Source organism: Pseudomonas sp. MUP55 (assembly GCF_034043515.1).
Lineage (GTDB): Bacteria > Pseudomonadota > Gammaproteobacteria > Pseudomonadales > Pseudomonadaceae > Aquipseudomonas.
Genome location: NZ_CP138214.1, coordinates 1,145,125 through 1,375,810 on the forward strand (window position 1 = coordinate 1,145,125; position 230,686 = coordinate 1,375,810).

205 protein-coding genes (2 of these 205 running past the window's edge) are annotated in these 230,686 nt (G+C 61.1%); 104 read left to right on the top strand and 101 right to left on the bottom strand.

The features are described 5' to 3' along the window. The 4 genes in view from SC318_RS05060 to SC318_RS05075 are tightly spaced (at most 31 nt apart) and all read right to left on the bottom strand, a layout consistent with a single transcriptional unit that may run on beyond the window. Positions 1-215: the 5' end (the start) of a heavy metal sensor histidine kinase gene (locus SC318_RS05060; protein ID WP_320429889.1), read on the bottom strand. The gene continues 1,150 nt to the left of window position 1, outside the view; the window shows 215 of its 1,365 coding nt (coding positions 1-215); it begins with the start codon at positions 213-215; the stop codon falls past the left edge of the window. Then, on the bottom strand, positions 205-897 hold the full coding sequence (locus SC318_RS05065) for a heavy metal response regulator transcription factor (RefSeq protein WP_320429890.1): 693 nt from the start codon (positions 895-897) through the stop codon (positions 205-207). Before SC318_RS05065 ends, SC318_RS05060 begins: the two co-directional genes overlap by 11 nt. A 31-nt stretch (positions 898-928) precedes the next feature. Continuing rightward, complete coding sequence (locus SC318_RS05070) at positions 929-4,024, bottom strand: multidrug efflux RND transporter permease subunit (RefSeq protein WP_320429891.1); 3,096 nt, start codon at positions 4,022-4,024, stop codon at positions 929-931. After that, positions 4,021-5,187: an efflux RND transporter periplasmic adaptor subunit gene (locus SC318_RS05075; RefSeq protein ID WP_320429892.1), complete on the bottom strand. Its 1,167-nt coding sequence runs from the start codon at positions 5,185-5,187 to the stop codon at positions 4,021-4,023. The genes SC318_RS05070 and SC318_RS05075 overlap by 4 nt, the downstream gene beginning before the upstream one ends. Positions 5,188-5,392: 205 nt before the next feature. On the opposite strand from SC318_RS05075, the gene SC318_RS05080 reads away from it, so the two are divergent. The 3 genes from SC318_RS05080 to SC318_RS05090 all read left to right on the top strand — a co-directional run bounded on the left by SC318_RS05080 (position 5,393) and on the right by SC318_RS05090 (position 7,918). After that, a complete protein-coding gene (locus SC318_RS05080) occupies positions 5,393-5,626 on the top strand; it encodes a hypothetical protein (RefSeq protein ID WP_320429893.1) in 234 nt (77 codons plus the stop codon). Between the two features lie 165 nt (positions 5,627-5,791). Continuing rightward, positions 5,792-6,574 (top strand): transporter substrate-binding domain-containing protein, encoded by a 783-nt coding sequence (locus SC318_RS05085; protein WP_320429894.1) that lies wholly within the window; start codon positions 5,792-5,794, stop codon positions 6,572-6,574. A 174-nt stretch (positions 6,575-6,748) separates the two neighbouring features. Further along, a complete protein-coding gene (locus SC318_RS05090; protein ID WP_320429895.1) occupies positions 6,749-7,918 on the top strand; it encodes a Rid family hydrolase in 1,170 nt (389 codons plus the stop codon). Positions 7,919-7,957: 39 nt separating this feature from the next. Here the strand turns inward: SC318_RS05090 and SC318_RS05095 are convergent, their stop codons facing one another. From SC318_RS05095 to SC318_RS05115, 5 genes are all read right to left on the bottom strand, one after another. Beyond that, the gene (locus SC318_RS05095) at positions 7,958-8,701 is read right to left on the bottom strand and encodes a YkgJ family cysteine cluster protein (protein WP_320429896.1); all 744 of its coding nucleotides are present in this window, start codon (positions 8,699-8,701) and stop codon (positions 7,958-7,960) included. 108 nt (positions 8,702-8,809) lie between these two features. Continuing rightward, entirely contained in the window at positions 8,810-9,292 is a 483-nt protein-coding gene (locus SC318_RS05100; RefSeq protein ID WP_320429897.1) for a GNAT family N-acetyltransferase, read from the bottom strand. Between the two features lie 3 nt (positions 9,293-9,295). Continuing rightward, a complete protein-coding gene (locus SC318_RS05105) occupies positions 9,296-10,198 on the bottom strand; it encodes a chemotaxis protein CheV (protein ID WP_320429898.1) in 903 nt (300 codons plus the stop codon). Positions 10,199-10,364: 166 nt separating this feature from the next. Continuing rightward, a complete protein-coding gene (locus SC318_RS05110) occupies positions 10,365-11,339 on the bottom strand; it encodes a 2-hydroxyacid dehydrogenase (protein ID WP_320429899.1) in 975 nt (324 codons plus the stop codon). A 184-nt stretch (positions 11,340-11,523) separates the two neighbouring features. Next, positions 11,524-12,492 carry a LysR family transcriptional regulator gene (locus SC318_RS05115; protein ID WP_320429900.1) on the bottom strand — a complete coding sequence of 323 codons (969 nt, stop codon included), beginning with the start codon at positions 12,490-12,492 and terminating at the stop codon, positions 11,524-11,526. Positions 12,493-12,675: 183 nt separating this feature from the next. On the opposite strand from SC318_RS05115, the gene SC318_RS05120 reads away from it, so the two are divergent. The 4 genes from SC318_RS05120 to SC318_RS05135 are packed head-to-tail and all read left to right on the top strand — an operon-like array spanning position 12,676 to position 17,448. Then, the gene (locus SC318_RS05120; RefSeq protein WP_320429901.1) at positions 12,676-14,187 is read left to right on the top strand and encodes an efflux transporter outer membrane subunit; all 1,512 of its coding nucleotides are present in this window, start codon (positions 12,676-12,678) and stop codon (positions 14,185-14,187) included. A 10-nt stretch (positions 14,188-14,197) separates the two neighbouring features. Beyond that, positions 14,198-16,387 (top strand): FUSC family protein, encoded by a 2,190-nt coding sequence (locus SC318_RS05125; protein ID WP_320429902.1) that lies wholly within the window; start codon positions 14,198-14,200, stop codon positions 16,385-16,387. After that, positions 16,377-16,577 (top strand): DUF1656 domain-containing protein, encoded by a 201-nt coding sequence (locus SC318_RS05130; protein WP_124385220.1) that lies wholly within the window; start codon positions 16,377-16,379, stop codon positions 16,575-16,577. Before SC318_RS05125 ends, SC318_RS05130 begins: the two co-directional genes overlap by 11 nt. Before the next feature lie 10 nt (positions 16,578-16,587). Beyond that, positions 16,588-17,448, top strand: a complete 861-nt coding sequence (locus SC318_RS05135) for an efflux RND transporter periplasmic adaptor subunit (protein WP_320429903.1) — start codon at positions 16,588-16,590, stop codon at positions 17,446-17,448. A 55-nt stretch (positions 17,449-17,503) separates the two neighbouring features. On the opposite strand, the gene SC318_RS05140 is transcribed toward SC318_RS05135, so the two are convergent. From SC318_RS05140 to SC318_RS05155, 4 genes are all read right to left on the bottom strand, one after another. Further along, the gene (locus SC318_RS05140) at positions 17,504-17,869 is read right to left on the bottom strand and encodes a hypothetical protein (protein ID WP_320429904.1); all 366 of its coding nucleotides are present in this window, start codon (positions 17,867-17,869) and stop codon (positions 17,504-17,506) included. A 79-nt stretch (positions 17,870-17,948) separates the two neighbouring features. Further along, positions 17,949-18,875: an Ssp4 family T6SS effector gene (locus SC318_RS05145; RefSeq protein ID WP_320429905.1), complete on the bottom strand. Its 927-nt coding sequence runs from the start codon at positions 18,873-18,875 to the stop codon at positions 17,949-17,951. A 105-nt stretch (positions 18,876-18,980) separates the two neighbouring features. Further along, complete coding sequence (locus tag SC318_RS05150; protein WP_320429906.1) at positions 18,981-19,382, bottom strand: DUF4440 domain-containing protein; 402 nt, start codon at positions 19,380-19,382, stop codon at positions 18,981-18,983. After that, positions 19,379-20,563 (bottom strand): MFS transporter, encoded by a 1,185-nt coding sequence (locus SC318_RS05155; RefSeq protein WP_320429907.1) that lies wholly within the window; start codon positions 20,561-20,563, stop codon positions 19,379-19,381. Before SC318_RS05155 ends, SC318_RS05150 begins: the two co-directional genes overlap by 4 nt. A 112-nt stretch (positions 20,564-20,675) precedes the next feature. Here SC318_RS05155 and SC318_RS05160 point away from each other — a divergent pair, with 112 nt between their 5' ends. Next, positions 20,676-21,533, top strand: a complete 858-nt coding sequence (locus SC318_RS05160; protein ID WP_320429908.1) for a LysR family transcriptional regulator — start codon at positions 20,676-20,678, stop codon at positions 21,531-21,533. Here SC318_RS05160 and SC318_RS05165 read toward each other — a convergent pair. The 16 genes from SC318_RS05165 to SC318_RS05240 form a co-directional block, all read right to left on the bottom strand. Beyond that, a complete protein-coding gene (locus tag SC318_RS05165) occupies positions 21,530-22,342 on the bottom strand; it encodes an SDR family oxidoreductase (protein WP_320429909.1) in 813 nt (270 codons plus the stop codon). The two genes, SC318_RS05160 and SC318_RS05165, sit on opposite strands and share 4 nt — an antisense overlap. A 14-nt stretch (positions 22,343-22,356) precedes the next feature. Beyond that, complete coding sequence (locus tag SC318_RS05170; RefSeq protein ID WP_320429910.1) at positions 22,357-22,830, bottom strand: multidrug transporter; 474 nt, start codon at positions 22,828-22,830, stop codon at positions 22,357-22,359. A 295-nt stretch (positions 22,831-23,125) separates the two neighbouring features. Continuing rightward, positions 23,126-24,577: a mannose-1-phosphate guanylyltransferase/mannose-6-phosphate isomerase gene (locus SC318_RS05175; protein ID WP_124369708.1), complete on the bottom strand. Its 1,452-nt coding sequence runs from the start codon at positions 24,575-24,577 to the stop codon at positions 23,126-23,128. A gap of 100 nt (positions 24,578-24,677) precedes the next feature. Then, positions 24,678-25,334, bottom strand: coding sequence for an alginate O-acetyltransferase AlgF (locus tag SC318_RS05180; protein ID WP_320429911.1), 657 nt, complete (start codon positions 25,332-25,334; stop codon positions 24,678-24,680). Between the two features lie 16 nt (positions 25,335-25,350). Then, complete coding sequence (locus SC318_RS05185) at positions 25,351-26,538, bottom strand: alginate O-acetyltransferase (RefSeq protein ID WP_320429912.1); 1,188 nt, start codon at positions 26,536-26,538, stop codon at positions 25,351-25,353. 11 nt (positions 26,539-26,549) lie between these two features. Beyond that, on the bottom strand, positions 26,550-28,082 hold the full coding sequence (locus SC318_RS05190; RefSeq protein WP_320429913.1) for an MBOAT family O-acyltransferase: 1,533 nt from the start codon (positions 28,080-28,082) through the stop codon (positions 26,550-26,552). A gap of 217 nt (positions 28,083-28,299) precedes the next feature. Then, positions 28,300-29,409, bottom strand: a complete 1,110-nt coding sequence (locus SC318_RS05195; protein WP_320429914.1) for a mannuronate-specific alginate lyase — start codon at positions 29,407-29,409, stop codon at positions 28,300-28,302. 8 nt (positions 29,410-29,417) lie between these two features. Further along, complete coding sequence (locus tag SC318_RS05200) at positions 29,418-30,866, bottom strand: alginate O-acetyltransferase (protein WP_320429915.1); 1,449 nt, start codon at positions 30,864-30,866, stop codon at positions 29,418-29,420. 11 nt (positions 30,867-30,877) lie between these two features. Next, a complete protein-coding gene (gene algG / locus SC318_RS05205) occupies positions 30,878-32,446 on the bottom strand; it encodes a mannuronan 5-epimerase AlgG (protein WP_306491706.1) in 1,569 nt (522 codons plus the stop codon). Then, complete coding sequence (locus tag SC318_RS05210; protein WP_320429916.1) at positions 32,446-33,933, bottom strand: alginate export family protein; 1,488 nt, start codon at positions 33,931-33,933, stop codon at positions 32,446-32,448. Before SC318_RS05210 ends, algG begins: the two co-directional genes overlap by 1 nt. Continuing rightward, positions 33,930-35,309 carry an alginate biosynthesis TPR repeat lipoprotein AlgK gene (gene algK / locus SC318_RS05215; RefSeq protein WP_320429917.1) on the bottom strand — a complete coding sequence of 460 codons (1,380 nt, stop codon included), beginning with the start codon at positions 35,307-35,309 and terminating at the stop codon, positions 33,930-33,932. Before algK ends, SC318_RS05210 begins: the two co-directional genes overlap by 4 nt. Before the next feature lie 170 nt (positions 35,310-35,479). Then, a complete protein-coding gene (locus tag SC318_RS05220) occupies positions 35,480-36,646 on the bottom strand; it encodes a PilZ domain-containing protein (protein ID WP_320429918.1) in 1,167 nt (388 codons plus the stop codon). Between the two features lie 38 nt (positions 36,647-36,684). Then, entirely contained in the window at positions 36,685-38,154 is a 1,470-nt protein-coding gene (gene alg8 / locus SC318_RS05225) for a mannuronan synthase (protein WP_373424415.1), read from the bottom strand. A 103-nt stretch (positions 38,155-38,257) separates the two neighbouring features. Beyond that, positions 38,258-39,574 carry a nucleotide sugar dehydrogenase gene (locus SC318_RS05230; protein WP_320429919.1) on the bottom strand — a complete coding sequence of 439 codons (1,317 nt, stop codon included), beginning with the start codon at positions 39,572-39,574 and terminating at the stop codon, positions 38,258-38,260. Positions 39,575-40,450: 876 nt separating this feature from the next. Further along, a complete protein-coding gene (gene yaaA, locus SC318_RS05235) occupies positions 40,451-41,230 on the bottom strand; it encodes a peroxide stress protein YaaA (RefSeq protein WP_320429920.1) in 780 nt (259 codons plus the stop codon). A gap of 133 nt (positions 41,231-41,363) precedes the next feature. Continuing rightward, positions 41,364-42,272: a hypothetical protein gene (locus SC318_RS05240; protein ID WP_320429921.1), complete on the bottom strand. Its 909-nt coding sequence runs from the start codon at positions 42,270-42,272 to the stop codon at positions 41,364-41,366. Between the two features lie 204 nt (positions 42,273-42,476). Between SC318_RS05240 and SC318_RS05245 the strand changes: the two genes are divergently transcribed. The 7 genes from SC318_RS05245 to SC318_RS05275 all read left to right on the top strand — a co-directional run bounded on the left by SC318_RS05245 (position 42,477) and on the right by SC318_RS05275 (position 53,635). Beyond that, on the top strand, positions 42,477-43,601 hold the full coding sequence (locus tag SC318_RS05245; protein WP_320429922.1) for a polysaccharide deacetylase family protein: 1,125 nt from the start codon (positions 42,477-42,479) through the stop codon (positions 43,599-43,601). A 340-nt stretch (positions 43,602-43,941) separates the two neighbouring features. Next, positions 43,942-45,336, top strand: a complete 1,395-nt coding sequence (locus SC318_RS05250; RefSeq protein ID WP_032877681.1) for a PhoH family protein — start codon at positions 43,942-43,944, stop codon at positions 45,334-45,336. A 96-nt stretch (positions 45,337-45,432) separates the two neighbouring features. After that, entirely contained in the window at positions 45,433-45,906 is a 474-nt protein-coding gene (gene moaC, locus SC318_RS05255) for a cyclic pyranopterin monophosphate synthase MoaC (protein ID WP_124385242.1), read from the top strand. Beyond that, a complete protein-coding gene (gene moaD, locus SC318_RS05260; RefSeq protein WP_038448994.1) occupies positions 45,903-46,145 on the top strand; it encodes a molybdopterin converting factor subunit 1 in 243 nt (80 codons plus the stop codon). The genes moaC and moaD overlap by 4 nt, the downstream gene beginning before the upstream one ends. Positions 46,146-46,147: 2 nt before the next feature. Then, positions 46,148-46,606 (top strand): molybdopterin synthase catalytic subunit MoaE, encoded by a 459-nt coding sequence (moaE, locus tag SC318_RS05265; RefSeq protein WP_320429923.1) that lies wholly within the window; start codon positions 46,148-46,150, stop codon positions 46,604-46,606. Positions 46,607-46,793: 187 nt separating this feature from the next. Next, on the top strand, positions 46,794-48,806 hold the full coding sequence (locus tag SC318_RS05270; RefSeq protein WP_320429924.1) for a hypothetical protein: 2,013 nt from the start codon (positions 46,794-46,796) through the stop codon (positions 48,804-48,806). Between the two features lie 95 nt (positions 48,807-48,901). Next, entirely contained in the window at positions 48,902-53,635 is a 4,734-nt protein-coding gene (locus tag SC318_RS05275) for an RHS repeat domain-containing protein (RefSeq protein WP_320429925.1), read from the top strand. 256 nt (positions 53,636-53,891) lie between these two features. Here the strand turns inward: SC318_RS05275 and rhlB are convergent, their stop codons facing one another. Then, a complete protein-coding gene (gene rhlB, locus SC318_RS05280) occupies positions 53,892-55,358 on the bottom strand; it encodes an ATP-dependent RNA helicase RhlB (RefSeq protein ID WP_320429926.1) in 1,467 nt (488 codons plus the stop codon). Between the two features lie 95 nt (positions 55,359-55,453). Next, positions 55,454-56,110 carry an alpha/beta hydrolase gene (locus SC318_RS05285; protein WP_306491716.1) on the bottom strand — a complete coding sequence of 219 codons (657 nt, stop codon included), beginning with the start codon at positions 56,108-56,110 and terminating at the stop codon, positions 55,454-55,456. A 345-nt stretch (positions 56,111-56,455) separates the two neighbouring features. Between SC318_RS05285 and SC318_RS05290 the strand changes: the two genes are divergently transcribed. The 4 genes from SC318_RS05290 to SC318_RS05305 all read left to right on the top strand — a co-directional run bounded on the left by SC318_RS05290 (position 56,456) and on the right by SC318_RS05305 (position 60,625). After that, positions 56,456-57,487: an amino acid ABC transporter substrate-binding protein gene (locus tag SC318_RS05290; RefSeq protein WP_053254520.1), complete on the top strand. Its 1,032-nt coding sequence runs from the start codon at positions 56,456-56,458 to the stop codon at positions 57,485-57,487. Positions 57,488-57,559: 72 nt separating this feature from the next. Next, positions 57,560-58,741 carry an amino acid ABC transporter permease gene (locus tag SC318_RS05295; protein ID WP_306491717.1) on the top strand — a complete coding sequence of 394 codons (1,182 nt, stop codon included), beginning with the start codon at positions 57,560-57,562 and terminating at the stop codon, positions 58,739-58,741. 10 nt (positions 58,742-58,751) lie between these two features. Continuing rightward, positions 58,752-59,849 carry an amino acid ABC transporter permease gene (locus tag SC318_RS05300; protein ID WP_320429927.1) on the top strand — a complete coding sequence of 366 codons (1,098 nt, stop codon included), beginning with the start codon at positions 58,752-58,754 and terminating at the stop codon, positions 59,847-59,849. An 11-nt stretch (positions 59,850-59,860) separates the two neighbouring features. Beyond that, positions 59,861-60,625, top strand: a complete 765-nt coding sequence (locus tag SC318_RS05305; RefSeq protein WP_010444394.1) for an amino acid ABC transporter ATP-binding protein — start codon at positions 59,861-59,863, stop codon at positions 60,623-60,625. A gap of 53 nt (positions 60,626-60,678) precedes the next feature. Here the strand turns inward: SC318_RS05305 and SC318_RS05310 are convergent, their stop codons facing one another. Both SC318_RS05310 and SC318_RS05315 read right to left on the bottom strand, forming a co-directional pair. Then, positions 60,679-61,167 carry a type II toxin-antitoxin system MqsA family antitoxin gene (locus SC318_RS05310; RefSeq protein ID WP_320429928.1) on the bottom strand — a complete coding sequence of 163 codons (489 nt, stop codon included), beginning with the start codon at positions 61,165-61,167 and terminating at the stop codon, positions 60,679-60,681. Next, positions 61,164-61,475, bottom strand: a complete 312-nt coding sequence (locus SC318_RS05315) for a type II toxin-antitoxin system MqsR family toxin (RefSeq protein WP_320429929.1) — start codon at positions 61,473-61,475, stop codon at positions 61,164-61,166. The genes SC318_RS05310 and SC318_RS05315 overlap by 4 nt, the downstream gene beginning before the upstream one ends. Before the next feature lie 159 nt (positions 61,476-61,634). Here SC318_RS05315 and SC318_RS05320 point away from each other — a divergent pair, with 159 nt between their 5' ends. After that, a complete protein-coding gene (locus SC318_RS05320) occupies positions 61,635-62,294 on the top strand; it encodes a FadR/GntR family transcriptional regulator (RefSeq protein WP_320429930.1) in 660 nt (219 codons plus the stop codon). After that, complete coding sequence (locus tag SC318_RS05325; protein WP_320429931.1) at positions 62,284-63,549, top strand: CynX/NimT family MFS transporter; 1,266 nt, start codon at positions 62,284-62,286, stop codon at positions 63,547-63,549. The genes SC318_RS05320 and SC318_RS05325 overlap by 11 nt, the downstream gene beginning before the upstream one ends. Here SC318_RS05325 and SC318_RS05330 read toward each other — a convergent pair. The 6 genes from SC318_RS05330 to SC318_RS05355 all read right to left on the bottom strand — a co-directional run bounded on the left by SC318_RS05330 (position 63,546) and on the right by SC318_RS05355 (position 69,867). Then, a complete protein-coding gene (locus SC318_RS05330; RefSeq protein WP_320429932.1) occupies positions 63,546-64,685 on the bottom strand; it encodes a DUF1120 domain-containing protein in 1,140 nt (379 codons plus the stop codon). The two genes, SC318_RS05325 and SC318_RS05330, sit on opposite strands and share 4 nt — an antisense overlap. An 11-nt stretch (positions 64,686-64,696) precedes the next feature. Continuing rightward, the gene (locus SC318_RS05335; RefSeq protein WP_413817634.1) at positions 64,697-67,111 is read right to left on the bottom strand and encodes a fimbria/pilus outer membrane usher protein; all 2,415 of its coding nucleotides are present in this window, start codon (positions 67,109-67,111) and stop codon (positions 64,697-64,699) included. A gap of 96 nt (positions 67,112-67,207) precedes the next feature. Further along, on the bottom strand, positions 67,208-67,912 hold the full coding sequence (locus tag SC318_RS05340; RefSeq protein ID WP_413817635.1) for a fimbria/pilus chaperone family protein: 705 nt from the start codon (positions 67,910-67,912) through the stop codon (positions 67,208-67,210). Between the two features lie 23 nt (positions 67,913-67,935). Continuing rightward, positions 67,936-68,619 (bottom strand): DUF1120 domain-containing protein, encoded by a 684-nt coding sequence (locus SC318_RS05345; protein ID WP_320429934.1) that lies wholly within the window; start codon positions 68,617-68,619, stop codon positions 67,936-67,938. A 2-nt stretch (positions 68,620-68,621) separates the two neighbouring features. Then, the gene (locus SC318_RS05350; RefSeq protein WP_320429935.1) at positions 68,622-69,242 is read right to left on the bottom strand and encodes a DUF1120 domain-containing protein; all 621 of its coding nucleotides are present in this window, start codon (positions 69,240-69,242) and stop codon (positions 68,622-68,624) included. Between the two features lie 10 nt (positions 69,243-69,252). Next, on the bottom strand, positions 69,253-69,867 hold the full coding sequence (locus tag SC318_RS05355) for a DUF1120 domain-containing protein (protein ID WP_320429936.1): 615 nt from the start codon (positions 69,865-69,867) through the stop codon (positions 69,253-69,255). A gap of 534 nt (positions 69,868-70,401) precedes the next feature. On the opposite strand from SC318_RS05355, the gene SC318_RS05360 reads away from it, so the two are divergent. The 7 genes from SC318_RS05360 to dacB all read left to right on the top strand — a co-directional run bounded on the left by SC318_RS05360 (position 70,402) and on the right by dacB (position 78,165). After that, a complete protein-coding gene (locus tag SC318_RS05360; protein WP_413817607.1) occupies positions 70,402-71,217 on the top strand; it encodes a response regulator in 816 nt (271 codons plus the stop codon). A gap of 197 nt (positions 71,218-71,414) precedes the next feature. Next, positions 71,415-72,050 (top strand): response regulator, encoded by a 636-nt coding sequence (locus SC318_RS05365; RefSeq protein WP_320429938.1) that lies wholly within the window; start codon positions 71,415-71,417, stop codon positions 72,048-72,050. Positions 72,051-72,119: 69 nt separating this feature from the next. Continuing rightward, complete coding sequence (locus SC318_RS05370; protein WP_320429939.1) at positions 72,120-72,590, top strand: nuclear transport factor 2 family protein; 471 nt, start codon at positions 72,120-72,122, stop codon at positions 72,588-72,590. 36 nt (positions 72,591-72,626) lie between these two features. Beyond that, positions 72,627-72,899 carry a GIY-YIG nuclease family protein gene (locus SC318_RS05375; RefSeq protein WP_306491731.1) on the top strand — a complete coding sequence of 91 codons (273 nt, stop codon included), beginning with the start codon at positions 72,627-72,629 and terminating at the stop codon, positions 72,897-72,899. A gap of 75 nt (positions 72,900-72,974) precedes the next feature. Further along, positions 72,975-73,910 carry a glutathione S-transferase family protein gene (locus tag SC318_RS05380; protein WP_320429940.1) on the top strand — a complete coding sequence of 312 codons (936 nt, stop codon included), beginning with the start codon at positions 72,975-72,977 and terminating at the stop codon, positions 73,908-73,910. Between the two features lie 107 nt (positions 73,911-74,017). After that, positions 74,018-76,432: a TonB-dependent siderophore receptor gene (locus tag SC318_RS05385; protein ID WP_320429941.1), complete on the top strand. Its 2,415-nt coding sequence runs from the start codon at positions 74,018-74,020 to the stop codon at positions 76,430-76,432. Positions 76,433-76,707: 275 nt separating this feature from the next. Beyond that, positions 76,708-78,165, top strand: a complete 1,458-nt coding sequence (dacB, locus tag SC318_RS05390; RefSeq protein ID WP_320429942.1) for a D-alanyl-D-alanine carboxypeptidase/D-alanyl-D-alanine endopeptidase — start codon at positions 76,708-76,710, stop codon at positions 78,163-78,165. A 1-nt stretch (position 78,166) separates the two neighbouring features. On the opposite strand, the gene SC318_RS05395 is transcribed toward dacB, so the two are convergent. Beyond that, positions 78,167-78,946: an IclR family transcriptional regulator gene (locus SC318_RS05395; protein ID WP_320429943.1), complete on the bottom strand. Its 780-nt coding sequence runs from the start codon at positions 78,944-78,946 to the stop codon at positions 78,167-78,169. 119 nt (positions 78,947-79,065) lie between these two features. On the opposite strand from SC318_RS05395, the gene hmgA reads away from it, so the two are divergent. The 4 genes from hmgA (at position 79,066) to SC318_RS05415 (ending at position 83,795) form a co-directional block, all read left to right on the top strand. After that, complete coding sequence (hmgA, locus tag SC318_RS05400; RefSeq protein WP_320429944.1) at positions 79,066-80,349, top strand: homogentisate 1,2-dioxygenase; 1,284 nt, start codon at positions 79,066-79,068, stop codon at positions 80,347-80,349. A gap of 3 nt (positions 80,350-80,352) precedes the next feature. Then, on the top strand, positions 80,353-81,639 hold the full coding sequence (fahA, locus tag SC318_RS05405; RefSeq protein WP_320429945.1) for a fumarylacetoacetase: 1,287 nt from the start codon (positions 80,353-80,355) through the stop codon (positions 81,637-81,639). A gap of 12 nt (positions 81,640-81,651) precedes the next feature. Continuing rightward, a complete protein-coding gene (gene maiA / locus SC318_RS05410) occupies positions 81,652-82,287 on the top strand; it encodes a maleylacetoacetate isomerase (RefSeq protein ID WP_320429946.1) in 636 nt (211 codons plus the stop codon). A 146-nt stretch (positions 82,288-82,433) separates the two neighbouring features. Beyond that, a complete protein-coding gene (locus SC318_RS05415) occupies positions 82,434-83,795 on the top strand; it encodes an MFS transporter (RefSeq protein WP_320429947.1) in 1,362 nt (453 codons plus the stop codon). Here the strand turns inward: SC318_RS05415 and SC318_RS05420 are convergent. Beyond that, on the bottom strand, positions 83,792-84,595 hold the full coding sequence (locus SC318_RS05420; protein WP_320429948.1) for a SirB1 family protein: 804 nt from the start codon (positions 84,593-84,595) through the stop codon (positions 83,792-83,794). The genes SC318_RS05415 and SC318_RS05420 overlap by 4 nt on opposite strands. Before the next feature lie 186 nt (positions 84,596-84,781). Here SC318_RS05420 and SC318_RS05425 point away from each other — a divergent pair, with 186 nt between their 5' ends. After that, entirely contained in the window at positions 84,782-85,801 is a 1,020-nt protein-coding gene (locus tag SC318_RS05425; protein WP_320429949.1) for a Glu/Leu/Phe/Val dehydrogenase family protein, read from the top strand. A gap of 54 nt (positions 85,802-85,855) precedes the next feature. Here the strand turns inward: SC318_RS05425 and SC318_RS05430 are convergent, their stop codons facing one another. Next, a complete protein-coding gene (locus SC318_RS05430) occupies positions 85,856-86,116 on the bottom strand; it encodes a YebG family protein (RefSeq protein ID WP_320429950.1) in 261 nt (86 codons plus the stop codon). 275 nt (positions 86,117-86,391) lie between these two features. Here SC318_RS05430 and SC318_RS05435 point away from each other — a divergent pair, with 275 nt between their 5' ends. From SC318_RS05435 to SC318_RS05445, 3 genes are all read left to right on the top strand, one after another. Continuing rightward, positions 86,392-86,652, top strand: a complete 261-nt coding sequence (locus SC318_RS05435) for a DUF6124 family protein (RefSeq protein WP_320429951.1) — start codon at positions 86,392-86,394, stop codon at positions 86,650-86,652. Positions 86,653-86,830: 178 nt separating this feature from the next. Continuing rightward, positions 86,831-87,013, top strand: coding sequence for a type II toxin-antitoxin system RelB family antitoxin (locus SC318_RS05440; RefSeq protein WP_124385274.1), 183 nt, complete (start codon positions 86,831-86,833; stop codon positions 87,011-87,013). 120 nt (positions 87,014-87,133) lie between these two features. After that, positions 87,134-87,622 carry a phosphate-starvation-inducible protein PsiE gene (locus SC318_RS05445; protein ID WP_057724703.1) on the top strand — a complete coding sequence of 163 codons (489 nt, stop codon included), beginning with the start codon at positions 87,134-87,136 and terminating at the stop codon, positions 87,620-87,622. Here the strand turns inward: SC318_RS05445 and SC318_RS05450 are convergent. The 3 genes from SC318_RS05450 to SC318_RS05460 form a co-directional block, all read right to left on the bottom strand. Then, positions 87,619-87,936: a DUF3509 domain-containing protein gene (locus SC318_RS05450; RefSeq protein WP_306491746.1), complete on the bottom strand. Its 318-nt coding sequence runs from the start codon at positions 87,934-87,936 to the stop codon at positions 87,619-87,621. The two genes, SC318_RS05445 and SC318_RS05450, sit on opposite strands and share 4 nt — an antisense overlap. 268 nt (positions 87,937-88,204) lie before the next feature. Further along, positions 88,205-89,491, bottom strand: coding sequence for a serine/threonine transporter (locus tag SC318_RS05455; protein WP_320429952.1), 1,287 nt, complete (start codon positions 89,489-89,491; stop codon positions 88,205-88,207). A 61-nt stretch (positions 89,492-89,552) separates the two neighbouring features. Next, positions 89,553-90,929: an L-serine ammonia-lyase gene (locus SC318_RS05460; protein ID WP_320429953.1), complete on the bottom strand. Its 1,377-nt coding sequence runs from the start codon at positions 90,927-90,929 to the stop codon at positions 89,553-89,555. 137 nt (positions 90,930-91,066) lie between these two features. On the opposite strand from SC318_RS05460, the gene SC318_RS05465 reads away from it, so the two are divergent. Together SC318_RS05465 and SC318_RS05470 are read left to right on the top strand one after the other, a co-directional pair. Beyond that, on the top strand, positions 91,067-92,014 hold the full coding sequence (locus SC318_RS05465) for a LysR substrate-binding domain-containing protein (protein ID WP_306491749.1): 948 nt from the start codon (positions 91,067-91,069) through the stop codon (positions 92,012-92,014). A 213-nt stretch (positions 92,015-92,227) separates the two neighbouring features. Continuing rightward, a complete protein-coding gene (locus SC318_RS05470; RefSeq protein ID WP_320429954.1) occupies positions 92,228-92,638 on the top strand; it encodes an HPF/RaiA family ribosome-associated protein in 411 nt (136 codons plus the stop codon). A 204-nt stretch (positions 92,639-92,842) separates the two neighbouring features. On the opposite strand, the gene fecA is transcribed toward SC318_RS05470, so the two are convergent. The 3 genes from fecA to SC318_RS05485 form a co-directional block, all read right to left on the bottom strand. Continuing rightward, a complete protein-coding gene (fecA, locus tag SC318_RS05475; protein WP_320429955.1) occupies positions 92,843-95,179 on the bottom strand; it encodes a TonB-dependent Fe(3+) dicitrate receptor FecA in 2,337 nt (778 codons plus the stop codon). Between the two features lie 90 nt (positions 95,180-95,269). After that, a complete protein-coding gene (locus tag SC318_RS05480) occupies positions 95,270-96,211 on the bottom strand; it encodes a FecR domain-containing protein (RefSeq protein WP_320429956.1) in 942 nt (313 codons plus the stop codon). After that, positions 96,208-96,696, bottom strand: coding sequence for a sigma-70 family RNA polymerase sigma factor (locus tag SC318_RS05485; protein ID WP_306491753.1), 489 nt, complete (start codon positions 96,694-96,696; stop codon positions 96,208-96,210). Before SC318_RS05485 ends, SC318_RS05480 begins: the two co-directional genes overlap by 4 nt. A gap of 169 nt (positions 96,697-96,865) precedes the next feature. Between SC318_RS05485 and SC318_RS05490 the strand changes: the two genes are divergently transcribed. The 5 genes from SC318_RS05490 to SC318_RS05510 are packed head-to-tail and all read left to right on the top strand — an operon-like array spanning position 96,866 to position 100,626. Further along, positions 96,866-97,168 (top strand): DUF3649 domain-containing protein, encoded by a 303-nt coding sequence (locus tag SC318_RS05490; protein WP_320429957.1) that lies wholly within the window; start codon positions 96,866-96,868, stop codon positions 97,166-97,168. Continuing rightward, positions 97,165-98,739: a PepSY-associated TM helix domain-containing protein gene (locus SC318_RS05495; protein WP_320429958.1), complete on the top strand. Its 1,575-nt coding sequence runs from the start codon at positions 97,165-97,167 to the stop codon at positions 98,737-98,739. Before SC318_RS05490 ends, SC318_RS05495 begins: the two co-directional genes overlap by 4 nt. Next, positions 98,740-99,066, top strand: a complete 327-nt coding sequence (locus SC318_RS05500) for a DUF3325 domain-containing protein (RefSeq protein ID WP_320429959.1) — start codon at positions 98,740-98,742, stop codon at positions 99,064-99,066. It begins immediately after the preceding gene. Positions 99,067-99,076: 10 nt separating this feature from the next. After that, on the top strand, positions 99,077-99,652 hold the full coding sequence (locus SC318_RS05505) for an RNA polymerase sigma factor (RefSeq protein WP_320429960.1): 576 nt from the start codon (positions 99,077-99,079) through the stop codon (positions 99,650-99,652). Next, positions 99,649-100,626 carry a FecR family protein gene (locus SC318_RS05510; RefSeq protein WP_320429961.1) on the top strand — a complete coding sequence of 326 codons (978 nt, stop codon included), beginning with the start codon at positions 99,649-99,651 and terminating at the stop codon, positions 100,624-100,626. The genes SC318_RS05505 and SC318_RS05510 overlap by 4 nt, the downstream gene beginning before the upstream one ends. Positions 100,627-100,773: 147 nt before the next feature. On the opposite strand, the gene SC318_RS05515 is transcribed toward SC318_RS05510, so the two are convergent. Continuing rightward, a complete protein-coding gene (locus SC318_RS05515) occupies positions 100,774-101,124 on the bottom strand; it encodes a glutaredoxin family protein (RefSeq protein WP_320429962.1) in 351 nt (116 codons plus the stop codon). Beyond that, the gene (yejK, locus tag SC318_RS05520; protein ID WP_320429963.1) at positions 101,124-102,128 is read right to left on the bottom strand and encodes a nucleoid-associated protein YejK; all 1,005 of its coding nucleotides are present in this window, start codon (positions 102,126-102,128) and stop codon (positions 101,124-101,126) included. The genes SC318_RS05515 and yejK overlap by 1 nt, the downstream gene beginning before the upstream one ends. 397 nt (positions 102,129-102,525) lie before the next feature. Between yejK and SC318_RS05525 the strand changes: the two genes are divergently transcribed. Beyond that, positions 102,526-102,807 carry an HU family DNA-binding protein gene (locus tag SC318_RS05525; protein ID WP_005785131.1) on the top strand — a complete coding sequence of 94 codons (282 nt, stop codon included), beginning with the start codon at positions 102,526-102,528 and terminating at the stop codon, positions 102,805-102,807. A gap of 180 nt (positions 102,808-102,987) precedes the next feature. On the opposite strand, the gene rlmF is transcribed toward SC318_RS05525, so the two are convergent. The 5 genes from rlmF to SC318_RS05550 all read right to left on the bottom strand — a co-directional run bounded on the left by rlmF (position 102,988) and on the right by SC318_RS05550 (position 109,749). After that, positions 102,988-104,004 carry a 23S rRNA (adenine(1618)-N(6))-methyltransferase RlmF gene (gene rlmF / locus SC318_RS05530; RefSeq protein WP_320429964.1) on the bottom strand — a complete coding sequence of 339 codons (1,017 nt, stop codon included), beginning with the start codon at positions 104,002-104,004 and terminating at the stop codon, positions 102,988-102,990. A gap of 240 nt (positions 104,005-104,244) precedes the next feature. Beyond that, the gene (locus tag SC318_RS05535; RefSeq protein ID WP_320429965.1) at positions 104,245-107,091 is read right to left on the bottom strand and encodes a valine--tRNA ligase; all 2,847 of its coding nucleotides are present in this window, start codon (positions 107,089-107,091) and stop codon (positions 104,245-104,247) included. Positions 107,092-107,302: 211 nt separating this feature from the next. Further along, positions 107,303-107,677: a DNA polymerase III subunit chi gene (locus SC318_RS05540; RefSeq protein WP_320431194.1), complete on the bottom strand. Its 375-nt coding sequence runs from the start codon at positions 107,675-107,677 to the stop codon at positions 107,303-107,305. A 7-nt stretch (positions 107,678-107,684) separates the two neighbouring features. Beyond that, a complete protein-coding gene (locus SC318_RS05545) occupies positions 107,685-108,113 on the bottom strand; it encodes a DNA polymerase III subunit chi (protein ID WP_320429966.1) in 429 nt (142 codons plus the stop codon). A 145-nt stretch (positions 108,114-108,258) separates the two neighbouring features. Further along, positions 108,259-109,749 carry a leucyl aminopeptidase gene (locus SC318_RS05550; RefSeq protein WP_320429967.1) on the bottom strand — a complete coding sequence of 497 codons (1,491 nt, stop codon included), beginning with the start codon at positions 109,747-109,749 and terminating at the stop codon, positions 108,259-108,261. 283 nt (positions 109,750-110,032) lie between these two features. On the opposite strand from SC318_RS05550, the gene lptF reads away from it, so the two are divergent. From lptF to tadA, 10 genes are all read left to right on the top strand, one after another. Next, entirely contained in the window at positions 110,033-111,151 is a 1,119-nt protein-coding gene (gene lptF, locus SC318_RS05555) for an LPS export ABC transporter permease LptF (protein ID WP_306491766.1), read from the top strand. Further along, positions 111,144-112,223: an LPS export ABC transporter permease LptG gene (gene lptG / locus SC318_RS05560; protein ID WP_306491767.1), complete on the top strand. Its 1,080-nt coding sequence runs from the start codon at positions 111,144-111,146 to the stop codon at positions 112,221-112,223. Before lptF ends, lptG begins: the two co-directional genes overlap by 8 nt. A 151-nt stretch (positions 112,224-112,374) precedes the next feature. Further along, entirely contained in the window at positions 112,375-114,174 is a 1,800-nt protein-coding gene (gene lepA, locus SC318_RS05565) for a translation elongation factor 4 (protein ID WP_003210439.1), read from the top strand. Positions 114,175-114,179: 5 nt separating this feature from the next. After that, positions 114,180-115,034, top strand: a complete 855-nt coding sequence (gene lepB, locus SC318_RS05570; RefSeq protein ID WP_104501797.1) for a signal peptidase I — start codon at positions 114,180-114,182, stop codon at positions 115,032-115,034. 147 nt (positions 115,035-115,181) lie between these two features. Continuing rightward, complete coding sequence (gene rnc / locus SC318_RS05575; protein WP_003188856.1) at positions 115,182-115,871, top strand: ribonuclease III; 690 nt, start codon at positions 115,182-115,184, stop codon at positions 115,869-115,871. Further along, positions 115,864-116,766: a GTPase Era gene (gene era, locus SC318_RS05580; protein WP_005785147.1), complete on the top strand. Its 903-nt coding sequence runs from the start codon at positions 115,864-115,866 to the stop codon at positions 116,764-116,766. Before rnc ends, era begins: the two co-directional genes overlap by 8 nt. Before the next feature lie 245 nt (positions 116,767-117,011). Next, entirely contained in the window at positions 117,012-117,701 is a 690-nt protein-coding gene (gene recO, locus SC318_RS05585; RefSeq protein WP_320429968.1) for a DNA repair protein RecO, read from the top strand. A gap of 51 nt (positions 117,702-117,752) precedes the next feature. Next, on the top strand, positions 117,753-118,496 hold the full coding sequence (gene pdxJ / locus SC318_RS05590; RefSeq protein WP_320429969.1) for a pyridoxine 5'-phosphate synthase: 744 nt from the start codon (positions 117,753-117,755) through the stop codon (positions 118,494-118,496). Between the two features lie 230 nt (positions 118,497-118,726). Beyond that, positions 118,727-120,109, top strand: a complete 1,383-nt coding sequence (locus SC318_RS05595; protein WP_320429970.1) for a multicopper oxidase family protein — start codon at positions 118,727-118,729, stop codon at positions 120,107-120,109. Next, positions 120,109-120,603: a tRNA adenosine(34) deaminase TadA gene (gene tadA, locus SC318_RS05600; protein WP_320429971.1), complete on the top strand. Its 495-nt coding sequence runs from the start codon at positions 120,109-120,111 to the stop codon at positions 120,601-120,603. Before SC318_RS05595 ends, tadA begins: the two co-directional genes overlap by 1 nt. Before the next feature lie 139 nt (positions 120,604-120,742). Here the strand turns inward: tadA and cmoB are convergent, their stop codons facing one another. The 5 genes from cmoB to SC318_RS05625 all read right to left on the bottom strand — a co-directional run bounded on the left by cmoB (position 120,743) and on the right by SC318_RS05625 (position 126,829). Continuing rightward, positions 120,743-121,699 (bottom strand): tRNA 5-methoxyuridine(34)/uridine 5-oxyacetic acid(34) synthase CmoB, encoded by a 957-nt coding sequence (cmoB, locus tag SC318_RS05605; protein WP_320429972.1) that lies wholly within the window; start codon positions 121,697-121,699, stop codon positions 120,743-120,745. After that, complete coding sequence (cmoA, locus tag SC318_RS05610; RefSeq protein ID WP_320429973.1) at positions 121,696-122,439, bottom strand: carboxy-S-adenosyl-L-methionine synthase CmoA; 744 nt, start codon at positions 122,437-122,439, stop codon at positions 121,696-121,698. Before cmoA ends, cmoB begins: the two co-directional genes overlap by 4 nt. A gap of 111 nt (positions 122,440-122,550) precedes the next feature. After that, complete coding sequence (locus SC318_RS05615) at positions 122,551-122,940, bottom strand: protease inhibitor I42 family protein (RefSeq protein WP_320429974.1); 390 nt, start codon at positions 122,938-122,940, stop codon at positions 122,551-122,553. 189 nt (positions 122,941-123,129) lie between these two features. Continuing rightward, positions 123,130-125,547 carry an endopeptidase La gene (lon, locus tag SC318_RS05620; RefSeq protein ID WP_320429975.1) on the bottom strand — a complete coding sequence of 806 codons (2,418 nt, stop codon included), beginning with the start codon at positions 125,545-125,547 and terminating at the stop codon, positions 123,130-123,132. A gap of 292 nt (positions 125,548-125,839) precedes the next feature. Then, positions 125,840-126,829, bottom strand: coding sequence for a GntR family transcriptional regulator (locus SC318_RS05625; protein ID WP_320429976.1), 990 nt, complete (start codon positions 126,827-126,829; stop codon positions 125,840-125,842). Positions 126,830-127,171: 342 nt separating this feature from the next. Here SC318_RS05625 and SC318_RS05630 point away from each other — a divergent pair, with 342 nt between their 5' ends. From SC318_RS05630 to SC318_RS05670, 9 genes are all read left to right on the top strand, one after another. Beyond that, positions 127,172-128,503, top strand: a complete 1,332-nt coding sequence (locus SC318_RS05630; protein WP_320429977.1) for an amidase — start codon at positions 127,172-127,174, stop codon at positions 128,501-128,503. A gap of 12 nt (positions 128,504-128,515) precedes the next feature. Continuing rightward, the gene (locus SC318_RS05635) at positions 128,516-129,394 is read left to right on the top strand and encodes a polysaccharide deacetylase family protein (RefSeq protein WP_010212857.1); all 879 of its coding nucleotides are present in this window, start codon (positions 128,516-128,518) and stop codon (positions 129,392-129,394) included. 150 nt (positions 129,395-129,544) lie between these two features. Further along, positions 129,545-130,885, top strand: a complete 1,341-nt coding sequence (locus SC318_RS05640; protein ID WP_320429978.1) for an MFS transporter — start codon at positions 129,545-129,547, stop codon at positions 130,883-130,885. A gap of 10 nt (positions 130,886-130,895) precedes the next feature. Next, entirely contained in the window at positions 130,896-131,657 is a 762-nt protein-coding gene (locus SC318_RS05645) for an SDR family NAD(P)-dependent oxidoreductase (protein ID WP_320429979.1), read from the top strand. A 184-nt stretch (positions 131,658-131,841) separates the two neighbouring features. Next, positions 131,842-132,591, top strand: coding sequence for an SDR family NAD(P)-dependent oxidoreductase (locus SC318_RS05650; protein WP_320429980.1), 750 nt, complete (start codon positions 131,842-131,844; stop codon positions 132,589-132,591). A gap of 13 nt (positions 132,592-132,604) precedes the next feature. After that, positions 132,605-132,907 carry a hypothetical protein gene (locus SC318_RS05655; RefSeq protein WP_306491781.1) on the top strand — a complete coding sequence of 101 codons (303 nt, stop codon included), beginning with the start codon at positions 132,605-132,607 and terminating at the stop codon, positions 132,905-132,907. Between the two features lie 117 nt (positions 132,908-133,024). Next, positions 133,025-133,999 carry a CobW family GTP-binding protein gene (locus SC318_RS05660; RefSeq protein ID WP_320429981.1) on the top strand — a complete coding sequence of 325 codons (975 nt, stop codon included), beginning with the start codon at positions 133,025-133,027 and terminating at the stop codon, positions 133,997-133,999. Continuing rightward, the gene (locus tag SC318_RS05665) at positions 133,996-135,171 is read left to right on the top strand and encodes an ABC transporter substrate-binding protein (RefSeq protein ID WP_320429982.1); all 1,176 of its coding nucleotides are present in this window, start codon (positions 133,996-133,998) and stop codon (positions 135,169-135,171) included. The genes SC318_RS05660 and SC318_RS05665 overlap by 4 nt, the downstream gene beginning before the upstream one ends. Before the next feature lie 308 nt (positions 135,172-135,479). After that, positions 135,480-139,622: a glycosyltransferase family 32 protein gene (locus tag SC318_RS05670; protein WP_320429983.1), complete on the top strand. Its 4,143-nt coding sequence runs from the start codon at positions 135,480-135,482 to the stop codon at positions 139,620-139,622. A gap of 86 nt (positions 139,623-139,708) precedes the next feature. Here SC318_RS05670 and SC318_RS05675 read toward each other — a convergent pair whose 3' ends face one another. Together SC318_RS05675 and SC318_RS05680 are read right to left on the bottom strand one after the other, a co-directional pair. Beyond that, on the bottom strand, positions 139,709-142,126 hold the full coding sequence (locus SC318_RS05675) for a glucose/quinate/shikimate family membrane-bound PQQ-dependent dehydrogenase (RefSeq protein ID WP_320429984.1): 2,418 nt from the start codon (positions 142,124-142,126) through the stop codon (positions 139,709-139,711). Positions 142,127-142,561: 435 nt separating this feature from the next. Continuing rightward, the gene (locus SC318_RS05680) at positions 142,562-144,580 is read right to left on the bottom strand and encodes a TonB-dependent receptor (protein WP_320429985.1); all 2,019 of its coding nucleotides are present in this window, start codon (positions 144,578-144,580) and stop codon (positions 142,562-142,564) included. 169 nt (positions 144,581-144,749) lie between these two features. Here SC318_RS05680 and SC318_RS05685 point away from each other — a divergent pair, with 169 nt between their 5' ends. Both SC318_RS05685 and SC318_RS05690 read left to right on the top strand, forming a co-directional pair. Further along, positions 144,750-144,983, top strand: a complete 234-nt coding sequence (locus tag SC318_RS05685) for a VF530 family protein (RefSeq protein WP_024073644.1) — start codon at positions 144,750-144,752, stop codon at positions 144,981-144,983. 4 nt (positions 144,984-144,987) lie between these two features. Next, a complete protein-coding gene (locus SC318_RS05690) occupies positions 144,988-145,608 on the top strand; it encodes a Pr6Pr family membrane protein (RefSeq protein WP_320429986.1) in 621 nt (206 codons plus the stop codon). Positions 145,609-145,727: 119 nt separating this feature from the next. On the opposite strand, the gene SC318_RS05695 is transcribed toward SC318_RS05690, so the two are convergent. Next, on the bottom strand, positions 145,728-146,501 hold the full coding sequence (locus tag SC318_RS05695; RefSeq protein ID WP_320429987.1) for a siderophore-interacting protein: 774 nt from the start codon (positions 146,499-146,501) through the stop codon (positions 145,728-145,730). After that, positions 146,498-147,034 (bottom strand): PadR family transcriptional regulator, encoded by a 537-nt coding sequence (locus SC318_RS05700; RefSeq protein WP_320429988.1) that lies wholly within the window; start codon positions 147,032-147,034, stop codon positions 146,498-146,500. The genes SC318_RS05695 and SC318_RS05700 overlap by 4 nt, the downstream gene beginning before the upstream one ends. A 547-nt stretch (positions 147,035-147,581) precedes the next feature. Between SC318_RS05700 and SC318_RS05705 the strand changes: the two genes are divergently transcribed. From SC318_RS05705 to SC318_RS05725, 5 genes are all read left to right on the top strand, one after another. Further along, entirely contained in the window at positions 147,582-148,079 is a 498-nt protein-coding gene (locus tag SC318_RS05705; RefSeq protein WP_320429989.1) for a CS1 type fimbrial major subunit, read from the top strand. Positions 148,080-148,199: 120 nt separating this feature from the next. Further along, on the top strand, positions 148,200-150,719 hold the full coding sequence (locus SC318_RS05710) for a CS1-pili formation C-terminal domain-containing protein (RefSeq protein WP_320429990.1): 2,520 nt from the start codon (positions 148,200-148,202) through the stop codon (positions 150,717-150,719). A gap of 35 nt (positions 150,720-150,754) precedes the next feature. Beyond that, positions 150,755-151,981, top strand: a complete 1,227-nt coding sequence (locus SC318_RS05715; RefSeq protein WP_320429991.1) for a hypothetical protein — start codon at positions 150,755-150,757, stop codon at positions 151,979-151,981. A 66-nt stretch (positions 151,982-152,047) separates the two neighbouring features. Continuing rightward, positions 152,048-152,806, top strand: coding sequence for a molecular chaperone (locus SC318_RS05720; protein WP_320429992.1), 759 nt, complete (start codon positions 152,048-152,050; stop codon positions 152,804-152,806). A gap of 5 nt (positions 152,807-152,811) precedes the next feature. Further along, a complete protein-coding gene (locus SC318_RS05725) occupies positions 152,812-153,282 on the top strand; it encodes a CS1 type fimbrial major subunit (protein ID WP_320429993.1) in 471 nt (156 codons plus the stop codon). A 222-nt stretch (positions 153,283-153,504) separates the two neighbouring features. Here the strand turns inward: SC318_RS05725 and SC318_RS05730 are convergent, their stop codons facing one another. After that, positions 153,505-156,612: a transglycosylase domain-containing protein gene (locus SC318_RS05730; protein WP_320429994.1), complete on the bottom strand. Its 3,108-nt coding sequence runs from the start codon at positions 156,610-156,612 to the stop codon at positions 153,505-153,507. A gap of 434 nt (positions 156,613-157,046) precedes the next feature. On the opposite strand from SC318_RS05730, the gene SC318_RS05735 reads away from it, so the two are divergent. Then, complete coding sequence (locus tag SC318_RS05735) at positions 157,047-158,459, top strand: amino acid permease (RefSeq protein WP_320429995.1); 1,413 nt, start codon at positions 157,047-157,049, stop codon at positions 158,457-158,459. A gap of 367 nt (positions 158,460-158,826) precedes the next feature. Here the strand turns inward: SC318_RS05735 and SC318_RS05740 are convergent, their stop codons facing one another. Continuing rightward, positions 158,827-159,759 carry an IS110 family transposase gene (locus tag SC318_RS05740; RefSeq protein WP_320427579.1) on the bottom strand — a complete coding sequence of 311 codons (933 nt, stop codon included), beginning with the start codon at positions 159,757-159,759 and terminating at the stop codon, positions 158,827-158,829. Between the two features lie 420 nt (positions 159,760-160,179). Continuing rightward, positions 160,180-161,313, bottom strand: coding sequence for an OpgC family protein (locus SC318_RS05745; RefSeq protein WP_320429996.1), 1,134 nt, complete (start codon positions 161,311-161,313; stop codon positions 160,180-160,182). A 224-nt stretch (positions 161,314-161,537) separates the two neighbouring features. On the opposite strand from SC318_RS05745, the gene SC318_RS05750 reads away from it, so the two are divergent. Genes SC318_RS05750 through SC318_RS05760 form a run of 3 tightly spaced genes read left to right on the top strand, consistent with a single transcriptional unit; the run spans position 161,538 to position 164,457 of the window. Beyond that, on the top strand, positions 161,538-161,912 hold the full coding sequence (locus SC318_RS05750) for a GtrA family protein (RefSeq protein WP_320429997.1): 375 nt from the start codon (positions 161,538-161,540) through the stop codon (positions 161,910-161,912). Continuing rightward, a complete protein-coding gene (locus SC318_RS05755; protein ID WP_320429998.1) occupies positions 161,909-162,871 on the top strand; it encodes a glycosyltransferase family 2 protein in 963 nt (320 codons plus the stop codon). Before SC318_RS05750 ends, SC318_RS05755 begins: the two co-directional genes overlap by 4 nt. After that, positions 162,868-164,457, top strand: coding sequence for a glycosyltransferase family 39 protein (locus tag SC318_RS05760; protein ID WP_320429999.1), 1,590 nt, complete (start codon positions 162,868-162,870; stop codon positions 164,455-164,457). The genes SC318_RS05755 and SC318_RS05760 overlap by 4 nt, the downstream gene beginning before the upstream one ends. Here the strand turns inward: SC318_RS05760 and SC318_RS05765 are convergent. The 4 genes from SC318_RS05765 to SC318_RS05780 form a co-directional block, all read right to left on the bottom strand. Then, positions 164,454-166,073: an FMN-binding glutamate synthase family protein gene (locus SC318_RS05765; RefSeq protein ID WP_320430000.1), complete on the bottom strand. Its 1,620-nt coding sequence runs from the start codon at positions 166,071-166,073 to the stop codon at positions 164,454-164,456. The two genes, SC318_RS05760 and SC318_RS05765, sit on opposite strands and share 4 nt — an antisense overlap. A gap of 162 nt (positions 166,074-166,235) precedes the next feature. Continuing rightward, positions 166,236-167,615: an ATP-binding protein gene (locus tag SC318_RS05770; protein ID WP_320430001.1), complete on the bottom strand. Its 1,380-nt coding sequence runs from the start codon at positions 167,613-167,615 to the stop codon at positions 166,236-166,238. Next, positions 167,612-169,438, bottom strand: coding sequence for a DAHL domain-containing sensor histidine kinase (locus SC318_RS05775; protein ID WP_320430002.1), 1,827 nt, complete (start codon positions 169,436-169,438; stop codon positions 167,612-167,614). Before SC318_RS05775 ends, SC318_RS05770 begins: the two co-directional genes overlap by 4 nt. Continuing rightward, complete coding sequence (locus SC318_RS05780; protein WP_320430003.1) at positions 169,435-170,403, bottom strand: cytochrome-c peroxidase; 969 nt, start codon at positions 170,401-170,403, stop codon at positions 169,435-169,437. The genes SC318_RS05775 and SC318_RS05780 overlap by 4 nt, the downstream gene beginning before the upstream one ends. Positions 170,404-170,649: 246 nt before the next feature. On the opposite strand from SC318_RS05780, the gene SC318_RS05785 reads away from it, so the two are divergent. From SC318_RS05785 to SC318_RS05795, 3 genes are read left to right on the top strand one after another with little or no spacing between them, the layout of a single operon-like run. After that, positions 170,650-171,963, top strand: a complete 1,314-nt coding sequence (locus tag SC318_RS05785; protein WP_320430004.1) for a response regulator c-di-GMP phosphodiesterase, NosR family — start codon at positions 170,650-170,652, stop codon at positions 171,961-171,963. Further along, complete coding sequence (locus SC318_RS05790; protein ID WP_320430005.1) at positions 171,960-172,373, top strand: NUDIX hydrolase; 414 nt, start codon at positions 171,960-171,962, stop codon at positions 172,371-172,373. The genes SC318_RS05785 and SC318_RS05790 overlap by 4 nt, the downstream gene beginning before the upstream one ends. Then, the gene (locus tag SC318_RS05795) at positions 172,370-172,876 is read left to right on the top strand and encodes a GNAT family N-acetyltransferase (RefSeq protein ID WP_320430006.1); all 507 of its coding nucleotides are present in this window, start codon (positions 172,370-172,372) and stop codon (positions 172,874-172,876) included. Before SC318_RS05790 ends, SC318_RS05795 begins: the two co-directional genes overlap by 4 nt. 143 nt (positions 172,877-173,019) lie before the next feature. Here SC318_RS05795 and metR read toward each other — a convergent pair whose 3' ends face one another. Next, positions 173,020-173,937 carry a transcriptional regulator MetR gene (metR, locus tag SC318_RS05800; protein ID WP_124385336.1) on the bottom strand — a complete coding sequence of 306 codons (918 nt, stop codon included), beginning with the start codon at positions 173,935-173,937 and terminating at the stop codon, positions 173,020-173,022. 182 nt (positions 173,938-174,119) lie between these two features. On the opposite strand from metR, the gene SC318_RS05805 reads away from it, so the two are divergent. The 5 genes from SC318_RS05805 to SC318_RS05825 all read left to right on the top strand — a co-directional run bounded on the left by SC318_RS05805 (position 174,120) and on the right by SC318_RS05825 (position 177,763). Beyond that, positions 174,120-175,139 carry an alpha/beta fold hydrolase gene (locus SC318_RS05805; protein ID WP_320430007.1) on the top strand — a complete coding sequence of 340 codons (1,020 nt, stop codon included), beginning with the start codon at positions 174,120-174,122 and terminating at the stop codon, positions 175,137-175,139. 56 nt (positions 175,140-175,195) lie between these two features. Further along, on the top strand, positions 175,196-175,849 hold the full coding sequence (locus tag SC318_RS05810) for a DsbA family oxidoreductase (RefSeq protein ID WP_320430008.1): 654 nt from the start codon (positions 175,196-175,198) through the stop codon (positions 175,847-175,849). 215 nt (positions 175,850-176,064) lie between these two features. Further along, positions 176,065-176,985 (top strand): arginase family protein, encoded by a 921-nt coding sequence (locus tag SC318_RS05815; RefSeq protein WP_320430009.1) that lies wholly within the window; start codon positions 176,065-176,067, stop codon positions 176,983-176,985. Continuing rightward, complete coding sequence (locus tag SC318_RS05820) at positions 176,982-177,362, top strand: DMT family transporter (RefSeq protein ID WP_320430010.1); 381 nt, start codon at positions 176,982-176,984, stop codon at positions 177,360-177,362. Before SC318_RS05815 ends, SC318_RS05820 begins: the two co-directional genes overlap by 4 nt. Continuing rightward, complete coding sequence (locus SC318_RS05825) at positions 177,359-177,763, top strand: DMT family transporter (protein ID WP_320430011.1); 405 nt, start codon at positions 177,359-177,361, stop codon at positions 177,761-177,763. Before SC318_RS05820 ends, SC318_RS05825 begins: the two co-directional genes overlap by 4 nt. Before the next feature lie 169 nt (positions 177,764-177,932). Here the strand turns inward: SC318_RS05825 and SC318_RS05830 are convergent, their stop codons facing one another. After that, complete coding sequence (locus SC318_RS05830; protein ID WP_320430012.1) at positions 177,933-178,700, bottom strand: MipA/OmpV family protein; 768 nt, start codon at positions 178,698-178,700, stop codon at positions 177,933-177,935. A 229-nt stretch (positions 178,701-178,929) separates the two neighbouring features. Between SC318_RS05830 and SC318_RS05835 the strand changes: the two genes are divergently transcribed. The 6 genes from SC318_RS05835 to SC318_RS05860 all read left to right on the top strand — a co-directional run bounded on the left by SC318_RS05835 (position 178,930) and on the right by SC318_RS05860 (position 186,287). Then, positions 178,930-179,628, top strand: a complete 699-nt coding sequence (locus SC318_RS05835; protein WP_320430013.1) for an MtnX-like HAD-IB family phosphatase — start codon at positions 178,930-178,932, stop codon at positions 179,626-179,628. Continuing rightward, positions 179,621-181,015 carry an aspartate aminotransferase family protein gene (locus SC318_RS05840; protein ID WP_320430014.1) on the top strand — a complete coding sequence of 465 codons (1,395 nt, stop codon included), beginning with the start codon at positions 179,621-179,623 and terminating at the stop codon, positions 181,013-181,015. Before SC318_RS05835 ends, SC318_RS05840 begins: the two co-directional genes overlap by 8 nt. Continuing rightward, positions 181,012-181,860, top strand: a complete 849-nt coding sequence (locus SC318_RS05845; RefSeq protein WP_320430015.1) for an alpha/beta hydrolase — start codon at positions 181,012-181,014, stop codon at positions 181,858-181,860. The genes SC318_RS05840 and SC318_RS05845 overlap by 4 nt, the downstream gene beginning before the upstream one ends. Positions 181,861-181,997: 137 nt before the next feature. Next, positions 181,998-183,122 (top strand): GNAT family N-acetyltransferase, encoded by a 1,125-nt coding sequence (locus SC318_RS05850; RefSeq protein WP_320430016.1) that lies wholly within the window; start codon positions 181,998-182,000, stop codon positions 183,120-183,122. Beyond that, positions 183,122-184,900: a sensor histidine kinase gene (locus SC318_RS05855; protein ID WP_320430017.1), complete on the top strand. Its 1,779-nt coding sequence runs from the start codon at positions 183,122-183,124 to the stop codon at positions 184,898-184,900. Before SC318_RS05850 ends, SC318_RS05855 begins: the two co-directional genes overlap by 1 nt. Beyond that, on the top strand, positions 184,890-186,287 hold the full coding sequence (locus SC318_RS05860) for a sigma-54-dependent transcriptional regulator (RefSeq protein WP_320430018.1): 1,398 nt from the start codon (positions 184,890-184,892) through the stop codon (positions 186,285-186,287). The genes SC318_RS05855 and SC318_RS05860 overlap by 11 nt, the downstream gene beginning before the upstream one ends. 1,044 nt (positions 186,288-187,331) lie before the next feature. Here SC318_RS05860 and SC318_RS05865 read toward each other — a convergent pair. The 14 genes from SC318_RS05865 to SC318_RS05930 form a co-directional block, all read right to left on the bottom strand. Then, the gene (locus SC318_RS05865; protein WP_320427212.1) at positions 187,332-188,264 is read right to left on the bottom strand and encodes an IS110 family transposase; all 933 of its coding nucleotides are present in this window, start codon (positions 188,262-188,264) and stop codon (positions 187,332-187,334) included. A 309-nt stretch (positions 188,265-188,573) separates the two neighbouring features. After that, positions 188,574-188,912, bottom strand: coding sequence for a GlpM family protein (locus tag SC318_RS05870; protein WP_320430019.1), 339 nt, complete (start codon positions 188,910-188,912; stop codon positions 188,574-188,576). Further along, positions 188,912-190,249, bottom strand: coding sequence for a two-component response regulator AauR (locus SC318_RS05875; RefSeq protein WP_320430020.1), 1,338 nt, complete (start codon positions 190,247-190,249; stop codon positions 188,912-188,914). Before SC318_RS05875 ends, SC318_RS05870 begins: the two co-directional genes overlap by 1 nt. Further along, positions 190,246-192,147, bottom strand: a complete 1,902-nt coding sequence (locus SC318_RS05880; RefSeq protein WP_320430021.1) for a two-component sensor histidine kinase AauS — start codon at positions 192,145-192,147, stop codon at positions 190,246-190,248. The genes SC318_RS05875 and SC318_RS05880 overlap by 4 nt, the downstream gene beginning before the upstream one ends. A 169-nt stretch (positions 192,148-192,316) precedes the next feature. Further along, entirely contained in the window at positions 192,317-193,051 is a 735-nt protein-coding gene (locus SC318_RS05885) for an amino acid ABC transporter ATP-binding protein (protein ID WP_320430022.1), read from the bottom strand. Beyond that, positions 193,048-193,719, bottom strand: coding sequence for an amino acid ABC transporter permease (locus tag SC318_RS05890; RefSeq protein ID WP_046071144.1), 672 nt, complete (start codon positions 193,717-193,719; stop codon positions 193,048-193,050). The genes SC318_RS05885 and SC318_RS05890 overlap by 4 nt, the downstream gene beginning before the upstream one ends. Next, positions 193,719-194,465: an amino acid ABC transporter permease gene (locus tag SC318_RS05895; RefSeq protein WP_046071145.1), complete on the bottom strand. Its 747-nt coding sequence runs from the start codon at positions 194,463-194,465 to the stop codon at positions 193,719-193,721. Before SC318_RS05895 ends, SC318_RS05890 begins: the two co-directional genes overlap by 1 nt. Positions 194,466-194,659: 194 nt before the next feature. Then, positions 194,660-195,586 (bottom strand): glutamate/aspartate ABC transporter substrate-binding protein, encoded by a 927-nt coding sequence (locus tag SC318_RS05900; protein ID WP_320430023.1) that lies wholly within the window; start codon positions 195,584-195,586, stop codon positions 194,660-194,662. A 317-nt stretch (positions 195,587-195,903) separates the two neighbouring features. Further along, positions 195,904-196,737, bottom strand: coding sequence for an IS3 family transposase (locus SC318_RS05905; protein ID WP_320430024.1), 834 nt, complete (start codon positions 196,735-196,737; stop codon positions 195,904-195,906). After that, entirely contained in the window at positions 196,734-197,030 is a 297-nt protein-coding gene (locus SC318_RS05910; RefSeq protein ID WP_306491413.1) for a transposase, read from the bottom strand. Before SC318_RS05910 ends, SC318_RS05905 begins: the two co-directional genes overlap by 4 nt. A 158-nt stretch (positions 197,031-197,188) precedes the next feature. Continuing rightward, positions 197,189-198,727 (bottom strand): glycerol-3-phosphate dehydrogenase, encoded by a 1,539-nt coding sequence (glpD, locus tag SC318_RS05915; RefSeq protein ID WP_320430025.1) that lies wholly within the window; start codon positions 198,725-198,727, stop codon positions 197,189-197,191. 276 nt (positions 198,728-199,003) lie between these two features. Further along, a complete protein-coding gene (locus tag SC318_RS05920) occupies positions 199,004-199,759 on the bottom strand; it encodes a DeoR/GlpR family transcriptional regulator (RefSeq protein WP_320430026.1) in 756 nt (251 codons plus the stop codon). Positions 199,760-199,854: 95 nt separating this feature from the next. Next, positions 199,855-201,360: a glycerol kinase GlpK gene (gene glpK, locus SC318_RS05925; protein ID WP_320430027.1), complete on the bottom strand. Its 1,506-nt coding sequence runs from the start codon at positions 201,358-201,360 to the stop codon at positions 199,855-199,857. 76 nt (positions 201,361-201,436) lie between these two features. Continuing rightward, positions 201,437-202,291, bottom strand: a complete 855-nt coding sequence (locus SC318_RS05930) for an MIP/aquaporin family protein (protein ID WP_065891903.1) — start codon at positions 202,289-202,291, stop codon at positions 201,437-201,439. Between the two features lie 325 nt (positions 202,292-202,616). On the opposite strand from SC318_RS05930, the gene ybaK reads away from it, so the two are divergent. After that, entirely contained in the window at positions 202,617-203,087 is a 471-nt protein-coding gene (gene ybaK / locus SC318_RS05935; protein ID WP_320430028.1) for a Cys-tRNA(Pro) deacylase, read from the top strand. 86 nt (positions 203,088-203,173) lie between these two features. Here the strand turns inward: ybaK and SC318_RS05940 are convergent, their stop codons facing one another. Both SC318_RS05940 and argF read right to left on the bottom strand, forming a co-directional pair. After that, positions 203,174-204,217, bottom strand: coding sequence for an ABC transporter ATP-binding protein (locus SC318_RS05940; RefSeq protein WP_320430029.1), 1,044 nt, complete (start codon positions 204,215-204,217; stop codon positions 203,174-203,176). Next, positions 204,214-205,134, bottom strand: coding sequence for an ornithine carbamoyltransferase (gene argF / locus SC318_RS05945; protein WP_320430030.1), 921 nt, complete (start codon positions 205,132-205,134; stop codon positions 204,214-204,216). Before argF ends, SC318_RS05940 begins: the two co-directional genes overlap by 4 nt. Before the next feature lie 432 nt (positions 205,135-205,566). On the opposite strand from argF, the gene SC318_RS05950 reads away from it, so the two are divergent. Together SC318_RS05950 and grxD are read left to right on the top strand one after the other, a co-directional pair. Next, entirely contained in the window at positions 205,567-207,675 is a 2,109-nt protein-coding gene (locus tag SC318_RS05950) for a molybdopterin oxidoreductase family protein (RefSeq protein ID WP_320430031.1), read from the top strand. A gap of 99 nt (positions 207,676-207,774) precedes the next feature. Beyond that, a complete protein-coding gene (gene grxD, locus SC318_RS05955) occupies positions 207,775-208,113 on the top strand; it encodes a Grx4 family monothiol glutaredoxin (RefSeq protein WP_124385360.1) in 339 nt (112 codons plus the stop codon). Positions 208,114-208,304: 191 nt separating this feature from the next. Here the strand turns inward: grxD and bfr are convergent, their stop codons facing one another. Beyond that, positions 208,305-208,775, bottom strand: a complete 471-nt coding sequence (bfr, locus tag SC318_RS05960; protein WP_124385361.1) for a bacterioferritin — start codon at positions 208,773-208,775, stop codon at positions 208,305-208,307. Positions 208,776-208,975: 200 nt separating this feature from the next. Continuing rightward, a complete protein-coding gene (locus SC318_RS05965) occupies positions 208,976-209,194 on the bottom strand; it encodes a bacterioferritin-associated ferredoxin (protein WP_306491829.1) in 219 nt (72 codons plus the stop codon). Positions 209,195-209,438: 244 nt separating this feature from the next. Between SC318_RS05965 and SC318_RS05970 the strand changes: the two genes are divergently transcribed. Next, on the top strand, positions 209,439-210,041 hold the full coding sequence (locus SC318_RS05970) for a peroxiredoxin (RefSeq protein ID WP_320430032.1): 603 nt from the start codon (positions 209,439-209,441) through the stop codon (positions 210,039-210,041). A 63-nt stretch (positions 210,042-210,104) separates the two neighbouring features. Here SC318_RS05970 and rnt read toward each other — a convergent pair whose 3' ends face one another. Next, entirely contained in the window at positions 210,105-210,779 is a 675-nt protein-coding gene (gene rnt / locus SC318_RS05975; RefSeq protein ID WP_124385363.1) for a ribonuclease T, read from the bottom strand. Continuing rightward, positions 210,776-211,822 (bottom strand): dihydroorotase, encoded by a 1,047-nt coding sequence (gene pyrC, locus SC318_RS05980; RefSeq protein ID WP_320430033.1) that lies wholly within the window; start codon positions 211,820-211,822, stop codon positions 210,776-210,778. The genes rnt and pyrC overlap by 4 nt, the downstream gene beginning before the upstream one ends. Before the next feature lie 156 nt (positions 211,823-211,978). Here pyrC and SC318_RS05985 point away from each other — a divergent pair, with 156 nt between their 5' ends. From SC318_RS05985 to SC318_RS05995, 3 genes are all read left to right on the top strand, one after another. Beyond that, complete coding sequence (locus SC318_RS05985; protein ID WP_320430034.1) at positions 211,979-212,887, top strand: flagellar protein MotY; 909 nt, start codon at positions 211,979-211,981, stop codon at positions 212,885-212,887. Positions 212,888-213,016: 129 nt separating this feature from the next. Next, positions 213,017-214,234 carry an argininosuccinate synthase gene (locus tag SC318_RS05990; protein ID WP_065886002.1) on the top strand — a complete coding sequence of 406 codons (1,218 nt, stop codon included), beginning with the start codon at positions 213,017-213,019 and terminating at the stop codon, positions 214,232-214,234. A 630-nt stretch (positions 214,235-214,864) separates the two neighbouring features. Next, entirely contained in the window at positions 214,865-215,497 is a 633-nt protein-coding gene (locus SC318_RS05995) for a response regulator (RefSeq protein ID WP_320430035.1), read from the top strand. A gap of 88 nt (positions 215,498-215,585) precedes the next feature. Here SC318_RS05995 and SC318_RS06000 read toward each other — a convergent pair whose 3' ends face one another. From SC318_RS06000 to metG, 4 genes are all read right to left on the bottom strand, one after another. Beyond that, the gene (locus SC318_RS06000) at positions 215,586-215,768 is read right to left on the bottom strand and encodes a PA3496 family putative envelope integrity protein (RefSeq protein WP_320430036.1); all 183 of its coding nucleotides are present in this window, start codon (positions 215,766-215,768) and stop codon (positions 215,586-215,588) included. A 107-nt stretch (positions 215,769-215,875) separates the two neighbouring features. Further along, positions 215,876-216,514: an endonuclease III gene (nth, locus tag SC318_RS06005; protein WP_101219435.1), complete on the bottom strand. Its 639-nt coding sequence runs from the start codon at positions 216,512-216,514 to the stop codon at positions 215,876-215,878. 87 nt (positions 216,515-216,601) lie between these two features. After that, entirely contained in the window at positions 216,602-217,561 is a 960-nt protein-coding gene (gene rsxB / locus SC318_RS06010) for an electron transport complex subunit RsxB (protein WP_320430037.1), read from the bottom strand. Positions 217,562-217,648: 87 nt separating this feature from the next. Continuing rightward, complete coding sequence (metG, locus tag SC318_RS06015; RefSeq protein ID WP_320430038.1) at positions 217,649-219,700, bottom strand: methionine--tRNA ligase; 2,052 nt, start codon at positions 219,698-219,700, stop codon at positions 217,649-217,651. A gap of 171 nt (positions 219,701-219,871) precedes the next feature. Here metG and apbC point away from each other — a divergent pair, with 171 nt between their 5' ends. Then, a complete protein-coding gene (gene apbC / locus SC318_RS06020; RefSeq protein WP_320430039.1) occupies positions 219,872-220,966 on the top strand; it encodes an iron-sulfur cluster carrier protein ApbC in 1,095 nt (364 codons plus the stop codon). Positions 220,967-221,420: 454 nt separating this feature from the next. Here the strand turns inward: apbC and fdxA are convergent, their stop codons facing one another. From fdxA to SC318_RS06040, 4 genes are all read right to left on the bottom strand, one after another. After that, entirely contained in the window at positions 221,421-221,744 is a 324-nt protein-coding gene (fdxA, locus tag SC318_RS06025; protein ID WP_306491837.1) for a ferredoxin FdxA, read from the bottom strand. A gap of 142 nt (positions 221,745-221,886) precedes the next feature. After that, positions 221,887-224,478: a DNA mismatch repair protein MutS gene (mutS, locus tag SC318_RS06030; RefSeq protein ID WP_320430040.1), complete on the bottom strand. Its 2,592-nt coding sequence runs from the start codon at positions 224,476-224,478 to the stop codon at positions 221,887-221,889. 183 nt (positions 224,479-224,661) lie between these two features. Beyond that, a complete protein-coding gene (locus SC318_RS06035; RefSeq protein WP_320430041.1) occupies positions 224,662-225,033 on the bottom strand; it encodes a hypothetical protein in 372 nt (123 codons plus the stop codon). After that, positions 225,026-225,520, bottom strand: coding sequence for a Panacea domain-containing protein (locus SC318_RS06040; RefSeq protein WP_306491840.1), 495 nt, complete (start codon positions 225,518-225,520; stop codon positions 225,026-225,028). Before SC318_RS06040 ends, SC318_RS06035 begins: the two co-directional genes overlap by 8 nt. A 263-nt stretch (positions 225,521-225,783) precedes the next feature. Between SC318_RS06040 and SC318_RS06045 the strand changes: the two genes are divergently transcribed. The 8 genes from SC318_RS06045 to SC318_RS06080 all read left to right on the top strand — a co-directional run. Next, entirely contained in the window at positions 225,784-226,518 is a 735-nt protein-coding gene (locus SC318_RS06045) for a LexA family transcriptional regulator (protein WP_306491841.1), read from the top strand. 590 nt (positions 226,519-227,108) lie between these two features. After that, the gene (locus tag SC318_RS06050) at positions 227,109-227,447 is read left to right on the top strand and encodes a phage holin family protein (RefSeq protein WP_124357270.1); all 339 of its coding nucleotides are present in this window, start codon (positions 227,109-227,111) and stop codon (positions 227,445-227,447) included. Positions 227,448-227,466: 19 nt separating this feature from the next. Continuing rightward, the gene (locus tag SC318_RS06055; protein WP_320430042.1) at positions 227,467-227,982 is read left to right on the top strand and encodes a hypothetical protein; all 516 of its coding nucleotides are present in this window, start codon (positions 227,467-227,469) and stop codon (positions 227,980-227,982) included. 3 nt (positions 227,983-227,985) lie between these two features. Next, positions 227,986-228,594 carry a phage baseplate assembly protein V gene (locus tag SC318_RS06060; protein ID WP_320430043.1) on the top strand — a complete coding sequence of 203 codons (609 nt, stop codon included), beginning with the start codon at positions 227,986-227,988 and terminating at the stop codon, positions 228,592-228,594. Between the two features lie 12 nt (positions 228,595-228,606). Next, positions 228,607-228,939, top strand: a complete 333-nt coding sequence (locus tag SC318_RS06065) for a phage baseplate protein (protein ID WP_124385378.1) — start codon at positions 228,607-228,609, stop codon at positions 228,937-228,939. Further along, positions 228,936-229,931, top strand: coding sequence for a baseplate J/gp47 family protein (locus tag SC318_RS06070; RefSeq protein ID WP_320430044.1), 996 nt, complete (start codon positions 228,936-228,938; stop codon positions 229,929-229,931). The genes SC318_RS06065 and SC318_RS06070 overlap by 4 nt, the downstream gene beginning before the upstream one ends. Beyond that, positions 229,928-230,656, top strand: coding sequence for a phage tail protein I (locus SC318_RS06075; protein WP_320430045.1), 729 nt, complete (start codon positions 229,928-229,930; stop codon positions 230,654-230,656). Before SC318_RS06070 ends, SC318_RS06075 begins: the two co-directional genes overlap by 4 nt. Further along, positions 230,653-230,686, top strand: the 5' portion of a protein-coding gene (locus SC318_RS06080) for a hypothetical protein (protein WP_320430046.1). The gene runs 515 nt beyond the window's last position; 34 of the gene's 549 nt are visible here — the first part of the coding sequence; the start codon lies at positions 230,653-230,655; its stop codon lies off the right edge, out of view. Before SC318_RS06075 ends, SC318_RS06080 begins: the two co-directional genes overlap by 4 nt.

Sequence of the window (230,686 nt, forward strand, 5' to 3'; positions counted from 1 at the left end):
AGCTTGGCCTTGATCTTGAGCCAATGCTCTGGCGTACCGAAGCGGTTCACCGAGGATTCGAGCACGCTGTAGCGCGCATCCAGCTCCGCCCCGGGCAATAGCCCCAGGCCGCGATCCACCTGCTGATACAGCGCGCCGCCGATCAGCACGAAGATCACCAGCGCCACCAGGGTGAACATGCCGCTCAGGCGCAGGGCGATGGAGTTAGCGACCACTTTGGTTTTCCAGCATGCGGTTCTCCAGCACGTAGCCCATGCCACGAATGGTGTGCAGCAGCTTGTGCTCGAACGGCCCGTCGAGTTTGGCGCGCAGGCGCTTGATCGCCACTTCGACCACATTGGCGTCGCTGTCGAAATTGATGTCCCAGACCATCTCGGCAATCGCCGTCTTGGACAGGATTTCACCCTGGCGCCGCGCCAAGACGCTGAGCAACGAGAACTCTTTGGCGGTCAGGTCCAGGCGCACCCCGTTGCGACTGGCCTTGCGGCTGATCAGGTCGATCCACAAGTCGGCAACCGTCACCTGCACCGGCTCATGGCCACCGCTGCGCCGGGTCAGCGCTTGCAGGCGCGCCACCAGCTCCAGGAACGAAAACGGCTTGCCCAGGTAGTCGTCGGCGCCTTCGCGCAGGCCGCGAATGCGGTCTTCCACGCGCTCGCGGGCGGTGAGCATGATCACCGGCGTCTGTTTGCGTGCGCGCAATGCACGCAACACGCCGAAACCATCGAGCGCCGGCAGCATCACGTCGAGCACGATTACCGCGTAATCGTTCTCCAGCGCCAGGTGCAGACCTTCGACGCCTTCGCGCGCAATGTCGACGGTGTAGCCTTGCTCCGTCAGGCCGCGGTGCAGGTAGTCCGCGGTTTTTTCTTCATCTTCAATGATCAGGACGCGCATGAGCCTTATGTTCCAGGGCGGGGCCTTGGCCTCAATGTGGGGTCGCCAGCGGGAGCGCTGGTGTGGGCCGATGGAAAAACTTTTCAAGGTACAAGTATATGACCGGCGTGGTGAACAGCGTCAGCGCCTGGCTCACCAGCAAGCCGCCGACCACAGCGATGCCCAATGGCTGGCGCAGCTCCGCACCGGGGCCTGAACCGAGCATCAAGGGCACTGCGCCCAGCAACGCGGCGAGGGTGGTCATGATGATCGGCCGGAACCGTGTGACACAGGCTTCGTAGATCGCTTCCTCAGGCGCCAGGCCACGTACGCGCTGGGCCTCCAGGGCGAAGTCGATCATCAGGATGCCGTTTTTCTTGACGATGCCGATCAGCAGCACCAGGCCGATCAGGGCCATGATCGAAAAATCCTGGCCCAGCAGCCACAGCATGATCAACGCGCCCAGGCCCGCCGAGGGCAAGGTGGAAATGATCGTCAGCGGGTGCACGAAGCTCTCGTACAGCACGCCCAGGATGATATAGACCGCGACCAGCGCGGCGAGGATCAGCCATGGCTGGCTGGCCAGCGAACTCTGGAAGGCCTGGGCCGCGCCCTGGAAATTACCGATGATGGTACTGGGCATGCCGATCTCGTTCTTGGCCTGGTTGAGCATGATCACCGCATCCCCCAGCGCCACGCCGGGGGCCAGGTTGAACGACAGGTTGGCGGCGGGGAACATGCCGTCATGGCTGATGGACAACGGCCCCACGCTGGCCGGGTCGACCCTGGCCAGCGCCGACAGGGGCACCATCTCGTTGGTCAGCGGCGAGCGCAGGTAAAAATAGTTCAGGCTCTCAGCCTTGCCGCGCTGTTGACGGTCCAGCTCCAGCACCACTTGGTACTGGTTGATCTCGGTCTGGTACTCGTTGATCTGGCGCTGGCCGAAGGCGTCGTACAGCGCCTGGTCGACGTCGGTGGCGGTCAGGCCGAAACGCGCGGCGGCCTGGCGGTCGATGCTGATGTGGGTGATGCTGCCGCCCAGTTGCAGGTCGTTGGACAGGTCGCGGAACGCCGGGTTGCCGCGCAGTTTTTCGGTGAGGCGCTGGGTCCAGGTGTTCAGCGTCGGGCCGTCGTTGCTCTTGAGTACGTACTGGTACTGGGCGCGGCTGGGGCCGGAGCTCAAGTTGATGTCCTGGCCGGCGCGCAGGTACAAGACGATGCCGGGCACCTTCGCCAGTTGCGGACGGATGCGGTCGATGAACTGGCTGGCGGAAACGTCGCGGTCAGCGCGGTCTTTCAGGGCAATCCAGAAGCGGCCGTTGGCGATGGTCTGGTTGCTGCCGGTGACACCCACGGAGTGGGAGAAGGCTTGCACCGCCGGGTCGGCCTTGACGATGTCGGCCAGCGCTTTGTGCTTGGCGACCATGTCCGGGTACGACACATCGGCCGCCGCCTCGCTGGTGCCCAGCACAAAACCGGTGTCCTGCACCGGGAAGAATCCCTTGGGGATAAAGACGTAACCGACCACGGCCAGGGCCAGGGTCACCACGAAGATCGCCGCCATGGTGCGTTGATGGGCCAGGGCACGCCGCAGGTTGCGCGCGTAACCGGCCAGCAGGCGCTCGCTGAACGTAGGCTTGGCATGAGCAGAATGGGTCGGCGCACGCATGAACAGTGCGGCGAGGGTGGGCGCCAGGGTCAGCGAGACCACCACCGAAATCAGAATGGTCGAGGTGGCCGTCAGCGCAAATTCCTTGAACAGCCGCCCGACCACGCCGCCCATGAACAGCAGCGGAATGAACGCCGCCACCAGCGAGAAGCTGATGGACACCACGGTAAAGCCGATTTCACCCGAGCCCTTGATCGCGGCTTCGCGCTTGCCCAGGCCGGCTTCAAGGTGACGGTGGATGTTTTCCACCACCACAATCGCATCGTCCACCACAAAGCCCACGGCAATCACGATGGCCACCAGGGTCAGGTTGTTCAAACTGAAGCCCATCACATACATCAGCGCGAAACTGGCCACCAGCGATACGCCGAGCACGGCAGACACGATCAGTGTGGCCGACAGTTGGCGCAGGAACAGCGCCATCACCGCCACCACCAGCAGGATGGCGATCAGCAAGGTCATTTCCACTTCATGCAGCGAGGCGCGGATGGTCTTGGTGCGGTCGGTCAATACGCTGACTTGCACCGTCGCCGGCAGCATGGCTTCCAGGCGCGGCAGCGCTTGCTGGATGCGGTCGACCGTGTCGACGATGTTCGCCCCGGGCTGGCGCGAAATCACCAGGTTGACCCCCGGTGTATCGCCGGACCAGGCCTGTACGTAGGCGTTTTCCGAACCGTTGATGACCTTGGCGATATCGCGCAGCTGCACCGGCGCGCCGTTCTTGTAGGACACGATCAACTGGCCGTATTCGTCGGGGTGAAACAGTTGATCGTTGGTGGACAGGGTCGACACGCTGTTGGCGCCGTAGATCGCGCCTTTGGCCAGGTTCAGGCTCGACTGCTGGATGGCCAGGCGAATGTCCGCCAGCGTCAGGCCGACCGCCGCGAGTTTGTCGGGGGAGGCCTGCACGCGAATCGCCGGGCGCTGCTGGCCGGTGATGTTGATCTGGCCGACACCGTCGATCTGGCTGATCTGGCGCGCCAGCAGGGTTTCCACGTAGTCGCTCAGTTCGGTGCTCGGCATGCTGTCGGAGCTGACGCTGAGGATCAGCACCGGGCTGTCGGCCGGGTTGACCTTCTTCCAGGTCGGCAGGCTTGGCATATCGCTGGGCAGCTTGCCCGATGCGGTGTTGATCGCGGCCTGGACTTCCTGGGCGGCGGTGTCGATGCTTTTGTCCAGGGTGAACTGCAGGGTCAAGAGGCTTGAGCCCAAGGCGCTGCTGGAGGTCATCTGGGTCATGCCGGGGATGGCGCTGAATTGCACTTCAAGCGGCGTCGCCACCGACGAGGCCATGGTGTCCGGGCTGGCGCCGGGCAGTTGGGCGGTGACCTGGATCGTCGGAAATTCCGCTTCCGGCAGTGGCGCCACGGCCAGGCGCGGGAAGGCAATGACCCCCAGCAGCACCAGGGCAAAGGTCAGCAGCAGCGTGGCGACCGGGTGATCGATGCACCAGGCCGAGGGCGAGCGGCTGCCGCTCATGGCTGCACCTTGGCGTCAGCGGTCTGGATTATTTGCGGCGGCTCCTTGAGCACTTCCACCAGGGCGCCGGCCTTGAGCCGCGACTGGCCATCGCTGACCAGCAGGTCCCCGGCCTGCACGCCCTTGATGATGTTCACCTCGCTGTTCTGGTAGGTGACCTGCACGGGCACCACTTCCACCTTGTCGCCGTTCAACCGGTACACGAAATGCGAGTCCAGGCCACGCTGCACCACCGTCGGCGGCACCACCAGGGCGTTCTTGTCGATGGCGGTCTGGATCTTGATGGTCACCAGTTGTCCCGGCCACAGCTTCTGTGCGCTGTTCGGGAACTCGGCCTTGGCGCGCAGGGTGCCGGTGGTGGAGCTGATCTGGTTGTCGATCAGGCTCAAGTGGCCTTCCCCCAACAGGTCGCCGGTCTGGCCGTCGGTATCGGCCCCCAGGTAGGCATCGACGCTGGCTCTGTCGGGGGCGGCGATCAGGCCCTGCAGGGTCGGCAGCATTTGCTGGGGCAGGGAGAACTCAACGGCGATCGGGTCGATCTGGGTGACGGAGAACAACCCCTGGGTGTCGCTCATGCGCAGGAAGTTGCCTTCATCCACCGTGCGAATGCCGACGCGTCCACTGACGGGGGAGCGAATCTGGGTGTAGGAAAGTTGTACTTGAGCCGAATCAATCGCGGCCTGGTTCCCCTGCACCGTGGCCTTGAGTTGGTTCACCAGCGCCTGCTGCTGATCGTAGGTCTGCTTCGACACGCCGTCGTCGACACTCAGTTCCTTGTAGCGTTTGAGGTTGACCAGCGCCACTTGCAGTTGCGCCTGGCTCTCCCCCAGTTGTGCCTTGGCCTGGTCGAGACTGGCGCGGATCGAGCGGTCATCGATGCTTGCCAGCAGGTCGCCGGCCTTCACCTGCTGGCCCTCCTTGACCCGCAGCTGCGTGAGGATGCCGTCGATCTGCGGGCGGATTACCACGCTGTGCAACGACAACACCGAGCCGATCCCGCTGACGAACCGCGGGACATCCTGTTGCGCCACGCTCACCACGCGTACCGGAATCGCACTGGGTGCCGCCAGCCTGGCCTTGGCGGGTCGAGTCAAGGTCCACGCGGCGATGGCCAGAACCAGGAGGGCGCCCACCAGCAGGGCCGTGTTTCGTTTTATGTGCATAGGAGGAGCGCCGGAGGTGCAGTTGCAAGCCGCAAGCTGCAAGTTTGTGTGAGTGCCTTATAACCCGATAAGCCAGTCAGTACGGTGACTGCAAACTGACAGCGGCGACAGCTGAGCGATTTCAACTTGCGCCGTGAAGCTTACCGCTGAAAGCTCCGGCCCCGTATACTCACGCCTTTACACCCATTGCTGCGCCGGAGCACTTATGACTTCCCCGATCCAACCCCCTGTCGACGTGGCCGAATCCGTCGATTCGGTCGATGCCGACGGCGTTGAAAAAGCCGAAATCCCGGCGTTCAAGTTCCCCTTCAAGCCCGGTGAGCTGGCCAGCGCCAAGCAGGCTGGCCAGCCCTGGTACAAAGGTGGCGCCAGGAACGGCCATACCAAGACGCCAGGCATGGCGCCGCCGGGCACACGCCGTTCGATGGGTAAACGCTGAGAGTAATACTAAGTCGCGTCGTATAGGCAGTTGCCTACAACTTGCGTCGATATTTCTACTTGTAGGCCCGCGACCCTTTCTTGAAAGCTTGCCCAGCATCGCCGCGCCCTGATCATCCGTATCGGGACATGGCGACGCCGCTCTCTTCGGAAAAGGACGTTTCCCGTGGCCCTGATACACGTGTGTGTAGCGCTTGCCCTGTTGCTGTCGGTGGATGCCGCAGCAGCCAATGATCAACCGCGCCGTGAAATCCGCTTCGCTGTCGCCGCGCATTTTTCCCCCTTTCAGAGCCGTAACCTACAAGGTGATCTGGTGGGCCTGAACATCGAACTGGGTAACGCCCTGTGCGTGCAATTGAATGTGCGCTGTACCTGGGTCGATCAAGTCCTTGTCGAGGATTTCCGCGCGCTTGAAGCCAGGCAGTTCGACGCGATCATGGGCATTGCGCCCACATCGAAACGCCAGCGCTTTGTCAGTTTCACCGATAATCTCTACCCCTTCACCACACGCCTGGTTGCTCGCAAGACGTCAGGGCTCAAGCCCACTGCAAAATCGCTCAAGGGCAAGCGGGTCGGCGTACTGTTGGGGAGCAACCGCGAAGCCTTTGCCAAATCGCACTGGGCGCACAAGGGCGTCATCATTAAAAGCTTCTGGCTCAATGAAGAGCTGGTCCGCAGCTTGGTGGCGGGAGAGATCGATGCAACCCTGCAGGGCACCGTGGAGATACGCAAGGCCCTGCTCGACACCGCCGAGGGCCAGGATTTTGACTTTCTGGGGCCTGCTGTCTCAGCTGATTTATTGGGCGACGGGGTGGCGATCGCGGTGCGCAAACCTGATACCACGTTGCGCAACGAGCTCAACCGAGCGCTTGAGCAACTGATGCACAACGGCGAGTACCAGCGGATCATCCAGCCATACCACTTAGGCGGGATGCCTGCCGGGCTATGAGGACGGCCGATTGCGGAGGCATTGACAGGACCGTTCCGATAACAGGCCGTTTCCCACGACATTACCGGAAGTATCTCTATTTGAAGGCGTATTTGTGCCTGCTAAAGCTCTTGGGCGTTCGGCGCGATCAGTGATCGGCAGCTGGAGACCTCCATTCTTTACAGGAACTGACTCATGAATTTGATCCGACTGATGTTGGTGCTGGTTCTATCCACGGCGACGGGTGTGTTGTGCTCCACCGTGGCTGCGACTGAAAAATCATGGCGCGTCATCCGTTTTGGCGTAGAGCCACTGGTGCCTCCTTTCGAGAGCCGTAATTCGCAGGGCGAGCTGGTGGGGCTGAATATAGAGCTGGGAAATGCGCTGTGCGCCGAACTCAAGGCTCGCTGCGAGTGGGTGGAGCAGAGCTATGCGACCAACCTGGCCGCGCTTGAAGCCGGGCGCTTCGATGCAATCATGCCGATGTCCGCAACGCCTGTGCGGCGCCAGGCAATTGATTTCACCGATAATCTTTACCCCCTGCAAACGCGGCTGGTGGCACGCCGCAGCTTGGGGCTGTTACCTGATCAAATGGCGCTGAAGGGCAAGCGGGTGGGTGTGCTGGCAGGTACCAGTCGAGAAGCCTACGCACGTGAACGCTGGGCGCCATGGGGCGTCGTGGTGAGCAGTTTCAAGCTCAATGATGAGCTGATCGCCAGTCTGCGAGCCGGCAAGATTGATGCAACTTTGCAAGACAGCATCGAAATCTCCGAAGCCTTGTTGAAGACACCTGAGGGGGCCGATTTCGCCTTTGCAGGGCCGCGCATTCAGGATGAGATGCTTGGAACCGGTGTCGCCATCGGACTGCGCAAATCCGACCCCGAGTTACGGCTTGCCTTGAACCAGGCATTGCAACGCCTGAAAGACAGCGGGCAATATCAGGCGATTACCCAGCGCTATCTTGCGCCCGCGTCCGGTGGGCAGAATGCCGAAATGACGCCTTTGAGCTTCACCGCCGCCGAGGCAGGCTTGCCTTTTTCGCAAAGCGTGCAAGCCGGTTCCTTGCTGTACCTCTCAGGCCTGCTCGGGCTGGACGACGCAGGTAAGCCCATAGCCGGCGGAATAGAGGCCGAGACCGCCAGGGCGCTGGAGAGTCTGCGCGCGACCCTTCAGGAAAAGGGGCTGTCGATGGAGCGCGTGGTCAAGTGCACCGTGATCCTTGCAGATATCAACGACTTCGCCGCCATGAACGCCGTATACAATCGCTATTTCTCACAGGATCACTTGCCTGCGCGAACCACATTCGCCGCCGGCCGACTGGTGCTGGATGCACGCGTCGAAATCGAATGCGTTGCCAGCTATTGATCTCGCCGATCAATACGCCAAACCAGGCAGCTTCCTGGCTCATGCCGCCCGCAAGGAAATAAATGCATAGTTGGTCGGCACCTCGGTGGCAATCTGCGCCCCGGCGTCCAGCAGTTGTTCGGCGATGTCCATCCCCGATACGTGAAACACCCATTCATTGGCCATGGACGGCTGATCCTGCGCCAGTGTGATCGCTCGGGCAAACGCAGCCATGTCCGGCAAGTACGCCGTGAACCCGTCGCCCTTGAGCGCCGTGGTACGAATCCCCAACAACGCACACACCGCCTCCTTGGTCTGCACATCGTCACGGTCGGCCTGGCGGGAACGGCGGATCAATTCAGCCAGTTCAGCATCCATCAGCTCACCGCCGACGATCAACGCCGGCCCCTGTTCCCACGACTCTGGAGGGCAATCCTTGGCGCTCGGGTTCAGCGGGATGTGCGGATTGATCTCCATCGGATAGATCCGACACACCAGTGGGCGTCGTTCGTAGATGCGGCAGCGATTGTCTTCGTCAAGATTCCGACAGCGCCCGACGTTGTAGGCGGCAAAGGTAATCGCCACCCATGCCCGGGTGCTGCCGCTGGGTACCACTACCGAGCGGCGTTCGGCATGTTCGCGTTGCTGCTGGGGCAAACCCAGGCCGCTGGCGAGGAAACCTTCAACCAGAACAATGACGTTGCCGCCGTCCGCCGCCCACTGTCGGGCTTCGTCGAGGGTCAGAGGCACGTGGTGATCGGAGCAGCATTTGCCGCAACCTACGCAGGAAAAGTGAGTGTTCATGGCGGATCTTTTACCAGGCTAGGTCAGAAGGCAGACTTGAGCGGTGACGGGTTTTTACCTCTATCCACCGCTTGGGCTCTCTGAAAGCAAGTTATGCGCCAGTGAACATCAGTGCTCAGCAATCACGTCGCGCAGGACGAAGCGCATGCCTGCGCTTTCATACAACTGCCGCGCGCGCAGATTGGTCTCCCGCACCTTGAGGTCCACATACGGTTCGCCGCGCTGCTTGAACACGTGGAAGGCATGGAGCAACAGTGCTCGGCCAAGCCCCTGGCCCTGGGCGCAGGGATGCACCGACAGGTTCTTGATAAAGGCACTGGTCCAGCACTGGGCCACGCCGAGAATGCCCTCGGCGTTACTGGCCACCAGGCATAGCGTGGGGTCGAACTCGGCATCGGTAATAAATTGCCGGCGCCATTGCTCAAGGCCTGCGACGCGGCCTCCGCCCTGGTCCTGGGTCATGCGCAATACCGCATGGATCGCCGGGGCCAGTGCATCGTGGTAGTGATCCAGCTGCGTCTGGGGCGGCCACTGCGGCGCGGGCAGGCTGCCGGTAAGGTCGCGGCGCAGCAGCAGGAAATACTCGGCCAAGGTTTACAGACCCTTTTGCGCCACGGTTTGCGCCGCCACCACCAGGCACTTGGTCAGGTCGGGGGAGGAAAACTTGGTCAGCACTGCATCGGCACCGGCCAGGCGGGCTTTCTCACTGTTCATCGCGCTGTCCAGGGAGGTGTGCAGCAGCACGTAGAGCTGCTGGAAGTCCGGGGTTTCGCGCAACGTGCGGGTGAGCGCATAGCCGTCCATCTCGGACATTTCGATGTCTGACACCACCACATTGATCTGCTCGCCCGTGCCTTGCAGCTCCAGCAGCACATCGATGGCCTCTTTGGCGCTGCGCGCGGTGTGACAGGTCAGGCCGAGGTTGCGCAGGGTGTGCACCGATTGCTGCAGCGCCACCTGGCTGTCGTCGACCACCAGGATGCGGGCATGGCCGAGCACTTCGGCTTCTTCCATGGTCAGGTCGGTCGGCGCGGCTTCGATCGGCGCCGGGGCGATGCCATGGATGACTTTCTCGATATCCAGCACCTGCACCAGGCCACCTTCCACCTGGGTCACCCCGGTGATAAACGCGCGATTGCCGCCGGAGCCATAGGGCGGAGGGCGAATGTCGGTGGTCAGGCAGTGCACGATCTTGCTCACCGCCTGCACATGCAGGCCCTGCTTGGAGCGGCTGACATCGGTGACGATCAGGCAGCCGCCGTCCGGGTCCTGCAACGGCATTTCACCCAGGGCGCGGCTCAGGTCGATCACGGCCAGCGAGTTGCCGCGCAACGTGGCAATGCCTTTGACGTGGGGATGCGACTCCGGCAGCTTGGTCAGCGGCGGGCAGGGGATGATTTCGCTGACTTTGAGCAGGTTGATCGCCATCAGCTTGCCGCTGCGCAAGGTAAAGAGCAGAAGCGACAGTGAGTCTGCGCGGGCTTTGGTGGTGGACATAAAAACCTTCTGTGTCAGGGATGACGATCTGTACACCGTTATCGACCCGGGCCCCGAAAACTGTAGGAGCGAGCTTGCTCGCGAAGACCGTCAACGATAACGCGGCGAATCTGGTTTAACGCGGTGCTCTCAGGTTCTTCGCGAGCAAGCTCGCTCCTACAGGGTGTCAGCCCTTCCACACCTGCGGGTTCACCAGGTCTTGCGGGCGTTGGCCGAGCAAGGCGCTGCGCAGGTTGTCCAGGGCCCGGTTGGCCATGTCTTCGCGGGTTTCGTGGGTCGCCGAACCGATGTGCGGCAGGGTCACCGCATTGCTCAATTGAAACAGTGGGGACTCGGCCAGCGGCTCTTTTTCGTACACATCCAGCCCGGCGCCACGAATGCGCTGGGCTTGCAGGGCCTCGATCAGCGCCGGCTCGTCCACCACCGGGCCACGGGAGATGTTGATCAGGATGGCGCTGGATTTCATCAGCCCCAGCTCGCGGCTGCTGATCAAGTGACGGGTCTTGTCGCTCAACGGCACCACCAGGCACACGAAATCCGCCTCGGCCAGCAACTGGTCCAGGCTGCGAAACTGGGCGCCCAGCTCCCGTTCCAGCGCGCTCTTGCGGCTGTTGCCGCTGTACAGGATCGGCATATTGAAGCCCAGCCGCCCACGGCGGGCCACGGCCGCGCCGATATTGCCCATGCCGACGATGCCCAGGGTCTTGCCGTGCACGTCGCAGCCGAACAACGGTGCGCCGACGCTGGCTTTCCACTGGCCGGCCTTGGTCCAGGCGTCCAGCTCGGCCACGCGGCGTGCGCTGCTCATCAACAGGGCGAAGGCCAGGTCGGCGGTGCTTTCGGTGAGTACGTCAGGGGTGTTGGTGAGCATGATCCCGCGTTCGTTGAAGTACGCGACGTCGTAGTTGTCGTAGCCCACCGACACACTGGACACCACTTCCAGCTTGCCAGCGCCTTCAAGCTGTTCGCGGCCCAGCTTGCGGCCTACACCGATCAGACCGTGGGCGTGGGGCAGGGCTTCGTTGAATTGGGCGTTGATGTCGCCCAGCTTGGGGTTGGGCGCGATCACCTCGAAATCCTGCTGCAGGTGTTCGATCATTGGCGGGGTAACACGGCTGAAGGCCAGGACAGTCTTTTTCATGGCAGGCGGGCTCATCGACTACGGAAGAATGCCAAGCAAGCTAACATATTGTCAGGACCCCGTTGAACCCTTGTGGGAGGGGGCTTGCCCCCGATAGCGGTGTGTCAGTCAGCAATTTTTTAACTGGCAGACCGCAATCGGGGGCAAGCCCCCTCCCACATCAATCTTTATCGTCTGCCTGGAATCAATTGGCCAAACGCGCGCCGCTGAGGCTGCCGCTCAACTCGTACGCCACCAGTTCGGCCTGATGCGCCGCGAGGATCTCCGGCAACGAGCCACGCAAGTATTCCACCCAGGTCTTGATCTTCGCATCCAGGTATTGGCGCGAGGGGTAGATGGCGTACAGGTTCAGCTCCTGGGAGCGGTAGTTGGGCATCACCCGCACCAGCGTGCCGTTGCGCAAACCTTCTATCGCGGCATACACCGGCAGCAGGCCGACGCCCATGCCGCTGGTGATCGCGGTTTTCATCGCGTCGGCCGAATTGACCAGGAACGGCGAGCTGTTCACCGCAACGCTTTCCTGGCCTTCGGGCCCGTTGAAGGTCCATTTGTCCAGCTGGACCACCGGGCTGACCAGCCGCAGGCAGGCGTGATTGAGCAGGTCCTGGGGCCGTTGTGCGCAGCCCTTGGCTTTGACGTAATCCGGCGAGGCGCAGGCGATGCTGTAGGTGATGCCCAGGCGTTGCGAGACGAAACCGGAGTCCGGCAGTTCGCTGGCCAGCACGATGGACACGTCATAGCCCTCATCGAGCAGGTCCGGCACGCGATTGGCGAGGGTCAGGTCGAAGGTCACGTCGGGGTGGGTGCGGCGGTAGCGGGCAATCGCGTCAATCACGAAATGCTGGCCGATGCCGGTCATGGTGTGCACTTTCAGTTGCCCGGCGGGGCGCGCATGGGCGTCGCTGGCTTCGGCCTCGGCTTCCTCGACGTAGGCGAGGATCTGCTCGCAGCGCAGCAAATAGCGTTTGCCGGCCTCGGTCAGCGCGATGCGGCGGGTGGTGCGGTTGAGCAAGCGGGTTTGCAGGTGGGCCTCAAGGTTGGAGACCGCGCGCGAGACGTTGGCAGTAGTGGTGTCCAGTTGCACGGCGGCGGCGGTGAAGCTGCCGGCCTCCGCAACGCAACTGAAGGCGCGCATGTTTTGCAAAGTGTCCATGGGGTGTTCTCAAGGGAGATGGCAAATTGTGACAGAAAGTTACGCCGTCCAGTGATCCCTACCAACGGATTATCGCCTTAACGGTAACAAAGATTCACAGGAATGACAGCTTATCGGCACCCATCGTGCCCCCTAGAATTGCGCCACCTTCCCCGCGTCAACCACCTCAGGAATTCGCAAGCCGTGCCGCGTCGCATCAGCAGAGAGCTGAAGACTCTCAGTGTTTGGGCCTTATCGTTAGCAATCAGCGGCTGCATCGGAACCGGAGGAATCGGCCCACAGGGCCAGTCCCTGGACGCCAACCACCTGGTCACCGACGAAGCGATCCAGAGCGCCGCCCGCGACGCCCACTGGCCCACCGTCCACTGGTGGCAGGCCTACGGCGATCCGCAACTGGACCGCTGGGTCGAGCTCGCCACCCAGAACAGCCCCACAATGGCCATGGCCGCCGCGCGGGTGCGTGAGGCACGGGCGATGGCCGGGGAGGCTGAGTCGGCCGAGTCCCTGCAGGTCAACAGTGACACCACCCTCAAGCGCCACAACTGGCCGAAGGATCAGTTCTACGGCCCCGGCGAATTGAGCGGTGCCACTACCTGGGATAACAATTCATCCCTGGGTTTGAGCTACGCCCTTGACCTGTGGGGCCGCGAAAGCAATGCCAGCGAGCGTGCCGTCGACCTGGCCCACACGAGCGTCGCCCAAGCGCGCCAAGCCCAGCTCGAACTGCAGAACAATGTGGTGCGCGCCTATATCCAGTTGTCTCTGCATTACGCCAACCGCGATATCGTCGCGGCCACGCTGGCCCAGCAACAACAGATTCTGGACCTGGCAAACAAGCGCCTCGACGCTGGGCTCGGCACGCACTTGGACGTCAGCCAGGCACAAACCCCATTGCCGGAAACCCACCGTCAGTTGGACGCGCTGGATGAGGAAATTGCCCTGAGTCGCAACCAGTTGGCGGCCTTGGCCGGCAAAGGTCCGGGGGAGGGCGCGCAATTGCAGCGCCCACGCCTGTCGCTCGCCGCTGCGCTCAAATTGCCCTCCAGCTTACCCGCGCAACTGCTCGGCCAGCGTCCGGATGTGGTCGCCAGTCGCTGGCAGGTGGCCGCGCAGGCGCGTGGCATCGATGTCGCCCACGCGGGCTTCTACCCCAACGTCGACCTGGTGGGCAGCCTCGGCTTTATGGCCACTGGCGGCGGCATGCTGGAGTTTCTTGCAGGCAAGAAATTCAATTACAACGCAGGTCCCGCCATCACCCTGCCGATCTTTGACGGCGGGCGCCTGCGGGCGCAGCTGGGTCAAGCCAGCGCCGGTTACGACACTGCCGTGGCGCATTACAACCAGACCCTGGTCAATGCGCTCAAAGGCATCAGCGACCAGTTGATTCGCCGCGAGTCCATGGACAAACAGGCCTCGTTCGCCGCGCAATCGGTGGCGTCGGCGCAGAAAACCTATGACATCGCCACCATCGCCTACCAGCGTGGCCTCACTGATTACCTCAACGTGCTGAACGCCCAGACCCAGCTGTTTCGCCAGCAGCAGGTCGAGCAGCAGGTGCAGGCCGCACGCCTGAGTGCCCACGCCGAACTGGTAACGGCCCTGGGCGGTGGCCTGGGCGCCGGTGACGATGTGCCGCAGGACGACAAGACCCTTCCCCGCAAGACTCCGGCGGCGCTGGCCGTGTTCGATCACTGAGTAGAGAGCGATGACCCCCTTGCCTGCTCCCCTGCGCTGGCTGCACTCGCTCGAGTGGCGCCGTGGTTTTTTCGACTGGGCACGCAGCGATGGCGTGACCTGGGTGTACATCTTCAAGGTGCTGCTCGCCGCGTTCCTCACGCTGTGGCTGGCGATGCGTCTGGAACTGCCGCAGCCGCGCACTGCCATGATCACGGTGTTTATCGTGATGCAACCGCAGAGCGGCCAGGTGTTTGCCAAGAGCTTCTACCGCTTCCTCGGCACCTTGGCGGGGTCGGCGGTGATGGTGCTGCTGATCGCGTTGTTTGCGCAGAACACCGAACTGTTCCTCGGCGCGCTGGCCATCTGGGTGGGGGTCTGCACCGCCGGTGCCACGCGCAATCGTAACTTTCGCGCCTACGGCTTCGTGCTTGCCGGCTACACGGCGGCGATGGTCGGCTTGCCGGCCCTGGCCCACCCGGACGGCGCCTTTATGGCGGCGGTGTGGCGGGTGCTGGAAATTTCCCTGGGCATTCTCTGCTCCACGCTGGTCAGCGCCGCGATCCTGCCGCAGACCTCCAGCGCCGCGATGCGCAATGCGCTTTATCAACGCTTTGGGGTGTTCGCGCTGTTCGTCACCGACGGGCTGCGAGGTCGCAGCCAGCGTGACGAGTTTGAAAACACCAACGTGCGCTTTATCGCCGAGGCGGTGGGCCTGGAAGGCTTGCGCAGCGTCACGGTGTTCGAAGACCCGCACATGCGCCGGCGCAATGGCCGCTTAAGCCGCCTCAACAGCGAGTTCATGAGCATCACCACGCGCTTCAACGCCTTGCACCAGTTGCTGGCGCGGCTGCGTGCCGACGAAGCCGATCATGTGGTCGCGGCGATAAAGCCCGGCCTCCAGGATTTGGCCGAAGTGCTCGACGGCTTTTCCGGCCGAGCCCTGACCAGCCCCGACGCGGCGCGACTGGTCAACCTGCTCAGCGCCTACAAGGACAGCTTGCCCGCCAAGGTGCGCAGCCTGCGTGCGCACTTCCAGGAAACTGACCCTGCCGAAGCCGAACAACTGGACTTTCACACCGCCTACGAGCTGCTGTACCGCTTCGTCGACGACCTGCACAACTATGCGCAAACCCACGCGTCGCTGGCCGATCACCGCCATGCGCGGGAAGACTGGGACCAGGCCTATACGCCGAAAACCAACTGGCTGGCGTGCGCCGCCGCCGGCCTGCGTGCCTCGTTCATCCTGATCGTGCTCGGCAGTTACTGGGTGGCCACCGCCTGGCCCAGCGGCGCCACCATGACCTTGATCGCCGCCGCCACCGTGGGCTTGTCCGCTGCCACGCCCAACCCCAAGCGCATGGCCTTCCAGATGGCCTGCGGCACCTTGATCGGCGCGCTGGTGGGCTTTGTCGAAATGTTCTTCGTGTTTCCCCTGATCGATGGCTTCCCGCTGCTGTGCGTGATGCTCGCGCCAGTGATCATCTTCGGCGCCTTCCTCGCCTCGCGCCCGCAGTACGCCGGGGTCGGTGTGGGCTTGCTGATTTTCTTCAGCACCGGTTCGGTGCCGGACAACCTCACGGTCTACAACCCCTACAGCTTTATCAACGACTACATCGCCATGGTTATCGGCATGCTGGTGTGCGCGGCGGCCGGGGCGATCATCCTGCCGCCCAACAGCCGTTGGCTGTGGCGTCGCCTCGAACAGGACCTGCGCGAGCAAGTGGTGTACGCGATCAGCGGCAAGCTCAAGGGCCTGGCGTCGAGTTTCGAAAGCCGCACCCGTGACCTGCTGCACCAGGCCTACGGCCTCGCCGCCGGCCAGCCGCAGGTGCAGCGCGATCTGCTGCGCTGGATGTTCGTGGTGCTGGAGGTGGGCCACGCGATCATCGAGTTGCGCAAGGAACAGGCGATCCTGCCGGTGCATCCGGCGTACGCCGAATCCCAGCCCTGGCGCCAAGCAATCCGCGTGATGGGGCGCTCGCTGGTGCGGCTGTTCCTGCAGCCCAGCGCCAGCAACCTGGAGCGCGGGTTGATCGCCGTCGACCACGCGATCAGCCGCGTGCAGGCCACCGATGAACCCTTCGCCCCGCACTTCGACACCTCGGCCCTGCGCCGCGTGAAAAGCTACCTGCACTTTATCCGCACCTCGTTGCTGGACCCGCAATCGCCACTGGCGGCCCTCAAAGGCGCCACGCAAGGAGCCATGAATGCCTCGTGAAATCGCCTTCCACGGCATTTATATGCCGAGCATGACCCTGATGTTCCTGATCGCGGCCGCCCTGGCCTGGGCCCTGGACCGCTGTCTGGCGGGGTTGGACCTGTACCGGTTTTTCTGGCACCCGGCGTTGCTGCGCCTGAGCCTGTTCGTTTGCCTGTTCGGCGCCCTGGCGCTGAGCGTCTACCGTTGAGAATGCCCCGATGAAAAAGTTTTTCAGCCTGCTCGCAACCCTGCTGGTGCTGGCGTTGGCGATCTGGATTGGCCGCACCCTGTGGGTGCACTACATGGAAACACCGTGGACCCGCGATGGCCGCGTGCGTGCCGACATCATCAATGTCGCGGCCGACGTGACCGGCGAAGTGGTGGACGTGCCGGTGCGCGATAACCAGTTGGTGAAGAAAGGCGACCTGCTGATGCAGATCGACCCCGAGCATTACCGCATAGCGGTCAAGCAGGCGCAGTCGCTGGTGGCTTCACGCAAGGCCACCTGGGAAATGCGCAAGCTCAACGCCCACCGCCGCGCCGACCTCGACGCCCTGGTGATCTCCCGGGAAAACCGCGACGACGCCAGCAATATCGCCGACTCGGCCCTGGCCGACTACCAGCACGCGCTGGCGCAGCTGGAAGCGGCTGAACTGAATCTGAAACGCACGCACGTGGTGGCGGCGGTGGACGGCTATGTCACCAACCTCAATGTGCATCGCGGCGATTACGCGCGCATCGGTGAGGCGAAGATGGCCGTGGTGGACATGAACTCGTTCTGGGTCTACGGCTTCTTCGAGGAAACCAAGCTGCCCCACGTAAAAGTCGGGGACGAAGCCGATATGCAACTGATGAGTGGCGAGACCCTCAAGGGCCACGTGGAAAGCATCTCCCGCGGCATCTACGACCGCGACAACCCCGAGAGCCGCGAGCTGATCGCCGATGTGAACCCGACCTTCAACTGGGTGAGATTGGCCCAGCGCGTGCCGGTGCGCATCCACATCGATGACGTGCCGGACGGTGTGCTGCTGGCGGCGGGGATTACCTGCACCGTGATCGTAAACCCCATACAAAATTAAGAGGGGGAAAGCCCTTCAGCATTAGATCTTTGATGACAGGCACGTTGTGTCTGCTTCAGGTTTGTGCGTCGATGCTGATTTTTCTTCTACGATTGACCCGCAGCATGCTGATGAAGCGACGGTGGTTTCTTGTATTAAGGATCATCAGGCAGAACAACGATTGAAACAGTGGAAATAATGCAAATAAAGTGACCGGATTGTTCGCCAAGTAGCCTGCCGAAAACAAAGCGTTCACAGCTGCGACGCTTATAAGCAAGGGAGGCCCTGAGCGAGACCCCACCGCCACCAAGGTCAGGCCAATGCACATTGCAAGTAGCAGTGCCATGCCCGCCAAGAGGGCACATTCGCCAGGGAGATAATTTATGCGGGCGTAATAGACCAGGCTATGTGACAGGTTGCCTGAAATGCTGGTTAAGTTCATTGATACTCCCATACCCACTGTGAATGCAAACCGTCGGATGTAGCGGCTCAACGTTCGGGCATCTTGCACGTTATGGATCCTATTGTTCATAGCTGCCGAACTCTTCATAAATGCCGATAACAATAGGGTTGATATTCCCGGATGTGCCGCTGCCAATCATTGCCAGAGCAGCACCCACCTGATCGGCGAGTTGAGTGAGAAGGTCTTTGCGTAATTGAGCACTGCTGAAACGCTTGGGAAGTATGCCGGCTAGCTGTTTTAACCGAAGTATTTCGCGAGGATGACGAGGGTTCTGCAAACGCAGAACTTCGTTTGTCAGCTTTGCGCGTTCCTGGCGGCTCATGTGTCTCAAAATATCGGTCAGGTTGCGTCCTGTCGTATTTTTGATAGTCATGACAGTCTTTACCGTGCCAAACGTCGTGCTGCCCGCCCCCACCAGTGAAATGCCATCCAGGGCTAAGGTCATAGCCTGATACCAGCCAAGGCTGTCGTAATAATCGTTTTCAGCGGGGCTGGTCAGTTCTTTGTAGGTTCGCCATACGCCGTTACCACACTGCAAGGCACTGGCAGCTGCAGCTGTATACGCGATGTAAGTAACCGCAAGGCTGAAACCTGCACTTATAGGGACTGACGCGATGCCTGCCTTCGCAACGATGATCCCAATCACAGCTCCACTGCATGCCAAGGCCATTCCCGCTGCCTCGCGCCATATCTGCGACTCGCGCGGTGAGTTCGCCAACCACTGCGCATATTCATCGGCAGTCATCACTGGCCCCGCCACCTCCCGCAGAATCACCCGCTTAGGCCTGATACTGCACAGCGGCGCAAACTCGCGCAGTATCGTCACCTGATAATCACTGCCGATATGCACCACACCGGCCCCGACGAGGGCCGGATCGGCGTCAATTGTTCGATAAAGTTTGGGCAGGTCCAGCAGGCTGGTCAGTCGCTGGCGTGTCGTAGTGTGCGAATCCGGCACACCAGTTCGCAGGAAATCGCTTGGCATCCTTTCACCTGTGAGTAGACAGAGGTGAAAGAGCCTGGGGATGACCTTGTCGTGATGATGTCAGGCCGTTCGCTGTTTTTTGTAGGAATTTGCCGGGAAGTTATTTCATGGCACCACATAGGTTTCATGCAGATGCCGCCACAACAGCGCGCCACTGGCCTGCTTCTCGAACACCACCGTGGCTCTTCGGTCCGTCTGGGTGCCGCTGTCGTCAATTTGATGCTCGCGGTAGGTCACCGTCGCACCGCGTGCGTGTCGGTCAATGCCGGTCATTTCGCTCAGGGTGATCTTCAGGCCGGGCCGCATCCCGCCCAGGCGCGTGAACAGTGCGTGGACGCCTGCCGTATTCACCCGGGTGCCGGTGGCGGGGGCCACCATGCTGAACTCCGGCGAGAAACGCGCCAACAGGTTCTGCAAGGTGCCCTCTGGCGCAACCCCGGCAAACCATTGCTCGATCTCGACGTGGGTCTGGATCACTTCTTCAAAAAAATCGCTGTAGTCAATCATCGGTCAGGCTCGCTGGCAGGGTGAAGCAGTGCGTGCACGCTGGGCGTATCCAGGCGCAGCACCGCGAAGAGAGGCAGCAGGGTCAGGGCTGCGGCTATCGTGAAGGTTATGGCGAAAGAATCCAAGGCCGACAGCACGGCGCTGAGCACGGCGGCCCCGAGGCAGAAACTCATTTGCCGGTTGATATTCCACAAGGCACTGGCGTGTCCCATGCGTTCGTTGGGGGTGTCGAGAAAGGCCAGGGTTTGCGCGGTGCTGCTGCACAGGCTGCCGCCCAGGCCCATCAGCGCGTAGGCCGCAACTATCAGGGCGGGTTGGTTGAGCAGCAGGATGCCGCTGCATTGCAAGGCCATGCCCGCCAGCAGCAAGGGTTTTGGGCCGCACGGGTTGAACATTTTTTTGCTGAGGTAAATCGCCAGGGCCGAGGCCAGGGCCCATGGCAGCATCAGCGCGCCGGTCTGTGTGGCGTCATACCCCAGGCCATGCACGTACACAATGGCGATCAAGCTGGTGCCGATGAATACGCCGGGAATGCACAGGTACACCAGCATGGCCACGCGCAGCATCGGGCTGGCGAGCGGTTTGATGAGGCTGCCCAGTTCCAGGCGCGGGCACACCGTCACGGGCGCGTCAGGTTTTATCCACAGCCACGCCAGCGCGAGGGTAATCAACGCCAGCGGCAGGTTGGCGTAGAAGATCCAGCGCCAGGACAGGCTGTCGACAATCACCCCGCCCAGCGCCGGTGACAATGCCGGTACCAGCAGCGCGACCGACATCACCCGCGCCGTCAGTTGGCTGCGCTGCGCCGCTGGAAAGTGTCGGTAGGCCATGGCTTGCCCCACGGGAATCAACAGGCCGCCGCCCAACCCTTGCAGGGCGCGCCAGCCGATCAGCGCGTCGATGCTTGCGGCCTGGCCCGCCAGCACCGATGCCCCGGCGAACAACAGCAGGCTTGTTGCGATCAGTGTGCGTTCGCCCACGATTGCCGCCAGCCATACGCTCAGCGCAATGATCAGCGTCAGCCCGAGCATGTAGGCATTGCTGATCCAGGCCAGTTGCGTGACCGAAGCGTGCAGTTCGACGGCAATATCCGGGTAGGCGACGGTGGCGACAAACATGTTCACCAGGTCCAGGGCGAAGCCCAGTAGAAAGATCCAGGCGACTTTCGAGCGGTAGGTCATGAATGCGATCCTGCGAGTGAAGCGCGCAGGGTAGGCGCGTTACCGGGCTTGGGATACGCCGGTTTGCCTGCTAGTTTGTCAAAAATATTTTGACAAAGGAGCGTGGCCAGCCATGGTCAGTCTGGATCGATTCGACACGTTCAAGGCTGTGGTCGAGGCGGGATCACTCACCGCAGCAGCGGATTTGCTGGGGCAGACTCGCGCCGTGGTCAGCTTCAATCTCAAGCGTCTGGAAGCCGAACTCGGCGTGACCCTGCTCACGCGCAACACTCGCCAGTTGGCGCTGACCGATGCGGGCGAGCGCTTCTATCTGCGCTGCACGCGCATGCTCGAAGAGGCCCACCTGGCGGTGGAAGAGGCCCGCAGCGAACATGCCCAGCTCAAAGGTACGCTGCGCATCACCACCACCGTCGAATATGCCCTGGCCGTGGTGGCTCCGGCGGTGGAAGCCTTTCGCCGCCTGCACCCGGACCTGAATATTCACCTATCCACGTCTTCCACCCACGCCGATCTGATTTCCGAGCGTTTTGACGTGGCGATTCGCCTGGGGCGCTTGCTGGACTCCAATCACCGCGCCGTGCAGTTATCGACGTTCGAGGTGTTTGCCGTCGCGGCACCGCCGTTTGCCGGGGTGCACACTCTGGATGGGTTGGAGCAGGTGCCCAGGCTAGGCCATGGCCGGCTGACCGCGCTGAGCCTGACCGATCCGGCCGGCGTCGAGCATCTTTATCGTGCCGGCCCTTGCGCCTTGGTGGCCGACAGCGCTGCGGTCCTCCAGGCATTTGCCGTGCGGGGTCACGGCGTGGCGATTCTGCCGCAATGGCTGGTGCAGCAAGATCTGGACGCGGGTCGGCTGGTGCGCGTATTGGCGGACCATCGCTTCGCGCCCCAAGGGGTTTACGCGATGTATCCGGATACGCGGCATTTGCCGCTTAAGGTGCGGGCGTTTATTGATTTCCTGAAGGGTTAGAGACGGCCATCCAAGCCAAAACGCTTCTTCAACACCCTTTCCAGCAACGCCTTGGGCAACAGCGCCGCCATCAACGGCAAGGCCCGGCTGCCGTTGCCCGAGCGCAACAGGCGCGGTGGCTGCCGGCGTTGCACGGCCTTGAGCACGTCCGCGGCAAATTCGCTGGCCGGAGTGGGTTTGTCCTGGGAGGCCTGGCTGCGCGCACGAATGCCTTCGCGCAGCGGCCACCAGGGTGATTTTTCGTTGATCAACAGCTCGGCCTGGGCACCGGCATTTTTGGCAAAGTGGGTATTGATTGCGCCGGGCTGCACTTCCAGCACGCGCACGCCAAACGGGGCCAGCTCCATGCGCAGCGCGTCGCTCAATGCATGTACGGCGGCTTTGGAGGCGCAATAGGCCCCGGCGAACGGGGTGACCAATACGCCGGAAACGCTGCCGATATTGACGACCAGTCCTCTGCTGCGACGCAACGCGGGAAACAGCGCCTGTGTCACGCCGACGATGGAAAACACATTGGTCTCGAATTGGCGCTGCATCGCCTCGGTGCCGCCGTCGAGCAGCGGGCCCATGGCGCCGTAGCCGGCGTTGTTGACCAGCACATCCAGCTCGCCCAATTGATCGGCCAGGCGCTGCAAGGCGCCAGGGTCGTTGACGTCCAGTTGCACGGCGTTGAAGCCGGCGGCGGCGAGGGCGGCGACATCCTCGGTGCGGCGGGCGCTGGCCCATACGTCATAACCTGCGGCCTTGAAGGCGTCGGCCAGCGCGCGGCCGATGCCGCTGGAACAACCGGTGATCAGTACGTTGGGCATGGGTCAATCCTTTGTCAGTCCGAGAAGCTGCCTTGCAGGTGCTCGGCACGAAATTCCAGGGTTTGTGGGCGGTAGCCGGGGCGCAGTGGCGGGACGGGCAGGCAGTCATCCCAGGTGGCGCCGGCCTGCAGTTCGCCGGGGCCGCGGTAGCGGGGGGCAGCGTAGACGTTATCGGCCAGGTTCACCGTGTCGCCCGGCGCATAGGCGGCGACGCGCCAGCGCAGTTCGGTGAGGGGCACGTCATTGCCGTTGTTCAGGGTCAGCTTGAGCGGCCTGTCAGCTGGACATTCCTGCGAGGCATAGGTGATGCGCAGTTCCAGGCGGGCCAGTTGCGCGGCTTCGCGGTTATCCAGCCAGACCACCCAAACGGCGACGCACGCCAAGCCCGCCAAGCCCGCCAAGGCGGCCAGGGAGACCGGCAAGGCCTTGGCCGGATACCGCAACAGCAGGACCAGCCAGGTGATGATCAGGAGAACGCCGAAAAACATGGTGACCACCTCGAATAGGGAAGGAGCATCCTAACGTAAGCGTAGGTGGGATGGGTTACCTTGAGAGGGGTGTTGATTGGGCTGACGCCATCGGGGGCAAGCCCCCTCCCACATTTGAATGTGTTCACAAACCCAAGGTGGGAGCAACTGCCTCATTGGATTCAATTCAGAAGTCATTTTCATAGGCAGCAAAGCTCCCGCGAAGAGCGCGGGAACGATCAGCAAAAAGCCCCCACCCAACCCACTGCGGATAGGGGACGCAATGGGCTGGGTGAGGGCTTCTTGTACGACTGTTTTACTGCGCGATAGTTTTCACCGAAACACCACGCTCAATCGGCGTCGAGCGACCGTAGATATCTTCGAACCGCTCGATATCGTCTTCGCCCAGGTAGCTGCCCGATTGCACTTCGATGATCTCCAGCGGGATCTTGCCCGGGTTGCGCAGGCGGTGCACCGAGGCGATCGGGATGTAGGTGGACTGGTTCTCGCACAGCAGGAACACGTTGTCGTCACAGGTCACTTCAGCCGTGCCGCTGACCACGATCCAGTGTTCGGCGCGGTGGTGGTGCATCTGCAGCGACAGGCAGGCGCCCGGCTTGACCGAGATGTGCTTGACCTGGAACCGCCCGCCCATGTCCACCGAGTCGTAGGAGCCCCACGGACGGTAGACTTCGCAGTGGTTCTGGGTCTCGCTGCGGCCCTGCTCGTTGAGGGTGTTGACCATCTGCTTGACGCCCTGGACCTTGTCCTTGTGGGCAATCATCATCGCGTCCTTGGTTTCCACCACCACGATGTTGTCCAGACCGATCACCGAGACCAGCTTGCCGTTGCCGTGCACCATGCAGTTGCGGCTGTCCTGGATGACCACGTCACCTTTGCTCACGTTGCCGTTGGCGTCCTTGTCGTTGACCGCCCACAGCGAGGCCCAGCAACCCACGTCGCTCCAGCCGGCGCTCAGTGGGACAACGCAGGCGCGTTGGGTTTTTTCCATCACGGCGTAGTCGATGGAATTGTCGGGGCAGCAGGCGAAGGTGGCTTCGTCGAAGGTCACGGTGTCGGCGGTCTGCTCGCTGCGCTCCAGGGTCAGTACGCAGGTGTCGTAGATGTCCGGGTCGTGCTTTTTCAGCTCTTCCAGGAAACGGCTGGCGCGGAACAGGAACATGCCGCTGTTCCAGAAATAGCCGCCGCTTTTGACAAACTCGACCGCGCGTTTTTCATCGGGCTTTTCCACGAACTGCTGCACGCGGCTCACGCCTTCAGGCAGCAGCGAATCGTTTGTGGACTTGATGTAGCCGTAGCCGGTTTCCGGACGCGTGGCCGGTACGCCGAACAGCACCATTTCGCCGCGCTCGGCGGCCACGGTGGCCAGGGCGAGGGCGCGTTGCAGGGCTTTCTGGTCGTCGATCACGTGGTCGGCCGGCAGCACCAGCATCAACTCGTCACGGCCTTCGTTGACCAGCATCATCGCCGTCAGGGCCACGGCTGGCGCGGTGTTGCGGCCGAACGGCTCCATCAGGATACGTTGGCATTCAAGCTTACGCGCGCTCAGCTGTTCGTTGACGATGAAGCGGTGGTCCTTGTTGCAGACCACGATCGGGGAGTCCATGCCTTCGAACACCAGACGCTCCAGGGTTTGCTGGAACAGCGTGTGCTCGCCGGTCAGGGCCAGGAATTGCTTGGGGAACTGTTTGCGGGAAAGCGGCCAAAGACGTGAGCCGCTACCACCGGAAAGGATTACTGGGATCATGGGTGTTTCTCCTAAAAGATAGTTGGAAGCTGCAAGCCATAAGCTGCAAGTAACAGCGCTTGACTTGCAGCTTGAAGCTTGTCGCTTAGTACTCACGCAATCAGCGGGTCGACACCGGGCGTTTCACCCAGACTGGCGACAGGCTCGAACCGGAACCGGTGACGTACAGCACCGCCGCTTCACCACGTTCCAACGCAACCGGCTTCACATCGCCGACTTTCTTGTCACCGTCATACAACGCCAGGCTGACCTTCACCGGGTTGATCTCACGTTCGCCACGGCCTTTGGCGGCCACCGACTTGACCACGTCGGTCTTGCCGTCAGCGGTTTTCAGGGTGAGGGCCTTGTCGCTGAGGTTCTGCACCCGCACCAGGGATTTCTGCTTGTTCTTGAACGGCGGCTCTTCGATCAGTTGCGGCTGGCCGCTGCCGTTGTTGACCAGGGTGTAGTAATGATCGGCGGCGAGCTTGACCGGCACGGTCTGGCTGCCGACCTTGGCGCTGTAGTCACCGCCCGGCATGAAGCTGAAGTCGCTGCTGGCCAGTGGCGCGACGTCGCTGAGGTTGGTGCTGCCGACGGTGGCGCTGACTTCCTGGTTGCTGGCGTTGTAGATGCGCACGAAGCTCGAACCTTTTGGCGCGGTCGGGCCGTAGAGCGCGGCGTCACCACCGGCGAAGGCGGACATCGATACGAAGCTCAGGCCGGCGGCGATAGCCAGGGTCTTGGCGAGACGACGCGGAGTAGTAGTGAAAGTCATGTGAGTTACCTCTCTTTCAGTTTTGCGCCCGGTCGGGCGTCTCGGGTTTCTGATTTTTAAAAGCAGGGGTGTTGCTTGCCATGTTTTGTTGGCGCGAACCGGCTTGTTTAAGCTGCGCAACCCAGGCTGGGTCGGCATCACCGATTTCGTTGTTGATAGGCAGATAGCGTTCAGGGAACTCCCAGATCAGCACCTGGGGCGGGCTGTTCTTGAAGTCGTCACTTTTCAGGTAGCTGAGCATCGGCAGGATCGGGCCGTGGCCGTCTTCGGCGTAGCTCACCACGTCGCTGCCCAGGGCCTGCTTGAGGGCGCCGACGAAGTTCCAGTTGGGGTTGGCGCTGTAGCTGGTGCCGACCAGCGCAACCGGTGCTTGGCTGTCGCTGAACAGCGCGTCGTCGCCCTGGGCCTGGGCCAGGTGGGTGACGCGTTTTTCCAGCGGCTCTTTAGGCGGCATCAGATTTTCGAACAGCGGGTCCAGCGGCAGGAACAGACGCAGGTCGCCTTTATGGGGTTCGGTCTTTTCCGCTTCGGTGACAAAGCGCTGGGGCTCGCCGCTGAGCGGGGTCTTGTCGGCAATCACCTTGGCCAGTTGCTTGGCGGCGATTTCGGCACCGTCCGGGGTCCAGTGGGTGTCGGTGCGCAGGAACACTTGCTTGCCGCTCAGCTTGGCCTGTTGCAGCGGGCCGAGCAGGTCGGGGGCAATGATCTTGTCTGCCGCGACACGGGCGTGGAAGTCCTGGTACAGGTCGGCATGGATGCTCGCCGGCTTCACTTCACCCAGATGCTCCGGATACAGGCGCACCTTGGCCGGCACGATCGCCATCACCAGTTGGACGCCCTTGGCCTTGAGCTTCTGGCGCACGCCTTCGACCAGCGCGTAGTTGCCTTGCAGGTTCTGGTCTTCGTTGACGGCGGGGTTGAACTCTTCGTCGCTGTACAACCAGTGATCGCGGCCCAGCACCACGCCGGGGCGACCTTCATTGAACAGCTTGTAGTCCAGCGCCGCCCACAGGTTGGTGCCCAGGCGCTTGATCGGGAACTCGTCGTCGTAATGGGTCTCGACGGCTTTGGTCCAGCGGCCGTTGAGCACCGTTGCATCGGCATTGGTGCTGAAGCCGAAGAAGCTGCGCAGCGACCAGGCCCCCAGTGCCAGCAGCAGCACCAGGAACAGGGCGATATAGAGGACGCGTAATGAACGGGTCATGGTCGGCTCCCTCAGAATTGGAAGTAAAGGAACGGCGAGAAGCTCTGCGCCGACAGTTTCAGGATCGAGGCCACGAACAGCAGCAGCACTGCGGCGCGCATGGCGTAGCGTGGCCAGTCAGCGGTCCAGTAGGCCGGTTGCACGGCGGCGTCACGGCCCACGGTGAAGCCAGGCTCGTGGATGCTGCCAGGGTTGTCGCCGGGCACGGCCTTGATCAGGCTCGGATCGCTCGGCTTGGTCTTCTCGGCAGGGCGATTGGTGTAGAAATCGCGCAGGCCGAAGAACGCCAGCGTTGCGTAGGCCACCACCAGGGTCGCCACTTGCAGGCCGGTGAGGTTGGCGCGGTTGAGTTCCGACAGCGACCACTCGCCAAAGCTGAACATCGCACCGTACATACGCCCGGCGACGTGCAGGTTTTCGGCGCGGAAGATCACCCAGCCCATTACCACCAGCAGGAAGGTGAAGGCCCAGCGCAGCACATTGAAGCTGCGCGGCGCGGTGTTCAGGCCGATGGCTTTTTCAATCGCCAGCCACATGCCGTGCCAGGCGCCCCACACGATGTAGGTGATGTTGGCGCCGTGCCACAGACCCCCTAGCAGCATGGTCAAAAACAGGTTGCGGTAGGTGATCAGCGTGCCTTTGCGGTTGCCGCCCAGGGTGATGTACAGGTAGTCGCGCAGCCAGGTCGACAGGCTGATGTGCCAGCGGCGCCAGAACTCGGTGATCGACTGGCTGATGTAGGGCTGCTTGAAGTTTTCCATGAAGCGAAAACCCATCATCAAGCCCAGGCCGATGGCCATGTCGCTGTAGCCGGAAAAGTCGAAGTACAGCTGCGCGGTGTAGGCCAGCGCGCCAAGCCAGGCATCGCCCGTCGTCGGGTTCTGCAGGGCGAAGCAATGGTCCGCCACTACCGCCAGGGTGTCGGCGATGAAGACTTTCTTGATAAAGCCCTGCATGAACCGCGTGCAGCCCTCGGAGAACTTGTCGAGGGTGTGGGTGCGGTTGTTGAACTGGTCGGCCAGGTCACGGAAACGCAACACAGGGCCGGCGATCAGGTGCGGGAAGATCGCCACGAACGCCGCGAAGTCGATCAGGTTGCGAGTCGCCGGCGTGTCGCCACGGTACACGTCGATGATGTAGCTGATGGACTCGAAGATGTAGAACGAGATACCGATCGGCAACAGCACGTGGGTGAGAATGAACGGCTCCAGGCCAGCCGACTTCATCATGACGTTGATGCTGTCGACGCCGAAGTTGGCGTACTTGAAGTAGCCGAGGATGCACAGGTCGACGGCCACGCCCAGCAGCAGCCAGCGCTGGGCCGGCTTGGTGCGCACGCCCGCCGCACCGACCTTGAGGCCGATCCAGTAGTTCCACAGCGTGACGGCCGCGAACAGCGCCAGGAAGTCCACTCGCCACCAGGCGTAGAACACGTAGCTGGCAATCAGCAGCAGCAGATTGCGATAGCGTTGCCCGCTCAAGTAGTACAAGCCGAGAAAGATCGGCAAGAACAGAAACAGGAACACATTGGACGAGAAAACCATCCCGATCTCTCCATGTTTAACCAACAGTCAAGGGCCAGAGCCCCCCCAAACCCCCCCACGATTTCGGGGGAGGGCGGTACAACATTCCTACTGACGAAACCGGCTTCCAATGTGGGAGGGGGCTTGCCCCCGATAGCGGTGTGTCATTCAACACAGATGGCGACTGTTACACCGCCATCGGGGGCAAGCCCCCTCCCACAGTTTCAACCGTGTCTCGTCAGGAACCTTTGTTGCCTTTTTCATGCGCCGGGTCGTAGACCTTGGTCAGGTCGCCGCCCAGGCGGAACGTCTTGAACGGCTGCATGCCATGCTTGCGCTCCAGTACGTCCGGGGCGCAGGTGTAGAGGGTGCAGAACGGTTCGAGCCAGGCGAATTTCATCGCCTCCTTCAAATCCTTCATGTCCTGCTCCTTGCCGTTCTTCTGTTCGAAGATGTCCGGGTCCTTGACCCCGGCGAGCACCTTGTCGCCCAGGCGCTTGAGCGCACTGTTGTTTTCCTGGCGCAGATCAACCCCGTTGACCAGCGCGAAACTGGCGATCATCGACAGCGGCGGCAGGGCGTAGTTGTGGTACGACAAGGCCCGTTGCTGACGCTTCAATTCGTTGGGCAAGAAGCCCTGGTCGTCGACCTGGTTCACGCCGACCTTGTATTCCTTCACGGCCCAGTCGAACAGGTCGCGACGGTTGGTGGCGATGGACGTGGCCATCACCGACCAGGCGGCCCAGTACGAATGGTTGTTGGTTTTTTCCAGCGGCAGGTTGTCCCAGTCGCTGACCACTTGATCGGCCAGCTTGTTGAACCAGGCCTCGATCAGTTGCGATTCCTGCGGGTGATTGGCCAGCGGGTGCGAGTCGGAGAATTTCAGCCGCACATAGGCCGAAGCCATGCTGCCCAGCGCCCATTTGCGCATGGACTTGCCGGTGTGGTTGAAGTCCTTGGACATCAAGGCGTCGGCCTTGGCCCACGACACCAGCCAGTTCAGCGTGCATTCGAGCTGCTGTGGGCGGCCGTCGCGCATGAACTGCATCACGCGCTTGCTGGTGTCTTTTTCCAGCTTGGTGATGTCGGCGGTGCTGTCGCGAAAGGCTTTTTCCGACTGCACGTTCAGGGTCGAGCGGGCCTTGTCGGAGCCTTCGTACTTGCTGCGAAACTGCAGAGGCCCGGTATAGGGCGTCGGCATGGCGTCGCAGTTTTCCTTGAAGTCGCCGGTCTTGAACGCTTCGATCGGGGCGAAGTAGCCCTGGGGCGGACGCAGTGGCGCGGCCGCATTGACGGAGCCTGTGAACATTGCCAGGCCCAGCAGGGTAGGAAGCCATAACTTTTGCATAGGTAACCTCACTTCCCGAGTTGGGCGGTCTGCTGACCACCGCTTGGGAATACGTTGCGTGTGCAAATTTTCGCTTCGACCTTCTGCGCCGCAGCGCCCTGTTCCGGGCCCTGCACTTCCACGGCCAGCAAGTTCTGCGAGGCCCAGTCTTCATCGGTGCGCAGTTCAAAGGCGAAACGCCCGTCTGTATCGGATGTCTCGGGTTTTTCGATCTTGATGTCCTCGTGGCGCCCGTTCATGTACCAGAGGGTGGCTTGCAAGGTTTTCACCGACGGATCGGCGAAGCGGATATCGACCTGATGGTTGGCGTTGCGCAAGTCTTTGTTCGCGCTGTTGACCATCAGTTCGTTTTTGCCTGGTTTGAGCGTGGTGCTGGCCGACATCTGCGCGGTCTTGCCCTCACAGCCGTTGTCGAGCAGGGCCATCATCTGGCGGTAGATGGTTTCCTGGTCGAGGCGGTACAGCGGCGAGAATTCCCAGATCAGGATCTTGGGCGGGGTTTTCTGGAATTCGTCACTGCCCAGGTACTGCAGCATCGAACCTTCCAGGCCACCGCCGGGGAAGGCGACGTTGAGGATGTCGGCACCGATTTCCTCTTCCAGGAAACCGGCGAAGTTGTAGTTCTTGCCGCTGTGGCTGGTGCCCACCAGGGTGATCTGCGGGTTGCCCGAATCGCCGAACAGGTCGCCGTCACCGGCTTCGCCCTTGGGCTCGGTGGTGAACTGGTCCATGTACTGGATCGCATAGCTGGTGCCGCACAGTTGCCCGGCCATGTTGTGCAGGGTACCGGTCTTGCCCATGCGGCCCGAGCGCTTGGTCTCGAATTCGCGCTTGGGAATATCGGCGAATTCGGGCATCTGCTTGACCTTGGCCGCGACGATTTTCGCGGTGCGCTGGGCGCCGTACGGCGTCCAGTGCTGGTCACCGCGGAAGTAGAAGTCGTGGGCCGGCAATTCATCCGGCAGTTGCTCGTTGGTCAACGGCGACAGGTCCGGCACCACGTAGCCCATCTTGGCGAAACGGCCCAACATGGTCTTGTAGTTGGTCAAGGCCTTGTCGAAATCGTACTTGGCCTTTTCCTCGGGGTTGAGCTTGTTGCGGTTTACCAGGCCACGGGTTGGCTGGTACACCACCACCAGTTCAACGCCCTTGGCCTTGAACGCATCGTGCAACTGCTGCATGCGTTTGTAGCCGGCCGGGGTGGTGTCGAATTCGGTGCGCAGGTCTTCCTGGGTACGGAACAACCAGTCGCCCTGGGCTTGCACCAGGGTGGTGAAGTTCTGCTGGTAGCGCGTGGTGTAGTTCTTCGCGTCATGGGCGGCCGGGCACAGGCTGCAGCACGGTTCGGCGGTGAAGGTCGGCGCCTTGACTTCGTCGGCGCGCACGCCCTGGCTGGCCGCGAGCAGGCCGAGGGTCAGACCCGAGAGGCTCAGCAGTTTGATCATGTGTGGGTGCATAAGGGTCATCCTCAGTCCTGCATTTCGGTCTGGCGTTCGACAGGGTCGATCAGCACGGCTTTCTGCTGGCGCACCAGCAGGTCGAGAATCTCTTCCTGGCGATCACCGAGAACGCCGGAGAAGCTGATGCCGCTGGATTTCGTCGGCGCCAGCATCGACACGCGGTACAACTCGATACTCAGCGGTGAGTCGATCGACAACGGCCCGCTGCCATTGCCCGCCAGCTCACCGCCAACCACGATCAGCGAGACCTTGGCGTCGAACGGGTCGAGGGCGATGTCACGGTCGGTGTCGGTCAAGTCCTTGATGTGGCCGTACACGCCGGTGAGCCCGTTGGCCATGGCGGTATTTTCGTAGAGCTTGATGTTCACGCTGTTACGCACGCGAATACCGTGGCGACGGTTGCTGATGACCTTGTTGCCCCACAGCAGGTTGTCACCGCTCTCATAGAGGGTGATGCCGTCGGTGTGGTTGCGGTAGATCTCGTTGTCGGCGATCAGGTTGTTGACGCTGTTACGGTCGATCACCAGGCCCGAGAGCTTGTTGTCGTAGCTGCGGTTGTTGAAGATGAAGCTGTCGTTCACTTCCCGGGAAATGATGATGCCGTGCTTCTTCTTGGTGCCGTATACGGTGTTGTCGGCAATGATCAGGCCGTGGGAACGGTCGTGGGGGTCGATGCCGTAGACGATGTTGTCTTTGTAGGTGTTGCCCTTGATCACAAAGCCTGTGGTTTCGTAGCAGTAGAAGCCGTACCACATGTCCGAGAACTCGGAATCGATGATCCAGCCGGTCGGTTCCGGACGCTTGAGCACCTTGGCCATGTTCGGCGTGTACTGGGAGATACTCACCCCGTACGACTTACTGTTGGCGTAGCCGAAGCTGGCCATCTTGGTCTTGGAGATGTAAGTCTCGGTGCCGCCCCAGGCCAGCAGGAACGGGCGAAATTCCTTGGGCGACTTGAACAGCGCCGGACCGTTGGTTTTCTCATCCCAGCCGGTGACCTTGGTGTCGCGCACGAACAGTTGCCCGTCGTTGATCAAAAACGAACCGGCTTGCTGGGACAGGCGCAGTTCCTGGGTCTCTTTGTCGATGTCGAGGATGCCTTTACGGCCGACCACGATGGGCAGCTTGGCCAGGAATACGCCCGGCGACGTTTCGCTGAAGTACTGCTTGGGCACCTTGCCCAGCAAGTCCTTGAGGTTCATGTAGCCGTCGTCGACAAAGATCGCCTGGGGAATGCCGTGCTGGCGCACCACCCATTCGGCCATCTTGTTATCGCCGCCGATGAAGTCCTTGAGGGCGTCTTCCTGCATCATGCGGCGAATGCTGATTTTGCCCGGCTTGGTTCTGACGATTTTCTTTTCCATGGCTGCGGCGGTGTAGCCCGACAGATCGGGCAGCGCCGGCTTGGCCATTTCCAGCGGCGCGGTCGGCGGGCTGGAAATGGTGTAGGTCTTGGCCTGTTGCAGTTCCTTGGCGATGGTCGGCGCCTTGGCCGCCGTATCGGCAAACGCAGGGGCGCTGGCCACCAGCATTGCCGCGACGAGTAGGCTTTGAGCATTCATTGCGCAGGCTCCCATCAGAATTTCCAGATCACGTCGACAAAGGCGCGGTGCATGTACGAGTCGACCTGGCTGCCGTAGGCATCGCCCGGTTTGAACACGCCGGCGCGCAGGCGCACCAGGGCCGACGGCTCGTCGATCGACTGGCTGAGCCCGGCCGGCAACAGGCCTTTCTTGAAGTACTTGGTGACCACAAGGTCCATTTCCTGGCCCAGGTCTTTCTTGCCGTCTTCCAGCGGCAGGGAGGTGCTGGAGAGGATCGCGCCGGTCACGTCATCGGTGTTGTTCTGCACCGCATCGATGCCGTTGCTGCCCACCGGCTTGTTGCCGTCCACGCGCCAGAACTTGTGGTAGACCAGGCTTGCGTCATAGTCCTCGCGCAGCTGCCAGGAACCGAACAGGCTCATGGACTGCATGTTGTTCATCTCGCCACGGAAGGCTTCGCCGAAGCGGTGCACGCGGGACTGGGTGCCGGTCCAGTTCGAACGGTTGCTTTGCAGGCCGTTCTGTTCGTACTCGGCACTGGCGCGCGAATAGGCCGCGCCCACTTGCCACTGCGGGTCCAGGCGCAGGCGCACGCCGATATCGGTGGCCCAGCCACTCACGTCATCGCTGCGCTTGGCGTTGGTGGGGCGGGTGCCGTCGGCGTTCAGCGCGTTGACCGTATCGCGATCGCCGCGCATGCCGGTGATGCTCGCCCAGTAGTTGACGGTGTTGGTGTTGCGCCAGTTATAGGCGTCGCTGTTGGCTTCGATGCCGAGCCAGGTCAGGTCGCCGTTTTCGCGTTTGTCCAACGGGTCGCTGGCCACGCCCGGTTCGGCGTAGTCGAGCTTGCCGTCGTCATGGGTGTGGTGGCCGCGCAGGCCGATCCACTGGCCCGGCGTCCACTGGTAGGCGGCGTCGGCGTAGAAGTGCTGGCGGTCCTTGTCCTTGGGCGACAGTTCCTTGAGGTCGGTGCGGTATTCGCTGAAGCGTTCAGCGGCGCCGACGTTGGCCTTGAGCAGGGTGGTGTCGAAGGTCCAGTTCAGCGCTTCGATGTTGGTGTCGCGCCATTGGCCGTCGTCATTGCGCAGGCGCTGGCGACCGAACTTGAGGATCTCGCCAGGGTAGGGCGTGAAGCCGCTGTAGCCCACCCAGAACTCGCGCAGGGCCAGGTAGTTTTTCTTGGCCTTGCGGTCGTCGTTGCTCGATTGTTCGGTGGTGTCGTCGGACGACTGTTGCAGGGTGTCGGTCTCGATGATGTCGCTGGACACCACCGCCTGGCCCATGGCGTAGGCACTCCACGCACCGCTTTCGCCGTAGATCCACGGGCGCAGGTCCAGGCCGATACCGTTGACGTCGCCGCCTTTCTGGGTGCCCAGGTCGCGGTCGTCTTCGGACTGCGCGGTGGCTTTGACTTCCAGGCCGAAGTTCTTCGCTTCGGTCAGCGCCGCCAGGGTCGGGCACGACCACAGCAGGGCGAAGGACAGGCCGATGCCGGCCTTGACGAATGGGTTGAGCTTCATAGGGATTCCTCGCCGTCTTCTTCTTGCAGGGCGTGCAGTTGCAGCGTGCTCTGGGCCAGGGTGCCGCGGGCCGCCAGTTCCTGTTGCACCAGGCGTTGGCCTTCGGCGCGTTGTTCAGGGGTCAGCGGGGCTTCGAGCTGGGTGGCCAGCTCAACGGCCTCTGGCGTGTCCTGGGCTTTGGCCAGTTGGCTGAAGACATAGGCGTTCAATGGGTCGGGCTTGGTGCCCTTGCCTTGGGAAAACAGTTGGGCGATGGCGAAGTCGGCGCTGTTCTGGCCGTTGCGCGCAGCGGTCAGCAGGTGGTCCAGAGCTTTTTGCGGGTAGACCTTGCCCAGGTAGCCACGGCGGTAGATCTGGCCGAGGTAGTAATCGGCGGCCACTTCACGGCCCACGGCTTTTTCGAAATGAGCTTCGGCGGCTTTGGCATCAGCCGGCACCCACTTGCCTTCGTAGTAGAGCTTGCCCAGCAACAGTTCGGCACGCGGCTGGTCGGCAGCGCGCCCGTTGTCGAGGTACTTCATCATCTGGTCGACGTCGCCCAGTTCGGGGAAGTCGTAGAGCAGTTGCGCCAGGCTGACCCAGGACGCCGGGTAGCCAGGGGCGATTTTTTCCAGCAGGGCCTGGGCGGTTTTCTCGTCCGGGGTGCCGAGGGTGGCATCGCCCAGCACGCGGGCAACGCTGTCGACACGCTGGGCGGTGACGGTGCCACGGCTGTAGCCTGCTTCCATTTGCTTGAGCAGTTCGGCCTGTTGCTCCGGCTGCTGTTTTTTCTGATAGACCGTGGCCAGCTCGACGTAGCAGATATCGGTGGTGTTCAGCGCGGCTTTGCAGATGCGCTCCACATCATCCAGGTGCTGGTCGTAGGTGCCCTGGGTGCGATACAGCAGTACCTGGGCCAGGCCGGCTTCCGGATAACCGGCGGCTTGCCACTGGCTGATCTGCTGCTGGGCGTTCACGTTGGGAAAGCTGTGGGGGTATTGCAGGTACAGCATCGCCAACGGAATCAGGGTGTTGCCTTCGCCATTGGCAAAGGCCTTTTTCAGCAGGCTTTGGGCTTCATGGTGTTCGGCTTCGGTGGCGCCGGGCTTGGCTGCCAGCAGGCGGCCAAGGCGTGCCTGGGCGCGCGGCGAGGTGTCCGCCGCGGCGCGGTAAGTGGCTTCGGCCTGTTTGATCTGCGCTGGGTCGCGGGTGCCGACCTGGATATCGGCCAGGCCCACCTGGGCCTCGCTGTAGCCCAGGTCTGCCAGTTGCTGGTAGTTCTGCTGCGCGGTGACGGTGTCGCCGCGCTTGAGGGCTTCGTTGGCCAGACGCTGGTCGGGCAGGCCGGCGCAACCGGCCAGGCTGACCGCAACCGCCAGCAACGCTACGGAACCCATGTGGGACCGGCGTTTGTGGCGAGGGAGCTTGCTCCCGCTGGGGTGCGAAGCGCCCCCAAGAGCCGGCTCCAGCTGCGCTGTCGAGCGGGAGCAAGCTCCCTCGCCACAGCAAGCCCGCTCCCACAGGGATTGTGTTGTTCTTGAGATAGGGTTCACAGGCATGTCCTCGCTTACAGACCGTGAGCCATGGCTTTATCGATCAGCCAGTTCAGCGAAGGGCCGCGGTCGCTGGTGACTTCCACCGGGCGGCCAGCGTAGCTGCTGTCCAGCGGTGCGTCTGGCTTGATTTGCACGCGAATGTCCGAAGACAGGTCGGCGCTGTTCAGGCTGGTGCTGCTGACGATGGTGCCGGTGCGTACCTGGTCTTCGTCGGCGACCTGGAAGGTCACTGGGGTACCTGGGCGCACGTCACCGAACTGGCGATAGGTGAAGCGTGCTTCCACATTGGCCTGGCTGCCGCGCGGCACCAGTTGGAAGATCACATCACCTTTGCTGGCGTACTGGCCGTCGGCGACCAATTGCTGGGCGACCACGCAATCGCACGGCGAGGTCAGTGTGCCGGTCATTTGCTTGCCGAACAGCTCTTCGACCTTGGCCGGTTGCAGCTGGTCTTCGTCCAGATGGCCCTTGAGCACGTCGAGCATGCTGGTGCTGAACGTGGCCAGTGGCGCGCCCTTGGCCGCTACCGAATCACCTTTGAGCAGGCTTTGCACGGTGCCGTCGCGCGGCATGGTCACGTTCATCCCCGGTACGCTGACAAGGCCGGCCTGGGCGTGGCTGACGAAGTACATGCCGTACAGCGACTTGAACACAAAACCGAACGCGGCCAGGCCCACCAGGAAGATCGCCAGGCTGAACGTCACGGCGCGCAGGCGACCGAAGGCGGTCATGTTGCTGCCGCCGTCCTTGACCTTGCGCGCCTTGGTGAAGTTGTCGCGTTGCAGGGTGGCGAGTACGTCGCCCATGGTCACGATGTCGCCGGACAAGTGCGAGGTGATCAGGTGACGCAGGGTGGAAATGTCCTGGGCGTCGAGGTTCTGGAACTGGCAACCGGTGCGGCCGGTCTGGCGGTCGTAGGAGCGAATCTGCAGCTCCACGTCCATCGCCAGGCCGAGGTTATCGATGACAAATTGCAGGCGACCCTTGTGCACCTGGCCGACGGTCAGCGGCTGGGTGGCGGTGAACGCCAGGCCGCCGGCGGACAGGTCGATCACCCGCGCTTCGGTCGGCGTGCGGTCGCTGTTGAAAAAGCGCAGCTTGGCCGGGATTTTGACCCGGGCGTGCTGGCGCTGGGCTTCGGATTCGTGGACTACGTTGGCGTTTACTTGGCTGTTCATCAGGGCAATTTCCTTAAGTTAATTCAGGCTTGGCAGGGTCAGACCATCATCAGCAACACGGCAACGAAGATGCTGCCGGCGGAGAAGGTCATGGTCCGAGACGACCAGGTGTTGAACCAACGTTGAAAGCTGGCCAAATCGCGGGTCAGTTTGGTGTCCTGGCGGGTCCAGGACTGTTGATCAAGGCGGAAGAACACGTAGATCTTCACCAACGCGCCCATGATCTGGTTGTAATAGAGAATCAGCGGGTAGGCCGGGCCGATCGTGTGCCCGGAGCACGACAACAGCAGGGTGAGGATCAGGCGGGTGATGCCGATCCACAGCAGGTACGCAAGGATGAACGCGCCGCCGTACTTGAAGGTGGCGATGATCGCCACGGTCAGGCCGAGCAGGGAGGTCCACATCGACACGCGCTGGTCGAACAGCACCACGCTGGTGAACAGGCCGAGGCGGCGGATACCCAGGCCCAGGGCGCGAGAGTTCTGGCGCAGGTTGTTGCCGTACCAGCGGAACATCAGCTTGCGGCTGGCCTTGATGAAGCTCTTTTCCGGCGGGTGTTCCACGGTGTGGATGGCGGCATCCGGCACGTAGAACGTGTCGTAGCCCAGGCGCATCAGGCTGAACCAGCTGGATTTATCGTCACCGGTCAGGAATTTGAAGCGGCCCAGGCGCCAGTGTTGCAGCGAGTCGCTTTCCACGTCGGCGATAAAGCCCGGGTCGGTTACCACGCTGGCACGGAACACCGACATACGCCCGGTCATGGTCAGCACGCGCTTGGACAGGGCCATGGAACACATGTTGATGTGGCGTTGGGCGAAGCGCAGTTTGTGCCACTCGCTCATGATGTAGCCGCCGCGCACTTCGCAGAACTCGTTGGTGGTCAGGCCGCCGACGTTGCCGAACAGCTGGAACCACGGCACGGTCTTGCGCACTACGCCCTCGGCAAGCACGGTGTCGCCATCGATCACGGCCACCACGGCACGGTCGTCCGGCAGGTGGCGCGAGATGGCGCGGAAACCGAAAGCCAGGCCGTCACGCTTGCCGGTACCGGCGATGCGCACGAAGTCGAGCTTGACGTGAGCCGGTGGGTTGAGTTTTTCCCAGAGGCTCTTGACCAGCAGTTCATCGGACATTTCCACCAGCGAGCAGACCACGGTGGTGGGAAAGCCGCATTCGATGGCTTCGCGAATCACCGAGCTGTAGACCTGCGCGGTGGTCAGCGCGTCGATACGAAAACTGGTGACCATCAGGAACACATGGGATGGGTCCGCGGCCTTGCCCAGCTTGCGCACTTTGCGGCGCAGATGCGGGTACACCACGTAGAGAAACAGCATGCCGCGAAAGAAATGCGTTGCACCCATCGAGTAGCGCCAGATACCGACGGCGCCAATCAGGAAAATAAAATTCTTCGATTGCGAGTCGAAGGTGCTGGCTGGCAGAGCCAGAGCTAGAAGCGCTAAAAGCCCCAAAAATAATAGCCAGCCAGTCGCTTGGTTTAGCCTTTGCATAGTGGTGTCCGTCACAGAGAAGTCGGGCGGCAAGCCACAAGCTACAAGCCGAAAATCAGCGCTTCTAACTTGCAGCTTGCCGCTTGAAACTAGCCGCTGCTCCTTACCAGCAAATACCTTCGGTACGGCCGCTCACGCTGGTGGCCTTGGACATGAAGCCCACCAGGTCGACCACTTGCTTGCCGTGCGGGGCGTTATGGGCCAGGGCACGGAATTTCTCGTCACGGTTGCCCAGGATGATCACGTCGGAGTTGTTGATCACTTCGTCGAAGTCCGAGTTGAGCAGGGACGACACGTGGGGGATCTTGCCTTCGATGTAGTCCTTGTTGGCACCGTGCACGCGGGCGTATTCGACGTTGCTGTCGTAGATGCTCAGGTCATAGCCCTTGCCGATCAGCATTTCCGCCAGTTCCACCAGTGGGCTTTCGCGCAGGTCGTCGGTACCGGCCTTGAAGCTCAGGCCCAGCAGGGCGACTTTGCGTTTTTCGTGGCTGGAGACGATGTCGAACGCGTTCTGTACCTGGGACTCGTTGCTGCGCATCAGCGAGTTGAGCAGCGGCGCTTCCACGTCCAGGGAGCCGGCGCGGTAGGTCAGGGCGCGCACGTCCTTTGGCAGGCACGAGCCGCCGAACGCGAAGCCAGGGCGCATGTAGTACTGGGACAGGTTGAGGGTCTTGTCCTGGCAGACAACTTCCATCACTTCACGGCCATCGACGCCGACGGCCTTGGCGATGTTGCCGATCTCGTTGGCAAAGGTGACTTTGGTGGCGTGCCACACGTTGCAGGTGTACTTGATCATCTCGGCGACAGCGATGTCCTTGCGGATGATCGGCGCGTCGAGTTCCTCGTACAGCGACTGCAGGACGTCGCCGGAGGCTGTGTCGAATTCGCCGATAACGGTCATCGGCGGCTGGTCGTAGTCGGCGATGGCGGTGGATTCACGCAGGAATTCCGGGTTGACCGCCACGCCGAAGTCGACACCGGCTTTCTTGCCGGAGCAGTCTTCGAGGATCGGGATTACCACATTGGCCACGGTGCCCGGCAGTACGGTGCTGCGCACCACGATGGTGTGGCGGGTGGTCTTGTCGCGCAGGACAAAACCGATCTCACGGCATACCGATTCGATGTAGTTGAGTTCCAGGTCGCCGTTTTTCTTGCTCGGCGTGCCGACGCAAATCATCGACAGGTCGGTATCGCGGATGGCTTCGGCGAAGTTGGTGGTGCCACGCAGTCGGCCCGTCTGGATACCCTGGCTCAACAGCTCGCCCAGACCCGGCTCAACAATCGGCGATTTACCGGCGTTGATCAGGTCGATCTTTTCCTTGGAGATGTCTACGCCGACCACTTCATGGCCACGGGCAGACAAGCAACCGGCACACACTGCGCCAACGTAACCCAAACCGAATATGCTGATGCGCATCGCAATTACCTCTATATTTAAATCATGCCATTAGATGGCCGGAGTTCATGTTTGCAAGCGTCACTGATGCCGCGAAAGTTGGGCGAATAGACGCCGACTTACCGCGTGCAGGCATGTTGAATAACGAGTGACTAACTATTGCACTCAAGTTGTGCGCAACCAGGCCTTATTATTGGGGCTTGCCCTGAAATGCAGCCGTGCTTCCTTGGAGGAAGGCTCCGGCGCCGGTGCGGTAAGGCGTGGATGAAGGCAAAATGCCTTTTTTATCAACGTCTTGAATGCGTGCACGGGCTCATCTAGGTCAGCGCTGCCTTGGCCTGTAGGGAATAGCAATGCGTCCTTGTCGCCACCCTTAACTCGATCAGTTGATAATGTGACCATTGAGTCAAAGTCTTTTTATGACAACTTGACTACTTCCGTTGGTCGTTATGTAAGTCATCTCTTACAGGAACAGAGCATTTCGTTACCGGTGGTATGAGCGGTGCTTCAGGACGAAGTTCCTGGCCGCTCATCCTGTTTCCCGAAATTTTTTGAAATATTAGAAAAGATGGCACTGGTACTATATTGATAGCACTTGCTATTCAGGCCAGTAGTTGCGGGTAGTTGGCACGAAGGGATAGTTTTGTGCCACTACTGATAAAAAAATGCGGTGCCACTACGAAAAAAACCGACGAGTGTCGAGTGAATAAATTGTTAGAGTTGTATCTGTAAGTTTTTTTGACGTCAAATAAATGACTATTTGGATTTAAACCGCAGAAAAAATGTGGGAGGGGGCTTGCTCCCGATAGCGGTGTGTCAGCCCCTATAGAGGTGACTGTTGCATCGCCATCGGGGGCAAGCCCCCTCCCACCGTTGTAATTGAGTGCCTGTCGGGCCTTATTCCGGTGCGTGATCGCGCAGAAATACCAGGTTATCCGGCTTGGACTGCTCCGCATTGAAGCGATAACCCTGTACGTCGAATTGCTTGAGCTTGGCCGGATCGTTGATCCGCTCTTCAATCACAAACCGGCTCATCATGCCCCGGGCTTTTTTCGCATAGAAGCTGATGATCTTGTACTGGCCGTTCTTGAGGTCCTTGAACTCGGTGTTGATGATTCGCGCATTCAGGGCCGTGCGCTTGACCGCCGAAAAATACTCGTTGGACGCCAGATTGAGCAGCACGTCGTCGCCTTGTTCGGCCAGTGCCTCGTTGAGCCACTCGCTGATGCGCGTGCCCCAGAAAGCGTAAAGGTCCTTGCCACGGGCGTTGGCCAGCTTGGTGCCCATTTCCAGGCGGTACGGCATCATCAGGTCCAGTGGGCGCAGCAGGCCGTACAGGCCCGAAAGCATGCGCAAGTGGTCCTGGGCGTAGCTGAAGTCGGCATCGCTGAAGGTTTGGGCGTTGAGGCCGGTGTACACGTCACCCTTGAAGGCGAGCAGGGCCTGCTTGGCGTTCTCCGGGGTGAAAGCGGGATTCCAGCTGCCGAACCGAGCGGCATTGAGGCCGCCGATCTTGTCGGAGACGTGCATCAGCTCGCTGATCTGCGCCGGGCTCAGCTCGCGCAGTTGCTCGATCAGCTCCTGGGAGTGGTCGAGGTATTGCGGCTGGGTGAAGCGCGGGGTTACCGCCTTTGACTCGAAATCGAGGGTCTTGGCGGGGGAAATCACCATCAGCATGAAGTTGGCTCCTGAAATCGTGGCATGTAGCGTGGGCGCGATTCTAGGGGTTGGGGCGGTTTGACTCCACCTATGATGGTGATAGGTGTGCCGCGCCCCGGCAGTGCTCGATGTAGAGTGAGTTGAGGAGCAATCAAGTCTGCACGTAGAAGTGATAACGATGAGCGACGGTCAATTCTTCCTGGCCGGTCGTGGGGTTTGTCTGAAATGCACCAAAGAAAAATAGGTAGGTTTTGTTGGCCAGTGGCGTCTGGTTGGTCAAATGCTTAGCCAACGCTTGGCCGGCAGTGCTTGAGTTGAGGATGGCGGCATCAATGATGACAACCTTAGGTACGGTGCTTGCTGTTTGCTCTTTCAGGTGAATATGAAAGTCGCCGCTGGATACCTTTCCGGACTCTATGGAAGCCGTATGGATTTTCTCCCCAATTGGCACCATTGTTTGCGTATTTAGATAGTCGAACGGGTAGAAGGCGGACGCATAGGTGCCTCCGGTGTTCCAGGTGGCTCCCAGTGGGTGTGCCTTGCGGGCTTGTTGTGTCAGTTCGAGCCAGGCCTTGGCGAACCTTTCGACCCGCTGCGACTGGCTCTGGCTGGTTCCGGCTCCGACTCGGGATCGCCCTGAAGCAGATGTGCCCGATGGATTTACCTGGCCAGGGGAGCCAGGTTTTGAGCTTCCCGTACCTTGGAAGGTGCCGACTGGGTTGACCCATACCACGGGGATAGTGCTTTTAAGCGGGTTGGCGGGCAGTGTGGGGGAAACATCGGCTGGGGTCTGGGCTGCCTGCGCGGGCTTGCGATCACATCCGAAAATGTGCGATCCACGAAAATGGGAAGACGGCGTTTTTTTCCTGCCCAGCTTGGCGCGTGAAATGATGGTAATACCGACTTTGACCTTGCATTTCGCGTTGGCACACGCGACTTTTACTGCATTGTTCGCATTCGCTGAGGTCGAGTAGATCCTCTCGATGTCTTCAATGGAAACCAGGTCGCCAACTTTACCCAATGTTGCATGATCCCTGGTCAATCTTGCTTGTTCATGCATTTTCTAAAATCCCTTTAAGTGTTCAAGTAACTGCCTGTGGCGCGTTCGACGAGTTGGGTAGCCGTTGACTCTACCGGGCAAAGGCGCCTGCGCGCCACTGTGTGGCTGACCAATGGGCATGGCAGGGCACTGATTCCACAGCGTCTTGGGAGGGTGGTTGATCAGCTATAGTGCCGTTCGTCTTTGGAGAGGAGGAGGCCCGTTGTGCGAATTGCGATTTTATTATCAGCCTGTCTGTTATGTCTGAATGCCCAGGCAGCGCCGGTTGATGTTGCCAGCCTCGACCGCAGCACCTGGCCGGAAAAACTCGCCAGCCCGGCGCTGTTCGATGTGGCTTCGCGTGCCGAAATCCTCATGTTTACCCATGGCTTGATCGCCACTGAGGGCCAGGACGAAACCGCGCTCAAGCAACGTCTGGGGTTGAAAAATATCAACCTGGCGGCCATTGACGACCTGCGCCGCCAGCTCTGGCAGCGGTTGCTGGAGAACTACAGTCTGGCCCAGCAGAGCTGCGAGGAAGACGCCTCGTTCTGCTATCTGGTGGAAAACATGGATGACCTGCGCGAGCAGGCCGGCAAGTTCGAAGTCAGTGACAATTCGTTCTATATAGGCTGGGCCGCCCCCAGCCGGCAGTTCCATGAACGCTATCTGGACGAGTTGCTGCGCAAGGCTGCGCTGTTGCCGCAGATCAGCAGCGAGGTGGCGCGCTTGGGTGACCATGAGCGCAACGGTGATGAGCTCAATGACCGGATGTTCCTGCTGACCTTCGACGGCGGCCCGGCTCCGGTCAACGGCAATACCGACTGGCTCGCCGATTACCTGCGCAAGCAAAAGATCGACGCCACGTTCTTCGCCCTCGGCAGCAGCCTGCAGACTCGTGTGGAGCGAAGCTCGGCTGCCGATGTGCAGGCGCTGTACCAGGGGCAGTGCGTGGGCATCCAGGGTTGGCAATATCGCTCCCACAGCCATTGGGTCGACTGGCAGGACTCCATCACCCGCAGCGCTTCACTGGTGCAGAACCTGATGCCGGAAAACTACGTGCCGCTGTTTCGGCCGCCCTACGGGCAACGACGCGCGGACAGCCAGGGGTTCTTCCAGGCTCAAGGCCTGCAGGTGGCGTTGTGGGACATCGATTCCCAGGACGATCCGGGCAAACTCAAGGCCGAGGAATCGGCGCAACGGGTGCTGACGCTGATGCTGTTGTGGCGCAAAGGCGTGATTCTGTTTCACGACACCCAGGACAAGGCGCGGGTGGCATTGCCCATGTTGTTGCAGGCGACGGCGCAGAGTGGCCTGGGTTGGCAGGAGTGCCGCGAGGCATTTCGCTGAAAATGCCCGGCCCTGTTGGGTGAGGCGGATTTTTGGGGCGATTTTCTGCGACATTTCGATGCAGGCGGACTTCCGACTTTAGCGGGGTAGCTGGCACCCGGCTAGTGCTATTCGTCATCCTGAAAAATAAACTTCAAAAAAGCGTCAAAGTGCTTTTTCCTGTCATGGGTTTTGCGGTATTACGAAGTCAGATCGCCGAAACCTGCAGCACAGGTGGCGTCTTCCAAGACTCCTCCTGTGGGCTTCGCACTTGACGTCACTCAGGTGCAATCGGTGGTCGAATCGAGGCGCAGCACCGCCCAGGTATTGCGTCGACTGGCTCCCACAAAGGTGACCGAGTATGGATGATCATGGACGCACCCCTTCTTCCGACCAGCCTATCCTTTATGTGCTTGATACCAACGTACTGATTCACGATCCAAACGCACTGCTTAACTTTGAAGAACACCACGTCGCCATTCCCATGATCGTGCTGGAGGAACTCGACAAGCTCAAAAGCGGCCACCACAGCGTTGCCGCCGAATGCCGCCAGGCCATCCGCCTGATCGACAAGACCCTGGGTGAAGCTTCGCCCGAGGACGTTGAAGTCGGCGTACCGATCCAGCGCGGCAAGAGCGGACCCAAGGGTTTGCTGTCAATCCTGATGAGCAAGCGCAGCGAGCCCAACAGCCTGCTGCCGGAAAACCTCAACGACAACAAGATCATCAACCAATTGATCGACCTGCATGCGCGCGACAAGGACCTGCGTGTGGTGCTGGTGACCAAAGACATCAATATGCGCCTCAAGGCCCGCGCGTGTGGGATCGCCGCCGAGGACTACAGCACCGACCAACTGGTCGACGACGTCTCGATGCTGTCGCGTGGTTATCACATGATGACCGGTTCGTTCTGGGACCGCGTCAGCAAGGTCGAAACCCGCCAGGACCATGGCCGCACCTGGCACCAGGTGCAGTTGATCGACAACCTGCCGGCCGTGCACATCAATGAATTCATCGTCGACGAGCAGGGCTTCGTGGGCTGGATCAAAGAGATCCAGGTCGACAAGCTGTTGATCCTCGACCTGCATCAGGAACCCCTGTTGCACCAGGAAGCCTGGGGCCTGAAACCGCGTGATATCTACCAGAGCCTGGCGTTGTATGCGCTGCTCGACCCGGACATCCACCTGGTCAACCTGACCGGCGCCGCCGGCTCCGGCAAGACCATCCTTGCCCTGGCTGCGGCTATCGAGCAGACCATGGTGACCAAGCGCTATCGCCGCATCATCGCCACCCGCAGCGTGCAGGGCCTGGACCAGGAAATCGGCTTCCTGCCCGGCACCGAAGCGGAAAAAATGGAGCCGTGGCTGGGGGCGATCACCGACAACCTCGAAGCCTTGCACATGGATGACGAAAACACCCATGGCAGCGTCGACTACATCCTCAGCAAAGTGCCGTTGCAGTTCAAATCCCTCAACTACATCCGAGGTCGCAGCTTCCAGCAAAGCCTGATTCTGATCGATGAATGCCAGAACCTTACCCCGCACCAGATGAAAACCATCATCACCCGTGCCGGCGCCGGTTCCAAAGTGGTGTGCCTGGGCAACCTGGCACAGATCGACACCCCTTACCTGTCCGCGACCAGCTCCGGGCTGACCTACCTGACGGAACGCTTCAAAGACTTCCCGAACGGCGTGCACATCGCGCTGCAAGGGGTACCCCGTTCGATTCTGGCCGAGTACGCAGAGTCGCATCTCTGAGTAGCAAGCTTTAAGCTACAAGCTGCAAGTTGATCCAGTGAGCTTTTCACTTGCCGCTTGCAGCTTGTAGCTTTTTTGCTGCCTCAAGGAGGCTCTGTGCTGACTCATCTCGATTCCCAAGGCCGCGCCCATATGGTCGACGTCACTGACAAAGCCGTGACGTTCCGTGAAGCGGTGGCGCAAGCGCGGGTGCGCATGTTGCCGGACACCCTGAAAATGATTGTCGACGGCGCCCATCCCAAGGGTGACGTGTTCGCCGTGGCCCGCATCGCCGGGATCCAGGCGGCCAAGAAAACCAGTGATCTGATTCCCCTGTGTCACCCGCTGATGCTCACCGGCGTCAAGGTCGAACTGCGCGCCGAGGGTGATGACGCGGTGTACATCCTGGCGCGCTGCAAACTCTCCGGCCAGACCGGCGTCGAAATGGAAGCCCTGACCGCCGCCAGCGTCGCGGCATTGACGATCTATGACATGTGCAAGGCGGTGGATCGCGGCATGACCATCGAAAGTATTCGTCTGCTGGAAAAGCTTGGCGGTAAGAGCGGGCATTTCAAGGCGGATCAGCAATGAGTATCAACGTACTGTTTTTTGCACGTTATGCCGAAGCGGTGGGCTTTGATTCGTTGGAGATGGAAGGTGAGTTTGCCACCGTTGATGCCGTGCGCCTGGCACTGGCCGCTGACCCGGAGTTCGCGGTACTCAACGAGGCGAGTCTGATGTGCGCGCGCAACGAAGAGCTGTGCAATCTCGACGAGCCGGTCCAGGCCGGTGACGAAGTCGCGTTTTTCCCGCCCGTGACCGGAGGCTGAGCATGGCTATTCGCGTGCAGGTCGAAGCCTTTGATCCCGGTGCCGAAGTCAATGCGATGCACGCGGCCAATGTGGGCGTGGGCGCGGTGGTGAGTTTTGTCGGGTACGTGCGGGACTTCAACGATGGTCGCGACGTGTCGGGGATGTTTCTTGAACACTACCCCGGCATGACCGAAAAGGCCCTGGCCAAGATTGCCGTCGAGGCCGAACAGCGCTGGCCGCTGCTCAAGCTGGAAGTGCTGCACCGCATCGGCGCGTTGGAGCCGGGCGAACCGATTGTATTTGTCGCAGCCGCCAGTGCCCATCGCCAGGCCGCGTTCGATGCGTGTGCGTTCGTGATGGATTACCTCAAGACCCGGGCGCCGTTCTGGAAGAAGGAAAACACCAGTGAAGGGCCGCGCTGGGTCGAAGGGCGCAGCAGCGACCACGCCGCAGCGGATCGCTGGAAAATTAAGTTATAAACGGTAGTCCAAGGGTATGCCTCATTCCAAATATAGCTATAAAACTGTCAGGTATGACAGTGGTCGCCCTCAGTTAATTCTGTTTTGATGCAGTCTGTACGCGAGGGTAAGTATCCCCGCCTTTATAACATAATTGGCTACCCGCAGCCGTTGATTGGCACGGGACTTATTTGTCGGAGAGTGGGATATGAGCGCGCGCGAGATTTGCGTCAAGTTGGTCGGTTTCACAATTAGAACTCCTGACGGATCAAACTCAACAAACGAACTCTATGCTAATGGTGTGCATCAATGTCACGTAATAATTGATATAGCTAAACAGACTAGCAGTGATGAGGGCGTATGGACTAACCTTGTGCTGACAGAAGAGGAGCGTGCGAGCGTTACTGTTTTTGAATGGAGCACGCAAGTAAGACCAGCTCTGCCTCAAGGATGGAGCTGCGATGAGCATAAAAATATTTATAGCCTGGGTCTCTGGCAGAGAAAACCCAGTGAAAGTACAGGTGATGGTTACTCTGAGTTTGTTATGTCTGCACAATCAGAAAGTGTCAGTCGGTATCTGCGCTGTGATCCTGATGCTCCTGCTGGGCCAAAAATACTTATGGCTCAAGTGGTTATAGATGGGCATGTTTACACCACCAATGGATACCCAGGTAGCGCGTCGTTCAAGTCTCATATTATCGTCGATCCTGTGCGCCCATTGAATTTGGGGGTGCGTGATTTAGATGCATATGTAGACGAAGCGGCATTTAAGCTTGTCGCGAGTCCTGACTATTTTACTGATGTTGATGTTTATTATTGGGTGCCTCCTTCAGGTTTGCACTTCATTGCAAATAAAGGTCTTGATGATCCGGTGGATTTGGTTGAGGGGGGAAGAGACTTTCAGTGTTTCGCAACCTATGGAATTATTGCAGGGACTTCTTTGTCGGGCATGGTGGGGACGCTCATAAATAAAGATTCTGTGGACATGCCGGTGGATGTACGAGAGGTTTATCAGACCCTGTCATTGCCAGCGCAATATCCTCCCGTCGTCTTCAATAAATATCCAACTATTATGCGTGCTCTCAGATTGTACGCGTTCCAGAACGTGCCTGTACTTGAGTCGCGAGGGGATTGGCACCTTGTGGATAATTTTGGAAATGAGCATAAATTTTTATTAGAAGCTGAGAAAGGCCTTGGAGGTGTCATATTGAGAGATGCGGTGGCGCCGCCTAGGTTCAGAGTGATCCATTTTGAAATAATACTTCCCGGTGGGCAGTCGTCAACTAACGCGCTTTACGCAAATGGTCGCCATCAATGTAAAGTCCTGATAGAAGTCGTTGTGGAACAGGAAACAAGCGAAGGCGGGTGGGAAGTTGCCCGACTGACCGCTGAGGAGCGTGAGAGTCTGGTCGTGACACTTTACTCGAGTAACATTAATCAACCGCTGCCGGATGGCTGGCATTGCGATAAGCAAAAGAATCAATACGACGCGGGTCTTCGGGGGCAGGTTGCTGATGAAAGAGTTATGCGTCTCGGGGTAGACGGTGCAGGCGAAAACACCGTGTTGCATAAGGAAGTTATTGAAAGATATATGCGTTTTGATTCTGGTAGGGCCGTTGAGCCCAATAGGTTTATGGCAAAAAACGTGATAGCAGGAGTGACTTATACAACTAACTCCAGCGTAGGTGATATTCCATTTGATACGTCAGTGTATATTGCGCCTGTCAGGCCCTACGTCCTGAAAGTAGCGGATCTTAATCTTTATGTTGATACAGCCGCTTATGACGATGATTACGCGGCGGTGGATGTTTATTACTGGTCGCCGAAGGACAACCTGCGCTTTCTAGTCAGTTTGGGGTTTGATGAACTGCTGCCTGTTCCTGGTGAGGGTGAAATTTTTCAAACCAGTTTTTCGCGTGATAGGTCTAGTTATGTTAGGCGGGGAGTGAAATTTGGGATAGTGACCAACAGGAATACCCCAGGTGTGAATATACCCGTTGTCGGAATTTACAGGTGGCACCCTGCGGGAGGTAATAATATTGTCAGGTTTGATCAAGTTTCAACTATCATGCGCGCTGTCTGGATGTCTACTACGGTCTCTTTGCAATACGACGGAGATTCCAGAAGTAAGTGGCGCCTATGGGATAACTATGGGTGCGAGCAAGTTTTCTGGTTACAGTCGCGGGAAAATGAATATTCTCTTGAGCTAAGGGATGGCTAAGGCTTGCGTTCAGGTATCAATACGTTGCGTCACTGATCGATGATAGAGCCAGGGTTACGTTGCTAGCGGAATGTTGAAGGTCGAGGTGCGTATACATGAATCTTTATTCCAATGCTTTCAATTTTTCTTCGTATGTTAGTGGCTCGGTTGATGTGCGCACGGGACAGTATGGTATGCGAATTTGCCTGGCTACCTTGTTTTCAAAAGGACCGTTGGAGGCGAGTAGAGCTATTACTTTGTCGTTCTCGATGTTTAGGCAGGACGAAAGAGGAGGCGTTGGCCCCGGATGGGGTTTAAGTAATACCGAGTTTGACGTGAGCAGCTTCAAACTCAACTTGCTGAGTGGCGAGCAATATAAAACAGATGGGCTGCCACCCGTTGGAGGCGCATTGCTGATAAGGGATCGTAAGTTAAAGAATTTAGTGGTCAAGCGTCCCGATCCGAGCACACTGCATGTAATTTACCAAGATGGCATCGTTGAGATTTTGCAGCGTACCGGCTCGACCGTGCCGTACCGAATTGTTGCCATGCTGTTCGAAAATGGTGAACGGTTGACCTTCTCCTACGGTACGGCAGGTTTTCTGGAGCGCATCCTTAGCCACGAGCAAGAGGAGCTGCTTGTACTGACGTACTCTGGCGGGCGTTTGTCAGCGGCAGATACACGGATTGATGGTGCACGTTATGCCCGTATTGGCTTCGCCTATACAAACAGTCGTCTGACATCGGTGACTGCCCCTTACGACCGCAGTGAATCGCCGGGTACCGCTGCTTATACGTTTGTCTACAGAGCGGCGTTTCGCAACGGCCTGGTGCCGCTCATGCGGGTGCGGAGTCCGATGGGCGGTGACGAATTGATTACCTACGCCGAGAACGGTCATCAGTACGCCAATAACCGATACATTCCCCGGGTTGTCAGCTGGGTGCGCACACCCGCTAGCGCTCAGCCTGCCATGTCTCGAACCTATGTCTATAGCTCGGGCAAGAATTTCACCGGCTATCCATATACAGGCGGTTTCCGCGAGGATGAGGACAACCTTTATCTGGTGGGGAGCGCCTACGACTACTGGACAGAGGAGACTAGCAGGGGGATCAGTAGTGAAGTGCTGAGTGTCACACGTACGACCTATAACAAATTCCATCTGCTGACCGAGGAGCAAGTCCTGCGCGAAGGTACCCGGGCTACCACTACCTTTGCTTACAATATCGTCCCCGGGCTCTTTCCTGCGCAGCCAGCCAATCTGCACATTCCCAAAACCGTTACCAAGCGCTTTGAATGGGGCGCAGGCGGTCCGCCAAGGGAGGAGATTGAACATATTACAACCGATGACTACGGCAACGAACTCAGCCGTACTGCAGCGTCCGGGGTGCGCACCGAATACAGTTATTACCCGATAGATGGCGAGCCTGGAAAGTGTCCAGCCGATCCCCACGCGCTGTTCCAGCGCTATGTCAAGCAAGAGCGGCTTATCCCTGCAGGGGGCGCACTGGCCCCTCGACTCACGGAGTACACCCACACCCGAATACCGCAGACCGGCAGCAGTTACTTTGTCTTGCAGGCGTCGAGCATCTCGAACGGCGTGGACAGCACGCTGCAGACTTATTATGAAGCCCCAGTGGCGCTGGCTGGCCGCTTGAAAAGTATGACCAACACTATTGATGGCCTCTCGTTGGCCAGTGAGTTCAGTTACAGCATTACAGGCGACAACATCGTCGAAACCCGACGTCAGCATGGGCGGGAGGGGCAGTGGCTGGAATCGGTACGCACCCTCTCGCTGGTCAATCGTCGCCTGCTGTCGATGACCCGAGACGGCGGCAGTGCCCTGGCGCTGGCGTTCGACGTCAGTGGACGTCTGGTGGCGGAAACGGTATCACCCGGCAAGCTGCAGCAAGCGGAGCGGCGTTACGCTTATCACTTTGCGACACAAACTCGGCGTGCTCATTTGATCAGCACCGATGCTCAGGGCAACCAGTCGATCACCTATTTCGATGGTCTGGGACGCCGCGTATCTGAAGCCCAACTGATGAGCGATGGCCTGGAGCGTGCTACGGGTGCGTGGCTTTATAACGCGCAGGGCTGGATCCAGGAGACGGTCCAGATCGACTATCTGACCGACGGGCCACGGTCGCTGAAAAGTACTCACACCTATAATCGCTGGGGCAATGCAAGTCGCGTGACACAGGCTGATGGGACTGTGGTGATCGATGAGTACGACCCGCAGCTGAATCTGAAAATAGAGGGTGTTGAAGGGGGAGCGCGGTTAAGAACCTGGTTCAACGACCACAATCAGCCGATCAAGGTGGAGCGTCTCGACACGGCCGATAACAGTGTTGAAGTGGAATCGCGCACCTACGATGGCTTGGGGCGCTGCCTGTCCGTACTGGATATCAGCAACAACCTCACCGAATTCACCTATGACCCGCACAGCCGGGTTCTGACGACTCTCCAGAAACCGGCGGATGGCACCCCGCCACGGTTGCGCCGGAACGATTACGCGCCTGGCACCAGCGGTGAAAAGCTCAGCGCGTTGTCTGTGGATGGCAAGCGGTTGGGCGCCCGCAATTACGATAGCCTGGGCCGGATGACCAGCCAGATACGCGGGATGGGGCAGCCTACAACCTGGGAATATGAGGCGGGCTGGATCGAGCCTGTCGTCAGGCTTTCTCCGGGTGGCGGTCGTCAGATCCTGACGTACGACAAAGAGTTGGACTCACCTACTCGTATTGAAACGACAGGGCATCCTGTTATCACCTACCGGCACGACCCGGTTTCCGGAGCGGTCATCCACGCCGAGACCGGTGGCTTGATCCACAAAGTGTTCAACGGTGCGAACGGCTATCCGGAGAAGGAGATTCAGACGGCCAATGGTAAGTCCTTGACCACACTGTATGGCTACTCCCCCGGCGGGCGCTTGCTGTATCAAACCGCTGCCGACGGTCAGCGCAGCCAGCTTGAATATGATGAGTTTGGACGTTTCCAGCGGATGACCACTGCCACCCTGGTGATCGAGCAGGGCTACGATACGTTTGGCCGGCCCCAAACACTGACCACCGCCCATGGAAGTACGCGGGTGGTCACCCGGATCGCCTACGATTCACTAGGGCGGGAAGCCGAGCGCCGCTTCGAGCAAGGTGCTGCGCTCTTACAAGTGATGATTAGCACGTATCACCCCAACAATATGCTGGCGACGCGCTTTCTTCGGGATGCCAATAATCAACTGGTGATCGGCGAAACGTTCTCCTACGACGCTTATCTGCGGTTGACGAACTATCGCTGCGAGGGTCTTGAACAACCTCAGGATCACCGGGGACGTCGTATCGTCGGGCAGGATTTTGGTTTTGACAGCCTCGATAACATCATCCATGTGGTGACCTCCTTTTCCGACGGTACGCAAGATACCTGCGAGCGCTTTTTTACTGGTACCGACCCGACCCAGCTGACCCGTGTGACTCACACCCACCCGGTGCAGGATTTCACTCTGACCTATGATGCGGCGGGTAACGTCCAGGCGGGGCCTTCAGGCCACGTGTACCGATTCAATGCATTAGAGCAACTGGTCGAGGTCCGGGCCGGCGCCTTCACCTACAGCTACCAGTACGATGCCGAGGCTCGTCAGGTACTTGCCTCTCGAGACACGGAGACGCCAGTGATGCTGGCTTATTCCGGCGAGCGTCTCGACACCTTGGTTGAAGGCGACAAAACGATCCGTTATCACACGGGTGAAGATCAGGTCGTTGCGCGCACTGGCGGTGTGGAGGGGCAGCAACTGCATGTCAACGATGCCAGCGGCAGTGTGCGCGGCCTATCGGCGCCGGGGCAGGCACATATACGGCGACACTACACACCTTACGGCGACGCTCACATCGACCTCAATGACGGCAAACCCCGAACCCTGGCCGACCTGCAATTCCCGGCGTTCAATGGCCAGCGCCTGGATGCGGCGGTCAACCTCTACTTCTTGGGCAATGGTGAGCGTGCGTACGATCCTGACCTGATGGTTTTTTTGCAAGCCGACCCGCTGAGCCCTTTTGATGAGGGCGGGCTCAACAGTTACGCCTACTGTGCGGGTAACCCGATCAATATGCTGGACCCCAGCGGGTTGTTCCCGACTTGGTTGAGATGGGTGTTGGCGGGCGCGGCGTTAGCGCTGGGTGGAGTGGCGCTGGTGAGTGCGGTGGTAGGCATCGCGGCTGTTGGTCTGGCGGCGGCTACCACCGCACAATTAGTGAGTGCTGCCGGAACGGCGATGGGTTTTGTTGGCAGCACATTAGGTGTGACCGCATTGACTATAGATGCAGTGGATAAGGCGAACGGGTGGGACCGGTCCAGTGCCATCCAGGCGCTGGGGTGGGCCTCTTTCGCTTTCTCGATAGCAGCCATGGGGGTGAGCGTCTACAGCTCCTGGAATGCTGCCAGCTCGGCGTATGGAGCGGCGAAGGCGGGGGCAATGCGCTCGATGGTGATCGATGCCCGCATGAGTGCGGGCTTGAGAGCTGCGACCAAGGTGATGACCGGCCGGACCTTTAAATTTGGTTCGGCCAAGGCGCCGACCGCCGCCAGTAAAGCCTTCGGGTCGTTGCGGGCGGGCATCAGAATGATCAACTTAATGCGCTCCTTAACGGCGCGTTACAACGCCTTGGATGCATACTTCGATGAGCCTGATGACGCCTCATCGCCCCAAGGGCACGAGGAGCAGCCGCAACCACAGCCGGAACTGGCGAGACTCACCGACATGCAGGACAGCGTCAGCCGTTATTACCAGACGTTCAGGGATGACTGTACGCGCATCCGTAGGCCCATCTTGAGTGGGATGTACGCAGGCACGTCGTAAAGGTAGAGAAGGCGTTGGAAAAGAAATGTGGGAGGGGGCTCTACATAGCGGTGTGTCAGTTACGAATACACTGGCGAACACCCTGCCATCGGGACAAGCTCCTCCCACGCTCCTGCTGAGTCGCTGGAAATAGCATGCCAAACACAAAACCAAATGTGGGGGCTTGCCCTCGATAGCAGTCTGTCAGTTACTTATCAGTAGCTGACCCACTGCTATCGGGGCAAGCCCCCTCCCACATTTTTGATCGGGTTTGGGCTTAGGGACGTTTGCGTTCCACGGCCCGCAACAAGTGCGTGGGCGGCGTCTCGCAACTGATCTTGCGCCCCAGCAACGTCTCGATCGACGGCAGCTGATACGAATCATCCTCCCCGGCAAAGCTGATCGACACACCCGCAGCCCCGGCGCGGCCGGTACGGCCGATACGGTGTACGTAGTCGTCCGGCACTTCCGGCAGGGTGAAGTTGATCACGTGGCTGATGCCGTCGATGTGGATACCACGGCCCGCCACGTCGGTGGCCACCAGCACGCGGATCTTGCCTTCGCGAAAGCCTTCCAGGGTCTTGATGCGTTTGTGCTGCGGCACGTCGCCGGACAGTTGCGCGGCGTTGACGCCGTCACGCACCAGGCGCTCTTCGATGCGGCGCACTTCGTCCTTGCGGTTGGCAAATACCATTACCCGCTCCCAACCGTTGTCGTTGATCAGGTTATAGAGCAGTTTGTACTTGTCGGCACCGGCGACGGCATAGATGTGCTGCTCGACGTTTTCGCTGGCGACGTTGAGTGCTTCGATCTCGACGATGGACGGGTCGGTGGTCCACTGCTTGGCGAGGTTCATCACGTCTTCGGTGAAGGTCGCCGAGAACAGCAGGGTCTGACGCTCGCTTTTCGGCGGGGTCTGGCGAATGATCTGGCGCACTTGCGGGATGAAACCCATGTCGAGCATGCGGTCGGCTTCGTCCAGCACCATCACTTCGACCATGTCCAGGTGCACGTCGCCGCGCTGGTTGAAGTCCAGCAGGCGGCCTGGGGTGGCGACCAGGATGTCGCAGTGGCGGGCTTCGAGGTGCTTGAGCTGCTTGTCGAAGTCCATGCCGCCGACGAAGGTCATCACGTTGAGACCGGTGTACTTGGTCAGGTCGGCAGCGTCCTTGGCAATCTGCACCACCAGCTCCCGCGTCGGGGCGATGATCAGTGCACGCGGCTCACCCATGTAGCGCTCTTTGGGCGGCGGTGTCTGCAGCAGCTGGGTGATGATCGAGATCAGGAACGCGGCGGTCTTGCCGGTGCCGGTCTGGGCGCGGCCGATGGCGTCTTTGCCCGCCAGGGTGAAGCCCAGCACCTGCGCCTGGATCGGCGTGCAGTAGGGGAAGCCCAGGTCCTGGATGGCATGCATCAATTCTGGAGCCAGTTTGAAGTCGTGGAAGCGGGTCTTGCCTTCCTGGGGCTCGACGACGAAGTCTTCGAGTTTCCACGGCGTCACGGGCGGCTTGGGCGCGCGTTCGCGACGGGGTTTGGCAACGGGTGCGGCGACAGTCTCCGCGGGCTTTGCCGGTTCAGGCGGCGTCACCGGATGTGTTTTCGGTGAGGCGGCAGGTGCGGTCCGGTCGGGCCGAATACCGTCATTGCGGTTGCCGGGCTGGGGAGCGGGAGCACTGTGAACAGGCGCGAGCGGCTCAGCCTCGCTTTTGCCGAACATCTTCTTGAGTGCTTTGAGCACGGTCATCTCATTAATTGATTAAGGAATGTACGCCGGCCAGTGTAATGCAAGAATCGGGCGCGGCGTAGTGCGTCTGTCATACAACTACATAGAGTGGCGGTTCAGCGCAGGCGCTCGGCCAGCCAGGTGCCGATATCGCGTATCTCTTCGGGTAACACTTCGTGGCCCATTGGGTATTCCTGCCATGTCACGGTGACACTACGGTGCTTCAAATGCTCGTAGGCGCTGCGACCCATGGCGTTTTGCACCACGTCATCGTACTGGCCGTGCAGGCACAGGGTGGGGATGCGTTGCTGGCTGGCGGATAATTCCAGCTGATCGTCGAAGGTTGGCGCATAAGTGGAGAGGGCGATGACGCCGCCCAAAGGCCCCTGCCAAGTCTTGAATGCGGTGTGGAAAACCACCGCGCCGCCCTGGGAAAAGCCCGCAAGGAAAACCCGCGAAGCGTCTATTCCGGTTCTCTTCTGCACTTCTATCAAATCCGTGACCATTTTGGCCGACGCTTCCAGCTCCTCCAGGCTGATCGAGCGGGCCGGACTCATGGCCTTGATGTCGTACCAGCTCGGCATCTCGTAACCACCGTTGATCGTCACCGGGCGGCTGGGCGCCTGGGGCAATACGAAGCGCGTAGAAAGCAAGGTTTCCTGCAGCGCTTCGGCCACTGGCAGGAAATCGTAGCGATCAGCACCCAGGCCGTGCAGCCAGATCACACAGGCGTCGGCGGGCTTGGCGGGCTCAAGAATCAGGGGTTCGGTCATGTCTGCTCCATAAATGTGCGAGCGCTCCGATTGAGGGCGTCGGAACGGTGCGCGACGGATTGATCTGTTAAGAGAATGTCGCAAGGTTGAATCTTTTTCGGTTGACCATGGGCTGAAACGACGCGGCCAGCACTCTGGTACGGGGCTTGCTATGTGTAGCTCGATGTCAGGACTATCCGATGACGGTAACACTATCAGTGACTGCCGCTTGTGGGATAGCCACTGGAATTATCGCGACTGCCTCATGCCGCTTGACCCTATAAAAAGCCAACACGGGTCGATATCGCCTCATAAGGGTGCGCTGAGGTTGGAGCTTCGACACAACAAGAGCAACTGGAGGTTTGAATGAAGGTATTGAAATCCACCCTGGCCATCGTGACCGCGGCCGCTGTACTGGGTGTCAGTGGTTTTGCCCAGGCTGGCGCCACCCTGGATGCCGTGCAGAAGAAAGGCTTTGTGCAATGTGGCGTGAGTGACGGTTTGCCGGGTTTCTCGGTGCCGGATGCCAGCGGCAAGATCCTCGGGATCGACGCTGACGTGTGCCGCGCCGTCGCCGCCGCTGTTTTCGGTGACGCCACCAAAGTCAAATTCAGCCAGTTGAATGCCAAGGAGCGTTTCACCGCGCTTCAGTCCGGCGAAGTCGACATCCTGTCGCGCAACACCACCATGACCAGTTCCCGCGATGCGGGCATGGGCCTGAAATTCCCGGGCTTCATCACTTACTATGACGGCATCGGCTTTCTGGTAAACAACAAGCTGGGCGTGAAAAGCGCCAAGGAACTGGACGGTGCAACCATCTGCATCCAGGCCGGTACCACCACTGAGCTGAACGTTTCGGACTACTTCCGCGGCAACAACCTCAAGTACACCCCGATCACCTTCGACACCTCCGACGAAAGCGCCAAGTCGCTGGAATCCGGTCGTTGCGACGTGCTGACCTCCGACAAATCCCAGCTGTTCGCCCAGCGCAGCAAGCTGGCCTCGCCGAAGGACTACGTGGTACTGCCGGAAACCATCTCCAAGGAGCCGCTGGGCCCGGTCGTGCGTAACGGCGACGACGAGTGGCTGGCCATCGTGCGCTGGGTAGGCTACGCCATGCTCAACGCTGAAGAGGCCGGTATCACCTCGAAAAACGTCGAAGCTGAAGCCAAGTCCACCAAGAACCCGGACGTTGCACGTCTGCTTGGTGCCGACGGCGAATACGGCAAGGATCTCAAGGTCAAGAAAGACTGGGTGGTACAGATCGTCAAGCAGGTGGGTAACTACGGCGAAGTGTTCGAGCGCAACCTGGGCAAGAGCACCCCGCTGGAAATCGACCGTGGCCTGAATGCGCTGTGGAACAACGGCGGCATTCAATACGCACCCCCTGTGCGCTGATCGCTGATGGTTCTGTCACCCGGTGGGCCAACCGCCGGGTGATGTTCTGTTCCATTTTTTGCGGGGCACTTCATGCAAACTCAAATCGGCGCACCAAAGCAGAAGCTCAGCTTCAGCGATCCCAAAGTGCGTGCGTGGCTCTTCCAGATCATCACCATAGTGGCGGTGGTCTCGCTGGGCTGGTACCTCTTCAACAATACTCAGACCAACCTGCAACACCGGGGCATCACCTCGGGTTTCGACTTTCTTGAGCGCAGTGCCGGCTTCGGCATCGCGCAGCATTTGATCGATTACACCGAATCGGACAGCTATGCCCGCGTCTTTGTGATCGGCCTGCTCAACACCTTGCTGGTGACCGTGATCGGTGTGGTGCTGGCGACCCTGCTCGGCTTCATCATCGGCGTGGCACGCCTGTCGCCCAACTGGATGATCAACAAGCTTGCGACGGTGTACGTGGAGGTGTTCCGCAACATTCCGCCGCTGCTGCAGATCCTGTTCTGGTACTTCGCGGTGTTCCTGACCATGCCGGGGCCGCGCAACAGCCATAACTTCGGTGACACCTTTTTCGTCAGCAGCCGGGGCCTGAACATGCCGGCCGCGCTGGCCGCCGACGGGTTCTGGCCGTTCGTGGGCAGCGTCGTGGTGGCGATTGTCGCCATCGTGCTGATGACCCGCTGGGCCAATAAGCGCTTTGAAGCCACTGGCGTGCCGTTCCACAAGTTCTGGGCGGGCCTGGCGCTGCTCATCGTGATCCCGGCGCTGTGCGCGCTGATCTTCGGTGCGCCGCTGCACTGGGAAATGCCGAAGCTTTCAGGCTTCAACTTTGTCGGTGGCTGGGTGCTGATCCCGGAGCTGCTGGCGCTGACCCTGGCACTTACCGTCTACACCGCAGCGTTTATCGCCGAGATCGTGCGTTCGGGCATCAAGTCCGTCAGCCACGGCCAGACCGAAGCCGCACGTTCCCTGGGCCTGCGCCCCGGGCCGACGTTGCGCAAGGTCATCATCCCGCAAGCGTTGCGGGTGATCATTCCGCCGCTGACCAGCCAATACCTGAACCTGGCGAAGAACTCGTCGCTGGCCGCCGGTATCGGTTACCCGGAAATGGTTTCGCTGTTTGCCGGCACGGTGCTCAACCAGACCGGCCAGGCCATCGAAGTCATTGCCATCACCATGAGCGTGTACCTGGCGATCAGCATCAGCATTTCGCTGCTGATGAACTGGTACAACAAGCGCATTGCGCTGATCGAGCGGTGAGGAAACCTGCATGAGTTCGCATACGTTCAAACCTGATATGCCGCCACCGAGCAAAGTCTTCGGGCCGATGGCATGGATGCGCGCCAACCTGTTTTCCAGCTGGCTCAATACCCTGCTGACATTGCTGGCGTTCTACCTGATCTACCTGGTCGTGCCGCCCATCCTGCACTGGGCCATCCTCGACGCCAACTGGGTCGGCACCACCCGCGCCGACTGCACCAAGGAAGGCGCCTGCTGGGTGTTCATCCAGCAGCGCTTCGGCCAGTTCATGTACGGCTACTACCCCGGCGACCTGCGCTGGCGCGTGGACCTGACCGTGTGGCTGGCCATCGTCGGCGTGGCGCCGTTGTTCATCTCGCGCTTCCCGCGCAAGGCGATCTATGGCCTGAGCTTTCTGGTGCTGTACCCGATCATCGCGTTTTTCCTGCTGCACGGCGGGATCTTCGGCCTGGCCAACGTGGCCACCAGTCAATGGGGCGGCCTGATGCTGACCCTGGTGATCGCCACCGTCGGCATCGCCGGCGCCTTGCCCCTGGGCATCGTGCTGGCGTTGGGGCGGCGTTCGAACATGCCGGCGATTCGGGTGGTCTGCGTGACCTTCATCGAATTCTGGCGCGGCGTGCCGTTGATCACGGTGCTGTTCATGTCCTCGGTGATGCTGCCGTTGTTCCTGCCCGAAGGCATGAACTTCGACAAGCTGCTGCGGGCGCTGATCGGCGTGATCCTGTTCCAGTCGGCCTATGTGGCCGAAGTGGTGCGCGGTGGGTTGCAGGCCATTCCCAAAGGCCAGTACGAAGCAGCGGCCGCGATGGGCCTGGGTTACTGGCGCAGCATGGGCCTGGTGATTCTGCCGCAAGCCTTGAAGATGGTGATCCCCGGGATCGTCAACACCTTCATCGCCCTGTTCAAGGACACCAGCCTTGTGATCATCATCGGCCTGTTCGACCTGCTCAACAGCGTCAAGCAAGCCGCCGCCGACCCCAAATGGCTGGGCATGGCCACCGAAGGCTACGTGTTCGCCGCCCTGGTGTTCTGGATTTTCTGTTTTGGTATGTCGCGCTATTCCATGCATCTGGAACGCAAGCTCGACACAGGCCACAAGCGTTAGGAGTTCTTTTTATGAGCGAAGCAATCAAACAGCCTGTGAGCCCTGAAGGCATTATCCAGATGCAGGGCGTCAACAAGTGGTACGGCCAGTTCCACGTGTTGAAAGACATCAACCTCAACGTCAAGCAGGGCGAGCGCATTGTGTTGTGCGGCCCTTCGGGTTCGGGCAAGTCCACCACCATCCGCTGCCTCAACCGTCTGGAAGAGCACCAGCAGGGCCGCATCGTGGTCGATGGCGTGGAGTTGACCAACGATCTCAAGCAGATCGAGGCGATCCGCCGTGAAGTCGGCATGGTGTTCCAGCACTTCAACCTGTTCCCGCACCTGACCATCCTGCAGAACTGCACGCTGGCACCGATGTGGGTACGCAAGATGCCCAAGCGCAAGGCCGAAGAAATTGCCATGCATTACCTTGAGCGCGTGCGTATTCCGGAGCAGGCCCACAAGTTTCCGGGGCAACTGTCCGGTGGCCAGCAACAGCGCGTGGCCATTGCCCGTGCGCTGTGCATGAAGCCCAAAATCATGCTGTTCGACGAGCCGACTTCGGCCCTCGACCCGGAAATGGTGAAAGAGGTTCTCGACACCATGATCGGCCTGGCCGAAGACGGCATGACCATGTTGTGCGTGACCCACGAAATGGGCTTTGCCCGCACCGTGGCCAACCGCGTGATCTTCATGGACAAGGGCGAAATCGTGGAGCAGGCGGCGCCGAATGACTTCTTCGACAACCCGCAGAATGAGCGGACCAAGTTGTTCCTGAGCCAGATCCTGCATTGATCGATGTTTGAACAATAAACCCGGCCTTGGTGCCGGGTTTATTGTTTGCAGGATCAGAAGGCTTTGAGGGCTTCCTGCGTTTCGTTGTTGATGGTGTGGGTGAAGGCGTTACGCAGGTCTGCGCCCTCGGCCAGCGCCCTGGCGTCGTCGAGCAAGTGCGGGTGATGGTCCAGCAGGCGCATCAGCACCATCAGCGGTTTGGGCGGCGTTATTTCGCCGCGTTCGTAGCGGGAAAATGCGTTGTGCCCGCCGCCGGACAGCCATTGCACGGTTTCTTTCTGCGTGAGCTGCAGCTTGCGGCGAATACGCTTGAGTTCGGCGCCCATCATCTGCCGGGCGGCGTGGAGCAGTTCATCACCTGCCTTGGCATGGCGTTCGCTGCTGTCGGGATCGTACATGCCGTCCTCGCACACCTGGCATTCCCAGCCTGAAAGGTCATCAATGCGCCGCTCCATCCCTTTTATGCGCAGGGTTTCGCTGCGACCTTCAAAGCGTGTCATGGCGTCGGGGGCACCACAGATACAGCATTGTTGGGTTTTCATGGGTTCATCCCTTTGAAGGAGATCACCGGAGGATTACTGCCGGAGCAGTAAGTCACCTTGATGTAAATCTCCAGACCATGTGAGTGGATGTGGTAGACGTCTTGCCAGACCCGATGATCGGCGTAGGTGGTCATCGACTTGTACAACATCCGGTTTTTGAGTTCGTAAACGATCGCCTGCATCTCGCTGATATCGAGGTCGAGAGCCTTTCCCGTTTCCTTGGCCGCACGGGTGAATGCTCGTGCTCCCAGCCGCCTGACATCCGCCTTGATCACCGCCAGATCGTAATGAGGTGTGTACTTTTCCATAAGACACCTGAGTCCAATAATTACCCTTTAAGGGTAATTTTACCAATCGAAAATACTGCTCGTTTTCCTGCTTAGGAACCCTAGTGCGTTGCCTTTGTAGGCCGCTCCGAATAGGCTGTAGGAAAATTCATCCTATGATTGGACGAAAGCCTAAAATCCATGACAGACATCGCACCACTGATCAAACGTTCCCTGGTTGACCAGGCCCTTGAGCAACTGCGCCTGCGCATTGCCCAGGGCGTGTGGGCCATCGGCGAGCGGCTGCCCACCGAGCCTGAGTTGTCCGCCGAGCTGGGCATCAGCCGTAATACCGTGCGTGAAGCCATGCGGGTGTTGGCGTTTTCCGGGCTGATCGATATTCGCCAGGGCGACGGCAGTTACTTGCGTTCGATCACCGATCCACTGGGGACGATGCGGGCGTTGTCCCATTGCACCCTGGAGCAGGCGCAGGAGACCCGCGCGATTCTGGAGGTGGAGGCCATCGGGCTCGCGGCGCTGCGGCGTACCGATGACGATCTGCACCGGCTGCGCGAAGCGCTCACTGCCAGCGCCGAGCTGTTTCAAGGTGACCTTGAGGCCTATATCAGCGCCGACCTGCTGTTCCATCAACAGCTGGTGGATGCGGCGCACAACCCGGCCTTGAGTGAGCTGTACCAGTACTTTTCGGCCATCGTCGGCGCTCAGTTGCGCCAGACCCTGAACACCTCGCCACGACGCCAGGCGGTCTTCGACCTGCACGGCGCCCTGCTCGATGCGGTGGAACAACACGACCCGCAACGCGCCAAATCCCTCTGCCGGCAGTTGATCAATGAACCTTGAAACCAAACCTGTGCCCGACCTGGAAGAACTGTTGATTGACGCCGAAGCGGACGACGAGGCCGTGCAACAGGCGCATCCGACCGTCACGCGTCCCTTGCTGTTGCTGCTGGGCCTGGTGCTGGTGGCGCTGAACCTGCGACCGGCGTTATCGAGCCTGTCGCCGTTGCTGGCCGAGATATCTGGCAACCTGGGGTTATCGGCGGCCAAGGCCGGGCTGCTGACGACATTGCCGGTGCTGTGCCTGGGGCTGTTCGCGCCCACGGCGCCGATCCTGGCGCGGCGCTTTGGTGCCGAGCGTGTGGTGCTCGGCATCCTGCTGACCCTGGCCGGCGGGATCATCCTGCGCAGTTCGTTCGGCGAAGTGGGGTTGTTTGCCGGCAGCCTGATTGCCGGGGCCAGTATCGGCATCATCGGCGTGTTGCTGCCCGGCATCGTCAAGCGTGATTTCGCCCGGCAGGCCGGCGCCATGACGGGTGTCTACACCATGGCATTGTGCTTGGGGGCCGCACTGGCTGCCGGTGCCACTGTGCCGTTGACCCGTTACTTCGGCGACAGCTGGCAGATTGGCCTGGGTTTCTGGATCGTGCCGGCGCTGGTGGCGGCGCTGTTCTGGCTGCCGCAGCTCGGGCACAAACACGGCACCCACCGAGTTGCCTACCGAGTCAAAGGCCTGCTGCGCGACCCGCTGGCCTGGCAGGTGACCCTGTACATGGGCCTGCAATCCTCCCTGGCCTACATCGTGTTCGGCTGGTTGCCGTCGATCCTCATCGGTCGCGGCCTGAGCGCCACCGAGGCCGGGCTGGCGCTGTCCGGCTCGATCATCGTGCAGTTGCTCAGTTCCCTGGCCGCGCCATGGCTGGCCACACGGGGCAAGGATCAGCGGCTGGCGATCGTGGTGGTGATGCTGCTCACACTGGGCGGTCTGTTCGGTTGCCTGTATGCACCGCTCGATGGCCTGTGGGGCTGGGCGATTGTGCTGGGCCTGGGCCAGGGCGGCACCTTCAGCCTGGCGCTGACCCTGATCGTGCTGCGCTCCCGGGATTCCCATGTGGCCGCCAACTTGTCGAGCATGGCCCAGGGCATTGGCTACACCCTGGCCTCGATGGGCCCGTTTGCGGTCGGCCTGGTGCATGACTGGACCGGTGGCTGGACGGCGATCGGCTGGATCTTCGCCGTGATCGGCCTCGGCGCGATTATCGCCGGCCTCGGCGCCGGTCGCGCACGCTACGTCAATGTCACCAGCGAGAAAGTCTAGAGATAGACGATCTCGACGGTGCCGGACCCATTGAGGCGCACGATGTCACGTAGATCCAGGCTTTGCAGCGGTGCCAGGTAGGTCTTGATGCGCAGCGTGCCGGTCAGGGTCTGCATGGCGACCGGCCCGGTGCTCACGCCGCTCTTGTCGGTAAAGCCCAGCAGGCTGTTGGCGGCCATGGGGATTTGCCGCGCGGTGGCCGTGCTCCACGCCACGCCATCGCTGGTGGAGTCGGTGCGGTACAGCGTGGGAAGGCTGTCGGCGCTGAACTCTGCCGGATCAATGGTCAGGTAAAAACGCCCGATTTTGTTGCCGCTGGCATCCAGGTCCAGGCCATAGGCGGTTTCGTCGGTGCCGCCGGTGGCCGAGCCGTCGCGGTTGTCTTTCATGCGCAGGGCGAAGCGAATCGGCGCATCGCAGGTCACGCTCAGGCGCAGGGTGCGGGTGGGCAGCGGGGTGTCCGTGGTGGCGTTGAGGTCCTTGGCATACAACGTGGCGTAGTCCACCACGCCGTGGTCGGATAACGTCGGCAGGCAGGCGATGGGCGCAAAGTGCGCGCGCAGCGTCAGTTCCCGATAACGTGCGCTGCGGGGGCCGTGGAAGGTGCCGGAGACTTCCCAGGTGGCGGCGTCCTGCACGTGTGTCGCTGCGCTGTCGGCCCAGGCGCGCAGGGTCAGTTGCAGCGACAGGGTTTTTCCGGTGAGCACCGCACCCTGTTCGACCGGCGCGATGCCATGGCCGGCGCGCCACTCCAGCGCGCTGCCGGTGGACACGGGCGCCTGGCCCGCAGCTGGCAGCGTACCCAATTCCACGGCGCGGCCGTCCAGGACGGCGTTGCCCACCTCGATGGCATAGCTGCCGTGCTCGGTAAACAGCAGGCGGTGCGCGCTGTTGGCCGGTGCGCGGTAGAACAGGCTGAGGTCCTGGACCTGCGCGCAATTGATCGTCAGGCTCAAGCGCCGCTCGCCAAGCAGACGTTGGGCCGCGCTGTCATTTTGCGCAAGGCGGTTCATCCAGCCGAAATCCACCTGCGGTTCGCTGATGCCCAGTTGGCATTCGTCCTGGGCCTGAGCGGTAGCGGCAAACCCGAGCAATAGCCCCAGGCTCAGTTGACGCAAACAGGTGACAAGGGGCATGGCGATAGTCCTCATGGGAGGTTGCACCGGGCAGGCGCGGTTTCGAAGTACACCGAGGGGTCGGCTGCTTGCGCCAGTTCGTAGCGCAGCTCGCAGCGTCCACCTTGCGGCGTGGTTATCCACAGCGTGGGTTGATCCAGCACGTTGGGCAGAAACACCTGGCTGCCTTCCTGGACCAAGGTAATGAATTCACCGCTACCGCTGCTGACGGACGCGCCGGCAGGCAACGCTTGGCCTCGGTCGGTGCTGACGGTGAGCAGCACGCGGCGAGTCAGGCCGACGCCGAATTCGACCCGGTCCACCGCGCCGCGCCCGGCCGAGATCATCGCCAGGCCGTTGTTGATATCGGCATTGCGCGGCAGCGAGCGGGTCTGGACTTCCACCGGGCTGCGGCCATAAGCGGCCACGTGCGGCACCACGGCCTGGCCTTGCCAGTCGGTCCAGACCGGGCCGCTGGGGGTGCTGAGCTTGATACCGCTGATCTCGCCCACAGACACCAGGGCAAAGGTGTCGCGCACCGAGTAGGGGGAAAACGTCACGCCGTCACCGTGCAGCACCACGGCGCCGCGAGCGCCACCCTGGTAGCTCGAACGCTCGGCATCGGAGCGGCTGTAGCTCAGATCGAGCTGGCTGTAGCGCGGCAGCGCCGAGATGCCCAGGGTGCTTTGCACTTGATGGTCGCGGCTGTCGTGTTCGGCGCTGACGCGGTAGCTGAGCTGGTCGTCGATCTGTTCGGTCAGGCCCAGGCCGGTGCGATTTTCACCGCCTGAGTTGCGCACCCAACTGCGCAGCCGGCGATTCTCGCCCAGCGGTACGCTGAGGGTGAGATAGAGCGCGTTGTCCTGTTGCTGGCTGCCGCTCATTTGCCACTCGGCGCTGGCTGACACAGACACCGCGCGCAGGCTTGTGCCCCAGGACGCCAACGCGCGGCTGCTGCTTTTCCCGCTAAAGTTGGTCGAACGCGAAGCCCCGGCGCTGAACGCACCCAGCAGCGGATGTGACCATCCCAGGTTGAGGCTTTGCTGGTCGCGATAGCGTGCGTTGTGATGGCGGTCATCAGCCTCATAGCTGCTTTCTTCGAGTTCGCGATAACCGATGCTGCGCCAGGAATTGGCGGCGCTGATCGACCACTGTTCCCCCAGGCGCTGTGACCAGGAAAGATCGGTCTGTACGCCGGACACTGTTTCCAGCGCCTGGGTATTGGAGACTTGCGTGGCCAGTTGAACCTGACTGTCCAACCATGGCATCCAGCCGAGGCTGGCGCCCACCGAGCGGTATTCGCTGGCCGCCATCACGCCGCTGCCCAGCGTCAATTGCGGATGCAGAGAGCCGGTCCAACCGGCGCTGACCACCCAGGGATCATCGCCCTTGGCGTCGCCGACAGTGCGCACCCGGCCTGCCGCCAATGAATAACCCGGCGCTGGCAAGCCCAGGCCGAGCATGGCGGCCGGTACGCTGAAGCGCCGTTCACCGCCGACACTTTCCTTGACCGTGACTTCGACGTCCGAGCGCGTGTTCAAGCGGCGCACATCGGTCAAGGCAAAGGGGCCGGCGGGCACCACGGTGGAGTGAATCAGGACGCCGTTCTGGCGTACTTCAACCTGTGCCGGGCTGTTGGCGATGCCCTGGATCAGCGCACCCTGGCCCTGTTCCTGTAGAGCATGCTCGGTGAGCACCTGGACGCCGGTGATCTGCGCGCCGGACAGCACCGGGTTGTAGAGGTTGATCTGCCCGGCCTGCAGCACCGCCTGCTGGTTGGCAAACGTGCGTTGGGCATAGGCTTGCAGATGGGTGCTGCGCGACAGGCCGTCCTGCCAGGTCTGCACCTGGCGGCTGCGCACGATCCAATCGCCGGCATTGAATCCCACTTCGGTGTTGGCCGAGCCAAACCGGCTGGCGTCATCGCCGAAGCGGTTGTAGAACCCGCTGAAGTCGTAATTGAGCAGCCCGCCGAACCCGCCGGTTTCATAGCCCGAGGTATCCTGCTGCGCGGGACGCAGGGCCTCGGTGGGCACCACCAGCGATACCGTCAGCATTGCCGGGTCCGGCTCCACCAGGCTCTGGGGATACCGCGCGATAAAATCGTGACAGCCCGGCGTTTCACTGGGCATCACCAGGTTGGCGGCGTCCAGCAAGGCGCGGTCGAAGCACAGATTGCCCTGCTGATCGAAATTCACTTCGTGCCGACCACGTGGCTGGCCGTTGACGCGCAGGTTGACGCTGTGCCCGCCGGCGGCGAAACGCGGGGCGGCCAGCAACAGGCTGGCCAACTGCGGGTCGATGCCGCGCTGGTGCAGGGTCTGGACGTCGAAACCTGAGGTGTCGGCCCGGGCAACGCCCGGCACCAGCGCGCACAGCAGAGCCATCAGCGCCAAGGTGGGGGTGGCCTGGGTCGCGGGCACGGCTGCGCCGTCACGGTAACTCAATACTGTTCTCACGCAGGGTACTCAAGTCGTGACGATCAATGCGCCGTCAGTGGGTTATCCAGGCGGCGAGGTGCAGCTGGCCGCCTGCGATCGGCATCAGAGGACGATCGGTGCGTCGTAGGCCTTGACCGCAAATCCGTACACGGTGGCCGGCTGCAGCCTGACGGTGGTGGCCTGGCCACCGCTGGCCGGCACGCTCAAGGCTTCGCCCGGCAGCACGTAGGTGCGCGGCAGCATCGCCTTGCCATCGCCGGGCAATAGCAGCAGCTCCTGCGCCAGACGCACCACATACGGCGTGTCATTGCGCACCTGCAACTGGCCGGCGTGCAGGGCCCAGGTCAGGCCGGTCCACGGCGTGCGGTTGAGCGCCAGGCCCTTGGGGTGCACGATCACCGGCAAGTTCTGGCGCACGGTCACGCCCACGCGGGCATGCCCGGCGGCAATGGCTGCGCGGCCCTGGGGCATGCCTTCGAACACCGCGCGCTTGAGCCTTTGGGTGAGCAGCGGTTGCTGGTTTTGCAGAATGAAGCGCACCAGCTGGGATTTGGAGGCTTCGACCCGCGACAGCGGCGGCGTCACTACCAGCAGCGGCTCGGTGTCCTCGGGTATGTCCTGCAACGTGACATGCAGCAGCGCGAGCTGGCTGTCGGTGTTGGTAACCGACACCGCCGCTTCGCCATCGGCTTCATGCACGATGACCACGGAGGTGTCGGGCACCATGCCGTCGGCCATGGCTGGATTGCCGAGCATCAGCAGCAGGGCGGTCAGGCCGGCAGTGGTGTGTGAGCGTGTCGTCGTTATCACGGGTTTTCCAGGTGAGCGGGTCAGAGGTAGCGCAAGTCCAGGACAATGGAGCCGTCAAGCGGGACCTCCTGATCCAGGGTCAATTGCTGCGAAAAGTTGATGGCGGTGTCCACCTGAAGCTGGACGGTCAATTGGCTGACAAAGTCCGGTTGCCGGTCGCCTGCCGGCGCGAAGGCCATATAGGAACGGGGGTAGGCGTTGGGGTCCGGTGTCCAGCTTTCGCCGTTGCTGGTGGAGGCCAACACCTGCATGGGTTGTGCGTCGCCCACTGGGTTGCGATAGGACAACGCCACCGAGCCAAGGCGTTCAGTGGGGGCGTGGATGTTGCGGCCCAGCCCGTAGAAAAAATCCGGCGCCATCGAGGACTCCGCACGATTGTCCACGCCCACCAGCGCAAACAGCATCGGGCGAGCGCATTGCACGTGCAGTTCGAGCGTTCGGCTGGGCAGCACGGTGTACTCGTCGGGGTTGAGGCTATGCGAGGCAATCCTGCCGTGGTCAACCGAGCCGCCATTGGTCAGCTCGATATGGCAGGCATCCGGTATGACCCGGCCGGTCACCCTGAGGTCGACGGTTGAAGCCGCATGGACCTCGCCCAGGGGCGCGAGGCAGACGAGGGGAACCAGGTAGCGGATGAACCTGTTCAGCACCGGCACAGGTAGGCGCAGCCCATGCCCGTCAGTGTTCAAGGGATGGGCGGCCATGGTTACAGGTACTTCACTTCGAGCGTGGCGGAGCCGTCGATGGTGACCTCGTTGCTCAGGTCCAGGCCGTCGGCGCGGTTGATCACGGTCTGCACGCCCAGATCGAGGCGCAGATCCTTGACTGCCACAGGCTGGGTGTCGTCATCCATGGACGCTACGGACATGTACATGCCTGGCTCCCAGATATTTTCTCTGAACCAGGTGTTGCCTTGGTCATAGGAGCCGATGGGCTGCACCACTGTCCCGCCTTCCGCAACCGGATTGCGCAGGCTGAGGGAGTACCAGCCCAGCTTCTGACTATCGTTGACAAACCCCAGGCCGTAGCTCGACGTGGCACCCGACGCTGCACGGTTGTCGACCGAGTGCAAGGCGAACTGGATCGCAGCGTCGCAGCTGACCGCCATGCTCAGGGTGTGATTGCCAATGATGGTGTAGCTGTCCGGGTTCAGGTCCTTGGCGGAGATCTTGCCGTGGTCAATCACGCCACCCCCGGAAAAGCTGGGCGTACAGGCGCTGGGCACGATCAGGCCCTTGACGGTGAGGTCCACGTTGGAGGCGGCAAGGGTGGTGGCTGAGGCGAGCAGCAAGACGCTGCTGGCCAGGGCGGTCAGGCGGGTTTTCATGAAAAGCTCCTTAGAGGTAATTGACTTGTACGGTGGCGTGGCCGTCGATGGGGACTTCGTCGGTGAGCGTCAGGCTTTGGGCGGGTGCGATGTGGGTGATCAGACGGATTTGCGCGTCCAGCTCCCGGACCGCAATCGGCACGATGCCGTCGCTGCTGGCGACGGCGGTGAGCAAGGTATGGCTGAGCATCACGGAGGGCATCCAGGTCACGCCGCCATCCCTTGAGGTAATGGTGCGTACGGGAACGCCGTCGGCTACCGGCAGGTAAAGGCCGAGCCCGGCATCGCCGACTTTTTCATCGTTGGGCGTGGTGCCCAGACCATGCCAGCTGAAGTGGCTGGCGGCAGTGCCCGCGCGGTTGTCGAGGGTGTTGAGGGTAAAAAACGTTGGCCCGTCGCAGCGCACGCTCAGCCGCATGGTTTCTCTGGGCAGTTCGGTGTAGGTCTGGGTGTTGAGGTCCTTGACCGACACTTTGCCGAAGTCGACAGTGCCGGCGCCGGAAATCACTGGTGCGCAGGCGCTGGGCGTGATGGCGCCCTGGACAAGCAATTCGGTATGGCTGGCGGCGAATACGCTCGGGCAAAGCAGCAAGGCGCCCATCAAACCGGGTGCGAAAACCTTCATGGCGAATGAATCTCCTTGGGTGAAACGGGAGTGCGGGGTGTTGCAGGTACAGCAGCTCAACGGTGGCGCAAACGATCGATGGCCACTCTTCGACTCAAGGTCAGGCACGGCAGGCGCGACCCTTCGGCGACAGGGCCTGGTCATCGCAGCGTGTTCCATCGCTTGTGGTATCGAAACGCGTGCGGGGCTGCGCCCGGCCTGTGTGGGCGGGTGCCTGGCTCGGCGGCGTTTTCTGATGGTTGTTGGCGGTTGCCGGGGAGTGGCGAGCCGTCCCTCTATGGGGGTGGGCACACTGTAGCGAGCGGTTCGCGCAGGGGAAATACAACTAATACGACACGGGTGGCATAGGCAGGCCACGCTCAAAGAGGTGCTTTTTCGTAGTTGTTGTATCGGCATGGAGGCACTCAAAAGGTTATCTGTCTCTGGCCGATACCCCTCCAAAAGGATGTGGCAATCATCCTGCACAAGGCCTTCCAGGGCGATTGCATCAGTGTCACAGGTTGCCGCTGGATCAATAGCCATAACGAGGTAGTGATGGTTTCGCAGGAAGGTTCAACCGCAGGACCGAGCCGCAAACCAGATCCGCCTGTTGTCCCAACGCGTCATTGGCAGCACATGAATATCCTGGTGGTGGAGGACCACTCAGCCTACCGCCTGCTGTTGGGCTGGATGTTGCAGAAGCTGGGCCTGGGGCACGAGTTGGCTGCCGATGGGTTCATGGGACTGGAGGCGTTTACCCGCCGGCCCTTTGACTTGGTGATCTGCGATTGCCAGATGCCGTTCATGGATGGTTACAGCATGGCCAGCGCCATCCGCGAGCATGAGCGCGATCAGGCGTTGAACCGCGTACCGATCATTGCCTTGACCGCCAACCTGCAAAACGACAGCCCCCGGCGCTGTCACAAAGCGGGCATGGATGCCTGGTTGCTCAAACCACTGACGCTTGAACAACTGCACGCCGTGCTGATGCGCTGGTTGCCAGGCAGCGATGCTCCGCAAGCCGGCGAGCAGACTGCGCCAGTCGCGAGTTGGCCAACCCGTGACACGCTTGTCGCGACGTTTGGCAGCGACGTGATCGTCGATCAGTTACTGGAGGGTCTGCTGGTGGAGGCCTGGGAAGACTTGCGCGTCTTGCGCCATGCCTGTTCGGCCCAGGACGCCTCATTGGCTGCCGAGCGCCTGCATCGCCTGGTGGGGAGCCTGGCGTTTCTGGGCGGCAGCGACCTGGAATTCACCGCTGTTCAACTGATGGAGCAGGTCCGGTCTGGTGAGGTGGCTTCCCACACGGTGCAGATGGAGCTGTTCCAGGCACGCTTGCGCGTCTATCTCGACTATTTGGCCAGTATTTGAACCCGTGCCTGCGAGGGCTCTCAGTCCCCCTGCGAGCTGATTTTGGTTGTAGGCGTTTTCCTATTGTGTTGTAGGCAAAAAAATAGCCAGTACTGAACATTGGGCGTGGCTGCAAGTGACGCTTTGTTAGCTGTTGTTGATGATCGCTGGCGGAGGTATTTTGCGCGGATTCAAGTTGCCATCATTCGTGGGTACCTATGCTTCGAGTAATTATTGCTGACGATCACCCTATTGTTCGCGTCGGGCAAAGGGTCGTGATCGAGGCGAATGGAAGATGCAAAGTGGTCGGCGAGGCCGACGGTCCCGATCAGTTGCTTGACGTGTTGAGCAAAAACCCATGCGACGTGCTGGTCACGGACTTCGCCATGCCAGGCGGCCAGCAGGCCGATGGCTACGGTTTGTTGGGCCTGCTGCACCGCCAGTATCCGCAGGTGCCGGTGATTGTGGTGACGATGTTCGCCAGCATCGCCATCTTGCGTGCGGCTTTCTCCCATGGCGTTCGCGGCGTGGTCGCCAAGAGCGCGTCGGCCAAGGAGTTGCCCCAGGCGATCAAGGCCGTGTGTGCCGGCCAGACCTTCACCAGCGAATCCCTGCGCTTGCAGTTAGTGGAGTCGGGGGTGAGCGACCAGTCCGCGCAGCCCAGGTTGTCCGACAAAGAGCGCGAGGTGGTGCGCATGTTGGCCAGCGGCATGACCGTCAGCCAGATTGCGGCGCAGGTCAACCGCAGTATTTCCACGATCAGCAAGCAGAAAAGCACGGCCATGCAACGGTTGAGCATTTCCACCGATGTCGATCTGTTTGCTTATGCGCGCGATACGGGAATGGTGCCGTAGAAAGCAATGGCTTTCTCGTGTTGCGCGGACTATCGTTCGGCACCCCTGTTCATCCTGCGAAAACTGCCCATGAGTGATGCCCATAACGCCCTGATCACTGAGTTCTACAGCGCCTTTGAGCGCCTGGACGCCGAAGCCATGGCCGCCTGTTATACCCAGGACGTGCTGTTCAGCGATCCGGCCTTCGGCCAATTGCGCGGGCAGGATGCCGGCGACATGTGGCGGATGCTCACCACGCGGGCCAAGGATTTTTCCCTGACCTTTGACAACGTGCGCAGCGAGGGCAATGAGGGCAGCGCGCACTGGGTGGCGACCTACCTGTTCAGCGCGACCGGCAATACGGTGGTCAACGATATTCAAGCGCGCTTTGTGTTTCGTGACGGCAGGATCTGCGAGCACCACGACCATTTCGACCTGTGGCGCTGGTCGCGTCAGGCGTTGGGCACCAAGGGCCTGTTGCTGGGCTGGACGCCCCTGGTGAAAAACGCCGTACGCGCCCAGGCGCGCAAAGGTTTGAAGGCATTCCAGGCCGCTCGTTGATAAGCTGGGTGCCTCTGTACCGTGCCGAATCCCGTCGTGAACACGCCTGAATCCAAACCCTGGTTCGTCTACCTGGTACGCGCCGCCAATGGCTCGCTGTATTGCGGCATCAGCAATGACCCGGTGCGCCGGTTCGCCACGCATCAGAGCGGCAAGGGCGCGCGGTTCTTTCTTTCCAGCCCCGCCGTTGCGCTGGTGTACACCGAGCAATGCGCGAGCAAGGGCGAAGCGCTGCGCCAGGAACGCCTGATCAAGAAATTGAAGAAGAGCGCCAAGGAGTGCCTGGCGGCGAGCGGTCCATCACGCTGACTGATAGGTTCCCATCACGCCGCCCAGCTGTTTTGCGCGCTAAGCTGCGGGCTCATTCCTCAAGTAGACCCCTGCATGTCTGAACTCATCCTGCACCATTACCCGACGTCGCCGTTTGCGGAAAAAGCTCGGCTGCTGCTGGGCTTCAAAGGCTTGTCCTGGCATTCGGTACACATCTCGCCAGTGATGCCCAAGCCCGACCTGACGGCCTTGACCGGCGGCTACCGGAAAACCCCGGTGCTGCAGGTCGGCGCGGACATCTATTGCGACACCGCCTTGATCGCCCGGCGCCTGGAGCAGGAAAAATCTTCGCCGGCGCTGTTCCCCCTGGGCCAGGAAATGATCACCCAGACCTTCGCCACCTGGGCCGACAGCGTCGTGTTCGCTCACGCCGTCAGCCTGGTGTTCCAGCCCGAGTCGGTGGCGGTGCGGTTTGGCAAGTTGCCGCCGGAAGCGATCAAGGCGTTTATGGCCGACCGCGCCGCGCTGTTCAGCGGGGGCACGGCAAGCAAGCTGCCGGCCGAACTGGCCAAGCAGCAATGGCCGGCGATCATGGCGCGCCTGGAGCAACAGTTGCAGCGCGAACCGGGGGACTTTCTGTTTGGCGAACCGACGATTGCCGACTTTGCCCTGGCTCACTCGCTGTGGTTTCTCAAGGCCACCCCGGTGACCGCGCCGTTGGTGGATGCCTATCCGGCCGTGTTGGCGTGGCTGGGGCGCGTGCAGGGCTTTGGCCATGGCACCGCCAGCCCGATGACGGCGGAGCAGGCGTTGCAGATCGCCCGCGAGGCCACGCCTGCGGCTTTGCCGGATGAAGTGTTCGAGGACCTCAATGGCTTTACGGCCGGCCAGCAGGTCACGATTGCGGCGATTGACTACGGCGTCGATCCGGTGGCTGGAGAGCTGATGTTTGTCGGGCGCGAAGCCTTGATCCTGCGCCGCACCGACGAGCGCGCCGGCACGGTGCATGTGCATTTCCCACGCTTTGGTTTCCGCATTCAGGCGCAATAGCAAAAATATTTGCAAACAAGGGTGAGGTAAACCGCTCGCCCATCCGTGTAGTGCTTGAAACTGCGATCAATTCGCATTAACAGCGTTTTTACACGGATGCTCACAGCATGAAATCGACGGCGGGCGGTTGGGTCAAACAGTGGCTGGGAGCCTCGGTATTTTCAGTCTCGGCGCTGGCGTTGCTGCCCCTGGCCGTGGCACAGCCGCAGGAACAGCAAAGCGCCCAGTTCAACTTTGCCCTGGCGGCCAAACCACTGCCCCAGGCGCTGAGCGATTTCAGCCGGGTTACCGGAATCAGCGTGATCTATACCGACGAAGCGCCCTATGGCCTCAGCGCCCCGGCGCTCAACGGGCACATGAGCGCGACCCAGGCGCTGCAACGCCTGCTGGGCAATTCGGGCTTCACCTTCCGCCAGATCGACGCCCGTACCCTGGCGCTGGAACCGCAGCCCGCCGATGGCGCGGTCAATCTCGGTGCCACCACCATCAGCGCCGCCAGCCCTGGTCAGGACAGCACCAGCTATCAGCCGCCACCGACCAGCTCGGTGATGCGCTCGCGCGGCTTGCTGCTGGAAACCCCGCAAACCGTCAACGTGGTGCCCGCCCAGGTATTGCGCGATCAACAGCCGCGCAACCTGGACGATGCGCTGGGCAATGTCAGCGGTATCACCCAGTCCAACACCCTGGGCAGCACCCAGGACGCGGTGATGCTGCGCGGCTTTGGCGACAACCGCAATGGCTCGATCATGAAGGACGGCATGCCGGTGGTGCAGGGCCGCGCGTTGAACGCCACCGCCGACCGCGTGGAAGTGCTCAAGGGCCCGTCATCGCTGCTGTACGGCATCCAGGACCCGGGCGGCGTGGTCAACATCGTCAGCAAAAAGCCCGAGTTGGTGCAGTCCACTTCCCTGACTGCGCGCGGCTCCACGTTCGGCAGCGGCAAGAACGGCAGTGGCGGCAACCTCGATACCACCGGCCCGATAGGCGACAGCGGCCTGGCCTATCGCCTGATCGTCGACCATGAAGACGAAGACTATTGGCGCAACTACGGCACCCACCGCGAAACCCTGGTGGCGCCGTCGCTGGGCTGGTATGGCGACGCGACCCAAGTGGTGGTTGCCTATGAACACCGCGAGTTTCTGTCGCCGTTCGACCGTGGCACAGCCATCGACCCAAAAACCAATCACCCCCTGAACATCCCCGCGACCCGCCGCCTGGATGAGCCTTTCAACAACATGCAAGGCCGCTCCGACCTGTACCGCCTGACGGTCGATCACGACCTCAACGATGACTGGAAAGCCCACTTCGGCTACAGCTGGAACCGCGAAACCTACGACGCCAGCCAGGTGCGTGTGGTCAAGGTCAATACCAACGGCACCTTGACCCGCAGCATGGACGGCACCCAGGGCGCGCTGACCACCGACCGCTTCGCCACCGCCAGCCTTGAAGGCAAGGTCGACGTTGCCGGCATGCAGCACGACCTGGTGTTCGGGCTGGACGATGAATACCGCAAGATCTACCGCGCCGACCTGATCCGCCAGGCGCCACGCGGCAGCTTCAACTACAACGATCCGGTCTACGGCAACGAAGTCGCGGGCTCCAACGTCAGTGCGCCGGACAGCAACCAGACCGACCTGCTGCGCAGCGATTCGCTGTTCTTCCAGGATGCCATCCACCTGAACGACCAGTGGATCCTGGTGGGCGGTGCGCGCTACCAGATGTACGACCAATACGCCGGCAAGGGCGTGCCGTTCACCGCCAACACCGATGGCAACGGCCAGAAGTGGGTGCCGCGTGCCGGGCTGGTGTATCGCTACACCGATGAGCTGTCGTTCTACGGCAGCTACACCGAGTCGTTCAAACCCAACTCCACCATCGCGCCGCTGGCCAACAAAACCGTGCTCGATGGCAGCCTGCAGCCGGAAGAGTCCAAGGCCTGGGAGCTGGGCACCAAGTTCGACTTGCCGGGGCGTATCACCGCGAGCGCGGCGCTGTTCACCATCGACAAGCGCAACGTGCTGGTGCAGGTGGGCGAGGGGCTGACCTCGGTCTACAGCGTGGCGGGCAAGGTTCGTTCCCGTGGCCTGGAGCTGGATGCCAGCGGCCAGCTGAGCGACAAGTGGAGCCTGATCGGCAGTTACGCCTATACCGATGCCGAGGTCACCGAAGACCCGACCCTCAAGGGCAACCGCCTGCAGAACGTGGCAAAGAACACCGCCTCGTTGTCGGCCGTGTATGACTTCGGCAGCATCCTGGGCGGCGATCAATTGCGCGTCGGTGCCGGTGCGCGTTACGTGGGCGAGCGGGCAGGGGACGCGGCCAACAGCTTCGAACTGCCCAGCTACACCGTGGCCGATGTGTTCGCCAGCTATGACACCCGGCTCGACGGGCAGAAGGTCAAGTTCCAGCTCAACGTGAAGAACCTGTTCGACCGTACCTACTACACCTCGTCGGTGAACACGCAGTTTGTGTCCATTGGCGATGCGCGGCAGGTGTCGGTGTCCAGCACCCTTACCTTCTGACTGGATGTGCTTTTTTGTGGGAGAGGGCTTGCCCCGATGCCAGTCAGTTAAGAAGCAGCAGAAGCGAGAAGCATCTGTGGCGAGGGAGCTTGCTCCCGCTGGGCCGCGAAGCGGCCCCAAACAATGGGACTGCTGCGCAGTCCAGCGGGAGCAAGCTCCCTCGCCACAGGTTTGGTGTTCGCGTTAACCGACCGGCATTAGGGCTTGCCCCCTCCCACATTGGCACCTGAGCTGTTAGCGTTGCCGGCATTCGATGCCTACGGAAAACGCTACCGATGCACTTTGGAAGATGGTTACACAACGGCGCCCTGCTGGTTGGCTTGAGCTTTGTGCTGGGCGGCTGCGCCAGCGTTTCATCCACCTCTACCCCTGCGACGCTCGACAAGGTGCTGGCCGATCCTGCGTTGCACGGTGCCAGCGTCTCGCTGATGGTGCGCGACGCCCGCAGCGGCAGCACGCTCTACCAGCACAACCCAGGCACGCGCCTGGTGCCGGCTTCCAACCTCAAGCTGCTGACCACTGCGGCGGCCATGGATGTGCTGGGCCCGCAATACCGCTTCGCCACGCAACTGTTGAGCGACGGCATCCGCCAGGGCGATCGACTGACCGGTAATCTTTACCTGCGCGGCCTGGGCGACCCGACCATCCAGTACGCCGACTATCAAGCGCTGGCCGCGCAATTGGCCAGCCAGGGCGTGCGCCAGGTGCAGGGCGACCTGGTGTTCGACGACACCTGGTTCGACGCCGAACGCCTGGGTGTCGATTGGTCCCACGACGATGAAACCACCTACTACGGTGCGCAAATTTCCGCGCTGACGGTGTCGCCCAATTCAGATTTTGACGCAGGCAGCGTGCTGGTCACCGCCAAGGCGCCGGCGCGGGCGGGCTTGCCGGTGAGCGTCGACCTGTTCCCGCCCAGCGATTACCTGCAATTGAGTAATCATGCCGTCAGTGGGCCGGGCAACAGTTATGGGATCAACCGCCGGCATGGCACCAACCTGTTGCAGCTCAGTGGCGCGGTTACGCCCGGCAAGCAGAGCGAGCAACTGGTGAGCGTGTGGGAGCCCACGCAATGGGTGGCCAATCTGTTTGAACAGGCGCTGGCGCAACAGGGCATCAGGGTGCAGGGCCGTCGCGTGATGGGCGGGGCAAGCCCGGCCACGGCGACGCTGCTGGCCGAGCACCGTTCGGCGCCCTTGCAGGCGTTGATCACGCCGCTGCTCAAGCTTTCCAACAACAGCATGTCCGAAGCCTTGCTAAAGGCCATGGGGCGACAGACCGCCAACAGCGGCACGGCGGCGGCAGGCACAGTGGCGGTGGCGGGGTTCCTCAAGCGTCAGGGCCTGGATGCGGCGACGCTGAGCCAGGTGGACGGTTCCGGCCTGTCGCGCCGCAACCTGGTGTCGACGCAAACCCTCACCGACGTGCTGCTCGCCGCGAGCAAGCAACCGTGGTTCAACGCTTGGTACAGCGCACTGCCGATTGCCGGCAACAGCGATCGCATGAGCGGGGGCAGCTTGCGTTATCGCCTGCGCGGCACGCCGGCGCAAAACAATCTGCACGCCAAGACCGGCTCGATGAGCGGCGTGTCGTCCTTGAGCGGTTATGTCACCGATGCCCACGGGCGCCAGCTGGCATTTTCCATGGTGACCAACAACTACGTGGTCGCCGGCGCACAGGTCAAGGCTCTGGAAAACCGGGTGGCGGTGGCCCTGTCACGCTGGGACGATTGACTCAGGGCTGATAGCCCATGCGCCAACTCACGGCCTTGGTTGCCGCCAGCAATCGCTGGGCGGCCGGGCCGTCCTCATCGGCATGGAACAACGAGGTGGGGCCGACCACGGTCATCACTGCCGCCACCTGCCCGATGGCGTTGAACACCGGTGCCGATAACGCATCCACCCCCGGCATCAGCAAGCCATGCACAAAGTGCAGGCCGCGGCGGCGGATCTGCTCGCAGGCAGCCGCGTAGGCCTGGTCATCCGCCAGGCTGTGGGCCAGGCCCGCTTGAATCTCACGCTCGCGCAGTTCCACGGTTTCCCGCGTGGGCAGGTAGGCGCTGAACACCAGCCCGGTGGAGGAACTGAGCAGCGGTAACACCGAGCCTAGCTGGGTCACCACCGTCACGGCGCGCACGGCCGGTTCGATCTGCACCACGGTCGCCCCCTGGTTGCCCCATACCGCCAGGAAGCAGGTTTCATTCAGTTCATCGCGCAGCTCCGCCAAGGGCATCGCGCCCACCTTCAACACATCCATGCTGCCCAGCGCGGCCAGGCCCACGCGCAAGGCTTCGCGGCCCAGGCCGTAATGGTTGGTGGCGGCGTTCTGTTCGGCAAAGCCCGATGCGATCAGGGCCTGCAGGTAGCGGTGGACCTTGCTCGCCGGCATCTGCACATGCTCGGCCAGGCGCGACAGCGACGTGGCCGGCGACAGCTGCGCCAGGGCCTTGAGGATGTCGGTGCCTACTTCGGCCGAGCGGACTTTCTGTTTGCCGGTGTCGCGGGGCTTTTCCATGGGGGAGCGGGAATCCGAGAGATGAGTGGGCGTCTTTATAGCTTGACGGTCGATAGTGATCAAATTACGTTATGCGTAACTGGATTACGATAAAAACAACTTCCGTCTGAGGATGATCCATGCACCTCGAATACCAATCGGGCTTTGGCAATCAATTCGCCAGCGAAGCCCTGCCTGGCGCGTTGCCCGTCGGCCAGAACTCCCCGCAAAAAGCGCCCTACGGCCTTTACACCGAACTGTTCTCCGGCACCGCCTTCACCATGGCCCGCAGCGAAGCCCGGCGCACCTGGCTGTACCGCATTCAGCCGTCGGCCAATCACCCGGCGTTCATCAAGTTGCAAAGGCAATTGGCCGGTGGCCCGCTGGGCGCCGTGACGCCCAATCGCCTGCGCTGGAACCCGCTGGACATGCCCGGCGAGCCCACCGACTTTATCGACGGGCTGGTACGCACGGTGGCCAATTCGGGCCTGGAAAACCCCTCAGGCATCAGCATCTACAACTACCGCGCCAACCGTTCGATGGAGCGGGTGTTCTTCAACGCCGATGGCGAACTGTTGATCGTGCCCGAGCAGGGCCGCCTGCGCGTCGCAACGGAATTGGGCGTGCTTGAGGTCGAGCCGCTGGAAATCGTCGTGCTGCCACGCGGGCTCAAGTTCCGTGTCGAATTGCTCGACGCCCAGGCGCGTGGCTATGTCGCTGAAAACCACGGCGCGCCGCTGCGCCTGCCGGACCTGGGTCCCATCGGCAGCAACGGCCTGGCCAACCCGCGCGACTTTCTCAGCCCGGTCGCCCACTACGAAGACCTCAAGCAACCGACCACCCTGGTGCAGAAATTCCTCGGCGAGCTATGGGCCTGCGAGCTCGACCATTCGCCGCTGAACGTGGTGGCCTGGCACGGCAACAACGTGCCGTACAAATACGACCTGCGCCGCTTCAACACCATCGGCACGGTGAGTTTCGACCACCCGGACCCGTCGATCTTCACCGTATTGACCTCGCCCACCAGCGTGCATGGCCTGGCCAACCTCGACTTCGTGATATTCCCGCCGCGCTGGATGGTGGCCGAGAACACCTTCCGGCCGCCGTGGTTCCACCGCAACCTGATGAACGAATACATGGGCCTGATCCAGGGTGCCTACGACGCCAAGGCCGAGGGCTTCGTGCCTGGCGGCGCCTCGCTGCACAGCTGCATGAGCGCCCACGGCCCGGACGGCGAGACCTGTACCAAGGCGATCAACGCCGAACTGGCGCCGCACAAGATCGATCACACCATGGCGTTCATGTTCGAAACCAGCCAGGTGCTGCGCCCCACCCAGTTCGCCCTGGAATGTCCGCAACTGCAACCCGCTTATGACGCGTGCTGGGCTTCACTGCCCGCCACCTTCAACCCGAATCGGAGATAACCCATGACTCAACCCACACACGCCCGCAGCTGGGTAGCCTCCGCCAACGGCCACGCGGATTTCCCGCTGCAGAACCTGCCGCTGGGGGTGTTCAGCATCAACGGTTCGGCACCGCGCAGTGGCGTGGCGATTGGCGACGCGATCCTCGACCTGCACGCCGCGCTGGATGAATTTGACGGTGAAGCTCGGCGTGCCGTCGAGGCAACTGCCGGCGGCCAGTTGAACGCGTTTTTCGAACTCGGCCGCGGCCCCCGCGTGGCCCTGCGCGAGCGTCTGCTGGAACTGCTTGCCGAAGGCAGCAAGCTCAAGACCCGCGAGGCGCAGGTGCTGCACCGCGCCGCCGACTGCCAAATGCACCTGCCGGCCAAAATCAACGATTACACCGACTTCTATGTCGGTATCGAACATGCGCAGAACGTCGGCAAACTGTTCCGCCCCGACAACCCGCTGTTGCCCAACTACAAGTACGTGCCGATTGGTTACCACGGCCGCGCCTCGACCATCCGCCCGTCCGGCACCGAAGTGCGTCGCCCCAAAGGGCAGACCTTGCCCGCCGGCCAGGCCGAGCCGACGTTCGGCCCCTGCGCCCGCCTGGACTATGAACTGGAACTGGGCATCTGGATCGGCCAGGGCAATGCCATGGGCGACGCGATTGCCATCAGCGATGCGGCCGAGCACATCGCCGGTTTCTGCCTGCTAAACGATTGGTCGGCCCGCGACATCCAGGCCTGGGAATACCAGCCGCTGGGTCCGTTCCTGTCCAAGAGCTTCATCACCAGCATCTCGCCCTGGGTGGTGACGGCCGAAGCGCTGGAACCGTTCCGCAAGGCGCAACCGGCGCGGCCCGAAGGTGATCCGCAACCGTTGCCGTACCTGCTGGACCCTCGCGATCAGAAGGCGGGCGCCTTCGATATCGAACTGGAAGTGCTGCTGACCACCGCCGCTATGCGTGAACAGAACCTGCCGGCCCATCGCCTGACCTTGAGCAACACCGAGCATATGTACTGGACCGTGGCGCAAATGGTTGCGCACCACAGCGTCAACGGCTGCCAGTTGCAGGCTGGCGACCTGTTTGGTTCGGGTACGCTGTCGGGGCCTCAGCCGGGGCAGTTCGGCAGCCTGCTGGAAATCACCGAGGGCGGTAAAAAGCCGATTGAGCTGGCGTCCGGCGAGGTGCGCAAGTTCCTCGAAGACGGCGATGAAATCATCCTGCGCGCGCGTTGCAACCGCGAAGGCTTTGCCTCCATCGGCTTCGGTGAATGCCGCGGCACCGTAGTCGCCGCACGCTGAGAGGGCAGGGTGATGGAACTCTATACTTACTACCGTTCTACCGCGTCGTACCGGGTGCGGATTGCCCTGGCGCTCAAGGGCCTGGATTTCACCGCGGTGCCGGTCAATCTGCTGGTGCCGGCGGGTGGCGCCAATCGTCAGCCCGAGTACCTGTCGATCAACCCGCAAGGGCGCGTGCCGGCCTTGCGCACCGATGACGGCGAGCTGTTGATCCAGTCATTGCCGATCATCGAATACCTGGAGGAACGTTATCCACAGGTGCCGCTGCTCTCCACCGACCTTGCCGCCCGAGCCCACGCGCGCGCCGTGGCGTCGATCATTGCCTGCGACATTCACCCGTTGCACAACTCCAGCACCCAGAACCTGCTGCGCCAGTGGGGGCACAACGAGGAGCAGTTGCTGGAGTGGATCGGGCACTGGATCAGCCAGGGCCTTGGCGCAGTGGAGCAGTTGATCGGCGACCAGGGGTTTTGCCTCGGCGAGCAGCCGGGCTTGGCCGATGCGTTCCTGATCCCGCAGCTTTACGCGGCCGAGCGTTTCAAGGTGTCGCTGGCGGCGTACCCGCGTATCGGGCGGGTGGCCGCATTGGCGGCGCAGCACCCGGCCTTCGTGCAGGCGCACCCTGCCAATCAGCCCGATACCCCCTGACACACTCAGGTCAATGTGGGAGGGGGCTTGCCCCCGATAGCAGTGGGTCAGCTATGAATGTGCCGACTGACACACCGCATCGGGAGCAAGCCCCCTCCCACAGTTGATTTGTGTCAGCCAATAAAAATAATTAAAGGTACCTTGCGATGCACAACCAGATTGCCAGCTTTCGCGCGGCACTCGACGCCCGTCCGGTGTCGCGCTATCAGTGGTTGATCCTCCTGCTGCTGGCCTTGCTGCTGGTGACCGACGGCTACGACGCCCAGGTGCTGGGCTATGTGGTGCCGGCGCTGGCCAAGGACTGGGGCCTGGAAAAAGCTGCGTTCGGCCCGGTGTTCAGTGCCAACCTGCTCGGCCTGACCTTCGGCTCGCTGCTGGTGACGCCGCTGGCCGACCGGTTCGGCGTGCGGCGCATCCTGCTGGGCTGTGTGCTGATCTACGCCAGCCTCACGGTGTTGATGGTGTTCGCCAACTCCCTGACAACGCTGATGGCCGCACGCTTTATCTGCGGCATCGGCATGGGCGGCGCGATGCCCAGCGCCATGGCGTTGATGTCGGAATATTCACCGCCGCGCCTGCGCACCTTGATGGTGACCCTGGCCGCGTGTGGCTTCTCGTTCGGCGGGGCGGCCGGCGGGTTTGTGGCGGCGGGGTTTATCGACGGGTTTGGCTGGCAGGCGGTGTTCCTGGCGGGCGGTGTAACGCCGCTGCTGTTGTTTCCGTTTTTGCTGTGGCTGTTGCCCGAATCCCTGCCGCGTCTGCTGCGCGATGCACCACCCTATGCGCGTTTGCACAAGGTCACTGCGCGCATGCTGCCCGGTTGGCGCGCGCCCCTGGCGAGCGAGGCGCAAAACCGCCAGGAGCAGGGCAGCCGATTGACCGTGGTGGAGCTGTTCCGTAACGGCTATGCCCGCCCGACGGTGCTGATCTGGGCGACCTTTTTTGTCAGCCTGATCCTGCTGTATTTCATGATCAGCTGGCTGCCGTCGCTGTTGCTCGAAAGCGGGCTGGCACTGAACGAGGCTAACCTGGTGACCTCGATGTTCCTGTTCGCCGGCACCGTGGGCGCCATCGCCATGGCCTGGTTCGCCGACCGGCTCAAAAGCAAAGTGCGCCTGCTGTCCGCAGTGCTGGCCGCAGCGGCGGTGTGCACGGTGCTGCTGGGCCTGAATCACGACAACCCGCGTTACCTGGTGGCCTGTGTGTTCGCCGCCGGGTTCTGCATCATCGGCGGGCAACTGACCCTCAATGCGTTCGCCAGTAATTTCTACCCGGCACAGGTGCGCGCCACCGGTACGGGCTGGGCATTGGGTGTGGGGCGATTCGGTTCGATTCTGGGGCCATTGCTGGGCAGCATGCTGCTGGCGATGCATATTCCGGTGCAGCAGATTTTCTTCCTCTGTGGGATTCCGGCGGTGATCGCGGCGCTGTTGATTATCCAGGTGCGTTCGCCCAGCGCGAACGCGCCCACCAACCCTGTGCAGGGCGACATCCTCAAGGCGCCCTAATGCACCACGGCATTGGGCGGCAGATGGCCAAGCCGCTCGGTCAGACGCAGGCGCTGGATCGGGTCTTCGCTGAGCATCAGCGCATGTTCCAGGTCGAAGCGCTCGGCGCTGGGGCAGTCCAGGCGTTGATACAGGCTGGCCCGCGCCAGGTAGTCGGCGGCGCTGGCATTGCCCAGCTCGAGGACACGCTCGGCATCTATCAGGGCGGCCAGCGGTTCGTCGTTGGCGAGGTACAGCTGGCGCAGGTTGCGTGACAGCCGCTGCAGGATCGCGCGGGGCTCGGCGCTGAGCAGGTGCTCGGCCTGCAGTTTGAGATTGGCCCCGTACTGGCGGTGCAGCAGCTCGCGACAGTCGTTGGGGTACAGGCGCCGACCGCCGCACGGGTCCAGCAGGTGATCGGCACCCGGGACCCGCAACAGGAAGTGGCCAGGGAAATTCACGCCGACCATGGGGATTTCCAGGCGCCGCGCCAGCTCCAGCGCGATCAGGCCCATGGCCAGGGGCTGTCCGCGTTTACGTTGCAACACCTCGTCCAGCAATGCGGCGGCGGGGCGTAGCGGGGTGAAATCATCCCGGGCAAACCCCAGGTCGTTCATGCACCGCAGCAGCGGCTGGCCCAATTCATCGGCCGGCAGCAGCGGCAAGCCCAGGCTGACCTGTTGTTGCAGCGCGCCGAATGCCTGCAGGATCAGCGGTGGCTGCACGGCGGCGTCGTGCTCGGCCGCAATCCAGAGCGCGGCTTCAAACAGCGCTGGGGGCGAGCGGTCCAGGCAGGCGAAAAAGGCTTGGCGGGGCTTCATTGCGTTCTCCGGCGTATGCCTCGTTTTAGCCTTGCTGCGAATTTTCGTCCAGCGTCTTGAGTAAATATCCTACGCTCTTATGCCGCAGATCCCGCGAAATGGCGGTGCTTATTCCAGTGCAATCCAGCAGCGTGCTGCCGTAAGCCTATACTTGGGCCACTACCAGAAGTGATTCGGGAGCCCTTGATGTTTGCGCTCATGCACAGCACCCGCCTTGAATCGCTGCACCTGAGCGTCGACCCGGTGAGCGGGCTGAAGGCCATCATCGCCATTCATAACAGCCGCCTGGGCCCGGCTCTGGGCGGCTGCCGCTACCTTGCCTACCCCGACGATGACAGTGCCGTGGCCGATGCCGCGCGCCTGGCCCAGGGCATGAGCTACAAGGCCGCCCTGGCGGGCTTGCCGGTGGGAGGCGGCACGGCGGTGATCCTGCGCCCGGCCCATGTGGAGAGCCGCGCCAGCGTGTTTGAAGCCTTCGGTCGCTGTGTGGAGCAATTGGGGGGGCGCTACATCACTGCCATCGACAGCGGCACCTCGGTCGCCGACATGGACTGCATCGCCCAGCACACCCGCTTCGTCACCAGCACCACGGCCGCCGGCGACCCTGCGCCCCATGCGGCCATGGGCGTGTTCACCGGTATCCGCGCCACCGCCATGGCCCGCCTGGGCAGCGACAACCTCGAAGGCCTGCGCGTGGCGGTGCAGGGCCTGGGCAACGTCGGCTATGCCCTGGCCGAACAGCTGCACGCGGCGGGCGCCGAACTGCTGGTCAGCGACATCGACCACGGCAGGGTCCAACTGGCCATGGAACAACTGGGCGCCCACCCCATCGCCAACGACGCCTTGCTCAGCACCCCGTGCGATATCCTCGCCCCCTGCGGCGTCGGGGCGGTGTTCAACCGCCAGAGCGTCGGCCAACTGCGCTGCGCCGCCGTGGCTGGCTCCGCCAGCGCCCAGCTGACCAACCTGCAAGTGGCCGACCAACTGGAAGGGCGCGGCATCCTCTACGCCCCGGACTACGTGATCAACTCCGGCGGGCTGATCTACGTCGCGCTCAAACACAGCGGCGCCGAGCTGCCGAGCATCACCGCGCACCTGTCCAACATCGCCCTGCGCCTGACCGAAATCTACGCCCATGCCCAGGCGGAAAAACGCTCTCCGGCGCGGGTTGCGGATGAGCTTGCCGAGCGCTTGCTTTACCAATAACCGGGCATTAAAAAGGCCCTGAATCCATGATTCAGGGCCTGTTCAATTCGGGCTTTATTCCGCCGCCGCGCTCAGCAACTCGGACAGCGCATCCGGTTGGCTCTTGAACGCCTTGGCAAATACATCGCGGTTCTTCGCCATGTAGATCCCGGCTTCTTCCACCTGCTGCTCACTCAGGGATGGCACGGCTTTTTGCAACACTTCTGCCAGCAACTCAGCGAGTTCAAGCATCTTGTCATGACGGTCAGCTTCGGCTTTATCCATGAACAAACGCTCCAGATCTCGGCTGCTGCGGTATACCACTTCGACGGCCATTCACCACCTCACATGCCTTCACGATAGTTGTCTTTTGCGACTACTGTATTTACATACAGTGAAAAGGATAAGCCAAACGCCGGGGTTTGGATAGTAGGTTTTTAATGTAGTTGGGAAATGGGGGTTTGCTACAGCGGAAATTTCGCACAGCACGTCGAGGTTGCTGAGCAATCCTACGGTGGCTTACCTTTCACGAGCTGTGCATTCGCATGGCCGAGCTTGGCGGCTCGATTTAAGGGAAGGAGAACCTACGTGTTTACTTTTGGAGTCGTACCATGGAAAGAAATACCTCAGTCAATACCGACCATCTGAATCCAGAGCCGCCTGTCACGCTTTTCAGTGTAACGCCCAACACTGACACAGAGGCCTTGCTTGCTAACGCAAGCGAAACCTTGCGCAGCGCCCGTGAAATGGCCAACACGCTAGCCTTCGACCTTGAAGGTCCTCAGCGAAGCTTGGTATTGGGGATTCACCAACTGGTGGAGCTGGGAGGCTTGTTAGTCGACCGAGCGCTGGAACACGTCGCACCCGTCTGAGTCCCAACGACACCTTTGCCGAATGCGTTGGACGTGGCGAGCGAGCTTGCTCGCGCTGGGCTGCGTAGCAGCCCAATTCAGGCAAAGGTGTGCTTTCAGAAAAAATCCCAGTGACAGTTTGTGGGGGCGCTTCGCGCTCCAGCGGGGCAAGCTCCCTCGCCACACAAGAGGCGTTCATATGAAAAATGAGTGTTTTGAAAGCCCTCAAAGCTGGAATGACGATTCGGCCTACGACCAATGGTTTCGAGCCAAGGTGCAAAAAGCCTTGGATGACCCATGCTCAGGCATTTCTCATGAGGAAGTCATGAGCGAGATGAACGCACTCATCGAGTCGAAGCTTTCCCTCCATCAAGCCGATTAAGTGCCTAATATCAGCCTGCCACCATCTCACTACCCGGCCTCTGGCCTTTTTTCTGCATGCAGAACAACCGTCACGTCCATCCCGCATTATCCGGTCGAGCCGACCTAAGGAAGCATCATCGTGAAAATCAACTGGGCCGAAAAGCTGCGCCAGCAAGTCCATGGGCTGGCCGAGTCGCTGGGCAATCTGTTTGTCGAGTCGTTCCACTACCTGGCGCTGTTCGCCATCGGAGCGGTGACCGCCTGGGCGGCGGTGATGGAATTTCTGGGGATGCTGGAGAACGGGCACATCAAGATCGATGACATCCTGCTGCTGTTCATCTACCTGGAATTGGGCGCCATGGTCGGGATTTACTTCAAGACCAACCACATGCCGGTGCGCTTCCTGATCTACGTGGCGATCACCGCGCTGACGCGTCTGCTGATCTCCAACGTGTCCCATCACAACCCGCCGGATGTGGGCATTATCTATTTGTGCGGTGGGATTCTGCTGTTGGCCTTCGCGATTCTGGTGGTGCGCTATGCGTCGTCGGCCTTTCCTTCGGTGAAGGTTGAAGGCCCGCGTCGCAAGGGCGAGGCGAGCCTGGAGACCGAGAAGGGCGAGCTTTAAAGCCCGACGCTGAACGGCAGGTCACGGGTGGGCGGACGCTGCAGTAGCTTGTGGTTGTCGCCATCCGTCATCACCGCGAGGATTTCCATGGCGCTGTGGCCCTGCTCGATGGCGATGCCGAACTGGATGCTTTGCACCAGGCGCTTGAGCCGCTGCGGATCGTTGCGCTGTTCGGCGCTGATCATGCGTTTGGCGACCACGCCGGTTTCATCCGAGAGGGTGAGCATGATGCTGCCGTCCAGCCGCTGGATGCTCAGGTTGACGCGGTATTGTGGGCTGAAGGTGTCGGTGATGATCTGAAAAGGGTTGTCCATGGTGCGCTACCGCCTGATAAGAACATGCAGTCATTGACGACCGGTGTCGCGAATAGTTCGTGTTGCCTGACCACCGGCCAAAGTCCGTTTTCCTCACAGGCTCTACAGCAAGGGCCGTGCCGTACAGGCGCTGAAGCTCTGAATGTGGGAGGGGGCTTGCCCCCGATTGCGGTGTTCCAGCCGAGTATTTGTTGGCTGATACACCGCTATCGGGAGCAAGCCCCCTCCCACAGGTGACCTGGGTTGTTTCTCAGGGCGGTGACCCGTTTCAGGGCAGCACAGAGAAAACGATCGCAGACAGCGCAATCAAGCCGATCACCACCACGAACACATTCGACACTTGGCCCGAATACTGGCGCAGAGCCGGCACACGACGAATCGCGTACATCGGCATCAGGAACAGCAGGCACGCAATGATCGGCCCGCCCAGGGTTTCGATCATGCCCAGGATGCTTGGGTTGAACGTGGCCACGGCCCAGCAGGCCAGCACCATGAACAGCGCGGTGCAGCGTTCCAGCCCTTTGGACGACATAGTGCGATTGCGCCCGCGCAGGGATTTGACGATCAGGCCCTGAAAGCCTTCGCTGGCACCGATGTAGTGGCCGAGGAAGGATTTGGTGATCGCCACCAGTGCAATCAGCGGCGCAGCGTAGGCGATCACCGGGGTCTGGAAGTGGTTGGCCAGGTACGACAGGATCGAGATGTTCTGTGCCTTGGCCGCGGCGAGGTCAGCCGGCGACAGCGCCAGCACGCAGCTGAAGCAGAAGAACATCACGGTCACCACCATCATGCCGTGGGCGGTGGCGAGGATGCCGCTGCTTTTGCGTTCGGCCTGGGCGCCGTACACGCGCTTCTGGTCGACGGCGAACGCGGAGATGATCGGCGAGTGGTTGAAGGAAAACACCATCACCGGGATCGCCAGCCACAGGGTCTTGAAGAACAGCGGCAACGGCATGCCTTCGCTGGCGGAGGCGAAGAACGCGCCGTTCCAGTTGGGGATCAGGCTGACGGCGAGCAACAGCAAGGCGGCGACGAACGGGTACACCAGCACGCTCATGGCCTTGACGATCACGCCCTGGCCGCAGCGCACGATGGCCATCAGGCCCAGGATCAGCACCAGCGACAGGATTGCCCGCGGCGGCGGGGTCATGTGCAGCTGGTGTTGCATGAAACTGCCCAGGGTATTGGTCAGCGCCACGCTGTACACCAGCAGAATCGGGAAGATTGCAAAGAAGTACAGCAGGGTGATCAGCTTGCCTGCACCCACGCCGAAGTGTTCTTCGACCACTTCGGTGATGTCGCCGGATTTGCCCGACAGCACAAAGCGCGTCAGCCCACGGTGGGCGAAGAAGGTCATCGGGAAGGCCAGCAGAGCCAGCACGATCAACGGCCAGAAGCCGCCCACGCCGGCATTGATCGGCAGGAACAAGGTGCCTGCGCCAATGGCGGTGCCGTAGAGGCCGAGCATCCAGGTGGTGTCGTGTTTGGTCCAGCCGGTGGTGACAGTGCTCTCTACAGCGGGATTTTCGGCAGCAGGTGTACGTACATCAGTCATCGATATTGCCTCGTTATTATTTTTGCGCGGGCTCACGTTGGGGCGGGTGCAAGTGCTCCGATCAGCACTCCACCCAGCTGACCGCCAGGCCGCCCCGTGAAGTTTCTTTGTATTTGTCATGCATGTCGGCGCCGGTATCGCGCATGGTGCGGATCACCCGGTCCAGGGAAATGAAGTGCTTGCCGTCGCCGCGCAGGGCCATCTGGGTGGCGTTGATCGCTTTGACGGCTGCGATGGCGTTGCGCTCGATGCAGGGCACCTGCACGAGGCCGCCGACCGGGTCGCAGGTCAGGCCGAGGTTGTGTTCCAGGCCGATTTCGGCGGCGTTCTCCAATTGCTCAGGGGTGGCGCCGAGGATATCGGCCAGCCCGGCGGCGGCCATGGCGCAGGCCGAGCCGACTTCGCCCTGGCAGCCGACTTCGGCACCGGAGATCGAGGCGTTCTTCTTGCAAAGGATGCCGACGGCGGCGGCGGCCAGGAAGAAATTGACGACGTCGTCGTCGGACGCGTCGGCGTTGAACTTCATATAGTAATGCAGCACCGCCGGGATGATGCCCGCCGCGCCATTGGTCGGCGCGGTGACCATGCGCCCACCGGCGGCGTTCTCTTCGTTGACGGCGAGGGCGAACAGGTTGACCCATTCCATGGCCGACAAGGTCGAGGTGATCACGTTCGGCTTGCCGATTTCCAGCAGGCTGCGGTGCAGTTTCGCCGCGCGACGTGGAACGTCCAGGCCACCGGGCAGGATGCCTTCATCGCGCAGGCCTTGCTCCACGCACTCGCGCATCACCGACCAGATGTGCAGCAGGCCGCTGCGGATTTCGTCGTCGCTGCGCCAGGCCCGTTCGTTGGCCATCATCAGTTCCGAAACCCGCAGGCCGTGCTGGTTGCACAAGGCCAGCAATTCGACGGCGCTGGAAAAGTCGTAGGGCAACTGCACGTCGCTGGTCGGCGCAATGCCTGACGCGGCTTCGGCAGCCTCGATAATGAAGCCGCCGCCCACCGAATAGTAGGTCTGCTCGCTCAGCAGGCCGCTGTCGCCGTAGGCGTGCAGGGACATGGCGTTGGGGTGGTAGGGCAGGCTTTCGTCGAGCAGCAGCAGGTCGGTGTGCCAGTTGAAGGCAATGGTGTGCTGGCCGGCGAGGAGCAGTTGGCCGGACTCACGCAGTTGCTGGATGCGGGCGTTGATCGAGGTGGGGTCGACGCGATCCGGCCATTCGCCCATCAGGCCCATCACGCAGGCGCGGTCGGTGGCGTGGCCGACGCCGGTCGCGGACAGCGAACCGTATAAACGCACTTCGACGCGGCGGGTCTGGCTGAGCACCTGCTGGTCGGTCAGCGCCTGGGCAAAGGTTGCCGCCGCACGCATGGGGCCGACGGTATGGGAGCTGGACGGGCCGATGCCCACTTTGAATAGATCGAAAACACTGATAGCCATGCTAAAGCCTTACAAGCAATGGAGTAGAAATCGCTGCCATGTTTTGTAGAGCAGGCGGAATTGGCGCGATACTGAGCCTCTGGATCGGCACTGACCAACGAATTATCCTAAGACACCCTTTAGCAGGACTAAACGCTATGACCCGCCCGCTTCATGGCCAGACGTACGTCTGGCTGCACGTGTTTTCCTGCGCTGCACGGCATTTGTCGTTCACCCGCTGCGCCGAAGAACTGCACATCACGCCGGGGGCGGTGAGCCAGCAGATTCGCCAGTTGGAGGAGCGCCTGGGCTTTCGCCTGTTTCACCGCCGGGCCAGGGGCGTGGAACTGAGTGCCGAAGGGCAGCGCCTGGCAAAAGTGGTGGGGGAGGCCTACGGCAGCATTGACGCCGAATTACAGCGCTTGGACGCCGGGATGATCAGCGGCACCTTGCGCCTGCGTTCGATTCCGTCGTTTCTCGGCAAGTGGCTGACCCCGCGTCTGCCACGTCTGCAACAGCGCTTTCCGGACATCCAGCTGCGCATGGTCGCCGAAGACAGCAGCATCGCCCTGCATGAGGGCGACTTCGACCTGGCCATCGACCTCAACGACGGCAGCTACCCAGGCCTGTTATCCACAGCGCTGCTGGACGAACAGATCTTTCCGGTGTGCGCCCCCAGCCTGCTGCGCGGGCGCCCGCCGCTGCATGGGCCGGCGGACCTGGCGCACTTCCCGCTGCTGCACGACATTACCGCCTGGCGTGGGAGTTATGAATACGCCGAGTGGGAGTTCTACCTGAATGCCATCGGTTACCACGATGCCGACGTGCGCCGCGGGCACACCTTCAACCGCAACCACCTGACCATCGAAGCCGCCATTGCCGGCATGGGCGTGGCGATTGCGCGGCGCACGCTGCTCAACGACGAACTGGAACGCGGCACCCTGATCGTGCCGTTCGGCCTGGCCGTGCCCAACCACAAACGCTACGTGCTGCTGTATGCCCCAGGCGCATTGAGCCATCCGGGCGTACGCGCGGTGCATGATTGGCTGGTGGAGGAGGCGGGGATTTTTCGTGCGTTGCACCCCTTGGGAGAGGGGCAATTGTGAAGATCTTCGGGTGTAGGAAGATGTGACTAACTCCCCACCCTAACAGCGTTTTTGCTTGTCGTCAGGGTTAATTTGTAATGTAGGATTTATCTTTGCAAAGGGGTTGAATTGTTTCAGCGAGTGCTCAATTGTGTAATCAAGAGGTCATGGTTTCACCACCCCGGTGTTGCAGTTTGTGATCTCTGGCGAGCTAGCTGAAATAAGGGAAGAACTATGCAAATCCAAGTCAATAGCGATAACCATATTGAAAGCAGCATCCGACTGGAGGAGTGGGTACGTACCACCATTGAGAGCACGCTCGAACGTTATGAAGAAGACCTGACCCGCGTTGAGGTTTTCCTGCGCGATGAGAACGGCGACAAGCCCGGCCCCCACGATCTGAGTTGCCGTCTGGAAGCACGGCCAAAGGGCCATCAGCCAGTTTCGGTCATTCATAAAGCCGATACGCTGGAACAAGCGATCGATGGCGCGGCCACCAAGCTTGATCACGCGCTGGAACATCTGTTCGGCAAACTGCAAGGCAAGCCCCGCGCTGCCGGGAAGAACCAGCCGACCACCAAAGTCAATGAAGATGAGCTTGAGCAGGAGTTTCTGGAAAAAGAACGCGCCGTGTTCAACGGCTGATAACGGTTCAACTCCCCATTGAAAACGGGCCTGCACATGCAGGCCCGTTTTCGTTTCTGGGCATCTTGGGTATCAAATGTGGGAGGGGGCTTGCCCCCGATTGCGGTGGGTCAGCCACAGATTAGCTGACTGACACACCGCCATCGGGGGCAAGCCCCCTCCCACATTTGGATCTGTGGTGGTCTGCAAATTGAAGGCAGCCAGTCAGAACGCGATGGACGTTTGCACGTACACCGTACGCGGCTCACCCACGTACTTGCCCTTGTTGTTATCGTCGAACGAGCGTGTGTAGTACTGCTTGTTGAAAATGTTTTTCACACCGACCGCCACGTTCAAGTCCGACAGCTGCGGGCCGAAGTCATAGGCTGCGCGGCTGCTGAACAGCATGTAGCCGGGGATGCGCCGATTCGCGCCGTCGGCGCTTTCGGCCTTGGTGTTGGCGTTGTCGGCGAACTGGCTGCTCTGGTAGCTGCTGTCCAGGTTGAGCTTCCACGGCCCTTCGGTGTAACCCACGCCGAGGGTGCCTTTGTGCCTGGACGAGAAGGGCACGCGGTTGCCTTTGTTCGGGCCGTCTTCGCGGATGGTCGCGTCGACATACGCGTAGGTGGCGTACACATCGAAGCCGGCCAGCGCCGGGCTCAGGCCGTCGAGGGCGTAATTGATGCTCGACTCGATGCCCTGGTGCCGGGTTTCACCGCGGGCGATTACGGTGTCGTTGGTCTGGTTGCTGTCGTACTGGTTATCGAAATTGATCAGAAACGCGCCGATTTCCGCGCGCAGGCTGCCGTTGTCATAGCGCGTACCCAGCTCCCAGGTGCGGGCTTTTTCCGGCTTCACTTCGCCGCTGTTCACACGGTTGGGCATCTGGCTGTACTGCACGCTGCCGAACGAGCCTTCGGTGTTGGCGTACAGGTTCCAGTCATCGGTGAGGTGGTAGAGCACGTTCAACGCCGGCAGCGCGGTGTTGTAGTCGCCCTTGTAGTTGACGTTGGTGAGGTTGTTGCTCTGCTGGGACTTGATCATCTCGTAGCGCACGCCCGGTGTGATCGTCCACTTGCCGATATCGATACGGTCGTCGATGAAGAATGCATTGGCTTCGGTGCCGCCGCGCGTGTCGCGGTCGTTACGGCTGTCGGTGCTCGGCATTGGCTGGTTGGCGGCAATCGGCGTGCGGTAGCGCAACTCGTGGCCGGCTTCGTTGATGTAGCGGTAGCCGACGCCCACTTCGTGGCGGGTGGGGCCGAGGTCGAAGCCTTGGGCGAAGCGGGTTTCCAGGCCACGTACCCAGTACTCGCGGGGTGACAGCGAGAGGAAGCTGCCCTGGTCGAGGTAACCGCTGCGCAGGGTCTTGGTGAAGAAGCTGTTGACCGTGAATTCGCGGCGATCCTGCTCGTAGCGGTAGCCGACGTTGAACATCGTACGACGGCCCCAGAATTTGTCGTAAGGGCGGGTCGACTGATAGGGATCGGCCTTGTAGTCCTTGACGTTCAAACCGCCGGGCATATCGGCCTGGCCTTCGTAGTACTGCGCCATGGCGTTGAAGCTGTTGGCATCGTCCAGTTGGTATTTGCCTTTCAGGATCAGGTCATCGATGCGCGTGTTGCTGTTTTCACGCCAGTCGCCGCCGCGGGTGCCGGAGTACAGCAGCGCGCCGCCCAGGCCATTGTCGGCGGTGCCGCCGGCCAGCAGGTTGCCGGTGGTCTTGAAGCCATCGTGACTGGAGGACGGGCTGGTCTCGGTCTGCAGGCCGCCTTTGACGGTGGGCGCCTGCGGGATGGCACGGGTCACGAAGTTGACGATGCCGCCGACGTTCTGCGGGCCGTAGCGCACCGCGCCGCCGCCGCGTACCACGTCGACCGCGTCCATGTTGCCCATGCTGATCGGGGCGAAGGACAGTTGCGGCTGGCCGTAAGGCGCGAAGGGCACGGGGATGCCGTCCATCAGCACCGTGGAGCGCGACGCCAGGCGTGGGTTGAGCCCGCGAATGCCGAAGTTCAGCGCCATGTCATGGCTGCCGGTGCCGTTGTTGTCCGGGGCGTTGACGCCGGGAATGCGGTTGAGCACGTCGCGGGCCTGGGTGGCGCCTTGGCGTTCGAAGGTTTCGCGGCGGATCACGTCGCGTGCGCCGGGGTGTTCGAACACGTTGGTCTGGGCCGCATCGCCGAGCCAGTCGCCGACCACGTTGGATGTCTGCAGCTCGAGGGTGGCCGGGGCGCTGGCCGGTTGCAGGCTGTAGGCATTGTCGCCCTCGGCACGGGCTTGCAGGCCACTGCCTTCCAACAGTTTTTGCAGGCCCTCGGCGGCGCTGTAGTTGCCCGACAAACCTGGGCTTTGCAGGCCGGCAGTGAGGTCGGAACCGAACGACACCAGCACGCCGGCTTCGCGGCCGAACTGGTTCAGGGCCGCTTCCAGGCTGGTGGGCGCGATGTGATAGGTCTTGTCTTGGGCCGCCATTACCGTGGGCAACACGGTCAGGCTGAGGCTGGCGCCGAGCAGGAGTTGGCGCAGAGAGCGGGCGAGAAGCGTTGGTTGCAGGGGCATGAAGGGCGGTCCTGAGAAGGAAGGATCAAGGTGGCTTTCCTTCTCTGTCACGCGAGGGCTGGAAAACGGCTCACTGTTTTTTAAAAATTTTCAGGCGCGGGCCTGCACGGTCACCCAGTAGCGGGTAAAGCGCCGCACGGTGACCGGCAGGCTGACCTCCAGCAGGTCGAGAATGCGTTCGCTGTCATCCAGTGGATAACTGCCGGACAGCAGCAGGTTGGCCACCTGCGGGTCGCAGTTGAGCTGGCCGCGACGGTAGCGCCCCAGTTCGGCGAGGAAATCCGCCAGGCGCATGTGCGCGGCCACCAGCATGCCGTCAGCCCAAGCGCCGCTGTTGACGTCTGTGGGGCGAGGGCTGTCCCAGCCTTTGCGGGTGAAGTTGACCTGATGCGCGGCCACGACGCTCAGCGGCAGGCCGCTGTAGTGGTTGGGCATCACGTCGACATGGCCGTCGAGCACCGCCAGTTGGGTATGGTCGTTGAACTGCCGCACGTTCAAGCGCGCCGCCTGGCTGCTGAGCAGGCCCTGGCCGGTGAGTACGCGCAGCGGCGTGGTGCCTGTGCGGGCGGTCAGCTGGATTTCACCTTCGAGCAGGCGCACCAGGCGCTGCTGACCATCGAAATGCACATCCACCGCGCTGCTGGTATTGAGCTGCAACTGGCTGCCGTCGGCCAACTGCACGGTGCGGCGCTGACCAACCGGGCTGCGGTAGTCGGCCGTCAACGGCGGCAGGATATGTTGCTGGCGCAGGCTCCAGGCTGCCGCCGACCCGGCGCCGAGGATCAACAACAGCTTGAGCGCCTGGCGCCGGCTGTTGGATGTGGGGGCATTCAACGCCGCATGCGCCAGGGGCGAAGGCACGCCGCGCAGGCGCTGGTTGACGCGCTGGATCTGGTCCCAGGCGCGCTGGTGTTCGCTGTGCGCCTCCAGCCATTGCTGCCAGGCCAACTGCTGGCGCGGGGTGAGCCGACCTTGCTGCATTTCCAGCAACCAGTGCACGGCTTGTTCGGCGACTTGAGAGGAAACGTTCATAAGGCGAAGTAGCAGCGCAGGGCGGCTTTGGTCAGGTGGCGTTTGACGGTGGCAATGGAGATGCCCAGTTGCGCGCCGATTTGCGCGTAGGTCAGCCCGTCGAGCTGGGCCAGCAGGAAGGCGCGTTTGACCTGCACCGGCAGGCCGTCGAGCAGTTGGTCCAGTTCCACCAGGGTTTGCAGGATGATTGCGCGGTCTTCTTCCGAGGGTGCCACGTGCTGCGGCATTTGCGCGAGGGCATCGAGGTAGGCGCGTTCCAGGTCCTGGCGACGGTAGAAGTTGAACAGCACGCGCTTGGCGACGGTGACGAGAAAGGCGCGGGGTTCGTTCAGTGTTGGCGCTTCGCGGGCGCTGAGCAGTCGGATGAAGGTGTCCTGCGCCAGGTCGGCCGCGCTTTCCGGGCAGCCGAGCTTGCGTCGCAACCAGCCGGTAAGCCAGTGGTGATGGTCGTTGTAAAGAACTTCGACGGTGTTGGACGGCGGCAAGTGATCACTCCATCAGCATCGGCATGCTTTAGAGAACAAGAATTGTTCGCATTGTAGGGCCGGGGACGCGGTTCGGCAATCGGCCGTGGTCGGTGATTCATCCGTTCTCTTTTGCTTATGAGAATATTTATCATTAATATTGCGCGCTGATGAACTTGGCGCCTGCCGCATGAAAAGCAAAACCTCATTGCCCGCCTCTTATCGCCTCGCCGTCACCTCCCGTGTGCTGGCGGCTGTGATCGGTGGTTACCTGATGGCCTCGCTGGCCGCAATCTGCCTCGCGCTGTGGCTGCCAACCTCCCGCGCCGATGCGGTGATCACCGGCATGATGAGTTCGTTCGTGTTCTACCTGCTGGCGGTGCTGTGGTGTTTCGCCTGCCGCACGGCATGGCGCGCGTGGGCGGGGGTGATCGTGCCCAGTGCGCTGCTTGCCATCCTGGCGGGCGTGGGTTTGTGGATGGTGCGCACATGAAAGAAGGCTTTCGCCAAGCCATGGCCTGGCTGCACACCTGGGCGGGGTTGATCTTCGGCTGGTTGTTGTTCGCGATTTTCCTGACCGGCACCCTGGCGTATTTCAAAGATGAGATCACCCACTGGATGCAGCCCGAAGTCCAGGCCCATCCGCTGGACGACGCACGCAGCCTCGCCGTGGCGCAACGCTATCTGCAGCAACAGGCGCCCACGGCCGCGCGCTGGTTCATCACCTTGCCCACCCACCGCGACCCCGGCCTGTCGGTGATGTGGCAAGACAAGGTCGAGCCCGGCAAGCGCGGCACCTTCATCCAGAAAGTCCTCGATCCGGTCAGCGGCCAAGCAGTCCAGGCCCGCGAGAGCAAGGGCGGCGAATTCTTCTACCGTTTCCACTTCCAGCTGCAAATGCCTTACCCGTGGGGCCGCTGGCTGGCCACCCTTGCCGCCATGGTGATGTTCGTCGCGCTGATCACCGGCATCATCACCCACAAGAAAATCTTCAAGGACTTCTTCACCTTCCGCCCGCGCAAAGGCCAGCGTTCGTGGCTGGACGGGCACAACGCGGTGGGCGTGCTGGTGTTGCCGTTCCACTTGATGATCACCTACAGCAGTTTGGTGATCTTCATGAACATGGTGATGCCGGCGCCGATTCTGGCCTCCTATGGCGACGACAGCCGTGCGTTCTTCAATGAGGTGTTTCCCAGCTCCGAGAATGCGCCGGCCCTCGGCCAGCCGGGCACCTTGCTGCCGTTATGGCCGATGTACCAACAGGCGCAGCAACAGTGGGCAGGCGGGCATGTCGGGCGCTTGGCGGTGAACAATCCGAGTGACGTCAACGCCTCGGTGAATGTGTTCCGCGCCGGGTCCGACAGCCTGGTGCATGATTTCGGCAGCAGCGTGTCGTTCAACGGCACCACCGGCGAGCTGTTGCGGGTCAGTGGCGAGCCGTCCTTGCCGGCGGTGATTGGCGGCAGTTTCTACGGCTTGCACATGGGTCATTTCGCCGGCCCGGTGTTGCGCTGGCTGTACTTTATCTGCGGGCTGGCAGGCACGGCGATGATTGGCACCGGGCTGGTGATATGGCTCGGCAAGCGCCAGCTCAAGCACGCCAAAACCGGCGTCATGCCGTTTGAGCTGCGCCTGGTGCAAGTGCTGAATATCGCCAGCATGTCCGGCCTGGTGATCGCCATCGCAGCGTTCTTCTGGGCGAACCGCTGGTTGCCGGTGAGCTTCGCCGAACGCTCCGACTGGGAGGTGCAAGCCTTCTTTATCGCCTGGGCCTTGAGCCTGCTGCACGCGCTGGTGCGTCACGGTCGTCAGGCGTGGGTCGAGCAATTGAGCCTGGCTGCACTGCTGTTTGTCGCCATCCCGCTGGTCAATGCGTTGACCACTTCGCAGCATCTGGGCGTTTCACTGGTAAAGGGCGACTGGGCCATGGCCTGCTTCGACCTGACGTGCCTGGCCAGCGGCCTGTTCCTGGCCTGGGCAGCCTGGAAGATGCGGTGTCGCACGGCGTCTCAGCCCCAGGCTGAACGCGCCCGTTCATTGACGCTCAAGCAGGAGGCCGGCTGAATGCTGCTCGCGCTGCTCCTGTGCTACGCCGGGTTTACCGCGCTGTGCCTGTCGACCGACCGTCATCACGGCGAGTTGCTGCGCCGCAAACCTTCGCCTGCACGGCGTCTGGTGTTGCGCGGGGTCGGCTGGTTGCTGCTGACGCTGTCGCCCTGGCCGGCGGTGGCCACCACGGGTTGGGGCCAGGGCCTGGTGGAGTGGTACGCGGTGCTGATGCTTAGCGCCTTGCTGCTGGTGCTGCTGTTGCCGTATCGGCCACGGCTGGCGCTGATGCTGGCGGGCGCTGGCCTGCTGGCCAGCCCGGTCGCGGCCTTCGGCCTCTTTTGAGTTGCCGACGATGATCAGCCCGCCGCCCAACCCCCAGGACAGTTCGCACCCCGATGCGGCCGGTGGGCGTGCGCATTTCTTGCAGGTGTTTTTGTCCCAGCGTTCGCAGATGGAAGCGCTGGTCAGCCGCCGTGTCGGTTGCCGTGCCACCGCCGCTGACCTGGTGCAGGACCTGTTCCTGCGCTTTTGGCGTCGCCCGCTGGTGCAGGTCGAAGAACTCAGCACTTACCTGCTGCGCTGCGCCGGCAATATCGCCATCGACCATTTGCGCAGCGAAGGCGCCCGCGTGCGCAGCAACGAAGGCTGGCTGCCGGAACAACAGCACAATCAGGGCGACGAGCCCCAGGCAGCCCTCGAAGCGGGCAATGACCTGCGCCACGTCGAAGCCGCCTTGCGCAGTTTGCCCGAGCGCACCCGGCAGATATTCCTGCTCAACCGCATCCATGGTCGCAAATACGCACAGATCGCCAAGGCGATGGGCCTGTCCCAGAGCGCCGTGGAAAAACATATGATGCGTGCCCTCGAAGCCTGCAAAGCCAGCCTTCGCGAACCACCGCCGCCACGCACGCCAGGGAAAGCACCGTGAACGTCACGCCCACCCCCGCCCAGGAACAGGCCGCGCTCGCCTGGCTGAGCCTGCTGCACGACCAGCCCAGCAGCGGCGACCAGGCCACGTTCAGCCAGTGGCTGCGGGCCGACCCCGCCCACATCGAAGCCTACGCCCAGGCCCAGGTGCTGTGGGAGTTGAGCGAAGTACCGGCGCGCAGCTTGGCGACCGAAGACGCTCAGGCCTTGCAAGGTTATCTCGATGCGATGAGCGGTGCGGGGCGCTCGCGCAGGCTGCGCTGGTCCGGCGCCTTGGCCATGGCCGCGTGTCTGTTGCTGATGGTGGCGATGGGCGCCGGTTGGCAGCCGTCGCGCTGGGTCGATGATTTGGGCGCCGACTACGTGACGGCGCCAGGGGAGGTGAGGACCGTCACCCTGGCCGATCAGTCTCACGTCACCCTCGACGCCGACAGCGCCATCGCCGTGGATTTCAGCCATGGCGAGCGGCATATCCAGTTGCGTCGAGGCGCTGGTTTTTTTCAGGTTGTCCACACCGGGCAGCCCTTTGTAGTCGAAGCGGGCAGTGGAGCGACGACGGTGCTGGGCACGCAGTTCGAAGTGCGCCTGCAACCGGCGGGCGCACAGGTGACCGTGTTGTCCGGCCGGGTGGGTGTGACGCCCTCCAGTCAGGCGTCGCAGCAAATTCTCACGGCAGGCCAGCAAGTGGCCTACGCCGATGGGGTGGCCGAGCCGTTGCATTCGGTCGACAGCGAGGCACGCCTGGCCTGGCGCGAGGGGTGGCTCAACTATTACAAGGCACCGCTGGCCGAGGTGATCGACGACCTGGCGCGCTACTACCCCGGCCGCATCCTGCTGCTCAACAACGAGATCGGCGCCAAACGTGTCAGCGGCAGCTTCCCAAGCAAAGACCCGGTCGCCGTGTTGAACGCCTTGCAAGCGGTCCTGGGCTTTGAACAGCACACGTTGCTGGGCCGCATGATCGTGTTGCGCTAGGCCCGCATCCGTTCACCGAACCTTCATCGCAATCACCCCAACCTGTCACCAAACGGTTACACGTGCCGTGGATCATCCCTGGGTTCCTGAGCAAGCGGTCAGGAAGCCACCTACCCACATTTGATCCGCTGTGTGACACAAATTGAGTTACTTCAGGGCCGCCATGATCGCCTCGGGGTTGTAGTCGCGTATCAGGGTGCCATTGACGTCCACAAACGGAATCCCGCCGCCGCCCAACGCCTCATACGCCTTGCGCGCCTGGGCGTCCTTTTCGATATCGAAGGCCTGGTAAGGAATACCTTTCTGGTCCAGGAAGCGACGGATCTGCTTGCAGTAGCCGCACCACTCGGTGGCGTAGAGCACCACGCGCGCCGAGGCGCGTACCTGCTCCGAAACCACTTGCGAGGGGTTGAACAGCCGCTCGATCTTGCCCCAGTTCTGAACCACCACCACGACCAGCAGTACCAGCAGGACTTTCTTGAGCACGCCGCCCAGCATCAGTTACGGCGCTTGAGCTGGTCGGTCAGCTGGGTCGGCAGGCCCTTGATGATCAAGGTGCCGGCGGCTTCGTCATACTCGATCTTGTCGCCCAGCAGGTGCGCTTCAAAGCTGATGGACAAGCCTTCCGCCCGGCCGGTGAAGCGGCGGAACTGGTTGAGGGTGCGTTTGTCGGCAGGGATCTCCGGCGACAGGCCGTAGTCCTTGTTGCGAATGTGGTCGTAGAACGCTTTGGGCCGATCTTCATCGATCAAACCGGACAATTCTTCCAGGCCCATGGGCTCGCCCAGCTTGGCCTGGCTGCTGGCGTAGTCCACCAGGGTCTTGGTTTTCTCGCGGGCCGACTCGTCCGGCAGGTCTTCGCTTTCAACGAAGTCGCTGAACGCCTTGAGCAGGGTGCGGGTTTCGCCCGGGCCGTCGACGCCTTCCTGGCAGCCGATAAAGTCGCGGAAGTACTCCGAGACCTTCTTGCCGTTCTTGCCCTTGATAAACGAGATGTACTGTTTGGACTGCTTGTTGTTCTGCCACTCGGAGACGTTGATCCGCGCTGCCAGGTGCAGTTGGCCCAGGTCCAGGTGGCGCGAGGGGGTCACGTCCAGCTCATCGGTCACCGCCACGCCTTCGCTGTGGTGCAACAGCGCGATCGCCAGGTAGTCGGTCATGCCCTGCTGGTAGTGGGCGAACAGCACGTGCCCGCCGGTGGACAGGTTGGACTCTTCCATCAGCTTCTGCAGATGCTCCACGGCCGTGCGGCTGAACGCGGTGAAGTCCAGGCCACCGTCAAAGTATTCCTTCAACCAGCCGCTGAACGGGTGCGCGCCGGACTCGGCATGGAAGAAACCCCAGGCCTTGCCCTGTTTGGCGTTGTAGCTCTCGTTGAGGTCGGCAAGCATGTTCTCGATGGCGGCGGATTCGGACAGCTCCGAATCACGGGCATGCAGAACTGCGGGTGTGCCGTCGGGTTTTTTGTCGATCAGGTGGACGATGCAATGACGGATCGGCATAGGCTTCTCGGCTGGTTGAAGGGGAGCGGTGAGCCTCCCCCAAAAAGTTGCCCAGTGTACCGCACCCATTGGTCAAGACGCGCCTGGAAGGGCGTTTTGGACCTTCTCCGACCGGGCATATGCCTTTTTTTCACGGTTTAGAGCGATAAAGCTGACCAAATGGGTATGTTGAGGCGGATATTTCCCCGTCGCTGTGCTAGTTTTGCCCCGTCTTACGCCAAGTCTCGGCGTTAAGCGTGCATTCAGCATTTGTCAGGTCGAACCAATCCCCGTTTCAAGCATCTATAACCCCGTTCTCCGAGGTTATAGCCGGGGCGCCAGACCCACGACGGTCGGGCTCGACGGCTGACACTGCACTCTGCAATCCATATGAATTTGATAGGGAAGGAACACCACAATGGCTTTGACTAAAGACCAACTGATCGCTGATATCGCTGAAGCTATCGACGCGCCAAAAACCACCGCGCGCGCAGCGCTGGACCAACTGGGCCAGATCGTTGCTGATCAGCTGGAAAATGGCGGCGAAATCACTCTGCCAGGTATCGGCAAGCTGAAAGTGACCGAGCGTCCTGCCCGTACTGGCCGTAACCCTTCGACTGGCGCTGCCATCGAAATCGCTGCCAAGAAAGTTATCAAGCTGGTTGTGGCCAAAGGCCTGACCGACGCTGTTAACAAGTAAGACGCAGTAAAAAAACCGTGCTCCGGAGTGATCCGGGCACGGTTTTTTGTTGTCTGCGATTTGGCATTTAACTGTAGGAGCGAGCTTGCTCGCGAAAAACGTTAACGATAATGCGGTCATCCTGGATGTACGCGGTGCCTACGAGATCTTCGCGAGCAAGCTCGCTCCTACAGGTGGGTGCTATCGCACCCAGCGCTGGCGCCAGATCTGCTGTTCGTTCTTGGTCTGGAAGGTCCAGGCCACAAAGCGGCTTTGCTTCTGCCCCTGGGACATTTCCACCACCTGGCTTTCCAGCACGCCGGCTTTTTTCAGCGCAGTCTCGATCGCGGGCAGGTTTGACGCTTTTGACACCAGGGTGCTGAACCACAACACCTTGTGGGCAAAGTGCGCACTTTCAGCGATCAGTTGCGTGACGAAACGCGCTTCACCACCCTCGCACCACAGCTCGGCCGACTGGCCACCAAAATTCAGCACCGGCAACTTGCGCTTGGGGTCGGCCCTGCCGAGGGCGCGCCATTTACGCTCGCTGCCCTTGGTCGCTTCATCCATGGAGGCATGGAACGGCGGGTTGCACATGGTCAGGTCGAAACGCTCGCCCGGCTCCAGCAGGCCCAGCAGGATCTGCTTGGGATTGGGCTGCTGGCGCAGCTCGATGACCTTGCTCAGGTCGTTGGACTGCACGATGGCCCTGGCGGCAGCCACGGCGATAGGGTCGACTTCCGAGCCCAGGAAGTTCCAGCGGTACTCCATGTAGCCAATCAGCGGGTAGACGCAGTTGGCGCCCATGCCGATGTCCAGCACCTTGACGATGGAACCGCGCGGAATCTTGCCGTCGTTGACGCTGGCTAGCAGGTCGGCAAGGAAGTGCACATAGTCGGCACGCCCCGGCACCGGCGGGCACAGGTAATCGGCGGGGATGTCCCAGTGCTGGATGCCATAGAACGACTTGAGCAACGCCCGGTTGAACACCCGCACCGCATCCGGGCTGGCAAAGTCGATACTTTCCTTGCCGTAGGGGTTGATGATCACGAATTTCGCCAGCTCGGGCGTGGTCTTGATCAGCGCCGGGAAGTCGTAACGGCCTGTGTGGCGGTTGCGCGGATGCAGGGTAGCCTCTTTGCGTGGCACGACGGGTTTGGCCGTGGCTGCAGTCTTGGGCTTCTTGCGTGGAGGTTTGGGCGTAGTGGGGGCGGTCATGATGATTCTGGTGTTGGCTCAAAGTGGCGGCCATTGTCACACATTCCCGAGGATAACTCGGTCAAATGTGGGAGGGGGCTTGCCCCCGATGGCAGTGTGTCAGTCAATTATCTGTTAACTGACCCACCGCCATCGGGGGCAAGCCCCCTCCCACATTGACTGCATTGCCAGCAGGACATCGGGAACGATCAGGCAAAAAAAAGAGACCCGAAGGTCTCTTTTTTTACACGGGTTGCCCGCTTACAGGCTGGAAATCCGCGCATGTTGCTCGGCCAGTTTGCCCAAAGCCTGTTCAGCTTCGGCCAACTTGGCGCGTTCCTTCTCGATGACTTCCGCCGGCGCCTTGTCGACGAACGCAGCGTTGGACAGCTTGCCGCCCACGCGCTGCACTTCGCCTTGCAGGCGGGCAATTTCCTTATCGAGTCGAGCCAGTTCCGCACCCTTGTCGATCAGGCCGGCCATCGGCACCAGTACTTCCATCTCACCCACCAATGCAGTGGCGGAAAGCGGTGCTTCGGCGCCTGCAGCCAATACGGTGATCGACTCCAGCTTCGCCAGCTTCTTGAGCAGTGCATCGTTTTCGCTGAGGCGACGCTGGTCTTCGGCACTGGCGTTCTTGACGAACACGGCCAGCGGCTTGCCTGGGCCGATGTTCATCTCGGCGCGGATGTTGCGCGTGCCGAGCATCAGGGTCTTGAGCCATTCGATATCGCTTTCGGCGGCTTCATCGATACGCGCTTCATTGGCCACCGGCCAAGGCTGCAGCATGATGGTTTTGCCTTCGATACCGGCCAGCGGCGCCAGGCGTTGCCAGATTTCTTCGGTGATGAACGGCATGAACGGATGCGCCAGGCGCAGTGCCACTTCCAGTACACGCACCAAGGTGCGACGGGTGCCGCGCTGACGTTCGACCGGCGCGTTTTCGTCCCACAGCACTGGCTTGGACAGTTCCAGGTACCAGTCGCAATACTGGTTCCAGATGAACTCGTACAGCGCCTGTGCGGCCAGGTCGAAACGGAACTGGTCGAGCTGACGGGTCACTTCGGCTTCGGTGCGCTGCAGCTGCGAAATGATCCAGCGGTCGGCCAGGCTCAGCTCGAAGGCTTCGCCGTTCTGACCGCAGTCTTCGCCTTTATCCAGCACGTAGCGTGCGGCGTTCCAGATCTTGTTGCAGAAGTTGCGATAGCCTTCGACGCGGCCCATGTCGAACTTGATGTCGCGGCCGGTGGAGGCCAGCGAGCAGAACGTGAAGCGCAGGGCGTCGGTGCCGTAGCTGGCAATGCCGTCGGCGAATTCGTCGCGGGTCTGCTTCTCGATCTTCTTCGCCATTTTCGGCTGCATCATGCCCGAGGTGCGCTTCTGTACCAGCGCTTCGAGTTCGATACCGTCGATGATGTCCAGCGGGTCCAGGACGTTGCCCTTGGACTTGGACATCTTCTGGCCCTGGCCATCGCGTACCAGACCGTGCACGTACACGGTCTTGAACGGAACCTGCGGGGTGCCGTCGTCGTTCTTCACCAGGTGCATGGTCAGCATGATCATCCGGGCAACCCAGAAGAAAATGATGTCGAAGCCGGTGACCAGCACGTCGGTGGGGTGGAATTTTTCGAGGAACTCGGTTTTTTCCGGCCAGCCCAAGGTGGAGAACGTCCACAGGCCGGCGCTGAACCAGGTGTCCAGTACGTCGTTGTCCTGATTCAGCACCAGGTCCGCAGGCAGGTTGTGCTTGGCACGCACTTGGGCTTCGTCGCGGCCTACGTAGACCTTGCCCGACTCGTCGTACCAGGCCGGAATCCGGTGGCCCCACCACAGCTGACGGCTGATGCACCAATCCTGGATGTCGCGCATCCACGAGAAGTACATGTTTTCGTACTGTTTAGGCACGAAGGCGATGCGGCCGTCTTCCACGGCGGCAATCGCCGGCTCGGCCAGCGGTTTGGTGGACACGTACCACTGGTCGGTCAGCCATGGCTCGATCACGGTGCCGGAACGGTCGCCCTTCGGCACTTTCAGGCCGTGGTCATCCACGCTCACCAGCAAACCGGCAGCGTCGAAGGCAGCGACAATCTGCTTGCGCGCTTCGAAGCGGTCCAGGCCTGCGTATTCGGCCGGGATCTTGCCGTCGATGCTCTCGTTCAGCGTGCCGTCCAGGTTGAATACCTGGCAGGCCGGCAGAACGGCGGCGTTCTTGTCGAAGATGTTGAGCAGCGGCAGGTTGTGGCGCTTGCCGACTTCGTAGTCGTTGAAGTCGTGGGCCGGGGTGATTTTCACGCAGCCGGTGCCGAACTCAGGGTCGCAGTAGTCGTCCGCGATGATCGGGATGCGGCGGCCCACCAGCGGCAGCTCGACGAACTTGCCGATCAGTGCCTGGTAGCGCTCGTCGTTCGGGTTAACCGCGACGGCGGCGTCGCCGAGCATGGTTTCCGGACGGGTGGTGGCGACGATCAGGTAATCGTTGCCTTCAGCGGTCTTGGCGCCATCAGCCAGCGGGTACTTGAGGTTCCACAGGAAGCCTTTCTCGTCGTGGTTTTCCACTTCGAGGTCGGAAATCGCCGTGTGCAGCTTGGTGTCCCAGTTGACCAGGCGCTTGCCGCGGTAGATCAGGCCGTCTTCGTGCAGGCGCACGAAAGCTTCCTTCACCGCTTCCGACAGGCCATCGTCCATGGTGAAGCGCTCGCGGCTCCAGTCCACGGATGAACCCAGGCGACGGATCTGACGGCTGATATTGCCGCCAGACTGGTCTTTCCATTCCCAGATTTTCTCCAGGAATTTCTCGCGGCCCAGGTCGTGACGGTTTTGGCCGGTGGCTTCCAGTTGGCGTTCCACCAGCATCTGGGTGGCGATACCCGCGTGGTCGGTGCCCGGTTGCCACAGGGTGTTGCGACCCTGCATGCGGCGGAAGCGGATCAAGGCATCCATGATCGCGTTGTTGAAGCCATGGCCCATGTGCAGGCTGCCAGTGACGTTCGGCGGCGGAATCATGATGGTGTAGGAGTCGCCCGCACCTTGTGGGGCGAAATAGTTCTCGGACTCCCAGGTGTTGTACCAGGAAGTTTCGATAGCGTGGGGCTGATAGGTCTTATCCATGCGCGGCGGGACCCTAGTTGGCATTTATTCAGGAAAGCCGGCAAGTATAACGGGGGATAGGGCGAAGGGCGAGGCGAAGACAGGCTTGAGGTGCACGCGATCGAATGTGGGAGGGGGCTTGCTCCCGATAGCGGTGCATCCGTCACAACATCACTGACTGACACATTGCTATCGGGGGCAAGCCCCCTCCCACAGAGGATTTATGTCTGGCTCAGGACTGGTACTGGCTCAACAGTCGCTCCATCCGCGCATCCATCCGCCGCTTGATCTCGGCTTCGATATGCGGGGCAAAGTCGTCGATCACGTCTTGCATGATCAATTGCGCGGCGGCGCGCAGTTCGTTGTCCAGGTGCAGCAGTAAAGCGTCGGGGGCTTTTTCTGCGGCGGGAGCGGCTTGTGGCACCACAGGCTCCGGTGCAGCAGGCTTATTGCCGACCATGTCGAACAACAGCGGAATCTGTACCTCGCCCTCGACCGGTTCGGTCAACAGCGGCGGTTGTAAACCATCATCACCCAGCAACTGGCGGATCGACTCAAGGTCGTCCAGCAGGTGATCGTCTTTTTTCAGCGGGTTGGGTGTGTCCATCATGTACTCAAAGTCGTTGCAGCCGGTGATCCTGCAGAGGATAGCCCTGTTCGCGGTAGAAACGGAAACTCTCCCGTGCCGCCTGACGAGTAGCAGGGTCTTCCACCACCACTTCCGCCACGCGAGCGAATGCCTTGGCAAAGGCCGGTACCTTCAGGTCGAGATTGACCAGCAGGTCATGGTGATCGCCGCAATGGTCTCCCAGGCCCAGCACTACCAGGCTGTCGGGTTCAGATTCGGCGGGGCCGTGGGGCAGGAAGCTTTCGCCCTTGAACCGCCACAGGCGCGCATCGAGGTCCTCGCGCTGGGCGGCATCGCTGCAATGCAGGTAGATGCGATGGCCCATGCGCCAGGCTTTTTCGGTGAGCTTGCAGGCAAAGTCCAGGCGCGCGGACGGGTCGGCGCTGGGCAATATATAGAAGTCGACTTGGGTCATTGCGGTTCCTGGTGCTGGCCCGCCAGTTCTGTAGGAGCGAGCTTGCTCGCGAAAAACCAGAGGACACCGCGTTCATCCAGGGTGGGCGCGGTATCGTTGGCGATCTTCGCGAGCAAGCTCGCTCCTACAGAAGGGCCGGGGGCGCTTAGGCCTTGGCGCGATCCAGCAGGTACTGGGTCAGCAGGGGGACCGGACGGCCAGTGGCGCCTTTGTCCTTGCCGCCGCTGGTCCAGGCAGTGCCGGCGATGTCCAGGTGCGCCCAGTTGAAGTTCTTGGCGAACCGCGACAGGAAGCACGCGGCGGTGATGGTGCCGGCTTTCGGCCCGCCGATGTTGGCGATGTCGGCAAACGGGCTGTCCAGTTGTTCCTGGTACTCATCGAACAGCGGCAGCTGCCAGGCGCGGTCGTCGGCGGCCTTGCCGGCGCTGAGCAGTTGCTCGATCAGTTCGTCGTTATTGCCCAGCAGGCCCGACGTGTGAGCGCCCAGGGCGACCACGCAGGCACCGGTCAAGGTGGCGATGTCGATCACTGCCTGCGGCTTGAAGCGTTCGGCATAGGTCAGCGCGTCACACAGCACCAGGCGACCTTCGGCGTCGGTGTTGAGGATTTCCACGGTCTGGCCGCTCATGGTCGTGACGATATCGCCTGGACGGGCAGCGCCGCCGCTCGGCATGTTCTCGGCACAGGCCAGGATGCACACCAGGTTGATCGGCAGCTTGAGTTCCAGCACGGCACGCAGGGTACCGAACACGCTGGCGGCGCCGCCCATGTCGTACTTCATCTCATCCATGCCGGCGCCCGGCTTGAGGCTGATGCCGCCGGTGTCGAAGGTGATGCCTTTGCCGACCAGGGCGTAAGGCTTCTCGGACTTCTTGCCGCCGTTGTATTGCATCACGATCAGGCGTGGCGGCTGGTCGCTGCCCTGGCCCACGGCATAGAACGAGCCCATGCCCAGGTCCTTGATCTTCTTCTCGTCCAGCACTTCGACCTTCAGGCCCTTGAATTCTTTGCCCAGCGCCTTGGCCTGTTCGCCGAGGAAGGTCGGGTGGCAGATGTTCGGCGGCAGGTTGCCCAGGTCGCGGGTGAACGACATGCCCTTGGCGATGGCCTGGGCGTGGGTCACGGCGCGCTCGACTTCAGCCTGGGCGGCCTTGATGGTCAGCAGGGTGATCTTCTTCAGCGCGCGGGGTTCGGCTTTCTGGCTCTTGAACTGATCGAAGACGTAGCCGCCGTCCACCAGGCTTTCGGCCAGCAGGCGGGTCTTGCCGTAGCTGTCGCGGCCTTTGACAACGATTTCATCGAGGGCCAGTGCCGCATCGGTGCCGCCCAGGCCCTTGAGAGTGCTGAGGATGGCGCTGATGATTTTGCGGAACGGGCGGTCGCCCAGCTCCGCGTCTTTACCCACGCCCACCAGCAATACGCGCTCGGCCTTGAGGTTGGGCAGGCTCTGCAGCAGCAGGCTCTGGCCGACCTTGCCGGCCAGGTCGCCGCGCTTGAGCACGGCGCTGATGGCGCCGCCGCTCAGTTCATCCAGTTGCTTGGCGGCGACGCCCAGTTTGCGGCCTTCGCCGACAGCGACCACGAGGGTGGCGGTTTTCAACGTTTCGGGGCTAACGCTTTTTACAACCAATTCCATTTTCGGGTCCCTTATAAAGGTCGGTGAGCCTGGCGTTTGTACCCAGGCTTTAAAGCTTGGCAGCGTTGTAAACCGCCAGCGACAAAGGCCGCAGTTTGAACCTCGCCGGCGGAGCCTGACAACCCTCCAAGCACGCTTTGTGCGCGCGCATGAGGTTGCGCAGTGACAGGCGCGGTCAATCACAGGATAATGCGCCATCTTTTTAGCCGGCCCGCGCAAACGGGTCGACTCGGTATGCTTGCTTGTTTGGCCGCCTTAGCCTGACAACCCTGGAGTGTCTGGTTTGATCGTCTTCCGTTATCTATCCCGCGAAGTCCTGTTGACCCTGAGTGCCGTGAGTGCGGTATTGCTGGTCATCATCATGAGTGGTCGTTTCGTCAAATTCCTCGCGCAGGCCGCCTCGGGCGCCCTGGATCCGGGCTCTTTGTTCCTGATCATGGGCTTTCGCCTGCCAGGCTTTTTGCAGCTGATCCTGCCGCTCGGCCTGTTCCTTGGCATTCTGCTGGCCTATGGCCGGCTGTATCTCGAAAGCGAGATGACGGTGCTGTCGGCTACCGGCATGAGCCAGCAGCGTCTGCTGGCCATGACCATGGTGCCGGCCGCCGGTGTGGCCCTGGTGGTGGCGTGGTTGAGCCTGAGCCTGGCGCCTCAAGGGGCCATGCAGTTCCAGTTGCTGCTGAACAAGCAGGACGCGATGACCGAGTTCGACACCCTCGAACCCGGGCGTTTCCAGGCGCTCAACGACGGCACGCGAGTGACCTACACCGAAGAGATGACCGAAGACCGTTCCAATCTGAGCGGTGTGTTCATTTCCCAGAAAAACCTCGGCGCCGACCAGAAAGACCGCGGCATCTCGATCCTGGTGGCCGACGGCGGTCGTCAGGAAGTACGCCCCGACGGCAGCCGCTACCTGATCCTGGACAATGGCTATCGCTACGATGGCAGCCCCGGGTTGGCCGATTACCGCGTGATCAAGTACGACACCTACGGGGTGATGCTGCCCAAGCCGGACATCAGCGACGAGGTCACCGACCGCGATGCGCTGCCGACCGCGTCGCTGTTCGGTAGCCAGGAACTGCGCTCGATCGCCGAACTGCAATGGCGCCTGTCGCTGCCGCTGCTGGTGTTTATCGTGACCTTGATGGCGGTGCCGCTGTCGCGCGTCAACCCGCGCCAGGGTCGATTCCTCAAGCTGCTGCCGGCGATCCTGCTGTATATGGCCTACCTGACCATCCTGATTTCCGCCCGTGGCTCCCTGGAGAAGGGCAAGATTCCGCCCGCCCTGGGCCTGTGGTGGGTGCACGGGATTTTCCTGGTGATCGGCCTGGGACTTCTGTACTGGGAGCCTATCCGTTTGAAAATGAAGAGCCGTCGTGGCCTGAAGGAGTTGGCTCGTGGCTAAGCTCGATCGCTACATTGGTAGCAGCGTACTGATCGCCATCCTGGCGGTACTGGGCATTATCCTGGGCCTGGCCTCGTTGTTTGCCTTCATCGACGAAGTGGGCAACGTCACCGATACCTACACGGTCATGGACGTACTGAGCTTCGTGGCGCTGACCGCGCCGCGGCGTCTCTACGACATGATGCCGATGGCCGGCCTGATCGGTTGCCTGATCGGCCTGGGTACCCTGGCCAGCAACAGCGAGCTGACCATCATGCGCGCGGCGGGCGTGTCCATCGGCCGTATCGTCTGGGCGGTGATGAAGCCCATGCTGCTGCTGATGGCGTGCAGCGTGCTGATCGGCGAATACGTCGCGCCGCCGTCCGAAGCCACCGCCCAGGCCAATCGCGCCCTGGCCCAGGGTTCGGGCGATGCGCAAAGCTCCAAGCACGGCCTGTGGCACCGCCAGGGTGACCAGTTCATCCACATCAACGCCGTGCAGCCCGGCGGGCTGTTGGTCGGGGTGACGCGCTACACGTTCGACAAGGAGCGGCACATGCTCAGCTCCAGTTTCGCCAAGCGCGCGCAGTACGATGGCGAGAAATGGCAACTGAGCGACGTCACTACCACTCTCTTCCACAATGTGGGCGAGGGCATCAAGGCCAGCACCGAAGTGGTCAACGAACCCACCCAGACATGGGACATCGCGCTCAAGCCGGAACTGCTCAACACGGTCATCATGGTTCCGGAAACCCTGCCCATCTCGGGGCTGTGGAGCTACATCCACTACCTCAAGGAGCAGGGCCTGAATAACGGCCGCTACTGGTTGGCGTTCTGGGTCAAGGTGTTGCAACCGGTGGTCACCGCCGCGCTGGTGCTGATGGCGATCTCCTTTATCTTCGGCCCGTTGCGGTCCGTGACCCTCGGTCAGCGGGTATTCACCGGCGTGCTGGTGGGCTTTACCTTCCGCATCGCCCAGGACCTGCTGGGGCCATCGAGCCTGGTATTTGGCTTCTCGCCGTTATTTGCGGTGCTGGTGCCCACGTTTATCTGCGCCGTCGCCGGGTTCTGGTTGTTGCGCCGAGCCGGCTGATTACGCGCTTATGCACAAAAAATGCCCCGCTCATCCCCGCGGGGCATTTTTGTTCTGGTCAGCAAAGATGACGCCCGGGCTGAGCATCAGGTACAATTCCCGGCTATTTTTCAGCGGGCAATCTGCCTGCAGCCTTTTTGAGTGTTGATCCGTGAGTGATTTGAGTCATATCCGCAATTTCTCCATCATCGCCCACATTGACCATGGCAAGTCGACGCTGGCCGATCGGTTCATCCAGATGTGCGGCGGCCTTGCCGAGCGTGAGATGGAAGCCCAGGTCCTGGACTCCATGGACCTCGAGCGTGAACGCGGGATCACCATCAAGGCCCATAGCGTTACTCTGTACTACACCGCCAAAGACGGCATCAAGTATCAGCTGAACTTCATCGACACCCCCGGCCACGTTGACTTCACCTACGAAGTCAGCCGCTCGCTGGCGGCGTGTGAAGGGGCCTTGCTGGTGGTCGACGCCGGTCAGGGCGTCGAGGCCCAATCCGTGGCCAACTGCTATACCGCCATCGAGCAGGGCCTTGAGGTCATGCCGGTGCTGAACAAGATCGACCTGCCCCAGGCCGATCCGGACCGTGTCAAAGAAGAAATCGAAAAAATCATCGGCATTGACGCCACCGACGCGGTCGAGTGCAGCGCCAAGACCGGCCTGGGCGTTGATGAAGTGCTCGAGCGCCTGGTCAAGACCATCCCCGCGCCAACCGGTAACTACGAAGATCCGCTGCAGGCGTTGATCATCGATTCCTGGTTCGACAACTACCTGGGCGTCGTTTCCCTGGTGCGCGTGCGCCACGGCCGCGTGAAGAAGGGCGACAAGATCCTGGTCAAGTCCACCGGCAAGATCCACCTGGTGGACAGCGTTGGTGTATTCAACCCCAAGCACACCGCCACCACTGACCTGAAAGCCGGTGAAGTAGGCTTCATCATCGCCGGTATCAAGGACATTCATGGTGCGCCGGTGGGTGATACGCTGACCCTGAGCTCCACGCCGGACGTTGACGTGCTGCCAGGCTTCAAGCGCATCCAGCCGCAGGTCTACGCCGGTCTGTTCCCGGTCAGCTCCGACGACTTCGAAGACTTCCGCGAAGCCCTGCAGAAACTGACCCTCAACGACTCGTCGCTGCAGTACACCCCGGAAAGCTCCGACGCCCTGGGCTTCGGCTTCCGTTGCGGGTTCCTGGGCATGCTGCACATGGAAATCATCCAGGAGCGCCTGGAGCGCGAGTACGACCTGGACCTGATCACCACCGCGCCAACGGTTATTTTTGAGCTGGCGCTGAAAACCGGTGAAACGATTTACGTCGACAACCCGTCCAAGCTTCCGGATCTGTCGTCCATCGAAGACATGCGCGAGCCGATCGTGCGGGCCAATATCCTGGTTCCGCAGGAGCACCTGGGCAACGTCATCACCCTGTGTATCGAAAAGCGTGGCGTGCAGCACGACATGTTGTTCCTCGGTACCCAGGTGCAAGTGACCTACGATTTGCCGATGAACGAAGTCGTCCTGGACTTCTTCGACCGTCTCAAATCCACCAGTCGCGGCTATGCTTCGCTGGATTACCATTTCGACCGTTACCAGTCGGCTAATCTGGTGAAACTGGATGTGCTGATCAACGGCGACAAGGTCGATGCCCTGGCACTGATCGTGCACAAGGACAACGCGCACTACAAAGGTCGCCAGTTGACCGAAAAGATGAAAGAACTGATTCCGCGCCAGATGTTCGACGTCGCGATCCAGGCCGCCATTGGCGGGCAGATCATTGCGCGGACATCCGTCAAGGCTCTCAGAAAGAACGTGCTGGCCAAATGCTACGGCGGTGACGTAAGCCGTAAGCGCAAGCTGCTTGAGAAGCAAAAGGCCGGTAAAAAACGCATGAAGCAAGTGGGCAACGTGGAAATTCCACAAGAAGCCTTCCTTGCGGTGCTCAGGTTGGATAGTTAGGTCCTATGTCGCTAAATTTCCCGCTGTTGCTGGTCATCGCCGTTGCCGTCTGCGGTTTCCTGGCGTTGCTCGATCTGGTGTTCTTCGCCCCGCGTCGGCGGGCGGCTATCGCGTCGTATCAGGGCAGCGTCAGCCAGCCCGATGCGGTGGTGGTCGAGAAGCTGAACAAAGAGCCCTTGCTGGTTGAATACGGCAAGTCGTTCTTCCCGGTGTTGTTCATCGTGCTGGTGCTGCGTTCGTTCCTGGTGGAGCCGTTTCAGATCCCGTCGGGGTCGATGAAGCCTACCCTGGACGTGGGCGACTTCATCCTGGTGAACAAGTTTTCCTACGGGATCCGCTTGCCGGTGATCGACAAGAAAGTCATCGAGGTCGGTGACCCGCAGCGCGGTGACGTGATGGTGTTCCGCTACCCAAGCGACCCGAACGTCAACTACATCAAGCGCGTGGTCGGCCTGCCGGGCGACGTGATCCGCTATACCAGCGACAAGCGCCTGTTCATCAATGGTGAGTCGGTGGCCGAGAAGTTGCTGGGCGCCGAGCCCAATACCCTGGGCAGCGCCGAGCTGTACCAGGAAAAACTCGGTGCGGTAGAGCACCAGATCCGCAAGGAAATGAGCCGCTACCGCGCGATGCCCGATGGCCAGTGGAAAGTGCCTGCCGGGCACTACTTCATGATGGGCGACAACCGCGACAACTCCAACGACAGCCGCTACTGGGACGACCCCAATATTCCCAAGGACCTGCTGGGCATGGTGCCCGACGAGAATATCGTCGGCAAAGCCTTCGCGGTCTGGATGAGTTGGCCAGAACCCAAGCTCAGCCATCTGCCGAACTTCTCGCGGGTGGGGCTGATCAGGTAATACAGGCGGCGCTGTGATCACAGCGCCGAATGCTTTTCTGGGGCTTGGACATTTTCCGGCTCCTTGCAGCAGCTATCAGGATTTGAATTTGAACACTGCGTCAATCGTCGATGGCCGCCGGTGCCACCAACTAGATATGGATAAACCGTGACCGTTTCTCTAAGTCGTCTCGAGCGCCAGCTCGGCTACACCTTCAAGGACCAGGAATTGATGGTCCTTGCCCTCACACACCGCAGTTTTGCAGGGCGCAATAACGAGCGCCTGGAATTCCTCGGTGATGCCATCCTCAATTTCGCCGCCGGTGAGGCGCTCTTCGAGCGCTTTCCGCAAGCCCGCGAAGGCCAGCTTTCGCGCCTGCGTGCGCGCCTTGTGAAAGGCGAGACCCTGGCCGTGCTGGCCCGGGGTTTCGGCCTGGGCGAGTACCTGCGCCTGGGCTCCGGTGAATTGAAAAGCGGCGGGTTCCGTCGCGAGTCGATCCTGGCTGATGCCCTGGAGGCATTGATCGGTGCGATCTACCTCGATGCAGGGATGGAGACGGCCAAGGAGCGCGTGGTCGCGTGGCTGGCTTCGGAAATCGAGAGCCTGACGCTGGTGGACACCAACAAAGACCCCAAGACCCGCCTGCAGGAATACCTGCAGTCCCGCGGTTGTGAACTGCCACGCTACGAAGTGGTGGATATCCAGGGTGAGCCGCATTGCCGCGTGTTCTTCGTGGAATGTGAAATCACCTTACTGAACGAAAAAAGCCGAGGTCAGGGTGTGAGCCGTCGTATTGCCGAACAGGTAGCGGCCGCTGCAGCACTGATTGCCCTGGGCGTGGAGAATGGCCATGACTGATTCAACCGCAACACGCTGTGGCTATGTTGCCATCGTCGGCCGTCCGAACGTGGGCAAGTCCACGCTGCTGAACCACATCCTCGGCCAGAAGCTTGCGATCACCTCGCGCAAGCCGCAGACCACCCGCCACAACATGCTGGGCATCAAGACCGAAGGCAACGTGCAAGCGGTCTACGTGGACACCCCGGGCATGCACAAGGGCGGTGAAAAGGCGCTTAACCGCTACATGAACAAGACCGCTTCGGCGGCGTTGAAAGACGTCGACGTGGTGATCTTCGTGGTTGACCGCACCAAGTGGACCGACGAAGACCAGATGGTTCTCGAGCGCGTGCAGTACGTCACCGGCCCGTTAATCGTCGCGCTGAACAAGACCGACCGTATCGAAGACAAAGCCGAGCTGATGCCGCACCTGACCTGGCTGCAGGAACAACTGCCGAACGCCCAGATCATGCCGATCTCGGCGCAGCACGGGCACAACCTCGAAGCCCTGGAGCGTGTGATCGCCGGCTACCTGCCGGAAAACGAGCACTTTTTCCCGGAAGACCAGATCACCGACCGCAGCAGCCGCTTCCTCGCCGCCGAACTGGTACGCGAGAAAATCATGCGCCAGATGGGCGCCGAGCTGCCGTACCAGATCACCGTTGAAATCGAAGAGTTCAAGCAGCAGGGCAAAACCCTGCACATCCACGCGTTGATCCTCGTTGAACGTGACGGCCAGAAGAAAATCATCATTGGCGACAAGGGCGAGCGCATCAAGCGCATCGGCACCGAGGCGCGCAAGGACATGGAGTTGCTGTTCGATTCCAAGATCATGCTCAACCTGTGGGTGAAGGTTAAGGGTGGCTGGTCCGATGACGAGCGTGCATTGCGCTCCCTGGGCTACGGCGACCTGTAAGGCCTTGAATACACCGCAGGGCTGGATGTGGGAGGGGGGCTTGCCAGTCAGTTAAGCGAAAGTGGACCTCTGTAGGAGCGAGCTTGCTCGCGAAAAATGTCCAGGCGACGCGTTCATTCTGAATAAACGCGGAGTGCCTGAGTTCTTCGCGAGCAAGCTCGCTCCTACAAAAAGCCTTAACTGACTGGCATTAGGGCAAGCCCCCTCCCACATCAGGTTGATGTTGTTTTCAAGATCGAGAACCCATGTCCCAATCCCCGCCCACCAGCCAGCTCGCCTACGTCCTGCACAGCCGCGCCTACCGTGAGACCAGCGCTCTGGTGGACTTCCTCACGCCGCAAGGCCGTCTGCGCGCGGTTTTGCGCAGCGCGCGGGGCAAGGCCGGTACGTTGGCGCGGCCCTTCGTGGCCCTGGACGTGGAGTTTCGTGGCAAGGGCGAGTTGAAGAACGTCGGCCGCCTGGAAAGCGTCGGCACCTCTGCCTGGCTGATTGGCGATGCGCTGTTCAGCGGGCTCTACCTCAACGAATTGCTGATCCGCCTGTTGCCCGCCGAAGACCCGCATCCGGGCATCTTCGATCACTACGCCGCCACGTTGCTTGCCCTGGCTGAAGGCCGTCCCCTTGAGCCGCTGCTGCGCGCCTTTGAGTGGCGCCTGCTGGATGATCTGGGCTACGGCTTTGAACTGCACAACGACCTGCACGGCGATCCCGTCGCCGCCGACGGCATGTACCGGCTGCAAGTGGACGCGGGCCTTGAACGCGTCTACTTGTTGCAACCGGGCCTGTTCCAGGGCGCCGAACTGCTGGCCATGAGCGACGCGGACTGGACGGCCCCCGGGGCCTTGTCCGCCGCCAAGCGTTTGATGCGTCAGGCCCTGGCCGTGCACCTGGGCGGGCGGCCACTGGTCAGTCGCGAGTTGTTTCGAAAGCCCTGACATCCCCGTGTATGCTGTGCACCGATTCTTTCCCTTTTCAGGAGCGCTTCCGTGACCACCAGCAACCGCATTCTTCTTGGCGTCAACATCGACCACGTCGCCACCCTGCGCCAGGCCCGGGGCACCCGTTACCCTGACCCGGTCAAGGCCGCGCTGGACGCCGAAGAAGCGGGCGCCGACGGCATCACCGTGCACCTGCGCGAAGACCGCCGTCACATCCAGGAGCGCGACGTTCTGCTGCTCAAAGACGTGCTGCAGACCCGCATGAATTTCGAAATGGGCGTCACCGAGGAAATGATGGCGTTCGCCGAGCGCATCCGTCCGGCGCACATTTGCCTGGTGCCGGAAACCCGCCAGGAACTGACCACCGAAGGCGGCCTCGACGTGGCCGGCCAGGAAGCGCGGATCAAGGCGGCGGTGGAGCGTCTGTCGAAGATCGGCAGCGAAGTGTCGTTGTTCATCGACGCTGACGAGCGCCAGATCGAAGCTTCCCGCCGTGTCGGTGCCCCGGCCATCGAACTGCACACCGGCCGCTACGCCGATGCCACCACGCCAACCGAAGTGGCCGACGAGCTGCAACGTATCATCGACGGTGTGAGCTGCGGCCTTCGCGAAGGCCTGATCGTCAATGCCGGCCACGGCCTGCACTATCACAACGTCGAAGCCGTAGCCGCCATCAAGGGCATCAACGAACTGAACATCGGCCACGCGCTGGTGGCTCACGCGCTGTTCGTCGGTTTCAAAGGCGCCGTGGCCGAAATGAAAGCCCTGATCCTGGCCGCCGCCAAGCACTGAGTGAAGCCACACAGCCGCGCAAAATGTGGGAGGGGGCTTGCCCCCGATAGCAGAGTGTCAGCCAACCCATTTATGGCTGATACACCGCTATCGGGGGCAAGCCCCCTCCCACATTTGATTTCTTGTGATTTCATGAATGCGGCAATGCGAACCCTTACTGTTTAGCCCGCGCGGGTGTATCGTGTCAGCCCTTTGCGGGCCTTGGCCTGCCGCAGATACGTGAGGTTGTTGTGTCCCGATCCTTTTCCCGTCGACAAATCCTGGGTGGCCTTGCAGGCCTGGCCGTAGTGGGCGTCGGTGCCGGTGGCGGCTACCGCTACTGGCTGGGAAAGGTTGCCGAATCCGAGGCGGGGCACGATTACGAGTTGATTGCCGCGCCGCTGGACGTGGAGCTGGTGCCGGGCCATAAGACCCAAGCCTGGGCGTTCGGCCCCTCGGCGCCAGGCACCGAATTGCGCGTACGCCAGGGCGAATGGCTGCGGGTGCGCTTTATCAACCACCTGCCGGTCGCCACCACTATCCACTGGCATGGCATCCGCCTGCCGCTGGAGATGGACGGCGTGCCTTACGTCTCGCAATTGCCGGTATTGCCCGGTGAATACTTCGACTACAAGTTCCGCGTGCCCGACGCCGGCAGCTACTGGTATCACCCCCATGTGAACAGCAGCGAAGAACTCGGCCGTGGCCTGGTCGGCCCGTTGATCATCGAAGAGCGTGAGCCCACCGGCTTCAAGCACGAACGCACCCTCAGCCTGAAAAGCTGGCACGTGGACGAAGAGGGCGCCTTTGTCGCGTTCAGTATCCCCCGTGAAGCGGCGCGTGGCGGCACGGCGGGGCGCTTGTCCACCATCAACGGCGTGTCCCAGGCGGTGATCGACCTGCCGGCCGGGCAGATCACCCGTGTGCGCCTGCTCAACCTCGACAACACCCTGACCTATCGCCTCAACATCCCGGACGTCGAAGCGCGGATCTACGCACTGGACGGCAACCCCATCGAGCCGCGCCCGCTGGGCAAGGAATACTGGCTGGGCCCTGGCATGCGTATTTGCCTGGCGATCAAGGCGCCGCCGGCGGGCGAAGAACTGTCGATCCGCAATGGCCCGGTGCGCCTGGGTACGTTCCGCTCGGTTGCCAGCAGCGACGCGCCGAGCGAATGGCCACCGGCCCTGCCGGCCAACCCGGTTGCCGAACCGGACCTGGCCACTGCGGAAAAACTCAACTTCAATTTCGAGTGGGTGGGGTCGGTGTCGGTCAACGTCGATAACGGCAAGCCGCCGAGCTTGTGGCAGATCAACGGCCAGGCCTGGGACATCACCGATAAAACCTGCGCCGACCGCCCGATTGCCAAGTTGGAGAAGGGCAAAAGCTATATTTTCGAATTGAAGAACATGACCCAGTACCAGCACCCGATCCACCTGCACGGCATGAGCTTCAAGGTGATTGCGTCGAACCGCCACAAGGTCATTCCGTATTTCACCGACACTTACCTGCTGGGTAAGAACGAACGCGCCCGCGTGGCGCTGGTGGCGGATAACCCGGGGGTGTGGATGTTCCACTGCCATGTGATCGACCATATGGAAACCGGCCTCATGGCCGCCATCGAGGTGGCGTGATGCGCCAGATTCGCCCCGCGATCATCGACCGCAGCCGCGACCAGGACTTCATGCGTGAAGCCCTGGCACTTGCCGCCCAAGGCGCCGCGCTGGGTGAAGTGCCGGTGGGCGCGGTCCTGGTGCAGGACGGTGAGATCATCGGCCGCGGTTTCAACTGCCCCATCAGCGGCAATGACCCCAGCGCCCATGCCGAGATGGTCGCGATCCGCGCCGCTGCGCAAGCGATCAGCAACTATCGCCTGGTGGGCAGCACGCTGTATGTGACGCTGGAGCCCTGCAGCATGTGCGCGGGCCTGATCGTGCATTCGCGGGTCGCGCGGGTGGTGTATGGCGCGCTGGAGCCTAAGGCTGGGATCGTGCAGAGCCAGGGGCAGTTTTTTACCCAGGGTTTTCTCAACCATAAGGTACTGTTCGAAGGCGGCGTGCTGGCCGAAGAGTGCGGTACGGTGCTAAGTGAATTCTTCAAGGCCCGGCGCGCCAAACCACCGCTCTAAAGAACACTGATAAGCAAATGTGGGAGGGGGCTTGCTCCCGATGGCGGTGGCTCAGCTACAACTATGCTGACTGACACACTGCTATCGGGAGCAAGCCCCCTCCCACATTTGGATCCCTGTTGTTTCAGGGAGATCGGGGTCACTTCTTGGCGATGATAACGGCACGCATCGGCGCCGGCAGCCCTTCAATGGTCTTGCTGTGATCCTCAGGATCCAGAAAATCACTCAGCGACTGATACTTCATCCACGCCGTCCCACGCTGTTCCTCAATGGTGGTCACGCTCACATCCACGCAGCGCACATCACTGAACCCGGCGCGGCGCAGCCACAGCATCAGCGCCGGTACCGAGGGCAGGAACCACACGTTGCGCATCTGCGCGTAGCGATCTTCAGGCACCAGCACCTGCTGCTGGTCGCCTGCCACCACCAGGGTTTCCAGGACCAGCTCGCCGCCCTTGACCAGGGTGTCCTTGAGCGCCAGCAAATGCTCGATCGGCGAACGCCGGTGGTAGAACACGCCCATGGAAAACACCGTGTCGAAGCCTTCCAGGTTTGCCGGCAGGTCTTCGAACGGGAACGGCAGGTGCCACGCCTTGGGTTCGGACAGGTAACGCTGCACCGCCTGGAACTGGCAGAAGAACAGCCAGTTCGGGTCGACGCCGATCACGCTGTCGGCGCCGGCGCCGAGCATGCGCCACATGTAGTAGCCGTTGCCGCAGCCCACGTCGAGGATGCGCTTGCCCTTCAAGTCCAGGTGCGGCGCCACCCGCGACCACTTCCAGTCCGAGCGCCATTCGGTGTCCACATGCACGCCGAACAGGTGGAACGGCCCCTTGCGCCACGGGCTCAGGCCCATCAGCGCGGTGTGCATCTGTGCGCGGGTGGCGTCATCGCAGTCCGTGTCCAGCACCAGGCCAGTGAGCAGGTCGACTTCGCTGGGTTGGATCTTCGGCAATGCGTCCAAAGCACTTTGCCAGCGCTCCAGATCGCCGTGGCCCTTTTCCATCTTGCTATCGAGCTGCGCTTGCAGGCCTTGGGCCCACACGGCCAAAGGAGTGCCCACCAAATGGCGGGCGAGGGGAGACAGATCAATCATGGCAAGGCAATCAACGAGGCAAAGTTAAGACACTGGAACCACGGCACGACTGTCGAGAACCCGGCCGCCAGCAGGCGTTCGCGGTGTTCTTCGAGGCTGTCGGGTTTCATGACGTTTTCGATGGCGCTGCGCTTCTGGGCAATTTCCAGTTCGCTGTAGCCGTTGGCGCGCTTGAACGCGATATGCAGGTCGGTCAGCAGCGCCTGTTCCTGGGCATCGTTGAAGCGCAGCTTCTCCGAGAGGATCAGGGCACCGCCCGGCAGCAGCGACTGGCGGATGCGCCCGAGCAACGCCAGGCGTTCAGCGGGGGCGATAAATTGCAGGGTGAAGTTCAGCGCGACCACTGAAGCCGGCTGGAATTGCAGGGCGAGGATATCGCCTTCGATCACCTCCACCGGCAGCAACTCCTGGAACATCGAATCCTGGCCATTGAGGTATTGGCGGCAGCGTTCAACCATCGCCGTCGAGTTATCCACCGCGATCACCCGGCAGCCTTCGGTGCGCACATGGCGGCGCAGCGCTTGGGTCACCGCGCCCAGGGATGAACCCAGGTCGTACAGCACACTGTTTGGCTGGGCGAACTGGGCGGCAAGCACGCCGAGGTTTTCGACAATGGTCGGGTAGCCGGGCACCGAACGCTTGATCATGTCCGGGAACACCCGCACCACGTCCTCGTTAAAGGCGAAGTCCGGCACCTGGGGCAGGGGCTGGGCGAATAGGCGATCGGGTTCTTTGCTCACGGTTGTTCCGGCGACGAGGGGGGAAGGCCGGCATTTTAGCCAACTTGGCCCTCGGATGCGCGGGTTGTCTGATGGAAAGCCGAGCAGCGGCAATCGCCAGGGATCTGCTGATCAGTTCACGGTAATGGCGCAGTCGAAGGTCTCGACAGGTTCTGCCTCTGGCTCCCACGGTTGCTGGGAGGTCAGGCGCAGACGGCCTTGCCCTGGGGCAAATGCCTGGAAGCGCCAGGTGGACTGGCCGCCGCCACCGATCACGCCGGACTCGCTGCTGCTGTACACCTCCGGGCTCAGCGCACGCAACACGCCGCCGGCGGAATCCTGGATGGCCCAGCGGTAACCGGTGGTGGGATTGCTGGGCAGGGTGAGGATCAGGTTCTGACCGGATTTGAGCTGGAGGGGGCAGGCGCTCTGGTCGTCCACGGTGATGTTTTGCTTGGGCGCACTGGCGCACGCGGCCAGCAGGGCAAGGCTTAGAGGGAGAAGCAGGCGGGCTGCGGTCATGGAGGCTCCGTTGATACACGACGAAGGGCGAGCATAACCGAAGATGGGGCGAGGTGTGACAGGTGAGGGCTGTGTTGGCAATTCTGGCCTCATCGGGGGCAAGCCCCCTCCCACATTTGAATTGTGAATACATTCAAGTGTGGGAGGGGGCTTGCCCCCGATAGCGCCAGTTCAGGCACTACATACCTGTCAGAAAAGCACCTTTGCCACATCCGCAAAGCGCTTGGCAAAGTGCACCGTCATCCCTTCCTTGAGGTACTCCGGCAATTCCTCGAAGCTGCCGCGATTGGGCTCCGGCAGGATCAGCTCGTGAATCTTCTGGCGCCGCGCCGCAATCACCTTCTCACGCACGCCGCCAATCGGCAGTACATGCCCGGTCAGTGTCAGTTCACCGGTCATTGCCACGCCTTTTTTCGGCGGTTGGTTGCGTGCCAGGGACAGCAATGCGCTGGCCATGGTCACGCCCGCGCTCGGTCCGTCTTTCGGCGTGGCGCCTTCCGGTACGTGCAGGTGCACGAAGGCTTCGTCGAAGAACTTCGGATCACCGCCAAACGACTTCAGGTTGGAGCTGATAAAGCTGTAGGCGATTTCCGCAGATTCTTTCATCACTTCACCCAGTTGCCCGGTGAGCTTGAAGCCGCGATTGAGCGTGTGGATACGCGTTGCTTCAATCGGCAAGGTCGCGCCGCCCATGCTGGTCCAGGCCAGGCCGGTAATCACGCCGGTGCCGGACAGCACTTGTTCATTGCGGAACACCGGCATGCCCAGGGAGCTTTCCAGGTCCTTGGGGCCGATCTTGATCACCGTATCCGGCTCGTCCAGCAGCTTGACCACCGCCTTGCGCACCAGTTTGCCCAGTTGTTTCTCCAACTGGCGCACACCGGCTTCCCGTGCATACCCATCGATCAACGCGCGCAAGGCGCTATCGCTGATGCTCAGGCTGGTTTTCGCCACGCCGGCTTTTTCCAGCTGCTTGGGCCACAGGTGGCGCTTGGCGATGGCGACTTTTTCTTCGGTGATGTAGCCCGACAGGCGAATCACTTCCATACGGTCGAGCAACGGGCCGGGAATCGAGTCCAGGGTGTTGGCGGTGCACACGAACAGCACCTTGGACAGGTCCAGGCGCAGGTCCAGGTAGTGGTCGAGGAATTCGACGTTCTGCTCGGGATCGAGGGTTTCGAGCAGGGCCGAGGCCGGGTCGCCCTGGAAGCTCTGGCCCATCTTGTCGATCTCGTCGAGCATGATCACCGGGTTCATCACCTCCACATCCTTGAGCGCCTGCACCAGCTTGCCGGGCAGGGCGCCGATGTAGGTGCGGCGGTGGCCCTTGATCTCGGCCTCGTCGCGCATGCCGCCGACACTGAATCGGTAGAACGGCCGCCCGAGGGATTCGGCGATGGATTTGCCCACGCTGGTCTTGCCCACGCCCGGCGGGCCCACCAGCAGCACGATGGAGCCGGCGACTTCGCCCTTATAGGCGCCGACCGCGAGAAACTCGAGGATGCGGCTCTTGATGTCGTCCAGGCCCGCGTGGTGTTTATCCAGCACCTTGCGCGCATGTTTCAGGTCGAGCTTGTCTTCGCCATACACGCCCCACGGAACGGAGGTAGCCCAGTCCAGGTAATTGCGGGTGACGGCGTATTCCGGCGAGCCGGTTTCCAGGATCGACAGCTTGTTGAGTTCTTCATCGATACGTTTCTGCGCCTGGGCCGGCAGCACCTTGCCCTCCAGCCGCTGCTCGAACTGTTCGACATCCGCGCTGCGGTCGTCCTTGGTCAAGCCCAGCTCCTGCTGGATGACCTTGAGCTGTTCCTTGAGGAAGAACTCGCGCTGATGTTCGCCGATCTTGCGGTTCACCTCGGCGGAGAGTTCTTTCTGCAGGCGCGCGACTTCGACCTCTTTGCGCAGCATCGGCAGCACTTTTTCCATGCGCTTGAGCATGGGCACGCAGTCCAGCACTTCCTGCAACTCGTTACCGGTGGCCGAGGTCAGCGCGGCGGCGAAGTCGGTGAGCGGTGACGGGTCGTTGGGGCTGAAGCGGTTGAGGTAGTTCTTCAACTCTTCGCTGTACAGCGGGTTGAGCGGCAGCAGTTCCTTGATCGCATTGATCAGCGCCATGCCGTAGGCCTTGACCTCGTCGGTCGGCTCGCTTGGCTGGTGCGGGTATTCGACCTCCACCAGGTACGGTGGGCGGTGGTGCTTGAGCCAGGTCTTGATGCGCACGCGGGTCAGGCCCTGGGCGACGAACTGCAGCTTGCCGTTCTCGCGGCTGGCGTGGTGCACCTTGACCAGGGTGCCGTACAGCGGCAGGGCCGAGGTGTCGAAATGGCGCGGGTCTTCGGGTGGTGTATCCATGAAGAACAGCGCGAGGGAGTGATGGTCGGACTTGCTCACCAGTTCCAGGGTCTCGGCCCAGGGTTCTTCATTGACGATCACCGGCAGCACTTGCGCCGGGAAGAAGGGCCGGTTGTGGATCGGGATGATGTAGACCTTGTCCGGCAGGTTTTGCCCAGGCAGGGCCAGGCCGGTGTTGGACGAGGTTTCTGCGTTCTCGGGGTCGGCGTAGTCGTTCAGGTCGTAATCGGGGACGTCTTGCTGGTCGCTCATGGGGCACCTGCATAAGGAAGTATGCAGCTTAGATGGGGCAGGGCAGTGGTGGTTTCAATGGCAGGGGTGAGATAGCAACATATTGCATATAATTACTGAGTGGCCGGCGTAGCGTCAGCTGTTGATCGTTCCCACGCTCTGCGTGGGAATGCCTCCTTGGACGCTCCGCGTCCCGCCAACACTGCGCATGGGTGACGCAGAGCGTCACGGGCTCAATTCCCACGCGGGAGCGTGGGAACGAGCTTCCACGCCGCCATCGGGGGCAAGCCCCCTCCCACATTTGGCCTGTGAGTCAGCTGATTTTGTGCAGGTACGCGGGAAGGGGCTGCTCCGGCAACACCGAAAGCACCTTCAACCGCTGCAGCATCCTCTGGCTTGCCCGCTGCAGATGCTCACGCAGGTTCAACGCCGCCGCATCGAACGCGCCATGCAACAGCAGCTCCAGAATCAACCGATGTTCAGCCAGCATCGCCGGATCGGCGCCGATGCCCAGCAATCGATGGAAGATCCGGCTGATGATCATCGGGCTCTGGCCCTGGCGGATCAGCGCGGCGATCTTGCGGTTCTGCAGGCCGGCGAGGCAGCGCTGGTGCAAGTCCTCTTCGATCTGTTCGATGGCTTCCAGGCTGCAGTGCGGGTTCTCCTGAGCGTCCATGACCCGCTGCAGCATGGCTTGGAGGGCGTGCCGGTCGAGGTCCGGCGCGCTCTGGCGCAGGGCCTCGGGTTCCAGGCAGGCGCGCAGTTCGTAGTCTTCGATGACTTCCCGCGCGGTCAACGGCCCGGCCAGCCATTGGGAGTAGGGCTCTTTCTCCACCAGGCCACGGTCGCGCAGGCGCATCAAGGCCTCGCGCACCACGGCGCGGCTGACGCCGTAGAGGTCGGCGGCGGCTTGTTCGTCCAGGCGGTAATGGCCGAAGGCGATGCAGGTGGACAGTGCCGCGCCGATTTCCTCGACGATGCGCTCGCCCAATGGCCGGGTGTCCACCAGATCGCCCTCGCCATTAAGACCCAGATGTGCAGGACTCAGGGGCAGGCGCAACGGTTCGACGGCCAAGCCTTCAGGATTGATCAGGTAGCCGCGGCCGTTGAAGCGGCAGATCAGGCCCTCCTCGTGCAGCAGGTCCAGCGCCTTGCGCACCGGCACGCGGCTGGTGCCGAACAGCTCGGCCAGCGGTGCTTCCAGCAGCACAAGCCCATGGCGCGCGGTGCCGTTGACGATCGCGTCACGCATCACCGTGTGAATCATCGCGTAACGGGAGGCCGAGGCGGACACTGTTTTCATCTGCATCTCTGGGTCAAGAATTCTGAGGCGTGGCGAAGCCCGGGATTCTCTCATAGATGGGCCTGTCACTCTGCGCCACGTCGGTGGCACTTTTCTGGGGCCTTTCGCGCCAGCCTGTTACCTTTTTGCACCAAAATGTATTTATTAATAAAAGATACATTATTTCCCTAGAGGCTTGGCTCAGCACCTGCCTCTAATTATTTTGCGTCGTTTGAAGGCTTCTATCCCGTGGTTATGGGTAAGGCGCGCAGTCAACGAGGCAGGGTCCGACAAGAGACTGGCACGAAAGCTGCCTGCTTAAAACGTACATTTTATAAATATATACGTTTTAAGGTGATCTCGATGTCAGACGCCACCTCCATGGCCGAAGCGTTCGCCAGTGGTCGCAGCGACCCGGTGCAAGTCCTTGAACAGGCGCTCGTGCACGCGAGCACGGCGCCCAGCGTGTTTATCTCCTTGACCACCGAGCGTGCGTGGCGGGAAGCCGAAGCGTCCGCGGCACGCTGGCGTGCCGGCCAACCGTTGAGTGCGTTCGACGGCGTGCCCCTGGCCTGGAAGGACCTGTTCGACGTGGCCGGCAGCATCACCACCGCAGGCGCTGGCTATCGCCGCCAGGCGCCGGCCGCCTTGCTCGATGCGCCCAGCGTGGGGCTGTTGTGCTGCGCCGGGATGGTCAGTATCGGCAAGACCAACCTCAGTGAACTGGCGTATTCCGGCCTGGGCCTGAACCCGCACTTCGGCACGCCCCACAACCCGAACAGCCGCGATCAGCCAAGGATTCCCGGCGGTTCCTCATCAGGTTCGGGCGTGGCGGTGGCGGCCGGTATCGTGCCGATTGCCATGGGCACCGACACCGCAGGCTCGATCCGCATTCCCGCCGCGCTCAATGGCGTGGTGGGCTACCGCAGCAGCTGCCGCCGCTACAGCCGCGACGGCGTATTCCCCTTGGCCCGCAGCCTCGACAGTCTCGGCCCGCTAACCCGCAGCGTGCGCGATGCACTGGTCATCGACGACCTGCTCCATGGCCGCGTGCGAACCCATATCGCCCGCAGCCTGAAGGGCCAGCGTTTCGTGCTTGAGCAAGGCGTGTTGCAAGACGTCGAGCCAGCCGTGCGCGACAACCTGCTGCGCGCGGCGGACCAGCTCAGGGCCTGCGGTGCGCTGGTGGACGAGCGGCCCTGTGCCACGTTCCAGGGCACCCTCGATTTGATCCGTCAGCACGGCTGGCTCGGCGCTTTCGAAGCGTTCGCCCTGCACCAGGCCTTGCTCGACAGCCGTGACGCCGAGCAACTCGACCCGCGTGTGCGCCGACGTCTCGAAGCCGCCCGGGCCTTGCCGGCCAGCCAGTTGATCCACCTGACCGATGCGCGCCGGCGCCTGCAGCACCAACTGAGCGACGACCTTGACGGCGCTCTGCTGATCACCCCGACGGTCGCCCACGTCGCCCCGGCGCTGGCACCGCTGGAAGCCGACGACGAACTGTTCGTCAGCACCAACCTTGCGACCCTGCGCCTGACCATGCCCGGCAGCCTGCTCGACATGCCGGGGGTCAGCCTGCCCAGCGGCCGCGATGCCCTCGGCCTGCCCACCGGTCTGCTGCTCAGCGCCCCCTGTGGCGAGGACGCGCGCCTGCTCAGGGCCGCGCTGTCGGTCGAAACCGCCCTCAACCCTTGAAGGAGACACACCATGGCTAAAGACATTCTCTGTGCATTCGGCGTCGACGTGGACGCCGTCGCCGGCTGGCTCGGTTCCTACGGCGGTGAAGACTCGCCAGACGACATCTCCCGCGGCCTGTTCGCCGGTGAAGTCGGCGCGCCGCGCCTGCTCAAACTGTTCGAGCGCTACGGCCTGCGCACCACCTGGTTCATCCCCGGCCATTCGATGGAAACCTTCCCCGAACAGATGAAGGCAGTGGCCGACGCCGGCCACGAAATCGGCGTGCACGGCTACAGCCACGAAAACCCCATCGCGATGACCGCCGAGCAGGAGGAAATCGTCCTGGATAAATCCATCGAACTGATTACCCAGGTCACCGGCAAACGCCCCACCGGCTACGTCGCGCCATGGTGGGAGTTCAGCAAGGTGACCAACGAGCTGCTGCTGAAAAAAGGCATCAAGTATGACCACAGCCTGATGCACAACGACTTCCACCCCTACTACGTGCGCAAGGGCGACAGCTGGACCAAGATCGACTACAGCCAGCACCCCGACACCTGGATGAAACCTCTGGTGCGCGGCGAGGAAACCGACCTGGTGGAAATCCCGGCCAACTGGTATCTCGACGACCTGCCACCGATGATGTTCATCAAGAAAGCCCCCAACAGCCATGGCTTCGTCAACCCGCGTCACCTGGAAGAGATGTGGCGCGACCAGTTCGACTGGGTCTACCGCGAACACGAGCACGCGGTATTCACCATGACCATCCACCCCGACGTGTCCGGCCGTCCGCAGGTGCTGCTGATGCTTGAGCGCCTGATCGAACACATCCAGAGCCATGCCGGCGTGCGCTTTGTCACCTTCGACGAAATCGCCGACGACTTCATCCGCCGCCAACCCCGCACCTGACCCCAACCCTGAACCCTGTAGGAGCGAGCTTGCTCGCGAAAATCGTCAATGACGACGCGGGCAGTCTGGATGCTCGCGGCGCTCATGGATTCTTCGCGAGCAAGCTCGCTCCTACAGGGAGGGCAATCCCAATTCCTTGAGGCGCGCTCCATGTCTATCTACAACAAGCTTGACCTGACTGGCTGGAAACCCCGGCAATTGACGTCCCAGGAAGTGCGCTTCGCCACCTGGATCGCGTTTTTTGCCTGGGTGTTCGCGGTGTATGACTTCATCCTGTTCGGCACCTTGCTGCCGGAGATCGGCCGACACTTTGGCTGGGGTGAAGTGGAGCAAGCGCAAATCGCGACCTGGGTGGCGGTGGGCACGGCGGTGGTCGCGTTTGCCATCGGGCCTATCGTCGACAGGCTGGGGCGGCGTCAGGGGATCATCTTCACCGTGGCCGGTTCCGCGCTGTGCTCGGCGCTCACCGCGATTGGCGGGGCGTGGGGCAAGTCGCCGCTGATCCTGATTCGCTCGCTGGGTGGCCTGGGGTATGCCGAAGAAACCGTGAATGCCACTTACCTGAGTGAGCTGTATGGCGCCTCGCAAGACCCGAAACTGACCAAGCGTCGCGGGTTCATCTACAGCCTGGTGCAGGGCGGCTGGCCGGTCGGCGCGCTGATCGCCGCCGGACTCACTGCACTGCTGCTGCCGATTATCGGCTGGCAGGGCTGTTTCATCTTCGCCGCGATCCCGGCCATCGTGATTGCAATCATGGCGCGCAAGCTCAAGGAGAGCCCGCAGTTCCAGATTCACCAGCGCATCAGCCAGCTGCGTAAACGCGGCGCGGTGAGCGAGGCGCAGAACGTGGCCGCCACCTACGGCGTGGACTATGACGAACACAGCAAGGCCGGCCTCAAGGCCGCGTTCCGTGGCCCGGCCCGCCGCGCCACCCTGGTGATCGGCGCCGCGCTGCTGCTCAACTGGGCGGCGATCCAGGTGTTCAGCGTGCTCGGCACTTCGGTGATCGTCAGCGTGCACCACATCTCGTTCGAGAACTCGCTGATCATCCTGGTGCTGTCGAACCTGGTGGGCTATTGCGGCTACCTGAGCCACGGCTGGATGGGCGACAAGATCGGCCGACGCAACGTGATCGGCCTGGGCTGGATGCTCGGCGGCCTGGCATTCGCCGGCATGCTGTTCGGCCCGAGCAATATGCCGACGGTGGTCGGGCTGTACAGCCTGGGCCTGTTCTTCCTGATCGGGCCGTATTCGGCGGCGCTGTTCTTCATCAGCGAAAGTTTCCCCACCAGCATCCGCGCCACCGGTGGCGCGATCATCCATGCCATGGGGCCGATCGGCGCCGTGGTGGCCGGGTTTGGCGCCACTCAGGTGTTGTCCGCCGGCAGTGACTGGCAGACCGCCGCGCTGTGGTTCGGCGCGCTGCCGTGCTTTCTGTCCGGCGCCTTGATGTTTGCCGCACGCCATGTGCGTCCGGAAACCGTTCTGTAAGGAGTTGCCGATGAACCGTAAAGTTGCCTTGATTACCGGTGCCGCCAGCGGCATCGGCCAGGCCCTTGCCGTGGCCTATGCGCGCAGCGGCGTGGCGGTGGCAGGCGGGTATTACCCGGCCGACCCCCACGACCCGCACACCACCGTTGCCTTGGTGGAAGAAGCCGGTGGCGAATGCCTGATGCTGGCGCTGGACGTGGGCGACAGCGCCTCGGTGGACGCCCTGGCCGAGCACGCGGTGCGGCATTTCGGACGCCTCGATTATGCAGTGGCCAATGCCGGGTTGTTGCGTCGTGCGCCGTTGCTGGAAATGAGCGATGCGTTGTGGGACGAGATGCTCAATGTCGACCTCACCGGAGTGATGCGCACCTTCCGCGCCGCCACGCGGCACATGACCGAAGGCGGCGCGCTGGTGGCCATTTCGTCGATTGCCGGTGGCGTATATGGCTGGCAGGACCACAGCCACTACGCGGCGGCCAAGGCCGGGGTGCCGGGGTTGTGTCGTTCGCTGGCGGTGGAGCTGGCGGCCAAGGGCATTCGGTGCAATGCGGTGATCCCCGGGTTGATCGAGACGCCGCAGTCATTGGATGCGAAGAATTCGCTGGGGCCTGAAGGGTTGGCCAAGGCTGCAAAGGCGATCCCGCTGGGCCGGGTAGGGCGCGCCGATGAAGTGGCGTCGCTGGTGCAGTTTTTGACCAGCGACGCCTCGAGCTACCTGACCGGGCAAAGCATCATCATCGACGGCGGCTTGACCGTGCGCTGGCCTGACTGAAGGTACTCAACCCAAAAGTGTGGGAGGGGGCTCACTGTTCCCACTGACTCTACTCAACCCAAAAATGTGGGAGGGGGCTTGCCCCCGATGGCGGTGCCTCAGGCAAGCCAGCAGTGGCTGAACCACCGCTATCGGGGGCAAGCCCCCTCCCACAAGGACCGCGTTTTACCATGGAGGAACTGCCATGCTCCAACTGACTAATCGCCGCGCCGTCATCACCGGTGCCGGCAGCGGCATCGGCGCCGCCATCGCCCAGGCTTACGCGGTTGAAGGCGCACGCCTGGTGCTGGCCGACCGCAACGCGGCGAGCCTCGCTGAAATCGCGATCACCTGTCGCAACCTCGGGGCGGAGGTGGTCGAGTGCCTGGCCGATGTCGGCACCGTCGAAGGCGCCCAGGCCGGCGTTGACCGATGCGTCGAGCACTTCGGCGGTATCGATATTCTGGTCAACAACGCCGGTATGCTGACCCAGGCACGGTGCGTCGACCTGACCATCGCTATGTGGGACGAGATGCTGCGTGTCGACCTCACCAGCGTCTTCGTCGCCAGCCAGCGTGCCTTGCCCCATATGCTCGCGCAGCGCTGGGGGCGGATCATCAACGTCGCCTCGCAGCTGGGCATCAAGGGCGGTGCCGAACTGAGCCATTACGCGGCAGCCAAGGCCGGGGTGATTGGCTTCACCAAGTCCCTGGCCCTGGAAGTGGCCAAGGACAATGTACTGGTCAACGCCATCGCCCCCGGGCCCATCGAAACCCCGCTGGTGGGCGGCATCAGCGACAGCTGGAAACGCGCCAAGGCCGCCGAACTGCCGCTGGGCCGCTTCGGCCTGGCGGACGAAGTCGCGCCTGCCGCCGTGCTGCTGGCCAGTACCCCGGGCGGCAATCTGTTCGTCGGCCAGACCCTGGGCCCGAACGCCGGCGATGTCATGCCATGAGCGGGGCCTGACCATGTGCGGACTGTGTGGCTTGCTCGGCGAAGACCTGCACTGGAGCGACCCTCTGGGCGACGCGCTGCCCAGACGGCGCGAGCGCCTGCGCCGGATTGCGGCGATCAACCAGGTGCTGGCGGTGTTTCGGCTCAAGGTCGAGGACTTCCAGGGCGCCTCCTATCTGCTGCTCGGCGCCACTGGCAAACAGGCACTGGCCAGCGGCCTGGATCAACTCTGGCAGGCGGCCGAAACCATGCTCGGCCGGCCGCTGGATCCCCTCGACCCCATCCTGCTCGACCACTTGGAGCACCCCAAACTGTAGGAGCGAGCTTGCTCGCGAAAAACTAGCAGGCGACGCGGAGCATCTGTTAGCGCTGCGTCATCGTTGACGATTTTCGCGAGCAAGCTCGCTCCTACAGAGGCAGTGGAGATAGAAAAAATGAGTATTGCACTGAATGTCGTCACCGGTTTCCTTGGCAGCGGCAAGACCACCTTACTCAAGCGCCTGTTGCAGGGCGAAAGCCTGGGCGACACTGCGTTGCTGATCAACGAGTTCGGCGATGTCGGCATCGACCATCTGCTGGTGGAAGAAGTCGCGCCGGACACCGTCCTGCTACCCAGCGGCTGCGTGTGCTGCTCGATTCGCGGCGAGTTGAAGGACGCGTTGCTGGGCCTGTTGCAACGCCGTGAGCGCGGCGAAATCCCGGCCTTCAAGCGGGTGATCCTGGAAACCACGGGCCTTGCCGACCCCGCGCCGATCCTCGCCACGCTGAACAACGACGTGCAACTGCGCGGGCGTTTTCATATCGGCCTGGTGATCACCCTGGTCGATGCCAGCCATGCTGCCCTGCAAGAGCGTCTGCACCCGGAGTGGCTGGCCCAGGTGGCGGCGGCCGACCGGTTGCTGTTGAGCAAGACCGACCTGGTCGACGATTGCACCGCGCTGCGCGAGCACCTGCACGCCCTTAACGCCGGTACGTTGATCCTCGAGACCCAGGCCATTCACAGCGGCGATCAACTGCTGCTCGGCGAAGGCGTGCGCGGCGCCGAGCCCGCCGTGGAGGTCAGTCGCTGGCAGCTGCATCAACCGGTCACGGCCCGCCACGGCGCGGCGCAGGTGTGCTGCCTGACCTTCGAGCAACCGCTGGACTGGGTCGGGTTCGGGGTGTGGTTGTCGATGCTGCTAAGATGCCACGGCGAACGAATCCTTCGCGTCAAAGGACTGCTCAACGTGAACGCAAGCTCGGCCCCTATCGTCATTCATGGCGTGCAGCACTGCCTGCATGCCCCGGTGCATCTGCCTGCCTGGCCTGGCACCGAGCGCCAGTCGCGCCTGGTGTTCATCCTGCGCGGCCTCGACCCTGCGCTGTTGCGCCGTTCCTTTGATGTGTTCGCGCGGCGGTTCGCAGCATGATCACACTGCGCGTGCTCGGCACCTCCGTGACCTTGCTCGAATGCCTGCGCGTGCGCGCCGAGCAGGAGCTGGGCATTCGCCTGGTGTACCAGGTGCATGATGTGGAACAGGCCCAGCGTATCGCGGTGATGCAGCCCGACAGTTACGACCTGTACGACCAATGGTTCCACAACGTCGACTTCGTGTGGCCGGCGCGGGCGATCCAGCCCATCGACACGCGGCGCATCGCGCTGTGGCATGAGATCAACGATCTGCCCAAGCGCGGCCGACTGTCGCCCAGCGACCGCCTGGGCAGCGGCAGCGTGCCGAGTGAGCGGCTGTTCGTGCAGCATGACGGCAGCCTCGGCAGCAGCGTGACCGAGCGCATCAGCATGCTGCCGCTGACCCACAACGCCGACAGTTTTGCCTATCGCCCGGAACGTCTGCCCGTGGGCTTCTGCCACGGCAATGAAAGCTGGGGATGGCTGCTGGACCCTGCGTGGCGCGCGCGCACGGCGCTGCAAAGTGACGCCGCCATCGGTGCGCTGGATGCCGCGCTGGCGGTGCAGGGTGCGGGGCTGGCGCAGTTCAAAGACATCGGCAACATGAGCATCGAGGAAATCGACGTGCTCGCCGGGATTCTGGTGCGCAAGCAAAAGGAGGGGCACTTCGCGGCGTTCTGGTCCGACGATGAAGAAGCCGCGCAACTGATGCTCAGCCCCAGCATCGACATCCAGAGCCTGTGGTCACCCACCTTGATGCGCCTGCACCGTGCCGGCGTGAAATACCGGCTTGCCGTGCCGCGAGAAGGCTATCGCGCCTGGTTCGGCGGGTTGTCGTTGTCGCGCCATGCCCAGGGCCCGGTGCTGGATGCGGCCTACGCCTACCTCAATTGGTGGTTGTCCGGCTGGCCGGGTGCGGTGATGGCGCGCCAGGGTTACTACATCGGCAACCCGGCGCGCAGTCGCGACCACCTGAGCAGCGCCGAGTGGGATTACTGGTATGCCGGCAAGCCCGCGCGCGAAGAGCTGCCGGGCAGCGATGGCCTGCCGCTGATCGACATCGGCGAAGTGCGTGACGGTGGCTCCTATGAGCAGCGCATGGGGCACATCGCCGTGTGGAATTCGGTGATGGATGAGCACAACTATCTGGTGCGCCGCTGGGGCGATTTCATGCGCGCGCGCTGCCTGTAAGCGCCTACCCCGGCAGGCGTGGACGTGTGCCTGTTCAAAGATCCGACGACATATCGGCTAATAAGTGTTCTTCGCTTTTTCTCGCATGCGTCAACACAAAGGGAGGCGGTTGATTTTTCTACCGCCATCCTCAGCGAGATACGAATATGAACGTTCCTCCATCGAATCCTAATTCTTCATTTGTGCACTCGAATTTGCCCCTGCCCCGGTCCGTACCCAACGAACCGCTGTCGCAGCCAGACCAGGCCAGCGAAACCGAAAGCACATCGGGCCCTGCCCGGCCTGCAGTACAGCGGCTTCGACGCAGTGTGGCTGCCGTAGCAAGCGACGTGACGCCGCCAGTTGTGAGTCCAGCCCCCCGCCAAACACCGCCAGCCAGCCCGCAGCTGGCGGACCGCTGGAAAGAGCGGGCCGGTAACACGCATAACCTGGTGAGTTTGAATAGCGCTTTAAACCAGATTCGGCAAGCCATCGAAAAAGATCCAGGGCTGGATCTGCCCACGTTGTTGCAAAATACCCGTGTAAATATTCACTCGCTGTCGACCTTTGGGCAGGCGAATAAAATCAAGCCTGGTGAGCAAGTGCCCATCGCGTGGTACCTGAGTGAAAACAAGCTGTATGTTCCGCAAAATCTCGAGCAACTGGCAAACCTGATCGAAGTGAATGCCCGGCCATTGCCTGAGCCTAAATCGCGAGGCAACTATTGGGGGCTGTTGTCCAGGCCCATCACCCTTGATAGCGCACAGAAAACCCAGCTGCGAGCAATGGTGGCCGAGCATATGGGGCAATTGTCGCCCGGGCAGGGGACGTTCAATGTATTTCAAGCCAGGCATGGCGCTGAAGCGAGAGGGCTGAGCACGGCGGGAACGCTGGCCAAGATGATCGAAAGCGCCGAGATGCAAGACCTGGGCAAAAAACTCGAGGCAGCGTTTGATGGCGTCTCGACGCCCGACAGCGCTACCGAATGGGCTCTCACCGCCATGGTTCTGGAGCTTGACGCCAAGGCTGGCGACAAGCGCGGTGTAGTGGCCGGCTATGACCTGAATCAACCCGCCAATTGGGGCGTGCACCCTTCGGTGGTAGCGGAGCGTCTGGTCCAACACCTGGTGGACAAGCACCAAGTCGCTGCCGAGATGGCGCCCGCCGCCGCCCGATTGCTGCTGATGGGGGCGGCGCCGGCGTTCATCGTCGCGGACATGCCTGCCAACCTGGTGGTTGGATCCGCAGCCTGGGCGAGGTTGACGGCAGCCGTTGAGGCCTGCGAGCAGTGGAGCCCAGGTATTGCCGAGCAAGAAAACTTTCAGACACTCATGGCGCGGGCCGAACACAGCCCGGTCTCCGAGGCCCAGGCGCTTGTCCAGGACAAAGCCCAGGCCCACGCATTGATCGAATGGGGAATTGCCAAGGGCAAAATTGCTCGACAGGAGGACGACGCCTATACGCCCGCGGCCGTGGCGGCGCTTCGCGATGCCTTCAATGCGGGCCTCACTGCGCAGAAAAAAGCCCACGACCAACTGAGCGCCCCTATGCCAAACCGCAGGGAAATGGCGCTTGAGCAACTCAAAGAAAGCTTCGGCATTGATGGGCCCTTTGATGTCCGCGATATCCGCATCGCCAAGTCAAATGGCAACGAAAGCGAGTACCACTCGCTGCTGGATATCTACATGGCGGGTAAAACGGACCGTATCGTAAAGGGACACCTTTTTGATTTCTCGATAGGCTCCACGAATAGAAAGTATTTTCGGGTCAGGCCGCTCCCCGATATCAATCAGATGTTTGACAGCCGGATGGATAATTACCTTCGCGGTATGAAGGAGGCCATCACCCAGGTCGTTGTAAAACTGCAGTCCGATCTTCCAGACGCAGACAAGAAAACCATCGCGTCGGGCCACGTCGAGTTTTTTTCCTTGCGCAAAGCCAGTGCCGCACAAGCCGCAGGCGAAGAGTCGGCAGCAGAGGCGCAAGCCGCCAAGGCACGTTACGGCCTGCTGATGCGGGTGAAGTCGAAGATAGACCCGAACGGCAGTGACCGCGATCACAAGAACGTCCGCTATGTCTATTACGAAGTGTTCCCCCTGCAAGGGCTGATCCGTCCTCGTCATGACTTGCCCAGGTATCTGCCGAACCCGCCTCCCAGGGTGTCTAATCCCGAAAACTATGAAACGACCCAGGCCAAAGGCGTTGACGTCGCGGTTGATTACGAGGCCTATGAAAATGGCACGTCGCCGCAGGTGGGAAAATGGTCCGGCGGGTTGTTGACCGAAGCGATCAAGGGCGTTTCTTTGCCGGAACTCAGGCCGGGGCAGCAAGTGAGTACCGCGACGGATGCCGAGGCGCGTTTTGCAACCATTGGCGCGGTGGTGGCCGACCATCTGCTGCACTCGCGAGAAGCGATCAAAGCCGCCGCCAAAGGTGTGACAGAGGTGGAAAAGGAAGAGGGCAGCATCACCGCCGCCTACAACTTCGTGACGGGGCTGGTGCCGTTCTGGAGTGCTATGGAGAACGTTCTTAAAGGCAACACCAGTGCTGCGGTCAAGGACGCCGCACTCGATATCTTCGGTTTCGTCATCCCGTTTGGCAAAGGGGTCGGCCAAGCGGGCAAGGCGTTGGGCAGGGCCGGCGAAAAACTTGGCACGCGTGCGTTCAAGGCGTCGGATGTTTTACTGAAGGCTGCGTTTGGCGGCCTGAACCCCGGCGATGGTCTGGGCACTCTTGCATTGAAGGGCCTGCAAGGAGCAAAAACGCTGCTGCAAACCACGTTTCGAGAGCTGCAGGTGCTGCGTCAGCAGGGCGGCAATATTGCTTCTTACGCCAAGACCTTTGGCGTCGTCGACGGCGAGATGAAAGTGGCCGGCGCAGCCTCCGGTGTAGTGGGCGTGACGGCCAAGCGCCACGCAGGTCAATGGCATGCCTACGATTTGAAAACCGGGCAGGTCTACGGCCCGCCTCTGAAAGACTTTCGCGCGCTCCAACCGCGCCAGGGCGCCGTGAACGCTGTCGATAATGCCCTGTTCAATCGCTACGCCGTCAGCACGGCGAGGGTGGCCGGGTTAACTCCCGACAGCCAGGGCATCTATCGAGCGACGGACAACCGGCTGTACATCCGCAATGTTGATGAATCCGGCCGTGCGGCTGTTTTTCAGGTGCGCGAGGTTGGCAGCGCGGCCGATCAAACGACGGTACAAGCGCGCCTCATCAATCCCAGGACCAATCGGCAGACCGAGTTTGTGATAGGTCGCAACGCGGCAGGCGAGTGGCAGCGCCTGGGGTTGTCTGGGGGCACTCCGGTAACCGCCAAGGGGGTTTCCATCGAGCTGCCCATGGAAGAAGTCACGCGTAAAATCAGGCCCGACGGCCAGGTCGTATTCAGTGCCAGTGACAGCCATACGATGCGGTTCGATGTTGAGCTGGGCGCCTGGCGAGCAATGCATGGCAATCAGGTGCGCTGGCGAACAGGGCCTTATCAATGGGAGTCCGGCTCGGTGGAGGAGTACCTGAAAGCCAAGGACACGCTGCCCAAGTCGAGTACCGTTGAAACCATCAACTTCACGCTGCCGCGTATTCCCGATGCTGTCGCACCGATACCCAAAGAGATCAACTACCTGTGGATGGGCGGCCTGCTGCCGCCCCATCGGTTGGAGAACATAATAAACAATGCCAACAAAACGCCCGGCTACAAATCAGTTGTCAACGTGGACGCGGACACCCCTGAGGTGTTCCAGCAAATCAAGGTTGCACTTGAAGGCAAGGCGAGCAACCTTGAAGTCCGTAATTTGAATGAAAGTGATGTCTTCGCGCGGCTCAAGGCATCGGAGAGCGGCGAGGTCTACGAGTATTTCCGACATGGCCCCAAGGAAAACTATGCGGCGGCTTCGGATTGGCTTCGTTATAAGTGGAATAACGAGTTCGGCGGCATTCACCTCGACAGCAATAACATCATCATGGCCAAGGTCGACGGCCTTGAACTCAACGCGGCCCCTGGCCAAGTGTTGATGAACACGCATGTGAACAAGGACAGTGTGGGGTTTGAAGGCTATAACAACAGCGTGTTCGCCAGTCACAAAGACAACCCGGTTCTTCAGGAAATGAGTGCGACGTTGTACGAGCGCTTTAAAGCGAACAAAGCGTGGCTGGACAGCAATCGACCGTATTTGCCGGATCGTCCAACCGCGCTGGAGCAGCAAGCATTCGATGCGTATGAAAAGAGAATTTTCGAAATCACTGGGCCCATCATGATGAACGATGTTCTGGAGAAGAACATGGGTGATGCCTATCACCTAAGCTGGGTGACGGCACGACCGGACCTGGAAGGCGTCATCCTGCCCAAGGCGGAGCTGGAACACCTGTCCACTGCGTTCAACCACTACTTGCCGTTTCGCGGCAAAGTGCCGGTTGATATTGGTTCCGATACCACTATGGCCAAGCCACCGGCATCCCGCACGAACCTGTAACGCAGGCGTAGATGTGCATCAGTAAGCAATTGAAAAAGGCGGCTACCCATGCAGGTAGCCGCCTTTGTTTTACCGCCGGGTACCGCTTAATCCGGCAGTTTGAACGCCATCACATAGTCACCCTGCTTGGTGCCCAGCGAACCGTGACCGCCGGCCATGACCAGCACGTATTGCTTGCCGTTCTTGCCGGTGTAAGTCATCGGGGTGGTCTGCGCGCCTGCTGGCAGGCGGCCTTCCCACAGTTGCTTGCCGTTTTTCACGTCATAGGCACGCAGGTACTGGTCAAGGGTGCCGCTCAGGAACGCAACGCCACCCGCGGTGGTGAACGTACCACCGAGGCTAGGCACGCCCATGGTCAGCGGGATCGGAACCGGCGAGCTGTCACGCACGGTGCCGTTCTTGTGCATCCAGATGGTTTGGTGGGTGGTCAGGTCGACCGCGGCCACATAGCCCCATGCTGGTGCCTGGCACGGCAGGCCCATCGGCGACAGCAGCGCTTCGAGGATCACGCCGTATGGCGCGCCTTTGTTCGGCTGTACGCCTTCGGTTTCGCTGACGCGTGGGCCTTGCTTGGCGATCTCGGCAGCCGGGATCAGCTTCGATTTGAACGCCATGTAGCTTGGGTTCACGAACGCGATCTGGCGAACCGGGTCAACCGAGATGCCGCCCCAGTCGAACACGCCGAAGTTGCCTGGGTACACGATCGAGCCTTGCAGCGATGGCGGGGTGAACGGGCCGTCGTAGCGCATCGACTTGAAGTCGATCCGGCAGATCAGTTGGTCAAATGGCGTCACGCCCCACATGTCACGTTCCTTGAGGGGCGGTGGCATGAAGTTCAGGTCGGACTTGGGTTGGGTAGGGGACGTGCGGTCGCCCGCGACTGCGCCCTGTGGCACCGGGATTTCATTGATCGGCACGACCGGTTGGCCGGTGGCGCGGTCGAGCACGTAGATGCTGCCTTGCTTGGTCGATGCCATCACCGCTTGCTTGACGCCGTCAGCGGTCTTGATGTCGATCAGCGAAGGCTGGCCGCCCACGTCCATGTCCCACAGGTCGTGGTGGGTGAACTGGAAGGTCCACTTCACGTGGCCGGTGTCGATGTCCAGGGCGGTCAGGCCAGCGGCGTATTTCTCGGAGTCATCGGTACGGTCGCCGCCATACTGGTCGGGCATCTGGTTGCCCATCGGCAGGTACAGCGTGCCGAGTTTTTCATCCACGGCGAACATGGACCACATGTTCGGCGAGTTGCGGGTGTAGGTCTTGCCCTCGGCCAACGGGGTGGTGTCGTCCGGGTTGCCGCTGTCCCAGTTCCACACCAGCTTGCCGGTGTGCACGTCGAACGCGCGGATCACGCCGCTTGGCTCGTCGGTGGAAACGTTGTCGGTCACGTGACCACCGATCACGACCAGGTTTTTGGTCACGGCCGGTGGCGACGTGGAGTAGTAACCGCCTGGGGCGAAGCTGCCGATGTTGGCGCGCAGGTCGACCTGGCCTTTGTCACCGAAGTCTTCGCACATCTTGCCGGTGTCGGCGTTCAGGGCGATCAGACGGGTGTCGGCGGTTGGCACGAAGATGCGTTTCGGGCAGGCGGTTGGCGCGGCGGCCGGGCTGGCGCTGCCGGTTGGGCTCTGCTCGGAGGCGTAGACGGCGTCATCGTGGTACGACACGCCACGGCAGGTCATGTGCGCCCAACCCTTGAAGTTCTCAGCACCCTGGGTGGTGATCTTCGGGTCGAAACGCCAGATTTCCTTGCCGGTGTCCGGGTCCAGGGCGATGACCTGGCTGTGCGGGGTACACACGTACAGCATGCCGTTGACTTTCAGCGGGGTATTTTCCGCGGTGGTTTCACCGGGGTCGCCCGCGCCAGGAATGTCACCGGTACGGAAGGTCCAGGCCGGCACCAGCTTGTGAGCGTTTTCCGGGGTGATCTGCGCCAGTGGCGAGTAACGGTCACCGAAGGCCGAACGGCCGTAGGAATTCCAGTCACCATCAGCCTGGCTCGGTGCAGCGCTGGCCATGCCTGGCACTGCATCGCGGTCCAGTTGGCCGGTCTTGACCATTTCACCCGGGTTGGTGAATTGGCTGGCCAGGGCGGTAGCGCCCGCCAGCACCACGGCCACGCTCAGCGCGCCGGTGCCCAGCGGCGCGGCTTGACCACGCAGCAACGGACGGCGAAACCACGGCAGCAACATGACGATGCCCAAGGCGAACAGCAGGGCCAGGCGCGGTACCAATTGCCACCAATCCAGGCCGACTTCCCACAGGGCCCACACGGTACTGGCGAACAGCACCAATGCGTACAGGCCCAGCGCAGCGCGGCGGGTAGCCAGCAGCAAAACGCCAGTCAAGGCGATGCCGATACCGGCCAGCAGGTAATACAGCGAGCCGCCGAGCATGCTCAGCTTGACCCCACCGGCCAGCAAGGCCAGCCCCATGATCAGCAGCAAGACACCCAGCAACCTGGGCAGCAGGCGGCTTGGGCTTGAGGCACCATCAGTGCTCATAGTGTGTTTCTCCGTTACGTTGGAATTATGTAACCCCGTGCTTCACTGTAGATGACGATTCGTCACGGGCTTGGTTCATCGTTTTTTTTGGTTTTTTCCCTGAATAACCGGGTTATCCACGGGCGGGCAATAAACCCCCGAGCGCAGGCCGATTTAAGACAGCGCTGTCTCTGCATGAAGGGAGATTCGGCAAATGGGGTCGACCGGGAGGTGAAGCGTTTCAGGTTGTTGCGAAGGATAATGCGGCGGGGCGTTTAGAGAAAGGGTGAATCGCAAGATGCATCATTTCAGATTTGGTAACAGTGACAGATAGTCGCTGCAAATGAGAGTGTGGGAGGGGGCTTGCTCCCGATAGCGGTCTGTCAGTCAGGAATGTGCCGACTGACACTCCGCTATCGGGGGCAAGCCCCCTCCCACAGGGGTTTCAAGCGCTGGTTAGAAGGTGGTGCGCACGCCAAACTGCACACTGCGCCCTGGTGCCGGCGCAATGTCGCGCAGGATCGAGCTGGCGTAGCGCACGGTCTGGTTGGTCAGGTTTTCACCGTTGACGAACGCCAGCCATTGGCTGCTGCCGACAGTGAAGTGGTAGCCCGCGCTTGCGCCCAGGGTGGTGTAGCCGTCGGTGCCGCTTTCATTGCTCGGCACGCGCCCCTGGCCGGCGGCATGTTCCACGTCGATACGCGCCTGCCAGCGGTCCAGCTCCCACAGCAAGCCGCTGTTCAAGCGCAGCGGCGCGATGCGCGGCAGGGCCTCGCCGGTGTCCAGGTTGGTGGCGCGGGTGTAGTCGCCCGACAGCTCCAGGGCGAACTTGCCGTAGGCGCCTTCGCCAAGTTTCCAATGATCCTGCGCTTCGAAGCCGGCGAAACGTGCGCGTACGCCGGAGTAGGTGTACTCGGGAATACCGCCCGCGTCCTCTTCACCTTCGTCATTGAGCGTACGACCCGTGCCGAGCAAGCCGATGTAATTGGAGAAGCGGCTGTAGAACACACCGAAGCTGCCTTTGTGGGTGCCGTTGTCGAAGCGCAGGGCCAAGTCGCTGGACACGGTTTTCTCTTTCGACAGGTTCGCATCGCCCAGTTCGTAGGTGCCGGTGGCAACGTGCGCGCCATTGGCGTACAGCTCGTAGAAGGTGGGGGCACGTTCGGTGTAGCCCAGGGTGGCGGCCAATGACCAGACCGGCGTCAGCGTGTAGACCGCGCCGGAGGACAGGCTGCCGGCAGTGAAGTCATTGGTCTTGTCGGCAGTGGCGAAGCGCGCGTTGCCCTTGGCATCCGGATCGACGCTGGTGTGTTCCAGGCGCCCGCCGAGGCTGAGCTTGAGGCGCTCGGTGGCTTGCATCTCCTCAAGAATGAACAGTGCGCCGGCGTTGGTATCGGTCTGGGGCACGAAGGCTTCTTCACCCAGGGCCGAGAATTCGTTGCGGGTCACTTGTGCGCCGACCACGCCGTTGAACGGACCGATCGGCTGGTGGCGGGCTTCCACCCGCGCCTCATAGCCTTTGTTCTTGAAGGTGGTGCCGGTCTCGCCGCCTTCGATCTCGCGGTGCTGATAGTCGGTGTAGCCGGCGTCGACTTTGACCGAGGTAAACGGGCCTTGCAGGTTGCGCATTTCGGAGGCGAACGCGTAGTGCTCCTGCTGCATGCGGATGCGCACGTCCTGTTCGGCAGGGGAGCCATAGTTGCTGTCGTAGTTGCTGTAGGACAGCCCCGCGTAGCCATCATCCCAAGTGTAGGAACCGCCCACCGCGCCGCCATCCTGGCGCCCATCGCTGTTGCCCAGGCGGCCATGCTTGCCGGGGCCATCGTCGGATTCGGGGGCATGGCGGCTGCGCGCATAACCCGGAATTTTCAGGTCGTTGAATTCCCGCGCATTGGCGTCCAGGTGCAAGGCGAAGGTACCGTCGCCGGCCTCCAGCTTGCCCGCGCTGCTGCGGGTGGTGTCGGCGCCGCCGTAGCGCAGTTCACCGGCACCGTGAATGCCTTCGATGGCTGCGGTGGGGATGCGGTTGTCGAAGGTATTGACCACGCCGCCGATGGCGCTGCCGCCGTACAACAAGGCCGCCGGGCCGCGCAGGATTTCGACACGATCGACGTTGATCGGGTCCAGCGGCACGGCGTGGTCATAGGACAGCGACGAGGCATCCAGCGCGCCTACGCCGTTGCGCAGGATGCGAATGCGATCGCCGTCCTGGCCGCGAATGATCGGCCGGCTGGCGCCTGGGCCAAAGTAGGAAGACGACACCCCTGGCTGCTTGTTGAGGGTTTCGCCCAGGCTGCCTTTTTGCTGCAGGGTCAGGTCATCGCCTTCGAGCACGGTGGTGGGGGAGGCCAGTTGCTCGCTGCCCAGCGGATTGCCGGTGATGATTTGAGGTTGCAGTTCCAGGGCATGGGCTTCGGACCCGATCAGCAGGGCGGCGGCGAGGGGCGACAGGCGCCAGAGACAAGAGAGGGACATAGGACATTCCTTGGCAGGATCTTGATAAGTATCGTTACAATATAACATCTCTTTTTTGGCTGGAAGGGGGAACTTTTACCGACGCGCTATATTCAATGCAGAGCTTCCACCGTCACGCCCCGTCGGCTAAGGTGCGCGGCTGTATTTCCTCTCTCGCAAAAGGCCCGGCATGACCGCGACAAGCAACGACCCGCTCCACGGCGTGACCCTGCAACACGTCCTCACCACCCTGGTGGAACACTACGAATGGGCGGGCCTGGCCGAACGCATCGACATTCGCTGCTTCAAGAGCGACCCCAGCATCAAGTCGAGCCTGACTTTCCTGCGCAAGACCCCTTGGGCCCGAGAAAAAGTCGAAGGCTTGTACGTCAAGCTGATGCGCACCAAACGCCCGTTGGATTGAACCCGTGAAGCGCTTTGTCGCAGTGGCCGCGTTGGCCGGTTGGGCGGGGTTGGCGATCCAGCAGTACCTGATTTTGTACTCGCGCTGGTCCAGCGGCGCCAGCCTGCTGGGCGGCTTGATCAGTTTCCTGAGTTTCTTCACGGTGCTGACCAATACCCTGGTGGTGGTGGTGCTGAGCTATTGGCTGGTCAAGCGCGAGTCCGCCGCCAAGCGGGTTTTTCTCGCGCCTGTGATCAGCAGCGGTATTGCCGTGAGCATCGTCGTGGTGAGTCTGGCCTACAACCTGTTGCTGCGGCACTTGTGGACCCCGGAGGGGTTTCAATTCATCGCCGATGAATTGCTGCACGACGTGATGCCGGTGCTGTTTCTGATCTTTTGGTGGCGGTGCGTGCCTAAGGGCAGCTTGCGGGTCAAGCACATTGCCGGGTGGGTGATTTACCCCTTGGTGTACTTCGCCTATGTGCTGCTGCGCGGGCATCTGCTGGGGCAGTATCAATACCCGTTCATCGATGTGGACAGCCTGGGTTATCCACAGGTGTTCGTGAATGCCGGGGGGATTTTGCTGGGGTTCATCGTGATTGCGCTGGCGGTAGTAGGGCTGGATAACCGCTTGAAATCACCCTGAATTTTAAAGTGGGCACAGTCAATGTGGGAGGGGGCTTGCCCCCGATGGAATGTCAGTGAATGCATCAGTGACTGACAAACTGCCATCGGGGGCAAGCCCCCTCCCACATTTTGACCGCGTCAGGCTGGTTCCTCTTCACTGCCTTCGGCCCGCCAGTAACCTGCGGCCTTGAGGTATTGCTCATCGACCTTGTGCGTATCCAGCAACACCCGCCGCACCTGGCGCGACAGCTTGCTCTCGGTTGCGACAAAGCTGTACAGCGTGCCGCCGGGCAGCGTCAGGTTACGCACCACGTCGAGCAGGTCGTCCTGGCCGCGCACCACCCAAACAATTTCGACATCCGCAGCGCTTTGCAGCACCTGGCGTTCGGCGGCATCGGCAATTTCAATCACCGCCAGCACCTTGCGCCCGGCGGGCAGTTCTTCCAGACGGCGACCGATCGCGGGCAGGGCGGTTTCATCGCCGATCAGCAGGTAGCTGTCGAACATATCCGGCACGATCATCGAGCCCCGTGGCCCGCCGATATACAGGTGCTGGCCGACCTGCGCCTGTTCGGCCCAGGTGGAGGCAGGGCCATCGCCGTGCAGCACGAAGTCGATATCCAGTTCGCCAATGCTCAGGTCGAAGCGCCGTGGCGTGTAGTCGCGCATCGCCGGTTGCGGGCCGTCACCCTTGATGGTGAACGTCGGGCTTTCCAGCGCCGCTTGTTCGGCGGCGTTCTGCGCGAATAAAAGCTTGATGTGGTCGTCACTGCCCAGGCTGACAAAGCCCGCCAGTTCCGGGCCGCCCAGGGTGATGCGGCGCATGCGCGGGGTGATGTCCTCCACGCGCAGTACTTGCAGGCGGCGGCGTTTGATTTCGTGGGTCACGCGATGAATGGTGGGTGTGTTCATTGGTCTTTCCCGTCGGCAATGGCTTGCGCGGTGCGGTTGAGCAGCGCCGCGACACGCGTGATTTCTTCAGGGCTCCAGCGCCCGTGGTGCGAGTGCAAGGCATGGCGCAGGTTGTGCACCGCCTCATGGATTTGCGGGGGGCGGTCCTGGCCGCGCAGCGAGCGCTTGCTGACGTCAATGCGCATGCGCACGCCATCCAGGGCAACGGCTTGCTCGCTTAGGAAGAGACGGCCGGCGTCGGTGATGGTGTAGCGCTTTTTTCCGCCTTCGGCATCGCCGCTGATCAACTCGCTCTCTTCGAGAAAGGTCAGGGTGGGGTAGATCACGCCGGGACTGGGGCTGTAGGCGCCGTCGAACAGGCTTTCGATCCGGCGGATCAGGTCGTAGCCATGGCAGGGCTGTTCGGCGATCAAGGCCGGCAGCAGCAGTTTCAGGTCGCCTGGGGCAAAGACGCGTGGCCCTCGCCCGCCGCGTTCGCGGCCGATGCGTTTGTCGAAGCCGTCGCGGCTGTCGTGGGGGTGGTGCTCTCTCATGTTTTCTGCGCTCTTCGATAGGGTTAGATACAACTTAAGATATATCTTATCGCTGGCGCAAGCCTTCCGGACCGACGGTTGCTCCGGCACCGTCAACGCTGAGTCGACTGGCGGTCGTCCTGTCAATTGCAATTATTTGAAGTAAGCGTATAACTATTTAGAGTAACTGCTCAGTTGTTCCAAATATATTGTGTTTGAACTTTAAGTGGCCGTGAGCCTAGGCATGACGCTCCGTCTTCCACCCACTTCTTACAGATGAGTTTTTGGTTTATTTGTTAACGATGAGTCTATGTAGGTGGTTTCTTACAGCCATAAATTAAGTTTTGGCAAAGTGCCATCTTTTTCCTTCGAGCCCAGTATCTTTGGGCTACGGTTCAACAGGAAGTGCCTTGCATACCCGCATTTGAATTCAGTGGATCATTGTCTGGCGTTGCGGCGACTCAACTAACTGAGCGCAACGCGGTTTCGTTGTAAGTCCTCTAAAGCCTAGTGCTTTTATTAAACTTACCGACGAGTCACTCACTGTTTACAACTACGGGTATTGACCATGTTCAAGAAGTTTGCATTTGCTGCCTCCCTGACTGCTATTGCGCTGAGCACCTCGCCGGCGTTCGCTGCCGGCGAGGCCAGCCACACCGTCAACCTCAAGGCAAACATCCCGACCACCGTGTTCCACGCCCAACCGCGTGATCCGAACTGGGGCCGTGACGAAACCATGAACTACAACCTGGTGAGTGGTGAGCTGTCGCCTCTGAGCGCGATCTACGACATTCGCAACACCAACGGTTCGGTGCATGCCTACATCGAAGGCGGCCCGGCCGTGTTGTTCAACGGTGACGCTGCGCAAAACATCCCGCTGACCACCACCCTCAACGGCGTCACCCTGACCGGTACCCCACAGGAAGTGGTCAACGAAGCCGACTCCACGCCAGGTGTTGGCGCTGAAATGCGCATCGCTGCCGCCAAGCCGAGCGCTACCCAGCGTGGTTCCTATACCGCAGTAATGCCGGTGGTATTCGATGCGGTACTGCCTGTAGCGCCTTGATGTGGATGCAGACCCGCTGAGCGAACGCTTGCGGGTCATTTACAGGCCGGTGGGGTCCCTCTCCTCCATCCCGCCGGCCTGGTTTTCAACCCGTCTCTTGGCCTTCAGAGTATTCCGTTCATGTTCCCGATGACTCACATCGCGGCGACGCTTGCGCTATTGATAGGTACGAGTGCACTGGCAGCCCAGGCCAACGCCGCCTCGACTCCCGGTAGTCTGATCACCCAGGCCCAAGGCTTGCCCTCGGGTTTTGCCGAGCATTTTTTCGATGTGCCGCTGGCTGTGCGCATCGACCTTGACCAGCAACCGCTGGGCGAAGCGCTGATCGTATTGACCCAGGATGACCGCGTCAGCCTGCTGGAATTTACCGACACCGCCGACAGCAAAGTCCCGGCCGTCACCCGCGACACCTGGCAGGCGATCCTGGAAAAAGGCGTGGCCCTGGGCGCGTGTACCCAGTCGTGCCCGCAGCAACTGGTATCGGCCTTCTACAACCTGGAAAGCTCACAGCTGTCGATCATCACCCAGAACGTGGAGCGCACCGACGACGCGCCGCGTTATTACGCGCAGCCCGAAAACGGCAGCCTGGGCCTGATCATCAACAATCAGCTCAACCTCAACGGCGGCCAGGAACAGGACCTGGGCGGGCGTTACGGCCTGCAGGCCAGTTCCAGCATCGGCAACTGGAGCCAGGTCTTCAATTTGCAACTGGCGCGCCAGAGCGGCGCCGATGAACCCATGCGCCATGCTATCCATGAGCTGTACACCCAGCGTGAACTGGAAGGCAATTTCTTTCGCCTGGGCCATTTCACCCCCAATTCCGATGGCCTCACCCGACAACTGCGCAGCTTCGGCGCAAGCCCCGACACGGCGGTGGGCGCGATGTACGGCAGTTCCGACAGTCTGGCTATCAACAATCCCAAGCCCAGCGTCTACCCGATCTACGTCACGGCCAACCGCCAGGCGGCGGTGGAGATCTATCGCAACGGCCTGTTGATCAACACCCAGGCGGTGGCGGCCGGTCTGCAGACCCTGGATACGCGCCCGCTGCCCGGCGGTATCTATGAGGTGGAAGTGCGCCTGATCGAAGACGGCCTGACCGTCAGTACCACCCAGGAGCTGGTCTACAAGCCCAGCAACTGGCGCAATGCCGAAGACCGTTGGCGTTACAACGTATTTGCCGGGCGTGAGACCAAGTTGTTCAGCAACTGGGAAGAACAGTCTTCGGGTTCGATCACCGCCGGTGCGTCCGTCAACTACCTGCTGCATCCCAGGGTGATTCTGGGGCTGTCGGCACGCGAGGTGCGTGAGCAACTGCAATACGGCGGCTCGGTGGACTGGTCGGTCGCCAACAACATCAACGTCTACGCCAACGTGTTCCAGACCAGGGACCATGGCACCGGCATGGACCTGCAAGGGCTCTACACCTTTGGCGCGACCAACCTGGTGTTCAGCCACAACCGCAGCTGGCTCGACACCCGCGACACCTTCGAAACCCTGCCCGACGGCACCCGTCTGCGGCGCAATACCTTCGTCGGCCAGACCAGCAACAGTGCGCTGTCGGTCAACCATCGCATTGACGCGAAAAACTCGGTGAACATGCGCGTCTCCCACAGCACAGGCAATGTGGAAGGCGCCGGTATCGACCTGGGCTGGAACCGTCGCGACATTTTGTTGGGCAGTGATGCCAACTGGCGTTTCTCGCTGTTTGATCGCCCCGGCAGCGGCAGCACCAATGACCGACGCAACCGTGGCGTGGACGTAACCTTGAGCCTGGCCCTGGGCACCGACGGCCGACAAATATCCGGCAGCATCGGTACCCGCACCGCGCGTGACGGTGGCCGGGATAACAACGCCTCGGTGACGGTTCGCCAGGATTTGACCGACCACGTGCTGCAAAGCGTTTCGGCGACGGCGATCACCGACACCTACGGCGTGGGCCTGTCGAGCATGGCCAGTTTCAGCACTGAGGCGGTCAGCGGTGACGGCTTCGTGCAGCGCAGTTCCTTTAACGGCGAGTTCACCGGTGGCCTGAACCTCAACAGCACGTTGGTTGCCGGGGCCGGCAAGGTCTTGCTGAGCAGCCAGTACCAGGGCAACGGTGCCGGCATGATCGTCGACGTCGAGACCGACCTGGACGCGATCACGCTGCGCGCCGATGACTTGAGCGGCGGCAGCGTGGTGCTGCGCCCCGGTCGCAACTATGTACCGGTGTCACCGTACAAGAGCAGCACCGTGTCGTTCGACTTCGAGGGCAACTACCCACCGGCGGCGAATATCCAGCCGGCACGTTCCACCTACCACCTGAACAAGGGCGGCGTGGACTACCGCAAGGTCACCGTGATGAAAACCGTGACGGTGCTGGGGCGCTTGCTCAATGAACAGGGCGCGCCGTTGCGCGGCCATCAGGTGATCAACCACGCCAGCCGTGGGGTCAGCGAAGTGGACGGGTTCTTCTCCATGGAAATGAGCGCCAGCGCGCCGACCCTGGAAGTGCGCTACCAGAACCAGTTGCTCTGCCAGTTCCGCCTGGATCCCGCCAACGCGCCGAGTGAAAACGACGTGCTGATGATCGGCGACCTGCGGTGTACGCCGGAGACCCTGGCTGAACTCAATCCTGTGCCCAAGGCAGCCAGCTGAATGTCAGGGCAAGACTCTAAAACGGAAGAATGTGTATGAACACTCGAACCACAGGCACATCTTGGCGAGCGGCGTTGTTGGCTGTGCCCTTGTGCCTGGCGACACACTTCGCTTCGGCCGCCGTGCAGGACATCACGGCGCAGTTTCGCCCCGATCCTACCAACCCGATGGTCAACAAGTTCACCAATACCACCCCGCAAAGCGGGGTGTGCCCTGGGCATATGCCGGCAAGGTGCGAGGCATTGGGGATATTCAGCATCCGCACCACGGATATCACCTTTGCCAGCGTCGGCCCGATTGAGCCCTACCACGCAGACCCCCGTCAGGGGCTGACATTCAAGGTGCCCTCCGAGTGGCGCAGTTTTGAAGTGGTCTCGGCCCAGGGTGATCGCGAGATAGTGGAGATGCGTATCTCCGGGGTTGGCAGCCGTTTCAATACCACCAACCCGCCCGGAGTGCATATCTGGAGCCCGTTGCCGGCGAACTGGACGCATCCACCTGCTCCCTGCCAATACACGGGCATGTGGGCGGCGGGAAATACGCTTCGATTATGGTTCTGGATCGTTCCAGAGGGCGCGGGGGCTTGCAGCATGCCGACGCCGGAGCGGGTCCCCACCTCCAACTTCAGCATGCTTGAATATGCGTATGAATTGCGCACACCCAATCCTCTGGGTATGAGGACGGGGCAGTACACGGGGTCGATCTCTTATAGCATCGGGCCGTATAAGGATTTCGATTTCGGTGACATTTACATGCCGAACGACGAGGTGCTGACCTTCAATTTTTCGTTGACGGTGGAACACGTGCTCAAGGTCGACCTGCCACCCGGCGGCAGTCGCATCGAGCTGCTGCCCGAAGGCGGCTGGCAAGCCTGGCTCAACCAGGGGCGGCGCCCGGCGCGGTTGTTTCGCGACCAGACCTTCACTCTTTCGGCCAGCTCGCGCTTCAAGATGAACCTGGAATGCGGGCTGGTGATCGGTAACACCTGCGGCTTGCGCAACGACGCAGGCGACCAGGTGCCGGTGCAGATCGCCGTCAGCCTGCCGTACGGCGTGCGCGACCAGTACGACCAGCCGGTGAACAAACTGCCGCTGCGCCTGGACGGTGTGGGCACCGAGCTGCTCCAGCCCGTCTATTACCTGGATAACCGACCGGCGAAATTGCATTTCGAGGTGGGCAGGGACGACGTCGGCGAGATGCTCAAGACCCCAGGCACCACCTATACCGGGACGGCCACGGTGATCTGGGATTCGGAAGTCTAGCCAGCCAGTATTCGCAGCACCGGCCTCCCCGTGGAGGCCGCGTTCAATCAATGAGGCGTAGCAAACATGAAGCATGCAGTGTTATGGAGCATTCTGCTCCTGGGTTCCCTGAGCGCCCACGCCGGGCCGGCCATCAATGTCGGCGTGGTGTACGACTACCTGGAAGGTGATCGCAGCTCCTACCTCAAGCGGGTATTCAACGGCGGCACCAGCACCGCGTTCATCAAGGTCAATGTGCTGGAAATCATCTACAACGCCGATGGCACCTCCAGGGAAGTGCCGGTGGCCTCGCTGACCGACGACAAGGGCGTCACCACCAGCCGCGACGGCCTGATGGCCAGCCCGGCGCGCATGATCGTGCCGGCCAACGGGCGCCAGGGCACGCGCCTGTTGTACATGGGCGAGCGGGACAAGGAGCGTTACTTTCGCGTGCGGTTCATCCCGGTGGTACCGGAAAAAAGCGATGACTTTGCCGTGACCGACCAGGAGCGTGCCGACTACAAGGACAGCCTGGCCGCCGGTGTGAACATCATGGCCGGCTACGGCACGGTGTTTTTCGTAAGGCCCAAGGACACGCGCTTCGACACGCAAATCAGCGACGGCGCCAGCCAGTACAGACTGCGCAACGCGGGCAACAGCGTGGTGGTGCTCGATGAGTTCCGCGATTGTGCCAAGGCGAAAAAGTCCGACTGCCTGCCCACCACCAAGCACCATATCCTGCCGGGCCGCGAGCTGGTGTTCGAAAAGAAACCCGACCGCCAGTTCAGCTTCCAGATGGTCGAGGGGCGCGACAAAAAACTGATGACCGTCAACGATAACGGGTGAGCCTGATGTTCAAGCAACTGACACTGGCGGCGCTATTGATGGGCGCCACCTCAGCCTGGGCGATCCAGGAGCGCGAGACCTTCGACATATCGGTGACCATCCCGGTGCACGAGGCTTATGTGCTGCCCTCGGAACCCGACTGGATGGGCCAGGACCAACTGCTGCCCTGGAACCTGGCGCGTGCCGAGTTGGGGCGCCTGCGCAAGAACTTCGACGTGAAAAACCTCGCCGGCGGCGTCGCTGCGCGGTTGGGGGACACGCCCTATCTGGCCAGCCCCCGCGACCGTATCGAGCTGCGTGTGCGGTTCAATCAAGTGCCGTTGAGCCTGGACGCCGCCGAAGTGATCAGCGCCGACGTGGCGCGCTCGGGCACCCGTGCGGTGCTGGACATCGCCGCCATCGAGCCCGAGGGCGGCTACCAGGGTGGGGATTACTTTGGCACGGTGCACCTGGTCTTCGATTTTCTGGCGCCCTGAACCTGTGAAGATCTAAATGTGGGAGGGGGCTTGCCCTAATGCCAGTCAGTAGGGCTTTTTGTAGGAGCGAGCTTGCTCGCGAAGAACTCAGGGGCCCCGTGTTTATCCAGAATGAACGCGTTGCCTGGGCGTTTTTCGCGAGCAAGCTCGCTCCTACAGTGAACGTTCGCTTAACTGGTTGGCGTTAGGGCAAGTCCCCTCCCACATGTGGACCGCGGGGCGTCAGTGCGATAGGACACCCATGCTTGTCGTGGGCAAACACAGCGTCTGGCCGCCCGGCTGCAAATACGGCAGCAGAATCGGTGCCATGCCCTTGAGCACTTGCACCGGCAGTGCCGAAGTGAAGGTGAATTGCTGGGCCTGGTTGCCGGGTACGAAGGCGGTCAGGGTGCCGAAGTGCCGCTCGCCCAGGTAGAACACAAAGGTGGCGGTGCGGTTGATCGATTTCGAGCTGATCACCCGGCCACCGGCGCCCATCGCTTCGATGCGGTTGTCACCGGTGCCGGTCTTGCCGCCCATGGCCATCGGCGTGCCGTCGGCCAGCTTGAAGCTGCCCGACACGCGCTTGGCGGTGCCGGCTTCCACCACCTGGGACAAGGCACCGCGCAACGCGGCAGCCACCTCGGAGGGCATCACTCGTTTACCCGGGTCGGGGTTGTTGACCAGCCGGGTGTCATAAGGGGTGTCGGCGGCAAAATGCAGGCTGTCGATGCGCACCACTTTGCCGCGTACGCCATCGTTGAGAATGATGCCCATCAGTTCGGCGAGCGCAGCGGGGCGGTCGCCCGAGCTGCCGATGGCGGTGGCAAGGGACGGCACCAGGTGGTCGAAGGGATACCCGACGGCCTGCCAGCGCTGATGAATATCCAGGAACGCTTCGACCTCCAGCATGGTCCGGATGCGGCTGTCGCGTGCGCCCTGATGGCGGCTTTTGAACAGCCAGCCATAGACCTCCTGGCGTTCGAACTGGCTGGCCTTGACCACCTCGGTGAAGGTGGCGTCGGGGTGCTTGAGCAGGTATCCCAGCAGCCACAGGTCCAGCGGGTGGACCTTGGCGATATAGCCCTGGTCGGGCAGATCGTAGGTGCCGGGGCCGTAATCGGTGTACAGGCGCTCCAGGCGTTCGTCGGTGACTTTCGCGCTGCCCAGATGTGAACGCACAAAACGCTTGAACGTATCCGGATTGGCTTCGGGAAACAGGTAGCGATGCACAGCGGCCAGGCGGATGGCCGTGGGGTGCAGGCTGTCCAGGAAAGTGTCCAGGCGCGCCGGGGTGTCTTTCTTCTGGTACTTCTTCCAGAACTTGAGCAGGAAGGTGGTGCCTTCGCGGTCGGCGAATTTGGCCAGGTACTCCTGGCGCCGCGGGTCGCCGTCATCCTTGAGCAATTGCGCGCTGTTATTGGCGCCGGCGTAGGTGACGTAACGCTCCAGGTCGCGCATCAGGCGAATGAACGGCAGGTTGATCGACTCGCGCAACGCATCACGCAGCGTGGGGTTGCGGCCATTGTCCTGGCTGCGGAAGTTGTGGAAGTAATGCATGCCGCCACCGGTGAAAAAGCCTTCGTTGGGGCTGGCTGAATAGGTGCGGTCCAGGGCCGCTTCGAGCATCCTGGTCAGTGACTTGTCCGGGGCCTGAATCAGGTAGTCGACGGCCCAGCGACTGAGGCGGTCCTGCTCGGCGATATCGGTTTTTTTCAACGCGGCGGGCGCTTGCGCGGCGTAGCGATCATGCAGCTCGCTGATGATTTGCAGGTAAGTGGTCAGTACCCGCAGCTTGGCGGTGGAGCCCAGTTCCAGTTTGCTGCCTTCGTTGATGTCGAAAGGCTGGTCAGTGTTGTCGGTTTGCACACGCACCCGTGAACCTTCTGCGGTCCGTTCGAACAGGGTGAAGCTGTAGCGCACCTGGGGCGTGCTGGCGGCGGTCAGCAAGCGTTCACCGAGCAGCCCGGTTTGACCGGCGAAGGTGGGGTCGGCCAGTTGCTTGAGGTAGGCCGTGACCTGGGTTTGCAACTGGGCCTGCAAGGTGCTGGTGGCGGCCAGGTCCAGGCGGTCGAGGTCGTACAGCGGGCGGTTGAGCAGGGCGGCGATACGACTGCGGGCGACACTGATGCCCTTGTTGGTGTCGATCGGCTGCAGTGTCGGCTGCTGCTGCCAGTCACGGTAGGTGACGCGCGCGGCGAGGGCAGCATTGAGCAGCGCGGAATCGATCACGGCATTTTGCGCGAGCAGGCGCAGGTGGCTGTCGGTGAGCTGCGCCAATTCAGCACGACCATTGCTCAAGTAATGGGAGGGCCGACGTTGGGCGATCATCAGTGACAGCACCTGGCGCAACGCCAGGCCGCGTGCGCTCAGGCTGGCTGGGGTGTTTGCGCTGTCGGCCAGCGCCTGGTTGACCTGGGCGAAGTCGGCGCCGTACCACACCCGCAGCCCCTCGGCCATGCCGTGCACCTCACCGTGGCCGGGTACGGCCGACAAGGGCACGCTGTTGAGGTAGTCGCGCACGACGTTTTGCCGGGCGAGGAGGGTGTCGGGGCCTTGCTGGTAAGCGCGCACACTGGCCGACAGCATCTGGCGAATTTTCTCGTCGCCCGACAGGGTCAGGCCGTCCGGCGAGTGCCGGTATTTTTCCAGTTGCGTCGCCAGGGTACTGCCGCCCGCCGTCTGCCCCGGCAGGTGCAACTGACGCGCCACCTGCGACCACGCCGCCTTGGCAAAGCGCGGCCAGTCCACCGCCGGGTTGGCCTGGGGCGGGTCGGAGTCGAGCAGCTCGCGGTTCTCGATGAACAGCAGGCTGTGGACCATCAGCCGTGGAATGTCGCTGAAGCGTTTGTACAGCTGGGCAGGGTAATTGAACTGGTACAGCGGCGCGGCGCGGCAATCGGTGATGGAAAGCCCGGCCTGTATTTTCTCCGCATAGGGTATGAACAGGCCGTGGCGGCTGTAGTCCATCAGCGCCTCGGAGAAGCGCGCCTGGGATTGCACCACGTAATTGCGCTTGAGCAGGCGTGGCAGCCACTCGCCGAGGGCGCTGTAGCCCAGGCGCCGATCAAACGGGCCGGCGCCGGGATACACAATGGCATCGCTGGGGCCGGGGGCCACGGTGTAGGTCAGTTGGGTCGCCCACTGGCTGAGCAGGCGAGACTGCCAATGAGCGCTCTGCATCTCGCGCATGGCCGCATAGCCCAGGGCAAGCAGTGCCATCAACCCGATCAGCCAGAACAATCGGCGCCAGGGGCGGCTTGGTGTGGTTTTTTTCGGCAAAGGCGCGGGTGACGGGCTGTCATGATCGACTTCAGCCTTGACGGGACCGGATTGCCACAGAGCGCCCATAGTCGATTGATCCATTCCTACAGATTGATCGGACTTGTCTGAAGCGTAGACGCAGATTGCCTGCGCCACGAGGCGCCCTGAGGTTTTTCGAGAAGGGCGCACGACCACAGGCGCCGTTCAGGCGTATCACGGCGGGCCGCTGCCGTGCTGATATGTAATACTCTGCGCCGTTTTGCACCGTGAAGGCCGGTTTAGACGCTTGGAGCCGTCCTCCGTCGATTGGCTTTTTATCGGGGCATATCGCCAAATTTTGCTGTTTATTGAGTGAAAAGCCCTATCCGGAGCTTTTTATACTGCATGCCCGCTGACCCGGCCGTTGACCACGGCCTGGCGGGGCTGCCCACGAGGCAGGCCCGGTCAAGACGGCCCATGGGCCACCCGCTTATGTGCCGAGACTCGCTGGCTAACTCCAATAAAAATGAGGTTGTATTCCTATGCCTGTCGGCAAACCACTGCCCCCTGGCGAGACCGCTCAAGGCGGCCCGCTCAAACGCGAACTCGGTGAGCGGCACATCCGCCTGATGGCCCTCGGCGCCTGCATCGGTGTCGGCCTGTTCCTCGGCTCGGCCAAGGCCATTGAAATGGCCGGCCCGGCGATCATGCTGTCGTACATCATTGGTGGACTGGCGATCCTGGTGATCATGCGCGCCCTCGGTGAAATGGCGGTGCACAACCCCGTTGCCGGCTCGTTCAGCCGCTATGCCCAGGATTATCTCGGCCCGTTGGCCGGCTTTCTGACCGGATGGAACTACTGGTTCCTGTGGTTGGTGACCTGTATCGCCGAGATCACCGCCGTGGCGGTGTACATGGGCGTCTGGTTCCCCGACACCCCGCGCTGGATCTGGGCCCTGGCGGCGCTGATCAGCATGGGTACCATCAACCTGATCGCGGTCAAGGCCTTCGGTGAGTTCGAATTCTGGTTCGCGCTGATCAAGATCGTCACCATCATCGCCATGGTGATCGGCGGCGTCGGCATCATCGCTTTCGGTTTCGGCAATGACGGCGTGGCGCTGGGCATTTCCAACCTGTGGACCCACGGCGGCTTCATGCCCAACGGCGTGCAAGGCGTGTTGATGTCGCTGCAGATGGTGATGTTCGCCTACCTGGGCGTGGAAATGATCGGCCTCACCGCCGGTGAAGCGCGCAATCCGCAGAAGACCATCCCCAGCGCCATCGGCTCGGTGTTCTGGCGCATTCTGCTGTTCTATGTGGGCGCGTTGTTCGTCATCCTGTCGATCTATCCCTGGAACGAAATCGGCACCCAGGGCAGTCCGTTCGTGATGACGTTCGAGCGTCTGGGCATCAAGACCGCAGCGGGCATTATTAACTTCGTGGTGATCACCGCCGCGCTGTCGTCGTGCAACGGCGGCATCTTCAGCACCGGGCGCATGCTCTACAGCCTGGCGCAGAACGGCCAGGCTCCCGCGACGTTCGGCACCACATCCAGCAACGGCGTGCCGCGCAAAGCGCTGCTGCTGTCGATCTTCGCCTTGCTGCTGGGGGTGTTGCTCAACTACCTGGTGCCGGACCAGGTGTTCGTGTGGGTCACCTCCATCGCCACCTTCGGTGCGATCTGGACCTGGCTGATGATCCTGCTGGCGCAGCTCAAATTCCGCAAAGGCCTGAGCCCGGCCGAGCAGGCGGGCCTCAAGTACCGCATGTGGCTGTACCCGGTCAGCTCCTACCTCGCGCTGGCGTTCCTGGTGCTGGTGGTGGGCCTGATGGCGTACTTCCCGGACACCCGCGTGGCGCTGTATGTCGGGCCGGCGTTCCTGGTGCTGCTGACGGTGTTGTTCTACGTGTTCAAGTTGCAGCCGACCAATGGGGCGGTGCATTCCCAAGCCTGATGGGCTTGCCCACGCTGATCGTTCCCACGCTCCGCGTGGGAATGCCTCCCGCGACGCTCCGCGTCGAGCCAAATGTGGGAGGGTTCTTGCCCCCGATGCAGTGTGTCAGCCAGACAATGTGCAGCTGGCACACCGCCATCGGGGGCAAGCCCCCTCCCACATTTCAGATCTCCAGCGACGCTGCGATTTGTGCTGGCGGGACGGATTGGGCGCAGCGCGGTTGCAGCCTTGTCCTTATCGAACAAGCAGCGCAAAACCAATGTGGGAGCAACTGTCTTATTGGATTCAATTCAGAAGTCATTTTCATAGGCAGCAAAGCTCCCACAGCTTAGGCCGTGCAATGCTGAAGGAAATTGCTGCTACCGAGCTAATCGGTGCGCTCTTTCCATTCAGTGCGGTCACGCAGCATCGCGTTCAGACGTACCAACAAAACGCGCATACAGGCGATCAACGCGACTTTGGCGCATTTCCCTTTATCACGTAGCGCCTTATATCGAGTCCCGAATTCTGGCTGGTCACGGATAACCACCCAACAGGCCATGTAAAGTGAGCGACGGGCTGAAAACCTTCCGCCACTAATATGGCGTGCACCTTTATGCCTTCCGCTGTCGTTGTTGTACGGAGCGAGGCCCGCTAGTGCCGCGATAGGGCGCCCTCCAATCTCTCCCAGCTCAGGCAGGTAAGCCATAAGACTGGTGGCAGTAACCAGCCCGATTCCTTTGACTGAACACAGTCGAGCCACCTTTTCGCTATCTAACTCGTTCGCACTTTGACGAATCAGTTGATCTATCGCCTCCACTGCCACGGTCAAATAGTCGATATGGTTCTGTAATGCAGGCTTTACCGCATCGCAGGAAGCTGTTTTCAGGCGTCGTCTGTCGTCATCTCTTTGCTGAACAAAATGCTCCCGCTGCTGGACCAACGCGCGCAGCTTATCGTGCTCCGGGCTTGTAACTCGGGCGCTTGGCGAGTCTAGAACAGCTGCATAGTGCGCAAGAGACTTTGCGTCTATCGGGTCGGTTTTGGCTTGTTTGCCCATCGCCCTGGAAAAACTCTTGGCTCGGTGCGGATTGATGCAGATGACATCAAGGCCCGCAGCCTGAAGCGCCTTCATGACTTTGCGCTCATAACCGCCAGTAGCCTCCAATACCACGCGACCAACCTGGTGAAGCAATAGCCACCCAATCAACCCAGGGAAATCTTCTTCGGCGTTAGCGCAATTTACCCCAACGTCAACCTGATTAACTCGAGCCTCAAGGCTGTCCTTGGAAACATCAATACCTGCTGGATAGGAAAACATAGCCAAATCCTCTTACACTTAATGTGAGAGCGCTCTGGCTTGGCCCACGCTTGTAACTGTTCGAGGTGGGCTCGTTCAACTGTTCGGGCTCATGTCCAGAGCGGAGAGGTGAGTAGCAGCGTGGGCTCCCACACGTGCTTTAAGCACTCGGGGCATTCAGCTTGCTACTCACCGCTCTCACCCTCAGTCTAATCCTGGCTCAAGACACAAGGGGGCTTGCCCCCGATGCAGTGTGTCAGCCAGATAATGTGCAGCTGACACACCGCCATCGGGGGCAAGCCCCCTCCCACATTTTAGATCCCTAGCGACGCTGCGATTTGTGCTGGCGGGAAGGATTGGGCGCAGCGAGGTTGCAGCCTTGTCCTGATTGAACAAGCAGCGCAAAACCAATGTGGAAGGGCTTGCCCCCTCCACATGGCACTAACCATGTGCGGGGGACTGGGACGCAATGGCCCTGCGCTGATCCAACTGCTTGTTGAACTCCAGCCACGCCGCAAAAAAGGCCATCACAACGGCCCCCACCAGCGCGGTGACTATCTGCATGGCGACGGTGTCACCGGTCAGTGCATTGGCCATGTCCGCCAGCGGCGCCAGCACGACGCCCAGGCAAAAGACTTCCAGGGAGTAGCGTCCCATCCGCCCCAGTTGCCGCGCCAGCCAGTGTTGCGTCCAGCCAACACCGGGGAGCAGTTTTGCCGTGACATAGGCCAGGGCCAGAAAGTGCAGCAAGCGCACCGGCGACAGGTCGGTCTTGCTGATGGGGTACAACCATTCACCAATCAGGCTCGGCATCCACGCATCGTGCACCTCGGGCCAGCGCCACGACAGTGTGATCACGCAGGCCGTCACCCCATAAACCGCAGCCGCCATGAACAGCGGTTGACGCAACACCGGCCGCTGCTCAGCCGGGCGCGCCGAACGCAAGGCCGCTGCGCCGCCAAGGATAAACAGGCACTGCCAGGTCACCGGGTTGAAGTACCAGACCCCGCCGTTGCTGGCCGACAAGTTCCAGCCTTGCCAGGGCGCGAGCAGGTAGACCGCCACGGAAATGGCCACCGCGAGCCTCGGCACACGCAGCAGCAACGGCAGCGTGAGCGGCAGGCTGAGAATCAGCACGATATACAGCGGCAGTGGGTCGGTCAGGTTGGGCTTGAACCGCAGCAGCAACTCATCGACCAAGGCCTGCTGGGTATTGTTGAGGAAATGCTCCAGGCCCATTTCCTGCACCAGATCGCGGGTTTCGATATGGCTGTTGGCGAAAATCACAATGCCCATCAACAGCGCCAGCAGGAAAATGTGCACCACATAGAGCGTCCATACCCGGCGCAGTATCTTCAAACAGGCATAAAGATAGCCGTCACGCTGCAGGATCTTGCCGTACGCCAGCACCGCCGCGTAACCGGCCAGGAATACGAAGATTTCGGCGGCATCACTGAACCCGAAGTTCTGCACGGTGATATTGGCCAGGGGGTTGTGGGGGACGTGATCCCAGAAAATGAAGATCAACGCCAGGCCCCGAAAAAAATCGATGCGTGGGTCGCGTCCGTTCAGCATGGCAGCGGGCTCTTGAACAAGTTGTTGATTGAAGGTTGGCGAGCGCGCGCGTTGTCGTACGCCGCACATCGGGCGGGCGCAGGTTGGCGGTATTTGTAAGCGATTGCAAAAGGCTGGGTATTACCGAATGTCTCAGTCGTGGGTGGGGCTACCTGTTAGTTCTGACAGTAGACGCTGCAGGCGGGTCGTGGCTTGCTTAGGGGGCAACCGCAAAGGACGATGGTATGGCCCAATTATGGAAAGGTTTTACCCGTTACACAGTGATTGGTGCCGCCAATACGGTGATTCATTGGCAGCTGTTTTTCGTACTCCGAGCAGCCTTTGAGTTGAGCCAGGCGTTGAGTAATTTGCTGGCGTTCTGCGCGGCGGCGTCTTTCTCTTTTTATATGAATGCCCTCTTCACGTTTGCCATGCCAGCCTCCTTCGGCCGCTACCTGCTGTTCATGGGCTGCATGGGCGGGTTGAGCCTGGGGGTGGGGGCGCTGGGCGATTATTTGCGCATGCCGGGAATCATCACCGTAGTGGTGTTTTCGCTGGTCAGCCTGGTGTGCGGTTTTCTGCTATCCCGGTGGGTGGTGTTTGCCGAGCGTAGCCAATGAGGATCTCGCTGGTGGTGCCTCTGTTCAATGAGGAACAGACCGTAGCCGGGTTTTATCGCGCGGTTCGGCAAGAGCCATCGTTGCAAACCCATACCGTTGAGATTGTGTTCATCAACGATGGCAGCACCGACGGCACCGCCAAGGCCGTCGAAACGCTGGTGTTGGCCGACCGCGACGTGATCCTGATCAACTTCTCACGCAATTTCGGTAAGGAAGCTGCCTTGTTCGCCGGGTTGGAGTACGCAACAGGTGACGCGGTTGTGCCTATGGATGTGGACTTGCAAGACCCGGTGGATGTCATTCCGCACCTGATTACCGAATGGCAGGAGGGCGCCGACGTGGTGCTCGCCAAGCGGCGTGACCGCTCCAGCGACGGCTACCTCAAGCGCCACAGTGCGGCGTTGTTCTACCGTCTGCTCAACCTTATCGCCTACACCCATATTGAAGAAAACGTCGGTGACTTCCGGTTGATGGACCGCAAGGTCGTGGAGGTGATCAAGGCACTGCCGGAACAGCAACTTTTCATGAAAGGCGTGTTGTCGTGGGCAGGGTTTACTGTTGCCATCGTCGAATATGACCGTGCCCCTCGAACGGCGGGGCAGAGCAAGTTCAATGGCTGGAAATTATGGAACCTGGCGTTGGATGGCATCACTTCGTTCAGTACGTTGCCATTGCGGTTGTGGAGTTATATCGGCGGGTGTATTTCGCTGTTGGCGTTGCTGTACGCCGGGTATTTGATCGTGGACAAAGTGTTGTTTGGTAATGACGTGCCAGGGTACCCGTCGTTAATGACGGCGATTTTATTTTTGGGTGGGGTACAGCTGGTTGGGATTGGGATATTGGGAGAGTATGTGGGGCGCATTTATATGGAAGCGAAGCACCGGCCGAAGTATGTGGTTAGAGATGTAATACGCAAAGGCGCTCGGGTAAATAAGCAAGGCAAGGAGTGCCCGCAATGAAAGCAATCAGATTCAATGGAACGGCTTGGATTATTAGCTGGCTGTTTATAATCGGCTTGGCCACGGCTATTCGTTTTTACCGATTGAGCGATCCCTCTGTCTGGGCTGACGAAGCTTTCAGCGTTCTTCTAAGTCGTCACTCGCCTGCTTTTATCTGGGTTCATACTGCCTTTGATGTGCATCCGCCTTTTTACTATGAGCTGCTCCATTACTGGATGATGCTCTGGGGGGACAGCCCTTTTGCTGTTAGATCCATGAGTGCTGTTATGGGTGTGGTGGGGGTCGCGTTGGGTATTTGGCTTACCGAGCTGGCGGCGAACCGCAAAGCTGCTGTTTGGGCGGGCGTGATGCTGGCCATACTACCCATTACTGTGCGTTACAGCCAAGAAGCGCGCATGTATGCATTGATGGCGTCGCTAATGTTCGCTTCGACAATTGCACTGTTCTGTTGGGTTAGACAGCCGAGCAAATATCGATTTTTAGTGGTGTATGTATTGCTGATGAGTGCAGGTTTTTATACGCATTACTTCAGTGCAATTTGTGTTGTAGCGCATTGGTGCTATATGGGGCTGTTGGGCGCGCGCGGTATTTACACGCCTGTCTTGATACGCCGGTTAGCTTGGTGGTTAGCGAATGTTGCCATCATTGTCGCTTATTCGCCTTGGCTCTATACGTTATGGGACAGGCTCAGCGCCCGCGATGTAGTTAATCAAACGGGCTCGATGGGCTGGATAGCGGGTGTGACGCTTGGCACATTGCCGTCAGCTCACTGGAGAACCTTGATGGCAGCGAACGGCAAAGCTCTATTTGAGTCGCTATATCTTGGAGTGCCTGCGGTCATGTTTATTCTGGCTATCGGTTTGGTGCTGAAGGACCGTAGCCGATATCAATTCCCCTCTGCGTTGATTATCTATACGTATGTGCCACTTGTGTTGGTTTTCCTACTCTCCCTGGTAAAACCAATGTTCATGGAGCGTTATCTGTTTTTTTCGCTAATGGCGTTACCCATCGTAATTGTGCTTTTGTTGGAAAGTGTGCCTTATAAGGCGTTGAAGTGGGGGGCTCTGCTGTTGTTCATTGCGCTGGAGTGCGTTGGGCTACGCACCGTTTACATTCAGCGTGAAGATCTTGATGGGAATCGCAACCGCCAGGCCTTGCCCTTTGACGAAATGGCAACTTATGTTGCCCAATCTTCAATGCCGGGCGACCGTATGGTGGTTGAGGACGGTCTCTGGTATTTCAGTGTCCTTTATTACAATGAGTTGCCTTCCTTGCCGCAGTTGCATCGAGGTATAGACTCAGGCTTAGGTTCTTCTACTATTCTCATGCCGTCGGCGGCTCAAGTGTATCTCAGTGATATGGCTTTTATTCCTGAAGGTAACTGCCGTGTTTGGTGGTTGGGTCGTAGAGGAGGAAGCACAGTGTTTCCAGATAGTTGGCAGCAACTGTCCGAACGGCCTATGGGAACCATGGACCTGCGCCTGTTCCAGACAGCACCTGACCCAAAGGGAGCTGTCTGTCCTCCTCCGGAAGCCAGCAACGACTTGGCCCTGCAGAATCGAGTAAAAAAAATCATGTCTGATTAAGCTACAGAAGCCTCATGCGCCTCAAAACTATCCGCCCGCGCCATCTGCCACATGCGCGAATAGAACTCGCCATTCACCTCACCAGTAAGCAACTCGCCCGGCTTGAGGAACACATGCAACTGCGAGAACAGCTTGATCTCGGTCGCCGACATGCGTCGCACCAGGTGCTTGGCCGACAGCTGCGACGGATGATCCAGCCCGGCGGCGGCGAGCATTTCCGCCAGGGCGTGGAGGGTGTTGCGGTGGAAGTTGAACACGCGTTGGGCTTTATCCGGCACCACCAGCGCACGTTGGCGCAGTGGGTCCTGCGTGGCGACGCCGGTCGGGCATTTGTTGGTGTGGCATGACTGCGACTGAATGCAGCCGATGGCAAACATAAAACCGCGTGCCGAGTTGGCCCAGTCGGCACCGATGGCCAGCACGCTGGCGATGTCGAAGGCGCTGACGATCTTGCCGCTGGCGCCGAGCTTGATCTTGTCGCGCAGGTTCAGGCCCACCAGGGTGTTGTGCACGAACAGCAAGCCTTCACGCAGCGGCACGCCGATGTGGTCGGTGAACTCCACCGGTGCGGCGCCGGTACCGCCTTCCTTGCCGTCAACCACGATAAAGTCGGGAAGGATGCCGGTTTCGAGCATGGCCTTGGCAATACCCATGAACTCCCACGGGTGGCCCAGGCAGAACTTGAAACCCACCGGTTTGCCGCCGGACAACTCGCGCAGTTGGGCGATGAACTGCATCATTTCGATCGGCGTGGAAAATGCGCTGTGGCGTGACGGCGAGATGCAGTCTTCACCCATCATGATGCCGCGGGTGTCGGCGATTTCCCGGGTGACTTTATGCTTGGGCAGGATCCCGCCATGGCCGGGTTTGGCGCCCTGGCTCATCTTGATTTCGATCATGCGCACTTGCGGGTTTTGCGCTTGCGTGGCGAAGCGTTCCGGGTCGAAGCGGCCGTCACTGGTGCGGCAGCCGAAGTAACCGCTGCCCAGTTCCCAGGTGAGGTCGCCGCCGTTTTCGCGGTGGTAGGGGCTGATGCTGCCCTCGCCGGTGTCATGGGCGAAATTACCGAGCTTGGCGCCCTGGTTCAGCGCGCGGATAGCGTTGGCGCTCAGCGAGCCGAAACTCATCGCCGAGATATTGAACACCGAGGCCGAGTACGGCTGTGTGCACTGCGGGCCGCCGACCATCACGCGGAACGCGCTGGGGTCGCTCAACGGAGCGGGCCGCATGGAGTGGCCAATGAACTCGAAGCCCGACTGGTAGACGTCGATCAAGGTACCGAAGGGCTTGTCGGCGGTTTCGTTCTTGGCGCGCGAATACACCAGCGAACGCTGGGCCCGGGAGAAGGGCAGGGCATCGCTGTCGGATTCGAGCAGGTACTGGCGGATTTCCGGGCGGATGGCTTCCACCAGATAACGGATATTGCCCAGGATCGGGTAGTTGCGGCGCACAGCGTGGGGGCTTTGCAGCAGGTCGAAGATGCCGATCAGGCTGAGGATGCCGGTGACCAGGGTGATGGGCCACAGCCATTCGTGTTGGATAAAGGGCAGGCTGGCGAAGGTGAACAGGATGCAGACGGCAAAGAACGCGTAACGGCTTAGTAACGACAGGCTCATACGGTTTTCCTTGGTTCGGACTCTCGAGGTCGATCCGCCATTCTGCGCCTGTACGCAAACACGGGACAAGGAGCGAAGGCTCTGGGACGTGATTTGCACAGGCACAGGTGGTGGAACCGATCAGCGAAAGGCGGCCGCTGGTGTGCAGGACGCCGGCCGGCCCTACGCCGCCGTCTGCCGTATCGGCAGCACCACCCGAAACGTCGTTCCTTTGCCCAGCTCACTGCTCACCGAGATAGCCCCCCGGTGTTTTTTGACGATGCCGTAGGACAATGACAGCCCCAGGCCCGTGCCTTCGCCCACCGGCTTGGTGGTGAAGAACGGGTCGAAGATCTTCTGCACGGCTTCGGGGGCTATTCCGCAGCCGTTGTCCGCCACTTCCAGCCAGATGTTCTCGCCGTCCACGCCGTTGCTGATGGTGATGGTGCCGCGCTCCGGCCCCATGGCCTGGGCGGCGTTGATCACCAGGTTCATCACCACCTGGTTGAGCTGCGAGGCCAGGCATTCGATGTCCGGCAGCGGTGTGTAGTGCTTGACCACATCGGCCTTGTACTTGAGTTCGCTGGCGACGATGTTGAGCGTTGAGTCGATGCCCTGTTGCAGGTTGGCGAACTGCCAGGTCTGGTCGTTATCCACCCGCGAGAAGTTTTTCAGGTCCTTGACGATCTGCACCACGCGGCCAATGCCGTCCTTGGACTCGCGGATCAGCACCGGAATGTCTTCCTTGAGAAACTCCAGTTCCAGCTCTGTGCGCAGCGCCTTGAGGCGGTCGCGCTGGTCCTGCGCAGGAATCGACGCTTCGCTGTGCTGATAAGCCTCCAGCATCTGTTGCAGCTGGTTGAAGTAGCCGTCGAGGGTGCTGAGGTTGGATGAAATGAAGCCCACCGGGTTGTTGATCTCGTGGGCGACGCCGGCCGCGAGTTGCCCCAGTGAAGCGAGCTTCTCCGACTGCACCAACTGGCTTTCCAGGTGCTTGCGCTCGTTGATCTCCAGTTGCAACGCCTGGGTGCGTTGTTCCACCAGTTGTTCCAGATGCAAGGTCTGCAGGGACGCACGCCGCGCCATGTCCCATTTGTTGGACAGGGTGTTGGCCATTTGCTGGACTTCGATGTTGTCGAACGGTTTCTTCAGGATCAGCAGGCGGTCATGGCCATGCAGGCGAGACAGCAGGTCGTCCCAGGAATAATCCGAGTAGGCGGTACACACCACCACTTGCAGCTCAGGCGCGACCCTCCACAATTGCTCGATGGTTTTCGCGCCGTCCCAGCCCTGGGGCATGCGCATGTCCACGAACGCCAGGGCGTAGGGGCGTTGCTCCGCCATGGCAGCGCGCAGCAAGCTCAGGCCTTCTTCGCCGCCGTAGGCGCTGTGCAGCTCGAACGCCTGGGCCTGCGGGGTGGCGCTTTCGCCAAACAGCGCCGCCTCCATCTCGTCCAGCGCTTGGTTGGTTTGCGCGCTGGGCATGAGGATCTTGCGAAAGTCCTCGTGGATGGAGGGTGTGTCATCGATCAGCAGAATGCGCCGGTTGGGAGGCTGGTTCATGAGGTACTTCCGGCAAGGGTCAGGGGAATCGTCAGGGTAAATACCGCGCCAAGGCCCGGCCCGTCGCTGTGCGCAGTGAGCCGGCCATGCATTTGCACGGCGGCCAGGGCGCAGCTGTGCAGGCCGAAGCCGTGGCCTTCCTTGCGGGTGGTAAAGCCGTGGGTGAAGATCCGCGTCATGTTCTCGGCCGGTATGCCTTCGCCATCGTCCTTCACACTGATCTTAAGCATATCGTCACCGGTGCGCTCCACGGTCAGGGTGATCTGCCGCGCCTGCTCGGAAAGCGCGGACATGGCGTACTTGGCGTTGCTGATCAGGTTGACCATGATCAGCAGGAGCCGGTGTTTGTCTCCCAGCATCTGCGGCACCGGCGCGTATTGCTTGACCACCGTGACGTGGTGACGACTCAGCGCGCCGGCGTTCATGCGCAAGGCATCGTCGATCAAAGCGCCGATTTCCAGGGGTTCCAGCAGGGTGGAAGCGCCGGCATAGGATTGCTGGGTCGAGACAATGTCCTTGATGTGGTCGACGCTTTTGTGCAGTTGCGCCAGCTCGTCGCTCATGCCTTGCTGCTCGATGGCAATCGCGTCCACCAGCTGGTTCAGGTAGCCCGGCAGCAATTTGCCTTTTTCATCCTCGGTGAGAAAGGTGCCCAGGTCGCCCGGATGCGCGTTGATCAATTGCATGGCTTTGCCCAGGCCCAGGGCCTTGCTGCTGCGCAGTGTGCGGCTGACCAGGTCGGCGGAGATATTCACGCTGTTGAGCACGTTGCCGACATTGTGCAGCACGTTGGTGGCGATCTCCGCCATGCCCGCCTGACGGGCGCTGTCCAGCAGCTCGCTCTGGGCATCCTTGAGTTGTTGCGTGCGCCGCTCCACCCGTTGCTCCAGGGTTTCGTTGGCCGACTGCAAGGCGCGATTGACGCGGTTGATCTCGGCGAAACTGCGCAGCAGGCGCACTGCCAGATAGAGCAGCAGCGCCACCAGCAATGTCGAGAACACCAGCAGGTAGCGGTGGTATTGATGATCGACGAGGTCGGCGGCCTGCTGGTCCTGATCAAGGTGGGTGGTCAGCGCATCGAGGCGCTCGGCCACGGGCACGGCGGCAATCCGTTCGAGCAAACTGTTGACCAAGGGCTGTTCGCGCAGGATCAGCGAGATATGGTTGCTGAGGATATCCACCGGCGCCTGGAACTCCGCAGGCAGGCTCTGCTGGTTGATCGCCAGTTTGCCCAGGCCCACCAGAATATCGGCGGCGCGCTCGTCGCTGGTGACCTGGGCGAACTCCAGGCTGCTGAGCAGCAGGTCGTAGGTGTCGGTGGCCACGCTCTGCAGTTGCAGGCGGCCTTCATCGTCGATGCTGTTGAAGTGGGCCTGGATGTCATCTTCGGCGGTCGGCAGGAATGCCAGTGAGTTACGCAGCACGGCGTTGTGGGATTTGAACTGGTCCACCAGCCGGGCCTTTTCCTGGATGGCCGTCCGATACGCCGCCAGGCTGGCTTGCCAGGCCGGCTGATCGGCATCGCTGTGGTAGGCGCTGCGGCTCTCCAGTTCGGCCCCGATCCGGGTCATTTCCGTCAGCGGCGTGACCAGCGGATCGTAGTTATGGGTAATCGCGATCCGCGCCTTGAGCACTTCGCTGTCCCATTGCGCATTGAGCTGCTGGAGCTGGCGCAGCAGGTCCCGCGACTGGGTATAGGTGGCCGTTTGGTCGCGAGAAGACTTGAGGTATAAAAACACCAGCGTAGAGGCCAGAAACAGCGTCATCAGGCCAAGCAGCACTTGGCTGGCGCGGCGGCGGTCCAGGCGTGACAGGCTGTTCATAGCGGCTTGCCCGCCCATTCGCCGGTCAGGGTCTTGAGAAACTGGATAATCAGCTCCTTGTCTTCCGGGGTCGGATTACGCCCCAGTTGGTACTTGAACATCACATCGACCGCTTCTTCCAGAGTCCTGGCCGAGGCGTCATGAAAGTACGGCGCGGTGACCGCCACATTGCGCAGGCTGGGCACCTTGAACACATGGCGGTCCTCGTCGTCCTTGGTCAGCAGGTAGCGTCCAAGGTCTGACTCCAGCGGATTGCCGCGCGCCTGGAAGTAGTCGCCCATCACGCCGAATTTTTGAAACATGTTGCCGCCGATATTCACGCCCTGGTGGCAGGCGATGCAGCCGTAATCCTTGAAACGCTGGTAGCCGTACTTTTCCTGGGTGGTCAGTATCTCGGTGTTGCCTTGCAAATACTGATCGAACCGCGAATTGGGCGTGAGCAGCGTGCGTTCGTAAGTCGCCAGCGCGTTCTGCACGTTGGCGGCGTTGAGGCCGTCGGGGTACGCCTGGCGGAAGGCGTTCTGGTAGGCGGGCAGGGCGGACAGGTTCTGCACCACGGTTTTCCAGTCACTGCCCATTTCCGCGGGGCTGGTCACCACCTGTTCAACCTGCGCTTGCAGCGTATCCACCCGACCATTCCAGAATTGCTTGAAGTTCAGGCTGGCGTTGAACACGGTAGGCGTGTTGAGCGTCACCGGTTTACCGTCAACGCCCATCGAGAACGGCTGGTTGTCGGCACCACCGGATGCCAGGCGATGGCAGCTGGCGCAGGACAGGCTGTTATTGGCCGATAAGCGCGGCTCGTTGAACAATTGGCGGCCCAACTCGACCTTGGCCGGGTCCAGCGTCGGTACCGGCGGCAGGGGTTTGAGCGCTTCGTTCAGCGGCGCGGCGGCCAGCGGCGCGCCGATGCCCAGGCACAAGGCGAAAATAAAACCGGAACAGGCAGTTGAAACAGGGCTCAAGCGAGCACTCCTTGCGGCTTGGGGGTTATGGATCTGGCACCGGTGTCGCGCAACCCACGGGCAGCAACTCCCTTCATTGGCGCCACAACAAAGCTGGCTGAAGGTGCGATGACAGCATAGCCGAGCTCTCTTGATATCGACGGCCAGTTGGCGTCAAATCAACAGCGTTTTCGCGTTGTCGGCCCGGATCGGCACGGCAGCGGTTCAATTGAGTTTAACGTTGTTTAATGTGAAGGCAGAGTCGCCATGGATGAACCACTCGCTATGAAGTCCGCTGTTCTGCTGGTCGACGACGAAGAGTCGATCCTCAACAGCCTGCGCCGCCTGTTGCGCAGCCAGCCTTACGAGGTGGTGTTGGCCACCAGTGGCGCCCAGGCGCTTGAGATCATGGCAACCCGCCCGATTGACCTTGTGATGAGCGATGCGCGCATGCCCGGCATGGACGGGGCCACGCTGCTGGCCGAGGTCCACCGCCTTTACCCCACCACCAGCCGCATCCTGCTCACCGGTTACGCCGACCTGACCACCATCATCAAGGCGATCAATGACGGGCAGATCCATCGCTACATCAGCAAGCCCTGGAACGACGAAGAGTTGCAGCTGGTCCTGCAGCAAACCCTCGAACATCAGCGGCTCGAACGCCTGACCCTTGAGCAGAACGACCAGCTCAAAGCGCTGAACGCTACCTTGGAAAAACGCGTGACGGCGCGTACCGCTGAACTGCAGCAGACCGCCGACATGCTCGACCTGGCCTACGACGAGCTCAAGCGCAGCTACGTGACCGGCACCGAAGTGTTTTCGCTGCTGGCCAACCTGCGCCTGCCCAAGGACAAGCAGACCAACCGCGCGTTGATCGAATTGATCCGCGTGTACTGCGCCGCCCAGACCATGGACGAAGCCAGCACCCGCGACCTGACCATGGCCGCCGCGCTGTACAACATCGGCAAACTGAGCTGGACCGACAGCATGATGGTTGCGCCGTCCGACAAGCTGCACAGCACCGACCGCGCGCTGTATCGCGAATACCCGACCCAGAGCGAGTCGCTGTTGATGACCCTGGAGCCGATGAAGGACGCGGCGCGGATCATCCGTCACCACCAGGAGCGCTGGGACGGCTCGGGGTTTCCCGACCACCTCAAGGCCGATGCGATCCCGCCGGGTTCGCGCCTGCTGAAACTGGCCGTGGATTTCATCGAACTGCAAAAGGGCTTGATCCTGGAGCGGCACCTGAACAGCGATGAAGCCTTGCTGTATATCCGCAAATACGCCGGGCGCCTGTATGACCCGGAACTGGTCGAGGATTTCGTGCAGGCCTGCGCCACCTTCCTAAGTGATGTGACCCTGGGCGACCCCACGGTCAAGGTCCTCACCACCCGCGAACTTGAAGCCGGCATGGTCCTGGCGCGCAACCTCAACGCCGACAACGGCATGCTTTTGCTCAACGCGGGCAAGGTGCTGAACCTGCCGCTGGTGGACAAGCTGATCGCGTTCGAGGCAATGGAAGGGGCAAAATACAGCGTGTTCATCAAGCAACCCGACGAGATAACGATTCCCACATGAGCCATTCAACTATCCGCATCGCCGCCGCCGTCCTGATCGATAAAGACGGCCAAACCCTGCTGGTGCGCAAGCGCGGGACCCAGGCGTTCATGCAACCGGGCGGCAAGATCGATGCGGGCGAACAACCCGTCGAGGCGCTGGCCCGCGAGCTGTATGAGGAGCTGAACCTGCGCATCGACCCCTCGCAAGCGGTGTACCTCGGCCGGTTCTCGGCGCCCGCCGCCAACGAGCCGGGGTTTACCGTACAGGCCGACATGTTCCAGCTGCACATCGGCGTGGCGGTCACTGCGGCGGCTGAAATCGAAGAAATACGCTGGATCGACCCGATGGGCGACGGCGGCCTGCACCTGGCACCGCTGAGCCGCGATCAGATCCTGCCGTTCTACCGCGCTTCGCTGGCCCCCGCATGACCCTCCGCCCGCTCACTGCCGGCGATGCGCAGGCTTATCGGGCCTTGATGCTTGAGGCTTACGGCGCCTATCCCCAGGCATTTACCTCCAGCGTGGCCGAGCGTGCAGCGCTGGCGTTGAGCTGGTGGCAAAAGCGCCTCGACCACCCGCTCGATTGCGTGCTGGGCGGTTTTGACGGGGAGCGGCTGGCGGGCATTGTCGGCCTGGCCTACGAGCCTCGGGAAAAGGCGCGGCACAAGGTGACCCTGTTCGGCATGTATGTGACCCAGGCCTATCAGCACCGGGGATTGGGCCGCAGGCTGGTGGAGGCGGCGCTGGAGGAAGCCCGTCGGCAACCGCAGCTGAAACTGATTCAACTGACCGTCACCGCCGGCAATGACGCGGCGTTGACGCTTTACCAGCGGTGCGGCTTCGTTCAGTACGGCCTTGAGCCGTTGGCGGTGCGGGTCGGCGTCGAGTATTTCGACAAGATTCATATGTGGCGGGAATTGAAAGGCCAGTGATCGATCGTTCCCACGCTCTGCGTGGGAATACAGCCCGTGACGCTCTGCGTCACCCGTGCGCAGTGCTGAGAATGGGGTGGTTGGCGCGACGCGGAGCGTCGCAGGAGGCGTTTCCCACGCAGAGCGTGGGAACGATCGACTGTTCAGCGCACCGCACTGACCCCATCCAGGGTGGAAAACGAGGTGTCCTTGGCCGTCAGCAGAAAATCACGCATATACGGCGCATCGAGCATATCCGCGCGAATGCCGGCATACAGCGTGGCGAACAAGCCTTTTTCCCCCAGCCGCTTGGCCTTCACATAGCCGCGTGAGCTGTACTCGTGCAGCGCCCAGTGGGGCATGCCGCACACGCCACGGCCGCTGGCCACCAGCTGCATCATCATTACCGTGAGTTCCGACGTGCGCACCTGTGCGGGTTCCACGTCGGCGGGCTCCAGGAAGCGGGTGAAGATGTCCAGGCGATCGCGCTCCACCGGGTAGGTAATCAGCGTTTCCGTCAGCAGGTCTTCCGGCACGATGTACGACTTGTTCGCCAGCGGGTGCTGGTTGGCCACGGCGAGCATGGCTTCGTAGGTGAACAGCGGCACATAGGTGATACCCGGCAGCTCCAGCGGGTCGGAGGTGACCACCAGGTCGAGGTCGCCGCGGGCCAGGGCCGGCAGCGGCGCGAAGGCAAAGCCCGAGGCCAGGTCGAGTTCGACTTCGGGCCAGGCATCGCGGAACTGGTCGATGGTCGGCATCAGCCACTGGAAGCAACTGTGGCATTCGATAGCCATGTGCAGGCGCCCGGCGGTGCCGCCGGCCAAGCGCGCAATGTCGCGCTCGGCGCCGCGCAGCAAGGGCAGGGTGGCGTCCGCCAGTTGCAGCAGGCGCAGGCCGGCGCTGGTGAAACGCACCGGTTTGGTCTTGCGCACGAACAGCGGCATGCCCAGGCGCTCTTCCAGTTCCTTGAACTGGTGCGACAGCGCGGACTGGGTCAGGTGCAGGCGCTCGGCCGCCTCCACCAGGCTGTCGGCTTCGCGCAGGGCGTGCAGGGTCTTGAGGTGGCGGATTTCGAGCACGGGCTCTCCATGAGGGCAATTTGTGACTAAGCGGGATGGCGTGAGTTTGTCTCATGTTGCAGCGTGTGTCGATCAAGACCGCCCGGCACTCTTCATCAAACTGTCATCGAACTGTGGCAGCGCGCTTGAACAAACTTCATCAGACTCGCGCTCTACTGGGGTTCTGCGTTTCGGTGTTTTTCATGCGTGTGTTGCTTTTAATGGCCGCTCTGTTGTTCGGCCTGCCGTGTCTTGCGGCTTCTCGATGTGACGTCAATGTCCCGACTCAAACGGTCGACCTGGCTCAGGTGAGCATCGCCTACCAGAGTATCGGGCGTGCGTCCGACCCGGCCTTGCTGCTGGTGATGGGCCTGGGCGGGCAGTTGATCCACTGGCCTGACGAAGTGGTGGTCGCCCTGTGCCAGCAGGGTTTCCGGGTGATCCGCTACGACAACCGTGATGTGGGTCTGTCCACCTGGCGCCAGGCGCCGGCCAGCGCCAACCTGACCTTCGAAGTGCTGCGCTACAAGCTCGGCCTGCCGGTGGCGGCGCCCTATACGCTGACCGACATGGCCGACGATGCCCTGGGTCTGATGGATGCCTTGCAGGTGCAGCAATTTCACGTACTGGGCGCGAGCATGGGCGGCATGATCGCCCAGCACCTGGCGGCGATGGCGCCGCAGCGGGTGGAAAGCCTGACCCTGATCATGACCAGCTCCGGCGCCGAAGGCCTGCCCGCGCCGAATGCAGCGCTGGTGCAGTTGCTGTCGCGGCGCAGCGCACCCAATCGCGAAGTGGCGCTGGAACAGCAAGCCGATTTGCTCGCCGCGCTGGGCAGCCCGAATGTGCAGGATGATCGCCAGGCGCTGCTGCAGCAGGCGGCGCAGTCCTATGACCGCGCGTTCAACCCCGAAGGCGTCAAGCGCCAGATCATGGCGATCCTCGCCGAACCGAGCCGCGTGCCGTTGCTCAACCAACTGCGGGTGCCCACCTTGGTGGTTCATGGCACTGCCGATCCGTTGCTGCCGGTGATGCATGGCGTTCACCTGGCCGCGCATATCCAGGGCAGCCAGTTGAAATTGATTCCGGGCCTGGCCCACCGTTTTCAGGAGGCCTTCAAGGCGCCGTTGCTGGCGGCGGTGCTGCCTTACCTGCAAGCCCATCGCCAAGATAGCGCGCACTGGGCGCAGATCGACTTGGGCGAGCCTTCGAAGCTGCTGTGAAGGTGGTGTATCGTGTGACTTTTGCGGCGCATTAATGCCAGCGAGGTGGCCTGCCCATGAGTACTCCCCTGAAAATCGATTTCATCAGCGACGTCTCTTGCCCCTGGTGCATCATCGGCCTGCGCGGCCTGACCGAAGCCCTCGACCAGTTGGGTCCTGAGGTGCAGGCCGAGATTCATTTCCAGCCCTTCGAGCTGAACCCGAACATGCCCGCCGAGGGGCAGAACATCGTCGAACACATCACCGAAAAATACGGCTCCACCGCGCAAGAATCCCAGGCCAACCGCGAGCGCATCCGCGACATGGGCGCCGCGCTGGGCTTTGCCTTTCGCACTGACGGTCAGAGCCGCATCTACAACACCTTCGATGCCCACCGCCTGTTGCATTGGGCCGGGCTGGAAGGCTTGCAATACAACCTCAAGGAGGCGCTGTTCAAGGCCTATTTCAGCGACGGCCAGGACCCCTCCGACCACGCGACCCTGGCGATCATCGCCGAAAGTGTTGGGCTGGACCTCAAGCGCGCCGCCGAGATACTCGCCAGCGACGAGTACGCCGCTGACGTGCGCGAGCAGGAGCAACTGTGGATCAGCCGTGGCGTAACCTCGGTGCCAACCATCGTGTTCAACGACCAGTACGCGGTCAGTGGTGGCCAGCCGGCCGAAGCCTTTGTGGGCGCGATTCGCCAGATCATCGAAGAAGCCAAAAAATAACGCCAGGCACACAGCACAATGTGGGAGGGGGCTTGCCCCCGATGGCGGCAGGTCAGTCAACCATGCAGTGACTGAAACACCGCTATCGGGGGCAAGCCCCCTCCCACATTGGTGTTGTGTACGTCTCAAGATACCCCTGGCCCGCCCCTTGCATTGACCCCCTAAAGCCCCGCCGGTCTGCGGCTGGGCGCTGCCATTAGGGGTGAAACACGACCTTGAACATTCTTGACCTCGACCACAGCCTCACCGGCCAGGCGCCGATCGCCCAGCGGTTGGCCAGCGGCCGGGCCACGCGCCTCGATCTGCTGGACCTGGGCCCGAAACTGCGCCTGTGGTCCACCGAAAAAACCTGGAAACGTTTCGTCGAGCGCCTGGCCCAGCGGCCACGGCCCAGCGATGCGCGCCCGGAAATCCTGTTCGTCGGCTCCGGTGACTATCACCACCTTACGCCGGCATTCCTCGCCGACCTCAAGGAACCCATCAGCCTGATCCACTTCGATAACCACCCCGACTGGGTGCGCTTTGCGCCCAAGCGACACTGTGGTTCCTGGGTCAATCGCGCGCTGAAAATGCCAGCGATCAAACGCATCGTCACCCTCGGCCCCTGCAGTGACGACCTGCATAACCCGCAACTGCGCGGCGGCAACCTCGGCGCCCTCAAGCGCGGCACGTTGCAGCTGTTCCCCTGGCAGCACCCGCCCTCGAAAGTCTGGGGCCGGGTCGGCGACGGCGCCGGGCACTGGCAGCAGGAAAATCACCTGCACTGGCGCAACCTGGCGGAACTGGACTGGGCGGCCTTTCTTGACCAGATGATCGCCAGCCTGCCCACCGAAGCGGTCTGGATCACCGTCGACAAGGACGTGCTCGCCAGCGAAGACGCGGCCACCAATTGGGACCAGGGTGGTATGCGCCTGAGCCACCTTCTCCAGGCGTTGAGGGCGTTGGCGGCGCACAAACGCATCATCGGTATCGACGTGTGCGGCGAGTTCGCAGCGCCTGCGTTCAGCAACGCCTTCAAGCGCTGGGAAGCCAAGTCCGACCAGCCCCCGCCCGAGCGTTGGAGTGCCCAGGACCTGCAGCGCAATGCGGCGACCAATGCCGCCCTGATCGACCTGTTCGAGGAGTTGTTTCCGTGACCCTGACCGTGGTGTTGTTGCTGGCGTTTTCCATCGTCCTCGATGTGATCGGCCAGCTGTGTTTCAAGCTGGGCGTGGACCGTTTGCCGCAACTCGATGGCGGTTTTCGCCTGCGCGCATTCTGGGGCCAGGTGCTCAATGCTCCGCTGTTGTGGGCCGGCGTCGGCGCTTATGCCGTCGAATTTTTCGTGTGGCTCGAAGCGTTGTCCCGCGCACCGTTGAGCCTGTTATTTCCGCTGGCGGCGTTGGCTTATTGCCTGGTGGTACTGGCGGGCCGATGGGTGCTCAACGAAACCGTCAGCCGACGCCGTTGGTTGGGCACGCTGGTGATTACCTTGGGTGTGATGTTGGTGGCGATTGCGGGGAACCCGGTATGAGTACGCAAACTATCGATACGGGCTGGTTGCATGGGCGCCTTGGCACCCTGGTGCTGTGGGCGCTGCTGATTGCCACGGAAAGTGCCGGGCAGTTGTTTACCAAAGTGGCCGGTGACCAGTTGGGGCAGATGGATTTCACCTGGCAGTGGCTGGCGGATGTTGCGCGCAACCCCGGGATTCTGGCGGCGATTGCCAGTTATATCAGCGCGTTCTTTGTGTGGATGCTGATCCTGCGGCGGAGCAGTTTGTCGTTGGCCTTCCCGCTGAGTTCGCTGGTGTTCGTGGCGGTGCTGCTGGGATCTTGGTTGGGACTGGGGGAACACATCAGCCCGCTGCACTGGGTGGGGGTTGGGGTGATCATTGCCGGTATCGCCCTGCTGGCCGAGGGCGAAGAAAACTGAGTGAGCCGGGGGACGGGCTCGGTTCAGAAATGTGGGAGGGGGCTTGCCCCCGATGAGGGCGTGCCAGTGAGTGCATCTGCGACTGACCCACCGCTATCGGGGGCAAGCCCCCTCCCACATTTGGTCGCCTTACATCAGGCAGATCTGCACTGGTTTTTTGCCCTGCGTTTTAATCAAATGTGTAGCTGATCGCCGTCTGCACCTGGCCCTGATTCACCTCGCCGGCCTGCCTGACGATGCTGCTGTTGGCTGCCGAACCGACCAGGTGCACCCAGCTGGCGCTGGTCAGCAATGACCAGTTGGGCGCCAGGGGGAACTGGAAGCTCTGGCTCAAGGCGACGTTCTGGAACCCGCCACTGGCGTTGTAGGGCTTGAACCCCGTGGCGGCGGCTTCGTTGCCGTCGACGCCGAAAAAGGTGTTGGTCTGGCGTGCATCGGCAAAATGCGCGACCAGGCCTGTGCTGCCGATAATCCCGCCACCCAATGGATAACCCAGCTCGCCGCCCAGTTTGCCGAGTGCGCCGCTCTGGGAATGGCCACCGCCCACGGCCTGGCCGAGCTGTGCGTAGACCCGCCAGAAATCGGCCGGTGCGTACTGAATGAAGCCCCCGACCTCAGCCATGTCCGACACATTGCGCAGGCCTTGCAGCGCGCCGTTGGAGGTGCGCCCCGACAGGTAATTGATGTACGGGCCGGCGGTGAGTCCATGGGTGTTCAGCGCGCTCCAGGTCAAGCCGTCATCCGTGCTCAGGCTGACGTTGCCCCAGTCCAGGTCCAGATAGGGCACGGGGCGGGTTTCGTAGCGGCTGCCGCTCGGGTCATGGGGCTGGTAACTGAGGCCGGCGCCCACGTCGCCGCTCAGGCCTTCTGACCAGGCGGTGCCGCAGACGCTGAGCCCGAGAATCCCCGCGAGTACCGCAGAAGTGATGTTGGCCATGGTGCGCTTTCCTAAGTGTTCAGGCGCGCATGAACGCGCAAACCCCTGGGCCTGCGCAAGCACTCATGTTGTTTGTAGCAAGCTACAAAAATTGTAGCTTGTGCGACACATATCCTCCTGGATGACCCGGCAAACCCCCAGCCCTGCTGGGCTTTGACCAGTTGGCACGCTCTCTGCTCTACCGGTAATGCAAGCGCATACAGCGCGCCTCTTTCCAAAGGTAGACGCAATGATCCAATGGCATATCGTGTGTGACTTCGACGGGACCATCACCCCCACCGATGTCATCGACAACGTCCTCCAACGCTTCGCCAGCCCCGAGTGGGAAACCATCGAGCAGGAATGGCTGGAAGGGCATATCGGTTCACGCGAATGCCTGAGCCGCCAACTGGCGCTGATCAAGGCGACGCCGAGCGAGTTGCTGGCCTATTTCGACAGTGTCGAGATCGACCCGGACTTCCCGGATTTCGTCGACCACGTCATGGGCCTTGGCGCGACCATTGAAGTGGTCAGCGACGGCATCGAGCAGGGCATTGCACGCATTCTGTCGCGCAACTACGTGACCTTGCTGCCGATCCTCGCCAACCGTCTGCGCCAGGTCGACCAGAACAGCTGGCGCATCGACTTCCCGTATGCCAGCGATGCCTGCCGCGCCGCTTCCGGCAACTGCAAATGCAAATCCACGCCGCGTGACAAGCGCGTGCTGGTGATCGGCGATGGCAAGTCCGACATGTGCGTGGCCTCCACCGCCGACTTCGTGTTCGCCAAGGGCAGCCTCGCCGAGTACTGCGTCGCCAACCAGATTCCCCATGCGCGCTTCGACACCTTCGCCGAAGTGCCCGCACTGCTGGCGCAACTGCCCCAAGGCATCGCCGCCAACGCCACCTCTTTTACTGCCGACACACAGGAAATTTTCCACCATGTCTGATATCCGTATCGCTACCGCCGAAGACCGGATCCTTCTGGATAAAGAAGCCAAGTACTGCTCCTACGGCGACACCGTGCACTACATCGAGCCGCCGCGTATTTTCAGCCGTTGCGAAGGCTCCTACGTGTGGGACACCGAAGACCAGGCCTACCTCGACCTGCAAATGTGGTACTCGGCCGTCAACTTCGGTTACGCCAACCCGCGCCTGAACAACGCGCTCAAACAGCAGATCGACACGCTGCCGCAGATCGCCAGCCAGTACCTGCACAAGGGCAAGATCGAGCTGTCGGAAATGATCGCGGTCGATGCCAAGAACAAGTTCGGCCTCGACGGCCGCGTGCACTTCAATGTCGGCGGTTCGCAGTCGATTGAAGACTCGCTGAAAGTGGTGCGTAACGCGTCCAACGGCAAGAGCCTGATGTTCGCCTTCGAGGGCGGCTACCACGGGCGTACCCTCGGCGCCTCGTCGATCACCTCCAGCTTCCGCTACCGCCGCCGCTACGGTCACTTTGGCGAGCGCGCCAACTTCATCCCGTTCCCTTACCACTTCCGTGGCCCGAAGGGCATGACCAAGGAAGAGTACGGCAGCCACTGCGTGCAGCAATTCGCGCGGTTGTTCGATACCGAATACAACGGCGTCTGGGACCCGAAAACCAACCAGTGCGAGTACGCCGCGTTCTACGTCGAGCCGATCCAGGGCACCGGCGGCTACGTCATTCCGCCGATGAACTTCTACCGCGAACTCAAGCACGTGCTGGACCAGCACGGCATCCTGATGGTCAGCGACGAAATTCAGATGGGCTTCTACCGCACCGGCAAGCTGTGGTCGATCGAGCACTTCGACGTGCAGCCGGACGTGATCGTGTTCGGCAAGGCGCTGACCAACGGCCTCAACCCGCTGGGCGGCATCTGGGCCCGTGAAGAACTGATCAACCCGAAGGTCTTCCCGCCAGGTTCGACCCACTCCACCTTCGCCTCCAACCCGTTGGGCACGGCGGTCGGCCTGGAAATGTTCAAGATGACCAATGAAGTCGACTACGGCGCGATGGTCATGGCCAAGGGCAAATACTTCCTCGAAGGCCTGCAAGACTTGCAGAAGCGTTTCCCGATCATCGGCGACGTCGACGGCCTGGGCCTGGCCCTGCGCTGCGAAATCTGCGGCCCGGACGGCTTCACTCCAGACAAGGCGACCCTGGACTACATGGTCGAGGAAGGCATGAAGGGCGACATGGTGGTCGACGGCCAGAAACTCGGCCTGATCCTTGACGTGGGCGGCTACTACAAGAACGTGATCACCCTGGCGCCGTCGCTGGAAATCAGCTACCCGGAAATCGACCTGGGCTTGAAGCTGCTCGAGCAACTGCTGGTGCGGGCGACCACGCGGTGAGTGCCGGCGAGATCGACCTCGGTGAAGGTGATGCCGGCTTCGTTCTCGGTGCTGGTCCGGTCGGGATCCTGTTGATCCATGGCCTGACCGGTACGCCAACGGAACTGCGACAGGTCGCCAAGGGGCTGGTCAAGGCGGGCAACTGCACGGTGTACGTGCCCACCCTGGCCGGGCATTGCGGCGATAACAGCGACCTGCAGGCCACCGGCTGGCGCGACTGGTACGAAGGGGTGCGCAAGACCTTCGCACAGATCGCCCAGCGTCACGCGCAAGTGTTCGTCGGCGGCTTGTCCATGGGCGCGGTGATGTCGATGTACGTGGCGGCCGAACACCCGGGGCGCGTCGCCGGGCTGCTGATGTATTCCACCACCTTGAAGTACGACGGCTGGAGCATCAACAAACTGGCGTTTCTCACGCCGTTGCTGATGAAGATTCCATTCGGCGTGCACGTGTGCAGTTTCGAAGAGAAGCCGCCCTACGGCATCAAGAACGAACGCCTGCGGGCCATCGTCGAGCGGCAGATGAAGGAAGGCCAGAGCAGCGAGGCGGGGTTGTTGACCATGGAAGGCATCACCGTGCGCGAGTTGCACCGCATGAACGCCGTGGTCAAGAAACGCATGCCCGAGATCAACGTGCCGGCGCTGGTGTTGCACTCCATTGAGGACGACATCACCAGCCGCTGGAACGCCGATTACGTGGAGCGCCACCTCGGCGGCCCGGTGACCAAGATTTTGCTGGATAACTGCTACCACATGATCACCGTCGACCTGCAATACCGGCGGGTGATCGAGTTGAGTGCGCAGTTTGTCGAGCAGCATTCGGTGCAACTCAATCGTGTGGCGTGATCTCTTTACTTGTAGGAGCGAGCTTGCTCGCGAAGGTCGTTAACGATAACGCGTACTGTCAGGCTCAACGTGGTGTCTGTGCGATCTTCGCGAGCAAGCTCGCTCCTACTGGGATGCGGTGTCGATAAGGAAAAACTGTGATAACCACCCAAGCCTTCCCCACCATCCGGGCTATCCAGCGCGATGCCTGGAATGCGTGTTTTCCCGGTGCCCTGGAAGACTGGGACTACTACGTGGCCGTGGAAAACGCCGCCATCGATGACTTCCAGTGGCGGTACCTTGCGGTTTACGAAGGGGGAACGCTGGCGGCAGTGGCCGTCGCGTTCATCACCCATTACCGTCTCGACACCACGGTGTCGGGCGCCGGCAAGCGCTTGACCGAGCGTGTGGCGCGACTGTGGCCGGGGCTTTTGCAACTGGGGCTGTATGCCCTTGGTTCGCCGGTGGCCGAGCGCTGTGACGTGGGGTTCGCCAATGGTGTGGCGGATGCGCGGCGCCCGCTGTTGCTCAAGCATTTGCTCCAGGTGGCACGCCGGGATGCCGATGACTTTGGCATCGGCCTGGTGGCGGTCAAGGACGCGCCGAGCAACGACCCGCATTGGGCCCAAAGTTGTCGCGCTGCGGGCTTTCAAAGCATGCCGAGCCTGCCCACGGGCATGCTGCCGTTGCCCTACGGCTCAGTGGATGCCTACCTGGGCTCGCTGGGTAAATCCACGCGCAAGGACCTGCGCCGCAAGCTGCGCGCGCCGGGGCCGCGGGTGGAGTGGCGGCGCAATATCGATGATGTGCTGCCCGAGGTGATGCGCCTCTATGAAGCCACGCTCACGCGCTCGGACCTGCAGTTCGAACGCCTGCCCGCCGGTTACTTCACGGAAATTCTCGAAAGGCTGCAAGAGCGTGCGGTGTGTGCGCTTTACTGGGTGGACGAGCACCTGGTGGCGTTCAACCTGATCCTGCTCGACGAGCATCGGCTGATCGATAAGTTTTTCGGGCATGACATCGCCTTCAGCCGCGAATACAACCTGTACTTCCGCAGTTGGTTGACCAATGTCGACTACTGTATCCAACACAATATTGCGGTGTATGAGTGCGGCCAAGCCGGGTATGCCAGTAAACTGCGCCTGGGCTGCCAGTTCCAGGGCAACAGCCTGTTTTTCCGCCACCGCAATCGGTTGGTCAACGGCGTGCTCACGTTAGTCAAAATGTTGTTCCGACCGGATCGTTCCGACCCTGCCATGGCTGCTGCGATAAGCGAAACCTGATGATCACCAAGACCCGCCAGAAAGCCCGCCCCTTTGCCATTTCGCGCTGGAGCGTCCAGCGCAAGCTGGTGCTGGCCTTCTGGCTGGTCAGCGTTATTCCGACCATGATTGCGGCGGAACTGGCCGCCACCACGCTGTCGCAGATTTTCGACAGCAACGTGCGTATCTGGCTGCAGGAGTCGACCAAGATCGTCAAGGACGAGATCGGTGACATCCTTCACGACAACGCGCGCATGGCCAAGCTGTTCCTGCGCTACACCAGCCCACCTACGTCCAAACAGGCCGAACGGCATGACCGGCTCACCGCCGACATCGCCGATGCCACCGACATCGATGTGGTGGCGCTGATTCGCACCAGCGACCACAAGGTAATGTTCAGCACCGCCTCCGATGACATCGTCAAGCAGATCAGCCTGACCAGCAATGCGGTGTTGCAGACGGTCCAGGTGGCCGGGGTAAGCACGGGCATGGTGGTGTCGACCTTCGAGACCAACCGTGATGGGGTCGATTATCTGTTGCTGGTGGCCACCTACCTGGACAGCAGTTTCCTCACCAGCGTGGCCGATGTGCATTCCCTCGACCTGCGCCTGTACCTGGCCAACGCTTCGGGATTTTCCGAGATATTTTCCACTCAGCGCTTCGAAAACCACCCCTCGCGCATCCCGAAAAATGTGGAAGCCGACCTGCGCAGCACGCGGCAGCCGAGCGAGCAGTTCACCAATCAGTACAGCGGCTTGTACTGGCCGATATTCAACGATGCCGGCGAGCTGCAAGGCGTGATCTTCAGTGGCCTGCTGCGCCACACGAGCCTGGTGGGGCTGGTGAACCAGAGCAACCTGTTCGTGCTGATTTTCCTGGTCAGCTCGGCGCTGTCGCTGGCCGCGGGTGTGTGGGTGTCGCGCCGCCTGACCCAGCCCCTGCGCGACTTGTCCCAGGGCGTGAACGCGGTGATCTCCGGCAATTACGCGCACCGTGTGGTGGTCAGCGGCGGCGATGAGCTGGCGCAGTTGAGCAGCACCTTCAACCACATGACTGAACGTCTGGGCGAACTGCATCATCTGGAAGCCCAACTGCGCCGGCGTGATCGCCTGCATGCCCTGGGTGAAGTGGCCATGGGCCTGGCCCATGAAATCCGCAACCCGTTGGGCATCATCAAGACGGCGACCCAACTGCTGCACCGGCGCGCCGACCTTGCGGACACCGACAAGCGTCACCTGGAGTACGTCATCAGTGAGGTCAGCCGGATCAACGAGCTGATCACCGAGTTCCTCGACTTCGCCAAGCCCAACCCGCCGATACGCGTACTGCAACCGGCCCGCGCCCTGGTCGAAGAAATTCTCGGGTTCTGCGGGCCGGAGTTGAGCACGCACAACATCGACGCGCAGATCGACGACCAGGCGCCCGACGCCACCATCTACGCGGACGCCAAGCAGCTCAAGCAGGCCTGTCTGAACCTGATTCTCAACGCCATCGACGCGATGCCCGACGGCGGACGCCTGATTCTGGGTATCCGCAGCGTGGGCGATCACACCGTGATCAGCATTGCCGATACCGGCCAGGGCATTGCGGCGGATATGGTCGAGCGCATCTTCACGCCGTTTGTCACCACCAAGGCCTCCGGCACGGGCCTGGGCCTGGCCAAAGTCTATTCGATCATGGAAAGTCACGACGGCAGCATTGAGTGCGCCACCGAGAAAGATGCCGGCGCCACCTTCAGCCTGTACATTCCGGCTAACGGTGAAGACGAAGGCGAGGATGAGGACGGGCATGACGCATAACGTATTGGTGGTGGACGACGAGCCCAAGCTGTGTGACCTGCTGTCATCGGCCCTGAGCCAGAACGGCATCCAGGTGTTTACCGCCGGCAACGGCCTGCACGCGCTCAAGGTGCTGGAGCAGGAGGACATCGACCTGGTCATCAGCGACTGGCGCATGCCGGGCATGGACGGGCCAGCGTTGCTGGCCGAGATCAAGCAGCGCTATCCGCACTTGCCGGTGATCGTGATGACGGCCTACAGCACGGTGAAAAATGCCGTGCAGTCAATGCGCAACGGCGCCTACGACTACATTGCCAAGCCGTTCGATATCGACGAGCTGGACATCACCGTGGCCAAGGCCCTGCAGTTTCGCGACATCATGCGTGACAACGCGCGCCTGCGTGCCGAGCTGGATGAACATGCACAGTTCGACAGCCTGGTCGGTGACAGCCCGGCGTTTCGCAAAGTGCTGCAAGCGGTGGACTCGGTGCGCGACAGCAGCGCCACCATCCTGCTGACCGGCGAAAGCGGCACTGGCAAGGAAATGGTCGCCCGCGCTATCCACAAGCATGGCAGCCGCGCCGACCAGCCGTTCGTGGCGGTCAATTGCGCGGCGATTCCGGAAGGTTTGCTGGAAAGCGAGATGTTCGGTCATCGTAAAGGCGCCTTTACCGGCGCTGTGGCCGACCGGGTAGGGCGCTTCATGCAGGCCGACAAGGGCACGCTGTTTCTGGATGAAGTCGGTGACATGCCGCTGGCCTTGCAGGCCAAGATCCTGCGTGCCTTGCAGGAGCGCGTGATTGAGCCGGTGGGGGATCCTCGCGAGCGCAAGGTGGACGTTCGGGTAATCGCTGCGACCAACAAGAACCTGCTGGACGCGGTGGCCAACAAGGAGTTTCGTGAGGACCTGTATTACCGCCTGAATGTGTTTCCAATTCCACTGCCGGCCCTGCGCGAGCGCGTGGAAGATATCGCGCCGCTGGCCCGGCACTTCGCCCGTACCCTCAGCGCGACGGCCGGCAAACGCATCACCGGGTTCAGCCCCGAAGCCTTGCAGGCCATGGCGGCGTACCACTGGCCGGGCAATATCCGCGAGCTGCAGAATTGCGTGGAGCGAGCGACTATCGTGGCCGCTTCGCCGGTGATTGAAGATATCGATTTGCCGGGTTACCTGTTTGCCTCCCGACCCGCCGAGGCTGGCGCAGCGACCATCTCGAGCGAAGGGCCGGGTGTGCCGCAGGACCTGGATGCGGCGCTGGCGGAAGTGGAGAAAGCCTACATCCTGGCGGCGCTGCACGAGAGCAACGGCGTGCAGGCCGCGGCAGCGGGGAAGATCGGGATTTCGGAGAGGAGCTTCTGGTATCGCCTGAAAAAGCTCGGCATCCAAGTCGACAAAATCGTCCGCTGACACACTGTGATCAGAATGTGGGAGGGGGCTTGCTCCCGATAGCGGTGTATCAGCCACCGATGTATTGACTGACCCACCGCCATCGGGGGCAAGCCCCCTCCCACAGTTTTGACCGAGTTGGGTCAGGTGTGGCGGCGTTCCGCTTGAAGCAGCAGGCCATTCAAATCGACAAAACTATTCCCTGACACACTGTGATCAGAATGTGGGAGGGGGCTTGCCCCCGATAGCGGTGTATCAGCCACAGATTTATTGACTGACCCACCGCCATCGGGGGCAAGCCCCCTCCCACAGTTTGACCGAGTTGGGTCAGGCGTGGCGGCGTACCGCTTGAAGCAGCAGGCCATTCAAATCGACAAAACTATTCCCTGACACACTGTGATCAGAATGTGGGAGGGGGCTTGCCCCCGATAGTGGTGTATCAGCCACAGATTTATTGACTGACCCACCGCCATCGGGGGCAAGCCCCCCTCCCACAGTTTTGACCGAGTTGGGTCAGGTGTGGCGGCGTACCGCTTGAAGCAGCAGGCCATTCAAATCGACAAACTATTCCCTGACACACTGTGATCAGAATGTGGGAGGGGGCTTGCCCCCGATAGCGGTGTATCAGCCAGATTTATTGACTGACCCCCCGCCATCGGGGGCAAGCCCCCTCCCACAGTTTTGACCGAGTTGGGTCAGGTGTGGCGGCGTTCCGCTTGAAGCAGCAGGCCATTCAAATCGACAAAACTATTCCCTGACACACTGTGATCAGAATGTGGGAGGGGGCTTGCCCCCGATAGCGGTGTATCAGCCACAGATTTATTGACTGACCCACCGCCATCGGGGGCAAGCCCCCTCCCACAGTTTGACCGAGTTGGGTCAGGCGTGGCGGCGTACCGCTTGAAGCAGCAGGCCATTCAAATCGACAAAACTATTCCCTGACACACTGTGATCAGAATGTGGGAGCAACTGTCTTATTGGATTCAATTCAGAAGTCATTTTCATAGGCAGCAAAGCTCCCACAGCTTAGGCCGTGCAATGCTGAAGGAAATTGCTGCTACCGAGCTAATCGGTGCGCTCTTTCCATTCAGTGCGGTCACGCAGCATCGCGTTCAGACGTACCAACAAAACGCGCATACAGGCGATCAACGCGACTTTGGCGCATTTCCCTTTATCACGTAGCGCCTTATATCGAGTCCCGAATTCTGGCTGGTCACGGATAACCACCCAACAGGCCATGTAAAGTGAGCGACGGGCTGAAAACCTTCCGCCACTAATATGGCGTGCACCTTTATGCCTTCCGCTGTCGTTGTTGTACGGAGCGAGGCCCGCTAGTGCCGCGATAGGGCGTCCTCCAATCTCTCCCAGCTCAGGCAGGTAAGCCATAAGACTGGTGGCAGTAACCAGCCCGATTCCTTTGACTGAACACAGTCGAGCCACCTTTTCGCTATCTAACTCGTTCGCACTTTGACGAATCAGTTGATCTATCGCCTCCACTGCCATGGTCAAATAGTCGATATGGTTCTGTAATGCAGGCTTTACCGCATCGCAGGAAGCTGTTTTCAGGCGTCGTCTGTCGTCATCTCTTTGCTGAACAAAATGCTCCCGCTGCTGGACCAACGCGCGCAGCTTATCGTGCTCCGGGCTTGTAACTCGGGCGCTTGGCGAGTCTAGAACAGCTGCATAGTGCGCAAGAGACTTTGCGTCTATCGGGTCGGTTTTGGCTTGTTTGCCCATCGCCCTGGAAAAACTCTTGGCTCGGTGCGGATTGATGCAGATGACATCAAGGCCCGCAGCCTGAAGCGCCTTCATGACTTTGCGCTCATAACCGCCAGTAGCCTCCAATACCACGCGACCAACCTGGTGAAGCAATAGCCACCCAATCAACCCAGGGAAATCTTCTTCGGCGTTAGCGCAATTTACCCCAACGTCAACCTGATTAACTCGAGCCTCAAGGCTGTCCTTGGAAACATCAATACCTGCTGGATAGGAAAACATAGCCAAATCCTCTTACACTTAATGTGAGAGCGCTCTGGCTTGGCCCACGCTTGTAACTGTTCGAGGTGGGCTCGTTCAACTGTTCGGGCTCATGTCCAGAGCGGAGAGGTGAGTAGCAGCGTGGGCTCCCACACGTGCTTTAAGCACTCGGGGCATTCAGCTTGCTACTCACCGCTCTCACCCTCAGTCTAATCCTGGCTCAAGACACAAGGGGGCTTGCCCCCGATAGCGGTGTATCAGCCACAGATTTACTGACTGATCCACCGCCATCGGGGGCAAGCCCCCTCCCACAGTTTTGACTGTGTAGAGTCAGGTGTGGAGGCGTACCCAGAGGCTTACGAGTACGGTGGCTGCCATCAACCAGGCCACCGCTGCCACGGCCAGTGAAGCCTCCAGCCGCATCCGGTCGACCATCACGTACAACGTCGCCAGGTACACAAAGTACGGAATGATCGACCACATCCCAAACACGATAGTGGTCTTCAAATCCTCGACCGAGCGGCCCTTGCCGACGATGTAATGAGCGATCAGCGCAAAGGTCGGAAACAGCGGTACCAAGCCTGCGATGTAATAGTTTCTGGTCTTGGCCAATGCGGCCAGAATCAGCACCACTGCCGCGCCGAGGGCGGCTTTCAAGAACAGATCCATCAGTGACTCAACCCGTATTTCTTGACCTTGTCGAACAGCGTGGTCTTGGCCATTCCCAGTTCCTGGCTGGCCTGGGTGAGGTTACCTCCGCTGCGTTGCAGGGCATCTACGAGCAGGTTGCGCTCGAAGGCTTCTACCGCCTCGGTAAAGGCCAGGCCATGGTTGCTGCCGCCCGTGCCGGTTTTCTTGAAGGCGGGCAGGCCCAGTGCGAAGCGTTCGGCGACGTTGCGCAGTTCGCGCACATTGCCCGGCCAGTCGTGGCTCATCAGGCTCGACAGGGTCTGGTTGTCCAGCTCCGGCGCGGTGCGATCAAAACGCAGCGAGGATTGCTGTAGGAAGTGCTCGAACAACTGCAGGATATCTTCACGGCGTTCGCGCAGGGGCGGTAGTTCAAGGGTGACCACATTGAGGCGGTAGTACAGGTCGCTGCGGAACTGGCTGGCGCGGCTCAGTTCGTCAAGGTCAGACTTGGTGGCGGCAATCACCCGGCAATCCACGGCCACGCTCTGGTTCGAACCCAGGCGTTCGAGGGTGCGTTCCTGCAGGACCCGCAGCAGCTTGATCTGCAGGTTGATCGGCATGCTTTCCACTTCATCGAGAAACAGCGTGCCCTCATGGGCATGCTCGATCTTGCCGATGCGGCGCTTGCCGGCGCCGGTAAACGCGTTGGCTTCGTGGCCGAAGATCTCGCTTTCGAACAGGTTTTCCGGCAGCCCACCGCAGTTCAGCGCGACGAACTGGTGGGCGTGGCGCCGGCTGAAATCATGCAGGCAACGGGCGACCAGCTCCTTGCCAGTGCCGGTTTCGCCTTCGATCAGCACGTTGGCCGAGGTATCGGCGACATTGGCGATCAATTCGCGCAGGTTTTGCATCGCCGGCGAGCGACCGATGATGCGGCCCTCCAACGAATCGCGCTCGGCCAGCTGGCGCCGCAACGACCAGACTTCCCGCGCCAGAGCGCGCTGTTCAAGGGCGCGACGGGCCACGTCCACCAGGCGCTCGGGGGAGAAGGGTTTTTCCATGAAGTCGTAGGCGCCGTTGCGCATCGCGCCGACGGCCATGGAAATGTCGCCATGCCCGGTGATCAGCACCACCGGCAGGCTTTTATCCAGCGCCTTGAGACGGGTGAGCAACGCCAGGCCATCGATGCCTGGCAGGCGGATGTCGCTGATGACAATGCCGGCGAAATTTTCGCCGATGTGCGTCAACGCTTCTTCGGCACTGCCCACGCCAACGCTGTGAATGTCTTCCAGCGCCAATGCCTGCTGGCAACCCAGCAGTACATGGGGGTCATCCTCGACGATCAGGACGGTGAGGTCTTGGGGTTCAATATTCATGTCGACTCAACTTTTTCAGCGCCCGCCAGCGGCAGGTTCAGGACAAACGCGGTACCACCACTGGCCGGATGCTCCACGGCCAGGCTGCCGCCGGTGGCCGCGGCGAGGCTGGCAGACAGGGTCAGGCCCAGGCCCAGGCCTTGCTCGCCGGGTTTGGTGGTAAAGAAAGGTTCGAACAGATGCTTGCGGGCCTCGGGGTCGATGCCGTGGCCATTGTCGCGCACCAGCAGGCGATATCTGCCTTCGGCCGTCTGGCCTTCCAGCCACAACTGCGGCGCCGGCTGCGCCTGCATCGCATCCAGGGCGTTGCCGATCAGGTTGACCAGGATCTGCTCCAGGCGCGTCTGGTCGATCTGCAATTGGGCAGGGCTGAATTCACGGTGCACGGTCAGGGGCAGGCTGTCCAGGCGCGCGCCAAGCACCTGGAACGCCGCGTCCACGGCCTTTGCCAGGTTCGCTTCGCCCTGGTCGTCACCGCGCCGGGCGAACGAGCGCAGGCTGGCGGTGATGCGGCCCATGCGGTCGATCAGTTCGTTGATGGTCTTGAGGTTGGTGCTGGCGGTGTCCAGGGCGCCGCGCTCGAGGAAGCGCACGGTGTTGCCGGACAGGGTGCGCAGCGCGGCCAGAGGCTGGTTCAATTCGTGGGCGATGCTGGTGGACATCTGGCCGATCGCCGCGAGTTTGCCGGCCTGCACCAGTTCGTCCTGGGCGTGGCGCAGGGTTTCTTCGGCCTGGCGCCGTTCGCGGATCTGGCCTTTGAGGCGTTCGTTGCTGGCGCGCAGGTCGGCGGTGCGTTCGGCAATCCGTCGTTCCAGTTGGCTGTTGGCTTCCTGCAGGGCTTCGCGCGCGGCGAGGCGGGTGGCGATGACCTTGCGCCGCTCGTTCCAGGCGATCAGCAGAAACGCCACCAGGCCAAACGCGACGGCTACCAGGATGCCCTGGTTGATCGCGGCGCGGCGCAGTTCGTTGAGCGGGGTGAGCAGGGTGAAGTTCCAGGGTGTGTCATTTAATGGCCGGGTCTGCGCCAGGTAGCTGACTTCCTGGGTGTCGCTGACCACTTCGCTGTTGGCCGGGAAGGTCAGCTTTTCGCTGCCTTCGTTCAGGCGCTCGCGGGCCAGGGGCTCCAGGGCGTTGAGTGTCGCCCAGTAATATTGCAGGCTGTGTGCCAGCCGGTCCTTGGTGTCATCGCTCAAGGGGCGCACGGCCTTTAGGCGGCGGGCCGGGTCACTGGAAAGGATGATGATGCCGTTTTCGTCGCTGACGAAGGCTTCCAGGCGCGCCCGTTGCCAGCGCTCTTCAAGCGCTTCCAGGCGCACCTTGACCACGGCGACGCCGATGATTTTGCCGTGCTCTTCCAGGCCGTGGGCCAGGTAGTAGCCGGGTTCGCCGTTGGTGCTGCCGATGCCGTAGAAACGACCGGGCTGGCCGCGTACGGCGTTCTGGAAATAGGCGCGAAAGGAGAGGTCTTCACCCTGGTAACTGTCGGCGTCGCGCCAGTTACTGGTGGCCAGCACCCGACCGGTGGTGTCCATCACGTAGATGGCCCGGCTGCGGCTGCGGCGGTTCAAGCCTTCGAGGTAATCGTTGACGGTTTTGCGGGTTTCCTGGTTGGGGTCGGCCAGGAGCGCGGAAACGCTGGTTTCCAGTTCTAACAGGCTGGGCAGGTAGGTGTATTTGCTCAGTTCGCTTTCGACGGTACGGGCGTGCAGCTCCAACTGGCGTTCGCCGTTATCGCTGAGGGTGCGAATGCCGTAGTAGTCACTGACCCAGAAGCCGATATAACCCAAGCCGATCATGAGGGCGATGATCAACGGCGGCAGGAACAGTTGGCGTATCAGGCGAGGCTTCACGGCAAGTGATGGCGGCGCAGCGCGATAGGGGTTGGGGTCGCATTTCATCACAGATGCCTTGGGTCAACCAGCGCTGCCGGCCTGTGCGGTCCAGGTGGGAGGGGGCTTGCCCCCCGATTGCAGTGTGTCAGTCGGTGTATCTATCGCTGATGCACCGCTATCGGGGGCAAGCCCCTCCCACATGGGTCCGTTTTCTACAGTTGGCGCTGTGTAGTACTTAGTGCTGCAGGATTTTCTCAAGGAAGTGCTGCGCGCGTTCGGAGCGGGCGCTGATGTCGCCGAAGAACTCTTCTTTGGGGCAGTCTTCGATGATCTTGCCGGCGTCCATGAAGATCACGCGGTCGGCCACTTTGCGGGCGAAGCCCATTTCGTGGGTCACGCACATCATGGTCATGCCTTCCTGGGCCAGTTGCACCATCACGTCCAGCACTTCGTTGACCATTTCCGGGTCCAGCGCCGAGGTCGGTTCGTCGAACAGCATGACGATCGGGTCCATGGCCAGGGCGCGGGCAATGGCCACACGTTGCTGCTGGCCACCGGACAGTTGGCCAGGGTGCTTGTGGGCATGTGCCGACAGGCCTACGCGCTCAAGCAGTTGCAGGCCTTTCTGGGTGGCTTCTTCCTTGCTGCGCCCGAGCACCTTGATCTGCGCGATGGTCAGGTTTTCGGTGATGGTCAGGTGCGGGAACAGCTCGAAGTGCTGGAACACCATGCCTACGCGCGAGCGCAGTTGCGGCAGGTTGGTCTTCGGGTCGGCGATGGAGGTGCCGTCGACCACGACGTCGCCTTTCTGAAACGGTTCCAGCGCATTGACACACTTGATCAGGGTGGATTTGCCAGAGCCGGAAGGCCCGCACACCACGATCACTTCGCCTTTTTTGACCTCGGTGCTGCAGTCGGTCAGCACCTGGAAGTCGCCATACCACTTGTTGATGTTCTTGATAGAGATCATACGGCAAACCTTTTTTGCAGACGCTTGACCAGCAGCGAGGCGGAAAAGCTGATGATGAAGTAGACGACACCGGCGAAGATCAGGAACTCATTGGAGCGGCCGATGATGTCGCCGTTGGAGCGGGCGGAGTTGAGGAAGTCCACCAGGCCCACGGTATAGACCAGCGAAGTGTCCTGGAACAGAATGATGCTCTGCTGCAGCAGCAGCGGGGTCATCTTGCGGAACGCCTGGGGCAGGATGATCAGGCGCATGGTCTGGCCGTAGGTCATGCCCATCGCCTGGGCGGCGGCCATCTGACCCTTGGGGATCGACTGCACGCCGGCCCGCACGATTTCGCAGAAGTACGCCGCTTCGAACATCATGAACGCCACGACGCACGAGGTGAACGCGCCGATCGGTGTGTCTTCGCCGGTAATCCAGCGCAGCACGAACGGCACCGCCAGGTAGAACCAGGTGATGACCAGCAGCAGCGGGATCGAGCGGAAGTAGTTCACATAGGCGCCGGCCACACGGGACAGCAGCTTGCTGGACGACAGGCGCATTAGGGCGAGGATCGTACCCAGGATGATGCCGCCGACCACGCCCATGACCATCAACTGCAAGGTCATGACCATGCCGTTCCACAGGCCCGGGATCGCGGGGATGATACCGCTGAAATCGAAGTCCATTATTTACCCCCCACGGAGATCAGGCCGGGCACTGCAACTTTCTTCTCGACCACGCGCATCAGCAGCATCAGGCTCATGTTCAGGGTGAAGTAGATCAGCGTGGCCAGGGTGAAGGCTTCAAACAGGTTGGCCGAGAACTCGGCGGTCTGCTTGGTTTGTGCCAGCAGTTCCATCAGGCCGATCAAGGACGCCACGGAGGAGTTCTTGAACACGTTGAGGAATTCGGAGGTAAGCGGCGGAATGATGATGCGGTATGCCTGCGGCAGCAGCACGTTCCAGTAGATCTGCGGCAGCTTGAAGCCCATGGCGCGCGCGGCAGACTCCTGGCCGCGTGGCAGCGCCTGGATGCCGGTACGCACTTGTTCACACACACGGGCGGCGGTGAACAGGCCCAGGCACACGACGACGCTCAGGTAGGCCGAGGTGGTCGGGTTCAGGTCTTGCTTGTACCAGTCCTGCAGGTTCTGCGGCAGCAGGTCGGGTACGAGGAAGTACCAGATAAACAGCTGAACCAGCAGCGGCACGTTACGAAACAGTTCCACGTAGCAGGTCGCGATGCCCGATACGATGCGGTTTGGCACGGTGCGCATGACCCCCAGAATGGAGCCCAGCAGCAAGGCGATAATCCATGCCACGACAGCGATGGCGATGGTCCAGCCCAGGCCGGCGATGTACCAGTCGAGATAAGTCTCGCTGCCAACGCCAGTGGACTTGAAGAACACGCCCCAGTCCCAGTTGTAATTCATTAGGGTCTCCCCTCGAGATCGATCGATGTACAAGCACCCGCTTGGGGAAGGTCCGTCCCCACCTGACGTTGAACGCCAGGCACACACGATCGGCTCGAAAACCGCCAGGTCGAGTGTTCCAAGTTAAAGCCAGCAGGTAATTACAGACGCCTGGGGGAGATTTGGCTCCCCCAGGAGATAAGGTTAGATCAGTGTCAGATTTTTACGTCAGGCGCTGGTTTGTCGCTTGGGTTGGCGATCAGCTCTTTAACCTTGTCACTCATCGGGAAGTTCAGGTTCAGGCCTTTAGGTGGAATCGGGCTTTCGAACCACTTGCTGTAGATCTTGTTGATCTCGCCGGATTTGTACAGGCCGACGATGGCGTCATCTACCGCTTTCTTGAAGTCAGGGTCGCCTTTACGCACCATGCACGCGTAGGCTTCGAAGGACTGTGGAGTACCGGTGATGACCCAGTCATCCGGCTTCTTGGCCTTGGCTTCTTCGCCGGCCAGCAGGGCGTCGTCCATCATGAACGCAACGGCACGGCCGCTTTCGAGCATCTGGAAGGATTCGCCGTGGTCCTTGGCGGAGATGACGTTCATGCCCATCTGCTTGTCGGCGTTCATCGCCTTGATGATGCGCTCGGACGTGGTGCCAGCGGTGGTCACGACGTTCTTGCCTTTGAGGTCGGCGAAGTCAGCGTAGGAAGGCTTGCCATCCTTGTCTTTCTTGACCAGCAGACGAGTGCCGATTTCGAAGATGTTGACGGTGAAGTCAACCTGCTGGGCGCGCTCGGCGTTGTTGGTGGTGGAGCCGCATTCAAGGTCCGCGGTGCCGTTCTGGATCAGCGGGATACGGGTCTGCGAAGTCACCAGGTTGTACTTGGCCTTCAGGTCAGGCTTGTTCAGGTCTTTTTTCAGGGCTTCAACGATGGCCAGTTGAATGTCGTGGGAGTAGCCCACTGGCTTGCCCGAGCCATCCGCAATGTAGGAAAACGGAATGGAGCTGTCGCGGTGCGCGAGAGTGATGGTGCCGGAGTCGTTGATTTTCTTCAGCGTGCCGGTGAGTTCGGCGGCGAAAACTGGAGTGCTGATCAGAGCAGCAGCGATAGCTGCGCCCAGGATTTGGGGAACGATGCGCATCAATACTTCCTCGACATTTGTTTTTTTTATGAAGCCAGCTAAACGGCTCTCTTGTACAGCGAATGCCTTGACGGCTCCTGAGGCGTCTCAGGCAATCGTCAGGAAGTGTAGAGCATGACTCGTGCCATACCGCATATAAAAGCTTAACTGTTTGATATATATGGCGATTAACTTTGTATGACAGTTTCGGCTCGCTGCCGGGGTACGGCAAACCGAATAGGAGGAGGTACTGCGTTCGGAAAACCGAATGGCGTGCACGCTTAAGGTAGGAGCGAGCTTGTAGCGGTCCAGTTTTTTTGGACCATTCTGTAGGAGTATTAGGCCGCCAGCTTTTCAAAAATGGCTGGCGGCAGGTTGTTCGAGGCAGAGTAACAGCGTCGATGGTTGTAATGAGCAATGAAGTCCATCACATCCCGCTCTGCTTCGAAGTGAGTTGAGTAACCATTTTCAGGTGACCAATCGTGTTTTTGCGATCTGAAATAGCGCTCCACAACCGCATTGTCCCAACAGTTCCCGCGCCGACTCATGCTCTGCACGATCTGCTTTTCAGCCAAGTAGCTGACGAAGCGCTCAGCTGTGTATTGGCATCCCTGGTCCGAGTGAAACACCAGCTCGGAGGAAGGTCGACGCAGTCCCACAGCAAGTCGTAAAGCCTGCAATGAAAGCTCGGTATCAGCCGTCCTTGAAAATGCCCAACCAACGATTCTGCGCGAAAAAAGATCCATCACAATGGCTAGATACAACCAACTGCCACCGACACGGATATAGGTAATATCTCCCGCCCAGAACGTGTTGGGTTGTTCCGGATTAAAGCGTCGCTCCAGTACATTGGGCGCGATGTTGGACACTTTGGTGGCTCGCCGATAGTGCGCATACTGGGCCCGACGTCTCACCAGGCCCAAACTCTTCATCAAGCTGCGCATACGATGGCGCCCGACCACTACGCCCTGTGTTTTCAGGGCTTTTGTAAACCCACGGCTGCCCAGCGCTCCGCGATGCTCTCGGTGTAAAAGCCGGATTCTCTTTTCCAGTTGGGGCTCAATTCTGCGCTCAGGTTTGGGCTGGCGCATCGCGTAATAGCTGCTGCGAGGCACGCCCAGCAAGCGGCATAGACGTCGCACCGACAGCTTTTTTGTGGCGCCCTCAATCATTTTCTTCGGCCAAACAGCACCTTTAGATGAGAGGGCAACTGCTTTTTTAGGACATCGTTCTCGGCTTCCAGCAACGCCAACCTGGCCTGCAGCGAATCAATCAGATCCTGATCCTGAGGACGCGTCGTTTGCGCTGCTCCTACCTGCTCCTTGCGCCATCGCGAAACCCAGCGTCGCAGCGCCGTCGGCCCCACCCCCGTTTGCTCGCACGCCTTAGGCACTGAGTAGTTCAACTCAACGACCAGACGAATCGCTTCGGCTTTTTCTTCGGCTGTAACGATCCGAAATCCCATGACGCTTCCTTAGGTTGATACTCCTACATCATGGTCCATAAATATTGAGCCACAACAGCTTGCTCGCGAAAAACACAAAAGCGCCGCGTTTATTCTGAATAAACGCGGCGCTCTCAGGTTTTTCGCGAGCAAGCTCGCTCCTACAGGTATCGGGAGGGTCAGGCCGCTTCGATCTTGCTGCGGTTCTGCTCAACCTTGGACAGGTAGCGTTGCAGGTTGTCCTGTTCGGCCGGGGTGGTGAACAGGCCGAGCTTGGTGCGGCGCCACAGCACGTCGTCAGGCTGCGTCACCCATTCCTGCGCGCACAGGTAATCAACTTCGCGGGTGTAAAGGCCACCGCCCAGGTGCTCACCCAGGTCCGCCAGGCTTTGCACACCTTCGAGCAGGCGCCAGGTGCGGCTGCCGTAGGTGGTGGACCAGCGGCGGGCAATCTCGCTCGGCACCCAGTCGAACTTGCTGCGGATGGCCTCGGCCAGGGCTTCTGGCGTGGTCATGTCTTCGCCGCCGGGCAGGCTGGCCTTGGCGGTCCAGCTTGGACGCATCTGGGTGAAGTACGGCGCCAGCTGCGCCATGGCCGATTCGGCGAGCTTGCGGTAGGTCGTCAGCTTGCCGCCGAACACCGACAGAATCGGCGCTTCGCCGGTGCCGCCGGACAGCGACAGGGTGTAGTCGCGGGTAATGGCCGACGGGTTGTCCGATTCGTCATTGCACAACGGACGCACGCCCGAATAGGTGTGGACGATGTCGTCACGGCTCAGCTGTTTCTTGAAGTGCGCGTTGGCCACCTTGAGCATGTAGTCGGTTTCACCTTCGGTGATCGCCACTTTCGCCGGATCGCCGGTGTATTCGCGGTCAGTAGTGCCGATGATGGTCAAGTGGTTCAGGTACGGAATAGTGAAGACGATGCGCTGGTCTTCGTTCTGCAGAATGTGCGCGTGCGCACCTTCGTAGAGTTTCGGGACGATCAAGTGGCTGCCCTGGATCAGGCGGATGCCGTACGGCGAATCCAGCTTCAGGTCGTCCTTGATGAACTTGGCGACCCACGGGCCGGCGGCGTTCACCAATGCGCGAGCGCGGATCGAGAACAGGCTGCCGTCCGCGCGCTCCATGTTCATTTCCCACAGGCCGTTGCTGCGGTGTGCGCTGACGCAACGGGTCTGGGTGTGGATATGCGCACCTTTCTCCCGTGCGGCCATGGCGTTGAGTACCACGAGGCGGGCGTCATCGACCCAGCAATCGGAATATTCGAAGCCTTTGGTGATTTCGCTTTTCAGCGGGCTGTCGGCACCGAACTTCAGGCTTCTGGAACCGGCGAGTTTTTCGCGCTTGCCCAAGTGGTCATACAGGAACAGGCCGGCACGGATCATCCAGGCCGGACGCAGGTGCGGGCGGTGCGGCAGCACGAAGCGCATCTGCTTGACGATGTGGGGGGCCTTCTCCAGCAGCACTTCACGCTCAGCCAGGGCTTCGCGTACCAGACGGAACTCGTAGTGCTCCAAGTAGCGCAAGCCACCGTGGATCAGCTTGCTGCTGGCCGAAGAGGTGTGGCTGGCCAGGTCGTCCTTTTCGCAAAGGAATACCGACAAACCGCGACCGGCTGCGTCTGCTGCAATGCCGACGCCATTGATCCCGCCGCCGATAACGGCAACGTCATAGACTTCGGCAAGCGGTGGAGCAGGCAAGGTAGAAGGGTTCATCGGCTGGCCTCGCGATCTTTTCGTATTGGAATTCGAACATTAATGTTCATTTGCGAAAATGGTAGCTGATAAACGCGGGCACAGCCAGTCGACTTCGATTGAAAAAACTCATCGAAGGGTGAAAAAAGGAAAATTTGTGAACATGAGCCGGAGGGGAGGGCCCAAGAAAGGGGTGTTGGATGGATCGCCATCGGGGGCAAGCCCCCTCCCACACTTTGATGTGTGACCGCATTCAATGTGGGAGGGGGCTCGCCCCCGATGACGTCAGTACAGGCGCTATACCACTTCCAGCCGAACCTTGTGCTGATTCAACAACTGCACCAGCGCCGGCACCGGTTGCTGGTCGGTCACCAGGCAGTCCACCAGACTGATCGGCCCCAGGCGAATCATGGCGTTGCGCCCGAACTTGCTGGAGTCCGCCGCCAGAATCACTTGGCGTGCATTGGCGATGATCGCCTGGGACACGCGAACTTCCTGATAATCGAAGTCCAACAGGCTGCCATCCTCATCGATGCCGCTGATCCCCACCAGCGCAAAGTCGACCTTGAACTGGTTGATGAAATCGACACTGGCCTGGCCAACCACGCCGCCGTCACGGCGCACATTGCCGCCGGTCAGCAACACATCGAAGTCATCCTTCGCGCTGAGCATGGTGGCGACGTTGAGGTTGTTGGTGATGATTTTCAGGTGGTTGTGGTTGAGCAGCGCACGGGCGATGGATTCGGTGGTGGTGCCGATATTGATGAACAACGAGGCGTGATCGGGAATCTGCGCCGCGATGGCTTCGGCGATGCGCTGCTTTTCGTCGCGCATCTGATCGGCACGCATGGCGTAGGCGGTGTTCTCGACGCTGGAGTCATAGGCCGCGCCGCCGTGGTAGCGGCGCAGCAGATTGGCGTCCGCCAGCTGGTTGATATCGCGGCGGATGGTTTGCGGGGTGACAACGAATAGCTGCGCCATTTCCTCGATACTGACGTAACCGCGTTCGCGGACCAGTTCGAGGATTTGTTGTTGGCGGGGAGGCAGATTCATGGGGCGTCCTTTGGGCTGCCATACAAAAGTGGCCCATGATGACGCAGGAATCCGCTCCCTGCCAGTTACAACCCGATATAGAACCGGCGCTTGGCTTATTCGGCGCCTTCGTGCGGTTCCCAGTCGCGGGTGCGGCTGACTGCTTTTTGCCAGCCTGCGTAGAGCTTCTCTTTGGCTGCCTCATCCAGCTGTGGTTCGAATTCGCGCTCGATCACGGCTTTGCCGCGCAATTCGTCCAGGCTGCTCCAGAAGCCGCAGGCCAGGCCCGCCAGGTAGGCGGCGCCGAGCGCTGTGGTTTCACGCATTTGCGGGCGCTCGACCTGGGTGCCGAGGATGTCGGCCTGGAACTGCATCAGGAAGTTGTTGGCCACGGCGCCGCCGTCCACGCGCAGGGCCTTGAGGCGTTCGCCCGAGTCCTGTTGCATGGCGTCGAGTACGTCACGGGTCTGGTAGGCGATCGACTCAAGGGCTGCGCGAATGATGTGATCCACGCGTACGCCACGGGTCAGGCCGAACAGTGCGCCTCGGGCATACGGGTCCCAGTAGGGCGCGCCCAGACCGGTGAAGGCCGGCACCAGGTATACGCCATTGCTGTCCTTGACCTTGCCGGCGAAGTATTCGGTGTCGTGGGCGTCGTTGATGATTTTCAGCTCGTCACGCAACCACTGCACGGTAGAACCGCCGTTGAAGACAGCGCCTTCCAGCGCGTAGGCCACTTCGCCACGTGGACCGCAGGCGATGGTAGTGAGCATGCCATGCTTGGATTTCACCGCTTTGTCGCCGGTGTTCATCAGCAGGAAGCAGCCGGTGCCGTAGGTGTTCTTGGCCTGGCCTGCTTCGACGCACATCTGGCCGAACAGCGCGGCTTGCTGGTCACCGGCAATGCCGCCAATGGCGATGCCGCTTTTGGTGCGACCGTAGATTTCGGACGACGACTTCACTTGCGGCAGCATTTCCCGCGGAATGTCCAGAATCTCGAGCATCTTCGCATCCCACTCCAGGGTATGGATGTTGAAGAGCATGGTGCGCGAAGCGTTGGTGTAATCGGTGACGTGGGTCTTGCCACCGGTAAATTTCCAGATCAGCCAGCTGTCGACGGTGCCGAACAGCAGCTCGCCGTTGCGCGCACGTTCGCGGCTGCCTTCGACGTTGTCGAGGATCCACTTGAGTTTGGTGCCGGAGAAGTACGGGTCGGTAACCAGGCCTGTGCTGTCGCTGATGTATTGCTCGTGGCCGTCGCGCTTGAGCTGCTGGCAGATCTCGGTGCTGCGGCGGCACTGCCAGACAATGGCGTTGTAGATCGGGCGGCCGGTGAGCTTGTCCCACACCACGGTGGTTTCGCGCTGGTTGGTGATGCCGATGGCGGCGACCTGGTCATGGTGCAGGCCGGCCTGAGCCAGTGCCTCGACCATCACCGCGCTCTGGGTGGCGAAGATTTCCATCGGGTCATGCTCGACCCAGCCGGGCTGCGGGTAATGCTGGACGAATTCACGCTGGGCGGTGCACACCACGTTGGCGTCACGGTCGAAGATGATCGCGCGGGAACTGGTGGTGCCCTGATCAAGGGCAATGATGTAGTTCTTATTCTGAAGGTCGGTCATGTCAATTGCCTTGGACGAAATAAGGAAGTCAGAAATCAGCCGGGGTCACGAAGGGCAGGGACCCTGGCTGGCGCTTTCAGGAAATACGGGTTTTGCCGTTGACAGCCGTGTCAGGTGTTTCAGCTATAGCAGGTGCGGCGCTGGGCAGGTGACGGGCAATCAGCCCGCGGTACGCTGCAGCGCCAAGGCATGCGCCGACAATCGGCGCGAAAATCGGTACCAGGAAGTAAGGAATATCGCGACCGCCAGTAAAGGCCATTTCACCCCAACCCGCGAAAAAGGTCATCAGCTTGGGGCCGAAATCCCGCGCCGGATTCATCGCAAAGCCGGTCAATGGGCCCATGGCGCTGCCGATGACGGCGATCAGCAGGCCAATCAGCAGTGGGGCCAACGGGCCGCGTGGCAGGCCATTGTTATCGTCGGTCAGGGCCATGATCACGCCCATCAGGATCGCGGTGATGACCATTTCCACCAGGAATGCCTGGGCGGTGCTTAGCAAGGCATGAGGATAGGTGGAGAACACCGAAGCCAGCTCCAGGCTGGCCTGGGAGCCACGTACCATGTGGTGGGTTTGTTCGTAATCGAAAAAAAGATTGCTGTAGAGCGTGTACACCAGCGCGGCGGAACAGAAGGCGCCGGCGATTTGGGCAAGGATATAAAAGGGCAGTTTGCGCTTTTCGAAATCGGCGAAAATACACAGGGCGATACTGACCGCCGGATTGAGGTGAGCCCCGGAAATACCTGCACTCAGGTAGATCGCCATGCTCACGCCGACCCCCCAGATAATGCTGATTTCCCACAAGCCAAAGCTCGCACCCGCGACCTTGAGCGCAGCGACGCAGCCGGTACCGAAGAAGATCAGCAGCGCAGTGCCGAGGAATTCGGCCATGCATTGGCTCGAAAGTGAAGGCTGTTGAAGAGCAGTTGTCATGGAAAACCTCAGTTGTTGTTCTTGTCTGGCGCACTGCCTCAACGGGCGGTTGCGCGATTTTCACCGTGACGAGGATCCCCATCCTGTGCCACGGCTTACTGCTCGAATACTGAGGGCTATTCCTACAGTATTCGGAAACGAAAAAATATAGACAAGAATGACCGCTGTCAAAGGTCGAAAGTGAACCATTGGTCATTTCCGAACTATTGGTATGGTGAATGATCACGCCTGACGCAGCGGATCAGCGCGCATGAACCTCTGTACTAGAGCGTTTTCAGTGCGCTTGGCCTAGAATTGGCCGTCAGTTGCCCGCTTGGAGCCCCGCATGACCCCTGCCTTGGACCTGTTGAAAAAAGTTCGCGCCGAACATCGTGTCCACAGTTATGAACACGATCCCAAGGCGGCTTCGTATGGCCTGGAGGCCGCGGAGAAATTGAGCCTGGACCCGGCGCAGGTATTCAAGACGTTGCTCGCCAGCAGTGAGAAGGGCGAACTGCTGGTGGCGGTGGTGCCGGTCGTCGGAAGTCTGGACCTCAAAGCCCTGGCGCATGCGGCAGGCGTCAAGAAAGTCGAAATGGCCGACCCGGCGGCGGCGCAGCGGTCCACGGGTTACCTGCTGGGCGGTATCAGCCCGTTGGGGCAGAAGAAGCGCTTGCGCACCTTCATCGATGTGACGGCGCAGCCGTTTGCGACGATTTTCGTGAGTGCTGGGCGCAGGGGGTTGGAAGTTGAGTTGGCGGCCAGCGTGTTGGCTGAACACACCCAAGCCACTTTCGCACCGATTGGCCGGGCCTGATTTTCAGCCCTATGGTCAATGGTGATCCAATGTGGGAGGGGCTTGCCCCCTCCCACATTTTTTCCCGGTTTCGTCAGCAGGGCTACTTATGCCTGGAACAACACCAAATGCTCGGCGGCCACCCGAATGCCCACATCCGCGCCCATCTGCTGATCGACATGGCTGGGGAAAATCGACTCCAGCTGTGCGCCCGTCGGTAGTTGCAGGCGGTATAGCGTGGACGCGCCGAGGAAGGTCTTGCCGACAATCCGTGCTTTGAGCGCACTGTCCGGCGCGTAAACGATGTCATCCGGGCGCAGCAACACGTCCACCGCACCGCCCGTCGGCCAGGTGTAGGCGCGGTTGCCACGCAGCTCGCCCAGTTCGGTGCTGACCGATTCGGGCGAATTCAATTGGCCACGAATGAAGTAACCCTGGCCGATAAAGCTGGCCACGTACGGCGTCTGCGGTTCGTGATAGAGGTTATAGGGCGTGTCCCATTGCTCCAGACGACCCTCCTTGAAAACCCCCACGTGGTCGCTGACGGCGAAGGCTTCTTCCTGATCATGGGTGACCAGGATCGCGCTGGTGCCGCGTGCCTTGAGAATGTCGCGCACTTCATGGCTGAGCTTGCGGCGTAGTTCGCCATCGAGGTTGGAAAAGGGTTCGTCCAGCAGCAGCAGTTGCGGTTCCGGCGCCAAGGCGCGGGCAAGGGCGACGCGTTGCTGCTGACCACCGGAAAGCTCGTGGGGGAAGCGTTTACCCAAGTCTTTCAGGTTGACCAGTTCCAGCAGTTCGGCGACTACACGGTCTTTGTGCGGGTGCTTGCGAATGCCGAAGGCGATGTTGTCGGCCACGCTCAGATGAGGAAACAGCGCGTAGTCCTGAAACACCATGCCGATACGACGTTTCTCCGGGGCCAGTGTGAAACCGGCACTGGAGATCACTTCGCCCGCCAGGCTGATTTCGCCTTCGTGCACCGGCTCGAACCCGGCAATCGCGCGCAAGGTGGTGGTCTTGCCGCAGCCCGACGAGCCCAGCAGGCAACCGATGTCGCCGGCGTTGAGGTGCAGATTGAGGTTCTGCACCACCCGTTGATCTTGATAGCCGCATGCCAGATTGCGCAGGTTCAGCAGTAATGGCTGGCTCATGCGTGGTGGTACGACGGTGGGACGAGAAATTCGAGCAGGGCCTTTTGCGCATGCAGACGGTTTTCAGCCTGGTCCCAGGCGACCGAACGTGGGTCGTCGAGCAGGTCCAGGCTGATTTCTTCGCCACGGTGTGCGGGCAGGCAGTGCATGAACAGCACGTCCGGCGCGGCAAGGTCGAGCAGGGCGCGGGTCACCTGGAACGGCGCGAACCGGGCCAGGCGCTTGGCGGTTTCGTCTTCCTGACCCATGGAGGTCCAGACGTCGGTGCTGACCAGGTGTGCGCCGACCACCGCATCTTTCGGATCGCGCAGCAGTTGCACGCGACCATCGGCCTTGGCCATGAACTCGGCGCTTGGCTCGTAACCCTCCGGGCAGGCGATACGCAGGTGGAAGTCGAACTGGATGGCAGCTTCTATATAGCTGTTGCACATATTATTGCCGTCGCCGATCCAGGCCACGGTCTTGCCCTGGATCGAGCCGCGGTGTTCGAGGAAGGTTTGCATGTCGGCCAGCAACTGGCACGGGTGCAGGTCATCGGACAGGCCGTTGATCACGGGCACGCGCGAGTTGGCGGCAAATTCGGTCAAGGTGCTGTGGGCAAAGGTACGGATCATCACCGCATCGAGCATGCGCGACATCACGATGGCGCAATCGCTGATCGGCTCGCCACGGCCCAATTGGGTATCGCGCGGCGACAGGAAGATCGCCTGGCCGCCCAGTTGAATCATGCCGGCTTCGAAGGACAAGCGGGTGCGGGTCGAGGACTTCTCGAAGATCATCCCCAGTACACGGTTTTTCAAAGGCTCAAACAGTACGCCGCGTTTACGCAGGTCTTTAAGCTCAATGCCTCGACGGATCACGCTGACCAGCTCTTCGGGCGTGCAATCCATCAGGGAGAGAAAGTGCCTTGCGCTCATCATTAACTACCTTTTGCAACAGACCGCAGATACTCAAAGCCTTGTTTATTGTGACAACGGGCGAGACCTGCGGCGAAAGCCGCACGGGGCGACGAAATAGGGGAAGGCGCGATATTGACATTAAATGTCGCGTCTTACCAATAGGCTACGGTTTTTAAGGGTGTTCAAGCAGGGCGCCGAAGCGCGTTTGAAGACGGTTTCCAGACAGCAGCGGCCCATTTGTACACTGGCGCCGAGACCTTTTGCAATGCGCAGGGGCGCCTGTCGGCCTGCCTGTAGCGGTTTGAGGCGTGTGCAGGGCGTTTTCGAAACATTTGCTCACGGTTAGCCGTGTCTTGGCCTATGTCCGGCGATTCACAGCGCGAACGTTGCTGGCGCACTGCGCGGCCCCGGCCCATAGTTGGACAAAGCCCCTTATAAAAGAGACTGGCCATGACCAAGACTCTCCATCACCGTGCCTGCCACCTGTGCGAAGCCATTTGCGGCCTTACCCTGGAAACCACCCAGGACGAAACCGGCAGCCTGGCGATTACGTCGATCAAGGGCGACCCGCTGGATACTTTCAGTCGAGGGCATATCTGCCCCAAAGCGGTGGCGTTGCAGGACATCCAGAATGATCCGGACCGCCTGCACCAGCCGATGCTGCGGGTGGGCAGCGAATGGCAACCGATCCCGTGGGAAGACGCCTTTGCGCTGGTAGCCGAACGTCTTGCGGGCATCCAGGCCCGGCACGGGCAGAATGCCGTGGCGGTGTATCAGGGCAACCCCAGCGTGCACAACTACGGGCTGATGACCCACAGCAACTACTTTCTTGGCTTGCTCAAAACACGTAATCGCTACTCGGCGACGTCGGTAGACCAATTGCCCCATCACCTCTCCAGTCACTTGATGTACGGCCATGGCCTGTTGCTGCCGATTCCGGACATCGACCACACCGACTTCATGCTGATTCTGGGCGGCAACCCTCTGGCCTCCAACGGCAGCATCATGACCGTGCCCGATGTGGAGAAGCGCCTCAAGGCGATCCAGGCCCGAGGCGGCAAGGTGGTGGTAGTGGACCCTCGACGCAGCGAGACGGCGGCGATTGCCGATCAGCATCTGTTCGTGCGCCCCGGTGGCGATGCGGCCCTGTTGTTCGGGCTGCTTAACACGCTGTTTGCAGAGGGCCTGACCCGCGCGAGCCATTTGCCGGTTGAAGGTTTGGACGACGTGCGCCAGGCGATTGCCGGGTTTACCGCCGAGGCCATGAGCCCTCAGTGCGCAGTACCTGCCGAGCAGATCCGCCAATTGGCCCGGGATTTCGCCGCAGCGGATAAAGCGGTGTGCTACGGGCGTATGGGCGTGTCCACGCAGGCGTTCGGCACGTTGTGCCATTGGCTGGTGCAGTTGATCAACCTGGTGACCGGCAACCTGGACCGCGTGGGCGGCGCCTTGTGCACCACGCCCGCGGTGGACCTGGTGGCCTCGACCGGCGGCGGACATTTCAATCGCTGGCAGAGCCGCGTATCCGGACGCCCCGAGTACGGGGGAGAGCTGCCGGTGTCTGCCTTGGCCGAAGAGATGCTCACCGAAGGCGAAGGGCAAATTCGCGCTTTGGTGACGGTGGCCGGCAACCCGGTATTGTCGACGCCCAACGGTCGTCAGCTGGAGCAGGCGCTGGATGGGCTGGAGTTCATGGTCAGCGTTGACCTTTACATCAACGAGACCACGCGCTATGCCGACTTGATCCTGCCGTCCACTTCGGCGCTGGAGAATGATCACTACGACACCACCTTCAACATGTTCGCGGTACGCAACGTCACGCGGTTCAATCGCGCGATCCTGCCCAAGCCTGAAGGTGCGCTGCACGATTGGGAAATTTTCGTCGGCTTGGCCAAGGCATTTGCGGCGCACACCGGTGTGGCGCTCAAACCAACGATGCCACCTGCGCAGATGATCGACTTCGGATTGCGCGCCGGGACTTACGGTGACGCATCCCCGCACAAGCTGTCGGTGGCGATGCTGGCCGATCATCCCCATGGCGTGGACCTGGGGCCGCTCACGCCAAACCTGGCCGCCCGGCTGAAAACCGTCGACGGCAAGGTGCAGGCGGCGCCGTCGGTGATCATGGCGGACCTCGCGCGGTTTGCCGCGCAACCGCTGCCCGTGGCGAACGAACTGCTGCTGATTGGTCGTCGCCACGTGCGCAGCAACAATTCCTGGATGCATAACTATCACCGGTTGGTGAAGGGCAAGCCACGCCATCAATTGCTGATGCACCCCGATGACCTGGCCGATCGCCAACTGAGCGACGGCCAGCGGGTGCGTGTCAGTTCGCGCATCGGCATGGTCGAAGTCGAGGTAGTGGCCAGCCTGGACATGATGCCTGGCGTGGTCAGCCTGCCTCACGGCTGGGGCCATGGGCGCCCGGGCGTGCAGATGAGCATTGCCAGTAGCCAGCCGGGGGCAAGTGCGAATGATTTGACCGATGAGCGGCAATTGGACGAGCTCTCGGGTAATGCAGCGCTCAATGGCGTACCGGTGAAAGTTGCAGCGGCTTGAGGTTGGCTGTCGGCGCGCCTGAGCATCCTGTGGGTTTTTTGCGTTACAATGCGCCACCGTGCCGACCTGTGAGTCGCAAAGTTCCTGCAGAGGTGTTCCATGGATATCATCGAAACGATCAAAGAGCAGATTGCCAACAACACCATTCTGCTTTACATGAAAGGCGCTCCGAACGCTCCTCAGTGCGGTTTCTCCGCGAAAGCGTCCCAGGCCATCATGGCGTGTGGCGAGAAGTTCGCTTACGTGGATATCCTGCAAAACCCGGAAATCCGCGCCAACCTGCCTAAATACGCCAACTGGCCGACTTTCCCGCAATTGTGGGTAGCCGGTGAACTGGTTGGCGGCAGCGACATCATCACTGAAATGGCAGCTGATGGTTCGTTGCAGGCGCTGGTCAAAGACGCAGCGGCAAAAGCGGCAGCCAAGACCGAAGCGTGATGCTTCTGTAAAAGGCGCCACAATAAAAAGCCCCGCTTCTCACAGGAGAGCGGGGCTTTTTTTTGGCTTCTCTGTAGGAGCGAGCTTGCTCGCGAAAAACGCCCAGGCAACTCGTTCATTCTGGATAAACGCGGTGGCGCTGAGTTCTTCGAGCAAGCTCGCTCCTACAGTAAAAACAAGAGCCGCGGGGCTTATTCGCCCATCTGCGATTGCAGGTAGTTCTCCAGGCTGACCTTGTCGATCAGGCCCAGTTGGGTTTCCAACCAGTCGATGTGTTCTTCCTGGTCTTCCAGGATATCTTCCAGCAGTTCGCGGCTGCCGTAGTCGCCAGTGGTTTCGCAGTGGGCGATGGCGGCCTTGAGGTCGCTGTGGCTCTTGCGTTCAAAGCCCAGGTCGCTGCCGATCATTTCCTGGGTGTGCTCGCCGATATTGAGCTTGCCCAGGTCCTGCACGTTCGGCAGGCCTTCCAGGAACAGGATGCGTTTGATCAGCGCATCGGCGTCCTTCATGGCCTTGATCGATTCCTTGTATTCGCGTTTGCCCAGCTTTTCCAGGCCCCAATCGTCATACATGCGCGCATGCAGAAAGTACTGATTGATCGCGACCAGTTCATTGGCAAGGATTTTGTTGAGTTGCTGGATGACTGAGATGTCGCCTTTCATGACTGGGGTCCTGCCCTGTAATAGCTGTGTATGGGCGGAGTTTGAGCGGCGATAATCTTGGTGTCAAACCTAAGTTATTGAATAATAAATGAAAATTAATCGGAATAAGAATGTTTGTGTTCCGCGTCTTGGCGCTAACTAATTGAATTGCGGGCATAAAAAAACCGGACGCTGGGTCCGGTTCTTCAAAACACGCTTAATTAAGCGTGTGTAAATTCTGCCGAATAGGGCAGCCCTGACTGGGCTGTCTGCAACTGCGTGAGGGTTTCCCGTACCACTTGCTTGGCGAGGCAGGCGCATTTACCGCACTGGCTGGCAACGCCGGTGGTTTCGCGCACTTCCTTGTAGCTGCAGCAACCTTCATAGATTGCTTCGCGGATTTGTCCGTCGGTGACGCCAGTACAGAGGCACACATACATAAGGGAGACCGTCGCGGGTTTAGGGCTTGAGTGCGATGGATCTTAATGTTAACGAGAATGATTGTCAAAGTAGTTTCATCCTCAATCCGGCGCACATTGCCTGTGCGCTGACGAACGGTTTTTTCGGTGTATGATGGTCGATCTTTACGAAGCGTGACTGCGTCACAGGTCTGTCGCTGAACCAAGGCAGACTCGATGCTGGTCCTGTTACTTCAATCGTCACCCTTACATCAGGAGATATCCAATGAGCGTACTCGTCGGCAAACAAGCCCCGGATTTCGACGTACCCGCCGTCCTCGGCAATGGCGAAATCGTAGACAGCTTCAAACTGTCTGAAGCCATCAAAGGCAAATACGGCCTGGTGTTCTTCTACCCGCTGGACTTCACCTTCGTCTGCCCATCCGAGCTGATCGCTCTGGATCACCGCATGGACGATTTCGAGGCGCGCAATGTTGAAGTGGTCGCCGTTTCCATCGACTCCCACTTCACCCACAACGCCTGGCGCAACACCGCCATCAACGATGGCGGCATCGGCAAAGTCAAATACACCATGGCTGCCGATATGAAGCACGATATCGCCAAGGCCTATGACGTTGAGTCCGAAGGCGGCGTGGCTTTCCGTGGCGCGTTCCTGATCGACGACAAGGGCGTTGTACGCTCGCAGATCATCAACGACCTGCCGTTGGGCCGTAACATGGAAGAGCTGATTCGTCTGGTCGACGCTCTGCAATTCCACGAAGAGCACGGCGAAGTCTGCCCTGCCAACTGGAAAAAAGGCGACAAAGGCATGACCGCTTCCACCGAAGGTGTTGCGGCTTACCTGACCGAGAACGCTGGCAAGCTGTAAGCCAGATTCAAGGTAAAAAAAACCGGCCTGAGAAGGCCGGTTTTTTTATGCACGGGATTCGCTTCAGTCGTTGAAGTCTTCCCAGCCGCCCATCTGCTTCCAGCGGTTGACGATGCCGCAGAACAGCTCGGCGGTCTTCTCGGTGTCGTAGCGGGCCGAGTGAGCCTCGCGACCGTCGAAGTCGATACCGGCGGCCTGGCAGGCTTTTGCCAGTACGGTCTGACCGTAGGCGAGGCCGGCGAGGGTGGCGGTGTCGAAGCTGGAGAAGGGATGGAACGGGTTGCGTTTCATGTCCAGGCGCGCCACGGCGGCGTTCAGGAAACCCAGGTCGAAGCTGCTGTTGTGCCCTACCAGGATCGCGCGTTTGCAACCATTGGCCTTCAGCGCCTTGCGTACGCCGCGGAAAATGTCGGTGAGCGCCGCTTCTTCACTCACCGCCATGCGCAATGGGTGATCGAGCTTGATCCCGGTGAACTCCAGGGCCGCCGCTTCGATGTTGGCGCCTTCAAACGGCTCGACGCGGAAGAAGTGGGTGTGTTCCGGGTACACGAAGCCCTGCTCGTCCATGCCGATAGTCGTCGCGGCAATTTCCAGCAAGGCATCGGTGGCGCAGTTGAAGCCGCCGGTTTCTACGTCGATAACCACAGGCAGGTAGCCGCGGAAACGCTCGGCCATCGGATGGCGCGAACCGCCGCCACCGCCATGTTCCTGTTCGTCATCGTAATGGTCTTCACTCACTTTCTTTCCTCCAGCAGGCGCCAGCGCAGTGTTTCACCGGCGCGCAGCGGGATAACGGTCAACTCGCCAAAGGGCAGGCTGGCAGGGGCGGTCCAGTCTTCACGGACCAGGGTGATGCGGTCGGTATTCGCCGGCAGGCCATAGAAGCGCGGGCCATTGAGGCTGGCGAAGCCTTCGAGTTTGTCCAGGGCGTTGCGTTGTTCGAACGCTTCGGCGTACAGCTCGATGGCGGCAAACGCGGTGTAGCAGCCCGCGCAACCGCAGGCGGCTTCCTTGGCATGCTGCGCGTGGGGCGCCGAGTCGGTACCGAGGAAGAACTTCGGGTTGCCGCTGGTGGCGGCGTCCAGCAATGCCACCTGATGGGTGTTGCGCTTGAGGATCGGCAAGCAGTAAAAGTGCGGCCGAATCCCGCCCACCAGCATGTGGTTGCGGTTGTACAACAGGTGGTGTGCGGTGATGGTCGCGCCGACGTTGGCCGAAGCCTCGGTGACGAACTGCACGGCATCTGCGGTGGTGATGTGTTCGAACACCACCTTGAGGGTCGGAAACAGCTCGACCACCCGGCGCATGTGCTCGTCGATGAAGACCTTCTCCCGGTCGAACACGTCGACATCGCCACGGGTGACTTCACCGTGGATCAACAACGGCATGCCGACCTCGGCCATCGCTTCGATGGCCGGCAGGATCTTGTCGATACTGGTCACACCGGAATCGGAGTTGGTGGTCGCGCCCGCCGGGTACAGCTTGGCGGCGTGGACATAACCGCTGGCCTTGGCCTCGCGGATTTCTTCGGGCTGGGTGCGGTCGGTAAGGTAGAGCACCATCAACGGTTCGAAGCGACTGCCGGCCGGGCGCGCAGCGAGGATTCGCTGGCGATAGGCATCGGCTTCGGCTGCGTTACGCACCGGTGGTACCAGGTTAGGCATGATGATGGCGCGGCCAAACGTTCGCGCAACATCGGCCACGGTTTGGGGCAACGCAGCACCATCGCGAAGATGAATATGCCAGTCGTCGGGACGCAGCAGGGTCAGGCGGTCGGACATTGGGGATTCCAGGCGGGTCAATCTGGTGGGAATGCTACCGGAAAAGACTCGAGCAGGCACTCGCTATCAAGTTTTGCAGGATGCAACCGATAGCACTGGGTATGCCTTAACGATGTATGACGCTTTGAAGTGTTGTAGTAACCAGTGGAGCCTCCCGTGCGCCAGCATTATCTAGCCCTGCTCAGTGTGTTCGCCAGCCTGCCTGCGATGGCCCTCACGTTCCAGACACGTCTGGAGAATATTGAGTGGAAGGTGGAGGGCGACCAGTTCGAGTGCCGCCTGACCCAGCCGATCACCGATTTCGGCTCGGGTGAGTTCGTGCGCCGGGCGGGCGAGCAGGCGACATTTCGTCTGAAAGCCTATAACGGCTCGCTCGGTGCCGGCTCCGCCACGTTATTGGCCGCCGCGGCGCCCTGGCAACCGGGCCGTGGTGATATCAACCTCGGTGCGGTACGCGTGGGCAGTGGCGATGTGTTGTTCAACAGCTCCCAGGCCCAGGCCGGTCGGCTGTTCACTGGCTTGCTCGAAGGCCGCAGCCCGACCGTACGGCATTACGGTCGCGAAGGTGGCTACTCGGAAATTCGCCTGCTGCCGGTGAAGTTCAACAAGGCCTACAACGACTATCAGCTGTGTACGGCCAAGCTGCTGCCGATGAACTACGATCAGATCAAGCAGACCGAAGTCGGCTTCCCGGGCGGGGGCATCGAACTGGATGCGGCGGCCAAGAAGAAGTTGTCGGTGATTGTCGCGTTCATGAAAGCTGACCCCACCGTGAACCACATCGAGTTGAACGGCCACTCGGACAACAGCGGCAACCGCCTGACCAACCGTGATGTCTCGCGACGCCGCGCCCTGGCGGTGATGGACTACTTCAAGGCCAATGGCATTCAGGAATCGCAGGTCACCCTGCGGTTCCACGGCGAAAGCTACCCTCTGGCGCCCAACACCAATGCCGCCAACCGAGCGCGCAACCGTCGGGTCAATGTCCAGCTGGAAAGGGTGGCGGCTCCGGAGAAACCGGCGCCCCAGGCGACAGCTTCCAGCAACCCTGCAGCAACCTCATAACGTGCGACCATCGGTCGCTCGTTCGACATAATCTGTCGCTTTATCTTCATTTGCTGTCGCGCCCCTGTAATTTCACGGTTTTGATCGGTAGAATCGTCGCCTTTCCGTACAACCCCGTGGAGTGATGGCATGGCCGACGTAAACAAGGTCGTTCTCGCGTATTCCGGCGGCCTGGACACTTCGGTGATCCTCAAGTGGCTGCAGGATACTTATAACTGTGAAGTGGTGACCTTCACCGCTGACCTGGGTCAGGGCGAAGAGGTCGAACCTGCACGTGCCAAGGCGCAAGCCATGGGCGTGAAAGAGATCTACATTGACGACCTGCGCGAAGAGTTCGTCCGCGATTTCGTTTATCCGATGTTTCGCGCCAATACCGTCTACGAAGGTGAGTACCTGCTCGGTACCTCCATCGCACGTCCGCTGATCGCCAAGCGCCTGATCGAAATCGCCAACGAAACCGGCGCTGATGCCATTTCCCATGGCGCCACCGGCAAGGGCAACGACCAGGTGCGTTTCGAACTGGGTGCCTACGCCCTCAAGCCCGGCGTAAAAGTGATCGCCCCTTGGCGTGAATGGGACCTTCTGTCCCGTGAAAAGCTGATGGATTACGCTGAAAAGCACGCGATCCCGATCGAGCGTCACGGCAAGAAGAAATCCCCGTACTCGATGGATGCCAACTTGCTGCACATCTCCTATGAAGGCGGCGTGCTGGAAGACACCTGGACCGAGCACGAAGAAGACATGTGGAAATGGACCGTCTCCCCGGAGAACGCTCCAGACAAGCCGCAGTACCTGGAACTGACCTACCGCAACGGCGACATCGTCGCGCTGGACGGTGTCGAGATGACACCCGCCACCGTATTGGCGACCCTGAACCGTATCGGTGGCGAACACGGCATCGGCCGTCTCGACATCGTCGAGAACCGCTATGTGGGCATGAAGTCCCGCGGCTGCTACGAAACACCGGGCGGCACCATCATGTTGCGTGCCCACCGCGCCATCGAGTCCATCACCCTGGACCGTGAAGTGGCCCACCTCAAAGATGAGTTGATGCCCAAGTACGCCAGCCTGATCTACACCGGTTACTGGTGGAGTCCTGAGCGTCTGATGCTGCAGCAGATGATCGACGCCTCCCAGGCCCACGTGAACGGCGTCGTGCGCCTGAAACTGTACAAGGGCAATGTGATCGTCACCGGTCGCAAGTCCGATGAGTCGCTGTTCGACGCCAACATTGCGACCTTCGAGGAAGATGGCGGCGCTTACAACCAGGCGGATGCAGCGGGCTTCATCAAGTTGAACGCCTTGCGCATGCGCATCGCGGCCAACAAAGGACGCAAGTTGTTCTGAGTGTTGTGCCTGTCGTGAAAAAAGCCCCTTGATCAAGGGGCTTTTTTTTTGCTCTGAATATACACATGGGTGCATTAAAGCAGCGCGCACGTTTATTTCCGTTTAGGTCGTGTTTAAGGCGTTCTTGCTAAATCTTCTAAGGTGTTTTTTCGGTTTCAGAATTTTATTCGTCCACGGCAAGGTTTTTTACATCTGCATAGGAACTATGTCTTACAGAAAATTCACTCACGTGGGAGAAATGGATATGTAATTTGTGGAATTTTCTGTAGGAAAATGGAGTATGGATAACTATGTTGAATGGAACTAAAACTGATGCGGTATTTACAAGCCGGCGTGTAAGTTTCAGGGGCACACAAGGGGCATTTCCTGAAAGCCTCGTGCGCCATGTTTACCCTGCGTGCCTGAGGCTGAGGATAATTCACTCAAAATATGTACGCCTGGGGAAAGGTCTGAAAGGCTCCATAAAGTTGAAGGCATCCAAGCTGGCGAATTTTTGTAGGTCAATTCCTATCTTGTTGTGGGTTGGGTCTCTGCCTGCTGTTGCTCGGGTGGGAAGACTATGCCAACTAGCAGACGACTAGGCTATTGTGCTTTCTCTAAATAATTCGAACAGCGAAATTGGACTTTCTCATGAATAAAGTGCTGATCGTGGATGATCATCCCGTCATTCGGCTTGCTGTGCGCATGCTAATGGAACGTCATGGTTATGAGGTCGTCGCCGAGACTGATAACGGTGTCGATGCGTTGCAACTTGCGCGGGAACATATGCCGGACATTGTCATCCTGGATATTGGAATTCCCAAACTCGACGGCCTTGAAGTTATTTGTCGGTTGGCGTCAACCAAGCAAGCCGTATCGTTCAAGGTGCTGGTGCTGACGTCCCAGGCGCCTGGTCATTTTTCCATGCGTTGCATGCAGGCTGGGGCAGCGGGCTACGTGTGCAAGCAGCAGGACCTGACCGAGTTGCTGAGCGCCATCAAGGCAGTGCTTTCCGGCTACAGCTACTTTCCTAACCAGGCACTCAACTCGGTGCGCTCCACCATAGGCAACGCCAGTGAGGCCGATATGGTGGAACGGTTGTCTGGGCGGGAAATGATGGTGCTGCAACAGCTTGCCCGTGGCAAGACCAACAAGGAAATCGCCGATGGCATGTTTCTCAGCAACAAAACGGTCAGCACCTATAAGACGCGCCTGCTCTTGAAGCTCAACGCCCGCTCTCTGGTCGACTTGATAGAGCTGGCCCAACGCAATGGCTTGGTGTAAGGGGGAGCGCTCCACCGTGCTGATGCTTGTGTAACAACCGGCACAAAAAAGCCTCCGTCAGGGAGGCTTCCGGCCGTCTGCCAGATGGTCAGAGATCGAAGTCGTAATCGGCCAACTGTCTTTGCAAGCGTCGCTCTTCCAGCAGGTTGTCGATAGTTCTGCGTTTGCTCAGATTGGTCTTGGCCACCTCTACGACGGGCGCTGGTGCCTCATCGTCTTCCAACTCCACCAGGTCGTCATCGACTTCAAGTTGTTCTTTGCCAGTGCTCATAAGGTTCACTCCAGGCTAAGACTGCCGTTGGCGCCCCTTATAACGATATTCCACGGACGGGTAAAAAAGATTTTTTCAATCGACTGACAGAGAAAAGCCCCTAACCCTCAATCGTCAGATGTCTTGTCCTTGTATTCACATAAATCTTCGATCCTGCAACTGCCACACCGGGGCTTGCGCGCCTGGCAGACATAGCGCCCGTGAAGGATCAGCCAATGGTGAGAGTCGAGCAGATAGGGCTTGGGCACAAATTTCATCAGCTGTTTTTCGACCTCCACCACATTCTTGCCGCGCGCGATGCCGGTTCGGTTGCTGACGCGAAAAATATGGGTGTCCACGGCCATGGTGAGCTGCCGGAACGCGGTATTGAGCACCACGTTGGCGGTCTTGCGCCCAACGCCGGGCAACGCCTCCAGGGCTTCTCGGGTTTGCGGCACTTCACTGGCATGCAGTTCCATGAGCAGTCGGCACGTCTCGATCACGTTCTTGGCTTTGCTGTTGTATAGGCCGATGGTCTTGATGTACTCCGACAACCCCTCAACGCCCAAGGCATAAATCGCCTCCGGCGTATTGGCTACCGGAAACAGCTTGGCCGTGGCCTTGTTCACGCCCACGTCGGTGGACTGGGCCGACAGAATCACCGCAATCAGCAGCTCGAACGGCGAGGAGTAGGCCAGTTCGGTCTTGGGTTCGGGATTGTCTTCATGGAACCTGCGAAAGATTTCCAGGCGTTTGGCGGCATTCATAGCAGTGGATGTTTCCTTGCAGACGGTCGACTTGATTGTCGCAACACACAGCGCAGCATCAGCTGTAATCCCTGGGAGGGGGCTCCGTTACTTAGCTGCGAGATCATGCAACGTTTGCTCGGCGGCGTTCAACGCGGCGCTCAGGCGTGCCAATTGCTGTTCGTCAGCCTGTTGGTCCTGGGCTTTTTTCAATTCGGCCCGGCGCATCGCCAGTTGAATCTTGGCGCGCTTGAGCTCAGGGCCTTGGGTGGTCGGCGGCGTCGGCGGGCTGTTGCCTTCCAATGCGGCGAGCGCCTGCTCCGAGGCTTCGAACTGCTTTTGCAGGATAATCAATTGCGACTGTTGCTCAAAAGTCGGCGGATGCCCAAACGCTTTCAGGGACTTGTGCAGTTGAGCGCGGCTCATGGCAACGCGGATTTTGGCTTGCTTGATCGCGGCATCCTGCGCGGCCTGAAGGGCATCGGTGTGTGCCGCTGCCACGGGGGCAATGCGCTTGGCCCGTGCCAGGCGTTCGGCGAGTTTGACGGCCTCCTCACGTTGCAGGCGCGCGTTGCGCTGTTCGAAACGCCGGCGTGCACGGTCGCGCTTCAGGCCACGTTCGCGCCGCTCAGTGTCGCTGCTCGCCAGATCACCCACGATAGGCAGCACATCGGCGAGTGGGCGCATTTCGATACAGTCGACAGGGCAGGGCGCGACACACAGGTCGCAACCGGTGCACTCGTCGATAATCACCGTGTGCATCAACTTGGCGGCGCCAATGATGGCATCCACCGGGCAAGCCTGGATGCATTTGGTGCAGCCGATGCATTCGGCCTCACGGATATAGGCGATCTGGGCCGGCGCATCGCCGCGGCTGCTATCCAGGGCCAGCACGGGCACGCGCAGCAATTGCGCAAGCCCGGCGATGGTTTCCTGGCCACCGGGTGGGCACTTGTTGATTGCCTCGCCGTTGGCGATGCCTTCGGCGTAAGGCTTGCAACCCGGGTGCCCGCACTTGCCGCATTGAGTCTGCGGTAGCAGCGCGTCGATACGTTGAATGAGGTTCATGCTTTGATCATAGCGTTGACGCCCGGCCCACCGATGCAGGCAGGCTGAAAAGCCCCGGCGCCGAAACGCCGGGGCATCTTGCAGGGTTTACTTGATGCGTTGACCCGGCTTGGCGCCGCTGTCAGGGCTCAGCAGGTAGATTTCTTCGCCGCCTGGGCCCGCCGCCATCACCATGCCTTCGGAAATGCCGAATTTCATTTTCCGTGGCTTGAGGTTGGCGATCATCATGGTCAGGCGACCATCGAGCTTGGACGGGTCCGGGTAAGCGCTCTTGATGCCAGAGAACACGTTGCGCTGCTCGCCGCCCAGATCGAGCGTCAGGCGCAGCAGCTTGTCGGCACCTTCCACTGCCTCGGCCTTGACGATCAGTGCAACCCGCAGGTCCACCGCAGCAAAGGCGTCGAACTCGATTTGCGCAGAGATCGGGTCCTTGGCCAACTCGCTGTCAGCGGCAGGTGTAGTCGCACCGGTATCGGTCTGGCTGGCGACCAGGTCTTCTTTCGAAGCGTCGGTCATGGCCTGGACTTTCACCGGGTCGATGCGGGTCATCAGTGGCTTGAACGCGTTCAGCTGATGGTTGCCGAGCAGCGTGGCGTGGTCGTTCCAGGTCAGTGGCGCGACGTTGAGGAAGGCCTCCGCGTCGGCGGCCAGCAGCGGCAGCACCGGCTTGAGGAAGATCACCAACTGACGGAACAGGTTGACGCCAGTGGCGCAGATCGCCTGAACCTCAGCTTCCTTGCCTTCCTGTTTGTTCAGCGACCATGGCGCCTTGTCGGCAATCCAGGCATTGGCACGGTCAGCCAGGCCCATGATTTCGCGCATCGCGCGAGCAAAGTCACGGGCTTCATAGGCGTCAGCGATGCTCGGTGCGGCCGCCAGGAAGGCATCGGTCAGTTCCGGGGCGGCGTTTTCAGCGACCAGCACGCCCGCATTGCCCTTGTGGATAAACCCGGCACAACGGCTGGCGATATTGACGACCTTGCCGACAAGGTCCGAGTTGACCTTCTGTACGAAGTCTTCCAGGTTCAGGTCGAGGTCATCCACGCCACGGCCCAGCTTGGACGCATAGTAGTAACGCAGATATTCCGGCGACAGGTGGTCCAGGTAGGTGCGCGCCTTGATAAAGGTGCCGCGGGACTTGGACATCTTCTGCCCGTTTACGGTGAGGTAACCGTGCACGGCAATGCCGGTCGGCTTGCGGTAGCCCGAACCTTCAAGCATCGCCGGCCAGAACAGCGCGTGGAAGTTGACGATGTCCTTGCCGATGAAGTGGTACAGCTCGGCGGTGGAGTCCTTGCCCCAGAACGCATCGAAGTCCAGCTCCGGCGTGCGGTCGCACAGGTTCTTGAAGCTGGCCATGTAGCCGATCGGCGCGTCTAGCCACACATAGAAGTACTTGCCCGGCTCGCCTGGAATCTCGAAACCGAAGTAGGGCGCATCGCGGGAGATGTCCCATTGCTGCAAGCCGCTGTCGAGCCATTCGGAGAGCTTGTTGGCCACGGCGTCCTGCAGAGTGCCGCTGCGCGTCCAGGTTTGCAGCATCTGCTGGAAATCCGGAAGCTTGAAGAAGAAGTGCTGGGAATCCTTGAGCACCGGGGTGGCGCCGGAGATGGCCGACTTCGGATCCTTCAAGTCAGTCGGTGCGTAGGTCGCGCCGCATTTTTCGCAGTTGTCGCCGTACTGGTCTTCGGTGCCGCATTTCGGGCAGGTGCCCTTGATGAAGCGGTCGGCCAGGAACATTTTCTTTTCCGGGTCGAAATATTGGGTGACCGACCGCTGGTCGATGTGCCCGGCTTCTTTCAATCGCAGGTAGATCTGGCTCGACAGCTCACGGTTTTCGTCGGAGTGGGTCGAATGGAAGTTGTCGAACTCCACCAGGAACTCGGCAAAGTCGGCGCTGTGTTCAGCCTGCACATTGGCGATCAGTTGTTCCGGGGTGATGCCTTCCTTTTCGGCGCGCAACATGATGGCCGAACCGTGGGCGTCGTCCGCGCAGACATAAATGCATTGGTTGCCGCGATGCTTCTGGAAGCGCACCCACATATCGGTCTGGATGTACTCAAGCATATGGCCAAGATGGATGGAACCATTGGCATAGGGCAGGGCGCTGGTGACGAGGATCTTGCGTGGCTCGGACATGGGGCTCGGCTACTTGATGAAACGGAGGTCGGCCACTATAAAGCGCCGGGAAATTTATTTCACCCCGTGGTGCTGTTTCAGAATTTTCGCAACCTGCAAAAGCATGCCCCTGGCCGCCTGGAACGGTTAGGATAGCCGCCTGTTTCAGTCAGTCTTTTTCGGGAGTTGCCCATGAGCGCCGTCAATCGCGCAGCGGTGGAAGCCGTTCTTCGCCAGTACACCGACCCCTATTTGAACCAGGACCCGGTCACGGCCGGTTGTGTGCGGGCTATCGAGGTCCAGGGTGATCAGGTCTCGGTCCAGCTCGAGCTGGGCTATGCCGCCGGCCTGTTCAAGAAGGGATGGGCGCAGATGCTGCAAATCGCCATCGAGGGCCTTGACGGTGTGCGCTCGGCCAAGGTCGATATCCAGTGCGTGATCGCGCCGCACAAGGCCCAGGCGCAGATCCCTGGTCTGGCTAACGTCAAGAATGTGATCGCCGTGGCTTCAGGCAAGGGCGGTGTGGGCAAATCCACCACCGCCGCCAACCTGGCCCTGGCCCTGGCCCGCGAAGGCGCGCGCGTGGGCATCCTGGACGCCGATATCTATGGCCCGAGCCAAGGCGTGATGTTCGGCATTGCCGAAGGCACGCGGCCGAAGGTCAAGGACCAGAAGTGGTTTGTGCCGATCGAGTCGTTGGGCGTGGAGGTCATGTCAATGGCGTTCCTGACCGACGACAACACGCCGATGGTCTGGCGCGGGCCGATGGTGTCCGGTGCGCTGCTGCAGTTGGTCACCCAGACCGCCTGGGGCGATTTGGACTACCTGGTGATCGATATGCCGCCTGGAACGGGCGACATCCAGCTGACTCTGGCGCAGAAAGTCCCGGTGGCCGGCTCGGTGATCGTCACCACGCCTCAGGACCTGGCCTTGCTGGACGCGAAGAAAGGCGTGGAGATGTTCCGCAAGGTCAACATTCCAGTGCTGGGCGTGGTGGAAAACATGGCGGTGCACATCTGCTCCAACTGCGGTCATGCCGAGCATCTGTTCGGTGAGGGCGGGGGCGAGAAGCTGGCGACTCAATACGGCGTTGAACTGCTGGCCTCGTTACCGCTGTCGATGGCGATTCGTGAACAGGCCGATGGCGGCAAGCCCACCGTGGCTGCCGAGCCCGACGGGCAGATCGCCATGGTCTACCAGGAACTGGCCCGCCATGTGGGTGCTCGAATAGTGCTGCAGGAGGCGACCGCTCCGGCGATGCCAACGATTACGGTCAGCGATGACTGAACATTGTCGGGGCGGCGCAGGCATTTAGGCTTGTTACGCTTTTGCCCAACAAGTTTTGTAAGCATTCGCCTACTTTGTCGTAAGTATTCGGTTCTTTTACAAGGTCTTAGCGTCTCGAATTGTTGAGAGGTTTTTCTAACCCTTTGAAATGAAACAATTATTTATCGACGTCTGGGCATTTTTGCCAGGCGGCCATCCGGTTGGATGCCGTTGAACTAATTCTGGGACGCTTTAACATCAGCCCTGTGTCCACGGATTGGCACGACCATCAAGGAACGATGGTTTGAAGGAATGTCGCAGGATGCGATTCATCAGGATGATGAAAAGGAATACAGGGACTAGGGAAAAAATGTGGGCGGGTCATACCGCCCCTTTTTTCGTCTGTAGAAAAGTGAAACCGGCCACATAGAAACGCAAAAAGGCCCGCAAGGGGCCTTTTCGAGCGACGACGCTATCAGCGTTCGAGGTCAGCAATCTTACCGGGCTTGCCATCCCACTCCTCTGCATCGGGCAGAGCGTCCTTCTTCTCTGTAATGTTCGGCCAGACGTCTGCCAGCTCCGCATTCAGCTCAATGAAGTTCTCCATACCCGCAGGTACTTCATCTTCGGAGAAGATGGCGTTAGCCGGGCATTCTGGCTCACACAGGGCGCAGTCGATGCACTCGTCCGGGTGGATGACCAGGAAATTCGGGCCTTCGTAGAAGCAGTCCACCGGACACACTTCTACGCAGTCGGTGTACTTGCACTTGATGCAGTTGTCGGTGACGACGAAGGTCATTTCTAATTTTCTCCTCAGGCGGCGGCAGCGAAACCCTTTGTGGCAGGGCTCGCGAGGTTCGGGAGCGATAGTCTGCAGGCCAGGCTAAAAGCCCGCAGCATCCCAAACCGCGCGAGAGTCTACCAGCTTGCAAGCGTCTGCGTTATATCCGAGTCTTCAGTGCATATAACATTTCGAGCGCTTTGCGCGGGGTCACGTCATCCAGGTCAAGCTTAGCCAACTCATCCAGTACCGGATGAGGCAGGCTGGCGAACAGATCGCTCTGGTGCGGCGCGGCAGGTTTTTTGCTGGCCTTGGCGGGGCTGGCGACCACGTTTTCATGGGGCAGGGCCGTGGTTTCCAGGCGGCTGAGGTGCTCACGCGCGCGAGTGATCACGTCCGTCGGCACACCGGCCAACTGAGCGACCGCCAAGCCATAACTCTGGCTCGCCGGGCCCGGCAGCACATGGTGCAGGAACACAATGCGCTCGTTGTGTTCGGTGGCATTGAGGTGCACGTTGGCCACCAGCGGCTCGCTTTCCGGCAACACGGTCAATTCGAAGTAGTGCGTGGCAAACAGCGTATAGGCGCGTAAATGCGCCAGACGCTCGGCCGCCGCCCACGCCAGCGACAAGCCGTCGAACGTACTGGTGCCGCGACCCACTTCGTCCATCAGTACCAGGCTGCGGTCGGTGGCGTTATGCAGAATGTTGGCGGTCTCGCTCATTTCCACCATGAACGTCGAGCGCCCACCGGCCAGATCGTCGCTGGAACCGATCCGGGTGAAAATCCGATCCACCAGGGACAGCTCGCAACTGGCCGCCGGCACGAAGCTGCCGATGTGTGCCAGCAGCACGATCAATGCGGTTTGGCGCATGTAGGTGGACTTACCACCCATGTTCGGACCGGTAATCACCAGCATGCGGGTGTCGTCGTCCAGCGACAGGTCGTTGGCGACGAACGGCGTGGTCAACACCTGCTCTACCACCGGGTGGCGCCCCTGCACGATGCGCATGCACGGCTCGCTGACGAACCGCGGGCAGTTCAAATCCAGGTTCAGCGCGCGTTCCGCCAGGTTGCTCAACACATCCAGTTCCGCCAGGGCGGCTGCGGTGTCTTGCAATGGCGCCAGGCGGCTGATCAAGTCTTCGAGCAGGGCTTCATAGAGCATTTTTTCCCGGGCCAGGGCGCGGCTCTTGGCCGACAGTGCCTTGTCTTCGAACGCCTTGAGCTCCGGGGTGATAAAACGCTCGGCGCCTTTGAGGGTCTGGCGACGTTGATAGTCGATGGGCGCGGATTCGGCTTGCTTGCTCGGCAACTCGATAAAATAGCCATGCACACGGTTGTAACCGACCTTCAGGTTGGCCAGCCCGGTGCGGGCTTTTTCCCGCGCCTCCAGGTCAATCAGGAATTGCCCGGCGTTTTCGCTCAGCGATTGCAGCTCGTCCAGTTCACTGTCGTAACCGGTTTTCAGAACACCGCCATCACGAATGATCGCCGGCGGGTTGTCGATAATGGCTTTTTCCAGCAGCGCCGCGAGGTCCGGATAGGTACCGGCGGTGACGGCCAACTGTTGCAGGTGCGCAGTCTCCAGCTCGGTCATCGCCGCCTGCAGTTGCGGCAAGGCACCCAGCGCATCACGCAGGCGCGCCAAATCACGCGGGCGCGCATTGCGTAGGCCGATTCGCGCCAGGATGCGCTCTATGTCCCCGATTTCTTTCAACTGCGGCTGCAGCTTTTCAAAGCGATAGCTGTCCAGCAGGCAGGTAATGGACGACTGGCGCGCTTGCAGCACGCTTAAATCGCGCAGCGGACGGTTCAGCCAGCGCGTCAGCAGGCGGCTGCCCATGGCGGTCTGGCAGCGGTCGACCACCGACTGCAGGGTGTTGTCACGCCCGCCCGCCAGGTTGGTATCCAGTTCCAGGTTGCGACGACTGGCGCCATCCAGTACCACGGTGTCGTCCAGACGCTCATGGCGCAGGCTGCGCAAGTGCGGCAAGGCAGTGCGCTGGGTTTCCTTGGCATAACTGAGCAAGCAACCGGCCGCGCCAATGGCCAGGGTCAACGTCTCACAGCCGAAGCCCTTGAGGTCCTGCACGGAAAATTGCTGACACAGGCTTTTCAGTGCCGAATCGCGTTCGAAATCCCACGGTGCGCGCCGCTTGGTCCCACGCCGTTTCTCCGCCGGCAAGTCCTTCGGCCAGTCGTCCGGGATCAACAGTTCCACCGGATTAATACGCTCCAGCTCCGCCAGCAGGTTCTCCCAGCCCTTGATCTCCAGCACGCTGAAATTGCCACTGGTGATATCCAGTACCGAAAGACCGAACAAACGCTCATCGCCCAGAACCGCCGCGATCAAGTTATCGCGCCGCTCATCCAGCAGCGCCTCGTCGCTCACCGTCCCCGGCGTGATAATGCGCACCACCTGGCGTTCCACCGGCCCTTTACTGGTGGCCGGGTCGCCGATCTGCTCACAGATCACCACCGACTCGCCCAGCTTCACCAGCTTGACCAGATAACCTTCCAGCGAGTGGTAAGGAATCCCACACATCGGAATCGACTGCCCCGCCGATTGCCCACGGGCAGTCAGGGTAATGTCCAGCAACTTGGCGGCCTTCTTCGCATCCTCATAGAAGATCTCGTAGAAGTCGCCCATGCGATAGAACATCAACTGATCAGGGTGCTGGTTCTTCAGGCGCCAGTACTGCTGCATCATCGGGGTGTGGGAGGACAGATCGGAGGCGTTTTTACTCATTGGGTAATAGGCAAATTCGTTGAAAGTGATGGGGCAAAGGGGGCGCTTGGCCCAGCATTTTTTGCGATGGCGGCAAGGTTAACACGCGAGGTCGGGGGTTCGCAGGTGGCAGAGGGGGAGGTAATACGCGGGAAGAAAAGCGGTTGTGCGTAAAAGGCGCACGAAGTGGAGCCTGTAGAGCCGTTACTTGGACCTGCGCCCACTGGCAGGAAACAAACCTCTGATGACCCCAAGAAAAGCGGCAAACAGATTGATGGACGTTGCCGTGGTGATGGCAATCAATACGTTATCCGAGAACGGCGCTTTCCCGGAGTAGTAGGTCGACCAACCATTCCACAGCAGAAGAACCGCCCAGAAGATCACGCCACAGGCAGCAAACCAAAAGGCCCGGCCTGCATATTTCTTGCGCAGTTGCCTTTCGGCCTTTTGGTCTTTCAGGTTCTGGCTTCTTTCATCGTCCATGCCTACCGCGTGCTCGCCGCCAGGTTGGGAGTCCTGGTCGGGTCCTGTCGCCAGGGGCAGGGTGAGCCTGAGGTTGTCGAGTTCCTCACTCACGGTTACGGCTCTGCGGGTGAATGAGTTCGGCCATTTCTTTCCAGTCCATTGCAGATCCGTCGGCGCCCCTGAGTGCCCAGGCCGTGCCGTCTTCGTGCGACAGGTTGGACAGCTGGGTTCCCGACCATTTGCCGTATTTGGCGATGATTCGGTCAATCAGGCGATGGGCATAAGTGTCGCTGTCGGGGATCCTCGGTGTAACGAAGACAATGTCTTCATCTTCAGCGTCGGGCTTCAAGTTGCTGAGCAGCGAAGTCACCGGACGGCTGCCGTAGGATTTCAACTCATGGTACAGCGAGGGAATGACCGGGCCGTATTGCCAGCGGGCAAAGTGGTCATCCATAAGCGGTTTATCCCGCTCGCGCAGGTGCCAGGACTGCGTGTAGAACAGCAGTTTCTGCAGCTTCATCGGCGTCAGGTCGGAAAGTTTGCCTTCCTTCGCACGTTCAATGAAGGCGTTAGCGACAGCCAGAGCTGAATAAGCCATGAGCACCTCCGTCGTTGCTGGCTAGGTTGTTACAGAGTTTTATACATAGGCCCGAAATTGTCGACAAGCAAGGTGACTCCCAATCTGCGCCCTTTTGAATCCGGTTGCCCTGGGTGTAAGTCGAACAGCGCAGAATAGTAAAGACTGAATAACTGTTCGTATATACAGTAATTTGTTTCTTTTTTGCCTGTTACGGTGGTTTAATGCATAGATATGCAAATTAGCATTTGCCAACCTCTAAAACTCCCGTCACTATCCGCTTTATGCAAAAACGCAACGTTTCTATCGTCTTGAAAGAGCTGCTCGATCGCGACCGAATCTCTCCTACAGAGCTTCATCGGCGAACTGGCGTGCCTCAATCCACACTGTCCCGGATCCTCAGCGGCAAGATCGTTGATCCGTCGGACAAACACATCTCGCGCATCGCCGAATATTTTCGCGTCAGCACCGATCACCTGCGCGGGCGCGCAGCGGTGGGGGCTTTGCGCGATGATGGGCGCGACCCGATGCACTCGGAACTCAAGGACATAAGCCTGTGGGACGACGACACTCCCGTTAATGATGACGAGGTGTCGATCCCCTTTCTGCGCGAGGTTGAATTGGCTGCTGGATCAGGAAGATTCGTCATCGAGGAAAGCGAGAAGGCCAGCCTGCGTTTTGGAAAGCGCAGCCTGCGGCATAACGGTGTGCAGTTCGACCAGGCCAAGTGCGTGACGGTGCGCGGCAACAGCATGTTGCCGGTGCTGCGCGATGGCGCGACGGTGGGGGTCAATGCCGGCAAGAGCGGGATTGGCGACATCGTCGATGGTGACCTCTACGCCATCAACCACAATGGTCAGCTGCGGGTTAAACAGCTCTACCGCCTGCCTACCGGTATTCGCCTGCGCAGCTTCAATCGTGATGAGCACCCGGATGAAGACTATAGTTTCCAGGATATTCAGGACGAGCAGATCAGCATCCTCGGCCATGTGTTCTGGTGGGGCATGTACGCTCGTTAACCTCACCGCGTAAGACAAAGCCCGCCATTGAGCGGGTTTTTTTTCGGCCGCAGAAAACCGGCAAACCCAGTGCCTGCGTGGCGTTGCATGCGGTCGTGCATTTGCATGGCAAAAATAAATGCATTTGTGCATTGACTGTATATGCATACATGCATATTCTTCATCTCAAGCCAGCCAACAAGGCCTGGTGGAGGCGGCAAGGATGCTGCCAAGGAAGACAAGGAAGGCACGCAACATCGGCAAGGACGCCATCGAAGCGATGGCAGGGATGCCAGGCAACACCGGCAAGGATGCCGACGCTCTTTAGTGGTACCGCTTCAAAAACAGGCAGCGATGAACCGGCCTTAACGGTTCAGAGGGTTGGCAACTGACCCGGGTGTGCAGCGTAAAGCACCAGAAGCAGTTATCCGGCAGACAGGGATCGTGGTCGGAAAAACATTGAGGAAAGGACCGTACCGCGCCAGTAGCGCCGACAGTCCGAGGACATCATTACTGAAAAGCCCGGGCAACCGGGCTTTTTGGAATGCCTACCTATCGAAGTATGTGCAATTGAAAAAACGGACTATCAGTGCTCAGCCAGGAGGCGTGACATGACAAACGAACAACAAGCGTTAGCGGAAATGCCTATCTGGCTGGTGATCATATTGGCCTTGATCGGCGGGGTTTCCGGCGAAATGTGGCGCGCCGACAAGGAGGGCGCCCGCGGCTGGTCGCTGATTCGGCGCCTGGCACTGCGCTCCGGGGCGTGCATGGTGTGTGGGGTTTCGGCCCTGATGCTGTGCTACGCCGCCGGTATGTCGATCTGGACCGCCGGCGCCATTGGTTGCCTCACCGCCATGGCCGGTGCCGATGTGGCCATCGGCCTTTATGAGCGCTGGGCGGCCAAGCGCATCGGGATCAACGAAGGTTCCCGTCAGGACCCGCAGTAACTGCAAGGACGCTACTCACATGACCCTTATCGAAAAGCCATCCCAACTCCCCCAAGCCATCGGCGTGGCGCTGCACGCGGCCTTCCCGGACCTCAGGATCGGCAGTCACCGGGATTTCCTCGGCGGCGAGGACAGCACCGGTGTGATGGTCACGGTTGAAGGCAACGGCCCGGGCATTCGTTCTCGCGAAGGGCGCAAGGCGCACGTGCTGTCTATTTCGCTCAAGGCCATGGTTGCCCCCGGCGCGCTGCCGTTCGATGCCTGCGACCTGGCCAGCCAATTGATGGATCTGGTGCTGGATAACCGTTGGAACCTGCCGCAGTCCCAGTGCGATGTGCCAGCGAACATTGTCGCCGCGCCCTCCATGCGCACTGCAGCGGCAACGGACTACGACACGTGGACTGTGTCCTTCACCCAAACCCTCTACCTGGGACCTGCGTTGCTCAACGATCCTACAGGCCAACCGCTGTTCGCCTGCACCTGGGATGTCTTGAACATCGACGACCCCGACCAATACAAGCCACTGGCGGAGTAGCCCATGTTCGACGCGCTGTTACGCATGCAACTGGGGCCTATCGTCGAGCGCCTGGCGGAGATGGAAGCCCAGCTCGAAGACCTCTACCGGCGCGCTGAAAGCTTCTGCCGGATTGGTGTTTGCCAACAGGTCGATGCCGCCAGCAATACCTGCCGGGTCAGCCACGGTGAGTTGCTCACACCGGCCATCCGCTTTTTCAACCCCAGCGCCGGTGCGCAAACCGAAACCCGCATCCCTTCAGTGGGCGAACAATGCCTGCTGCTCAACTACGGTGGTGGGGAAGGGGGCTCGCAGTCCGTGGCTTTGTTCGGCCTCAACAGTAGTCTTTTTCCGCCAGTCTCCACGGTTCCCTCCTTGACCCGGCGGCGCCATCAAGACGGCACGCAAAGCGATTACGACGACGCCAGTCACACCTTCAACTGGGCCAACGGGCCCACCACGTTCAGCGGCTCCCGCGAGCAGGTCGACCTCAAGGTCGGCGCCGCCAGCCTGACCCTCAACCCGCAGGGCATCACCTTGCAGATCGGCGGCACCGCACTGCTGCTGGATGCCGGCGGTGCTCACTTCAGCGGCCCGGTAATAGACCACCAGGGTCGGGTCATCAGCCCGTGACAAGGACATCCCATGATCGGCATTGATCGCAACACGGGGGCAGCGGTCGATGACTGGCTGCAATTCGTGCAGCGCGCCACCCGAGCGCTGACCACACCCATCGGTACGCGGCAGAAGCGCCCGCTGTATGGCTCGCTGATCCCGCAGCTGCTCGGGCAAAACCTTGGCGATGACCTGCTGCTGCTCGCCCAGAGCCATGCCGCCCAGGCGTTCTATAACGCGCAGAACGGCATCGGCGACTTTCAGCCCCAGGTCATCGTCGCCACCCGTCAGGGTGCCGGGCTGCTGCTGCGTTTTGCCGGCACCTGGAAAAACCGCCAACAATCCTTCGAGGTCGTGACATGAGCATGCTGATCCCTGGCCAGAACCAACTGGCCGAGCCGGCGATTATCGCGGTCGATGAGTTCGAGCCGCTGCTCGCCGAATTCAAGGCATTCGTGGTCGACTACGTCGCCACCCGTGCCCCGCAAAGCGCTGCAAAACTCAAAGTCAGCCTCGACAACGAAAGTGAACTGCTGACGTTGGCGCTTGAGGCGTTTTGCGTGCGCCTGCAAACCCACGAGCGCAAATACAATGCGCGTATCAAGCAGATGCTGGCGTGGTGGGCTACCGGCAGCAACCTGGACGCACGCCTGGCTGACATGGGCCTGGAACGCCAAGTGCTCGACCCCGGCGACCCGGCGGCTTTCCCGCCCGTGCCGCCGACGCTGGAAAGCGACGACGACGCCCGCTTGCGTTACTACCTGGCACCCCACGCTCCAGCAGCGGGCTCGCGAATGCAGTATCGCCGCGAAGTGTTCACCCTCGGCGAGCGACCCACCGTAAAGGTTCAGAGCGCATCGCCGGGCGTGGTGACCGTCAACTATACCTTCGACCCGGACGGCTATGCGGCGCAGGTCAAGGACGGCAACGGCCGCCGCACCGCGCCCGGCGAGGTGATGGTGACGGTGCTGTCTCGTGAGGGCGACGGTACCCCATCTGCGGATTTGCTTGACGGTGTACGCCGACATTTCGCACGGCCCGATGTACGGCCGGAAACCGATCTGGTCACGGTCCAGGGCGCACAGATTCAGCCCTACAAGATCCGCGTCATCGCCAAGATCAACGCCGGGCCGGACTCGGGCCTGACCCAGGTGGCGGCGCAGCAGCTGCTGCAAAACTACGCTGATTCCTGTCATCGCCTGGAAGGGCGCGTCGACCCCAGTTGGATCGACTACGCCATCCACAGTGCAGGGGCGGCGCAGCTGCAAATCCTTGAACCACTGGCGCCGATCGTCAGCAATGCGTTCCAGGCCCCGTATTGCACGGGCGTCGAGGTGGAGGTGCGTACGCTATGAGTGAATCTGACGCGAGTTTGTTGCCAGCCAACAGTTCACCGTTGGAAAAGGCTTTGGACCTGGGCTTCGGCAACTTGCTTGAGCGAGTCACGCCGCCGTTTCCAGCGTTGATGAACCCACTGCAAACGCCCAGCGAGTTTCTGCCTTACCTGGCCGCCGATCGGGGTGTCAGCGAATGGGATGCCGACGCCAGCGAATCGGAAAAGCGCCTGACTGTGGCCTTGTCCTGGCAGATCCAGCGTCAGGCCGGCACACCCAAGGCCTTGAGCTATGCCGTGGAATCACTGGGCTTCACTCCCAATATCAGCGCCTGGTATCAGCAGCGGCCAATCGGTACACCTTATACCTTTGACGTGCAGGCGATCATTGGGCGCAGTTGGTCCGGTGGCGACCACAACCGGCTGATCCGGCGCATCAACGCGGCCAAGAGCGAGCGGGACCAGGCCACGATCACCATCGTGCATGAAACCACCCAGGGCCTGCGACTGGCCGGCGCGGCCGATCCTGGGTTGAGCATCGGCGAAGACAGCCCTCCCGGCGCCTTGCCCGAAGTGAAGTTAAACGGTGCGTTCTCCCTCAACAGCGCCGCTCATACCCCTCTGAGCGATGGCGAGCTGCTGCTTGAAGGCGTGCTGCCGGAACTCGGGCTTGGCGCCCGGCTAAACAGTACCGGGGTTGCCCGGCACTACACCATTAACGACTACGACCTCAGGGCGCAGCCATGACAGATGACATCACGCGCCTGGTGCGCTTCA

What these genes read in the sequence shown, in the direction of transcription:
- SC318_RS05065 (WP_320429890.1), bottom strand. Translation starts at nt 897, where the DNA reads ATGCGCGTCCTGATCATTGAAGATGAAGAAAAAACCGCGGACTACCTG.
- SC318_RS05070 (WP_320429891.1), bottom strand. Translation starts at nt 4,024, where the DNA reads ATGAGCGGCAGCCGCTCGCCCTCGGCCTGGTGCATCGATCACCCGGTC.
- SC318_RS05075 (WP_320429892.1), bottom strand. Translation starts at nt 5,187, where the DNA reads ATGCACATAAAACGAAACACGGCCCTGCTGGTGGGCGCCCTCCTGGTT.
- SC318_RS05080 (WP_320429893.1), top strand. Translation starts at nt 5,393, where the DNA reads ATGACTTCCCCGATCCAACCCCCTGTCGACGTGGCCGAATCCGTCGAT.
- SC318_RS05090 (WP_320429895.1), top strand. Translation starts at nt 6,749, where the DNA reads ATGAATTTGATCCGACTGATGTTGGTGCTGGTTCTATCCACGGCGACG.
- SC318_RS05095 (WP_320429896.1), bottom strand. Translation starts at nt 8,701, where the DNA reads ATGAACACTCACTTTTCCTGCGTAGGTTGCGGCAAATGCTGCTCCGAT.
- SC318_RS05105 (WP_320429898.1), bottom strand. Translation starts at nt 10,198, where the DNA reads ATGTCCACCACCAAAGCCCGCGCAGACTCACTGTCGCTTCTGCTCTTT.
- SC318_RS05110 (WP_320429899.1), bottom strand. Translation starts at nt 11,339, where the DNA reads ATGAAAAAGACTGTCCTGGCCTTCAGCCGTGTTACCCCGCCAATGATC.
- SC318_RS05115 (WP_320429900.1), bottom strand. Translation starts at nt 12,492, where the DNA reads ATGGACACTTTGCAAAACATGCGCGCCTTCAGTTGCGTTGCGGAGGCC.
- SC318_RS05125 (WP_320429902.1), top strand. Translation starts at nt 14,198, where the DNA reads ATGACCCCCTTGCCTGCTCCCCTGCGCTGGCTGCACTCGCTCGAGTGG.
- SC318_RS05130 (WP_124385220.1), top strand. Translation starts at nt 16,377, where the DNA reads ATGCCTCGTGAAATCGCCTTCCACGGCATTTATATGCCGAGCATGACC.
- SC318_RS05135 (WP_320429903.1), top strand. Translation starts at nt 16,588, where the DNA reads ATGAAAAAGTTTTTCAGCCTGCTCGCAACCCTGCTGGTGCTGGCGTTG.
- SC318_RS05140 (WP_320429904.1), bottom strand. Translation starts at nt 17,869, where the DNA reads ATGAACTTAACCAGCATTTCAGGCAACCTGTCACATAGCCTGGTCTAT.
- SC318_RS05145 (WP_320429905.1), bottom strand. Translation starts at nt 18,875, where the DNA reads ATGCCAAGCGATTTCCTGCGAACTGGTGTGCCGGATTCGCACACTACG.
- SC318_RS05150 (WP_320429906.1), bottom strand. Translation starts at nt 19,382, where the DNA reads ATGATTGACTACAGCGATTTTTTTGAAGAAGTGATCCAGACCCACGTC.
- SC318_RS05155 (WP_320429907.1), bottom strand. Translation starts at nt 20,563, where the DNA reads ATGACCTACCGCTCGAAAGTCGCCTGGATCTTTCTACTGGGCTTCGCC.
- SC318_RS05160 (WP_320429908.1), top strand. Translation starts at nt 20,676, where the DNA reads ATGGTCAGTCTGGATCGATTCGACACGTTCAAGGCTGTGGTCGAGGCG.
- SC318_RS05165 (WP_320429909.1), bottom strand. Translation starts at nt 22,342, where the DNA reads ATGCCCAACGTACTGATCACCGGTTGTTCCAGCGGCATCGGCCGCGCG.
- SC318_RS05170 (WP_320429910.1), bottom strand. Translation starts at nt 22,830, where the DNA reads ATGTTTTTCGGCGTTCTCCTGATCATCACCTGGCTGGTCCTGCTGTTG.
- SC318_RS05175 (WP_124369708.1), bottom strand. Translation starts at nt 24,577, where the DNA reads ATGATCCCAGTAATCCTTTCCGGTGGTAGCGGCTCACGTCTTTGGCCG.
- SC318_RS05180 (WP_320429911.1), bottom strand. Translation starts at nt 25,334, where the DNA reads ATGACTTTCACTACTACTCCGCGTCGTCTCGCCAAGACCCTGGCTATC.
- SC318_RS05185 (WP_320429912.1), bottom strand. Translation starts at nt 26,538, where the DNA reads ATGACCCGTTCATTACGCGTCCTCTATATCGCCCTGTTCCTGGTGCTG.
- SC318_RS05190 (WP_320429913.1), bottom strand. Translation starts at nt 28,082, where the DNA reads ATGGTTTTCTCGTCCAATGTGTTCCTGTTTCTGTTCTTGCCGATCTTT.
- SC318_RS05195 (WP_320429914.1), bottom strand. Translation starts at nt 29,409, where the DNA reads ATGCAAAAGTTATGGCTTCCTACCCTGCTGGGCCTGGCAATGTTCACA.
- SC318_RS05200 (WP_320429915.1), bottom strand. Translation starts at nt 30,866, where the DNA reads ATGCACCCACACATGATCAAACTGCTGAGCCTCTCGGGTCTGACCCTC.
- algG (WP_306491706.1), bottom strand. Translation starts at nt 32,446, where the DNA reads ATGGGAGCCTGCGCAATGAATGCTCAAAGCCTACTCGTCGCGGCAATG.
- SC318_RS05210 (WP_320429916.1), bottom strand. Translation starts at nt 33,933, where the DNA reads ATGAAGCTCAACCCATTCGTCAAGGCCGGCATCGGCCTGTCCTTCGCC.
- algK (WP_320429917.1), bottom strand. Translation starts at nt 35,309, where the DNA reads ATGGGTTCCGTAGCGTTGCTGGCGGTTGCGGTCAGCCTGGCCGGTTGC.
- SC318_RS05220 (WP_320429918.1), bottom strand. Translation starts at nt 36,646, where the DNA reads ATGAACAGCCAAGTAAACGCCAACGTAGTCCACGAATCCGAAGCCCAG.
- alg8 (WP_373424415.1), bottom strand. Translation starts at nt 38,154, where the DNA reads ATGCAAAGGCTAAACCAAGCGACTGGCTGGCTATTATTTTTGGGGCTT.
- SC318_RS05230 (WP_320429919.1), bottom strand. Translation starts at nt 39,574, where the DNA reads ATGCGCATCAGCATATTCGGTTTGGGTTACGTTGGCGCAGTGTGTGCC.
- yaaA (WP_320429920.1), bottom strand. Translation starts at nt 41,230, where the DNA reads ATGCTGATGGTGATTTCCCCCGCCAAGACCCTCGATTTCGAGTCAAAG.
- SC318_RS05240 (WP_320429921.1), bottom strand. Translation starts at nt 42,272, where the DNA reads ATGCATGAACAAGCAAGATTGACCAGGGATCATGCAACATTGGGTAAA.
- SC318_RS05250 (WP_032877681.1), top strand. Translation starts at nt 43,942, where the DNA reads ATGGATGATCATGGACGCACCCCTTCTTCCGACCAGCCTATCCTTTAT.
- moaD (WP_038448994.1), top strand. Translation starts at nt 45,903, where the DNA reads ATGAGTATCAACGTACTGTTTTTTGCACGTTATGCCGAAGCGGTGGGC.
- moaE (WP_320429923.1), top strand. Translation starts at nt 46,148, where the DNA reads ATGGCTATTCGCGTGCAGGTCGAAGCCTTTGATCCCGGTGCCGAAGTC.
- SC318_RS05270 (WP_320429924.1), top strand. Translation starts at nt 46,794, where the DNA reads ATGAGCGCGCGCGAGATTTGCGTCAAGTTGGTCGGTTTCACAATTAGA.
- SC318_RS05275 (WP_320429925.1), top strand. Translation starts at nt 48,902, where the DNA reads ATGAATCTTTATTCCAATGCTTTCAATTTTTCTTCGTATGTTAGTGGC.
- rhlB (WP_320429926.1), bottom strand. Translation starts at nt 55,358, where the DNA reads ATGACCGTGCTCAAAGCACTCAAGAAGATGTTCGGCAAAAGCGAGGCT.
- SC318_RS05285 (WP_306491716.1), bottom strand. Translation starts at nt 56,110, where the DNA reads ATGACCGAACCCCTGATTCTTGAGCCCGCCAAGCCCGCCGACGCCTGT.
- SC318_RS05290 (WP_053254520.1), top strand. Translation starts at nt 56,456, where the DNA reads ATGAAGGTATTGAAATCCACCCTGGCCATCGTGACCGCGGCCGCTGTA.
- SC318_RS05295 (WP_306491717.1), top strand. Translation starts at nt 57,560, where the DNA reads ATGCAAACTCAAATCGGCGCACCAAAGCAGAAGCTCAGCTTCAGCGAT.
- SC318_RS05300 (WP_320429927.1), top strand. Translation starts at nt 58,752, where the DNA reads ATGAGTTCGCATACGTTCAAACCTGATATGCCGCCACCGAGCAAAGTC.
- SC318_RS05305 (WP_010444394.1), top strand. Translation starts at nt 59,861, where the DNA reads ATGAGCGAAGCAATCAAACAGCCTGTGAGCCCTGAAGGCATTATCCAG.
- SC318_RS05310 (WP_320429928.1), bottom strand. Translation starts at nt 61,167, where the DNA reads ATGAAAACCCAACAATGCTGTATCTGTGGTGCCCCCGACGCCATGACA.
- SC318_RS05315 (WP_320429929.1), bottom strand. Translation starts at nt 61,475, where the DNA reads ATGGAAAAGTACACACCTCATTACGATCTGGCGGTGATCAAGGCGGAT.
- SC318_RS05320 (WP_320429930.1), top strand. Translation starts at nt 61,635, where the DNA reads ATGACAGACATCGCACCACTGATCAAACGTTCCCTGGTTGACCAGGCC.
- SC318_RS05325 (WP_320429931.1), top strand. Translation starts at nt 62,284, where the DNA reads ATGAACCTTGAAACCAAACCTGTGCCCGACCTGGAAGAACTGTTGATT.
- SC318_RS05330 (WP_320429932.1), bottom strand. Translation starts at nt 64,685, where the DNA reads ATGCCCCTTGTCACCTGTTTGCGTCAACTGAGCCTGGGGCTATTGCTC.
- SC318_RS05345 (WP_320429934.1), bottom strand. Translation starts at nt 68,619, where the DNA reads ATGGCCGCCCATCCCTTGAACACTGACGGGCATGGGCTGCGCCTACCT.
- SC318_RS05350 (WP_320429935.1), bottom strand. Translation starts at nt 69,242, where the DNA reads ATGAAAACCCGCCTGACCGCCCTGGCCAGCAGCGTCTTGCTGCTCGCC.
- SC318_RS05355 (WP_320429936.1), bottom strand. Translation starts at nt 69,867, where the DNA reads ATGAAGGTTTTCGCACCCGGTTTGATGGGCGCCTTGCTGCTTTGCCCG.
- SC318_RS05360 (WP_413817607.1), top strand. Translation starts at nt 70,402, where the DNA reads ATGGTTTCGCAGGAAGGTTCAACCGCAGGACCGAGCCGCAAACCAGAT.
- SC318_RS05365 (WP_320429938.1), top strand. Translation starts at nt 71,415, where the DNA reads ATGCTTCGAGTAATTATTGCTGACGATCACCCTATTGTTCGCGTCGGG.
- SC318_RS05370 (WP_320429939.1), top strand. Translation starts at nt 72,120, where the DNA reads ATGAGTGATGCCCATAACGCCCTGATCACTGAGTTCTACAGCGCCTTT.
- SC318_RS05380 (WP_320429940.1), top strand. Translation starts at nt 72,975, where the DNA reads ATGTCTGAACTCATCCTGCACCATTACCCGACGTCGCCGTTTGCGGAA.
- SC318_RS05385 (WP_320429941.1), top strand. Translation starts at nt 74,018, where the DNA reads ATGAAATCGACGGCGGGCGGTTGGGTCAAACAGTGGCTGGGAGCCTCG.
- dacB (WP_320429942.1), top strand. Translation starts at nt 76,708, where the DNA reads ATGCACTTTGGAAGATGGTTACACAACGGCGCCCTGCTGGTTGGCTTG.
- SC318_RS05395 (WP_320429943.1), bottom strand. Translation starts at nt 78,946, where the DNA reads ATGGAAAAGCCCCGCGACACCGGCAAACAGAAAGTCCGCTCGGCCGAA.
- hmgA (WP_320429944.1), top strand. Translation starts at nt 79,066, where the DNA reads ATGCACCTCGAATACCAATCGGGCTTTGGCAATCAATTCGCCAGCGAA.
- fahA (WP_320429945.1), top strand. Translation starts at nt 80,353, where the DNA reads ATGACTCAACCCACACACGCCCGCAGCTGGGTAGCCTCCGCCAACGGC.
- maiA (WP_320429946.1), top strand. Translation starts at nt 81,652, where the DNA reads ATGGAACTCTATACTTACTACCGTTCTACCGCGTCGTACCGGGTGCGG.
- SC318_RS05415 (WP_320429947.1), top strand. Translation starts at nt 82,434, where the DNA reads ATGCACAACCAGATTGCCAGCTTTCGCGCGGCACTCGACGCCCGTCCG.
- SC318_RS05420 (WP_320429948.1), bottom strand. Translation starts at nt 84,595, where the DNA reads ATGAAGCCCCGCCAAGCCTTTTTCGCCTGCCTGGACCGCTCGCCCCCA.
- SC318_RS05425 (WP_320429949.1), top strand. Translation starts at nt 84,782, where the DNA reads ATGTTTGCGCTCATGCACAGCACCCGCCTTGAATCGCTGCACCTGAGC.
- SC318_RS05430 (WP_320429950.1), bottom strand. Translation starts at nt 86,116, where the DNA reads ATGGCCGTCGAAGTGGTATACCGCAGCAGCCGAGATCTGGAGCGTTTG.
- SC318_RS05435 (WP_320429951.1), top strand. Translation starts at nt 86,392, where the DNA reads ATGGAAAGAAATACCTCAGTCAATACCGACCATCTGAATCCAGAGCCG.
- SC318_RS05440 (WP_124385274.1), top strand. Translation starts at nt 86,831, where the DNA reads ATGAAAAATGAGTGTTTTGAAAGCCCTCAAAGCTGGAATGACGATTCG.
- SC318_RS05450 (WP_306491746.1), bottom strand. Translation starts at nt 87,936, where the DNA reads ATGGACAACCCTTTTCAGATCATCACCGACACCTTCAGCCCACAATAC.
- SC318_RS05455 (WP_320429952.1), bottom strand. Translation starts at nt 89,491, where the DNA reads ATGACTGATGTACGTACACCTGCTGCCGAAAATCCCGCTGTAGAGAGC.
- SC318_RS05460 (WP_320429953.1), bottom strand. Translation starts at nt 90,929, where the DNA reads ATGGCTATCAGTGTTTTCGATCTATTCAAAGTGGGCATCGGCCCGTCC.
- SC318_RS05465 (WP_306491749.1), top strand. Translation starts at nt 91,067, where the DNA reads ATGACCCGCCCGCTTCATGGCCAGACGTACGTCTGGCTGCACGTGTTT.
- SC318_RS05470 (WP_320429954.1), top strand. Translation starts at nt 92,228, where the DNA reads ATGCAAATCCAAGTCAATAGCGATAACCATATTGAAAGCAGCATCCGA.
- fecA (WP_320429955.1), bottom strand. Translation starts at nt 95,179, where the DNA reads ATGCCCCTGCAACCAACGCTTCTCGCCCGCTCTCTGCGCCAACTCCTG.
- SC318_RS05480 (WP_320429956.1), bottom strand. Translation starts at nt 96,211, where the DNA reads ATGAACGTTTCCTCTCAAGTCGCCGAACAAGCCGTGCACTGGTTGCTG.
- SC318_RS05490 (WP_320429957.1), top strand. Translation starts at nt 96,866, where the DNA reads ATGAAAAGCAAAACCTCATTGCCCGCCTCTTATCGCCTCGCCGTCACC.
- SC318_RS05495 (WP_320429958.1), top strand. Translation starts at nt 97,165, where the DNA reads ATGAAAGAAGGCTTTCGCCAAGCCATGGCCTGGCTGCACACCTGGGCG.
- SC318_RS05500 (WP_320429959.1), top strand. Translation starts at nt 98,740, where the DNA reads ATGCTGCTCGCGCTGCTCCTGTGCTACGCCGGGTTTACCGCGCTGTGC.
- SC318_RS05505 (WP_320429960.1), top strand. Translation starts at nt 99,077, where the DNA reads ATGATCAGCCCGCCGCCCAACCCCCAGGACAGTTCGCACCCCGATGCG.
- SC318_RS05515 (WP_320429962.1), bottom strand. Translation starts at nt 101,124, where the DNA reads ATGCTGGGCGGCGTGCTCAAGAAAGTCCTGCTGGTACTGCTGGTCGTG.
- yejK (WP_320429963.1), bottom strand. Translation starts at nt 102,128, where the DNA reads ATGCCGATCCGTCATTGCATCGTCCACCTGATCGACAAAAAACCCGAC.
- SC318_RS05525 (WP_005785131.1), top strand. Translation starts at nt 102,526, where the DNA reads ATGGCTTTGACTAAAGACCAACTGATCGCTGATATCGCTGAAGCTATC.
- rlmF (WP_320429964.1), bottom strand. Translation starts at nt 104,004, where the DNA reads ATGACCGCCCCCACTACGCCCAAACCTCCACGCAAGAAGCCCAAGACT.
- SC318_RS05535 (WP_320429965.1), bottom strand. Translation starts at nt 107,091, where the DNA reads ATGGATAAGACCTATCAGCCCCACGCTATCGAAACTTCCTGGTACAAC.
- SC318_RS05540 (WP_320431194.1), bottom strand. Translation starts at nt 107,677, where the DNA reads ATGGACACACCCAACCCGCTGAAAAAAGACGATCACCTGCTGGACGAC.
- SC318_RS05545 (WP_320429966.1), bottom strand. Translation starts at nt 108,113, where the DNA reads ATGACCCAAGTCGACTTCTATATATTGCCCAGCGCCGACCCGTCCGCG.
- SC318_RS05550 (WP_320429967.1), bottom strand. Translation starts at nt 109,749, where the DNA reads ATGGAATTGGTTGTAAAAAGCGTTAGCCCCGAAACGTTGAAAACCGCC.
- lepB (WP_104501797.1), top strand. Translation starts at nt 114,180, where the DNA reads ATGTCGCTAAATTTCCCGCTGTTGCTGGTCATCGCCGTTGCCGTCTGC.
- era (WP_005785147.1), top strand. Translation starts at nt 115,864, where the DNA reads ATGACTGATTCAACCGCAACACGCTGTGGCTATGTTGCCATCGTCGGC.
- recO (WP_320429968.1), top strand. Translation starts at nt 117,012, where the DNA reads ATGTCCCAATCCCCGCCCACCAGCCAGCTCGCCTACGTCCTGCACAGC.
- tadA (WP_320429971.1), top strand. Translation starts at nt 120,109, where the DNA reads ATGCGCCAGATTCGCCCCGCGATCATCGACCGCAGCCGCGACCAGGAC.
- cmoB (WP_320429972.1), bottom strand. Translation starts at nt 121,699, where the DNA reads ATGATTGATCTGTCTCCCCTCGCCCGCCATTTGGTGGGCACTCCTTTG.
- SC318_RS05615 (WP_320429974.1), bottom strand. Translation starts at nt 122,940, where the DNA reads ATGACCGCAGCCCGCCTGCTTCTCCCTCTAAGCCTTGCCCTGCTGGCC.
- lon (WP_320429975.1), bottom strand. Translation starts at nt 125,547, where the DNA reads ATGAGCGACCAGCAAGACGTCCCCGATTACGACCTGAACGACTACGCC.
- SC318_RS05625 (WP_320429976.1), bottom strand. Translation starts at nt 126,829, where the DNA reads ATGAAAACAGTGTCCGCCTCGGCCTCCCGTTACGCGATGATTCACACG.
- SC318_RS05630 (WP_320429977.1), top strand. Translation starts at nt 127,172, where the DNA reads ATGTCAGACGCCACCTCCATGGCCGAAGCGTTCGCCAGTGGTCGCAGC.
- SC318_RS05635 (WP_010212857.1), top strand. Translation starts at nt 128,516, where the DNA reads ATGGCTAAAGACATTCTCTGTGCATTCGGCGTCGACGTGGACGCCGTC.
- SC318_RS05640 (WP_320429978.1), top strand. Translation starts at nt 129,545, where the DNA reads ATGTCTATCTACAACAAGCTTGACCTGACTGGCTGGAAACCCCGGCAA.
- SC318_RS05645 (WP_320429979.1), top strand. Translation starts at nt 130,896, where the DNA reads ATGAACCGTAAAGTTGCCTTGATTACCGGTGCCGCCAGCGGCATCGGC.
- SC318_RS05650 (WP_320429980.1), top strand. Translation starts at nt 131,842, where the DNA reads ATGCTCCAACTGACTAATCGCCGCGCCGTCATCACCGGTGCCGGCAGC.
- SC318_RS05655 (WP_306491781.1), top strand. Translation starts at nt 132,605, where the DNA reads ATGTGCGGACTGTGTGGCTTGCTCGGCGAAGACCTGCACTGGAGCGAC.
- SC318_RS05660 (WP_320429981.1), top strand. Translation starts at nt 133,025, where the DNA reads ATGAGTATTGCACTGAATGTCGTCACCGGTTTCCTTGGCAGCGGCAAG.
- SC318_RS05665 (WP_320429982.1), top strand. Translation starts at nt 133,996, where the DNA reads ATGATCACACTGCGCGTGCTCGGCACCTCCGTGACCTTGCTCGAATGC.
- SC318_RS05675 (WP_320429984.1), bottom strand. Translation starts at nt 142,126, where the DNA reads ATGAGCACTGATGGTGCCTCAAGCCCAAGCCGCCTGCTGCCCAGGTTG.
- SC318_RS05680 (WP_320429985.1), bottom strand. Translation starts at nt 144,580, where the DNA reads ATGTCCCTCTCTTGTCTCTGGCGCCTGTCGCCCCTCGCCGCCGCCCTG.
- SC318_RS05685 (WP_024073644.1), top strand. Translation starts at nt 144,750, where the DNA reads ATGACCGCGACAAGCAACGACCCGCTCCACGGCGTGACCCTGCAACAC.
- SC318_RS05695 (WP_320429987.1), bottom strand. Translation starts at nt 146,501, where the DNA reads ATGAACACACCCACCATTCATCGCGTGACCCACGAAATCAAACGCCGC.
- SC318_RS05700 (WP_320429988.1), bottom strand. Translation starts at nt 147,034, where the DNA reads ATGAGAGAGCACCACCCCCACGACAGCCGCGACGGCTTCGACAAACGC.
- SC318_RS05705 (WP_320429989.1), top strand. Translation starts at nt 147,582, where the DNA reads ATGTTCAAGAAGTTTGCATTTGCTGCCTCCCTGACTGCTATTGCGCTG.
- SC318_RS05710 (WP_320429990.1), top strand. Translation starts at nt 148,200, where the DNA reads ATGTTCCCGATGACTCACATCGCGGCGACGCTTGCGCTATTGATAGGT.
- SC318_RS05715 (WP_320429991.1), top strand. Translation starts at nt 150,755, where the DNA reads ATGAACACTCGAACCACAGGCACATCTTGGCGAGCGGCGTTGTTGGCT.
- SC318_RS05720 (WP_320429992.1), top strand. Translation starts at nt 152,048, where the DNA reads ATGAAGCATGCAGTGTTATGGAGCATTCTGCTCCTGGGTTCCCTGAGC.
- SC318_RS05725 (WP_320429993.1), top strand. Translation starts at nt 152,812, where the DNA reads ATGTTCAAGCAACTGACACTGGCGGCGCTATTGATGGGCGCCACCTCA.
- SC318_RS05730 (WP_320429994.1), bottom strand. Translation starts at nt 156,612, where the DNA reads ATGGGCGCTCTGTGGCAATCCGGTCCCGTCAAGGCTGAAGTCGATCAT.
- SC318_RS05735 (WP_320429995.1), top strand. Translation starts at nt 157,047, where the DNA reads ATGCCTGTCGGCAAACCACTGCCCCCTGGCGAGACCGCTCAAGGCGGC.
- SC318_RS05740 (WP_320427579.1), bottom strand. Translation starts at nt 159,759, where the DNA reads ATGTTTTCCTATCCAGCAGGTATTGATGTTTCCAAGGACAGCCTTGAG.
- SC318_RS05745 (WP_320429996.1), bottom strand. Translation starts at nt 161,313, where the DNA reads ATGCTGAACGGACGCGACCCACGCATCGATTTTTTTCGGGGCCTGGCG.
- SC318_RS05750 (WP_320429997.1), top strand. Translation starts at nt 161,538, where the DNA reads ATGGCCCAATTATGGAAAGGTTTTACCCGTTACACAGTGATTGGTGCC.
- SC318_RS05755 (WP_320429998.1), top strand. Translation starts at nt 161,909, where the DNA reads ATGAGGATCTCGCTGGTGGTGCCTCTGTTCAATGAGGAACAGACCGTA.
- SC318_RS05760 (WP_320429999.1), top strand. Translation starts at nt 162,868, where the DNA reads ATGAAAGCAATCAGATTCAATGGAACGGCTTGGATTATTAGCTGGCTG.
- SC318_RS05765 (WP_320430000.1), bottom strand. Translation starts at nt 166,073, where the DNA reads ATGAGCCTGTCGTTACTAAGCCGTTACGCGTTCTTTGCCGTCTGCATC.
- SC318_RS05770 (WP_320430001.1), bottom strand. Translation starts at nt 167,615, where the DNA reads ATGAACCAGCCTCCCAACCGGCGCATTCTGCTGATCGATGACACACCC.
- SC318_RS05775 (WP_320430002.1), bottom strand. Translation starts at nt 169,438, where the DNA reads ATGAACAGCCTGTCACGCCTGGACCGCCGCCGCGCCAGCCAAGTGCTG.
- SC318_RS05785 (WP_320430004.1), top strand. Translation starts at nt 170,650, where the DNA reads ATGGATGAACCACTCGCTATGAAGTCCGCTGTTCTGCTGGTCGACGAC.
- SC318_RS05790 (WP_320430005.1), top strand. Translation starts at nt 171,960, where the DNA reads ATGAGCCATTCAACTATCCGCATCGCCGCCGCCGTCCTGATCGATAAA.
- SC318_RS05795 (WP_320430006.1), top strand. Translation starts at nt 172,370, where the DNA reads ATGACCCTCCGCCCGCTCACTGCCGGCGATGCGCAGGCTTATCGGGCC.
- SC318_RS05805 (WP_320430007.1), top strand. Translation starts at nt 174,120, where the DNA reads ATGCGTGTGTTGCTTTTAATGGCCGCTCTGTTGTTCGGCCTGCCGTGT.
- SC318_RS05810 (WP_320430008.1), top strand. Translation starts at nt 175,196, where the DNA reads ATGAGTACTCCCCTGAAAATCGATTTCATCAGCGACGTCTCTTGCCCC.
- SC318_RS05825 (WP_320430011.1), top strand. Translation starts at nt 177,359, where the DNA reads ATGAGTACGCAAACTATCGATACGGGCTGGTTGCATGGGCGCCTTGGC.
- SC318_RS05830 (WP_320430012.1), bottom strand. Translation starts at nt 178,700, where the DNA reads ATGGCCAACATCACTTCTGCGGTACTCGCGGGGATTCTCGGGCTCAGC.
- SC318_RS05835 (WP_320430013.1), top strand. Translation starts at nt 178,930, where the DNA reads ATGATCCAATGGCATATCGTGTGTGACTTCGACGGGACCATCACCCCC.
- SC318_RS05840 (WP_320430014.1), top strand. Translation starts at nt 179,621, where the DNA reads ATGTCTGATATCCGTATCGCTACCGCCGAAGACCGGATCCTTCTGGAT.
- SC318_RS05855 (WP_320430017.1), top strand. Translation starts at nt 183,122, where the DNA reads ATGATCACCAAGACCCGCCAGAAAGCCCGCCCCTTTGCCATTTCGCGC.
- SC318_RS05860 (WP_320430018.1), top strand. Translation starts at nt 184,890, where the DNA reads ATGACGCATAACGTATTGGTGGTGGACGACGAGCCCAAGCTGTGTGAC.
- SC318_RS05865 (WP_320427212.1), bottom strand. Translation starts at nt 188,264, where the DNA reads ATGTTTTCCTATCCAGCAGGTATTGATGTTTCCAAGGACAGCCTTGAG.
- SC318_RS05870 (WP_320430019.1), bottom strand. Translation starts at nt 188,912, where the DNA reads ATGGATCTGTTCTTGAAAGCCGCCCTCGGCGCGGCAGTGGTGCTGATT.
- SC318_RS05875 (WP_320430020.1), bottom strand. Translation starts at nt 190,249, where the DNA reads ATGAATATTGAACCCCAAGACCTCACCGTCCTGATCGTCGAGGATGAC.
- SC318_RS05880 (WP_320430021.1), bottom strand. Translation starts at nt 192,147, where the DNA reads ATGAAATGCGACCCCAACCCCTATCGCGCTGCGCCGCCATCACTTGCC.
- SC318_RS05885 (WP_320430022.1), bottom strand. Translation starts at nt 193,051, where the DNA reads ATGATCTCTATCAAGAACATCAACAAGTGGTATGGCGACTTCCAGGTG.
- SC318_RS05890 (WP_046071144.1), bottom strand. Translation starts at nt 193,719, where the DNA reads ATGGACTTCGATTTCAGCGGTATCATCCCCGCGATCCCGGGCCTGTGG.
- SC318_RS05895 (WP_046071145.1), bottom strand. Translation starts at nt 194,465, where the DNA reads ATGAATTACAACTGGGACTGGGGCGTGTTCTTCAAGTCCACTGGCGTT.
- SC318_RS05900 (WP_320430023.1), bottom strand. Translation starts at nt 195,586, where the DNA reads ATGCGCATCGTTCCCCAAATCCTGGGCGCAGCTATCGCTGCTGCTCTG.
- SC318_RS05905 (WP_320430024.1), bottom strand. Translation starts at nt 196,737, where the DNA reads ATGATTGAGGGCGCCACAAAAAAGCTGTCGGTGCGACGTCTATGCCGC.
- SC318_RS05910 (WP_306491413.1), bottom strand. Translation starts at nt 197,030, where the DNA reads ATGGGATTTCGGATCGTTACAGCCGAAGAAAAAGCCGAAGCGATTCGT.
- glpD (WP_320430025.1), bottom strand. Translation starts at nt 198,727, where the DNA reads ATGAACCCTTCTACCTTGCCTGCTCCACCGCTTGCCGAAGTCTATGAC.
- SC318_RS05920 (WP_320430026.1), bottom strand. Translation starts at nt 199,759, where the DNA reads ATGAATCTGCCTCCCCGCCAACAACAAATCCTCGAACTGGTCCGCGAA.
- glpK (WP_320430027.1), bottom strand. Translation starts at nt 201,360, where the DNA reads ATGACCGACCTTCAGAATAAGAACTACATCATTGCCCTTGATCAGGGC.
- SC318_RS05930 (WP_065891903.1), bottom strand. Translation starts at nt 202,291, where the DNA reads ATGACAACTGCTCTTCAACAGCCTTCACTTTCGAGCCAATGCATGGCC.
- ybaK (WP_320430028.1), top strand. Translation starts at nt 202,617, where the DNA reads ATGACCCCTGCCTTGGACCTGTTGAAAAAAGTTCGCGCCGAACATCGT.
- SC318_RS05940 (WP_320430029.1), bottom strand. Translation starts at nt 204,217, where the DNA reads ATGAGCCAGCCATTACTGCTGAACCTGCGCAATCTGGCATGCGGCTAT.
- argF (WP_320430030.1), bottom strand. Translation starts at nt 205,134, where the DNA reads ATGAGCGCAAGGCACTTTCTCTCCCTGATGGATTGCACGCCCGAAGAG.
- SC318_RS05950 (WP_320430031.1), top strand. Translation starts at nt 205,567, where the DNA reads ATGACCAAGACTCTCCATCACCGTGCCTGCCACCTGTGCGAAGCCATT.
- grxD (WP_124385360.1), top strand. Translation starts at nt 207,775, where the DNA reads ATGGATATCATCGAAACGATCAAAGAGCAGATTGCCAACAACACCATT.
- bfr (WP_124385361.1), bottom strand. Translation starts at nt 208,775, where the DNA reads ATGAAAGGCGACATCTCAGTCATCCAGCAACTCAACAAAATCCTTGCC.
- SC318_RS05965 (WP_306491829.1), bottom strand. Translation starts at nt 209,194, where the DNA reads ATGTATGTGTGCCTCTGTACTGGCGTCACCGACGGACAAATCCGCGAA.
- SC318_RS05970 (WP_320430032.1), top strand. Translation starts at nt 209,439, where the DNA reads ATGAGCGTACTCGTCGGCAAACAAGCCCCGGATTTCGACGTACCCGCC.
- pyrC (WP_320430033.1), bottom strand. Translation starts at nt 211,822, where the DNA reads ATGTCCGACCGCCTGACCCTGCTGCGTCCCGACGACTGGCATATTCAT.
- SC318_RS05990 (WP_065886002.1), top strand. Translation starts at nt 213,017, where the DNA reads ATGGCCGACGTAAACAAGGTCGTTCTCGCGTATTCCGGCGGCCTGGAC.
- SC318_RS05995 (WP_320430035.1), top strand. Translation starts at nt 214,865, where the DNA reads ATGAATAAAGTGCTGATCGTGGATGATCATCCCGTCATTCGGCTTGCT.
- SC318_RS06000 (WP_320430036.1), bottom strand. Translation starts at nt 215,768, where the DNA reads ATGAGCACTGGCAAAGAACAACTTGAAGTCGATGACGACCTGGTGGAG.
- nth (WP_101219435.1), bottom strand. Translation starts at nt 216,514, where the DNA reads ATGAATGCCGCCAAACGCCTGGAAATCTTTCGCAGGTTCCATGAAGAC.
- rsxB (WP_320430037.1), bottom strand. Translation starts at nt 217,561, where the DNA reads ATGAACCTCATTCAACGTATCGACGCGCTGCTACCGCAGACTCAATGC.
- metG (WP_320430038.1), bottom strand. Translation starts at nt 219,700, where the DNA reads ATGTCCGAGCCACGCAAGATCCTCGTCACCAGCGCCCTGCCCTATGCC.
- apbC (WP_320430039.1), top strand. Translation starts at nt 219,872, where the DNA reads ATGAGCGCCGTCAATCGCGCAGCGGTGGAAGCCGTTCTTCGCCAGTAC.
- fdxA (WP_306491837.1), bottom strand. Translation starts at nt 221,744, where the DNA reads ATGACCTTCGTCGTCACCGACAACTGCATCAAGTGCAAGTACACCGAC.
- mutS (WP_320430040.1), bottom strand. Translation starts at nt 224,478, where the DNA reads ATGAGTAAAAACGCCTCCGATCTGTCCTCCCACACCCCGATGATGCAG.
- SC318_RS06040 (WP_306491840.1), bottom strand. Translation starts at nt 225,520, where the DNA reads ATGGCTTATTCAGCTCTGGCTGTCGCTAACGCCTTCATTGAACGTGCG.
- SC318_RS06045 (WP_306491841.1), top strand. Translation starts at nt 225,784, where the DNA reads ATGCAAAAACGCAACGTTTCTATCGTCTTGAAAGAGCTGCTCGATCGC.
- SC318_RS06050 (WP_124357270.1), top strand. Translation starts at nt 227,109, where the DNA reads ATGACAAACGAACAACAAGCGTTAGCGGAAATGCCTATCTGGCTGGTG.
- SC318_RS06055 (WP_320430042.1), top strand. Translation starts at nt 227,467, where the DNA reads ATGACCCTTATCGAAAAGCCATCCCAACTCCCCCAAGCCATCGGCGTG.
- SC318_RS06060 (WP_320430043.1), top strand. Translation starts at nt 227,986, where the DNA reads ATGTTCGACGCGCTGTTACGCATGCAACTGGGGCCTATCGTCGAGCGC.
- SC318_RS06065 (WP_124385378.1), top strand. Translation starts at nt 228,607, where the DNA reads ATGATCGGCATTGATCGCAACACGGGGGCAGCGGTCGATGACTGGCTG.
- SC318_RS06070 (WP_320430044.1), top strand. Translation starts at nt 228,936, where the DNA reads ATGAGCATGCTGATCCCTGGCCAGAACCAACTGGCCGAGCCGGCGATT.
- SC318_RS06075 (WP_320430045.1), top strand. Translation starts at nt 229,928, where the DNA reads ATGAGTGAATCTGACGCGAGTTTGTTGCCAGCCAACAGTTCACCGTTG.